At 69.7% G+C, this 230,686-nt stretch carries 194 protein-coding genes, 2 pseudogenes and 1 riboswitch (2 of these 197 cut by a window edge); of the genes and pseudogenes, 120 read left to right on the top strand and 76 right to left on the bottom strand.

Translation table 11 applies throughout. The annotated features are described in order from the left end of the window. The 10 genes from OG905_RS13620 to OG905_RS13575 all read left to right on the top strand — a co-directional run. On the top strand, window positions 1-13 hold the 3' end of the coding sequence (locus tag OG905_RS13620) for a hypothetical protein (protein WP_328668229.1). The gene continues 425 nt to the left of window position 1, outside the view; 13 of the gene's 438 nt are visible here — the last part of the coding sequence; its start codon lies beyond the left edge, outside the window; the stop codon is at window positions 11-13. A gap of 210 nt (window positions 14-223) precedes the next feature. Continuing rightward, on the top strand, window positions 224-1,066 hold the full coding sequence (atpB, locus tag OG905_RS13615; RefSeq protein ID WP_324976829.1) for a F0F1 ATP synthase subunit A: 843 nt from the start codon (window positions 224-226) through the stop codon (window positions 1,064-1,066). A gap of 68 nt (window positions 1,067-1,134) precedes the next feature. Beyond that, the gene (locus OG905_RS13610; RefSeq protein WP_324976791.1) at window positions 1,135-1,386 is read left to right on the top strand and encodes a F0F1 ATP synthase subunit C; all 252 of its coding nucleotides are present in this window, start codon (window positions 1,135-1,137) and stop codon (window positions 1,384-1,386) included. 37 nt (window positions 1,387-1,423) lie between these two features. Next, window positions 1,424-1,978, top strand: coding sequence for a F0F1 ATP synthase subunit B (locus tag OG905_RS13605; protein WP_324976794.1), 555 nt, complete (start codon window positions 1,424-1,426; stop codon window positions 1,976-1,978). Next, window positions 1,975-2,790 (top strand): F0F1 ATP synthase subunit delta, encoded by an 816-nt coding sequence (locus OG905_RS13600; RefSeq protein ID WP_328668228.1) that lies wholly within the window; start codon window positions 1,975-1,977, stop codon window positions 2,788-2,790. The genes OG905_RS13605 and OG905_RS13600 overlap by 4 nt, the downstream gene beginning before the upstream one ends. A 130-nt stretch (window positions 2,791-2,920) precedes the next feature. Further along, on the top strand, window positions 2,921-4,513 hold the full coding sequence (gene atpA, locus OG905_RS13595; RefSeq protein WP_328668227.1) for a F0F1 ATP synthase subunit alpha: 1,593 nt from the start codon (window positions 2,921-2,923) through the stop codon (window positions 4,511-4,513). A gap of 20 nt (window positions 4,514-4,533) precedes the next feature. Continuing rightward, entirely contained in the window at window positions 4,534-5,451 is a 918-nt protein-coding gene (locus tag OG905_RS13590; protein ID WP_328668226.1) for a F0F1 ATP synthase subunit gamma, read from the top strand. Further along, window positions 5,451-6,893, top strand: a complete 1,443-nt coding sequence (atpD, locus tag OG905_RS13585; protein ID WP_328668225.1) for a F0F1 ATP synthase subunit beta — start codon at window positions 5,451-5,453, stop codon at window positions 6,891-6,893. Before OG905_RS13590 ends, atpD begins: the two co-directional genes overlap by 1 nt. A 196-nt stretch (window positions 6,894-7,089) precedes the next feature. Continuing rightward, window positions 7,090-7,464, top strand: a complete 375-nt coding sequence (locus OG905_RS13580; protein WP_328668224.1) for a F0F1 ATP synthase subunit epsilon — start codon at window positions 7,090-7,092, stop codon at window positions 7,462-7,464. A 133-nt stretch (window positions 7,465-7,597) separates the two neighbouring features. After that, window positions 7,598-8,047 (top strand): DUF2550 domain-containing protein, encoded by a 450-nt coding sequence (locus OG905_RS13575; protein WP_328668223.1) that lies wholly within the window; start codon window positions 7,598-7,600, stop codon window positions 8,045-8,047. 183 nt (window positions 8,048-8,230) lie between these two features. Here the strand turns inward: OG905_RS13575 and OG905_RS13570 are convergent, their stop codons facing one another. The 3 genes from OG905_RS13570 to OG905_RS13560 form a co-directional block, all read right to left on the bottom strand. Continuing rightward, window positions 8,231-10,084 (bottom strand): glycosyl hydrolase family 18 protein, encoded by a 1,854-nt coding sequence (locus OG905_RS13570; RefSeq protein WP_443043937.1) that lies wholly within the window; start codon window positions 10,082-10,084, stop codon window positions 8,231-8,233. Between the two features lie 158 nt (window positions 10,085-10,242). After that, window positions 10,243-10,893, bottom strand: a complete 651-nt coding sequence (locus OG905_RS13565) for a response regulator transcription factor (RefSeq protein WP_328668222.1) — start codon at window positions 10,891-10,893, stop codon at window positions 10,243-10,245. Further along, window positions 10,890-12,158, bottom strand: a complete 1,269-nt coding sequence (locus tag OG905_RS13560; RefSeq protein ID WP_443044069.1) for a sensor histidine kinase — start codon at window positions 12,156-12,158, stop codon at window positions 10,890-10,892. The genes OG905_RS13565 and OG905_RS13560 overlap by 4 nt, the downstream gene beginning before the upstream one ends. Window positions 12,159-12,246: 88 nt before the next feature. Here OG905_RS13560 and OG905_RS13555 point away from each other — a divergent pair, with 88 nt between their 5' ends. Continuing rightward, a complete protein-coding gene (locus OG905_RS13555) occupies window positions 12,247-12,825 on the top strand; it encodes a hypothetical protein (protein ID WP_328668221.1) in 579 nt (192 codons plus the stop codon). Between the two features lie 2 nt (window positions 12,826-12,827). On the opposite strand, the gene OG905_RS13550 is transcribed toward OG905_RS13555, so the two are convergent. Next, a complete protein-coding gene (locus tag OG905_RS13550) occupies window positions 12,828-13,400 on the bottom strand; it encodes a cob(I)yrinic acid a,c-diamide adenosyltransferase (RefSeq protein ID WP_328668220.1) in 573 nt (190 codons plus the stop codon). 207 nt (window positions 13,401-13,607) lie between these two features. Between OG905_RS13550 and OG905_RS13545 the strand changes: the two genes are divergently transcribed. The 3 genes from OG905_RS13545 (at window position 13,608) to OG905_RS13535 (ending at window position 17,671) form a co-directional block, all read left to right on the top strand. Beyond that, entirely contained in the window at window positions 13,608-14,456 is an 849-nt protein-coding gene (locus tag OG905_RS13545; RefSeq protein ID WP_328668219.1) for a 3-hydroxyacyl-CoA dehydrogenase family protein, read from the top strand. Between the two features lie 160 nt (window positions 14,457-14,616). After that, a complete protein-coding gene (locus OG905_RS13540; protein WP_266487487.1) occupies window positions 14,617-14,940 on the top strand; it encodes an STAS domain-containing protein in 324 nt (107 codons plus the stop codon). 259 nt (window positions 14,941-15,199) lie between these two features. Continuing rightward, a complete protein-coding gene (locus OG905_RS13535; protein ID WP_328668218.1) occupies window positions 15,200-17,671 on the top strand; it encodes an ATP-binding protein in 2,472 nt (823 codons plus the stop codon). A 75-nt stretch (window positions 17,672-17,746) separates the two neighbouring features. Here the strand turns inward: OG905_RS13535 and nucS are convergent, their stop codons facing one another. Continuing rightward, window positions 17,747-18,409, bottom strand: a complete 663-nt coding sequence (gene nucS / locus OG905_RS13530; RefSeq protein ID WP_266487490.1) for an endonuclease NucS — start codon at window positions 18,407-18,409, stop codon at window positions 17,747-17,749. Between the two features lie 292 nt (window positions 18,410-18,701). Between nucS and OG905_RS13525 the strand changes: the two genes are divergently transcribed. Then, entirely contained in the window at window positions 18,702-19,094 is a 393-nt protein-coding gene (locus tag OG905_RS13525) for an SCO5389 family protein (protein WP_266487491.1), read from the top strand. 82 nt (window positions 19,095-19,176) lie between these two features. Here OG905_RS13525 and OG905_RS13520 read toward each other — a convergent pair whose 3' ends face one another. Then, window positions 19,177-20,208, bottom strand: a complete 1,032-nt coding sequence (locus tag OG905_RS13520; RefSeq protein ID WP_328668217.1) for an LLM class flavin-dependent oxidoreductase — start codon at window positions 20,206-20,208, stop codon at window positions 19,177-19,179. Window positions 20,209-20,421: 213 nt separating this feature from the next. On the opposite strand from OG905_RS13520, the gene OG905_RS13515 reads away from it, so the two are divergent. Further along, a complete protein-coding gene (locus OG905_RS13515; protein ID WP_328668216.1) occupies window positions 20,422-20,754 on the top strand; it encodes an ATP/GTP-binding protein in 333 nt (110 codons plus the stop codon). Window positions 20,755-20,802: 48 nt separating this feature from the next. Here the strand turns inward: OG905_RS13515 and OG905_RS13510 are convergent, their stop codons facing one another. The 3 genes from OG905_RS13510 to OG905_RS13500 all read right to left on the bottom strand — a co-directional run bounded on the left by OG905_RS13510 (window position 20,803) and on the right by OG905_RS13500 (window position 23,804). Further along, entirely contained in the window at window positions 20,803-21,654 is an 852-nt protein-coding gene (locus OG905_RS13510; protein ID WP_328668215.1) for an ABC transporter permease, read from the bottom strand. Beyond that, window positions 21,651-22,811: an ABC transporter ATP-binding protein gene (locus OG905_RS13505; RefSeq protein WP_328668214.1), complete on the bottom strand. Its 1,161-nt coding sequence runs from the start codon at window positions 22,809-22,811 to the stop codon at window positions 21,651-21,653. The genes OG905_RS13510 and OG905_RS13505 overlap by 4 nt, the downstream gene beginning before the upstream one ends. Window positions 22,812-22,922: 111 nt before the next feature. Next, window positions 22,923-23,804, bottom strand: a complete 882-nt coding sequence (locus OG905_RS13500; RefSeq protein ID WP_328668213.1) for a hypothetical protein — start codon at window positions 23,802-23,804, stop codon at window positions 22,923-22,925. 266 nt (window positions 23,805-24,070) lie between these two features. Between OG905_RS13500 and OG905_RS13495 the strand changes: the two genes are divergently transcribed. Then, a complete protein-coding gene (locus OG905_RS13495; protein ID WP_328668212.1) occupies window positions 24,071-24,952 on the top strand; it encodes a hypothetical protein in 882 nt (293 codons plus the stop codon). Here the strand turns inward: OG905_RS13495 and OG905_RS13490 are convergent. From OG905_RS13490 to mce, 5 genes are all read right to left on the bottom strand, one after another. Beyond that, the gene (locus OG905_RS13490) at window positions 24,933-25,712 is read right to left on the bottom strand and encodes an ABC transporter permease (protein WP_328668211.1); all 780 of its coding nucleotides are present in this window, start codon (window positions 25,710-25,712) and stop codon (window positions 24,933-24,935) included. The genes OG905_RS13495 and OG905_RS13490 overlap by 20 nt on opposite strands. A gap of 3 nt (window positions 25,713-25,715) precedes the next feature. Further along, window positions 25,716-26,696, bottom strand: coding sequence for an ABC transporter ATP-binding protein (locus OG905_RS13485; protein WP_328668210.1), 981 nt, complete (start codon window positions 26,694-26,696; stop codon window positions 25,716-25,718). A gap of 119 nt (window positions 26,697-26,815) precedes the next feature. Beyond that, window positions 26,816-27,754, bottom strand: a complete 939-nt coding sequence (locus OG905_RS13480; protein WP_328668209.1) for a cellulose-binding protein — start codon at window positions 27,752-27,754, stop codon at window positions 26,816-26,818. A 114-nt stretch (window positions 27,755-27,868) separates the two neighbouring features. Next, a complete protein-coding gene (scy, locus tag OG905_RS13475; protein WP_328668208.1) occupies window positions 27,869-31,828 on the bottom strand; it encodes a polarized growth protein Scy in 3,960 nt (1,319 codons plus the stop codon). A gap of 166 nt (window positions 31,829-31,994) precedes the next feature. Further along, window positions 31,995-32,423, bottom strand: coding sequence for a methylmalonyl-CoA epimerase (gene mce / locus OG905_RS13470; RefSeq protein WP_266535898.1), 429 nt, complete (start codon window positions 32,421-32,423; stop codon window positions 31,995-31,997). 145 nt (window positions 32,424-32,568) lie between these two features. Here mce and OG905_RS13465 point away from each other — a divergent pair, with 145 nt between their 5' ends. Together OG905_RS13465 and meaB are read left to right on the top strand one after the other, a co-directional pair. Beyond that, a complete protein-coding gene (locus OG905_RS13465; protein ID WP_328668207.1) occupies window positions 32,569-33,777 on the top strand; it encodes an acetyl-CoA C-acetyltransferase in 1,209 nt (402 codons plus the stop codon). 24 nt (window positions 33,778-33,801) lie between these two features. Beyond that, window positions 33,802-34,755 (top strand): methylmalonyl Co-A mutase-associated GTPase MeaB, encoded by a 954-nt coding sequence (gene meaB / locus OG905_RS13460; protein ID WP_328668206.1) that lies wholly within the window; start codon window positions 33,802-33,804, stop codon window positions 34,753-34,755. 74 nt (window positions 34,756-34,829) lie between these two features. Here the strand turns inward: meaB and OG905_RS13455 are convergent, their stop codons facing one another. The 4 genes from OG905_RS13455 to OG905_RS13440 form a co-directional block, all read right to left on the bottom strand. Continuing rightward, window positions 34,830-35,306: a MarR family winged helix-turn-helix transcriptional regulator gene (locus tag OG905_RS13455; protein ID WP_328668205.1), complete on the bottom strand. Its 477-nt coding sequence runs from the start codon at window positions 35,304-35,306 to the stop codon at window positions 34,830-34,832. 129 nt (window positions 35,307-35,435) lie between these two features. Further along, entirely contained in the window at window positions 35,436-36,218 is a 783-nt protein-coding gene (locus OG905_RS13450; RefSeq protein ID WP_328668204.1) for an AIM24 family protein, read from the bottom strand. Further along, window positions 36,215-36,865 (bottom strand): AIM24 family protein, encoded by a 651-nt coding sequence (locus OG905_RS13445; protein ID WP_328668203.1) that lies wholly within the window; start codon window positions 36,863-36,865, stop codon window positions 36,215-36,217. The genes OG905_RS13450 and OG905_RS13445 overlap by 4 nt, the downstream gene beginning before the upstream one ends. Then, window positions 36,865-37,503 carry an AIM24 family protein gene (locus OG905_RS13440; RefSeq protein WP_324982002.1) on the bottom strand — a complete coding sequence of 213 codons (639 nt, stop codon included), beginning with the start codon at window positions 37,501-37,503 and terminating at the stop codon, window positions 36,865-36,867. Before OG905_RS13440 ends, OG905_RS13445 begins: the two co-directional genes overlap by 1 nt. A gap of 164 nt (window positions 37,504-37,667) precedes the next feature. Here OG905_RS13440 and OG905_RS13435 point away from each other — a divergent pair, with 164 nt between their 5' ends. Further along, complete coding sequence (locus OG905_RS13435; protein ID WP_328668202.1) at window positions 37,668-38,012, top strand: DUF3817 domain-containing protein; 345 nt, start codon at window positions 37,668-37,670, stop codon at window positions 38,010-38,012. Beyond that, window positions 38,009-38,302, top strand: coding sequence for an MTH1187 family thiamine-binding protein (locus OG905_RS13430; RefSeq protein WP_328668201.1), 294 nt, complete (start codon window positions 38,009-38,011; stop codon window positions 38,300-38,302). The genes OG905_RS13435 and OG905_RS13430 overlap by 4 nt, the downstream gene beginning before the upstream one ends. Before the next feature lie 25 nt (window positions 38,303-38,327). On the opposite strand, the gene OG905_RS13425 is transcribed toward OG905_RS13430, so the two are convergent. Beyond that, entirely contained in the window at window positions 38,328-39,320 is a 993-nt protein-coding gene (locus OG905_RS13425) for an ArsR/SmtB family transcription factor (RefSeq protein WP_328668200.1), read from the bottom strand. Between the two features lie 707 nt (window positions 39,321-40,027). Between OG905_RS13425 and OG905_RS13420 the strand changes: the two genes are divergently transcribed. The 4 genes from OG905_RS13420 to OG905_RS13405 all read left to right on the top strand — a co-directional run bounded on the left by OG905_RS13420 (window position 40,028) and on the right by OG905_RS13405 (window position 43,897). Further along, window positions 40,028-41,221: an MFS transporter gene (locus OG905_RS13420; RefSeq protein WP_328668199.1), complete on the top strand. Its 1,194-nt coding sequence runs from the start codon at window positions 40,028-40,030 to the stop codon at window positions 41,219-41,221. 10 nt (window positions 41,222-41,231) lie between these two features. After that, entirely contained in the window at window positions 41,232-41,741 is a 510-nt protein-coding gene (locus OG905_RS13415) for a MarR family winged helix-turn-helix transcriptional regulator (RefSeq protein WP_328668198.1), read from the top strand. Window positions 41,742-41,794: 53 nt separating this feature from the next. Then, window positions 41,795-42,118 (top strand): DUF3817 domain-containing protein, encoded by a 324-nt coding sequence (locus OG905_RS13410; protein ID WP_328668197.1) that lies wholly within the window; start codon window positions 41,795-41,797, stop codon window positions 42,116-42,118. A 78-nt stretch (window positions 42,119-42,196) separates the two neighbouring features. Next, window positions 42,197-43,897 (top strand): acyl-CoA mutase large subunit family protein, encoded by a 1,701-nt coding sequence (locus tag OG905_RS13405; protein ID WP_328668196.1) that lies wholly within the window; start codon window positions 42,197-42,199, stop codon window positions 43,895-43,897. 42 nt (window positions 43,898-43,939) lie between these two features. Here OG905_RS13405 and OG905_RS13400 read toward each other — a convergent pair whose 3' ends face one another. Then, entirely contained in the window at window positions 43,940-44,587 is a 648-nt protein-coding gene (locus tag OG905_RS13400) for a TetR/AcrR family transcriptional regulator (protein WP_328668195.1), read from the bottom strand. Window positions 44,588-44,783: 196 nt separating this feature from the next. Here OG905_RS13400 and OG905_RS13395 point away from each other — a divergent pair, with 196 nt between their 5' ends. From OG905_RS13395 to OG905_RS13365, 7 genes are all read left to right on the top strand, one after another. Then, window positions 44,784-45,758, top strand: a complete 975-nt coding sequence (locus OG905_RS13395; RefSeq protein ID WP_328668194.1) for a tetratricopeptide repeat protein — start codon at window positions 44,784-44,786, stop codon at window positions 45,756-45,758. Window positions 45,759-46,413: 655 nt separating this feature from the next. Continuing rightward, window positions 46,414-47,073 carry a DUF6230 family protein gene (locus tag OG905_RS13390; protein ID WP_328668193.1) on the top strand — a complete coding sequence of 220 codons (660 nt, stop codon included), beginning with the start codon at window positions 46,414-46,416 and terminating at the stop codon, window positions 47,071-47,073. Window positions 47,074-47,170: 97 nt separating this feature from the next. Beyond that, window positions 47,171-47,728: a DUF6114 domain-containing protein gene (locus OG905_RS13385; protein WP_328668192.1), complete on the top strand. Its 558-nt coding sequence runs from the start codon at window positions 47,171-47,173 to the stop codon at window positions 47,726-47,728. Further along, complete coding sequence (locus OG905_RS13380; protein WP_443043936.1) at window positions 47,718-49,001, top strand: hypothetical protein; 1,284 nt, start codon at window positions 47,718-47,720, stop codon at window positions 48,999-49,001. Before OG905_RS13385 ends, OG905_RS13380 begins: the two co-directional genes overlap by 11 nt. Before the next feature lie 1,155 nt (window positions 49,002-50,156). After that, on the top strand, window positions 50,157-55,004 hold the full coding sequence (locus OG905_RS13375) for a ricin-type beta-trefoil lectin domain protein (protein ID WP_443043935.1): 4,848 nt from the start codon (window positions 50,157-50,159) through the stop codon (window positions 55,002-55,004). Window positions 55,005-55,017: 13 nt separating this feature from the next. Further along, complete coding sequence (locus OG905_RS13370; protein WP_328668190.1) at window positions 55,018-55,677, top strand: hypothetical protein; 660 nt, start codon at window positions 55,018-55,020, stop codon at window positions 55,675-55,677. A 98-nt stretch (window positions 55,678-55,775) separates the two neighbouring features. After that, window positions 55,776-56,435, top strand: a complete 660-nt coding sequence (locus tag OG905_RS13365) for a hypothetical protein (RefSeq protein WP_328668189.1) — start codon at window positions 55,776-55,778, stop codon at window positions 56,433-56,435. 291 nt (window positions 56,436-56,726) lie between these two features. Here OG905_RS13365 and OG905_RS13360 read toward each other — a convergent pair. Beyond that, window positions 56,727-56,822: pseudogene (locus OG905_RS13360) on the bottom strand (IS5/IS1182 family transposase); the annotation flags it as partial. 180 nt (window positions 56,823-57,002) lie between these two features. Here OG905_RS13360 and OG905_RS13355 point away from each other — a divergent pair. From OG905_RS13355 to OG905_RS13345, 3 genes are all read left to right on the top strand, one after another. Then, window positions 57,003-57,398 carry a hypothetical protein gene (locus OG905_RS13355; RefSeq protein ID WP_328668188.1) on the top strand — a complete coding sequence of 132 codons (396 nt, stop codon included), beginning with the start codon at window positions 57,003-57,005 and terminating at the stop codon, window positions 57,396-57,398. Between the two features lie 212 nt (window positions 57,399-57,610). Beyond that, complete coding sequence (locus OG905_RS13350) at window positions 57,611-57,769, top strand: hypothetical protein (protein ID WP_328668187.1); 159 nt, start codon at window positions 57,611-57,613, stop codon at window positions 57,767-57,769. Between the two features lie 14 nt (window positions 57,770-57,783). Continuing rightward, window positions 57,784-58,422, top strand: a complete 639-nt coding sequence (locus OG905_RS13345; RefSeq protein WP_328668186.1) for a hypothetical protein — start codon at window positions 57,784-57,786, stop codon at window positions 58,420-58,422. Here the strand turns inward: OG905_RS13345 and OG905_RS13340 are convergent. After that, the gene (locus OG905_RS13340) at window positions 58,419-58,694 is read right to left on the bottom strand and encodes a DUF397 domain-containing protein (RefSeq protein ID WP_328668185.1); all 276 of its coding nucleotides are present in this window, start codon (window positions 58,692-58,694) and stop codon (window positions 58,419-58,421) included. The genes OG905_RS13345 and OG905_RS13340 overlap by 4 nt on opposite strands. After that, entirely contained in the window at window positions 58,642-59,502 is an 861-nt protein-coding gene (locus tag OG905_RS13335; RefSeq protein WP_328668184.1) for a helix-turn-helix domain-containing protein, read from the bottom strand. The genes OG905_RS13340 and OG905_RS13335 overlap by 53 nt, the downstream gene beginning before the upstream one ends. 578 nt (window positions 59,503-60,080) lie before the next feature. Here OG905_RS13335 and OG905_RS13330 point away from each other — a divergent pair. From OG905_RS13330 to OG905_RS13320, 3 genes are read left to right on the top strand one after another with little or no spacing between them, the layout of a single operon-like run. Beyond that, window positions 60,081-60,977: an FG-GAP repeat domain-containing protein gene (locus tag OG905_RS13330; RefSeq protein WP_328668183.1), complete on the top strand. Its 897-nt coding sequence runs from the start codon at window positions 60,081-60,083 to the stop codon at window positions 60,975-60,977. An 18-nt stretch (window positions 60,978-60,995) separates the two neighbouring features. Next, window positions 60,996-64,853: a hypothetical protein gene (locus OG905_RS13325; protein WP_328668182.1), complete on the top strand. Its 3,858-nt coding sequence runs from the start codon at window positions 60,996-60,998 to the stop codon at window positions 64,851-64,853. A 4-nt stretch (window positions 64,854-64,857) separates the two neighbouring features. Beyond that, window positions 64,858-65,088 (top strand): hypothetical protein, encoded by a 231-nt coding sequence (locus OG905_RS13320; protein ID WP_328668181.1) that lies wholly within the window; start codon window positions 64,858-64,860, stop codon window positions 65,086-65,088. A 73-nt stretch (window positions 65,089-65,161) separates the two neighbouring features. On the opposite strand, the gene pyk is transcribed toward OG905_RS13320, so the two are convergent. The 3 genes from pyk to pta form a co-directional block, all read right to left on the bottom strand. After that, on the bottom strand, window positions 65,162-66,592 hold the full coding sequence (gene pyk, locus OG905_RS13315; RefSeq protein ID WP_328668180.1) for a pyruvate kinase: 1,431 nt from the start codon (window positions 66,590-66,592) through the stop codon (window positions 65,162-65,164). A gap of 74 nt (window positions 66,593-66,666) precedes the next feature. Continuing rightward, on the bottom strand, window positions 66,667-67,893 hold the full coding sequence (locus tag OG905_RS13310; protein ID WP_328668179.1) for an acetate kinase: 1,227 nt from the start codon (window positions 67,891-67,893) through the stop codon (window positions 66,667-66,669). Beyond that, window positions 67,890-69,971 carry a phosphate acetyltransferase gene (gene pta, locus OG905_RS13305; RefSeq protein WP_328668178.1) on the bottom strand — a complete coding sequence of 694 codons (2,082 nt, stop codon included), beginning with the start codon at window positions 69,969-69,971 and terminating at the stop codon, window positions 67,890-67,892. The genes OG905_RS13310 and pta overlap by 4 nt, the downstream gene beginning before the upstream one ends. Window positions 69,972-70,317: 346 nt before the next feature. Here pta and OG905_RS13300 point away from each other — a divergent pair, with 346 nt between their 5' ends. Continuing rightward, on the top strand, window positions 70,318-71,343 hold the full coding sequence (locus OG905_RS13300; protein ID WP_328668177.1) for an ATP-dependent 6-phosphofructokinase: 1,026 nt from the start codon (window positions 70,318-70,320) through the stop codon (window positions 71,341-71,343). 70 nt (window positions 71,344-71,413) lie between these two features. Here OG905_RS13300 and OG905_RS13295 read toward each other — a convergent pair whose 3' ends face one another. Beyond that, on the bottom strand, window positions 71,414-72,052 hold the full coding sequence (locus OG905_RS13295) for an HAD family acid phosphatase (RefSeq protein WP_328668176.1): 639 nt from the start codon (window positions 72,050-72,052) through the stop codon (window positions 71,414-71,416). A 137-nt stretch (window positions 72,053-72,189) separates the two neighbouring features. After that, window positions 72,190-73,353 (bottom strand): DUF3103 family protein, encoded by a 1,164-nt coding sequence (locus tag OG905_RS13290; RefSeq protein WP_328668175.1) that lies wholly within the window; start codon window positions 73,351-73,353, stop codon window positions 72,190-72,192. Between the two features lie 508 nt (window positions 73,354-73,861). Between OG905_RS13290 and OG905_RS13285 the strand changes: the two genes are divergently transcribed. Continuing rightward, window positions 73,862-74,296 carry a VOC family protein gene (locus OG905_RS13285; protein ID WP_328668174.1) on the top strand — a complete coding sequence of 145 codons (435 nt, stop codon included), beginning with the start codon at window positions 73,862-73,864 and terminating at the stop codon, window positions 74,294-74,296. A 16-nt stretch (window positions 74,297-74,312) separates the two neighbouring features. Here the strand turns inward: OG905_RS13285 and OG905_RS13280 are convergent, their stop codons facing one another. From OG905_RS13280 to OG905_RS13255, 6 genes are all read right to left on the bottom strand, one after another. Continuing rightward, window positions 74,313-74,924, bottom strand: coding sequence for an XRE family transcriptional regulator (locus tag OG905_RS13280; protein ID WP_328682304.1), 612 nt, complete (start codon window positions 74,922-74,924; stop codon window positions 74,313-74,315). Between the two features lie 192 nt (window positions 74,925-75,116). After that, window positions 75,117-75,941: a carbohydrate ABC transporter permease gene (locus tag OG905_RS13275; RefSeq protein WP_328668173.1), complete on the bottom strand. Its 825-nt coding sequence runs from the start codon at window positions 75,939-75,941 to the stop codon at window positions 75,117-75,119. Further along, window positions 75,941-76,807: a carbohydrate ABC transporter permease gene (locus OG905_RS13270; RefSeq protein WP_328668172.1), complete on the bottom strand. Its 867-nt coding sequence runs from the start codon at window positions 76,805-76,807 to the stop codon at window positions 75,941-75,943. The genes OG905_RS13275 and OG905_RS13270 overlap by 1 nt, the downstream gene beginning before the upstream one ends. After that, entirely contained in the window at window positions 76,804-78,162 is a 1,359-nt protein-coding gene (locus tag OG905_RS13265; RefSeq protein ID WP_328668171.1) for an ABC transporter substrate-binding protein, read from the bottom strand. The genes OG905_RS13270 and OG905_RS13265 overlap by 4 nt, the downstream gene beginning before the upstream one ends. Before the next feature lie 90 nt (window positions 78,163-78,252). Further along, entirely contained in the window at window positions 78,253-78,945 is a 693-nt protein-coding gene (locus OG905_RS13260; RefSeq protein WP_328668170.1) for a response regulator, read from the bottom strand. Between the two features lie 325 nt (window positions 78,946-79,270). Beyond that, window positions 79,271-80,878: a sensor histidine kinase gene (locus tag OG905_RS13255; protein ID WP_328668169.1), complete on the bottom strand. Its 1,608-nt coding sequence runs from the start codon at window positions 80,876-80,878 to the stop codon at window positions 79,271-79,273. Window positions 80,879-81,001: 123 nt separating this feature from the next. Here OG905_RS13255 and OG905_RS13250 point away from each other — a divergent pair, with 123 nt between their 5' ends. Both OG905_RS13250 and OG905_RS13245 read left to right on the top strand, forming a co-directional pair. Further along, entirely contained in the window at window positions 81,002-82,369 is a 1,368-nt protein-coding gene (locus OG905_RS13250) for a cation:dicarboxylate symporter family transporter (protein WP_328668168.1), read from the top strand. A 107-nt stretch (window positions 82,370-82,476) separates the two neighbouring features. After that, window positions 82,477-82,944 carry a protein-tyrosine phosphatase family protein gene (locus OG905_RS13245; RefSeq protein WP_443043934.1) on the top strand — a complete coding sequence of 156 codons (468 nt, stop codon included), beginning with the start codon at window positions 82,477-82,479 and terminating at the stop codon, window positions 82,942-82,944. A 27-nt stretch (window positions 82,945-82,971) separates the two neighbouring features. Here OG905_RS13245 and OG905_RS13240 read toward each other — a convergent pair whose 3' ends face one another. Further along, window positions 82,972-83,943 carry a DUF1996 domain-containing protein gene (locus tag OG905_RS13240; protein ID WP_328668167.1) on the bottom strand — a complete coding sequence of 324 codons (972 nt, stop codon included), beginning with the start codon at window positions 83,941-83,943 and terminating at the stop codon, window positions 82,972-82,974. 19 nt (window positions 83,944-83,962) lie between these two features. Then, entirely contained in the window at window positions 83,963-85,432 is a 1,470-nt protein-coding gene (locus OG905_RS13235; RefSeq protein WP_328668166.1) for a glycoside hydrolase family 16 protein, read from the bottom strand. A 457-nt stretch (window positions 85,433-85,889) separates the two neighbouring features. On the opposite strand from OG905_RS13235, the gene OG905_RS13225 reads away from it, so the two are divergent. The 5 genes from OG905_RS13225 to OG905_RS13205 all read left to right on the top strand — a co-directional run bounded on the left by OG905_RS13225 (window position 85,890) and on the right by OG905_RS13205 (window position 90,066). Beyond that, window positions 85,890-87,440 (top strand): hypothetical protein, encoded by a 1,551-nt coding sequence (locus OG905_RS13225; RefSeq protein ID WP_328668165.1) that lies wholly within the window; start codon window positions 85,890-85,892, stop codon window positions 87,438-87,440. Window positions 87,441-87,469: 29 nt separating this feature from the next. Then, window positions 87,470-87,886 carry a MerR family transcriptional regulator gene (locus OG905_RS13220; protein ID WP_266487592.1) on the top strand — a complete coding sequence of 139 codons (417 nt, stop codon included), beginning with the start codon at window positions 87,470-87,472 and terminating at the stop codon, window positions 87,884-87,886. After that, on the top strand, window positions 87,883-88,215 hold the full coding sequence (gene trxA, locus OG905_RS13215) for a thioredoxin (protein ID WP_328668164.1): 333 nt from the start codon (window positions 87,883-87,885) through the stop codon (window positions 88,213-88,215). The genes OG905_RS13220 and trxA overlap by 4 nt, the downstream gene beginning before the upstream one ends. A 156-nt stretch (window positions 88,216-88,371) precedes the next feature. Next, complete coding sequence (locus tag OG905_RS13210) at window positions 88,372-88,764, top strand: YciI family protein (protein ID WP_328682302.1); 393 nt, start codon at window positions 88,372-88,374, stop codon at window positions 88,762-88,764. 18 nt (window positions 88,765-88,782) lie between these two features. Further along, window positions 88,783-90,066 (top strand): RNA polymerase sigma factor, encoded by a 1,284-nt coding sequence (locus OG905_RS13205; RefSeq protein ID WP_328668163.1) that lies wholly within the window; start codon window positions 88,783-88,785, stop codon window positions 90,064-90,066. A 42-nt stretch (window positions 90,067-90,108) separates the two neighbouring features. Here the strand turns inward: OG905_RS13205 and OG905_RS13200 are convergent, their stop codons facing one another. The 4 genes from OG905_RS13200 to OG905_RS13185 form a co-directional block, all read right to left on the bottom strand. Continuing rightward, window positions 90,109-90,594: a hypothetical protein gene (locus OG905_RS13200; protein ID WP_328668162.1), complete on the bottom strand. Its 486-nt coding sequence runs from the start codon at window positions 90,592-90,594 to the stop codon at window positions 90,109-90,111. A 27-nt stretch (window positions 90,595-90,621) separates the two neighbouring features. Next, window positions 90,622-91,479, bottom strand: coding sequence for a hypothetical protein (locus OG905_RS13195; protein ID WP_328668161.1), 858 nt, complete (start codon window positions 91,477-91,479; stop codon window positions 90,622-90,624). Window positions 91,480-91,568: 89 nt separating this feature from the next. After that, complete coding sequence (locus tag OG905_RS13190) at window positions 91,569-92,171, bottom strand: TetR/AcrR family transcriptional regulator (RefSeq protein WP_328668160.1); 603 nt, start codon at window positions 92,169-92,171, stop codon at window positions 91,569-91,571. A gap of 249 nt (window positions 92,172-92,420) precedes the next feature. Beyond that, window positions 92,421-93,068, bottom strand: coding sequence for a class I SAM-dependent methyltransferase (locus tag OG905_RS13185; protein ID WP_328668159.1), 648 nt, complete (start codon window positions 93,066-93,068; stop codon window positions 92,421-92,423). Between the two features lie 95 nt (window positions 93,069-93,163). Between OG905_RS13185 and OG905_RS13180 the strand changes: the two genes are divergently transcribed. Further along, complete coding sequence (locus OG905_RS13180) at window positions 93,164-93,340, top strand: Tn3 family transposase (protein ID WP_328668158.1); 177 nt, start codon at window positions 93,164-93,166, stop codon at window positions 93,338-93,340. Window positions 93,341-93,390: 50 nt separating this feature from the next. On the opposite strand, the gene OG905_RS13175 is transcribed toward OG905_RS13180, so the two are convergent. Then, window positions 93,391-94,866 (bottom strand): MDR family MFS transporter, encoded by a 1,476-nt coding sequence (locus OG905_RS13175; RefSeq protein WP_443043933.1) that lies wholly within the window; start codon window positions 94,864-94,866, stop codon window positions 93,391-93,393. Between the two features lie 90 nt (window positions 94,867-94,956). Between OG905_RS13175 and OG905_RS13170 the strand changes: the two genes are divergently transcribed. Both OG905_RS13170 and OG905_RS13165 read left to right on the top strand, forming a co-directional pair. Then, window positions 94,957-95,526 (top strand): TetR/AcrR family transcriptional regulator, encoded by a 570-nt coding sequence (locus tag OG905_RS13170; RefSeq protein WP_328668157.1) that lies wholly within the window; start codon window positions 94,957-94,959, stop codon window positions 95,524-95,526. A gap of 372 nt (window positions 95,527-95,898) precedes the next feature. Then, complete coding sequence (locus OG905_RS13165) at window positions 95,899-98,109, top strand: HelD family protein (protein WP_328668156.1); 2,211 nt, start codon at window positions 95,899-95,901, stop codon at window positions 98,107-98,109. Here OG905_RS13165 and glgB read toward each other — a convergent pair. The 5 genes from glgB to OG905_RS13140 all read right to left on the bottom strand — a co-directional run bounded on the left by glgB (window position 98,084) and on the right by OG905_RS13140 (window position 107,177). Then, window positions 98,084-100,255, bottom strand: a complete 2,172-nt coding sequence (gene glgB, locus OG905_RS13160; RefSeq protein WP_328682298.1) for a 1,4-alpha-glucan branching enzyme — start codon at window positions 100,253-100,255, stop codon at window positions 98,084-98,086. The genes OG905_RS13165 and glgB overlap by 26 nt on opposite strands. A gap of 165 nt (window positions 100,256-100,420) precedes the next feature. Further along, the gene (locus tag OG905_RS13155) at window positions 100,421-101,809 is read right to left on the bottom strand and encodes a maltokinase N-terminal cap-like domain-containing protein (protein WP_328668155.1); all 1,389 of its coding nucleotides are present in this window, start codon (window positions 101,807-101,809) and stop codon (window positions 100,421-100,423) included. A 187-nt stretch (window positions 101,810-101,996) separates the two neighbouring features. Further along, on the bottom strand, window positions 101,997-103,703 hold the full coding sequence (treS, locus tag OG905_RS13150; RefSeq protein ID WP_328668154.1) for a maltose alpha-D-glucosyltransferase: 1,707 nt from the start codon (window positions 103,701-103,703) through the stop codon (window positions 101,997-101,999). Further along, entirely contained in the window at window positions 103,700-105,700 is a 2,001-nt protein-coding gene (locus OG905_RS13145) for an alpha-1,4-glucan--maltose-1-phosphate maltosyltransferase (RefSeq protein WP_328668153.1), read from the bottom strand. The genes treS and OG905_RS13145 overlap by 4 nt, the downstream gene beginning before the upstream one ends. Before the next feature lie 547 nt (window positions 105,701-106,247). Further along, complete coding sequence (locus tag OG905_RS13140; protein WP_328668152.1) at window positions 106,248-107,177, bottom strand: SDR family oxidoreductase; 930 nt, start codon at window positions 107,175-107,177, stop codon at window positions 106,248-106,250. 118 nt (window positions 107,178-107,295) lie between these two features. On the opposite strand from OG905_RS13140, the gene OG905_RS13135 reads away from it, so the two are divergent. The 6 genes from OG905_RS13135 (at window position 107,296) to glgP (ending at window position 116,604) form a co-directional block, all read left to right on the top strand. Beyond that, a complete protein-coding gene (locus OG905_RS13135; RefSeq protein ID WP_328668151.1) occupies window positions 107,296-108,264 on the top strand; it encodes an AraC family transcriptional regulator in 969 nt (322 codons plus the stop codon). A gap of 103 nt (window positions 108,265-108,367) precedes the next feature. Then, complete coding sequence (locus tag OG905_RS13130) at window positions 108,368-109,810, top strand: 4-hydroxyphenylacetate 3-hydroxylase family protein (protein WP_328668150.1); 1,443 nt, start codon at window positions 108,368-108,370, stop codon at window positions 109,808-109,810. Then, on the top strand, window positions 109,807-111,222 hold the full coding sequence (locus OG905_RS13125) for an MFS transporter (protein WP_328668149.1): 1,416 nt from the start codon (window positions 109,807-109,809) through the stop codon (window positions 111,220-111,222). Before OG905_RS13130 ends, OG905_RS13125 begins: the two co-directional genes overlap by 4 nt. A 126-nt stretch (window positions 111,223-111,348) precedes the next feature. Then, window positions 111,349-112,470 (top strand): monodechloroaminopyrrolnitrin synthase PrnB family protein, encoded by a 1,122-nt coding sequence (locus tag OG905_RS13120; protein ID WP_328668148.1) that lies wholly within the window; start codon window positions 111,349-111,351, stop codon window positions 112,468-112,470. A gap of 18 nt (window positions 112,471-112,488) precedes the next feature. Continuing rightward, window positions 112,489-113,766 (top strand): flavin-dependent oxidoreductase, encoded by a 1,278-nt coding sequence (locus OG905_RS13115; protein ID WP_328668147.1) that lies wholly within the window; start codon window positions 112,489-112,491, stop codon window positions 113,764-113,766. Between the two features lie 162 nt (window positions 113,767-113,928). After that, the gene (gene glgP / locus OG905_RS13110) at window positions 113,929-116,604 is read left to right on the top strand and encodes an alpha-glucan family phosphorylase (RefSeq protein ID WP_328668146.1); all 2,676 of its coding nucleotides are present in this window, start codon (window positions 113,929-113,931) and stop codon (window positions 116,602-116,604) included. 103 nt (window positions 116,605-116,707) lie between these two features. Here glgP and OG905_RS13105 read toward each other — a convergent pair whose 3' ends face one another. From OG905_RS13105 to glgX, 5 genes are all read right to left on the bottom strand, one after another. After that, a complete protein-coding gene (locus OG905_RS13105) occupies window positions 116,708-118,744 on the bottom strand; it encodes a M4 family metallopeptidase (protein WP_328668145.1) in 2,037 nt (678 codons plus the stop codon). Between the two features lie 172 nt (window positions 118,745-118,916). Continuing rightward, a complete protein-coding gene (locus tag OG905_RS13100; protein WP_328668144.1) occupies window positions 118,917-119,483 on the bottom strand; it encodes a TetR/AcrR family transcriptional regulator C-terminal domain-containing protein in 567 nt (188 codons plus the stop codon). 165 nt (window positions 119,484-119,648) lie between these two features. After that, window positions 119,649-121,565, bottom strand: coding sequence for an ABC transporter ATP-binding protein (locus tag OG905_RS13095; protein WP_328668143.1), 1,917 nt, complete (start codon window positions 121,563-121,565; stop codon window positions 119,649-119,651). After that, window positions 121,562-123,364: an ABC transporter ATP-binding protein gene (locus tag OG905_RS13090; RefSeq protein ID WP_328668142.1), complete on the bottom strand. Its 1,803-nt coding sequence runs from the start codon at window positions 123,362-123,364 to the stop codon at window positions 121,562-121,564. Before OG905_RS13090 ends, OG905_RS13095 begins: the two co-directional genes overlap by 4 nt. 72 nt (window positions 123,365-123,436) lie before the next feature. After that, entirely contained in the window at window positions 123,437-125,743 is a 2,307-nt protein-coding gene (gene glgX, locus OG905_RS13085; RefSeq protein ID WP_443043932.1) for a glycogen debranching protein GlgX, read from the bottom strand. Window positions 125,744-125,912: 169 nt separating this feature from the next. Here glgX and OG905_RS13080 point away from each other — a divergent pair, with 169 nt between their 5' ends. The 5 genes from OG905_RS13080 (at window position 125,913) to OG905_RS13060 (ending at window position 132,109) form a co-directional block, all read left to right on the top strand. Beyond that, on the top strand, window positions 125,913-127,139 hold the full coding sequence (locus OG905_RS13080; protein ID WP_328668141.1) for a L,D-transpeptidase: 1,227 nt from the start codon (window positions 125,913-125,915) through the stop codon (window positions 127,137-127,139). A gap of 343 nt (window positions 127,140-127,482) precedes the next feature. Next, window positions 127,483-128,727: a L,D-transpeptidase gene (locus OG905_RS13075; protein WP_328668140.1), complete on the top strand. Its 1,245-nt coding sequence runs from the start codon at window positions 127,483-127,485 to the stop codon at window positions 128,725-128,727. Between the two features lie 239 nt (window positions 128,728-128,966). Next, the gene (locus tag OG905_RS13070) at window positions 128,967-129,734 is read left to right on the top strand and encodes an enoyl-CoA hydratase/isomerase family protein (RefSeq protein WP_328668139.1); all 768 of its coding nucleotides are present in this window, start codon (window positions 128,967-128,969) and stop codon (window positions 129,732-129,734) included. 143 nt (window positions 129,735-129,877) lie between these two features. Continuing rightward, on the top strand, window positions 129,878-130,501 hold the full coding sequence (locus OG905_RS13065) for an ATP-binding protein (protein ID WP_443043931.1): 624 nt from the start codon (window positions 129,878-129,880) through the stop codon (window positions 130,499-130,501). A 420-nt stretch (window positions 130,502-130,921) separates the two neighbouring features. Next, complete coding sequence (locus OG905_RS13060; protein WP_328668137.1) at window positions 130,922-132,109, top strand: YncE family protein; 1,188 nt, start codon at window positions 130,922-130,924, stop codon at window positions 132,107-132,109. An 18-nt stretch (window positions 132,110-132,127) separates the two neighbouring features. Here the strand turns inward: OG905_RS13060 and OG905_RS13055 are convergent, their stop codons facing one another. Beyond that, the gene (locus OG905_RS13055) at window positions 132,128-132,766 is read right to left on the bottom strand and encodes a GNAT family N-acetyltransferase (protein WP_328668136.1); all 639 of its coding nucleotides are present in this window, start codon (window positions 132,764-132,766) and stop codon (window positions 132,128-132,130) included. A 125-nt stretch (window positions 132,767-132,891) separates the two neighbouring features. On the opposite strand from OG905_RS13055, the gene OG905_RS13050 reads away from it, so the two are divergent. After that, the gene (locus OG905_RS13050) at window positions 132,892-133,107 is read left to right on the top strand and encodes an EF-hand domain-containing protein (protein ID WP_328668135.1); all 216 of its coding nucleotides are present in this window, start codon (window positions 132,892-132,894) and stop codon (window positions 133,105-133,107) included. Window positions 133,108-133,144: 37 nt separating this feature from the next. On the opposite strand, the gene OG905_RS13045 is transcribed toward OG905_RS13050, so the two are convergent. The 5 genes from OG905_RS13045 to gcvT form a co-directional block, all read right to left on the bottom strand. Beyond that, the gene (locus OG905_RS13045) at window positions 133,145-133,534 is read right to left on the bottom strand and encodes an STAS domain-containing protein (protein ID WP_328668134.1); all 390 of its coding nucleotides are present in this window, start codon (window positions 133,532-133,534) and stop codon (window positions 133,145-133,147) included. A 175-nt stretch (window positions 133,535-133,709) separates the two neighbouring features. Continuing rightward, complete coding sequence (locus tag OG905_RS13040) at window positions 133,710-135,077, bottom strand: L-serine ammonia-lyase (RefSeq protein ID WP_328668133.1); 1,368 nt, start codon at window positions 135,075-135,077, stop codon at window positions 133,710-133,712. A 126-nt stretch (window positions 135,078-135,203) separates the two neighbouring features. Further along, on the bottom strand, window positions 135,204-136,463 hold the full coding sequence (gene glyA, locus OG905_RS13035) for a serine hydroxymethyltransferase (protein ID WP_328668132.1): 1,260 nt from the start codon (window positions 136,461-136,463) through the stop codon (window positions 135,204-135,206). Window positions 136,464-136,485: 22 nt separating this feature from the next. Beyond that, window positions 136,486-136,860, bottom strand: a complete 375-nt coding sequence (gene gcvH, locus OG905_RS13030) for a glycine cleavage system protein GcvH (protein WP_328668131.1) — start codon at window positions 136,858-136,860, stop codon at window positions 136,486-136,488. A gap of 59 nt (window positions 136,861-136,919) precedes the next feature. Further along, complete coding sequence (gene gcvT, locus OG905_RS13025) at window positions 136,920-138,056, bottom strand: glycine cleavage system aminomethyltransferase GcvT (RefSeq protein ID WP_328668130.1); 1,137 nt, start codon at window positions 138,054-138,056, stop codon at window positions 136,920-136,922. 148 nt (window positions 138,057-138,204) lie between these two features. After that, window positions 138,205-138,302: riboswitch (glycine riboswitch) on the bottom strand. 145 nt (window positions 138,303-138,447) lie between these two features. Between gcvT and OG905_RS13020 the strand changes: the two genes are divergently transcribed. From OG905_RS13020 to OG905_RS12965, 12 genes are all read left to right on the top strand, one after another. Beyond that, window positions 138,448-139,110 (top strand): AAA family ATPase, encoded by a 663-nt coding sequence (locus OG905_RS13020; RefSeq protein ID WP_328668129.1) that lies wholly within the window; start codon window positions 138,448-138,450, stop codon window positions 139,108-139,110. Between the two features lie 296 nt (window positions 139,111-139,406). After that, a complete protein-coding gene (locus tag OG905_RS13015; RefSeq protein WP_328668128.1) occupies window positions 139,407-140,177 on the top strand; it encodes an enhanced serine sensitivity protein SseB in 771 nt (256 codons plus the stop codon). Window positions 140,178-140,244: 67 nt separating this feature from the next. Continuing rightward, entirely contained in the window at window positions 140,245-141,033 is a 789-nt protein-coding gene (locus tag OG905_RS13010) for an enhanced serine sensitivity protein SseB C-terminal domain-containing protein (RefSeq protein WP_328668127.1), read from the top strand. Window positions 141,034-141,471: 438 nt separating this feature from the next. After that, window positions 141,472-142,470: an ABC transporter permease gene (locus OG905_RS13005; protein ID WP_328668126.1), complete on the top strand. Its 999-nt coding sequence runs from the start codon at window positions 141,472-141,474 to the stop codon at window positions 142,468-142,470. A gap of 108 nt (window positions 142,471-142,578) precedes the next feature. Beyond that, entirely contained in the window at window positions 142,579-144,354 is a 1,776-nt protein-coding gene (locus tag OG905_RS13000) for an ABC transporter substrate-binding protein (protein ID WP_328668125.1), read from the top strand. Window positions 144,355-144,479: 125 nt separating this feature from the next. After that, on the top strand, window positions 144,480-145,478 hold the full coding sequence (locus OG905_RS12995) for an ABC transporter permease (RefSeq protein ID WP_328668124.1): 999 nt from the start codon (window positions 144,480-144,482) through the stop codon (window positions 145,476-145,478). Then, window positions 145,475-146,572 (top strand): ABC transporter ATP-binding protein, encoded by a 1,098-nt coding sequence (locus OG905_RS12990; RefSeq protein WP_328668123.1) that lies wholly within the window; start codon window positions 145,475-145,477, stop codon window positions 146,570-146,572. Before OG905_RS12995 ends, OG905_RS12990 begins: the two co-directional genes overlap by 4 nt. A gap of 65 nt (window positions 146,573-146,637) precedes the next feature. Then, complete coding sequence (locus OG905_RS12985) at window positions 146,638-147,951, top strand: ABC transporter ATP-binding protein (RefSeq protein ID WP_328668122.1); 1,314 nt, start codon at window positions 146,638-146,640, stop codon at window positions 147,949-147,951. Between the two features lie 18 nt (window positions 147,952-147,969). Further along, entirely contained in the window at window positions 147,970-148,629 is a 660-nt protein-coding gene (locus tag OG905_RS12980; protein WP_328668121.1) for a trimeric intracellular cation channel family protein, read from the top strand. A 61-nt stretch (window positions 148,630-148,690) separates the two neighbouring features. Continuing rightward, window positions 148,691-149,536, top strand: a complete 846-nt coding sequence (locus tag OG905_RS12975) for a thioesterase family protein (protein ID WP_328668120.1) — start codon at window positions 148,691-148,693, stop codon at window positions 149,534-149,536. Between the two features lie 55 nt (window positions 149,537-149,591). Beyond that, complete coding sequence (locus OG905_RS12970; RefSeq protein WP_328668119.1) at window positions 149,592-149,909, top strand: ArsR/SmtB family transcription factor; 318 nt, start codon at window positions 149,592-149,594, stop codon at window positions 149,907-149,909. Beyond that, entirely contained in the window at window positions 149,906-150,757 is an 852-nt protein-coding gene (locus tag OG905_RS12965; RefSeq protein WP_328668118.1) for an SRPBCC family protein, read from the top strand. The genes OG905_RS12970 and OG905_RS12965 overlap by 4 nt, the downstream gene beginning before the upstream one ends. Before the next feature lie 71 nt (window positions 150,758-150,828). Here the strand turns inward: OG905_RS12965 and OG905_RS12960 are convergent, their stop codons facing one another. Then, complete coding sequence (locus tag OG905_RS12960) at window positions 150,829-151,398, bottom strand: TIGR03086 family metal-binding protein (protein WP_328668117.1); 570 nt, start codon at window positions 151,396-151,398, stop codon at window positions 150,829-150,831. A 96-nt stretch (window positions 151,399-151,494) separates the two neighbouring features. Between OG905_RS12960 and OG905_RS12955 the strand changes: the two genes are divergently transcribed. After that, window positions 151,495-152,484: a helix-turn-helix transcriptional regulator gene (locus OG905_RS12955; protein WP_328668116.1), complete on the top strand. Its 990-nt coding sequence runs from the start codon at window positions 151,495-151,497 to the stop codon at window positions 152,482-152,484. On the opposite strand, the gene OG905_RS12950 is transcribed toward OG905_RS12955, so the two are convergent. Continuing rightward, window positions 152,453-153,067 carry a TetR family transcriptional regulator gene (locus OG905_RS12950; protein WP_328668115.1) on the bottom strand — a complete coding sequence of 205 codons (615 nt, stop codon included), beginning with the start codon at window positions 153,065-153,067 and terminating at the stop codon, window positions 152,453-152,455. The two genes, OG905_RS12955 and OG905_RS12950, sit on opposite strands and share 32 nt — an antisense overlap. Window positions 153,068-153,170: 103 nt before the next feature. Between OG905_RS12950 and OG905_RS12945 the strand changes: the two genes are divergently transcribed. The 3 genes from OG905_RS12945 (at window position 153,171) to OG905_RS12935 (ending at window position 155,002) form a co-directional block, all read left to right on the top strand. Next, window positions 153,171-153,326: a hypothetical protein gene (locus OG905_RS12945; RefSeq protein WP_328668114.1), complete on the top strand. Its 156-nt coding sequence runs from the start codon at window positions 153,171-153,173 to the stop codon at window positions 153,324-153,326. A gap of 21 nt (window positions 153,327-153,347) precedes the next feature. Further along, complete coding sequence (locus OG905_RS12940) at window positions 153,348-153,704, top strand: DUF4190 domain-containing protein (protein WP_328668113.1); 357 nt, start codon at window positions 153,348-153,350, stop codon at window positions 153,702-153,704. A 134-nt stretch (window positions 153,705-153,838) separates the two neighbouring features. Beyond that, complete coding sequence (locus OG905_RS12935; protein WP_328668111.1) at window positions 153,839-155,002, top strand: cysteine desulfurase family protein; 1,164 nt, start codon at window positions 153,839-153,841, stop codon at window positions 155,000-155,002. Window positions 155,003-155,095: 93 nt separating this feature from the next. On the opposite strand, the gene OG905_RS12930 is transcribed toward OG905_RS12935, so the two are convergent. Then, entirely contained in the window at window positions 155,096-155,809 is a 714-nt protein-coding gene (locus OG905_RS12930; RefSeq protein ID WP_328668109.1) for an N-acetylmuramoyl-L-alanine amidase, read from the bottom strand. A 61-nt stretch (window positions 155,810-155,870) separates the two neighbouring features. Between OG905_RS12930 and mnmA the strand changes: the two genes are divergently transcribed. Further along, window positions 155,871-157,001: a tRNA 2-thiouridine(34) synthase MnmA gene (gene mnmA, locus OG905_RS12925; protein WP_328668108.1), complete on the top strand. Its 1,131-nt coding sequence runs from the start codon at window positions 155,871-155,873 to the stop codon at window positions 156,999-157,001. A 63-nt stretch (window positions 157,002-157,064) separates the two neighbouring features. On the opposite strand, the gene OG905_RS12920 is transcribed toward mnmA, so the two are convergent. Further along, window positions 157,065-157,394 (bottom strand): DUF427 domain-containing protein, encoded by a 330-nt coding sequence (locus OG905_RS12920; protein WP_328668107.1) that lies wholly within the window; start codon window positions 157,392-157,394, stop codon window positions 157,065-157,067. A 66-nt stretch (window positions 157,395-157,460) separates the two neighbouring features. On the opposite strand from OG905_RS12920, the gene OG905_RS12915 reads away from it, so the two are divergent. The 8 genes from OG905_RS12915 to gatB all read left to right on the top strand — a co-directional run bounded on the left by OG905_RS12915 (window position 157,461) and on the right by gatB (window position 167,495). Continuing rightward, complete coding sequence (locus OG905_RS12915) at window positions 157,461-158,150, top strand: SDR family oxidoreductase (protein ID WP_328668105.1); 690 nt, start codon at window positions 157,461-157,463, stop codon at window positions 158,148-158,150. Then, window positions 158,147-159,142 carry a methionine synthase gene (locus tag OG905_RS12910; protein WP_328668104.1) on the top strand — a complete coding sequence of 332 codons (996 nt, stop codon included), beginning with the start codon at window positions 158,147-158,149 and terminating at the stop codon, window positions 159,140-159,142. Before OG905_RS12915 ends, OG905_RS12910 begins: the two co-directional genes overlap by 4 nt. A gap of 15 nt (window positions 159,143-159,157) precedes the next feature. Further along, window positions 159,158-161,341 carry an NAD-dependent DNA ligase LigA gene (ligA, locus tag OG905_RS12905; protein WP_328668102.1) on the top strand — a complete coding sequence of 728 codons (2,184 nt, stop codon included), beginning with the start codon at window positions 159,158-159,160 and terminating at the stop codon, window positions 161,339-161,341. A gap of 316 nt (window positions 161,342-161,657) precedes the next feature. Next, window positions 161,658-163,793 (top strand): putative bifunctional diguanylate cyclase/phosphodiesterase, encoded by a 2,136-nt coding sequence (locus OG905_RS12900; protein WP_328668100.1) that lies wholly within the window; start codon window positions 161,658-161,660, stop codon window positions 163,791-163,793. 130 nt (window positions 163,794-163,923) lie between these two features. After that, window positions 163,924-164,220, top strand: a complete 297-nt coding sequence (gatC, locus tag OG905_RS12895; protein WP_016642027.1) for an Asp-tRNA(Asn)/Glu-tRNA(Gln) amidotransferase subunit GatC — start codon at window positions 163,924-163,926, stop codon at window positions 164,218-164,220. A 5-nt stretch (window positions 164,221-164,225) separates the two neighbouring features. Continuing rightward, on the top strand, window positions 164,226-165,731 hold the full coding sequence (gene gatA, locus OG905_RS12890; RefSeq protein ID WP_266488596.1) for an Asp-tRNA(Asn)/Glu-tRNA(Gln) amidotransferase subunit GatA: 1,506 nt from the start codon (window positions 164,226-164,228) through the stop codon (window positions 165,729-165,731). After that, on the top strand, window positions 165,728-165,970 hold the full coding sequence (locus tag OG905_RS12885; protein ID WP_266488598.1) for a hypothetical protein: 243 nt from the start codon (window positions 165,728-165,730) through the stop codon (window positions 165,968-165,970). The genes gatA and OG905_RS12885 overlap by 4 nt, the downstream gene beginning before the upstream one ends. 16 nt (window positions 165,971-165,986) lie before the next feature. After that, the gene (gene gatB, locus OG905_RS12880) at window positions 165,987-167,495 is read left to right on the top strand and encodes an Asp-tRNA(Asn)/Glu-tRNA(Gln) amidotransferase subunit GatB (RefSeq protein WP_328668050.1); all 1,509 of its coding nucleotides are present in this window, start codon (window positions 165,987-165,989) and stop codon (window positions 167,493-167,495) included. A gap of 339 nt (window positions 167,496-167,834) precedes the next feature. Here the strand turns inward: gatB and OG905_RS12875 are convergent, their stop codons facing one another. Continuing rightward, complete coding sequence (locus OG905_RS12875; RefSeq protein WP_328668049.1) at window positions 167,835-168,734, bottom strand: hypothetical protein; 900 nt, start codon at window positions 168,732-168,734, stop codon at window positions 167,835-167,837. Window positions 168,735-168,994: 260 nt separating this feature from the next. Between OG905_RS12875 and OG905_RS12870 the strand changes: the two genes are divergently transcribed. From OG905_RS12870 to OG905_RS12840, 7 genes are all read left to right on the top strand, one after another. Beyond that, a complete protein-coding gene (locus OG905_RS12870; protein WP_328668047.1) occupies window positions 168,995-171,097 on the top strand; it encodes a phosphocholine-specific phospholipase C in 2,103 nt (700 codons plus the stop codon). A gap of 201 nt (window positions 171,098-171,298) precedes the next feature. Beyond that, window positions 171,299-173,503, top strand: a complete 2,205-nt coding sequence (locus tag OG905_RS12865) for an MMPL family transporter (protein WP_328668045.1) — start codon at window positions 171,299-171,301, stop codon at window positions 173,501-173,503. A gap of 25 nt (window positions 173,504-173,528) precedes the next feature. Beyond that, window positions 173,529-174,104, top strand: coding sequence for a GNAT family N-acetyltransferase (locus OG905_RS12860; protein ID WP_328668043.1), 576 nt, complete (start codon window positions 173,529-173,531; stop codon window positions 174,102-174,104). Between the two features lie 53 nt (window positions 174,105-174,157). Further along, window positions 174,158-174,727 (top strand): hypothetical protein, encoded by a 570-nt coding sequence (locus OG905_RS12855; protein WP_328668041.1) that lies wholly within the window; start codon window positions 174,158-174,160, stop codon window positions 174,725-174,727. A 230-nt stretch (window positions 174,728-174,957) separates the two neighbouring features. Further along, window positions 174,958-175,740 (top strand): GNAT family N-acetyltransferase, encoded by a 783-nt coding sequence (locus tag OG905_RS12850; protein WP_328668040.1) that lies wholly within the window; start codon window positions 174,958-174,960, stop codon window positions 175,738-175,740. A 186-nt stretch (window positions 175,741-175,926) separates the two neighbouring features. Beyond that, window positions 175,927-176,100, top strand: coding sequence for a hypothetical protein (locus OG905_RS12845; RefSeq protein ID WP_328668039.1), 174 nt, complete (start codon window positions 175,927-175,929; stop codon window positions 176,098-176,100). 67 nt (window positions 176,101-176,167) lie between these two features. After that, window positions 176,168-179,221, top strand: a complete 3,054-nt coding sequence (locus tag OG905_RS12840; RefSeq protein WP_328682294.1) for a helix-turn-helix transcriptional regulator — start codon at window positions 176,168-176,170, stop codon at window positions 179,219-179,221. A 159-nt stretch (window positions 179,222-179,380) separates the two neighbouring features. Here the strand turns inward: OG905_RS12840 and OG905_RS12835 are convergent, their stop codons facing one another. Beyond that, window positions 179,381-180,529: a PQQ-dependent sugar dehydrogenase gene (locus OG905_RS12835; protein WP_328668038.1), complete on the bottom strand. Its 1,149-nt coding sequence runs from the start codon at window positions 180,527-180,529 to the stop codon at window positions 179,381-179,383. A 229-nt stretch (window positions 180,530-180,758) separates the two neighbouring features. Continuing rightward, window positions 180,759-181,757 carry an aldo/keto reductase gene (locus OG905_RS12830; RefSeq protein WP_328668037.1) on the bottom strand — a complete coding sequence of 333 codons (999 nt, stop codon included), beginning with the start codon at window positions 181,755-181,757 and terminating at the stop codon, window positions 180,759-180,761. Between the two features lie 84 nt (window positions 181,758-181,841). On the opposite strand from OG905_RS12830, the gene OG905_RS12825 reads away from it, so the two are divergent. The 6 genes from OG905_RS12825 (at window position 181,842) to serA (ending at window position 191,588) form a co-directional block, all read left to right on the top strand. Next, window positions 181,842-182,792, top strand: coding sequence for a 2-hydroxyacid dehydrogenase (locus OG905_RS12825; protein WP_328668035.1), 951 nt, complete (start codon window positions 181,842-181,844; stop codon window positions 182,790-182,792). Between the two features lie 394 nt (window positions 182,793-183,186). Further along, entirely contained in the window at window positions 183,187-186,015 is a 2,829-nt protein-coding gene (locus OG905_RS12820; RefSeq protein WP_328668033.1) for a putative bifunctional diguanylate cyclase/phosphodiesterase, read from the top strand. A gap of 204 nt (window positions 186,016-186,219) precedes the next feature. Further along, complete coding sequence (locus OG905_RS12815; RefSeq protein ID WP_328668031.1) at window positions 186,220-188,106, top strand: acetolactate synthase large subunit; 1,887 nt, start codon at window positions 186,220-186,222, stop codon at window positions 188,104-188,106. Between the two features lie 26 nt (window positions 188,107-188,132). Continuing rightward, a complete protein-coding gene (gene ilvN, locus OG905_RS12810; RefSeq protein WP_324988442.1) occupies window positions 188,133-188,657 on the top strand; it encodes an acetolactate synthase small subunit in 525 nt (174 codons plus the stop codon). A 74-nt stretch (window positions 188,658-188,731) separates the two neighbouring features. Then, window positions 188,732-189,733: a ketol-acid reductoisomerase gene (gene ilvC, locus OG905_RS12805; RefSeq protein WP_328668026.1), complete on the top strand. Its 1,002-nt coding sequence runs from the start codon at window positions 188,732-188,734 to the stop codon at window positions 189,731-189,733. Window positions 189,734-189,995: 262 nt separating this feature from the next. Further along, entirely contained in the window at window positions 189,996-191,588 is a 1,593-nt protein-coding gene (serA, locus tag OG905_RS12800; protein ID WP_328668024.1) for a phosphoglycerate dehydrogenase, read from the top strand. Between the two features lie 162 nt (window positions 191,589-191,750). Here serA and OG905_RS12795 read toward each other — a convergent pair whose 3' ends face one another. Further along, window positions 191,751-193,298, bottom strand: a complete 1,548-nt coding sequence (locus OG905_RS12795; protein ID WP_328668023.1) for an MFS transporter — start codon at window positions 193,296-193,298, stop codon at window positions 191,751-191,753. A gap of 96 nt (window positions 193,299-193,394) precedes the next feature. On the opposite strand from OG905_RS12795, the gene OG905_RS12790 reads away from it, so the two are divergent. After that, window positions 193,395-193,967, top strand: a complete 573-nt coding sequence (locus OG905_RS12790; protein ID WP_328668021.1) for a TetR/AcrR family transcriptional regulator — start codon at window positions 193,395-193,397, stop codon at window positions 193,965-193,967. A gap of 5 nt (window positions 193,968-193,972) precedes the next feature. Here the strand turns inward: OG905_RS12790 and OG905_RS12785 are convergent, their stop codons facing one another. Beyond that, window positions 193,973-195,217 (bottom strand): PucR family transcriptional regulator, encoded by a 1,245-nt coding sequence (locus OG905_RS12785; RefSeq protein WP_328668019.1) that lies wholly within the window; start codon window positions 195,215-195,217, stop codon window positions 193,973-193,975. Between the two features lie 175 nt (window positions 195,218-195,392). Between OG905_RS12785 and OG905_RS12780 the strand changes: the two genes are divergently transcribed. The 3 genes from OG905_RS12780 to OG905_RS12770 all read left to right on the top strand — a co-directional run bounded on the left by OG905_RS12780 (window position 195,393) and on the right by OG905_RS12770 (window position 198,372). After that, the gene (locus OG905_RS12780; RefSeq protein WP_328668018.1) at window positions 195,393-196,319 is read left to right on the top strand and encodes a proline dehydrogenase family protein; all 927 of its coding nucleotides are present in this window, start codon (window positions 195,393-195,395) and stop codon (window positions 196,317-196,319) included. A gap of 35 nt (window positions 196,320-196,354) precedes the next feature. Continuing rightward, window positions 196,355-197,986, top strand: a complete 1,632-nt coding sequence (pruA, locus tag OG905_RS12775) for an L-glutamate gamma-semialdehyde dehydrogenase (RefSeq protein ID WP_328668016.1) — start codon at window positions 196,355-196,357, stop codon at window positions 197,984-197,986. Between the two features lie 146 nt (window positions 197,987-198,132). Continuing rightward, window positions 198,133-198,372 carry a hypothetical protein gene (locus OG905_RS12770; protein WP_328668014.1) on the top strand — a complete coding sequence of 80 codons (240 nt, stop codon included), beginning with the start codon at window positions 198,133-198,135 and terminating at the stop codon, window positions 198,370-198,372. Window positions 198,373-198,377: 5 nt separating this feature from the next. Here the strand turns inward: OG905_RS12770 and OG905_RS12765 are convergent, their stop codons facing one another. Together OG905_RS12765 and OG905_RS12760 are read right to left on the bottom strand one after the other, a co-directional pair. Beyond that, entirely contained in the window at window positions 198,378-198,725 is a 348-nt protein-coding gene (locus tag OG905_RS12765; RefSeq protein ID WP_328668012.1) for an ArsR/SmtB family transcription factor, read from the bottom strand. After that, entirely contained in the window at window positions 198,722-199,177 is a 456-nt protein-coding gene (locus OG905_RS12760; protein WP_328668010.1) for an SRPBCC family protein, read from the bottom strand. The genes OG905_RS12765 and OG905_RS12760 overlap by 4 nt, the downstream gene beginning before the upstream one ends. A gap of 106 nt (window positions 199,178-199,283) precedes the next feature. Between OG905_RS12760 and OG905_RS12755 the strand changes: the two genes are divergently transcribed. After that, window positions 199,284-199,826, top strand: a complete 543-nt coding sequence (locus OG905_RS12755) for a GNAT family N-acetyltransferase (protein ID WP_328668008.1) — start codon at window positions 199,284-199,286, stop codon at window positions 199,824-199,826. A gap of 77 nt (window positions 199,827-199,903) precedes the next feature. Here the strand turns inward: OG905_RS12755 and OG905_RS12750 are convergent, their stop codons facing one another. Then, window positions 199,904-201,940 carry a phosphocholine-specific phospholipase C gene (locus tag OG905_RS12750; RefSeq protein ID WP_328668007.1) on the bottom strand — a complete coding sequence of 679 codons (2,037 nt, stop codon included), beginning with the start codon at window positions 201,938-201,940 and terminating at the stop codon, window positions 199,904-199,906. A gap of 459 nt (window positions 201,941-202,399) precedes the next feature. Between OG905_RS12750 and OG905_RS12745 the strand changes: the two genes are divergently transcribed. Further along, complete coding sequence (locus OG905_RS12745) at window positions 202,400-202,528, top strand: hypothetical protein (protein ID WP_266488649.1); 129 nt, start codon at window positions 202,400-202,402, stop codon at window positions 202,526-202,528. A 7-nt stretch (window positions 202,529-202,535) separates the two neighbouring features. On the opposite strand, the pseudogene OG905_RS12740 reads toward OG905_RS12745, so the two are convergent. Next, a pseudogene (locus OG905_RS12740) lies at window positions 202,536-203,033 on the bottom strand (phosphoesterase); the annotation flags it as partial. Window positions 203,034-203,127: 94 nt separating this feature from the next. Between OG905_RS12740 and OG905_RS12735 the strand changes: the two are divergent. Next, complete coding sequence (locus tag OG905_RS12735; RefSeq protein ID WP_328668003.1) at window positions 203,128-204,171, top strand: 3-isopropylmalate dehydrogenase; 1,044 nt, start codon at window positions 203,128-203,130, stop codon at window positions 204,169-204,171. 231 nt (window positions 204,172-204,402) lie between these two features. Continuing rightward, window positions 204,403-205,491 carry a branched-chain amino acid aminotransferase gene (locus OG905_RS12730; RefSeq protein ID WP_328668002.1) on the top strand — a complete coding sequence of 363 codons (1,089 nt, stop codon included), beginning with the start codon at window positions 204,403-204,405 and terminating at the stop codon, window positions 205,489-205,491. Between the two features lie 82 nt (window positions 205,492-205,573). Here the strand turns inward: OG905_RS12730 and OG905_RS12725 are convergent, their stop codons facing one another. Continuing rightward, window positions 205,574-207,001, bottom strand: a complete 1,428-nt coding sequence (locus OG905_RS12725; RefSeq protein WP_328668000.1) for a cytosine permease — start codon at window positions 206,999-207,001, stop codon at window positions 205,574-205,576. Window positions 207,002-207,131: 130 nt separating this feature from the next. Here OG905_RS12725 and ureA point away from each other — a divergent pair, with 130 nt between their 5' ends. The 5 genes from ureA to cimA all read left to right on the top strand — a co-directional run bounded on the left by ureA (window position 207,132) and on the right by cimA (window position 213,325). Next, window positions 207,132-207,818, top strand: a complete 687-nt coding sequence (gene ureA, locus OG905_RS12720; RefSeq protein ID WP_328667999.1) for an urease subunit gamma — start codon at window positions 207,132-207,134, stop codon at window positions 207,816-207,818. Next, window positions 207,818-209,500 (top strand): urease subunit alpha, encoded by a 1,683-nt coding sequence (locus OG905_RS12715; protein WP_328667997.1) that lies wholly within the window; start codon window positions 207,818-207,820, stop codon window positions 209,498-209,500. Before ureA ends, OG905_RS12715 begins: the two co-directional genes overlap by 1 nt. A 10-nt stretch (window positions 209,501-209,510) precedes the next feature. Continuing rightward, on the top strand, window positions 209,511-210,530 hold the full coding sequence (locus OG905_RS12710) for an agmatine deiminase family protein (RefSeq protein WP_328667995.1): 1,020 nt from the start codon (window positions 209,511-209,513) through the stop codon (window positions 210,528-210,530). A gap of 75 nt (window positions 210,531-210,605) precedes the next feature. Then, window positions 210,606-211,214, top strand: coding sequence for a TetR/AcrR family transcriptional regulator (locus tag OG905_RS12705; protein ID WP_328667993.1), 609 nt, complete (start codon window positions 210,606-210,608; stop codon window positions 211,212-211,214). A gap of 512 nt (window positions 211,215-211,726) precedes the next feature. Then, a complete protein-coding gene (gene cimA / locus OG905_RS12700) occupies window positions 211,727-213,325 on the top strand; it encodes a citramalate synthase (RefSeq protein ID WP_328667991.1) in 1,599 nt (532 codons plus the stop codon). Window positions 213,326-213,351: 26 nt separating this feature from the next. Here cimA and OG905_RS12695 read toward each other — a convergent pair whose 3' ends face one another. After that, a complete protein-coding gene (locus tag OG905_RS12695; RefSeq protein WP_328667989.1) occupies window positions 213,352-215,223 on the bottom strand; it encodes a ricin-type beta-trefoil lectin domain protein in 1,872 nt (623 codons plus the stop codon). A 256-nt stretch (window positions 215,224-215,479) separates the two neighbouring features. On the opposite strand from OG905_RS12695, the gene OG905_RS12690 reads away from it, so the two are divergent. The 4 genes from OG905_RS12690 (at window position 215,480) to OG905_RS12675 (ending at window position 221,444) form a co-directional block, all read left to right on the top strand. Then, window positions 215,480-216,454, top strand: a complete 975-nt coding sequence (locus OG905_RS12690; protein ID WP_328667987.1) for a LacI family DNA-binding transcriptional regulator — start codon at window positions 215,480-215,482, stop codon at window positions 216,452-216,454. A gap of 53 nt (window positions 216,455-216,507) precedes the next feature. Next, complete coding sequence (locus OG905_RS12685; protein WP_328667985.1) at window positions 216,508-219,606, top strand: glycoside hydrolase family 3 protein; 3,099 nt, start codon at window positions 216,508-216,510, stop codon at window positions 219,604-219,606. 234 nt (window positions 219,607-219,840) lie between these two features. Continuing rightward, the gene (locus tag OG905_RS12680) at window positions 219,841-221,175 is read left to right on the top strand and encodes a hypothetical protein (RefSeq protein WP_328667983.1); all 1,335 of its coding nucleotides are present in this window, start codon (window positions 219,841-219,843) and stop codon (window positions 221,173-221,175) included. Continuing rightward, on the top strand, window positions 221,175-221,444 hold the full coding sequence (locus OG905_RS12675; protein WP_328667981.1) for a DUF1876 domain-containing protein: 270 nt from the start codon (window positions 221,175-221,177) through the stop codon (window positions 221,442-221,444). The genes OG905_RS12680 and OG905_RS12675 overlap by 1 nt, the downstream gene beginning before the upstream one ends. A gap of 1 nt (window position 221,445) precedes the next feature. Here OG905_RS12675 and OG905_RS12670 read toward each other — a convergent pair whose 3' ends face one another. Continuing rightward, on the bottom strand, window positions 221,446-221,667 hold the full coding sequence (locus OG905_RS12670; RefSeq protein WP_328667979.1) for a DUF397 domain-containing protein: 222 nt from the start codon (window positions 221,665-221,667) through the stop codon (window positions 221,446-221,448). Beyond that, window positions 221,664-222,485, bottom strand: coding sequence for a helix-turn-helix domain-containing protein (locus OG905_RS12665; protein WP_328667977.1), 822 nt, complete (start codon window positions 222,483-222,485; stop codon window positions 221,664-221,666). Before OG905_RS12665 ends, OG905_RS12670 begins: the two co-directional genes overlap by 4 nt. A 175-nt stretch (window positions 222,486-222,660) precedes the next feature. Between OG905_RS12665 and OG905_RS12660 the strand changes: the two genes are divergently transcribed. Further along, window positions 222,661-223,851 carry a S8 family peptidase gene (locus OG905_RS12660; protein ID WP_328667975.1) on the top strand — a complete coding sequence of 397 codons (1,191 nt, stop codon included), beginning with the start codon at window positions 222,661-222,663 and terminating at the stop codon, window positions 223,849-223,851. 90 nt (window positions 223,852-223,941) lie between these two features. On the opposite strand, the gene OG905_RS12655 is transcribed toward OG905_RS12660, so the two are convergent. Continuing rightward, window positions 223,942-224,556 carry a YceI family protein gene (locus OG905_RS12655; RefSeq protein ID WP_328667974.1) on the bottom strand — a complete coding sequence of 205 codons (615 nt, stop codon included), beginning with the start codon at window positions 224,554-224,556 and terminating at the stop codon, window positions 223,942-223,944. 241 nt (window positions 224,557-224,797) lie between these two features. On the opposite strand from OG905_RS12655, the gene OG905_RS12650 reads away from it, so the two are divergent. Then, window positions 224,798-225,310, top strand: a complete 513-nt coding sequence (locus OG905_RS12650; RefSeq protein ID WP_328667973.1) for a hypothetical protein — start codon at window positions 224,798-224,800, stop codon at window positions 225,308-225,310. Between the two features lie 266 nt (window positions 225,311-225,576). Here the strand turns inward: OG905_RS12650 and OG905_RS12645 are convergent, their stop codons facing one another. After that, window positions 225,577-226,788, bottom strand: a complete 1,212-nt coding sequence (locus OG905_RS12645; protein WP_328682293.1) for a glycoside hydrolase family 64 protein — start codon at window positions 226,786-226,788, stop codon at window positions 225,577-225,579. Window positions 226,789-227,021: 233 nt separating this feature from the next. Here OG905_RS12645 and OG905_RS12640 point away from each other — a divergent pair, with 233 nt between their 5' ends. Then, window positions 227,022-230,686, top strand: partial view of an endo-alpha-N-acetylgalactosaminidase family protein gene (locus OG905_RS12640; protein ID WP_328667972.1) — the 5' portion only. 205 nt of this gene lie beyond the right edge of the window; the window shows 3,665 of its 3,870 coding nt (coding positions 1-3,665); its start codon is at window positions 227,022-227,024; its stop codon lies off the right edge, out of view.

The following is a 230,686-nucleotide window of genomic DNA, read 5'->3' as shown; positions in this document are numbered from 1 at the left end:
GTCGAAGTCGTGAGGGGTAGGGCCGGTATAAGTGCGCGTTCGCGATCCTGCTATCGTCCGGTGCCAACTGCGGCACTGCGGGCGCGGGCATCTGAGCTGACGCCTGCTCAAGCGCGAGGCTCCATGCCTGCCAGCCGCCCCCACATCCGTAACACCAGTCCAGTGCCGATCAGCGGCTGTGCGCCGCGCCGACACAACGAGGTTGCCGTACCTATGCGCCACGCTGAAGGAGCCCGCGGTGAGTGCTGACCCGACGCAGGTGCTCGCCTTCGAGACCGACTGCCACATCTTCCAGAGCGACGGTTGTGGATTCCCGGCTCCCGGCCTGCACTCGTTCCTGTTCCAGCCCCTCTGGGGCGACGGGGACAGCAACTTGTACTTCAACAAGACAATGCTGCTGGCCCTGCTCGGCTCGGTCATCATCGTCGGCTTCTTCTGGGCGGCTTTCCGTAGGCCGCAGGTTGTCCCCGGCAAACTCCAGATGGTCGCCGAGACCGGCTACGACTTCGTCCGCCGAGGCATCGTCTACGAGACGATCGGCAAGCGCGACGGCGAGAAGTACGTCCCGCTGGTGGTCTCCCTGTTCTTCTTCGTCTGGATGATGAACCTCTGGTCCATCATTCCGGTCGCCCAGTTCCCCGTGACGGCGATCATTGCGTACCCGGCCGCGCTCGCCGCGATCGTGTATGTCCTGTGGGTCAGCCTGACCTTCAAGAAGCACGGTTTCGTCGGAGCCTTCAAGAACTTCTCCGGCTACGACAAGAGCCTCGGCCCGGTCCTGCCGCTCTCGATGACCATCGAGCTCTTCTCGAACCTGCTCGTCAGGCCGTTCACGCACGCCGTCCGGCTCTTTGCCAACATGTTCGCGGGTCACACCCTGCTGCTGCTCTTCACGATCGCCACCTGGTACCTGCTGAACGGTATCGGCATCGCCTACGCAGGTGTGTCGTTCGTGATGGTCATCGTGATGACCGCCTTCGAGCTCTTCATCCAGGCTGTCCAGGCATATGTGTTCGTCCTGCTGACCTGCAGCTACATCCAGGGCGCTCTCGCCAAGGGCCACTGAGCACCCGACCTCCTGAAGCACCCGGTGGCCAACCCCCACCGGACCAAGAAAGAGAAGGAAGAACCGGCATGTCTGCTCTCCAGACCCTCGCCGCCACCAGCGTCGAAATCAAGGGCAACCTCGGCTCCATCGGCTACGGCCTTGCGGCCATCGGCCCCGGCGTCGGCGTGGGCATCATTTTCGGTAACGGTACCCAGGCTCTCGCCCGTCAGCCCGAGGCCGCCGGCCTGATCCGCCAGAACCAGATCCTCGGCTTCGCCTTCTGTGAGGCGCTCGCCCTGATCGGTCTGGTCATGCCGTTCGTCTACCCGACCTCCTGACCGGTCGCGAACAGCCCATTCGACGAAAGGCACTGACGTGAACCCTCTGGTTCAGCTCGCGCAGGAAGAGGCGGAAAACCCGCTCATCCCGCCGATCCCTGAGCTCGTCATCGGCCTGATCGCCTTTGTCATCGTTTTCGGCTTCCTCGCCAAGAAGCTCCTCCCGAACATCAACAAGGTTCTGGAGCAGCGCCGAGAGGCCATCGAAGGTGGCATCGAGCAGGCCGCTGCGGCCAAGGTCGAAGCCGAAAGCGTGCTCGAGCAGTACAAGGCGCAGCTCGCCGAGGCCCGCCACGAGGCGGCCCGGATGCGCCAGGAGGCGACCGAGCAGGGTGCCGCGATCATCCAGGAGATGAAGGCGGAAGGCCAGCGGCAGCGTGAGGAGATCATCGCTGCCGGTCACACCCAGATCGAGGCCGACCGCAAGGCCGCTGCCGCGGCGCTGCGGCAGGACGTCGGCAAGCTCGCCACCGAGCTGGCCGGCAAGCTGGTCGGTGAGTCCCTCGAGGACCACGCCCGGCAGAGCCGCACCATCGACCGCTTCCTCGACGCACTCGAGGACAGCGCTTCGAAGGCAGAGGCCGGGCGATGAACGGAGCGAGCCGCGAGGCACTGGCTGCCGCACGCGAGTCCCTTGACGCGCTGACCGACAACACGTCGGTCGACGTGGCAAAGCTCGCGGAGGAGCTGGCCGCCGTCACCGCGCTGCTCGACCGTGAGGTGTCGCTGCGTCGGGTCCTGACCGACCCGGCGCAGGCCGGCGAGGCCAAGGCCGAGCTGGCGGGACGCTTGCTGCGTGGTCAGGTGGGCGGCGAGAGTGTCGACCTGATCTCCGGCATGGTGCGTTCTCGCTGGTCGCGGTCGCGTGACCTGGTCGACTCGGTCGAGGAGCTGGCGGCCTCCGCCGAGCTCACCGTGGCCCAGCGGGCCGACGCGCTCGACGATGTCGAGGACGAGCTGTTCCGGTTCGGCCGGATCATCGACTCCGCCAAGGACCTGCGGTCCGCGCTGACCGACAAGTCGGCGCCGGTCTCCGCCAAGGGTGAGCTGCTGCGCAGCCTGCTCGGCGGCAAGGCCAACCCGGTCACCGAGCGTCTGGTCGTCCGTCTGGTCACCCAGCCCCGGGGACGTAGCCTGGAGGCGGGACTCGAGTCCCTGTCCAGGCTCGCCGCGGCGCGCCGGGACCGGATGGTCGCCGTCGTCACCTCGGCCGTCCCGCTGAGCGACGAGCAGAAGCAGCGCCTCGGCGCCGGTCTTGCGCGGATCTACGGCCGCCAGATGCACCTGAACCTCGACGTGGACCCCGAGGTCCTCGGCGGGATCTCGGTGCGTGTCGGTGGCGAGATCATCAACGGCAGCATCGCGGAGCGTCTCGACGAGGCAGCACGCCGTATGGCCGGCTGACCAAGCCAGTAACTGAACAAGCAGTACGAGCGGCCCGGTTGGGCCGTGCAGAGATTGCAGAAGATTCCTGGGGGTCGCCCCCAGACCCCCTAAGAAACTTCGGGCCCAACAAGGAGAGCAGGGAACCCAGATGGCGGAGCTCACGATCCGGCCGGAGGAGATCCGGGACGCGCTGGAGAACTTTGTCCAGGCGTACAAGCCGGACGCGGCCTCGCGCGAGGAGGTCGGCACAGTCAGCCTTGCCGGCGACGGCATCGCGAAAGTCGAGGGTCTTCCCTCGGCCATGGCGAACGAGCTGCTGAAGTTCGAGGACGGCACCCTCGGTCTCGCCCTCAACCTCGAGGAGCGCGAGATCGGCTGCGTCGTTCTCGGCGAGTTCAGCGGTATCGAGGAAGGCCAGCCGGTCACCCGCACCGGCGAGGTCCTGTCCGTCGCTGTAGGCGAGGGCTACCTGGGTCGCGTCGTCGACCCGCTCGGCACCCCGATCGACGGCCTCGGCGAGATCGAGACCGACGGACGCCGCGCCCTCGAGCTGCAGGCCCCGGGCGTCATGGTCCGTAAGTCGGTGCACGAGCCGATGCAGACCGGCTACAAGGCTGTCGACGCCATGGTGCCGATCGGCCGCGGCCAGCGTCAGCTGATCATTGGTGACCGTCAGACCGGCAAGACCGCTCTGGCCGTCGACACGATCATCAACCAGCGCGACAACTGGCGCTCGGGCGACCCGAAGAAGCAGGTCCGCTGCATCTACGTCGCCATCGGCCAGAAGGGCTCCACCATCGCGTCCGTGCGCGGTGCGCTGGAGGAGGCAGGCGCCCTCGAGTACACGACGATCGTCGCGGCTCCGGCGTCCGACCCGGCCGGCTTCAAGTACCTGGCGCCGTACACCGGCTCGGCCATCGGCCAGCACTGGATGTACCAGGGCAAGCACGTCCTGATCATCTTCGACGACCTGTCGAAGCAGGCCGACGCCTACCGCGCCGTGTCGCTGCTGCTGCGCCGCCCGCCGGGCCGCGAGGCCTACCCGGGCGACGTCTTCTACCTGCACTCGCGTCTGCTGGAGCGCTGCGCCAAGCTCTCCGACGACATGGGCGCCGGTTCGATGACGGGTCTGCCGATCGTCGAGACCAAGGCGAACGACGTGTCGGCGTTCATCCCGACCAACGTCATCTCCATCACCGACGGCCAGTGCTTCCTGGAGTCCGACCTGTTCAACGCCGGCCAGCGTCCGGCCCTGAACGTCGGTATCTCGGTCTCCCGTGTCGGTGGTTCCGCCCAGCACAAGGCGATGCGCCAGGTCTCCGGCCGTCTGCGTGTGGACCTCGCCCAGTACCGTGAGCTGGAGGCGTTCGCCGCCTTCGGTTCCGACCTGGACGCGGCCTCCAAGGCGCAGATGGAGCGCGGCAAGCGCATGGTCGAGCTGCTCAAGCAGCCGCAGTACCAGCCCATGCCGATCGAGGAGCAGGTTGTCTCCGTCTGGGCCGGCACCACCGGCAAGATGGACGACGTCCCGGTCCAGGACATCCGCCGCTTCGAGAGCGAGCTGCTCGAGCACCTGCGCCGTGAGCGCAAGGAGCTGCTGACCAGCATCGCCGAGGGCGCCAAGATGTCGGACGACACCCTGCAGTCCATCGGTGACGCGATCGCCGCCTTCAAGCGTCAGTTCGAGACCTCGGACGGCCAGCTTCTCGGCGAAGACGCGCCGGTCAGCACGGCCAAGTGACGACGGAAGGGACCTGACTCATGGGAGCCCAGCTCCGGGTCTACAAGCGTCGCATCAAATCCGTCACCGCGACCAAGAAGATCACCAAGGCGATGGAGATGATCGCCGCCTCGCGCATCGTCAAGGCGCAGCGCCACGTGGTGGCCTCCACGCCGTACGCGACCGAGCTCACCCGCGCGGTGACCGCGGTGGCGACCGGGTCGAACACGAAGCACCCCCTCACCACCGAGGTGGAGGCTCCGGTCCGCGCCGCGATCCTGCTCATCACGAGCGACCGCGGTCTGGCCGGCGGCTACTCCGCCAACGCCATCAAGGCGGCGGAGCAGCTCACCGAGCGGCTCCGCGGCGAGGGCAAGGAGGTCGACACGTACATCGTCGGCCGCAAGGGTGTCTCGTACTACGGCTTCCGTGAGCGCAAGGTCACGGAGTCGTGGACCGGCTTCACGGACAACCCGACCTACGCGGACGCCAAGAACGTCGCGGGGCCGCTGATCGAGGCCGTCCAGCTGGACACGGCGGAGGGCGGCGTGGACGAGCTCCACATCGTCTTCACCGAGTTCATCTCGATGCTGACGCAGACGCCGGTGCAGAACCGGCTGCTGCCCCTCAGCCTCGAGAAGGCGGCCGAGGAGTCGGGTACCAAGGGCGAGATCCTGCCCCTGTTCGACTTCGAGCCGTCGGCGGAGGACGTCCTCGACGCCCTGCTGCCGCGGTACGTCGAGAGCCGGATCTACAACGCGCTGCTCCAGGCCGCTGCTTCCAAGCACGCTGCCACCCGCCGCGCGATGAAGTCGGCGACCGACAACGCCGGGGAGCTCATCAAGAGCCTCTCCCGGCTTGCCAACGCGGCCCGCCAGGCCGAAATCACCCAGGAAATCAGCGAGATCGTCGGTGGCGCCAACGCCCTGGCCGACGCGACCGCGGGGAGTGACAAGTAATGACGACCACTGTTGAGACGGCCGCCGCCACGGGCCGCGTCGCCCGGGTCATCGGCCCGGTCGTCGACGTGGAGTTCCCCGTCGACGCGATGCCGGAGATCTACAACGCGCTCACCGTCGAGGTGGCCGACCCGGCCCTCGACGGGGCCAAGAAGACCCTGACGCTCGAGGTTGCCCAGCACCTCGGCGAGGGCGTGGTCCGCGCGATCTCGATGCAGCCCACCGACGGTCTGGTCCGCCAGGCCCCGGTGACCAACACGGGTGCGGGCATCACCGTCCCGGTCGGTGACATCACCAAGGGCAAGGTGTTCAACACCCTCGGTGAGGTTCTGAACGTGGACCCGTCCACGGTCGAGATCACCGAGCGCTGGCCGATCCACCGCAAGGCCCCGAACTTCGACCAGCTCGAGTCGAAGACCGAGATGTTCGAGACGGGCGTCAAGGTCATCGACCTTCTCACCCCGTACGTCAAGGGTGGAAAGATCGGTCTGTTCGGTGGTGCCGGTGTCGGCAAGACCGTTCTGATCCAGGAAATGATCTACCGCGTCGCCAACAACCACGACGGTGTGTCGGTGTTCGCGGGCGTCGGTGAGCGTACCCGTGAGGGCAACGACCTCATCGAGGAGATGACCGAGTCCGGCGTCATCGACAAGACGGCGCTTGTCTTCGGTCAGATGGACGAGCCCCCGGGCACCCGTCTCCGCGTCGCGCTTGCCGGTCTGACCATGGCGGAGTACTTCCGCGATGTGCAGAAGCAGGACGTGCTCTTCTTCATCGACAACATCTTCCGGTACACCCAGGCCGGCTCCGAGGTGTCCACCCTGCTCGGCCGTATGCCGTCCGCGGTGGGTTACCAGCCGAACCTGGCCGACGAGATGGGTCTGCTGCAGGAGCGCATCACCTCGACGCGTGGCCACTCGATCACCTCGATGCAGGCGATCTACGTCCCCGCGGACGACCTGACCGACCCGGCCCCGGCCACCACCTTCGCCCACCTCGACGCGACGACGGTTCTGTCCCGTCCGATCTCGGAGAAGGGCATCTACCCGGCCGTGGACCCGCTGGACTCCACGTCCCGGATCCTGGACCCGCGCTACATCGCGCAGGACCACTACGACACGGCGACCCGTGTCAAGGGTGTTCTGCAGAAGTACAAGGACCTCCAGGACATCATCGCGATTCTCGGTATCGACGAGCTGGGCGAGGAGGACAAGCTCGTTGTCCACCGTGCCCGTCGCGTGGAGCGCTTCCTGTCGCAGAACACCCACGTCGCCAAGCAGTTCACCGGCGTGGACGGTTCGGACGTGCCGCTCGAGGAGTCGATCACCGCGTTCAACTCGATCTGTGACGGTGAGTACGACCACTTCCCCGAGCAGGCGTTCTTCATGTGCGGTGGCATTGAGGACCTCAAGGCCAACGCCAAGGAGCTCGGCGTCTCCTGAGTCTGCTGACTCGTGGAGGGGGGCGGGTGCGTCCCGCCCCCCTCTCTTCGCCCATGCTGCATCTCCCGGGGGACAACCCCCGGACCCCCGGCCGAAGGGCTCGGGGCGGGCGCCGTCGTTCTGGCGCCCGGAGCGCTATTAGACTTATGACCCAACACCCGGCAGAACCGCCGGGTGGTGACCCGAGGAGCCAACCTTGGCTGCTGAGCTGCACGTCGAGCTGGTCGCCGCTGACCGGCAGGTCTGGTCCGGCGAGGCCACCCTGGTCGTCGCGCGCACCACGTCCGGCGACATCGGCGTCATGCCCGGTCACCAGCCGCTGCTCGGTGTGCTGGAGTCGGGCCCGGTGACCATCCGTACGAGCGAGGGCACAACCGTCATCGCCGCTGTGCACGGCGGTTTCATCTCGTTCGCCGACAACAAGCTGTCGCTGCTGGCGGAAATCGCCGAGCTGGCGGACGAGATCGACGCTCGGCGCGCCGAGCGTGCGCTGGAGCGCGCCAAGTCGGACGAGGACGACGCCGCCGAGCGGCGCGCCGATGTCCGGCTGCGTGCGGTGGCGGTGCGCTGAGCACCCCGCCGACAGTCGTAGCCCTCAGCCGCGGCCCGGGCTGGATTTCTCCAGACCGGGCCGCGGCTGAGGCGATGCAGGTGCAGGTGCACGTGGGAATCCGTTACGGGACGATGCGAGGAGGTCGGTGGACATGTTCCTCGCTCTGCTTGTGAGCGCCCTGGTCGTCGTCACACTGGTGGGGATCGGGCTGTTCGTCTTCGGACTGCGCCGACGGCTGATCCAGCGTTCCGGCGGCACCTTCGACTGCAGTCTGCGCTGGAACGTCCCGGAGGAGACCGACCTCTCCGGCAAGGGCTGGGTGTACGGCGTCGCCCGCTACAGCGGCGACCGGATCATGTGGTTCCGGGTCTTCTCGTACGCTCCCCGCCCCCGCCGTGTCCTCGAGCGCTCCGCCATCGAGGTCGTGACCCGGCGTACGCCCGAGGGCGAGGAAGAGCTGGCGCTGCTCTCCGACGCGACCGTGCTGGGCTGTCTCCACCGCGGGACGCGGCTGGAGCTGGCGATGAGCGAGGACGCGCTGACCGGTTTCCTCGCCTGGCTGGAGGCGGCGCCGCCCGGCCAACGAGTCAATGTGGCTTAAATAGGCTGTCTCGTTGGTTGGGGGTCCCCCCGGACGAAGTCTGGGGGAGAGTCAATGTGGCTTAAATAGGCTGTCTCGTTGGTTGGTGGTCCCCCCGGACGAAGTCTGGGGGAGGGTGAATGTCGCCTGAGAGTGTGACGAAGCCCGGGAGAAGGAGTCTCCCGGGCTTCGCTGCGCGCAGCGTCAGTTCAGACCGCTGTTGATCGCGCCGACGAGCTCTCCGTTCGTCGTGTCACCGCTGAACTCCCAGAAGAACGCGCCTCCCAGGCCCTGCCCCTTCGCCCAGCTCATCTTCGAGGTGACCGTGGCGGGGGTGTCGTAACTCCACCAGTTGCTGCCGCACTTGGCGTACGCCGTACCCGCGATGGTGCCGGTGGACGGGCAGGTGTTCTTGAGGACCTTGTAGTCCTCGATGCCCTGCTCGTACGTGCCGGGGGCGGGCCCCGTCGCGGTGCCGCCCGGCGTCGCCTGGGTGACTCCGGTCCAGCCGCGTCCGTAGAAGCCGATGCCCAGCAGCAGCTTGGCGGACGGCACTCCCTTCGCCTTGAACTTGGCGATCGCCTCGGCGGAGTTGAATCCCGCCTGCGGGATGCCGGCGTACGAGGTGAGCGGGGAGTGCGGGGCGGTCGGGCCCTGAGCGGCCCAGGCGCCGAAGAAGTCGTACGTCATCACGTTGTACCAGTTGACGTACTGCGCCGCGCCGCCGTAGTCGGCCGCGTCGATCTTGCCGCCGGACGAGGCGTCGGCGGTGACGGCCGCGGTGACCAGGTTGTTCGTACCGAACTTGGCGCGCATCGCCTGCATCAGGTTCTTGAAGGCGGCGGCGCCGCTGGTGTCGCAGGACAGGCCGCAGGCGTTCGGGTACTCCCAGTCCAGGTCGATGCCGTCGAAGACATCGGCCCAGCGCGGGTCCTCCACCAGGTCGTAGCAGGACTGCGCGAAGGCCGCCGGGTTTGCCGCTGCCTGGCCGAAGCCGCCGGACCAGGTCCAGCCGCCGAACGACCAGAGCACCTTGATGTGCGGGTACTTCGCCTTGAGCTTGCGCAGCTGGTTGAAGTTGCCGCGCAGGGGCTGGTCCCAGGTGTCGGCGACGCCGTCGACGGACTGGTCGGCGGTGTACGCCTTGTCGTAGTCGGCGTAGGCGTCACCGATGGCGCAGCGGCCGCCGGTGACATTGCCGAAGGCGTAGTTGATGTGGGTGATCTTCGACGCGGAGCCGGAGGTGTCCAGGTTCTTCACGTGGTAGTTGCGCCCGTAGACGCCCCATTCGGTGAAGTAGCCCAGCTTGACCGTGGAGCCGGGGCCGGGGCCGCCACCACCGCCGGTGGTGCGCACCGCGCGGGCTCCGCTGACCGGTCCCGTCTGGTCGGCGGTGTCACGCGCCTGGACGGTGTACGAGTAGTCGGTGCCGGCGGTGAGGCCGGTGTTCGTGTACGTCGTGCCGGTAACCGTCGCGATCCTGGCGCCGTCGCGCAGTACGTCGTAGTTCTTGATGCCCTTGTCGTCGGTGGCGGCGGTCCAGCTCAGCGCCACCGAGGTGTCGGTGATGTTGCTCGCGGACGGGGTGCCGGGGGCGGAGGGCGGGTTGTCGCCGGGGACGCTGCCGCCGTCGCACGACGCGCCGTTGAGCTTGCAGCCCGAGGGGGCGCCGGAGCCGCTGCCGTTGAAGCCGAAGGAGACCGAGGCGCCGGGGGCCAGCGTGCCGTTCCAGCTCTTGTTCTTGGCGGTCCAGTGCGTGCCGGAGCTGGTGACGTCCGCGTCCCAGGCGGAGGTGACGACGGTGCCCGAGGGGTAGTCCCACTCGACAGTCCAGGAGCTGAGGGAGGTGGTGCCGGTGTTCTTCACCGTCCACTTGCCCTCGAAGCCCGTGCCCCAGTCCTGGACCTTGTTGTAGGTGGCCGTGGCGGATGTGGCGGCTTCGGCGGGCGCTGCGAGGCCGACCATGGCGGCCAGGGGGAGGAGCAGCGCGGTCAGTCCCGCGACGGCTCTGGATCTGACTCTGAATCTGGTTCTGTGCAGTGGGGGTTGCGTGTTCACGGGTGCTCCTCGAGGAGGTCCGGGACGTTCGGGGGATGGTCCGTGCACTGCGCACCCTGCGTGGCTCACCGCAGTGTGTGTGCGGTGAGACTAGGAAGGTCTGGACCAATCGTCAATAGGTCCAGACCATAGGTGTGAGGGGTGGGGGAGAGGGGAATCTAGATACCCAACTCCTGTGCCAGGACGGCCGCTTGGACCCTGCTGCGCAGCTCCAGCTTGCCCAGCAGCCTGCTCATATGGGTCTTCACCGTCGCCTCCGCCATGTCGAGACGTACGGCGATCTCGGCGTTCGACAAGCCCTCGCCGACGCACGACAGCACCTCGCGCTCGCGCCGGGTGAGCAGATCGAGGACCGCGGGGTCGGGTGCGTCCGGTCGGCGTACGGGGGTCGGTGCGGCGAACTCCGCGATCAGCCGGCGCGTGACGGCCGGCGCGATCAGACCCTCGCCGCGCGCCACCGTGCGTACCGCCTCCAGCAGATCCGCCGCGTCGGTGTTCTTCAGCAGAAAGCCCGCGGCCCCCGCACGCAGCGCCCCGAAGACGTACTCGTCCAGATCGAAGGTGGTCAGTACGAGTACGTCGGCGAGCTGCTCGGCGACGACCTGCCGGGTCGCCGACACCCCGTCCAGACGCGGCATCTGAACGTCCATCAGCACCAGATCCGGACACAGTTCGCGGGCCAGCCGCACCGCTTCCTCGCCGTCCGCCGCCTCGCCCACCACCTCGATGTCCGGTGCGCTGCGCAGGATGAGGACCAGACCGGCGCGTACGGCGCTCTGGTCCTCCGCGACCAGTACCCGGATCGTCATGCCCTGCCGTTCCCTTCGTCGACGAGCAGTTCGGCCCGTACCCGCCAGATCTTGCCGTCGCCATTGCCGTCCCCGTCGGTCACCGGTCCCGACTCGAACTGCCCGCCCAGCAGCGCCACCCGTTCCCGCATCCCGACCAGACCGGCCCCCGAGCCGGGCGCCCGCGGCCGGGGCCGGTCGCCGAACGGGCTGGTCACCTGCACCGTCAGCGTCCCCTCGTGCTGGGCCAGAGAGACCCTGACCCGGCCCGGCGACGCGTGCTTGAGGGCGTTCGTCAGCGACTCCTGGATGATGCGGTACGCCGCGAGCTCGACCGGCGCCGGAACCGCGAGGCCCGCCTCGCGGGCGTCGTCGAGCCCGAACTCCAGACCGCTGGCGGCCCCGTTGGTGCCCGCCTGGCTGAGCAGCGCGTCCACACCGGCCAGTGTCGGGGCGGCCGCCGGAGCCGTACCGCCCCCGCTGTCCCGCAGCAGTCCGATCAGCCGGCGCATCTCCGCGAGCCCGTCGACGCTGTTCTCGCGGATCACCCCGAGTGCCTCGCGCGAGGTCTTCGGATCGTCGAGGGAGAGCGCGGCGGTGGAGTGGATCGCGATCGCCGAGAGATGGTTGGCGACCATGTCGTGCAGCTCGCGGGCCATCCGGGCGCGCTCGGCGGTCACCGCCTGGGTGCGGTCGATCTCGGCGAGCAGGGCCGTCTGCTCGGCGCGCAGCTGCGCCGCTTCGGCGGCGTCGCGATGGGTGCGTACGCTCACGCCCGTCCAGGCCGGGGCCACGGTGACGACCGCGAAGACCAGGCCCAGCAGAACGGCCTGCGCGTCCTGGAAGACGACGAGCGCGGTGACCGTCACGGCGGCCGTCGCCACCATGGACACGGCGGGGATACGGCGTGCGGCTGCGGGCGTGCCGTACAGCACGGCCGCGTAGACCAGATCCGTGAACATCGCGATGGTGGCGACATTCCCGTCGGTGAACTGGTCGGCGAGCATCGCCGCGCAGCCGATGGCCAGTGCGGTGTTCGGCATGGTCCGGCGCAGCAGCTCCGCCCCGCTCATCACCGCCAGCGGCAGCAGCAGGAGCGGGCGCGGATCGACGCCGTGTCCGCCGCGGGTGTCCAGTCCCAGCGCGTAGAGCACCAGGCCGCCGAGGAATCCGGCCACGGCGATGAGCACGTCGTCGCGGTGCGGGCGGGTCGGAGCGGTCACGGACCCATCAAACACGGCGGACGGCCCGCGGGCCTCCACGTCCGGGGCGATGGCCCGATACATCGAAGGATGCAGTGCCACCTCGTCACTGGCGACGACGATCCTCTGCCCGGCGGACGGGAGGCTGGAGGTGAACCGAAGGGAGAGTGCTGTGATCGTCACGCTGATCGTGATCTGCGAGGTCGGCTTCTGGGTGCTGCTGGCAGCGGGACTCGCCACGCGCTATGTGCTGAAGTTGCCGCGGCTGGGCGCGGGCCTGCTGCTCCTGGAGCCGCTGCTGGAGGTCGTCCTGCTCGTCGTGACGGCGATCGATCTGAAGAACGGCGCCGAGCCGGACTTCACGCACGGGCTCGCCGCGCTGTACATCGGCTACACCGTCGCGTACGGCCACTACACGATCAAGTGGATCGACGGGCATGTCGCCCACCGCTTCGCGGGCGCCCCGGTGCCGCCGAAGCCGCCGCGCTACGGAGTGGCCCGGGCCAGGCACGAGGGGAAGCTGTGGCTGCGGACCGTGCTGGCTGCCGCGGTCGCCGTCGCTCTGCTGCAGATCGCGATCTGGTACGTCGGCGACGCGAGCCGGACCGGTTCGCTCAGCTCCTGGCAGTTCACGGCGCTGCGGGCGGCCGGGATCCACGGCCTGATCGCTCTCACGTTCACGATCTGGCCGAAGAAAGCCCCGGCGGCGGACTCCGAGCCCGAGCGCGAACCGGTCCGCATCGAGCGCTAGCGCTAGCGCGCGCCGCCCGGCACCCAGAGCACGTCCCCGACCTCCTTGTTCGCCGTCCTCGCGAGGATGAACAGGAGGTCGGAGAGGCGGTTGAGATACGTCGCGGTGAGCGGGTTCATCGCCTCCCCGTGCACCTCCAGCGCCGCCCACGTCGAGCGCTCCGCGCGCCGTACGACCGTGCAGGCCTGGTGCAGCAGCGCCGCCCCCGGCGTACCACCCGGCAGGATGAAGCTGCGCAGCTTCTCCAGCTGTTCGTTGAAGCGGTCGCAGTCCGCCTCGAGACGGTCGATGTAGAACTGCTCGACCCGCAGCGGCGGATACTCCGGCTCCTGGACCACCGGCGTCGACAGATCCGCACCCACGTCGAACAGGTCGTTCTGCACGCGGACGAGGACCTTTACGAGCTCTTCCGGCAGCTGTCCCAGCGCGATGGCCGTGCCGAGGACGGCATTGGCCTCATTGGCGTCGGCGTACGCGGCGATCCGCAGATCGGTCTTTGCGGTGCGGCTCATATCGCCCAGGGCGGTCGTGCCCTGGTCGCCGGTGCGGGTGTAGATGCGCGTGAGATTGACCATGAGGCCGAGCCTACGCCGCGGCCGCAAGCCGGGCGAAGTGGCCCATGAAGCGCTCAATTACGCGGTACGGACCGCCTGATGGGCCGTACCGGTGTGATGTCCGTCATCCGAGACGTGACGCGCATCTCTTCACCGCCACAGGGCACCTCACGAGCGCTAACCTCCGCCGGAGAGCAGAAATGTAAACGGGTGTTAAGGGGTGCCGCAGTGGCCAGGAAGCTCGCCGTCATCGGGGCCGGACTCATGGGGTCCGGTATCGCGCAGGTCTCGGCCCAGGCGGGCTGGGAGGTCGTGCTGCGTGATGTCACCGACGCGGCTCTGACCCGTGGCACGGACGGCATCAAGGCCTCGTACGACAAGTTCGTCTCCAAGGGCAAGCTCGAAGCGGCCGACGCCGAAGCTGCCTTGGCGCGCATCACCACGACCACCGATCTGGACGGCGCCGCCGACGCGGACATCGTCGTCGAGGCGGTCTTCGAGAAGCTCGAGGTCAAGCACGAGATCTTCCGTACGCTCGACAAGCTCGTACGGGAAGACGCCGTCCTCGCCTCCAACACCTCCGCCATCCCGATCACGAAGATCGCCGCGGTGACGGAGCGTCCGGACCGCGTCGTCGGCGCGCACTTCTTCTCGCCCGTCCCGATGATGCAGCTGTGCGAGCTGGTGCGCGGCTACAAGACGAGCGACGAAACCCTGGCCACCACGCGGGAGTTCGCCGAGTCCGTCGGCAAGACCTGCATCGTCGTCAACCGCGACGTCGCCGGTTTTGTCACCACCCGCCTCATCTCGGCACTGATCGTCGAGGCCGCGAAGCTGTACGAATCGGGCGTCGCGTCCGCCGAGGACATCGACATCGCCTGCAAGCTGGGCTTCGGCCACGCCATGGGGCCGCTCGCCACCGCCGACCTGACGGGCGTGGACATCCTGCTGCACGCCACGAGCAACATCTACACCGAGTCCCAGGACGAGAAGTTCGCCCCGCCGGAGCTGATGCGCCGGATGGTGGACGCCGGTGACATCGGACGCAAGAGCGGGCAGGGCTTCTATAAGCACTGACCCTCATCGACCGGTTTGGTATCACCCCGAGGGGTGAATTCGGTATCGGTTCGCTTACAAAGCGCAACTGCTGTGCCCATGCGGGAGTCAGTTGTTGCAAGACATTGAAGAGCAAAGCAGAAGAGATCACAGGGCACTGACGCACTCACGGGGAGCGCATATGCACATCAGGGGCGACCACGCCGAGCTGGTCGTCGGGGGCCGCCTCGACGTCCGCAGCGCGGCGGACGCCCGTACGGTCCTGCACTCGGCCGTCGACGACGGAGACGGCGACCTGGTGCTCGACCTGACCGACCTCGACTCCTGGGACGCCACCGGCCTGGGAGTCATCATGGGCGCGCACCGCAGGGCCGGCCGGTGCGGTCGCCGGCTGGTGCTGCGCGGCGTACCGCCACAGATGCAAAGACTCCTGGTCGCCACCCGGCTGCACCGGATTCTTGCCATCGAAGGCGGCATCGCGGCCGAATCGCTCCCCCGGGTGTGAACCGTACGACGCTCGCAATCCTCATGAGACTGTGACGTCGTGGACGGGGCAGCACCCCGCCCCTATGGAGATACTGAGCGAAGGTCTAAGGTTCGGTCGCCCGACGAATTGAAAGACCCATGCGGCGGGCACCGGACCGAAGCGACAGCGGGGCGTGCAGAAAGGCCGGAGGGACAATCCGCACGCGACTCCGCCACCGGAACTCGAACAACCTCGGCGGGGACGAAGCTCAGCGAAGCGCATCTGGGGGGCTTGGACCATGGACAACGACAGTTTCGGCGATGGCGCGGGCCAGGCCCGGCCCCCGCGCGACACCGGCGCCCCGGACTTCAAGAAGTCGGCGTCGGCGCCCGCGCGCACCGTCCAGCTCGTGGCGGGCGACTTCCTGCTCACCGTCAATCCCGTCGACGGCAGCGAGATAGAGCCCTGCCCGCCTGGGCAGCTGCCGACGCGGCCGGGCCGGCACAGCGAGGCCGAGCGCACCGGGCGGCAGCGCGCGGCGCAGCCCCCCGTACCGGCCGGGCCTCCCGCGCCGCGGCTCCCGCTGCTCGAGCGCGGCGAGGAGCGTGAGCGGCTGGTACGGCTGCTCGGCCACGGCCGCTCGGTCCGGCTCACCGGACCCGCGGGCTCCGGGCGCAGCGCCCTGCTCGACATCGTCGCCGAGGACTGCGCGAACTTCGCGCCCGACGGAGTCGTACGCCTCAGCGGCCACCACCGCACCCCCACCGAACTGCTCCACGAGCTCTTCGCCGCCGTCCACAGCGCTCCGCTGTACCGGCCCGACCGCGCCGCACTGCTCGAACACGTCAAGGACATCGGCGCGATCGTCGTCCTCGACGACCTGGAGTTCGGCGGCGCCGCCCTCGGCGAGCTGCTCGACGCCGCGCCCGAGTGCGCCTTCCTGGTCGCGGCCACACCCGACGTCGCCGCACCCGCGGCTGACTCGCACCTCGAAGAGGTCTTCCTCGCCGGACTGGGCCGAAGCGCCTCGCTGGAGCTGCTGCAGCGCACCGTGGAGCGGCCGCTCACCGAGGACGAGTCGAACTGGGCGGGTGACCTCTGGTTCGAGTCCGAGGGCCTGCCGCTTCGCTTCGTCCAGGCGGGCGCGCTGCTGCGGCAGTGCGACAGCCTGCGCACCGACCCGGAGACCCTCGACGACTACACGCCCTTCGACGGCGTCCAGGAAGTCGATGTACCGCTGCCGACGCTGGGGGAGGGGGCCGCGCCCGCTGCCCTGCTCGCCTCCCGGCTGAGCGAGTCCGCCCGCGAGACCCTGCGCTTCGCGGTCGCGCTCGGAGGCGAGGTCCCGCACCAGGCGCATCTGCCGGCGCTCGTCGGGGACACCCACGCGGACGCCGCGCTCGGCGAGCTGATGAGCTGCGGCCTGCTCTCCCCGGTCGGCACGCGCTACCGGCTCGCGGCCGGTGTGATGGCGCAGCTCACGGAGAATGGCTACGCCGACGAGGCGGCCGCCCATGCCCACACCGCCGCCCAGCACTACGCCTGGTGGGCCGGGCACCCCTCTGTCACCCCCGAGCGGGCGGTGGCCGAGGCGGACGCCGTTCTCGCCGCGCTCGGCATGCTCGTGTCGGGGCTGGGGGCATCTCCCGGGCGAAGCTCCGGGGGAGAGGCCGGACACCCCAGCGCGGCCGTCCTGCTCGCCCGCAGCGCGGCGCCGGCCTTCGCGGCGGGCCTGCACTGGAGCGCCTGGGAGCGGGCCTTGCGGGCCGGCTCCGAAGCAGCCCGCATCGCGGGCGAGGTGGCCGAAGAGGCGTACTTCCACCACGAGCTGGGCGTCCTCGCGCTCTGCACCGGAAACCTGGACCGGGCGCGCGCCGAGTTGGAGACCTCCATCGGCATGCGCGGCGCGCTCTCCGACAAGCGCGGCACCGTCGCGGGACGCAGGGCGCTCGCGCTCGTCGAGGACCGCTCGGGCGGGCCCGTCGTCGCCGCACGTACCCCGGCGGGCGAGGAGGCACCGGCCGCGCGTTCCGAGCAGTCGGCGTCGCCGCCCGGAGGCGTACCGGCGCCCGTACTGCCGCTCGGCCGCGGCATCGGACCCGGCCCGGGAGCCGTGGGAGCGCCGAAGGAAGACGAGGAGCCCGCGACGCTGCTGGCACGGCAGACGCCGTCCGGGGGCGGCGCGAAGCCGAGCCGCCGCCGCGCCGTCTTCGGCGGCGCACGGCGCAACCTGGTCGCCGCGGGCGCGGGCGCACTGCTCGCCGCGGTGCTCGGCACAGTGGTGACCCTCGGGGCGACCTCGGACCGGCAGGACCCGCCGAGCAACAAGGTCAGGAACGGCCAGTCCGCGAACGAGGACGACGGCAGCGACGGCCTGGACGCGGACGAGCCCGCGGACGGCTCGACCAACAGCCCGGGCGGCGGACCCGCGGACGACCCGAAGAACCCGGACCCGGTGACGCCGGGGGCGAGTTCGTCGACGGGCGCGGCGACGCCGGCGGGGCGGCCGTCGTCGAACTCGTCGACGCCGGGGAAGCCGGCTACGTCGGGCAAGCCGCCGACGCCGACGAAGTCTTCGACGACCAAGCCGACTCCGACCCCCTCGTCGTCTTCGCCGACCCCGACTCCGACAACCACGCCGCCTGCCAGCTCACCGCCGCCGTCCTCCTCCCCGCCGCCCCCGGCGGGCGGCGGAGAGGGAAGCTCGGCCAGCGCCCCGATGACCAGCAGCGCCGCCCCCTCGGATTCCGGCAGCCCACCCGTCATCTGACCGCGTCGCAACACACGACGGCCCCGGACCGCCTCGCCGTCCGGGGCCGTACTCGTGTCTCAGGCTCGGGCGGCCTCAGAACAGCCGCAGCTTGTCGTCCTCGATGCCCCGCAGCGCGTTGTAGTCCAGCACCACGCACCCGATCCCTCGGTCCGTCGCCAGCACCCGCGCCTGCGGCTTGATCTCCTGCGCCGCGAACAGGCCCTTCACCGGCGCCAGATGCGGGTCCCGGTTCAGCAGTTCCAGATAGCGCGTGAGCTGTTCGACGCCGTCGATCTCGCCGCGCCGCTTGATCTCGACGGCCACCGTCCCGCCGTCCGAGTCGCGGCACAGGATGTCCACCGGGCCGATGGCCGTGGGGTATTCGCGCCGGATCAGGCTGTAGCCCTCGCCCAGTGTTTCGATCCGGTCCGCGAGCAGTTCCTGCAGGTGCGCCTCCACGCCGTCCTTGATCAGGCCGGGGTCCACGCCCAGTTCGTGCGAGGAGTCATGGAGGATTTCCTCCATCGTGATGATCAGTTTCTCGCCCGCTTTGTTGATGACGGTCCAGACGCTGTCGTCACCCTCCTTGAGCGTGCAGGGAGGGGACATCCAGTTCAGGGGTTTGTACGCCCTGTCGTCCGCGTGGATCGAGACGCTGCCGTCGGCCTTGACCAGGATCAGACGGGGAGCGGAGGGCAGGTGGGCGGTGAGCCGGCCCGCGTAATCCACGGAGCAGCGGGCGATGACAAGACGCATGGTCGGCAACGCTACTCGACGCAGACCGGTGCGCGCGATTCTCCCACCCGTAGCCCACCGCCCCCCTCGTTCGAGGCCGTTCGGGCCGCCTGCCCCTTTTCGCCCTGTTCGTTATTGGCCGGTTGTGCTCCCAATCTCCTGGTGCGCTCCGGACGGCGCACTTACCGTGTAAGCGGGAGGTCGTCGGTCGTGCACTCTGCGTCGTCGTACGTCGTTCGTACGACGTCGTTGTCCGTCGTCCTCCTTCCCTGCCCGTAAGACCCCGTTAACCGGGGTCGCGAGAGGAGTACCCATGTCGCTCGACGTCTCACCGGCGCTGTTGGAACAGGCCGAGCGAGGCGAGGTCGACGAAGCTGCATTCGTCGACTGCGTCCGGACCTCCCTGCCCTTCGCATGGGAGATGATCAGTTCTCTGGTGGCTCAGCTGAAGGTGGACGGCGGCGACTTCGCCGACAACCAGACGCCGCCGCCGGACGAGCAGGCACGTGGTCAGCTACTGCGTGCGCTCGCGAGTGACGCCATTCGCGGGGCGCTCCAGCGGCACTTCGGGGTGCGCCTGGCATTCCAGAACTGCCACCGCGTCGCGGTGTTCCCGCTGGACTCTTCGGTCGACGAGCGGCTTGCCCGCTTCACTTCCATACGGGGCCAGTTGCTCAACCAGTCGCCCGAACTGCGCGACTGCTGACGTCTTTTGCTGCCGCTCCGCATCGCGGGAGGTGCTACAGATGTCGGAGCGGCAGCACCTCCCGTGCGGCGGCGAGCGCCGGTCAGCCGAGCAGAGGCAGCACTTCCGTGCCGAGTCGCCGCACGTTCTCCTCGGTGGCGGCGAGGTCGCCGGAGCCCTCGGCGAGCAGGGCGAAGCGGGTGATCCCGGTGCGTTCCGCGGTGGCCGCGATCCGGTCCGCGGCGAGCCGTGGCGGGCCCACCGGGTGCAGCCCGCACAGCAGTTCCGTGTATGCCACGGGGTCCCGCATGGCGCGGGGGCGCCCGTCGACCGTCACATGGGCGTCCAGGCCCTGCTTGAGCCAGCCGGGCATCGTCTTGACCAGAGTCTCCGTGGCCTCGGCCCTGCGGTCCTCGATCTGGGCCACTCCGGCCGACACATGTCCGGCACTGCGGACCTCCTCGGGCGGATGTCCTGCGGCGAGCGCGTGCGTACGCCAGAGTGCCACCATGTCCGCCTTCTCCTCGTCGTCGCAGTGCATCCCGAGCAGCATCGGCAGTCCGTGCCCGGCGGCGAGCTTCACGCTCTTCGGGGACGTACAGGCGACGATCACCTCGGGGCCCTGGGTGGGGCCGCCGATCAGCTCGTCCGGCCTTGGTACGACCGGGACTTCACGGAAGGTGAATCGTTCCCCGCGGGCGGCGACGCGGGGTTCGCTCAGCCAGCGCAGCAGCAGGTCCAGGGATTCGGGAAAGTCCCTCTCGTACGCGGCGAGACCCGTGCCGAAGACTTCCAGATCGACCCAGGGGCCGCCGCGGCCCACGCCGAGGGAGAACCTGCCTCCGCTGGTGAGATGCAGCAGTGCCGCCTGCTCGCCCAGCGCCACGGGATGGGCGTTCGGCAGCACGCTCACGGCCGTGCCGACGCGGATGCGCCGGGTACGGCCGAGCAGCACGGCGGCGAGGGTCACAGCCGACGGGCACACGCCGTACGGCACGAAATGGTGCTCGGCGAGCCAGACCGAATCGAGCCCGGACTCCTCCGCGACCTCGGCGGACCGTACCGCTCGGTGCAGAGCCTCCCCCTGCCCCTGGCCCGGAAATTGGGCCGCCAGTACAAAAGTTCCCACGCGCATCGCCTATTGCCTCCTTGCGGCCGACGCGTCACTCCCCCTACCGGCAACAACGTCTGACACGTGCCAAAGGCACGGCCAATCGTGAAGTTGTTGCGATTTTCCGGTAACTGCCCCCTGTGGGTGTCGCGGTCTCACGCTGCGTGTTTCGTGTACCCATGACAGCGGCCCGTAGGCTGGATGGGAACTGTCCGGACTTGCCCCGTGAGGTGTCACGTGTCCCCGCGCCGCAACCGCCCCCGAGGCGGCGAGAAGCCGACCGAGCATGCCAGCGAGCCGGGCGAGAGGTACGGCGGCTTCGGCCGGAGCGAGTCCTGGCAGGGCGAGGAGTGGTCGGTCCGCCATGTCGCGGGCGCAAGTGCCGCGGGCAAGAGGTATCGCTGCCCGGGCTGCGACCAGGAGATCCCCTCGGGGGTGCCGCATGTGGTCGCCTGGCCGGAACACGGCGGCGGCGTGGACGACCGGCGGCACTGGCACAAGGCGTGCTGGAACGCGAAGGACCGCCGCACCACGCGGGTGCAGCGGTCCCGTAACGCGCCCAGGCACTGAAGAGCGGTCGGACGCCGGAGCAGTCGGACGCCCGAGCGGCCCGAGCGGTCAGACGTCGCGCTTCTGGAGCGAGAGGAAGGCGCCGGCCATCGCCACCGCCGTCACCCCGATCAGGATCCACAGCGGGGTCCAGCCGGTGGGGCCCGTGTCGGTGAGCGCGGCCTCGCTGTAGAACGCGATGAGCAGGCTCGGGATCGCGTAGTCCAACAGAGCCCGCTGTATGTCCTGGAGCGCTTCCGAGAACATGAACATGGCGGCCACCAGCGGCAGCAGCATCACGCCGATCATGATCGTGATCGCGCCCGCCGAGTGCCGGATGATCGTGCCGACGGCGAGGGCCAGCAGCCCGAGGACGGCGACGAACAGGCCCACGCCCACCGTCGCGCGGAACCACTCCTCGCCGGTCGAGTCACGGCCGGTGGTCACGATGCTGTTCTGCAGCGCACCGACGAGCCCTGCGAGCACCGTGGTCAGGGCGAAGACGAGCAGGAAGAAGACGGTCGCCTTGGCGGCGAGCACCCGCGCGCGGCCCGGGCACGCCGTCAGCGTCGTACGGATCATGCCGGTGCCGAACTCGGACGCGATGGTCAGCACGCCCAGCGTGACCACGCAGATGGAGCCGAGCAGGACACCGTAGAAGCCGAGGAAGAGGGGCGACTGGTCGCCGAGATCGGCGTCGGAGGCGGAGGCGGCCACCGCGGCCAGCACGCCGAGCCCGATCATCAGCACGATCATGACGCCGAGCGTCCACATCGTGGAGCGTACGGAACGGATCTTGGTCCACTCGGAGGCGAGGGCGTCGCCGAGGTGGGCACTGCGCACGGGGATCGGCGAGGAGTACGCCCCGGCGGGCGCGCCGTGCTGCTGGAATGGCGCCTGCGGCTGGTACGGGGTGGTCATCGGGCGTCCTCGGGCTTGGTCAGGTCGGCGGGGGCGGAGGCCGGGGGCATCGCGGGCGGGGCGGCAGGAGCGGGCGCGCCGCCGGGCGCACCCGGGGCGATGGGCGCGGCGGCATAGGGGTTCTGTCCCGGCTGGGGCGGCGGCGGGGCGTACCAGCCCTGCTGAGGTACCTCGGGGATCTGCGGCATCGGCGGGGCGTACCCCATCGGCTGCTGCTGCATGAGGCCGGACTTCTGGTCGGCCGTCGAGCGGTAGTCGACCGCGCCCTGCGTCATCCGCATGTACGCCTCTTCCAGCGAGGCCTGGTGCGGCGAGAGCTCCCACAGCCGGACGTCCGCGGAGTGCGCGAGATCGCTGATCTGCGGCAGCGGCAGTCCGGTCACGCGCAGCGCGCCGTCCGGCTCCGGCATGACCTGTCCGCCCGCCTCGGTGAGCGCGGCCGAGAGCTTCTCGCGCTGCTGCGGCTCGGTCTGCGGCGTACGCACCCGGGCGAAGTCGGCGGAGTTGTGCGAGATGAAGTCCTTGACGCTCATGTCCGAGAGCAGCTGTCCGCGCCCGATCACGATCAAGTGGTCGGCGGTGAGCGCCATTTCGCTCATCAGGTGCGAGGAGACGAAGACCGTACGGCCTTCGGAGGCGAGCTGCTTCATCAGATTGCGGACCCAGAGGATGCCCTCCGGGTCCAGGCCGTTGACCGGCTCGTCGAAGAGCAGGACCTGCGGGTCGCCGAGCAGGGCGGCCGCGATGCCGAGCCGCTGGCCCATGCCGAGCGAGAAGCCCTTGGAGCGCTTCTTGGCGACCTCCTGGAGACCGACGACCCCGAGCACCTCGTCGACCCGGCGGGCCGGGATGCCGGAGAGCTGCGCCAGCGAGAGCAGATGGTTGCGCGCGCTGCGGCCGCCGTGGACGGCCTTGGCGTCGAGCAGGGCGCCGACCTGGCGCGGCGCGTTCGGAAGCTGTCTGAAGGGGCGGCCACCGATCGTCACCTGGCCCTCGGTGGGCCGGTCGAGCCCGAGGATCATCCGCATGGTGGTCGACTTGCCCGCGCCGTTGGGGCCGAGGAACCCGGTGACGGCACCGGGCCGCACCTGGAAGGAAAGGTTGTACACGGCCGTCTTGGCGCCGTAGCGCTTGGTCAGGCCGACTGCCTCGATCATTCTGCAGCCCCATCGACTTTCGGGTCGTCGGGGCAGAGGCCGGCCGGCCGTACGCCCCCGTAAGAGTTAGGAGGATATCCGGGCCTTGACGGTTCCGGCCAAGCCGTAACGCTACGGTCTCGGCGGGAGGGAGTCGCCGAGCGGCGGCAGATCGTCGTAGAGCCGGAGCTCGGTGCCGTCGTCGAGATACGGCAGGAAGTCCGTCTGCGGCAGTACCCAGCCCTCGTCGCCGAAGATCTGCGTACCTGCTTCACGCAGCGCGCCGTCCGTGCCCGCCTTCCGCACCCAGGCCGCAGGATCGGGTCCCAGCAGCTCACGCAGCCGGGGCGAAGCCGCGAGCAGGGCCGCGAGCAGCTCGGACTGGTCGCCGCCGCCCGGGCGGGGCATGCCGTCCGGGTCCGCGAGGACGCCGTGCGCGCTGAAGTAGATGTACGCGCCGCCCAGCCGCTCGCCGGAGGGCATCGTCATCTCGAAGACGTCGCCCGGCAGTATCGCCCGCCGGTAGTCGGGGAATTCGGTGTCGTCGACGGCCTTGAGCTGGGTGGAATCCAGCCAAGTGACGACGAGGACGGTCTCGGCGTCCCGCTCGACGTACGGCGTTCCCGCGACATAGCCGGCCGGGCTGATGTGGCCCGAGCAACCGACGCCGATGCCGCGCACCCGCACCGGCACCATCGGGACGGTCGCGGGGATGCCGAGCCGGGTGAGCTTGTGGCTGACCTGTCCCGGCGAGGCGTTGGAGCCGACCGCGATGACCGGGTGGCGGCGGCCCGTCACGACCTGGCCGAGGCCGGAGAGCGCCTCGTCCAGGCTCTGCTGCTGCGCCCTTTCCTCGACGTACCAGTCGCCGAGCCGCACCGGGCGGACGTCCAGCTGCAGCAGTTCGTCACCGGTGAGAAGCGAGGGCTCGGTAGTGGGGCGGCCCGGATAGGTCAGCGGCTGTTTGGCCGGCACGTCGTCCAGGCCCAGCGCTTCGAGGCTTCGGTCCTTCACGGGAGACGCCCTTCGGGGTTGTTCGCTTGTGCGGGCAGAGCCTTCCATCTCAGGTCTACCCCTGCCGAGCGTACGGGACCCTCCCGGGCAATGCGGTTGGCGCAGACGGGAACCGGGGAGGAGGATCCCCTGGATGTGAACTCATGGTGGGGAGGCGGGAGTTGAAATGGTTTCCGGGGTGGCCGGGGCGGCGCAGGCCGCACCCCCGATTTCGGACGTCGGTTCGCTGGTGGATCGCAGGCCGTTCCGTCCACGCGCTGATCCTGATGGCGCTCACCGCGCTGGCCGTGCTCGCTGCGGGCATCGCGGTCGCCTGGACGCTCACCGAAGGCTCGAAGCGCAGCGTGGGGGAGCGGCTGCGGGACGGGGAAGGGCTGCTGAATCTGGCGCTGGAGGCGCTGCGCGCCTGCGTCGGCACCGACAGCCTCAGCCCCGAGCGGGACAGCCTGGCCCATGAACTGCTCGCCACACTTGCCTCGTTGACCGGGGCGCTCGCGCCCGCGGTGCTGCTCGGCATCGTACTGATCAAGATGTTCGCCCTGCGGCCGTTCGTCTGGCGGCGGCGGGCGAGCATCTCGCACGCCTGGGCCGCGGACTTTCCCGGCTATGCCCGGCTCCATGCACAGAGCGACGACGCGATCATCGCGGTGCGCTTCTACAACCACCTCGACAACCTCTCGGTGGTCGATCTGAAGGCGCGGGTGCATCTGCGCTATCTGGAGCGCTCCCCGCACGACGGCAGCCTGGTCATCTACAAGAAGTGGCTCAGGGTGCTCGACGAGAAGGGTGACCCGGCCGACGAGCGCTCCTGGCTCGCGGTGGAGCGGGGCGCGCCTTTCACCGTGTGGATACCGGTCGACGCTCCGGTGCCGACGCTGCCTGTCACCCGGATCCAGGGCAAGGACCTGTCCGAGTCGCACGGGGCGAAGCTGCTCGTGCGGCTGACCGCGCGGACCGTCGGCATGGGGACCGAAGTGGTCGACGAGCGCTGGTTCGACCTGGACGGCGATGACTTCGAGACCGGCCGCTTCGTCCCGCTCGAACCGAATCTTGCCAAGGACGTCTGGTCCTGGAAGGGCTGGAGGGAGTTCGACGAGCTGCTGCCCGACCAGGGCACCCCGCCGTCCTCTACGCATCCCGCTTCTTGAGCACCAGATAACCGCCGATCAGCGCGGCGATCACCCACAGAACCATGATCCCCAGTCCGCCCCACGGCCCGTACGGAGCCTTGTCGCTGTCCAGCGCGTCCGGGACCACCTGCATGATCTTGGACCCGGCCTGGTCGGGGAAGTACTGGGCAACCGTCTTCGCCTTCGGTACGGACGCGAGGATCTGCGAGACCAGGAAGAAGAACGGCATCAGGATGCCCAGCGAGAGCATCGAGCTGCGCAGCATCGTCGCCACGCCCATCGAGAACAGCGCGATCAGACCCATGTACAGCCCGCCGCCGACGACCGCGCGCAGGACATGCTCCGCGCCGATCGTCGTACGGTGATCGCCCAGCAGCGCCTGCCCCAGGAAGAACGACAGAAAGCTCGTCACCAGACCGACCATCAGCGCGAGCGCCGTCGCCACCGTGATCTTGCTGAAGAGGAAGGTGGCGCGCTGCGGTACGGCGGACAGCGAGGTGCGGATCATTCCGGAGCTGTACTCCGTGCCGACCACGAGCACCCCGAAGACCACCATCGCCAGCTGCCCCAGGATCATCCCGGAGAAGCTGATGAACGTCGGGTCGAAGGTGACCTGCTCCTCGCGGGAGAGATCGTCGAACGTCGACCTGAGCAGCGCGCTGAGCGCCGCGCCCATCGCGACCGTGACGACGAGCGCGCTCACCAGGGTCCAGGTGGTCGAGGAGACCGTACGGATCTTGGTCCACTCGGACTGGAGGACCGCGGGTACCGAGGCCATGGGTCAGGCTCCCTTGCTGCTCTGGTAGCTCTGGCCCCACTGGGGACCCGGTGGCTCGGCCGGTGGCGGCGCTTCGTGCGTGGAATGCGCGTGGTACTCCACCGAACCCGCCGTCATCTGCATGAACGCCTCCTCCAGCGAGGCACGTTGAGCGCTCAGTTCATGCAGCACCACCTGGTGCCGGGCGGCCAGCTCGCCGAGCTGCTCGGTGGTGGCGCCGTCGACCTCCAGCACGCCGTGGCCCGATGCGACGGCGACGAATCCCGACGCGTGCAGCAGATCGCGCAGCCGCTCCTGGTGCGGGGAGCGAAGCCGTACATAACTCCGGGAGTTCTGGTGGATGAAATCAGCCATCGAGGTGTCGGCCAGAAGTCGCCCTTGCCCGATCACGATCAAGTGGTCCGCGGTCAGCGCCATTTCGCTCATCAGATGCGAGGAGACGAAGATTGTGCGTCCTTCTGATGCAAGAGTCTTCATCAGATTGCGGATCCAGTGAATTCCCTCGGGATCCAGGCCATTGACCGGCTCGTCGAACATCAAGATCTCCGGATCGCCGAGCAGCGCGGAGGCGATTCCCAGCCGCTGGCCCATACCGAGCGAGAAGCCCTTGGACTTCTTCTTCGCCACCGGCGTCAGCCCGACCGTGTCCAGGACCTCGGAGACACGGGAGGCGGGGATGCGGTTCGACTGGGCGAGACAGAGCAGGTTGTTGTACGCGCTGCGGCCGCCGTGCATCGCCTTGGCGTCCAGCAGCGCGCCGATGTACCTGAGCGGCTCCTGGAGATCGCGGTAGTGCTTGCCGTCGATCCTGACCGTGCCGCTGGTCGGGTTGTCGAGGTCGAGCATCATCCGCATCGTCGTCGACTTGCCCGCGCCGTTCGGGCCGAGGAAGCCGGTCACCATACCCGGCCGGACCGTGAAGGAGAGATGATCGACCGCGGTCAGACTGCCGAAGCGCTTGGTGAGGCCCTCGAGCTCAATCATGCGGCCACGCTAAAGGTGCGAGGTGGCCCGCGCCACCCCACTTCCTGGTACGCGCGAGTGCCCGGCGCCGCATCGGCGCCGGGCACTTTCAGGCGTACCGCGGAGAGGCTGTGCCGGACTCAGCGGGACTGCTGCGCCGGGACGCCGCGGGAGATCGGCTCGTCGTCGGCGGGGGCGCCGGTCGCGGCCACTGCCGCACCGGTCAGCGTGGCCAGCATCTCGCGGACGTTGGTCAGCTGCGCGTTGATCGAGTCGCGGCGGTTGGTGAGCGCCGCCAGCTCGCGCTCCGATTCGCTGCGGATCCGGTCGGCCTTGGCGTTCGCGTCGGCCACGATGTCCTCGGCCTGGCGCTGCGCGGTCTCCACCGTCTGACGGGCCCGGCGCTCCGCGTCCGTACGCAGCTTCTCGGCCTCAAGACGCAGCTGCTCGGCGCGGTGCTCGATCTCCGCCAGGCGCTTCTCGGCCTTGGCCTGACGCGAAGCCAGGTCGCGCTCGGACTGCTCGCGGCGCTTGGCGAGGTTCGTCTCGAAGTCCGCGGCGGCCTGGGCGGCCTTGGCGCGGGTCTCCTCGAACAGCGCGTCCGCCTCTTCGCGCTTGGACTGCGCGTCCTTCTGCGCATCCCCACGCAGCGTAGAGGCGTCGCTCTTCGCCTTCTCGACGATGCGGACGCCCTCGTCCTCGGCCTTGGCCTTGCGTTCGGCGGCGAACGACTCGGCGTCGTTGCGCACCTGCTGGGCGGCGGACTCGGCGAGCTCGCGGTGCTGCTCGGCCGCGCGACGGGCCTCCTCGCGCAGGTCCTTCGCCTCCTCCTCGGCGAGACGGAGGATCTTCTCGACGCGCGCACCGAGACCGGCGTACGACGGCTCCGCGTCGCTGACCTGGGCCTGGGCGTTCTGCGTCTCGAGGTGGAGCTCCTCGATGCGCTTTTCCAGAGAGGTGATTCGGGCGAGAGCACTATCACGGTCGGCGACGAGCTTGGTAATGCGGTCATCCACCTGACCGCGGTCGTAACCACGCCGCACGAGCTCGAAGCCGAAGGGGGAGGAAGTGTCGCTCATGGGGTTCCTGTCGAATGAGACCGGTGAGGTGTTAGGGGGAATCCTAGGGGTCAAAGCGGCGTGTCATCGAGCGGATGCCCGTTTGATCTGGAGAATGTCCAGCCTTTTGAGTGGCTAGCTCTCGGAAGGCTTGCCACTCGAACGTGTAACCCCTGCTGAGGCACCTGCCTTCACGCCGCCGCCCTCCTTGCTACCCCCGGACGGCGCCTCGAAAGACTCCAGCGCCTCAAGAACGTCCTGAACACGGGAAATCTCGGCCTGAATGTCCTCGCGCCGGCGGACCAGCACATCGAGCTCCCGCTTGCCGTCGCCCACCAGACGGTCGGCCTCGGCATCCGCCTCCGCCTTGACCCGCTCCGCCTCGCGGATCAGCTCGGCCTTCTTCTGGCCCGCCTCCTTGAGCAGGCCCTCGGCCTTCTTGACCGCGGCGATGCGGACCTTGCTCGCCTCCGAATTGGCGTCGGCCACCAGCTCCTTGGCCTTCGCCTCCGCCTCCGCCTGCTGCTTGGTCGCCGCCTTCACCAGCTGGTCGACGCGCTCGGCGGCCGTCTTCGTCTGCTCGGAGGTCTCCCGGCGGGCGCGCTCGTGCAGCTCCTCGATCTCGGCCTCGACCCGGGTCCGCAGCTCCTCGCCGCGCTCCCTGATGGCGGTGGCGTCCCGGCGCGCGCCGACGAGCAGCTCGTCCGCGTCCGTACGGGCATGCTCCACCAGGGTGTTGCCCTCGACGGTCGCCTCGGCGACCAGCCGCTCGGCCTCCTTGCGGGCCGCGCCCACCATCGTGTCGGCCTGCTCCTCGGCCTCGGTGGCCGCGCGCAGCGCCTCCTCCTGAGCCTTGTTGATGAGCTGGTCGGCCTGCTCGGCGGCGTCCGCGCGGCGCTTGGCCGCGGCCACCCGAGCCTCGTCGAGCGTACGGTCGGCCTCCTCGCGGGCCTCCGCGCGCATCTGCTCCGCCGCCGCCTCGGCCTCCGCCTTGACCTTCTGGGCCTCGGACTTGATGCGCTCGGCGGCCTGCTGCGCGGAGCCCACCGTGTCGGCGGCCTCGGCACGCAGCCGCTCCGCCTCCCCGGTCGCCTCGGCGATGAGCTGGTCCGCCTGGGCGGCGGCGTCGGAGCGGCGCTTGTCGGCCGCCTCGCGGGCCTCGTCCAGGATCTGCTCGCCGTCGGCCCGGATGCCGGCGTGCAGCCGCTCGGCCTCGGCCTCGGCCTGCGTCTTGATCTGCTCGGCCTCACTGCGCAGCCGGACCGCGGCCGCCTGTGCGCCGGACAGCGCCTCGGCCGCGTCCGTACGCAGCCGCTCGCTCTCGCTCGTCGCCTCGCCGATGAGCAGGTCGGCCTGGGCGGCGGCGTCGGAGCGGATGCGGTTGGCGTCCTCGCGGGCCTCGGCGCGGGAGCGCGAGGCGTCCTGCTCGGCCGATGCCACGGCGTCCGACGCCTCTGTACGCATCCGCTGCGCGTACTCCGCGGTGTCGGCACGCAGCCGGTCCGACTCGGTGATCGCGTCCGAAACGGTCCGCTCGGCGAGCGCGTTGGCGGCCTCGGTCTCCTCCTGAGCCCTCGCCCGCAGCCGGCCCGCGTCCTCGGTGGCCCGCTCCCGCTCGGCGTACGCGTCGGCGCGGACCCGGTCCGCCTCCTCCTGCGCCTCGGTCCTGGTGCGGTCGGCCGCGTGCTCGGCCGCCGAACGCAGCCCGGCGATCTCCTGCTCGGCCTGCTCGTGGAGGCCGTTGACGGAGTCACGTACCTGCTGGGCGGTCTGCTCGGCTGCGCCGACCATCTCGGTGGCGCGGCGGTCGGCCTCCTCGACGAGGCGGTGCGCCTCGGTCTGGGCCTCCTCGACCCGCTTACGGGCCGAGGCGAGCAGCTCCTCGCTCTGCTCACGGGCGAGCTCGCGCTCCTGATTCGCCTCGCCGCGCGCGGAGTCGAGGGTCTCCTCGGCCTCCCGGCGGCGGCGGTTCGCCTCCTCCTGGGCTGCGGCCAGCGCCTCGGCGGCCTCGACGCCGATCCGGTCCGCGGCGGCCGCGGCCTCGGCGCGCAGCCGGTCGGCGCTCTCCTGCGCCTCGTTCTTGAGCCGCTCGGCTTCGTTGGCGGCGTCGCTGCGCAGCCGTACCGCGATGTTCTCGGCCTCGGCGCGGGTGGCCGAAGCGTCCGAAGCGGCCTCCGTGCGCAGCCGTTCGGCCTCCTGCTCGGCCTGCGCCTGGAGCGTACGGATCCGCTCGGCCGCTTCCGTACGCAGCCGCTCGGTCTCCTCGGCGGCCTCGCGCCGGATCCGCTCGCCCTCGCCGCGGGACTCGGCCAGGCCCTCCTCGGCAGCGGCGAGGCGGGACTCCGCCTCGGCGTGCAGCCGGGTCAGCTCCTCCGCGGCCTCGGCCTGGCGGGCCGCGACCGCGCGCTCCGCCTCCTCGCGCAGCTCCGCCCCGGCCTGCTCGGCCGCGGACTTGACGCTCTCCGCCTGTTCCTCGGCCTCGCCGCGCAGCCGCTCGGCCTCGGCCCGGGTGCGCTCCAGCGTCTCCTCGGCCTGCTTGCGCAGGGTGGTGGCGCGCTCGATCGCCTCGGTACGCACCCGCTGGCTGTCGTTCGTCGCGGCCGAACGCATCTCGTCGGCGTCTGCCCGTGCCTTGGTCAGCAGCTCCTCGGCGGTGCTGGCCGCCTCCTCGATCTGCTGGACGGCCTTGCGGCGGGCCTCGCCGCGGATCCGCTCGCCCTCGGCGATCGCCTCGGCGCGCAGCTGCTCGGCCTCGCCGCGCAGCCTGCGCGCCTCCTCCTGCAGCTCAACGGTCTTGGCCCGGTACTCCTTGGTGTCGTCCTTGGCGGCGCCCTTGAGCTGATCGGCCTGCTCGGCGGCCTCGCCACGCAGCCGGTCCGCCTCGGCCTCGGCCTCGCGGCGGATCCGTTCGGCCTCCTCGCCCGCCGCGCGCGTGGTGGCCTTCGCCTCCTCGGAGGCCTTGGTCAGGACGTCCTCGGCGGTACGGGCCGCCTTGGCGAGCTGGGCGGCCGAGTCCTCGGCCGCGACCGTCTTGGCACTCTCCGCCGCGGCGGCGACCAGCTTCTCGGCCTCGGCGCGGGCGTCGGCGAGTGCCTGCTCGGCCTCCGCCTTGAGCGCCTCCGCGTCCGTGGTGGCCTCGCCGACCAGCCGGGCGATCTCCGCCTTGGCGGTACGGGTGCGCTGCTCGTTGACGGACTCGGCGGACGCCAGCTGCTTGGCCGCCGACTCCTTGGCCTCGGTCAGCAGCTTCTCGGACTCCGCGCGGGCCTCGCGCAGCTTCTCCTCGGCCTCCTGGATCCGCTGCTCGGCGGAGCGGCTCAGCTCGGCGGCCTGCTGGCGGGCCTGGTCGGACTCGGCGCTGGTGGAGGAGCGCAGCTGTTCGGCGTGGCTGGTGGCTTCGTGAGCCTGGTTCGACGCGGCGTTCAGCAGCCGTTCGGCGTCCTTGCGGGCGCGCAGAAGGATCGCTTCCGCTTCGGACCTGGCCGCCTCGGACTCGGAGCCGAGCCGCCGGCGGGCCTCCTCGGCGACCCGGGTGGCCTCGCCGCGGGCCGCGGCAAGCGCCTGCTCGGCCTCTGCGCGGGACTCCTCGAGCAGCCGGCGGGCCTGGGACTCGGTACGCGCGCGCAGCTGCTCGGCCCAGGCGACGTTCTCGTTGACGTGCGCCTCGACGGTCTGGCGGCGCTCGGCCAGCTCCTGGTCCAGGCGCTGGCGGCGCTGGTTCGCCTCGGAGTGCAGCTCGGCCTGGAGACGGGCCTGGTGCTCGGCGTGCTCCTGGAGGATGCGCTGGGTCTGGGCGCGGGCCTCGCGCAGTTCGCGCTCGGCGTCGGTGCGCAGCTGGTCGGCCTGGATCTGGGCGTTACGGAGCAGCTGCTCCGCCTGGTAGCCGATGTCGGCGCTGTCGTAGGCAGGACGGGACGCGAGAGCGCGCCGAGCCTCATGGAGCTTGGCGCGCAAGACCTCGACCTGGTAGCCGAGGTCCTCGGCGTGCTGGACGGCCTTCTCCCGCTCGGTCTTCAGCCGGTCCATCTCGGCTTCGAACCGCGAAAGGTGGTCGTCGTCAGCTCGGTGGCTCTCCTGGCGTTCGTAGCCCCGCACTGCGCGGTCCCATCCGTCCCCTGGTCGCAACTGTCTCCGTACGAGCACCGTTCGCCGGCGAACGGCCCCCCGGGGAATGGTGACAGATCAACGGCGGGGACGCGGCGCGGCCCCGACCCGGCCCCGGCCCGGAATCGCCCACTCTACCGGGCCGGGAATCCTCAGGTCAGTGCTCCGTTGCAGAGGTGACGAGTTCGGTGAGGACGCCGTGGCAGTCCTTGGGGTGGAGAAAAGTGATACGGGAGCCCATGGAGCCGATACGCGGCTCGTCGTAGAGAACTCGCACGCCCTTGTCGCGGATGGACTGCGCGTCACCGTCGACGTCGGCGGTGCCGAAGGCGATGTGATGGACCCCCTCACCGTTCTTGGCCAGCCACTTTCCGACCGCGGAGTCCTCGCGGGTGGGCTCCAGGAGCTGGAGGTAGGAGGCGCCGCCGTCGGACGTCTCGTTGATCTTGAGCATGGCCTCACGCACGCCCTGCTCTTCGTTGACCTCGGTGTGGAACACCTCGAAGCCGTAGGTGGCCCGGTAGAACTCGACAGTCTTGTCGAGGTCGAAACAGGCGATCCCGATGTGGTCGATTCGCGTCAGCATTCCCCCAGTGCAGCGCCCCGGACGTGGTTACGCAACGTGCGCGCGATCACACTCGCCGCCCGGTGACCTGGGGCAGTACCGCTCAGTACATTGAAGTAAACCCTCGTTCACTCCTCAGCTGCGCGCTGGAAGGGGATCGTGCCTCATGTCAGGAACGACCGGTACCACCTCAGTGATCGTCGCGGGCGCCCGTACGCCCATGGGACGCCTGCTCGGCTCGCTCAAGTCCTTCTCCGGCGCCGATCTCGGTGGCTTCGCCATCAAGGCGGCGCTGGACCGGGCCGGCATCGGCGGTGATCAGGTGCAGTACGTGATCATGGGCCAGGTCCTGCAGGCCGGGGCCGGGCAGATCCCCGCGCGCCAGGCCGCCGTCAAGGCGGGCATCCCGATGAACGTGCCCGCGCTCACCGTCAACAAGGTCTGTCTGTCCGGCCTCGACGCCATCGCGCTGGCCGACCAGCTGATCCGCGCCGGTGAGTTCGACATCGTCGTCGCCGGCGGCCAGGAGTCGATGACCAACGCGCCGCATCTGCTGCCGAAGTCCCGCGAGGGCTTCAAGTACGGCGCGATCGAGATGCTCGACTCCATGGCGTACGACGGACTCACCGACTCCTTCGAGAACGTCGCCATGGGCGAGTCCACGGAGAAGCACAACACCCGGCTCGGCATCGCCCGCCCCGAGCAGGACCAGATCGCGGCGCTCTCCCACCAGCGGGCAGCGGCCGCGCAGAAGAATGGCATCTTCGAGGCGGAGATCACGCCCGTCGAGATCCCGCAGCGCAAGGGCGAGCCCGTCGTCTTCAGCAAGGACGAGGGCATCCGCGCCGACACCACGGCCGAGTCGCTGGGCAAGCTGCGTCCCGCCTTCGCCAAGGACGGCACCATCACGGCCGGTACGTCCTCGCAGATCTCCGACGGCGCCGCGGCGGTCGTGGTGATGAGCAAGGCCAAGGCCGAAGAGCTGGGCCTGGAGTGGATCGCGGAGATCGGCGCGCACGGAAACGTCGCCGGGCCCGACAACTCCCTCCAGTCGCAGCCGTCCAACGCCATCCAGCACGCGCTGCGCAAGGAGGGCATCGGCGTCGAGGAGCTCGACCTCATCGAGATCAACGAGGCATTCGCCGCGGTCGCCGTGCAGTCAATGAAGGACCTCGGGGTATCCCCGGAAAAGGTGAATGTCAACGGCGGTGCGATCGCACTCGGCCACCCCATCGGCATGTCCGGCGCGCGGGTGGTCCTCCACCTGGCGCTGGAGCTCAGGCGCCGGGGCGGCGGCGTGGGTGCGGCCGCGCTGTGCGGCGGCGGCGGTCAGGGTGACGCGCTGATCGTCCGCGTCCCGGGCAACGGCAAGTAAGCCACGTAAGCAAGGAGCGATCACATGGTGGACGTCCCCCAACTGGTTGCCCAGGCGAGGGAGGGCCGGCCGCGGGCCGTGGCCCGGCTGATCTCACTCGTCGAGGGGGCGTCCCCGCAACTGCGAGAGGTGATGGCGGCGCTGGCCCCGCTTGCCGGGGGTGCGTACGTGGTGGGCCTGACGGGCTCGCCGGGCGTCGGCAAATCCACCTCGACCTCGGCGCTGGTGTCGGCGTACCGGCGGGCCGGGAAGCGGGTCGGCGTCCTGGCCGTCGACCCGTCCTCGCCCTTCTCGGGCGGGGCGCTGCTCGGCGACCGGGTCCGGATGTCGGAGCACGCGTCCGACCCGGGCGTCTACATCCGCTCGATGGCCACGCGCGGGCACCTGGGCGGCCTCGCCTGGGCTGCCCCGCAGGCGATCCGCGTCCTGGACGCGGCGGGCTGCGACGTGATCCTCGTCGAGACGGTGGGCGTCGGCCAGTCGGAGGTGGAGATCGCCTCCCAGGCCGACACCTCGGTCGTCCTGCTCGCCCCCGGGATGGGCGACGGCATCCAGGCCGCGAAGGCGGGCATCCTCGAGATCGGCGACGTGTACGTCGTCAACAAGGCGGACCGGGACGGCGCGGACGCGACGGCCCGCGAGCTGAACCACATGCTGGGCCTCGGCGAGGCGCGGGGTCCCGGCGACTGGCGGCCGCCGATCGTGAAGACGGTCGCGGCGCGGGGCGAGGGCATCGACGAGGTGGTCGAGGCGCTGGAGAAGCACCGCGCGTGGATGGAGGAACACGGCGTCCTCACCGAGCGCCGGGCGCTGCGGGCGGCGGGCGAGGTGGAGGCGATCGCGGTGACGGCGCTGCGGACACGCATCGCCGATCTGCACGGCGACCGCCGGCTGGGGGCGCTGGCCCAGCGGATCGTGGCGGGTGAACTGGACCCGTACCGGGCGGCCGACGAGCTGGTGGCGAGCCTGACGGAGTAGTGAACGGGGCCCGGGGCGGCGGAGCCGTACATGGGATACGGCCCCCCGCCCCGCCGCCTGACGTGGTCAGACGGTTACGGCTTGCCCCGGCGCCCGCGCAGGTGCTCGGCCACCGGCGACAGCGAAAGCCGAAGCTCCGCGAGAGCCTCAGGGGTCAGCAGATCGATGAAGTGCTTGCGTACGGACGCGACATGGTGCGGCGCGACCTTCTCCATGGTCTGGGTGCCCTGCTCGGTCAGCACCGCGTACAGCCCGCGCCGGTCCGACTCGCAGTTCTCCCTGCGGACGAGACCGGCGTTCTCCATGCGGGTGATCTGGTGCGAGAGCCGGCTCTTGGACTGCAGCGTGGCCGCGGCCAGGTCGCTCATTCGCATGCGCCGGTCGGCCGACTCCGAGAGGTTGACCAGGATCTCGTAGTCGTTGTTGGTCAGGCCGAACGGCTGGAGGTCCTTCTCGAGCTGGTGCATCAGCAGTCTGCTGACGTCCAGGTGAGTGCGCCAGGTGCACTGCTCGTCATCGGTCAGCCAGCGGGTGGCCGTCTCGGTCTCCATATATGGATTCTACCTAAGAAGTTGAAATGCGGACGAAGTCGGGGGGTGTGACGCCCGGCACCCGGCGGGCACGTTGCACCGCGCGTAGAAGGGTGCAGGCGTTCGACGTCACACTCTGCAGACTACCGCTCACAGGCCGAAGCGACGCTGGAGGTCACCCAGCTGACCGGGGAGACGAGGGGTAGACCCGTGTTGACCTGGGGCTCCGGCTCCGGCGTGGCCGCCGGGCACTCCCGCCTGCGCGGGCACCGCCCCGGTCGCCGTCTCGGCCATCAGCACCTCGGTCGACTGCAGCAGCACCGTCCCGGCGCCGACGAACTCGAACTGGTGCTCCTCACCGGACGCTCCGCCGATCCCCGTCATCGCCCGCAGACCGCCCATCAGGCCGGTCATATAGCCGTGGTCGTAGTGGTGGCAGGGGGACGGACAGTCCGCCCAGCCCACCAGCGCCTGCGGATCCACCCGGATCGGCGGCTCCATGAAGACCACGGGACCGTTCGATGCGGCCACAAACTTCCCCGTACCGATCAGGGTGAGGAAGCCCGGCACGATCGACTGCTTCAGCGCCAGCGTCGGCTGGTAGGCGAGCAGATTCCCGGAGCGGATCGTCAGGTTCCCGTTGTCCAGGTCGAAGGAGTTGACGTCGAAGGCGCGGTCGGCGAGGAGCATCTTGCCGCTGCCCTCCGCCACCACCCAGTCGGCGGCGTGCAGCGGCGAGTGGAACGAGGTCCGCAGCAGCCGGTCGAGCCGGCCGTGGCCGATGCCGTTGAAGTCGATGCGCCCGTAATAGGCGATCATCTTCCCCTTCTGCAGGAACCACTGACTGCCCTTGAGCTCCACGCAGAAGGTGTACGCGTTGACGTTGTCGTCGCTCGGCAGCGTCATGGGGTCGAAGACCACGGGACCGGTCACAGCTTCTCCTCCGAGGCCTGTACATACACCGCGCCACTGCCGCTCAGCTCCAGCTGGAAGGCCTCGCCCGAGCCGCGCCCCACCATGTCGCGCCAGCCCAGCGCGGTGGAGAGCTTGTTGCGTACGTCGCCGTGGTGCGCGACATACGCCTGCGGGTCCACATGGACCGCCCGGCCCGGCGTGATCGGCAGCTCGATCACCCCGCCGTGCGCCATGACGGCGACCGCGCCGTGCCCCTTGAGAGTCGTGGTGAACAGACCCTGCCCCGTGACCTGCCCGCGCACCATGCCCATGACCCCGCCCTGCGAGCCCATGAACATCGTGCCCTGCTGCAGCGTCCCGTCGAAGGCGAGCAGCCGGTCCGCCTCGACGTACAGGGTGTCGCCGGTCAGCTGGATCACCTGGATGTGATGGCCGCCGTGACCGAACATCACGGTGCCGTTGCCCTCGACGGTCATCAGCGGCGTCGCCTCGTTGGCGACCCGCCGCCCGATCATCGAGGCCAGGCCGCCCTGGCCGCCCTGCATGTTCGGCGTGAAGGAGACCTCGCCCCGGTAGGCGAGCATCGCGCCGCGCTGGCTGAACATCTTCTGGCCCGGGACGACCGTCGCCTCGACCATTTTTGAGTTGACTTCGCGGAACGGCATCAGACGTCTCCTCCGATGGTGTTCCGCTCGCTCGGCTGCACGTACACCAGACCGTCGCCCTCGAAGCGGATCTGGAAGGCCTCGCCGCCGCCCTCGCCCAGGAAGGTCCGGAAGGTCACGCCGGACTGGAAGTCCTGCCGCAGATTGCCCTGGTGAGCGATGTACGCGCCGGGGTCGACGGAGAGCGGGTACTGGGGCGTCACCCGCAGCACCACGGCCGGGCCGTCCGACATGATCGCCGCCTGGCCGTTGCCCTCGACGGTCGTGGTGAACAGGCCGTTGCCCGTCGCACCGCCGCGCAGCCCGGTGAAGGTGGTCCCGGTGCGCAGCCCGGCGTCGGTGCAGAGCAGATTGCTCGCCTCGACATAGAGCTTGTCGCCGTGCAGGTTCACGAGGTTGATCTCGGAGGCGCGGTCGGCGAAGAAGCAGGTGCCCTGCCCCTTCACTTCCATCATCACCATCTGTTCGCCGGTGAGACGGCGGGTGACCATCCCGCGGATGCCCTCACCGCCGCCGGACATCTTTTTGAACGCCATCTGGCCGTCGTAGGCGACCATCGAGCCGTTCTTCGCTTTGACGGCGTCGCCTGTCATATCGACGGCGAGCACCTTGCTGCCTTGGAGTCGGAACGTTGCCACGGGGTGACGTTATCGGGCGCTACCCGGCGCGAACAGGGTCCTTGAGGAGGATCTGCACCCTGATAAAGGAGACCAAAACGGGGCTGCCACAATGGACCGAAGCTTGTGCACGCGTTCACAAGAGCCCTGCCCGTCACAGACCCTCTCCCACCGAAGGTGCCCCCGTGGACATCAAGACCGCCTCCTCCCTCCACCGCCTCCGTCTGGTCTCCGCCCCGGAGGCCGTCTCCTTCCTCCTCCTGCTCGTCTGCTCGGTGCTCAAGCGCACCACGGAGTTCAACGCGGTCCCGGTCATGGGCGCGATCCACGGAGTGCTCTTCATCCTGTACGTGCTCTTCTGGCTGGACGCCTGGAACCGCACCAAGTGGAACCTGAAGACCGCGACCCTCTACTTCGTCCTCTCCGTCCTGCCCTTCGGCGGCTTCGTCGCCGAGCGCAAGCTCAGGCGCGCGGCCGACGACGAGGTCATCGCCGCCCGCGCCCGCCGCGAGGGCAAGGTGAACGCGTGATCGTCGCCTTCTCCGTGACTCCGCTCGGCGTCGGTGAGGACGTCGGCGAGTACGTCGCCGACGCCGTCCGGGTCGTCCGCGAGTCGGGTCTGCCCAACCGCACGGACGCGATGTTCACCTCGATCGAGGGCGAGTGGGACGAGGTGATGGACGTCGTCAAACGCGCCGTCGCCGCGGTCGAGGCCCGGGCCCCGCGCGTCTCCGTCGTCCTCAAGGCGGACATCAGACAGGGCGTCACCGACGGCCTCACCTCGAAGGTCGAAACGGTGGAGCGCCACCTGTCCTCCTGAGACCTCGCTCCGGCCGGCCCCGCCGTCAGGGCGCGCCCGGCTGCGACACCGCCAGCGCGATGCCCAGGGGCGTCCGCTCGTACAGCACCTGATGTCCGGCGCGGCGCGAGGTCAGCAGACCCGCGTCACGCAGTACGGACAGATGCGCCGATACGGAAGACGGCGCGAGGTCGAGGAGCTGCGCGAGCGTGCTCGTCCCGGCGGGCTCGTCGAGCGCGAGGAGTACGGCCGCCCGCCTGTCGCCGAGCAGATGGGCCAGCGCCTGAGGCGCCGGACCCGCGGGCCCGGCCCACAGGGCGCCGATGCCGCGGGCCGGATAGGCGAGCGTCGGCTGCCAGGGCGGCTCGAAGCCGGTCACGACGTCGGGCCAGCAGAAAACGCTGGGCATCAGCATGAGGCCCTGGCCGTCGAGAACGCGTACATGGTCGAAGGGCGTGGCGAGGGTCAGCGTCCCGTCGGCCCACCGCAGCCGCGGGTGGAGATCGGCGAACAGCCCCTCGATGCCGCCCTGCGCCAGCCGCCGCGTATGGAAAGCCACATCGGCTTCCAGCAGCGCCCGCAGGCGCGGCCACTCCGGCTCGACGAGCGCGTGCCAGGCCTGCTCCATGGTGTCGGCGAGCGTGTGGACGGCGCTCCCGGGATCGTCGAGCAGGGCCCGCCCCTGCGGGGTCTCCACGGCGCCCGGCGTGCAGGAGAGGGACCGCGCCAGGTCCTCTCTCGCGGCCTCGGGATCCGCGCCGCGTACGGCGGCGATCTCCTCCTCGAAGGACGCGGCGGGCCCGATCGGGGGCGGCCCGAGAAAGTCCGGACTGTGCCCGCGCCAGGGCATCAGCAACCACAGCGCAGTGAGATCGAGCCCTTCGGCGGCCTGCCGGATCCGGCGCAGCCAGGGAAGGTGATATCCGTGCCGCGCGGGTCGCTTGAGGGTGCGGACGGCGTCCTGGGTCTCCCACAGGGGAGATATGGCGAACCGGATCCGCAGCAGGTCGGCTTCGCCGAAGTGCATGTAGGACGGCATGGTTCTCTCCCCTCGATGCCTGAAGATTCGGCTGCAGCCGAAAGTCTAGGGCGGGGACGGAGTGCGTCGGCAGGCTGTGCCCCATGCCAGAAGAACTGGGCACCGGTGCCACGGGCCGGTCCTTTTCCCCTACCCCACCCCTTCCCGAACCCGGGGACGAGCCCCCGGCCCCCAGCGGCGTCGGCTCCGCCATGCCGGGACGCGCTGCCGCGCGGGAGGGCGATGCGCCCGAGCCGGTGGGTAGAGCCGCTGGGTTGGAGGGCGGCGCCTCCGCCGCGCCGGGACCCGCTGCCGCGCCGACGGGCGGTGCCGCCGGGTTGCCCCGCGGTGACTTCGGCACGCCCGAGGTGGGCCCGCCCGGACCCGGTGGTGCCGGCGCGCCGGGGGGAGGTGGCCTCGCGCCACCTGAGACCAGGGTGTCCGGACCCGGCCGCGCTGCCGCACCGGTCGGCGGCGGCTCTGCCGAGCCGGGGGCCGGGGCAGCGGGACGCGATGCCGCGCAGGACGGCGGGGCACCCGAATCTCCGGGCTGCCTGGTCGCCGATACGGCGAACGGTCGCGCCGCCGGGCCGGAGGCCGGAAGCCCACCGCGTCACGGGAGTTCGGGCGTCCGCGGCTCTGGCGCGCGGGCCAAGCCGGCCGCGCGACGCGGGAGTTCGGGTCGAAGCCGCGACCCCGGCGCCCCCAACTATCGCGCCGTCTTCCACGTGCGCGAGTTCCGGGCCGTCTTCGCCGCGCACCTCATGTCGCTCCTCGGGGTCGTCGTCAGCGAGATCGCGCTGACCGTCCTCGTCTACCGGCTCACCGCCTCGCCTTTCCTCAGCGCGCTCACCTTCGCGCTCGGGTTTCTGCCCTACCTCGTCGGCGGGACCCTGCTCGCGGGCGTCGCCGACAAGTACCCCGCACGACGCGTGCTCGTCGTGTGCGATCTCCTCTGTGCCGCGTGCGCCGCCGCCATGGTGCTGCCCTTGACGCCCGTCGCCGTGCTGCTCGCGCTGCGCTGCCTCATCGCCGCCGTCTCACCCGTGTTCAACGGCACCCGTACGGCGACCCTCGCCGACATCCTCGGTGACGGCGACCTCTTCGTACTCGGCCGTTCCGTGCTGCGCATCGTGTCGCAGAGCGCCGTGCTCACCGGCTTCGGCCTCGGCGGGCTGCTGCTCGCGATCGTGTCGCCCCGTGGCGCCCTCGCCATCACCGTCGCGACCTTCCTCGGTTCCGCCCTGCTGCTGCGCTTCGGCACCGTGCGGCGCCCCGCCCGCGACGGCGACAGCGGTGCCCTCCTGCGCTCGTCGCTGTCCGGCGCGCGGCAGGTCTTCGCCGACCGCAGGCTCCGCGTGCTGATGCTGCTCTTCTGGGCCCCGCCGATGTTCAGCGTCGCCCCCGAAGCCCTCGCCGTCCCGTACGCCGACGAGATCGGCATCGGCTCGGCCGGCCTCGGCATTCTCATGTGCGCGCTGCCCGTGGGCACGATCACGGGTGAGCTGTACGCCGGTTCCGTCCTCGGCCCCAGCGCCCGTTCCCGTATCGTCCTGCCGCTCGCCGCCACCACCCTCCTGCCGCTGACCGTCTACGCCCTCACCCCCGGCCTCGGCTGGGCCCTGCTCGCCCTGACGCTCTGCGGTGCCGGGTCCGCGTACACCCTCGGTCTCGACCGGTGGATCGTCGAGGAGATTCCCGAGGAACTGCGCGGCCGGGCCATGACCCTGCTCACCGCCGGGCTGATGACGATCCAGGGCGTCGGCATGGCCCTGGCCGGGCTCGCCGCGGAATTCTTCTCCGTGAGCGCCGTCGTCACGGGCGCCGGGGTGATCGGCACGCTGTGCTGTCTCCTCCTGGTCGCCGAGGCCCGGAGGACCGAAGAGCGAGACGGGGCTGACCGCCATATGACCAGTCGGTAGGGTCGGTGCCGTGCCCAAGCCGCTCAGCCTTCCCTTCGACCCCATCGCCCGAGCCGACGAGCTCTGGCAGCAGCGATGGGGCCCCGTACCCTCGATGGGCGCGATCACCTCGATCATGCGCGCGCACCAGATCCTGCTCGCCGAGGTCGACGCCGTCGTCAAGCCGTACGGACTGACCTTCGCGCGCTACGAGGCACTGGTGCTGCTCACCTTCTCCAAGGCCGGTGAGCTGCCGATGTCCAAGATCGGCGAGCGCCTGATGGTCCACCCGACCTCGGTCACGAACACGGTGGACCGGCTGGTCAGATCAGGTCTGGTCGACAAGCGGCCGAACCCGAACGACGGCCGCGGCACCCTCGCCTCCATCACCGACAAGGGCCGCGAGGTCGTCGAGGCGGCCACCCGCGATCTGATGGCGATGGACTTCGGGCTCGGTGTGTACGACGACGAGGAGTGCGGGGAGATCTTCGCGATGCTGCGCCCGCTGCGGGTCTCGGCGCACGACTTCGACGAGAAGTAGGGGTCCCAACCCCGGGCGAAGATCGCCCGTTGCGTCCGGTTACGCTCGTTGCCATGAAGTCGAATGTGCTCTCCCGTTATCGGGTGATGGCGTACGTCACCGCCGTCTGGCTGCTGGTCTTCACCGCGGCGATCATCCTGAAGTACGGGTTCGAAGTCGGCGACACCATGCTGATCTCCCAGATCCACGGTGTGCTGTTCATCATCTACGTCATCTTCGCCTTCGATCTCGGCTCCAAGGCGAAGTGGCCGCTCGGCAAGCTGGCGTGGGTGCTGGCCGCCGGCTGCATCCCTGTGGCCTCCTTCTTTGTCGAGCCGAAGATCACCCGCGAGATCCGTCCGCTGCTGGCGGACGCCCCCGCGATCGCGAAGGCGTAAGACCCCGAACCGCCCCGAGCGAGTGCTCGTGGCGGTTGCGCATCGACATTTACTAGGACGTCCTAGTAAATTGGAAGCATGGACGCTGACGCCATCGAGGAAGGCCGCCGACGCTGGCAGGCCCGTTACGACAAGGCCCGCACGCGGGACGCCGACTTCACCACGCTCTCCGGCGACCCGGTCGAGCCGGTCTACGGGCCCCGGCCCGGAGACACCTACGAGGGCTTCGAGCGGATCGGCTGGCCGGGGGAGTACCCCTTTACCCGGGGCCTGTACCCGACCGGCTACCGCGGCCGCACGTGGACCATCCGCCAGTTCGCCGGCTTCGGCAATGCCGAGCAGACGAACGAGCGCTACAAGATGATCCTGGCCAACGGCGGCGGCGGGCTCTCCGTCGCCTTCGACATGCCGACCCTGATGGGCCGCGACTCCGACGACTCCCACTCGCTCGGCGAGGTCGGCCACTGCGGTGTGGCCATCGACTCCGCCGCCGACATGGAGGTCCTGTTCAAGGACATCCCGCTCGGCGACGTCACCACCTCGATGACGATCTCCGGCCCCGCCGTCCCCGTCTTCTGCATGTACCTGGTCGCGGCGGAGCGGCAGGGCATCGACCCGGCCGTCCTCAACGGCACGCTCCAGACGGACATCTTCAAGGAGTACATCGCGCAGAAGGAGTGGCTCTTCCAGCCCGAGCCGCATCTGCGCCTCATCGGCGACCTGATGGAGCACTGCGCGCAGGGCATCCCCGCGTACAAGCCGCTCTCGGTCTCCGGCTACCACATCCGCGAGGCGGGCGCGACGGCCGCGCAGGAGCTCGCGTACACGCTCGCCGACGGCTTCGGCTATGTCGAACTGGGCCTGAGCCGGGGCCTGGACGTCGACACCTTCGCGCCCGGGCTGTCCTTCTTCTTCGACGCACACCTCGACTTCTTCGAGGAGATCGCCAAGTTCCGCGCGGCGCGCAGGATCTGGGCGCGCTGGATGAAGGAGGTGTACGGCGCCAAGACCGACAAGGCGCAGTGGCTGCGCTTCCACACCCAGACCGCGGGCGTCTCGCTGACCGCCCAGCAGCCGTACAACAATGTCGTACGGACGGCGGTCGAGGCCCTGTCCGCGGTCCTCGGCGGCACCAACTCCCTGCACACCAACGCCCTGGACGAGACCCTTGCCCTGCCCAGCGAGCAGGCCGCGGAGATCGCCCTGCGCACACAGCAGGTGCTGATGGAGGAGACCGGCGTCGCCAATGTGGCGGACCCGCTGGGCGGTTCCTGGTACGTCGAGCAGCTCACCGACCGCATCGAGGCGGACGCCGAGAAGATCTTCGACCAGATCAAGGAGCGCGGCCGCCGGGCACACCCGGACGGTCAGCACCCCATCGGCCCCATCACCTCCGGCATCCTGCGCGGCATCGAGGACGGCTGGTTCACCGGCGAGATCGCCGAGTCGGCCTTCCGCTACCAGCAGGCCCTGGAGAAGGGCGACAAGCGGGTCGTGGGCGTCAATGTCCACCACGGCTCGGTCACCGGCGACCTGGAGATCCTGCGGGTCAGCCACGAGGTCGAGCGCGAGCAGGTACGGGTCCTGGCGGGCCGCAAGGCCGGCCGTGACGACGCACGCGTGCAGTCGGCGCTGGAGGCGATGCTGACCGCCGCCCGGGACGGCTCGAACATGATCGCGCCGATGCTGGACGCGGTCCGCGCGGAGGCCACGCTCGGCGAGATCTGCGACGCGCTGCGGGACGAGTGGGGGACGTACACCGAGCCGCCCGGCTTCTGACCGCACGTAAACGGGGGGCGGGGGACGTCCCGCCCCCCGGCCTCAACTCTGGAGCGAGGCCAGTCCCGACACCAGCAGCAGCGCGAAGCTGCGTGCCCACTCCTCGTCCACCGGCTCCGCGCTGACCAGCGCCCGGTGCACCACCGCGCCCGCGATCACATCGAAGATCAGGTCGGCGCTGCGGGCCGCCGCCTGTGCGTCCTCCTCGTACGGCAGCTCGCCACGGGCCTGGGCGCGCGCCCTGCCCTCCAGCACCAGCCGCTTCTGGCGGTCGACGATCGCCGAGCGGATACGGCCGCGCAGCGCGTCGTCCCGCGTCGACTCCGCGACCACCGCCATGAGCGCGGTTTTGGCCTCGGGCCGCGAGAGCAGCGCGGCGAACTGCAGCACCACACCCTCCACATCGGCCATCAGACTGCCGAGATCGGGGAGTTCGAGCTCGTCGAAGAGTTCGGCGACCGCGTCGACGACGAGTTCGTTCTTGTTGGTCCAGCGCCGGTAGAGCGTTGTCTTCGCGACCCCCGCGCGGCTGGCCACATCGCCCATCGTCAGCTTCGACCAGCCCAGTTCGACCAGCGCCGCGCGGGTCGCGTCGAGGATCGCGGCGTCGGCCTCAGCACTGCGGGGTCGTCCCGTACGACCTGTACGTACGGATGTGGGGCGGGTGTGGCTGCACATGACGGCGACCATACCGGCGAGTAAGCAATCTGCTGTGAGGCAGTTCACCGGAGGTTTCTCACACGCCGGAGAGCTGGTGCAGATACGCTACGGCTCGTAGCGAAAGCCTTGACCGGCTTGAGCGACAACCACAGGCGCGAGTGGGGACCCGCGCCGGATCTTCAGGAACGTTTTTCACATGCGCGCGCGGAGGGGGGAGGATGTACTCATGCAGCCTAGGAACATGTCCATGAGCGGCGTCGTCGACCTCGCCGCGGTGAAGGCGGCCGGTGAGGCCAAGGCGAAGGCGGAGCAGGCCCGTGCCGAGTCCGCCCGACAGGGCGGCGGCGGTGCCGTAGCCCCCTCCAGCCTGGTGATCGACGTCGATGAGGCGGGCTTCGAGCGCGACGTCCTCCAGCGCTCCGCCGAAGTCCCGGTCGTCATCGACTTCTGGGCCGAGTGGTGCGAGCCGTGCAAGCAGCTCAGCCCGCTGCTGGAGCGGCTGGCCCAGGAGTACAGCGGTCGGTTCGTCCTCGCCAAGATCGATGTCGACGCCAACCAGATGCTGATGCAGCAGTTCGGGATCCAGGGAATCCCCGCGGTCTTCGCGGTGGTGGCCGGCCAGGCGCTCCCGCTCTTCCAGGGCGCGGCCCCCGAGACGCAGATCCGCCAGACGCTGGACCAGCTCATCCAGGTCGCCGAGGAGCGCTTCGGCCTGACGGGCATCACGGTCGACCCCGACGCCTCCCCGGACGAGGAGGCGGCCCCCGCCGCGGTGCCGCAGGGTCCGTACGACGCCGTGCTGGAAGCGGCCGTCCAGGCGCTGGACGCGGGCGACTTCGGCGGCGCCGTCCAGGCGTACAAGAACGTGCTGTCCGACGACCCCGGCAACTCCGAGGCCAAGCTGGGCCTCGCCCAGGCCGAACTGCTCCGGCGCGTGCAGGACATGGACCAGCAGAAGGTCCGCCAGGACGCGGCCGAGAACCCGGCCGACGTGACCGCGCAGATCGCCGCGGCCGACCTGGACCTTGTCGGCGGCCATGTCGAGGACGCGTTCGGCAGGCTGGTCGAGACGGTGCGCCGCACGGCTGGCGAGGACCGGGACGCGGTGCGGGTCCGGCTTCTCGAGCTCTTCGAGGTCGTCGGGCCGGATGATCCGCGGGTGACGGCGGCGCGTTCGGCGCTCGCGCGGGTGCTGTTCTGAGTCATGTTTGAAACGCCTGCGCGGTACGCGCTGTTCCGCCAGGTGTGACCGTTTTTGCGGCGACGGCGCTGATGAGGCGCCGTCGCCGTTTTGGCGACACAGTGACAAAACACGGCTGCGCTTTACCAAAACTTGGTAAACGGACGAGCTGTTACTCCCAGTAAATCAACCCACTTGTTCTGTCCGCTTATTGGCGGCTATCTCCCCCTCTGGCTCACCCCCTGGTTGCACCCTGTGTGGCCGGGTGACATCAGCCGGTCGTTGCGTGGTTATCGGGCCGTTACTAGCGGGTAACGAACCCCCTTGTGTCACGGCCGGGAATGGACAACGATCGGCCACGCTCGGTCCAATACCGCACCAGCCCGGCCTCCAGCCGCGCCGCGGAATCTTGGGTCCCCACCGGGTCGACCGGCGGCAGTGGCGCCGGTCGTGGACAGGGGGGTTCCTGCCGAACGGCAGGGCCTGTCCAGCAGGTTGTGCGTGATCAGTCAGGCGCGACCAGTGGTTGTCGCTCGGGGGTGATCGCCGGTGTTTCGGACGCAGCTCGCGCCTGAAAGTACAGGCGCTCTCCTTACCGAGGACGTAGCACTTCTCCCACTCCCAGAACGGGCCTGAGGCCCGGACCGGAGATGTACGTCCGAGAAGGAGGAAAGTCATGGAGTCAATGACTCGGGGCGGAACCAGATGGAAGCGGTTCGCCCTCGTCATGGTGCCCAGCGTGGCCGCGACGGCCGCGATAGGCGTCAGCCTGGCACAGGGCGCGCTCGCCGCGTCGTTCGCTGTGTCCGGCCAGGAGTTCAAGGTCACCGCCGGATACCTTGACGGCCATGGATTCGCCCAGTACGGCGGCGTTGACATGGGGTACAAGGACCTGAAGGGCGACGAGAAGACCGCGCACCCCGTCGCGATCTCGTCCTTCCAGAACGCCGAGATCACCGACATGTGCCAGTCGGTCGTCACCGATGTGCCGTTCCTCGGCAAGATCACGATGAAGCTCACGGCCGGTGACCAGGGCACGGCGGTCAAGGCCGACAAGCTCTACCTGGATGTGTCCGATCTGGGCGCCGAAAAGGCCAAGTTCACCAACATCGACATCGGCGTCGCGGTCAAGGACACGGACAACCCGGGCACCGGCAAGGGCCCTGCAGTCAAGGACACGTCCGTCCTGCCGAACGGCTTCGCCCAGCAAGCCGAACGGGCCGAGCTGTCCAACGTCAAGCAGACGGCCTGGGCGACCACTGCCGGCACGTTCGAGCTGAGCGGTCTGCACATGGGTCTGAAGCGAGGCTCCGGCGCCGGAGTCGAGTGCTACTGACGGTCATCCCGTCCGGGCGGGCGAGCAAAGCCTTCACAGCTTCGCCCGCCCGCCCAACTCTTCACACAGCAATGCCAGTTCCAGGGAGCTGTTTTCCATGAGCGCCGAGTCTGCAGTGTCACCGGGGCGGAACGAGCACCGCATCCGCGCCATCCGGCAGGGTTTTCGTACCTGGCGGGGCCAGCGGCCCTTCTGGGCGGGTCTGTTCACCCTGTTCGGCGGAATCCCCATCGCCTACATCCCGTACGCGACCTTCAAACTCGGTCACATGACGCTCGCGATGCAGACCACCGCGGGCGCCGGCGCACTGATCATCGGCGTACTGCTGATGACACTGGGCCTCACGATGTGGTTCCACTCCATCGTCCGGGTCTTCGCAGGTGTCGCCACGATTCTGCTGGCACTGGTCTCCATCCCGATTGCCAACATGGGTGGCTTCTTCATCGGCTTCCTGTTCTCCCTCATCGGCGGTGCGCTCTCGCTCTCCTGGGTACCGGGGAAGCCCGTCGCGGAGTCTGCTCCGGTCGAGAAGGCGTCGACGCCCGCACCCGACCCCGCCGAGGAACCCGTAGCCGAGCAGCAGTGGGACGACTACGGCGTGGGCGCGCACGAGACCAACATCGAAGTCAACGGCGGGAGGAACAGTGCCGGGTGATGTCACACCGCTGAGCACGGCTGGGAGCGATGGGACGCAGGCCAGAAAGGGGCCGCGGCACGCGGCTCCCCGCAAGCCCCTGCTGACCAAGCTCCAGATGCCGGCCGGCAAGGCGATAGCCCTGGCAGCGATGCCCACCGCCGTCTTTCTCGGCATGGGTCTCACCCCCAAGTTGGCACTCGCCGACGACAAGGACATCCCCTTCGCCCCGGGTCCGTGCGTGACCCGCTCGGACGAGCCGGCGGAGTCCGAGTCGCCCAAGCCGTCGGACTCGGCGAAGCCTTCCGAGTCGCCGTCGGAGAAGCCCGACCCGAGTGCCAGTGAGCCGACGGGCGACAAGCCCGCCGACGAGCCGACGCCGGGCGCGACCCCCTCCGCGTCCGAGTCCCCGGACGCGAAGACGGGTGCGACGACTCCGACTCCGACTCCCACGCCGAGCGAGACCAAGACGACGAACCCGCTGGACCCGCTGGGTGTCGGCGACGCGCTCAAGGACCTGTTCGACGGCCCCGACGAGCCCACGGCCACCGCGACGCCGAGTGCGCCCGCGACCACCGCGCCCGCCGACGAGCCGACGTCTTCGACGAAGCCGACCACCGAGCCCTCCGAGAAGCCGTCCACCAACCCCGTCGAGAAGGTGGACGACGCGGCGGACAAGGCCAAGGACGCCATCAAGGACGCGGCGGACAAGGCCGGAGCGGCGACCGAGGAGCTCGACGACGCGGTCAAGGGCCTCGACCCCAAGAAGGACGAGGACATCCCGGACGGCGCCAAGCCGCGCTTCCCGTGTCCGACCGCCGACCCGAAGGCGCTCGCCGCCGCGGACCTGGAGCAGGGCATCCCGCTGCTCCCGGACGACCCGTGGATCCTTGAGAGCTCGAAGCTGACCCTGAGGGGCCTGGACTACAAGGGCATCGTCGAGGTCAAGACGGGCAGCGGCAAGGTCAAGAAGGTTCTGAAGTTCACGGCTTCGGGTGTCGACATCGACAACCTCCACCAGCTGGTGGTCGGCCCGAACGGCACGACCGGGCATGTCCAGGCGGGCAAGGGCTCCACGTCGACGATCACCAACGGCACGGTGACGATGTACACGGAGGAGCTGAAGGGCAACCTCTTCGGCCTCATCCCGGTCACTTTCAGCCCGCAGACGCCGCCTCCGCTGAATGTTCCCTTCGCCATCTTCACCAACGTGAAGGTGACGCAGGCGGGCCAGTTCGGCGGGACGCTGACAGTGCCCGGCCTGCACAGCTACTACACCGGTGGAACCAACTAAGACCCGTCCGGGAGCCGCACAAAGGCTGTGGGCCGTACCCCTTTCGAGGGTGCGGCCCACAGTTGTATTCCGTTTCCCTCTCGAAGGTCAGTCGCCTACGAAGTTCAGGTATCCGGACTTACGGATGGCCGGCCGTTGCGGCGTCGAGCACACGCTGAACCAGATGAGGGCGGGAGAAGCAGGCGCCCGAGTCGAGGGAACGTCCCGAAGCTGTTGGGTCGTTGCGGCTAACTCAGCGAGCTGAGCGCGGTGTTCCTGATGCGCCTCGTCCTGCCCACTTCGGACAACAGCCGCAGAATGTCCGTGTCATCGGAAGCGGCGATGACACGTAGCTGCAGCCAGTCCGACCACCCGTCGAGAGCTGTACGGGCCTCGTGAGCGGTGAGGTTCCCGGACGTGACGGCTTCCAGAACATCGAGCTCTTGCACTCTGCGTACCGAGAAGCCGCGAACTGGCGGGTCGAGTGCTTGCACCCAGGCGTTTCGCTCCTCCGGGGCGAGGCGCTCGACCAGTTGGCCAACGACACCTGCCGCAAGTGGCCTGATTATCTACCGCTGCACGTGGGCTGAGGCGCCCACAGGTCCAGGGAACCGGCTGAGCTGAGCTGCTGGGAAGGGTTGCTTGTCAGCCAACTTCCAGGCCGAGAAGCGTCGTCACCTCCACTCCGCCTTCACAGTAGCCACACAGGTAACCCCCGTCGTGACCACGGGATTTGCGCACGCCGGATCGCGAGAGCTCCTGTAAGGCCCTCACGTCAGGGGTTCCGAACGCTGAAGTCACCTCTTGCTCCGAGGTGTTGACCTGTGGCTATGGTGGTAGCCGCGCGCGCGTGGTGGACCTTGACCGCTCCGCCGTGACGCGCGCACATCAGCCGGCGGCCGGGGGGACAGTGCCACCACGGGGGAGGGACGACCGTCATGCCGCGATTCTGGCTCATTGTGAATGCCGTCTCGGTCGGCGCCGTCTGCTGCTCCCGTTTCCGCGCCGGGACAGCGGGCTGACCCGCGCGTATCACCACCGCCTCTTGGGACGGTCGCCCCCGCCTGCCCTCGTTCGCTACGAAGGATGCCTCTTTTGCGCCCCAGACCAGGGTTGTTCAGACCCAGATCACGAACATCAGCAGCTTTCACCTCTGTCGTCACGTCCGTCGCCGCCTTGGCCGTCCTCGGCGGCCTGGCCGTCCAGCCTGACGTACTCAACCAGTTCGCCGGACAGCGCATGGCCCCGGCGGGGGACGACTACGACTGGTACACGGACACCGCGGCCGAGCAGTTGCGGCAGGACCAGTGCCTGATGGCCGATGTGCTGCGCCTGGGCGGGTCGTCCATGGCCGCCACCGCGCAGGACGGTCTCAACCAGCCGCAGGACAAGCTGCATGAGCTGGCGAACCGGAAGCACTGGGAGGACACCCCGCTCGCCCTGGCGTACAAGAAGGACCGGGACGCGGCGTCCAAGGAAATGGACGCCCTCAACGCTCTGCGGGACACCTGGCAAAAGCCGCTCGACGGGCTGGAGACTCCTAGAGGTTTCACCGAGGTCGGCTTCCACTGGCCTCCGGGGTACCCGGGTGACAAGAACGAGAACTTCTACGGCCAGACCGGTCTGACCAAGTGGGTCGCCGACCGGTTCTGGAAGAGCGAGAGCGACTTCTACGAGGACCCCACGCCCAAGGCCGACGAGCAGACGGTCAAGGCCGTCAAGGATCTCGGTGGGCCCCTGTACGGCAAGGACCCTGACCCGCAGCAGCCCGAGTGGGAGCGTCAGCGCGCGGAACATGGCGCGTACGAGCACCTGTCCGACTGGTCCCTGGAGCCCACCGGCGCGGACAACTCCCGCCTCTTCCTCGCCTCCGGCGGCTTCCCCCGTACCGCGTCGCAACCGGGCACGGCGGAGCACCGTATCGCGGTCGAGGACCTGAAGACCCGGTTCGCCTCGTGCGCCTGGCGCGACCCGATCGACCCGAACAAGGTCCTGGGCGACATCTCCACCACGGCTGCGAAGGAGTGGCAGCAGGAGATCGCTTCCCAGGCCACGCAGCGCAACCAGATCCTGGCCGCGAACAAGAGCGCCACCACGAGCCTCGCCACCGGCGCGAAGGCACTGGGCGACCTGCTGGGCCACTCCTGGGTGGCCGACCACCTCGCCCGCTGGCAGGACTATTGGTCCGCCGGCGGGGTGGGCTGGATCGGTGACAGCTACGCGACGATCGAGGTCCCGGGCGCGAAGGGCAACTGCCTGGACGTCGCGGGCGGCGCCAAGACCAACGGCACGCCGGTCCAGATCTACACCTGCAACGGCGGCGCGTCGCAGCAGTGGACGCTCGAAGGCAGTGAGGACGACCTCCACCTTCGTAACGTCGGCTCGTCCAAGTGCCTGGATGTGGCTGGGAACAAGCCGGCGAACGGCACGAAGATCCAGATCTCGGACTGCTACAAGTCCGAGGGACAGTCGTGGAATGGTGACGTCCGTGCCGCCTCGCCCCTCAAGAGCCTGTCCACGGGCAAGTGCCTGGACCTGAGTGCGTTCACCAAGAGCACGGACGCGCGGTTGTGGGACTGCAAGGACGCCAGTTCGCAGAAGTTCCTGATCAAGCCGTCCGGTCACAAGGGCACGGACAGCCTGTCCTATCCGGACAAGGCGCAGTTCGACAAGGCGAAGAAGGGCATCACTGACGCCCAGGCGGCGGCGAAGAAGCAACTGGCCGCGATCAAGGCGCAGGCTGCGGCGGCGACGACGGCCGCCACCACCACGGACACGGCTGAGAAGGCCGCGTACGCGGTCGCCGATGCGGCCGGCGCGCCGCGTGGCCGTGGCCTTCTGGTCGGTCAGCAGAAGGCGCAGGTCACCAAGGGTTCCCTCGCCGCGCTGACGGCGATGGTGAAGGCCGGTGAGACCGCCGAGGCCGCAACGAGAGCCTCCGCGGGCGACAGCGAGACCATCGCGCAGCGTGCGCTGGCTCAGGCCGCGCAGGTCAACGCCGAGTTCCGCAAGGAAGCCGCGCACACTGCCGAGTTGCAGGCGAAGGCCGCCGCGGACGCGGCGAAGATCCACCGTGACAACGCGAAGAAGGACAAGGAGACGGCGGAGGCCAAGCTCGCCGAGGCCCTGAAGGCCGAGGGGGACGCCAAGGCGGCTGCCGCTGACGCGCACGCCAAGCGACTCGCGGCCGAGGCCGAAGAGGCCACGGCGAAGGCGGAGAAGGAGACCGCCGCCGCCAAGCAGGCCGAAGCCAACCAGCACAAGCAGAACGCCCAGGCCGAGGCGACGAACGCCCAGGACGCCAAGGAGAAGGCGGAAGCCGCCGAGGGGATCGCCGTCGCGCGGAAGAACGACGCGGTCAAGGCGCGCGACAACGCCCGCGATCTCAACGCCGACGCGTGGGACGCCGCGCAGAAGGCCGACGCCGCACGTGCGAAGGCGGACGCGAAGGAGGCGTTCGCCGAGGCTCATGACTCCGACAGCAGTGCCCAGGAGTCCAGGGCGGCAGCGGACGCGGCCGACAAGTACGCGGACGACGCCGAGGCAGCAGCGGGTCGGGCCCGGGGCGAGGCGGATGCCGCGACTGAGGCGGCGGCCGAGGCGGATGCCGCGGCCACCCGTGCCGAGGCGGCCGCCAAGCGGTCCCGTGCGAGCGCGGACGCCGCTCAGGCCGCCAAGCTGAAGGCCGACGCCGCGGTGAAGACCGCGACCAGCGCCGCGGCCGACGCCATCAAGGCGTCCGAGCACGCCGCCTCGGAAGCGAACGCGGCGGTGAAGCTGGCGGACGAGGCGGAGAAGCTGGCCAAGACCGCCAAGTCCCACGCGGACGAGGCCAGCAAGGAAGCAGGCAAGGCCCTCGTGGCTTCGGCGAAGGCCGCGGGCTTCGCCTACGTCACCGCACAGGCTGCGGTGGACGCGGGCAACGCCGCCGCGCAGGTCGCCAAGCCCGCCAACGACGCCATTCAGCTCGGCTCGCCGTATGTCACGACCGACTCGGCCGCGAGCCTGGTCGTACTGACCGGTCAGGCGTCGAAGTCGATCGCGGAGCAGCAGAAGGCCGTCGCCGAGGCGCACGCCAAGAACGCGCAGGCCGAAGCAGCCGCGGCCAAGAACCTCGCCGACCAAGCCACCGGCGACGCGAAGATCGCCTACCAGTACGCAGCTAACGCCGCCGGCCATGCGGCCGCCGCCCGCGGTTATTCGAAGGAGGCTCTGGGTTACGCGGCTGAGGCTGCCATCGCGGCCTCGAAGGCCTCACAGTCCCTGGCCCGCACCATCGAGTACGACCGCAAGGCCACCGAGGACGCCGCCGCCGCCGACAAGGCGGCAGGCCGCGCCGAAGGCTACGCCAAGGACGCACGTGCCTCCGCCGACCAGGCCGCCCTCGACGCCGCCGCCGCCCGCGAGGCGGCAGCAACGGCCGAGCAGGCAGCCAAGGACGCCCGCGCCGCCGCGACACGTGCCGACGCGGCCGCGACCGAAGCCGAACAGGCGGCCAAGGACGCGCTGAAGTACGCCAAGGAGGCCCAGAAGGCAGCCGAGGAAGCGGCACGCAACGCCGCGAACAAGCAGGTCTCGACCGGTGCGGGCACCGGAGTCGGCGGCACGTGGTACGTCGTCGACGAGGACAGCATCGAGATCACCGACGCCAAGCAGCACGAGCCCTGCGTGATCACGATCGGTTTCGAGGGCTGCACCACCACGTTCACCGTCACCTTCAGCGCGATGGTCGACTTCTTCCTCTGCACCAACCCCGACGCGACGGCCAGCGCCAGCGGCTGCCCGTCCGAGGACACGCTGCTTCTGGAGAGCAAGCGCATCCCGGGTCTGAAGAAGGACGTCACCCGGTACTTCACCAAGTGGCAACTCATCCAGATGACGCTCGCCTACCAGGTCATCAAGGCGGCCTTGGTCCAGGACTTCGTCGACTGCTGGCACGGCAGTGTCAGCGGCTGCGCCTGGGCCCTGAGCAACTTCATCCCCGGCAAGGCGTTCGACAAGGTCTTCGATGGAATCCGGGCCCTGGACGCCGCGATGAAGACCGGAGTCGGGGTGCGAGATGCCTTCAAGGCCCTCAAGACCCTCGACCTGGACCCCGCTACCCTCGCCATGCTCGAACGCTCGGTGAACGTCTACGAGGACGCGTTCACTGCCTGTGCGCGCAACAGCTTCCCGGGCAGCACCCAGGTGCTGATGGCGGATGGTTCGCACCGGCCCATCAGCCAGGTGGGGGTGGGTGACCTGGTCAGGGCCACGGATCCGGTTTCCGGCCAGTTGCGGGCCCGGCAGGTCACCGACACCTTCCAGCACGACACCCAGCGGCTGGTGGACATCACCGTCGTCGGCGGTGGCACGCTGACCAGCACCGCGGGCCACAAGTTCTATGTGGTGGACGGCGGATGGACGCTGGTCTCCGAGCTGCGCGTCGGTGACCGCCTGCGCACCCCGGACGGCTCCGTCCGGGCGGTGACCGCCCTCCGCGACCGCTCGGGCCTGGCTCCGCGCCTCGTCTACGACCTCACGGTCGATGACCTGCACACGTTCTTTGTGCGTACGTCGGGTCAGCGGCCCCAGGATGTGCTCGTTCACAACTGCCTGGACCTCGTGCTGCACGAGAACGACCGCGGGGGACACACGCTCAGGGATCATGTGAACCCCAGCCCGCAGCAAGCCGTTGACAAAGCCATCGAGGACCTGGCGAGGAACCCCAACCATCCTGGAGTGACAGGTATCTGGACGGACCTCGCAACGGCACAGGCGTCCGTGGACGCGGGCTTCGCGAAGTGGTACGCCACCCACCGGTCCGAGCTGGAAAAGTGGATGAAGAACACTCCCAAGGACTCGGAGAGCGCGCTGCACCTCAAGTCGTTCAGGGTCCAGCTGGACACCCCGGGCTCCCTGGGAACCATCTACCCGACCACCGGCGTCGCGCATGCGCGTCCGGCCGGGAACTGGGTCTCCATCACCCTGAAGAGGTCCAAGCACAAGCCCGGGTACATGGTCTACACGTCGCACCCGGAGTGAGAGTGACCAGGTAATGGATCGCAAGGACATCTGGATCGATTTCGGCTTCAGCGGCCTCACCAAGTGGTTCGGCAGCCCCTGGGTCGACGAACACACCCCGCTGGAGATCGTCGCGCTGGCCGCCGACTGGGGCGAGGGTGCCTACGCACCCACCCTCCTGGAGGACGCCGTCACACTGCTGGAGTCACCGCTTCCTACCAGGGAGATCGACATCCTGTGGTGTGCGGCCGTGGGCGTGCGGTTCGTCCCGGAAGAGCGATGGATGGACGGACGCGACTGGCTCCGCCAGATCGTGGACGTCTGCGAGGAACGCATCCGCCGGGACGAGCCGCGACCCGATGCCCTCGCTCCGGTGACTCCTTGCGATCCTGACCTCGGGGACCTCAAGGACGCGGTCCTCGCCGAGGTGCGAGCGATCGCACCGGAGCTGGAGCACACCACCGCCGACCACCCCTACTACGGGGTGCCGGAAGTGGTCCCGGCGCTGGAACGGGTCGTCACCGAGGTCGACCCCGACCTCGGCTTCCGGCTCTTCCTGCGGGTCCTCAAGGCGTACTTGGTTTACATCAGCGAGTCGCAGCACCTCCGGTACCGCGACCTGGGCGAGAGGTTCGGGTACAACGAGTCCGTTGTCGATGACGGCACTCTCCAGCTCATGCCGCGTGCGGACTGACTGAGCACTACAACCGAGGGCGGTATCCCGGTCTTCCACGGGTACCGCCCTCGGGTCTTCGCCATCCGCACCGCTCTTCCGAAGCAGGCGAATGAATCATGGCGCAGCCACACCGGCACCTCGGTGTCGACATCGGGCTCAGCGGGCTGATCAAGTGGATCCGCTACCCCTTGGTCAACAGCGAGACCGTCGGCCTGGACGTCGTCGCGAGCGTTGCCGACCGGTTCGACGGGGCGTTCGCCCAGCAGCTTCTGCAGGACTGTCTCGTGCTCCTGGACTCACCGCTGTCCAGCCGAGACGTCGAGATCCTGTGGCTGGCGGGGACGTTTCGGGAATTCGACCTGGAGCACCTCCGGATCGACGGCCGGGTGTGGCTGCGCCGGATCGCGGACATCTCCACCGACAGGATCCGACGCGACGACCCCGCCGTCATGCCCGCCCCTGCCGCATCGGTGGTGGACGAGGCGATGAGGGAGGCGGTCCGTGCCGAGATCAGGTCGGTCGGGCCTGCCCTGGAGCAGGCCACGGCCCACCACCCCTACAGCCCGCTCGACGGTGTTGTGCCAGCCCTGGAACAGGCGGTGGACGTCGATACGGACCTCGGGTTCCGGCTGTTGCTCCGTGCCGTGAAGGGGTACTTCGTGCCGATCAGCGAGGCCCGTTACGAGCGCTACCTCGCGCTCGGGGACGAGCTCGGCCTCGGTGAGGACGTCGTCGACGACGGTGACTTCAACGTCTGGCCGGACCTGGTGGACTGATGGCGCGCAGGTTGACGAACGCTCTGAACGGGACACGCGCCTTATGCCCGAGTCCTACCGCCTCACGGTGGAGTGGGACGGGTGCCGGAGTACCGCACGTCCCAATGTGCGGGCGAGGGGCACCTGGCCGCGGTCCGATCGGACGAGCCCCTCGGGTTGAAGTACGTCGGCAAGTCCCACAAGCCCAGCAAGTTCGTGGTCTTCACGGCCCACCCCGCTCTAAAGCCTCTCCCGTAAGTGATCCCCGAACTGGATAGGGGACGGCTCACCGGACGTCGAGCGGTGCGCCTGTCCGCCGAGGGTGAGGGTGTACAGGCGGGCGATGCCGAGCATGGCGTGATGGACACAGTCGCTTTTCAGGCGGCGGTCGCGAAGGATCTTCCAGCTGGTTATGTCCATGGGAACGGACAGCAAATGTTTACCACTTCGGTGGGCACGCTGTCTGGCACCGTTCGATTGCGGCAGCAGCACTCGCGCTTCAACCTCTGCCGGCGCCGCGCCGGCCGTTGCCGCCCTTCCGCGCCCATCGAACACGGTCTGGAGGGAGCTAGGTGCGATCCTGCATGTATGAACCATCTCGGCGACGCGAACCTGCGCACCTGGACGCTGCGATTTATGGCCCTCCTCGCAGCCGACACCCAGGAGCAGCTTGCCTGGCTGGGCGAGCGTGAGCTGGAGACGGAGTCCGTCGTTGAAGAGGTGGAGCTCCTCTGCCGCATCTCCGAAGAACTCGCGGAGCGCGGAGCCTTCGAACCCAAGAATCTGCGCGATCTTCAGGCCATCGGCCGTCACCTCGGCGAGATCGATGCCGCCTGCCGCGCCGGCCTCTGGGCCAACGCCCTGGCCACAGATCCGGCGTGGGACGAAATACGTCCTCTCGCCCGCCAGTTTCTCCTCACGACGCTGGGCTACTGGCGTCAGCCGCTGCCACGCCCCGTGCGCCCGCACACGGGCGACCACTGAGCACGTCCAGGCCGCCTGTGCGACTCTGACGTGGCCGGCCCCACACACGAGTTTTGGAGCGGGCCGCCACGTCGGTCGGCCCGGACCTGGCCTTCCGCTTGTTCCTCCAGACTCTCTGCGCCAGCGACGCCGTTGTCAGCGAAGAGCAGTACGCCCGCTACATGAATCTTCGACCAGCTGCTTCCTGAGCGAGGTCCCCCGCCCCGACGGAGTTGGCGAAGGCGGTCGTGCCGGAGGTCCGGCAGATCGCCCCGGAGCTGACGGACGGCACCACGATCACCGACGCCAGCAACCAGTTCGTGATCGTCCTGCAACGTGCGCCGGGGCACAAGCCGGGCGGCTACTACGTCCATACCGGGTATCCGGCATAAGGAGGCGACGTTCGATGGATCGGTCTACGGAGTTCACGTTCGGTATCGCGTGGATCATGAGTTTCTTCCACCAGGATTGGACGCTGGACGCCTCCACGGAAGCGGAGGCCGTGGCCGATCAGTTCGTGGAGGAGCTCGAGCCGGATGCGGTGCTGCTGGTCCGCCGCGATGCTCGGCTCCTCCTCGACGGGCTCCCCTCGGACTGGATCACAGTGCTGTGGGAGGGATGCGCGGAGGGAGGGGAGTACTTCTTCCGCCGCGGCCGCGTCACGGACGGTGCCGAGTGGATGCGACAGGTGATCGGGGTGTGCGATGCCTGGCTCTCCCGCCGCCCGGACACCACGACACTCTTGGGCGCCGACCGGTACGAGGGGAGAGAGCTGGCCGATGAGGTCCTCTCCGCAGTGGAGGAGTTCAGGGGCGTCCTCGACCGGGAGGTGGCGGATGCACTCGCCGAGTGTGTCCGCCACACCCCGGATCTCGCCTTCCGGCTGCTGTTGCGCGCCCTGCCCATGAAGAGCGCCTCCTTGTCCCCGGAGTCCCTGTATCTGTCCGAGGAGCAGTACGCGAGGTTGGCGGCGCTGGGGAAGGCGTTCCACTACGGGGAGTACGTCGTGAGCGATATCAAGTACCTCGTAGACACGATCAGTTAGAGACCGCCCTCCGCGGCGGCGGTGACGAAGGCCGTGAATGCGGCGGGGGTGACGGTGAAGGCGGGGCAGTCGGGGTTCTTGGAGTCGCGGACGGCGATACGGCAGGGCTGGGCGGCGACCTCGATGCACTCACCTCCGGTGCCTCCGCTGTACGACGACTTGAGCCAGGCGGCGGGGCCGAGCGGGGCGCACTCGACGCAGTCGCCGCCGGTGCCTCCGCTATAGCTGGACTTGCGCCACAGCACACCTGTCAGGTTCTGGTTGGTCCCCATAACGTTCCTCCCGTACGCGGGCGATCAGCGCCGCCGAGTCCTCCACCGAGAGGGCCGCAGCCTGCAAGTGATCGTAACGGTGCGCACAGTCCCTGACTGTCTCCGGGTTGGCGGTCACATGGGCCGAACCATAGCTCTCGGCGTAGACGATATCCGGGTCCCCTTCGAACCTCAGGACGGTGAACGACCCAACCGTTGCCGGGTGTTGACCCGCGTGGAATGGGAGCACCTGGATACGAACCTCACGCCGGTCCCGGAAGCTCAACAGATGGAGGAGTTGATTCCGCATGATGTCGCGGCTGCCGAACGGCCGGTGCAGCACCGCTTCGTCCAGCACCACCCAGACCAGCGGCGGGCGCTCCCGGCTCAAGATGCGCTGGCGCTCCATCCTCGCGGCGACCGCCTCATCGAGCCGGTTCGACCATCCAGCCTGAAGCACCGCACGGGCATAGTCCGGGGTCTGCAGCAGGCCGTACACCAACTGCGCCTGATACGTGGAGATGTACGTCGCTCTCGCCTCCATCTCCGCGTACGCCTGGAACCAGCTCGGCAACTGGCTCCGCAGCACCAGCCCCACCAGCCGTGAGAACACCCCGCCCGTCCCCAGCGCCGCGTCCACGCGCTCCGAGAAGTCCCGCGTCGGCACCTTCCTCGCCGTCTCGATCTGGCCGATCAGTGACGCCGTACAGAAGACACAGCCACCCAGCTCGCCCTGCTTCAGCCCGGCGTCCTCTCTCAGGCGGCGCAGTTCGGAGCCGTAGTAGTCCAGCGGCGATGCGCTGGGATCGAGGTCGCGGATGTTACCCACGCGGCGGTCACCCCCAAGCTCACGCCTCGCGGCGTACATTTCCAGTCGTAGCCGAGCGTAAGCGCACCACTCCACTCTGGTGACATGAATTACGTAACTGGCTGCCCACCAGCGACGATTGACGACTGCTACCGCATGGGCTTCGCCCTGGGTACTCACTCCGCGCGGCATCCGCGGCGCATCCTGCGGCGGCCGGACGGGCTGCGGATCCAGGTCGGGGACGAGTACCCGCACTGCCCCCGCCCAGTGCACCAGAGTGCGGAGGCGACGGCTCGACGAGGTCGGGCGGGCTGCTCTCGTCGAGGCGGTGACCGACCGCTGGGACAATCCATGAGCACTCCGAACTCACTGTCTGGGCCGAACTCCACATGACAGCCAGGAGGCGCGGACGAGTTGTGGAGGAGATGTGCCCGCGTCCGCACATCAGTTCCAGAAAGCCTTCCCAGTCGAGGACTCTGCGCTCTAGGGTGATCACGCTGCGGTCGCTCGACCCGGCGCGCGGGCGTCGGGGGGCGGCCGTTGTGCAGCGACCCTCCACGCGTCCGCGCAGGTAACTCCTGTGAGGACCCTCCACATTCATGTTCAGACATCTCAGCCGCCCGGTGCGCCGGGCGGTGATCTATGCCGTGGGCTTCGCCATCGCGATAGCCACCGTCCTGGTGGCCAGGGCGGCGCCGCCGTTCCGTGACGACCGGGCGGACAACGCGGCCGCGCAGGCCACCCAGGCTGCCCCGGGCCCCGTGATGTTCCCCCTCTTCGGCCGCAAGGCCGGCCGTCTCTACGACTACGAGCCCAAGGGCACCGGTGGGGTCAAGCCTCTCGTCGACATGGGCGGCGGCTGGGCCGAGGTGAACACCTTCGTCCAGGCCAACGTGTCGGAGTACGGAAACGGCAACGACCTGTACCACCGCGCAGGCGGCACGCTCTACTACACCGCCGAACATGGCAACGACACCAAGGTCATCGGCGGCGGCTGGGACCAGTACAGCCTGCTGGTGTCCGTCGGCAATATGGGCGGCACCACCGATCCCGACATCGTCGCCCGTCACACCGACGGCACGCTCTGGCTCTACCAGGGCAAGGCAGACGGCACCCTGGTCGCGCGGATCCGCATCGGCACCGCCGGCTGGAACGGGATGAACGCCCTGGCCGGACGCGGCGATTACACCGGTGACGGCAAGGCCGACCTGATCGCTCGCGGTACCGACGGAACCCTCTACATCTACCCCGGCACCGGAAACGCCGTACAGGACGCGGCACTTGGCAGCCGGATCACTGTCGGCAAAGGCTGGGAAGCGTACAAGTCGATCGTCTCCAGCGGCGACAACGACGGCGACGGCAAGACCGACCTCATCGCCAACGACAGCGCCGGCTCGCTGTGGCTCTTCAAGGGCACCGGCAACGCGACCGCTCCCTTCGCCCCCAGGGTCCAGATCGGGACTTCTGGCTGGGCCTCCTTCGACACCCTCTTCTGACAGGACGGCTGAACTGGCATGAGCAGCAACGCACATCTGCCCAGACGCCGAAGAGTCGGCAGATGGTCTGGACTTCTGGCCGCAACGGCCCTGGCCACATCGCTGGCCGTCACTGTTTCCGGCAGCGGGCTGCAGACCCCGCCCGCCGCTATCGACTTCCTCAACGCCGCCGCCACCGGCACCGCGGACGTCCCCGAGGAGTTCAACCTGGAAGAGGCGGCCAAGGTCCGCCAGGACCAGTGCCGCCTCAACTACATCCTGCGCAAGGGCGGCGCAGAGATGAAGGCGGTCGCCCGCGGGGGCCTGGCCGGAACCGACGAGCAGCTGCACGCAGCTGCAGCTTCGAACTACTGGGACCCCACCCCGCTCTCCGCCGCGTACGACAAGGACCACCAGAGGTCCCACGACAAGCTGCTCGAGCTCAACGAAGAGCGCCAGAAGGCCTGGCAGGAACAGCTCAGCAGCTTCCCCGGGTTCTGGGACGTCCCGGGCTACGACTATGAGCCGCCGGGTAACCCGGGCGACGACGAGGACAAGCTCTTCGTGCAGACCGGCCTCAGCGGTTGGATCGCCGATCAGTTCTGGACCTCGGAGGGTGACTTCTATGAGGACATGACGCCTCCGGCGAGCAAGGAGTCCGCCGACGCGGTCACCGATATCGCCACCAAGCGGTACTACCCGGAGACGTACGAGACCTACGAGGACCGCAAGGCGTGGGAGGGCATGACGTTCATGCACCCCATGTACGCCGACGACGCGCGGATCTTCCTGCAGAACGGGGGGTTCCCGACCAGCGCACCCGATCCCGACTCGATGGAGTTCCGGATCGACGTCGAAAACCTCAAAGCACGTTTCGCCTCGTGCGCCAGCCACAACCCGGACGACCCGCACAAGGTCCTCGGCGCCGAGGCGGCCACCGCTTCCGTCGAGTGGCAGAACGAGCTCGCTGGCCAGAAGGCCCAGCGTGAGGTGATCATGACCGCCGAGGCGCAGGCCAACAAGGCCTTGCAGACGGCGTCCCAGGCCATGGGTGAGGCCCTCGGCCAGTCGATGATCGCCAGTCGCCTCACGCAGTGGCGGGCGTACTGGACGACGCAGGACCCTGCCAAGAACACCGACTACCCGACGGCGGCCACGCTCGCCGAGGTGAACAAGCGGATCCTCAACGCGCAGGCGCGCGCCACCGGTCGGCTCTACGTCACCTCCCGCGCCGTGGTCGACGCCAAGGCCCAGGAAGCGAAGGTCGACAAAGCCCAGGCCGAGGCGTACGCAATCGCCGATGCGGCCGGTCAGCCGCGCGGCCGAGGTGTGATGTACGGGCAACAGGCGGCCCAGATCACCAAGGCCTCCGTCGCCGCCACGGTGGCCGCGGCCAAGGCCACGGAGACCGCGCTGAACGCCACGCGTGCGTCTGCCGCCGATGCCAAGACCCTCAACGCGCTGGCGATGACCCAGGCGCACGCCGCCAAGGCGGAGTTCCGCCGCAAGGCCGCAGAGGAGGCCGCCGCCCAGGCGAAGGCCGCCGCGGACGGTGCCGCCGCGCAGGCGGTCAAGGCCGCCGAGAACGCCTCCAAGGCGAAGGCTGCCCAGCTCAAGGCTGCGGCTGCGGAGCAGACCGCGAAGACCGCGGCCGCAGACGCTGCCGCCAAGCGAGCCAAGGCAGAGGCCGAGCGCGACTACGCCAAGTCCCAGAAGGAGCTTGCGGAGTCCGAGCGCGGCAAGGCTGCGGCTGCTGAGACAAAAGCCCAGTCCGAGCGGCAGGTTGCGGCGGACCAGCTGGCTGCGGCGCAGAGCGCCGGAACCACCGCGGCGACCAAGAAGAACGAGGCACTTTCATCTGAGGGCGACGCGGTCAAGGCTCGCGACCGGGCCCTCGCGGCAGAGAGGAACCGGGACGCCCTCAACGCACGGGCTGCTGCTCTCGAGGCCCAGGCAGCGGCCGACGAGGGCACCTCGGCGGCGGAGGCCTCCCGTGCGGCGGCCACCCAGGCTCGTACCGCTGCGAACAACGCGACGACCGCGGCCACATCGGCCCGTACTGCGGCCAATGAGGCCACCACAGCGGCGTCCAACGCCCGTGCGGCAGCGACCCGTGCCGACGCGGCGGCTGAGCGAGCCCAGTCGGCGGCGGACGCGGCCAAGCGGGACGTGGCCATCACCGAGGCTGCGGTGAAGAAGGCGCACGCGGCAGCGGCCGACGCCATCGACGCGGCGGATGCGGCGAAGTGGAACGCCATCACCGCGAAGGCGGAGGCAGAGACCGCCAAGCAGAAGGCCGCGGAGGCCAAGGGCCATGCGGTTGTGGCCCGTTCGGAGGCCGTCCTGGCCGGGGCCGACGCAATCCGTTCCGCGGGCTACGCGTACGCCACCGCGCAGGCGGCCACGGCCGCCCGTGACTCGGCGGCGCAGGTCGTCAAGCCGGCCAACGACGCCATCGAGCTGGGCTCCCCGTACAAGGAGACCGACTCCTCGGCGGGTCTGGCCGTACTGACCGGGCAGGCCGCGAAGACCGCGGCCGAGCAGCAGGCAGCGGTGGCGAAGGCCAAGTCCGAGCAGGCTGCTAAGGCCGCGGCTCTGGCTAAGGAGCTGGCCGCGAAGGCAAGCGTGGACGCGAAGGCGGCTGCGGAGGCGGCAGCCAGTGCCGCGGACTCTGCGGCGAGTGCCGCAAAGTCGGCGGAGCAGGCCCAGGCCTCTGCCAGTGCGGCGGATGCCTCGGCCAAGGCAGCGAAGAAGTCCGAGGCCAACACCGTCGCGTACAACCAGCAGGCCACGGAGGACGCCGAGGCCGCACAAGGCGCGGCCGACTCAGCGGGCAGTTACGCCTCGCAGGCCGACACCGCGGCGACGGACGCCGAGCGGGATGCCGCATCGGCCCGCAGCGCGGCCACCGCTGCGGAGACCGACGCGAGCACCGCACGTGGTGTAGCTGACCAGGCGGAGCGGGACGCGACCACGGCGGAGGCCTCGGCGGCACGGGCCCAGGATGCTGCGGACGAGGCGCAGGCCGCGGCCAGCCGCACCGAGGAGGACAAGCGCGACGAGAAGCAAATCGAGACGGCGAGCACGACAGGCCCGGCGGGCGCCCCTGAGGTGATGGGAGTCCCGTACGGGGTCACGGCCACGGCAGAGTCCGATGGTCTGTGCACTGGAACGAACGGCTGCGACTACACAGTCGACTACCACGTCACCGGCACGATGCTGTACTTCGTCGTCCTGTGCGCCTTCCCGGACACGCCGCTTGCGCAGTGCGCCGGCGATCTGGAAGTGCAGTACGTCGACTCTGCGCCGATCAACATCACTGAGACGCGCAAGGTCCACATCGACGGCTTCGAGCTGACCAAGTCCATGCTCGAAGGCTTCGCCAAGGGCATGGTCAAGGACTTCACGGACTGCTGGGACGGCAAGGTCACGGGCTGCCTCTGGGCGGCGGCGATCGTGGCCCCGGCGGTGATCGGTGTGGCCGCCAAGCTGGTCAGGGGAATCCGGACCGCGGCCGTGGCCGGCTCGGGCATGACCGAGGCCGTGGCGGCGGCGAGGGATGCGGGCATGGCGGCCGACGCCACGACAGGTGCCGTTCGCACCGCGTCGACGGCCGCAGCGGTCGCGCCGGAACTCGAAGCCGTGAACGCCGTGGCGCGAGCGCATGGTTATGCCAATGCCAGTGGACTCGGTAAGGGCATCCTGTGGGCGAACAAGGTCGACAACCTGAACTACATGAATCCCGCGCACGTCGCCAAGGTCAAGCAGGCCGGGTTCACCAAGAGCCAGGTCGAGACCGTGTTCAAGTACTACGACAAGGTCCGCAAGGTGACGCCGCAGAACCCGAGCGCGGGTCCCCGTGCTGATCTCATGGCGTACATCCTGAAGAACTGGTAGGCAGATGAGATTCCGAGTATCGGCAGTGGATGCGCCGCTCACCGTTCAGTTCGAACCGTCGGGGATGGAGTACGAACTGTCCCCCGGGGAGTACATGGATGTCGAGTTGCCGCCGGTCGCCCTCAGTGAGATCGCGGGTGACGTCGACTACGGGCCCGGCATGGTGACCGTCTCGGCACGAGGCCGCGGGTTCGCCCGCGCCTGGAATGCGGAGGGCATCGAGGTCACCACCTGACACGAACAGGACGAGGGCGGTACCCCGGACCAGTCCGGGGTACCGCCCTCGCCAACTCTGCAGGCGCGTGCGACTACTTCGCGTCCACCCCGCCCAAGTGATGCACCCGCACCATGTTCGTCGTCCCCGGCACGCCCGGCGGGGAGCCCGCCGTGATGATCATGATGTCGCCCTCGTTGTACCGCTGGAGCTTCAGCAGTTCCGCGTCCACCAGGTCGACCATCGCGTCCGTCGTCTCCACGAACGGTGCCAGGAAGGACTCCACGCCCCAGCTCAGCGTCAGCTGGTTGCGCGTCGAGGCGTCCGTCGTGAAGGCCAGGATCTGCTGCTCCGCGCGGTAGCGGGACAGCCGGCGGGCCGTGTCGCCGGACTGGGTGAAGGCCACCAGGGACTTGGCGCCCAGGAAGTCCGCGATCTCGCAGGCCGCACGTGCCACCGAGCCGCCCTGGGTGCGGGGCTTCTTGCCCGGGACCAGGGGCTGGAGGCCCTTCGACAGGAGCTCTTCCTCCGCGGCGACGACGATCTTCGACATCGTCTTGACCGTCTCGATCGGGTAAGCGCCGACCGAGGACTCGGCCGACAGCATGACCGCGTCCGCCCCGTCCAGGATCGCGTTCGCGACGTCGGACGCCTCGGCGCGCGTCGGGCGGGAGTTGGTGATCATCGACTCCATCATCTGGGTCGCCACGATCACCGGCTTGGCGTTGCGGCGGCACAGTTCGATGAGGCGCTTCTGCACCATCGGGACCTTCTCGAGCGGGTACTCGACGGCCAGGTCGCCGCGCGCCACCATCACACCGTCGAACGCCATCACGACGTCCGCCATGTTCTCGACGGCCTGCGGCTTCTCGACCTTGGCGATGACCGGGACCCGGCGGCCCTCCTCGTCCATCACCTTGTGGACGTCCTTGACGTCGCTCGCGTCCCGTACGAAGGACAGCGCCACCAGGTCGCAGCCCATACGGAGCGCGAAGCGCAGGTCCTCGACGTCCTTCTCCGAGAGCGCGGGGACGTTGACCGCCGCGCCGGGCAGGTTGATGCCCTTGTGGTCGGAGATGACGCCGCCCTCGACGACGATCGTCTTGACCTCGGGGGCCACGACCTCGACGACCCGCAGCTCGACGTTGCCGTCGTTGATCAGGATCTGGTCGCCCTTGGACACATCGCCCGGGAGGCCCTTGTATGTGGTGCCGCAGATCGACTTGTCGCCGGCGACATCCTCGGTGGTGATGGTGAACTCGTCGCCGCGGACCAGTTCGACCGGCCCCTCGGCGAAGGTTTCCAGACGGATCTTGGGGCCCTGGAGGTCGGCGAGCACGCCCACCGCGTGGCCGGTGTCCTCGGACGCCTTGCGCACGCGGTGGTACCGCTCCTCGTGCTCAGCGTGGGTCCCGTGGCTCATGTTGAAACGGGCCACGTTCATGCCGGCCTCGATGAGCGCTTTCAGCTGCTCGTAGGAGTCGACGGCGGGGCCCAGTGTGCAAACGATTTTGGAACGGCGCATAAGGCGGATCCTATCGGTTTGTTTCGACGCGGAATATTCCGTCTGGTGGAATGTACAAATGGGCGGCGTTCCGCTCAGGCGTTGCCCTCGGCGGAAACGCCTGTGACCAGTGCAAATGTCTGCCGGGCGATCTCCAGCTCCTCATCTGTCGGGACCACGGCCACCACAACTCGGGCATACGGCGCGGAAATAATTCGCGCCTCGTCCGAGCGGGCGGCGTTCCGCTCGGCGTCCAGCACGAGTCCCAGCTCCTCCAGACCCGCGACGGCAGCCTCGCGCACCGGCGCCGCGTTCTCGCCGACCCCGGCCGTGAACGCGATCGCGTCCACCCTGCCGAGTACCGCGTAATAGGCGCCTATGTACTTCTTCAGTCGGTGAATGTAGATGTCGAAGGCGAGCCGCGCGCGCTCGTCGCCCTCCTCGATCCGGCGGCGGATCTCCCGCATGTCGTTGTCGCCGCACAGCCCCACCAAACCGCTTCTCTTGTTGAGCAGTTCGTCGATGTCGTCCACCGACATTCCCGCGACCCGCTTGAGGTGGAACGTAACCGCGGGGTCAATGTCACCGGAGCGGGTGCCCATCACCAGACCCTCCAGCGGTGTCAGCCCCATCGAGGTGTCCACGCACCGCCCGCCCGCCACCGCCGAGGCGGACGCGCCGTTGCCCAGGTGCAGCACGATGACGTTCACCTCGGAGGGGTCCTTGCCCAGCAGGGCCGCCGTCCTGCGCGAGACGTACGCGTGCGAGGTGCCGTGGAAGCCGTAGCGGCGGATCCGGTGGGCGTCCGCCGTCTCCACGTCGATCGCGTAGCGCGCCGCCGACTCCGGCATCGTCGTGTGGAAGGCGGTGTCGAAGACCGCGACCTGCGGCAGGTCCGGTCGCAGCGCCTGGGCGGTACGGATTCCGGTGAGGTTGGCCGGGTTGTGCAGCGGCGCCACCGGGACCAGCCGCTCGATCTCCGCCATCACCTCGTCGGTGATCACGGTCGGCGCGGTGAACTTCAGCCCGCCGTGGACAACCCGGTGACCGATCGCCGCCAGCTCGGGGGAGTCCAGGCCGAGTCCGTCCTGTGCCAGCTCCTCGGCGACCGCCTTCAGCGCCGTGTCGTGGTCGGCGATCGGGCCGCTGCGCTCGCGCTTCCCGGCGCCGCCGCCGAGCGGGGTGTGCACCAGACGCGAGGTCTCCTCGCCGATCCGCTCGACCAGCCCGACCGCCAGGCGCGAGCTGTCCCGCATGTCGAGCAGCTGGTACTTCACCGACGAGGAGCCGGAGTTGAGGACGAGAACGCGGGTGGCGGTCATGCCGGGAGCTCCTGACCCTGGGACTGGATGGCGGTGATGGCGACGGTGTTCACGATGTCGCTGACGAGCGCGCCGCGCGACAGATCGTTCACCGGCTTGCGCAGACCCTGCAGCACAGGACCGACGGCCACGGCGCCGGCCGAGCGCTGCACGGCCTTGTAGGTGTTGTTGCCCGTGTTGAGGTCCGGGAAGATCAGCACGGTCGCCCGGCCCGCCACCTCGGACTCCGGCAGCTTCGTCGCCGCGACGGACGGCTCGACGGCCGCGTCGTACTGGATCGGTCCCTCGATCCGTAGATCCGGACGCGACTCGCGCACCAGCTTGGTCGCCTCGCGCACCTTGTCGACGTCCGCGCCCGACCCGGAGGTGCCCGTGGAGTACGAGAGCATCGCGATCCGCGGCTCCACGCCGAAGCGGGCCGCCGTCACCGCCGACTGGATCGCGATGTCCGCGAGCTGCTCGGCGTCCGGGTCCGGGTTGACCGCGCAGTCGCCGTAGACCAGGACCTTGTCGGCCAGGCACATGAAGAAGACGGAGGAGACGATCGAGGCGTCCGGTTTTGTCTTGATGATCTCGAAGGCCGGGCGGATCGTCGCGGCCGTGGAGTGCACGGAACCCGACACCATGCCGTCGGCCAGTCCTTCCTCGACCATCAGCGTGCCGAAGTAGTTCACGTCCGCCACCGCGTCGTACGCCAGGTCCACCGTCATGCCCTTGTGTGCCCTCAGCTGCGCGTACCGCTCGGCGAAGCTCTGGCGCAGCTCGGAGGTGGCCGGGTCGATCAGCTGGGTGGTGCTCAGGTCGATGCCCAGGTCGGCGGCCTTCTTGCGGATGACCTCGGTGTCGCCGAGCAGGGTCAGGTCGCAGACGTCCCTGCGCACGAGGACGTCGGCGGCGCGCAGCACCCGCTCCTCGGTGCCCTCGGGCAGGACGACACGACGGCGGTCGGCACGGGCCTGCTCCAGGAGGTCGTGCTCGAACATCATCGGGGTGACGCGGCCGCTGCGGGCCACCGATATACGGGCCAGGAGGTCGCCGGTGTCGACATGTCGCTCGAAGAGGCCGAGCGCGGTTTCGGCCTTGCGGGGCGTGGAGGCGTTCAACTTGCCTTCGAGGCCGAACAGTTCGGCCGCCGTCGGGAAGCTCATGCCGGGGACCAGGACGACGGGGGTGCCGGGCGCGAGCCGGGAGGCCAGCGTGAGGATCTCCTCGCTCGGCCTCTCGTTGAGCGTCAGCAGTATGCCCGCGATGGGCGGGGTGCCCGCGGAGTGCGCGGCCAGCGCTCCCACCACCAGATCGGCGCGGTCGCCGGGGGTGACCACCATGCAGCCCGGGGTCAGGGCCCTCAGGAAGTTCGGCAGCATCGCACCGCCGAAGACGAAGTCGAGTGCGTCCCTGGCCAGACCGGCGTCGTCGCCGAGGAGGACGGTGGCGCCGAGCGCGTGGGTGATCTGGGCGACCGTGGGAGCCGCGAGCGCCGGCTCGTCGGGAAGGGCGTAACAGGGAACGGGGAGGCGGGCCGCCAGCCGCTCGGCTATGGACTCGCGCTCATCGGGCCGGACCCGGTTGACGACCATGGCGAGGACATTGCAGCCCAGGGCCTCGTACGCGCGGTAGGCATTGCGGGTCTCGGCCCGTACCAACTCGGCGGTCTGGCCCTTGCCGCCGACCACCGGGATCACCGAGGCGCCGAACTCGTTCGCGAGCCGGGCATTGAGCGCCAGCTCGTCGGGGAGCTGGGTGCCCGCGTAGTCCGTGCCGAGGACCAGCACGACCTCGTACGCGCGTGCCACCTGGTGGAAGCGCTCGACGAGCCGCGAGACCAGCTCGTCGGTGCCCTTCTCGGCCTGCAGCGCGGAGGCCTCGTGGTAGTCCATTCCGTATACGGACGCCGGGTCCTGCGAGAGCCGGTAGCGGGCGCGCAGGAGGTCGAAGAGGCGGTCCGGGCGGTCGTGCAGCAGTGGGCGGAAGACGCCCACCCGGTCCACCTGGCGGGTCAGGAGCTCCATGACCCCCAGCTCCACGACCTGCCGGCCGTCCGAGCGGTCGATCCCGGTCACGTACACGCTGCGCGTCACGCGTGCTCTCCCGTCCATGCTGTCGCGTATGAGACGTACGAAAGGTGGTACCTACAAAAAAGCCGCTCAGGGCGGCCTTGCCCTCTTGACAATACCTCCGGCGATAGGTAGGACGCCCGCCGGGCAAGGGTCGGTCGACAGGCCCGCGAGCGGGGTCCGAGTGCCATGCGGCTCAGTGGCTAGGGCCTGTTGTTTGGATCAGGCCGGATCAGTGAGCGTGCGTGCCAGGGCACGCGAACCCGGCAAGATCCGAACGACAGGCCCTGGGAGCGCCGGGCTCCCGGCGCGCGTGGAACAATCGAACCTGGGCTCACATGTATCACTGACGAGCAGGAGACACGGCACGATGCGTATCGGAGTACTCACCGCAGGCGGCGACTGCCCGGGCCTGAACGCAGTGATCCGGTCGGTTGTGCACCGTTCTCTGACCGGCTACGGCGATGAAGTCATCGGTTTCGAGGACGGGTTCAAGGGCCTCCTCGACGGTCACTACCGCCCGCTCGACCTCAACGCCGTCAGCGGCATCCTCGCCCGCGGCGGCACCATCCTCGGCTCCGCCCGCCTGGAGCGCGGCCGGCTGCGTGAAGCCGCTGAGAACGCCGCGGAGTTGGCGAAGCGGTACGGCATCGACGCGCTCATCCCGATCGGCGGCGAGGGCACGCTCACCGCGTCCCGGATGCTCGCCGACGCGGGCATGCCCGTCGTCGGAGTGCCCAAGACCATCGACAACGACATCTCCTCCACCGACCGCACCTTCGGCTTCGACACCGCCGTCACGGTCGCCACCGAGGCCATCGACCGGCTGAAGACCACCGCCGAGTCGCACCAGCGCGTGATGGTCGTCGAGGTGATGGGACGGCATGCGGGCTGGATCGCGCTGGAGTCCGGCATGGCGGGCGGCGCGCACGGCATCTGTCTGCCGGAGCGGCACTTCCAGGTCGAGGACATTGTGAAGATGGTCGAGGAGCGTTTTTCGCGCGGCAAGAAGTTCGCGGTGATCTGCGTCGCGGAGGGCGCGCACCCTGCCGAGGGCTCGATGGCGTACGAGAAGGGCGAGATCGACCAGTTCGGCCATGAGCGCTTCCAGGGCATCGGCAACCGCCTCGCGGCGGAGCTGGAGCACCGGCTCGGCAAGGAGGCCAAGCCGGTCATCCTCGGGCATGTGCAGCGCGGGGGCACGCCCACCGCGTACGACAGGGTGCTCGCGACGCGCTTCGGCTGGCATGCGGTGGAGGCCGTGCACAGCGGTGAGTTCGGCATGATGACGGCGCTGCGTGGCACGGACGTGGTGACGGTGCCGCTGGCGGAGGCGGTCACCCGGCTGAAGACCGTGCCACAGAACCGTATGTACGAGGCGGAGTCGGTCTTCTGAACCGGTGAACGGGCCGTCCGCCGACCGCGGTTGGAGCACGGTCGGCGGACGTGTCTGCCGGTCTTCCGGGTCAGGACAGCTTGCCGTCGTAGTCCGGCAGCTTGAAGGTCCGCTCGGCGTGACCGCCGACCAGGTCGCCGGTGTTGTTGCCGACATTGGCGATGATCGTGTAGCCCTTGGCCTCGATCTCCGCCCGCTTCTCGGTCTTGTACGCGCTGACCTCGCCGAACAGGTCGGGCAGATCGCGTACGTACAGGCCGTCGACCGGGTAGCCGACCTTCTTGAGGTTGTACGAGGTGAGCGAGTAGATGATGCCGGGGCGGGCCGTGACGAAGAAGATGTCCACGCCGCGGGAGTCGGCGTAACGGACCAGGTCGAGCACCGGCCTGAGCGCCGGGGTCGGGTACTCCCAGAAGTAGTGGAAGTCCGTCTCCAGCGAGGTGTTGTCGATGTCCAGGACCATCGCGAGGCGCTGTCCCGAGGCACCGGCCGTGCGCTGCTCGATGTAGGGGCGGGCGGTGGCGACGACCGCGGAGACGTCGCGCTGCCAGGTCGCGTAGTCGACGTCGGCGAGGAGCGGACGGCTGGTGCTCGTCTGCTGCGAGGTGAGGGTGGGGGTCGCGGCGTTCGCTGTGGCGGTCACGGACGAGGTGAGGGCAAGCGCGGCGACCGTCACCGCCGCCCGGGTGGTCCATCTGCGTGCATACATGGGGGGTTCACTCCTGTGGGGTCCGGTTCCGGGCGCGGAAGCGCCAGGACCTCGGCATGATCGCGGCTGACAGTGGACGGAACGATGCGTTCCAGCTACCGGCTAGTAGCTTCGTCGTTACGGAAGGGGGTACGCGGTCAGAACTGCTCGACGAAATACGGCTCGACGGTCATCCAGCCATTGCCCGAGGCGCCTGTGCGACGGCCCTGGTCCTGCTTGGACAGGGAGTACCAGGAGTCCACATAGTCCGGGTCGTCCGTGTACCAGGAGTCCGGAATGGCCGCGAGTACCGCGTCCACCAGGGGTGCGTAGACGCCCTGGTCGGTGAGGGTCAGCAGTGCGCTCGCGATGGCTTGGGCAAGAGCCTTGTAGTTCGTGTCGCCGTCGTCCTCCATCAGGACAACGTCGGCGAGGTTGTACTTGTAGTTGAACCACTTCACGAGGACCTGGTTCGGGTAGTACGTCTTCCCGTCGTCGTCGAGATACGGCATCTGCACCGTGTCGACGCGCGGGACGCCGTCCTGTCCCCAGCCGGTGACGATGGCGTACGTCTCGGCCCCGCCCTTGAACCACGGCTCCTGGTCGTCGGCCACGCCGATGGACGTGATCTTCGTCGTCCAGACGCCGCTCGCGGCTGCCCCGGACGTGCCCTGCGCGACGGGCTTCTGCGGGGCCGGGAGGGCCAGGCCCGCCTTCGCCAGTTCCCGGTCGAGGATGTCCAGGCCGGCCGCGAGAGCCTTGGACGTGTCGATGTCGATGAGATACACGGGCCGGTCCGGCGTCCTGTTCGCATCGAGCTTGTGCGGGTGGCCGGCGCCGTCGTAGGCGGTGACCGACATGCGGTCGTCGTCCTGTGCGGCAGCCGCCACCAACGGCTTCACGCCCTTCGCGAGGCCGGCGCGCATCGAAGGGTCGGCGAGCCTGATACGGAGCAGCGATCCGGTGCCCGCTCCCAGGCCCTTGGCCGCGGCAAGATCCCTGTTGGCTTCGGCGACGGCGCTCTCCATGCGCCGGCCGGCGGGTGCGCCGGCCCGTCGGCTCAGTTCGAGCAGGTCGACCGCTGCGGAGCGAAGAGAGGCGGTACGCAGCTGCGCACTCCAGGGCGCGTCGCCCAGCGAGGCCGCGGTCTTCCGGGCCAGTGCGTCCTGGATCTTTTCGGCCGTGGAGAGAGAGGTGGAGGGGGACGGTGCTCCGGCGCTGGTCCCCGCCGCCGCCTGAGCGGTGGTGACCGGCAGGGCGACTAACGCGAGGGCGGCACAGGCCAGGCCCGCGAGGGCTCGGTGAGTTCTTCGCGTGCTCATGAGGATGAGGCCTCCTGTGATGGCGGACTGCCTTGGGCGTTTCCCAGGGCATGGCGTCTGGGTCGACGCGCGTAACATCCGGCGCGCGCCCCCGATATCGTCATCACGACAGGACTCACGGGTAATGAGTGAATCCTCCACTGCTGGACCCCGAAGAACGGATGTCACATCCCTGGCGCTTCGGCTGGTTCCGTGATCCGACGGGCCGTCAGTCTTCCGACGCTGCCCGGCGGGACCTGGCGACGTGCCCGGCGGGGGTGGCGCCTGCGGGGCTGGATGTGCGGCCGAGCTGCAAGCCGCGTTCACCGTGGCGGAGGGGGTGCTGAAGGCGGCGGGCGAAGGCTTCGCGGGGGCGGTCGGGGTTGCCGGTCCTGGGCTGGTGCTGGGGGCGGGTGACTGACACCGTGGTCGGCGAGCGGCTTGTCCGAGGGCGGTGCGAGGATGGCGGTGTGTTCCGGGAGGCGACCGGGGCGAGGACGTGGGCAGGTTTCGAGCGGTCGGAGGCGGCATGGCCAAGGAATTCCAGGTGACTTACGACTGCGCCGATCCGGGCGCGCAGGCGGCGTTCTGGGCTCAGGCGCTGGGCTATCGCATCCAGCCGCCGCCCGAGGGCTTCCCCGACTGGACGGCTGCGCTGACGGCGTGGGGCGTGCCGCCCGAGCACCACAACGACCGGTCGGCCATCACGGATCCGGACGGCAAGGGGCCGCGGGTGTTCTTCCAGAAGGTCCCGGAGGGAAAGACGGTGAAGAACCGCTTGCACCTGGATGTGCGCGCAGCACCCGGCCTGACCGGGGACGAGCGGATGGCCACGCTGGAGGTGGAGGCCACCAGGCTGGAGGGGCTGGGAGCGAAGCGGCTGAACCGGCTCGAGCCCAATGGCCTGGACGAGGGGATCATCGTGATGACCGACCCGGAGGGAAACGAATTCTGCCTGGATTGAGGGCAGGGTGCAGGACCTAGACCCGCGCCAAGTCCCAGAAGTGGTCCACTATCCGGTCCAGGAAGTCCCGCCCCGGCTCCCCCGTGTCCTTCGTCGTCGCGCCCCACGCGAGTGTCGCCACCATCCGGGACTGGTAGTCGGAGTGCAGTTCCTCGAGCACGCCCTCAAGGTGCTCCCGCCGCATCGGCAGCATCTTGCCCACCGGGCGTACGTACGCCTGCCAGCGCGCCTTCACCGCGTCCCGGAGCAGTTCCGCGAGGTCCGCGTCCCGGCCGGTCGCCGTGAGGAGTTCGCGGGGGCCGAGGCCGAGTACCTCGGAGAGCGCCGCGGTCTGGCGCTCGTTGCCGCGCCAGCGGCCCGAGTCCTCCATCCGCAGATACGAGCCCACGTCCATGCCGACGAGGCGCGCGAGTTCCTCGGGGGCGAGGCTGCGTGCCATCCGGTGCTCGCGCAGGGTGGTCGCCTCGGTGAGCAGATCGTGCGGCGCACACCACAACACCCCCGCGAGCGCGGTCAGTTCGCGCGCGCCGGGGCTGGAGAGCCCCCGCTCCCACTGGACCACGACGTCGGGCGAGACATGGATCCCGTACTGGGCGCGAAGGCCGTAGGCGACATGGCCGGGGGCCATGCCGAGGGCTTCGCGCAGTCGGCGCGCGGCGGGGGCGTTGAAGGGCGGGGACGGGTTGTGGTGCACGCCGACACGCTAGGGGGCCGGAGGGGGCGGCGACTACGGTGCGTTCACCCAGAGCGACTTGTCGTAGGAACGTCCGAGCTGATCGTTACCTCTTGGTAACGTCATGTGACGGTACAGGGCAGCCACTCACCCCTTGACGGCCCCGCCCAGGGCGAAACCGCCGCCCAGCCTGCGGGCGATCAGTACGTACAGCACCAGCACCGGTGCCGAGTACAGGATCGAGAAGGCCGCGAGCTGGCCGTAGATCACCGATCCGTAGTTGCCGAAGAAGGTGAAGATCGAGACGGACGCGGGCATCTGCTCGGGGGACAGGATCAGCATGAACGGTACGAAGAAGTTTCCCCAGAGCTGGATGAAGGTGTAGATCGTCACCACGGTCAGGCCCGGGCCCATCAGGGGCAGTACGACCCTGGTCAGAGTCTGCAGATACGACGCGCCGTCCGTCCACGCGGCCTCCTCCAGGACCACCGGGACGCCGTCCATGAAATTCTTCATCAGCCAGATGGAGAACGGCAGTTGGGAGGTGGCGAGGAAGAGACCGGTGCCGTACATCGTGTCGATCAGATTGACCTGTACGAACAGGCCGTAGACCGGGACCATGACCGCCGTGATCGGCAGACACGTCGTGAACAGGATCGTCAGCAGATACGGGCGGCTGAAGCGCGAACGGTGGCGCGAGAGCGGATACGCGGCGAGCGCGGCGCACACCACCGTCAGCAGCGTCGCACCCCCGCACAGCAGCAGGCTGTTGAGCATCGGCGTGAAGGTGATCTCGTCGGTGAGTACCGCGTCGAAGTTGTCCGCGGTGAACGACGACGGCGCGCGCACCCGCAGGTCCGCCTCAGCGTCCACCGAGGAGAGCACCAGCCACACCAGCGGCAGCGCGAAGGCCGCGGCGGTGCCCAGCAGTGCGCCGTCGGCGGCGAGCCGGGCGCGGGTGGCCCGGCGCATCACACCTCCACCCGCATCAGCCGCAGATAGACGACCGAGAAGAGCGAGCCCACGAGCAGAAGCAGCAGTGCCACCGCCGTGCCGTAGCCGATCAGACTCTTCTGGAACGCCTGGTCGTACATGAACACCGGCAGTGTCTGGCTGCGATTGCCCGGGCCGCCGCGCGTCATCGCCCAGATCAGCCCGAACACCGAGAGCGTGGAGAGCGTGTTCAGCATCAGATTGGTGCCGATCGAACGGCGGATCATCGGCAGCGTGATGTGCCAGATGCGGCGCGGGCCGCTCGCTCCGTCGACCTCGGCCGCCTCCGTGATGTCGCGGGGGATCTCGGCCAGCGCGGCGGAGTAGATCAGCATCGAGAACGCGGTGCCGCGCCAGACGTTCGCGAACGACACCGCCAGGATCGGCAGCGTGAACAGCCAGTTCTGGGACGGCAGATGAAGCCAGTCGAGCAGTGCGTTCAGGGTCCCCTCGCGGCGGAAGAAGGTGTAGAGCAAGAAGGCCGCGACGATCTCCGGCAGCACCCAGGCGGTGATCACCAAGGTGCCCGTAAGGGTACGGACGGGACGGGACGCCGCGCGCATCAGACCCGCGAGAGCCAGCCCCAGCGTGTTCTGGCCGACGATCGCCGAGACGAAGGTGAAGACGAGGGTGAGCCAGACGGCATTGCGGAAGCCGGCGTCGGCGAAAGCCCTGCGGAAGTTGTCCAGGCCGACGAAGTCGGAGCCCGACGCGCCCGTCAGCTGGGTGTCGGTGAACGCGATCCAGACGCAGTAGCCGATCGGTCCCGCCAGGAAGAGCAGCAGCAGGAGCGTGGCGGGGGCGATCGGCACCCACCGCCAGGGCCTCCTTCTCGCGCTGCTCACTTGGTGGTGACCGCGCCGTCGACGATGGTCTTCAGCTGCTCGTCGTACTCCTTCGCCGCGTCCGCCGCCGAGGCGTCGCCCGTCGTCACCTTCTCCATCGCCTCGCCGATCGCCGTCGAGACCTGCGGATAGACCGGCAGCGCGGGACGGTAGTGGGTGTACTGCACAAGAGAGGTGAAGAAGTCGATGCCCGGCATGGACTTCAGATAGCGGGCGTCGGCGGCGACGTCCTTGCGTACGGCGATCTGCGCGTCGACGATCGTCCACTGGACCGCGTTGGCCGGGGTCTGCATGGCCGTGATGAACTCCCAGGCCAGATCAGGGTTCTTGGCCTTCTGCGGGATCGCCCAGGTCCAGCCGCCCGACATGGACACCTTGCCCGGCGCCTGACCGTTCTGCGTCGGCATCGGCGCCTGGCCCAGCTTTTTGTCCCACTGGGGCCACGGCTTGGCGCCCGATGCGAGCCACTGCTGGCCCATCCAGGAACCGTCGAGGTCGATCGCCAGCTTGCCCTCCGGGAGCAGCTCGGTCGCCACCCGCGTGCCGATGTTGGGGTCGAGGGCGTCGGAGACGTCCGGGCCGAGCTTCTCCCCGTACACCGTGCGTACGAAGCCGAGGGCGTCCCGGAAACCCTTGGCGCCCGCGACCCACTTCTTGGCGGACGGGTCGTAGAGGGGGTCGTCGCCGGTGCCGTACAGCAGCATCTCGAAGCCCTGCATCACCGCGGCCTCGCCCGGGCCCTTGCCGGTGTAGACGTTGAGCGGGATGACGCCCGGGACCTTCTTCTTGACCGTCCGGGCCGCGGTCAGGATCTCTTCCCAGTTCTTCGGCTGCCAGTCGGCGGGCAGACCGGCCTTCGCGAAGATCTCCTTGTTGAACCAGAGGCCGCGGGTGTCGGTGCCGTCCGGGATGCCGTACGTCCTGCCGTCCTCCGCCTTGGCCGCGGACTTCGCCGTTTCGACGAACTGGCTCCACTGGTTCCATTTCGGGAGATAGCCATCCAGCGGCTTCAAGTACCCGGCCTTGATGTCGGAGTTGATGCGGAAGGTGTCCTCGTAGACCAGATCCGGCGCGGTCTTGGGGGAGCGCATCATCTGCTGCGCCTTGGTGGCGTAGTCGTTGTCCGGGGCCTGGATCGGGACGAGCTTGACCTTCTTGCCGGGGTGGTCCTTCTCGAACTGCTTCTTCACCGACTCGAGGAAGGTGTCCTTGAAACGGACCTTGTTGTCGGTGGAACGGTTGTAGGCGACCTTGATGGTGTCCGGGTCGCTGCCGGAACTGCCGCCGCAGGCCGTGAGTGAGGCTGCGACGACAGCGGCTAACGGGACGAGGGCGAGTGGGGCGGTGGGGCGCACGGGCACGACCTCCTCGAAGCCACAGGGGCTGCCCGGTGACCGTAGGTCCGGCCCGTCAGCAGGGTCAATCCCCGTGCAGGGCACACCGGTTCAGCGGCTGGAAGTGATCCATCGGTACTGCAGCTCGGGACGCCCGATCTGTCCGTACTGCGGGCTGCGCGCGGCCCTGCCCTCGGTGACCAGGTGCTCCAGATAGCGGCGCGCGGTGATCCGTGAGATGCCGACGGCCGTGCCCGCTTCCGCGGCGGTGAGCCCGGCGGCGGAATCGCGCAGCGTCCGGGTGACCGCGGCGAGCGTGGGCGCGCTGAGGCCCTTGGGGAGCCCGCCGCCCTGGGGCGCGCGCAGGGCGCCGAGCGCCCGGTCCACCTCGTCCTGGCCACTGGCTTCCCCGGCCGCGGCCCGGAACTCGGCGTACCGGGTGAGCCTGTCGCGGAGGGTGGCGAAGGTGAAGGGCTTCAGGACGTACTGGACGACCCCGAGGGACACTCCTTCCCGCACGATCGCGAGGTCGCGGGCGGAGGTCACGGCGATGACGTCGGCGGAGTGGCCGGCGGCGCGCAGGGACCGTAGGAGATGGAGCCCGTGGCCGTCAGGCAGATACAGGTCGAGCAGCAGCAGATCGACCGCGGTCCGCTCCAGGACGCGGACGGCCTCGGACCGGGAGTGCGCGACCCCGGCGACGGCGAACCCGGTGACGCGGCCGACGTAGAGGGCGTGCGCGTCGGCGGCGACGGGGTCGTCTTCGACGACGAGGACGCGGATGGGGGTGGGGGCGTCGGTCATTGGGCCACCTCGCGGGGCGCGGGCCGCGGCCCGGCGGAGCGGGGGGTTTCCGGCGCGGGCGTCCGAGGTGCGGTGCCCTGCGGGGCATTCCCCTCCCCGCCCCTTCCCGAACTGGGGGCAGGCCCCCAGACCCCGTATGCGACCTTCGGCCGCATGTCCTCAAACGCCGGACGGGCTGAATGTGCGGCCCAGCCGCACATTTCAGCCCCGTGGGGGTCCCCCCGGACGAAGTCTGGGGGAGTTTGAGGCGCGGGGGTTCGGGGGCGGAGCCCCAGTTCGGGAAGGGGCGGGTAGGGGACAAGGCCCGCCGCAGGCGTACCCCGGCTCATGCGCGTACCTCCGCAGGTCTCAGCGGCAGGCGTACGGTGAACTCCGCGCCGCCCTCCGGGCCCTCGGCCAAACGCACCGTGCCGCGGCTGCGGTGTGCCGCCTGCCTGACCAGGGCGAGGCCCAGACCGCGGCCCGCGCCGTGCGTGGACCAGCCGCGGCGGAAGACCTCGTCCGCGTCCGCCGGGTCGACTCCCGCGCCCGTGTCGGCGACCCGCAGCAGCAGTTCGTCGTTCTCCGCGCGGGCCGTGACCGTGACCCGGGCGCGCAGCGATCGCGTGGTCCCCGCCTCCGACGCCGCGTCCACCGCGTTGTCGATCAGATTGCCCAGGATCGTCACCAGGTCGCGCGCCGGCAGCGACGGCGGCAGCAGGCCGTCGTCGATACGGCTGTCCTCCGCGAGCACCAGCTCCACACCCCGCTCGTTGGCCTGCGCCGCCTTGCCCAGCAGGAGTGCGGCCAGCACCGGCTCGCCGACCGAGCCGACGACGCGGTCGGTCAGGGCCTGCGCGAGCTCGAGTTCCGCCGTGGCGAACTCGACCGCCTCGTCCGCGCGGCCGAGTTCGATGAGCGAGACGACCGTATGCAGGCGGTTGGCCGCCTCGTGCGCCTGTGAGCGCAGCGCCTGTGTGAAGCCCCGCTCGGAGTCCAACTCGCCCGAGAGCGCCTGGAGTTCGGTGTGATCCCGCAGCGTGACCACCGTCCCGCGCTGCTCGCCCCCGACGACCGGGCTGGTGTTCACGACGATGACCCGGTCCGCGGTCAGATGGACCTCGTCGACCCGGGGCTCGGCCGACAGCAGCGCGCCGGTGAGCGGCGCGGGCAGGCCGAGGCTGTCCACCGGCCGGCCGACCACGTCCTCGTCGAGCCCGAGGAGTTCCCGGGCCCCGTCGTTCACCAGGGCGATCCGCCGCCGTCCGTCGAGCATCACCAGACCCTCGCGCACGGCGTGCAGCGCGGCCTCGTGGTAGTCGTGCATCCGGCTCAGCTCGGCCGCGTTCATGCCGTGCGTATGCCGCCGCAGCCGCGCGTTGATCACGTACGTACCGAGGCCGCCCAGCGCGAGCGCCGCGCCCGCGACCCCGAGCAGCGCGGCGACCTGCTTGCTCACCTGCTCGCTGATCTTCTCGATGGTGATGCCCGCGCTGACGAGCCCGGTGATCTTCCCGTTGTCGTAGACGGGCGCCACCGTCCGTACCGAAGGACCGAGCGTGCCCAGGTGCTTCTCGCTGTAGATCTTGCCCTGCAATGCCTCGTCGATGTTCCCCAGATACGTCTTCCCGATCTCGCCCGGCTCCGGGTGCGTCCAGCGGGTGCCGTCCGGAGCCATGATCACGACGAAGTTGACGCCCGCGTCACGGCGCAGCCGTTCCGTGTACGGCTGGAGCTGCTCCGTCGGATGCGCCGAGCGTGCCGCGGCGACCACCGAGGGCGAGCGCGCGACGGCGGTGGCGGTGGCCCTGGACTGACGGCGTGCGGTCTCCTCCGCCTGGGAGCGGTCGGTGATGTACGTGAAGAGGGCGCAGCCCGCCACGATCGCGGCGACCAGCACGACCTGCATCGCGAAGAGCTGGCCGGCGAGGCTGCGAGGACGGGGTATGCGCATGGACCCAGTCTGCCTGGCCGAAATTGCGTGAACGAAACGAACGTAAGGGTGACCGGGGTCACAGGGTGGGCGATAGTCACGGCATCCATAGGGACATGGATGAATTCGAACAAGGAGGACCCCGTGGCTACAGGAGCCGTCAGGCGGGACCGTACGCACTATCTCTATATCGCCGTGATCATCGCGGTGGTGCTGGGCATCGTCGTGGGCCTGGCAGCCCCTGAGTTCGCAGTCGAGCTCAAGCCGCTCGGCACCGGCTTCGTGAACCTGATCAAGATGATGATCTCGCCGATCATCTTCTGCACGATCGTGCTGGGCATCGGCTCGGTACGCAAGGCCGCCAAGGTCGGCGCCGTCGGCGGCATAGCGCTCGGCTACTTCCTGGCCATGTCGATGGTCGCGCTCGGCATCGGGCTGGTCGTCGGCAACATCCTTCAGCCCGGTGAGGGCCTCGCCCTGACCGACGCGGTCAAGGACGCGGGCCACAGCCAGATCTCGGCCGAGGCCAAGGACACGACGGAATTCCTGCTCGGGATCATCCCGACCACGATCGTCTCCGCCTTCACCGAGGGCGAGGTGCTGCAGACCCTGCTCGTCGCGCTGCTCGCCGGTTTCGCCCTGCAGGCGATGGGCTCGGCCGGTCAGCCGGTGCTGCGCGGTGTCGAGCACATCCAGCGCCTCGTCTTCCGCATCCTCGCCATGGTGATGTGGGCCGCGCCGATCGGCGCGTTCGGCGCGATCGCCGCCGTCACCGGGTCGGCCGGTCTGGACGCGCTCAAGAGCCTCGCCGTACTGATGCTCGGCTTCTATGTGACCTGCTTCCTGTTCGTGTTCATCGTGCTCGGCACGCTGCTGCGCATCGTCGCGGGCGTCAACATCTTCACGCTGTTCAGATACCTGGGTCGTGAGTTCCTGCTGATCCTGTCCACCTCCTCGTCCGAGTCCGCCCTCCCGCGGCTCATCGCGAAGATGGAGCACCTGGGCGTCAGCAAGCCGGTGGTCGGCATCACCGTTCCGACCGGCTACTCCTTCAACCTCGACGGCACCATGATCTACATGACCATGGCCTCGCTCTTCATCGCCGACGCGATGGGCAACCCCATGTCGCTCGGGGAGCAGATCGCGCTGCTGCTCTTCCTCTTCGTCGCCTCCAAGGGCGCGGCGGGTGTCACCGGCGCGGGCCTGGCGACGCTGGCGGGCGGCCTGCAGTCGCACCGTCCCGAACTGGTCGACGGCGTCGGCCTGATCGTCGGCATCGACCGCTTCATGAGCGAGGCGCGCGCCCTGACCAACTTCGCGGGCAATGCGGTGGCGACGGTGCTGGTCGGCACCTGGACGAAGGAGATCGACACGTCGCGGGTGGACGAGGTGCTGGCCGGGCGGATCCCGTTCGACGAGAAGACCCTGCTCGACGATGACACCCGCGGTCAGGTCGGCGACGCGGAGGTGCCGGAGCCGCGCGAGGAGGACGAGGTGCCGGTGAAGGTGTGAGGTCCCTGAGGGCCTGACAGGAGCCGGGACCGGCGCGCAGTGGGCGCCGGTCCAGGCTCTTTCGCAGCCCCGGGCCGGCGCCGGGCGGCAGCGCATACGGTGAGCAGGTGACCGATCCCGATCCAGCGCACGTGCCCGATCCCGCGCACGAGACCTGGCAGCCGGCCGGCCCCGGTGTTCTGCGGCTTCCCTCCGGGCGGCTCGTCCGGGGCAGGGGCCTTCGCCATCCCCTGCCCGCCGGGCCGCTGCCAGCGTACGGCGTCTATCTGCTCGGGAAGCCGCCTCCCCAAGTCCCCTGGGAAGCCCGGTGGTTGCGCTGGCCGGACTTCCGGCTGCCCAGCAGCCCGGATGACGCCCGTGCGGCCCTCGCCGAGGTATGGGAGCGGGCCGCGGACGAACGCGTCGAGATCGCCTGCGGGGGCGGTCGCGGGCGCACCGGTACCGCGCTGGCTTGTATCGCCGTTCTCGACGGGGTTGCGGCCGAGGCGGCGGTGGACTTCGTACGCCGGAACTACGATCCCCGCGCCGTCGAAACCCCCTGGCAGCGCCGCTACGTCCGCCGCTTCCCCGGCTGACGTGAGCGGCGCGCCATGGTGCGGCGGTCATTGCTGGATCGGATTGCCGTCCGTCCCGCAGATGTATCCCGCGACAATGCAGTTGGCCACCCTGCGCTTCAGCTCAGCGTCGTCCCAGGCGTTGAAGAAGTCGCCGTGGAAGGTGTAGCCGGGCTGATCGGTGACATTGACGCCCTTCCTCGTGCCCGCGAGCGTCAGACCGCCCCCGTTGACCGGCCAGGTGATCAGCAGCTCGAGGCGTGGCACGACCACGGGGTGCGAGGCGGGACAGGTCTGCCCCACCGCGTACGCCATATGGTCCCGGTGGTTGGCGCTGTCCAGGTTCTTCCCGTCCCAGCAGGTGGGGAAGTCCAGATAGTTCTCCAGCTTGGTGCCCGGCGGGCAGTTGATGAACTCCCGGCTGGATTCGGGGCGGCCCACGCAACTCCAGCGCGCGGCCGGGTTCTGGTCGGGGGACGTGGCCAGGGCGTTGCCGACGACGTACCGCAGACCCCGCGGATGGGCCACGGCCCGGGTGTGGTCGGTGATGCCCTGGTAGTAGACGGTGACCCGCTCGGGGGCCACGGGGGCTCCGTTCTTGTAGAGGGTGGGGGTCCAGTACGAGGAGAGGTCCACGGTGGGCGTGCAGTTGGTGGTGCCGGCGGCCAGCGACTGGAGCGTCGAGGACGCGCCTGCGGTGTGGTTCCCGTAGAACTCGTGGATGTGCGAGCGGCCCGCCTGGCCGGGGAAGACGATCGGGTCGTCGCCCTGCCGGTGGCTGGAGAAGCAGTCCGCGCGGAATTCGCTGCCGCGCACCGGGGCCGCCGCCTGGGCGACGATCGCGGCTGACTGCTCGGCGGTGAAGGTGTACGCGTGCCCTGAGTGACCGGTGTGTGCCAAACGACCTGCGTGGCTCTTGGCGGTATCGGGCGCCGGTGCGTCGGTTTCCCTCGCGGTCACCCATCCCACCGTCACCAGGAAGATCACGGCGGCGGTGCTCGCGAGCATTCGGCGGAGCATGGTGGGTCCTCCTGATCGGTCAGTCGAAGGGGATGCGTACGACGGACTGGTTGCCGACGCCGAGCGTGCTGGCGCCGTTGCCGATCGCGCTCCAGACCTCGATCCGCACCGTGCCGCCCGCCAGGTCGCCGAGTGCTCCGGTGGCCGACTTGAGGCCTCTGGCCTGGGTGTAGTGCTCATAGCCCGGGAGGGGATCGGTGGCGAAGTAGTTGTACGTCTCCGTCCGGTCCCAGGTGCCGTCGCTCGTACGGTCGTAACTCACCCTGACCTGCTGGCCGTTGGCGACCGTGGAGCCCGCGTCGACGAAGAGGTCGAACTGGGTCGGGCCGCCGTTGTATCTGCGGGTGATCCCGGTCGAGGTGAAGACCTGCGGATTGTGCGGGGTGCCGTCGTAGTTGGCGCCGCCCGCCGAGGCCAGGCTCACCGTCGCGGCCGATGCCGCCGGATCGCCCGCGCCGCCTCCCGTACGCAGATACAGCTGCGAGGAGCCGGACGGCGGCGGGGTGGTGGGCGGCGGAGTGGTGGGCGGGGTGCTCGGGTCTCCCGCACCCTTGGTCCACACGGCGATGTAGTCGACGAGCATCGGGCGGCCGGGGACGGTCGCGGCGGTGGGGGTCTTGCCCGCGAGCGCGTCCGGGAACGCGCCGCCGATCGCGAGGTTCAGCAGGATGAAGTAGCCCGCGTGGCTGGTCATGTTCGCCCAGGTCCCGGCGTCCACGCGGTTCTCGGCGACGCTGTGGAAGAGCTGGCCGTCCACGTACCAGCGCAGCTCATTGGGGGATACGGCGCGGTCCCACTCGAAGCGGTAGGTGTGGAAGGCGGACTGGCAACTGGCCCCGGGGCAGGCGCGGTTGTTGGCTATGCCGCTGGTCTCGTTGCAGGGGCCGCCGGGGTTGACGCCGCAGTGCAGCACGCCCCAGACGGAGTTGATGCCGTTGACGTTCTCCATGATGTCGAACTCGCCGATGGACGGCCAGTTCCAGTAGTTGCCGCGGTAGGGGGAGCCCAGCGCCCAGAACGCGGGCCAGTAGCCGAGCGCGGCCTGCCCGGTGACATTGGGCATCTGGATGCGGCCCTCGATGCGCAGGGTGCCGCCGGCCGGTGCCTTGAAGTCGGCGCGCTTGGTCTCGATACGGCCGGAGGTCCAGTTGCCCGCGCCGTCGCGCAGTGGCGTGATGCGCAGGTTGCCGCCGCCGTCGAGGGAGACGTTGTCGGGGTTGTCGGTGTAGTTCTGGATCTCTCCGGTGCCCCAGTTGCCGGGCCCGCCGGGGTAGGCGTGGCCGAGGTCGATCTGCCAGTTGGCGGCCGAGAGCAGGGTGCGGTTGGCGCCGTTGAAGTCGTCGCTCCACTGGAGGTTCCAGCCGGGCGTGGGGGGTACGTCGCCGCGCGCCTGCCCGGCGCCGGTGACGGCGATGAAGCCGGCGAGGGCGACGGCCAGGGCGACGATGACGGTGAGCAGGGGGGTGCGTCTGATGCGGCTCGTGCTCAAGGAACACCTCCGGGAGGGTGGTGCCGCGGGTCCGTTGAGAGCGCTCTCAGATTGTTTTGTAGATGTAGACAGTGCGGCCGTCAATGGCCGCACACCCTTAACTTCCTGAATGTAGAGGCCAGTTGGTACGCGTGCCTGGTGGGAGGGGGTCGGGCTCGGTCCCCGACCGGAAGCTGTTCATCCGGTGAGTTACGGGAACCGTCGCCTGTGGCGTCCAGGGTCGCGAGGTCCGGCTCGCTCAGGGTCAGGTCCGCGGCGGCTGCCGAGTCGCGGATGCTGTGCGGGCGGACCGAAGCCGGGATGGGGATCACCGTGGGGGAAAGGGGCAGGCGGCCACCGGGTAGCCGCGCGCCCTTACGCCGAATGGCCTCCCCGGTTGCCCGCTCCCCACCCCCGCCGCAGTGTTACCGGCGTACCAGTCCCCTCCCGGCCCGGGGGCTCTCGGCGAGGACTCATCATGCAAGAACGCCTGGCGCTGCACCCGGTGCCTGCCCCCACGCGGAGGCGCCCTCGATGGACGACAGGCGGGCGTCCGCTCCCGTGGCTGCTGACCGTCGCCGGGGTTTTCACCGCCGCTCAGCTGATCCTGGTGGTACCCGGCTCCGGGCTCGGCTGGGACGAGACCGTCTACGTCAGCCAGGTCGGAGGCAATGCCCCGCCCGCGTACTTCAGCGCGCCCCGCGCGCGGGGGATCTCCTATCTCGTCGCTCCGGTGGCCTCCCTGACCGCGTCCACCACCGCGATCCGGGTCTATCTGGCTCTGGTGTCCGGCGGCGGGCTGTTCGCCTGCCTGTGGATCTGGCGAAGGCTGGTGCCCGTCGCTGTGCTCGGCTGCGCGGGCGCACTGTTCTGCTGCCTGTGGATCACGCTCTTCTACGGCCCCCAGGCCATGCCCAACCTGTGGTGCGCGCTCGGGGCCCTGGCCGCCGTCGGCTGGTTCCTGCGAGCCGTGCCCCGTCCCGGGGAACGCAGGGCGGTGATCGGTGTCGGGTCCGCCGTTGCCGTCGTGGTGCTCATGCGCCCTTCCGACGGGTTGTGGCTGGCGCTGCCGCTGGCCGCTTCGGCCCTGCTGGTTCCGGGGTGGCGCCGTCCGGCGGTGTTCGCCGCGGTCGCGATCGGGTTCCTGGTCGGGGCCGTGCCGTGGGTCGTCGAGGCGTACGCGCACTACGGCGGTCTGGGCGCACGGCTCCACCGCGCGAGCGAGATCCAGGGCGGCCTGGGCTGGCACATGGCTGTGGACGACCAGGTGCGGGCGTTGGACGGGCGTTCGCTGTGCCGCCCGTGCGACGTGCCCTGGAAGCATCCGGCGGCGGCCGCATGGTGGTTCGCGCTGCCGGTGCTCACGGCCGCGGGCATCGCGGCGGCGTTCCGCGCGGACCGGGGCTCAGGCTCGTACCCGGGCTCCCGCTCGCACCGAGGCGCAGCCGCTCTGCTGGCGACCTGCACCGCCGCATCGCTCGCGGTGCCGTACCTCTTCCTCATCGACTACGCCGCGCCGCGTTTTCTCCTTCCCGCCTACGCGCTCCTCGCGCTGCCGGTGGCCGAGTGCCTCGTCTTCCTGGCCGTTTTCCTGGTCACCGCCGTCCGGCCGTCACTGCGGCCGGTCGGCGCCGGAGTCCTCGCCCTGGCCCTCACCGGCCACCTCGCGGTCCAGTACGGAGTGCTCAGCCAGATGCTGGACGTCAACCGCTCCCTGCGTACGCACTACTCGGCGATCGCCGCCGGTCTGCACCGGCTGGGCGTCCGCCCGCCCTGCATGGTCAGCGGCCACGATGCCGTCCCCATCGCCTACTACGCGGGATGCACCTCCCGCCAGCCCAGTGGCCATGACGCCAGCATCACGCCCGGCGGCATCGAGGACGCCGCACACCGCATGCCGGTGGCCGTCGTCGTGGCGGGCGGCAATGCTCCACCGCCGTATGCGCGCATCTGGCGGGCCACGGCCCTGCCTCACGTACGCGGCCGGGAAACCTACCGCGTCTACCTGCCGCCGACGCTCTTGCCTTGACGCCGAGGTCAAGGATTACCGTCGGGGACATGCGAATCGGCGAGCTCGCGGAACGGGCCGGAACCACCACCCGCACCCTGCGCTACTACGAGTCCCGCGGGCTCCTGCCCGCCCGGCGCGCGGTGAACGGCTACCGCACGTACGACGAGGACGACCTGCGACTGCTCCAGCAGATCCGGACCCTGCAGGACTTCGGGTTCGACCTGGAGGAGACGCGGCCGTTCGTCGAATGCCTGCGCGCCGGTCACCCGGCCGGGGACTCCTGTCCCGCCTCGATCGCCGTCTACCGCGCCAAGCTCGGCGAGCTGGACACGCTCATCGAGCAACTCCGGTCGGTACGCGCCCAGGTGGGCGCTCAGCTCGCCCGGGCCGAGGCGGAGCTGCCGGGCGGACCCGAGCCGCTGTGCGAGCTGACCCATGTGACCGACGGAGGGGAACACGAATGATCCACGCAGCAGGCGTCGCCGAAGTGACGGACGCCGACTTCGACGATGAGGTCCTGAAGGCGGACCGCCCGGTCCTGGTGGAGTTCACGGCCGACTGGTGCGGCCCGTGCCGCCAACTCGCCCCGGTGCTGAGCGCCTTGGCGAGCGAGGAGGCCGACAGGCTCAAGGTGGTCCAGCTCGATGTGGACACCAACCCGGAGATCACGACGCGGTACGCCGTGCTGTCGATGCCGACGCTGATGGTGTTCCGCGAGGGCGAACCGGTGAAGTCGATGGTGGGCACCCGACCCAAGCGCCGGCTGCTCCAGGAACTGGAGGACGTGATCTAGCAGCGTGAGTCAGCTGTAGGGCGGAAAGCGGAGCTGCTCCCAAGAACCTTTCGCAGATTCTTGCTCGGGGATGTCGAAATCGTCGGGCGTGCTTCTACCTATCGGTGAGAGCGCCCGACAGGGGCGCACGAATGTGAGGAGCAGGCCGTGAAGTACATGCTGCTGATGCAGTTCAGCGAGCAGACAGCGGACTTCCCGGGCATCGGGACCTGGACCGCGGAGGAGCTCAAGGCGCACATCGCGTTCATGATGGACACCAACAGGAAGCTCGCCGAGGCCGGGGAACTGGTCGACGCCCAGGGTCTGGCGATGCCGGAGACGGCCAAAATCGTCCGCTCCCACGGCCGCGGCGTGCCCGTGGTCACCGAGGGCCCCTACCCTGAGACCAAGGAGTTCCTGGCGGGCTACTGGATCGTCGACTGCGACAAGCCCGAGCGGGCGGTGGAGATCGCCGCGGCCATCTCGGCCGCCCCCGGCCCCGGCGGGACACCGCTGAACATGCCGATCGAGGTGCGCCAGGTGATGTCGGCACCGTCCGGGGAGATGTGACCACTGGCTGACACGGACGTGCACGCCAACGACCTGCTGCGCGAGTTGGCGCCGCAGGTCGTCGGCGTGCTCACCCGGCGTTTCGGCGACTTCGACGCCGCCGAGGACGCCGTCCAGGAGGCGCTGCTGGCCGCGGCGACCCAATGGCCGGACGAGGGGATGCCCCGCAATCCGCGAGGATGGCTGATCCAGGTCGCAAGCCGCCGCATGACCGAGCAGGTGCGCAGCGAGCAGGCCAGGCGCCGCCGCGAAGATCTGGCGGCCAGGCGGATGCCGGCCGACCGGCAGTCCGCGCCCGCGGCCGACGAACAGGACCCCGCCGGGCGGGACGACACCCTCGTCCTGCTGCTCATGTGCTGCCACCCTGCGTTGTCGCCGTCGTCGGCGATCGCTCTGACCCTGCGGTCGGTGGGAGGTCTGGCTACAGCCGAGATCGCCCGGGCGTTCATGGTGCCCGAGACGACCATGGCGCAGCGGATCAGCCGGGCCAAGCAGCGGATCAAGGCCTCCGGAATCCCCTTCGGAATGCCGGACGGTGACGACTGGGCGCCTCGGCTCGGCGCGGCCTTGCACGTCCTGTACCTGATCTTCACCGAGGGCTCCACCACCAGTAGCGGCCCCAACCTGCTGCGCCCCGAGCTCTCACGGGAAGCGATCCGGCTGGCCAGGGCAGTGCACCGGATACTCCCCGACGACAGCGAGGTCACCGGGCTGCTCGCGCTGATGCTGCTCACCGACGCCCGGAGCCCGGCGCGCACAGGGCCGGGCGGCGAGCTCATCCCGCTGGCCGAACAGGACCGAAAACTCTGGGACGAGAAGGCGATCGCCGAGGGAGTCGCGCTCATCACCGAAGCCATGCCCACGGGCCCCGTCGGCCCTTACCAGATCCAGGCGGCGGTAGCCGCCGTTCACGACGAGGCGGCGACGGTCGAGGAGACCGATTGGCCCCAGATCCTCGCGCTGTACGGAGTGCTGGAACACATGTCGCCCAATCCCCTGGTCTCGCTCAACCGCGCCGTCGCCGCCGCCATGGTGCACGGCCCGGCCGCAGGCCTCGACATGTTGAGGGTTCTGGAGTCCGACGAACGCTTGGCGGAGCACCATCACCTGTACGCCGCCAAGGCCCATCTCCTGGAGATGGCCGGCGACCTTCAGGCCGCGGTCGAGAGCTACCGCGCAGCCGCAAACCGTACGGCCAGCCTCCCGGAACGGCACTACCTCACCATCCGCGCCGCCCAGCTCGCCGCCCCGCCCACGCAGGCTCCGACAGGCGGGTTGCCTGCTACTGGGACACGCTCCTAGCGTCTCAGGAGTGCGGCGAGCCTTGTCGAGCTCTCGCGCGTATCAGATGGGGAGCTGCCACGACGGCCCGGAGGGCTCACCCAGCCATACGGTTTGTGTTTCGTCCGTGACCTTCATGCCGAACGCGGACTGATCCGGCGCACCTGCCTCCTTCCATGCCGTCAGCGCGTCTTCGACCTGGTCCCACAGGCGCAGCGGCCCGTGTTGGTGCACGGCCCAGTCGGCTCCCGCCGGTTCGGTCCATGCCTGGGAGCCAGTGGCGACATCCACGAGGATCACGCCGTCGCTGGTGGAGACGAGTTCAGCGGACGGGGCGGCGAGTTGGGCGAGGAAGTGCCCGGTCCAGTTCTCGATGAGGGCCGGGTCGACGAGGGCGGCGGGAACGGTGCCGGGGTGCAGGACGAGTTGCGGCCTGGGCGGCCGCTCGTGGGGGCGGGCGAGCATATAGCCGATGGTGTCGCCGGTGAAGCGTCCGGTCGCGGTGCCGTCCTCGCCCATGGTGAGTCGGATCAGGCCGGACGCGAGCATCCATTCGGCAAATGCCGCCGGGGCTCCTCACCGCGCAGGCTCCAGGCCCCCCGTTCCGCTCGGCGGGAGCGCGAGCATCGCGAAGAGGCGGTCGGCCGCGGCACCCCGTCGTACCACCAGCAGCGCGGCGAGGACGACAGCGACCGGGACGCCGAGCCACCAACCCAGCAGGTGCACAAGGACGGAGGCGCCCACCGCCGTGCCGAGCGCCAGCCCGAAGACCGCTCCCAGTACGGTGCCGAGGATGCGGAGCCGGCCCGCCACCGTTGCGGCGGCAGCCCGGCGCTGGCCGGACCGGAGCCAGCGGACCATAAGTGCCAGCATCACCGGAACCAGCACGATCCCCATCCCGTAGAGCGTCAGCGCGACCGGCGAGGTGAGCCAGTCGCCCATGCGCGACAGAGTTTCCCCCGGGCCGGGGTGCGCCGGCCAGGTCGCGAACGACGCCCGGTCGGCGGAGAAGAATCGCTGGTACCCGCGGCCGTCCCACCCGTGGACGAGGATGAAGAACATGCCGGTGTATCCGACCCCGGCCTGAAGGAAGGCCGCGTAGGCCCGGCCGGAGGCGATGAGGCGTGCCGCGACCCAGTAACCGAGCACGCCCTGGCTGACGTTCGTCGCGGCGAAGAGGGCGACCAGCCAGGCGGGCAGCGAACCGTGCCCGTCCGCGGTCTGCATCGTCTCCCAGTCCGGGAAGCCCCACAGCAGCCACGCGCCGCTGGGCGCGAACAGCGCCGCGCAGTAGAGGACGGTCGCCATCAAGTACGGGTCCGACCATCGGCCGGCCTGACGCGCGGGGCCGGTCCTGCTCCTGAGCTGATGCGTGGCGGCGGTCGCGAAGCTCGCGCCGATTCCGTAGGACCAGAAGACATCGACCTGGACCATCGTGCTCTCCTCTCCGGAATGAAACGTCATTCCGTTCTGAAGGCAGAAGCAGTGCAGAAGAAGGCAGAAGAAGTGAGCGGTCCTGCGGGTCAGGGGGAACCGAGGCCGTCGAACATGAGTGTCTCCACCGTGCGAATCCACGGCTCCCGCATGGCATCGGGGTCCTGCGCATGCAGGAGCCGCACCGCCCCGGTCACGATCATTCCGTTGACCGCGAGCCCCACCACGTGCGCGTCCACGTCTCGGCGCAGGAAGCCGCGGTCCTGCCCGTTGCGGATGAAGGCAGCGGTGTACTCCGCCGCCGCTTCCATGGCCCGGCCGGCCAGATCCGGCTCGGCCCGGTCGATCGTGATGGCGTCGTAGAACAGGATGTGGCACAGCGCGGGTTCCGCGGCGACGAGGTCGAACAGCTTGTGGCCGATACGCCGGACTTGTTGCCTGTACTGCGGCAGTGTCTCGCAGGAGCCGGGATCCTCGTCGGAGAGGGCGTCCATCACCTGGCCCAGGGCACGCGACACCACGCTGCGCGCGATGTCCTCCTTGTTCTTGAAGTACCGGTAGAACGTGCCGTGTCCGGCCCCGAGCTCCTGGGCGATGTCGGAGATGCCGGTCGCGTGGTAACCGCGCTCGGCGAACACCTTTCCCGCCGCGCGCAGTATCGCGTCGCGCTTGTCGACAACACCCCTGGGCACGGTCGAACCCTCCCTCGGACGGAATGACATGTCATTCTCGAACCGGCGGTCAACTCCCGTCAATGCCCCTGCACGCACCGGAAGTTGGCGGCCCCTCAGGGCGGTGCGGGCCTCGCTCCGCAGCCGGCAGCTCCCCGCCCCACCGCGTGCGGAACCCATCCTCCGCCCCTGCCAGGTCGACGCGCGGCCTGCGCCACAACTATCCGATCCCGCCAAGAACAAGGAATGTTCAACGAGTCGGGAACTTCCCTAGGCTTTACGGGCGAGCAGTTGAATCTCCTGGAACTGCCGTCGGTCGGTGGGCTGAGGCTCGCGAACCATCCGGGCTACCTCGGCCAACCCGGACTTGCGCAGCATCGCGCCGAGGTGATCAGGCCACCACCGATAGGCCGGCGCGACTGTGTGATCGAAGACCTGCGTCGGGTGAGACGGATCATCGCTTGCCGAAAAGCCGACCAGAAGGTGGCCGCCAGGTGCCAGCACGCGGTGGAACTCCGCCAAGATGACGGGGAGTTCTTGCGGCGGCGTGTGGATGATGGACCAACGTGAGAGTGCGCCGCCCAGCACGCCGTCAGCGATGTTCAACGCGGCCATGGAGCCCACGTCGAACCGAAGGCCCGGATAGGCCTGTCGAGCCAACTCGATCATCGCAGGAGAGGCATCAACACCAAACGCCGCCAGCCCCAGCTCATCCAGATGAGCGGTGATATGGCCAGGCCCACACCCCAGGTCCGCGACCTGACCGTCCCCACTCGCACTTACGACCTCGGCGAAGGCACCCAAGATCGCGCGGTCCAGGGGAGTGTCACGCAGCGTGTCGCGGAACAGCTGCGCATAGGTGGGGGCAGCAGCGTCGTAAGCCTCGCGGGTGGCACTGAGGGCATCGTGTTCGACCATGCTCGCGACAGTAGTTCCTGGCCCGAGGCGAGCCGAGAGAATCACGATCTTCCCTCCCGCCCGCCGGCCGGGGCTATCGCTAGTTCAGAGAAGCGGTGATCTTCCACAACGTCCTGGACATCGCCGAGATCGTCCGCCAGCTCCAGGAGGAGAGCCGCGTCATCGACCCCGAGGATCTGGCCCATATCTCGCCGTACCTGACCGAGCACATCCGCCGCTTCGGCGAGTACCGGTCAGCCAACAGCAGGTTGACGCCTTCCTCGTGGAGGTGATCATCCTGCCTGTGTGCTGGTGGCAGCGGCACACAGGCAGGATGGAGGAACTAGACCTCGACGGCAGCTTCTTCTTCGGCTTTGTCGGTGGGGGTCACTGACTTGGGGCGGCCGGGCAGGAGCAGGCACAGCGGGACGGCGACGGCGGTGAAGGCCACCGACCACCAGAAGGCGTCGCCGAAGCCGTCGGCCAGAGCGCCCGGGGTGTGGGCGTCGCCGGCGGTGTGCTGGAGGATGACGGCGAGGACGGCGATGCCCACCGAGCCGCCGATCTGCTGGGCGACGCGGGTGATGATGCTGGCGTCGGGGATCTCCTTGTGTTCCAGGCCGACGTAGGCGGCGCCGCTGAGCGCGATCATGGCGGCGCCCAAGCCGATGCCGCGGACGAGCAGTGCGGCCATGAGCAGGACCTTGCTGGTGTCGGCGGTGACGAAGGCGAACGGCACGGTGGCTGCGGCGACGAAGGCGAAGGCGGCGAAGGCGACCCAGCGGGGGCCGATGCGGTCGGTGTACTTGCCTGCCAGGGTGCGTGCGAGGAGCGCGCCGACGCCCTGCGGAATGAGCAGCAGTCCGGCGCCGAGGGCGTCCTCGCCGCGGACCTGCTGAAAGTACAGGGGCAGCAGCATCATCGCCCCGTACAGGGTGATGCCGCCCAGGAAGAGCAGGGCGGAGGAGGAGGCCACCGCGCGGTGCCGGAAGAGCCGCAGGTTGACCAGGGCGCCGGTGGTGCGGGTCAGTGCCCGGGCGGTGAAGCCGCCGACCAGGGCGAGTCCGCCGATCAGCGGGATGAGGACCTTGGCGCCGGCGAAGCCCGCGCTGCCCTCGACCTGGGAGAGGCCGTAGATGAGGGCGGCGACGCCGGGGGAGAGCAGGAGCAGGCCGATGACGTCCAGGCGGGCGCGGGGGCTGTCGGGTGCGGGTCGGTCGTCGGGCAGGTTGCGCCAGGCGAGCCGGCCGCCGACGACGCAGAAGGGGACGTTGACGAAGAACATCCAGCGCCAGTCGGCCAGATGCAGGATGAGGCCGCCCAGGACCGGGCCGAGGATCGGGCCGAGCGCGGTGGGCACGGTGATGATGGCCATGACCTTGCCGATGTTGCGGCCCTTGGCGGCCTGCATGATCAGCGTGGCCGCAAGCGGCATCATGATGCCGCCTCCGATGCCCTGGACGACGCGGAAGGCGATCAGGCTGGTCGCGTTCCACGCCAGCGCGCTCAGGACCGAGCCGAGCAGAAATAGGCCAAGGGACGCGATCCACAGACGCTTGCCGCCCAGGCGTGACTGGGCCCATCCGGCGAGCGGGATGGTGACGAACACGGCCAGCAGGTAGCCGGTGCTCACCCACTGGATTGTGGACAGCGGGGCGTCGAGTTCCTTCGCCAGGTCGTTGAGGGCGACGCTGACGATGGTGGTGTCGAAGACGACGGCGAGGGCGCCCACGATGATGGTGATCGCCATGCGCCACACGGCGGGGTCGATACGGTCGGGGTCCGCGGGCGCGGGTCCGGTCCGGTTGGGAGTACTCACGAGCAGCCACCTAAGATATAGAGTCCTATCTTGCGGCTGCCAGAGTAGGGCGCCGTAATAAGATAGGCAAGTCTATCCAAGGGGGTTCGGATGCCTGAGCGACGCCGCGGAGCGGCACTGGAGAAGGCGCTCCTCGATGCGGCCTGGGAAGAACTCACAGACAACGGCTACGCCAGGTTCACCATGGACGCCGTCGTCAAGCGCGCGGGCACCAGCCCCCCGGTTCTCTACCGCCGCTGGTCCGACCGCGACGAACTCCTCCGGGCGACCATCGTCCACATCCTGAAGGAATCCCGCCTCGACACTCCCGACACGGGAAGCCTGCGGGAGGACATCCTCACCCTCATGCGGGAGATCAATGCCACCCATGTCCAGCTCGTCACCGTCATGAGCGTGCACCTGGCCGGCTATTACCAGGAGACCGGAAGAAGCCCCGGTGACCTGCGCGACCCCCTTGCGACGGGGCGCAAGGAGGCTCTCGACGCGCTCTTCGACCGCGCCTTCGACCGCGGCGAGATCAAACCAGAACTCCTCACCGAGCGCATCAAGTCCCTCCCCTTCGACCTGCTGCGCCACGAAATCCTCGTGACCTTCGCCCCCGTGCCCGACCACGTCCTCGAAGAGATCGTCGACACGGTCTTCCTCCCCCTGGTGCACTGACCGCAGCAGCACCAAACCGCTCACAAACGGCCCTTTGTCAGAGCAAGATCAATCAGGCGTCGGGGGGACGCCAGAGATCCCGGAACGGTTCGCACAACTCGTTCTCACTCACTGATGTCGCTCCAGCGCGCACTGCGCGGGCGAGGCGCTACGGCCCGCAGCTCTTCGGCGAGGGCGTAGAGGCGATCGGTCCGGCCCACGCGCACCAGCTCAGGACCGGCGCCGCCGGACCCGTCCGCGGGCAGAAAAATACCCCGGAACCGAATTGACGGCCGGGGACATTCTCTGCGTATATTAAGTGTTTCCGTGTTCACGCACACCGAAAAGCGCGGAGAAGTTCAATAAAGGCACTGTATCGCGTCAGGAGCTGAATTGTCAAGCGAGGAATTGCGGCAGGAACAACAATTCGTCTCCCTCGCCCACGAGCGGCTCGACCAGCTCAGGGGCGAGGCCGAAGCCGCCATGAACGCCACGATCGCGCAGGTCAGCACCGATCGGCAGGCGCTGGTGGAGCGCGATGTCGGCGTGGCCGAGTACTCCGCCACGCTCTCCGCGCTGAATGCCGCCGACGCCGGGCTCTGTTTCGGGCGCATCGACCGGCGCGACGGAGTCACGTACCACATCGGGCGTACGGGAATCCGGCGCGACGACGCGGAACGGACTCCGTTGCTCATTGACTGGAGGGCTCGCGTCGCGCGGCCGTTTTATCTCGCGACCGGATATGAGCCGATGGGGCTGCGCCGCCGGCGGCACATCACCACCCAGGGGCGAACCGTCACCGCCCTGCACGACGAGATCATGGATCTCGCCGACACCACCCGCACCGGATACGAGTCGCACGACGCCGACGAGGTGCTGCTCGCCGCGCTGAACAGTGCCCGTACCGGTCGGATGGGCGACATCGTGTCGACGATCCAGGCCGAGCAGGACCACATCATCCGCGCCCCGCACCGGGGAGTGCTCGTCGTCGAGGGCGGGCCCGGCACCGGGAAGACCGCGGTCGCGCTGCACCGGGCCGCGTATCTGTTGTACGCGAACCGGGAGCAGCTGGCCAAGCGTGCCGTGCTGATCGTCGGGCCCAACCCGGCCTTCCTGGGCTATATCGGCGAGGTGCTGCCCTCGCTCGGTGAGACGGGTGTGCTGCTGGCGACCGTCGGCGAGCTGTTTCCGGGCGTCGCCGTCACGGGCACGGACAGCCCAGCCGCAGCGGCCGTCAAGGGCCGAGCGGACATGGCCGGCGCTCTGGCCGAGGCCGTACGGGGCCGGCAGGAGGTGCCCGAGAAGGACGCCCCCATGGTCATCCGGCACGACGACGGGGATCTGCTGCTCGACTGGGACATCGCCGTCGAGGCCCGGCACAAGGCGCGCGAGAGTGGCCTGCCGCACAATCTGGCCCGACCGCACTTCGTCTTCCGGATCATCGACGATCTGACCACCCAGCTCGCCGACCGGATCGGCGCCGACCCGTACGGCGGCCCCAACTTCCTCGGCCCCGACGACATCGCCCAGCTCGGCAAGGGCATCGCCGCCAGCGCTGAGGTGCACGCCGCCATCGCGTCGCTGTGGCCCCCGCTCACCCCGCAGCAGTTCCTCGCGGACTATCTCGCGCATCCGAAGCATCTGCCCGAGGACGACGCCGAGTTGATCCGGCGCACGGGCGGCGGATGGACCGCGGCCGACGTGCCGCTCCTCGACGAGGCCGCCGAGCTGCTCGGCGAGGACAACTCCGCGGCCCTGGCCGCCGCCGAGGCCGAGCGGGCCCGGCAGATCGCCTACGCACAGGGCGTCCTCGACGTCTCGTACGCCTCCCGTACCTACGAGTTCGAGGATAAGCAGGACATCGACGAGGACGCCTCCGAGGTCCTTGCCGCGCACGACATCATCGACGCCGAGCGCATGGCCGAGCGGCAGGAGGAGGCCGACCACCGCAGCGCCGCCGAGCGTGCCGCCGACGACCGGACCTGGGCCTTCGGGCACATCATCGTCGACGAGGCGCAGGAGCTGTCGGCGATGGCCTGGCGGCTGTTGATGCGGCGCAGTCCGACCCGCTCGATGACGCTGGTCGGCGACCCGGCGCAGACCGGTGACCCGGCCGGATGCGATTCCTGGCAGGAGATCCTCGCCCCTTACGTCCAGGACCGCTGGCAGCTGGCACGGCTCGGAGTCAACTACCGTACGCCCGCCGAGATCATGGAGTACGCGTCGAAGCGGCGGCGGGCCACCGACCCCGGTTTCGAGCCGCCCCGTTCCATCCGCTCGACGGGTGTGCGGCCCTGGGAGCGGACCGTGCCGCTCGGCGAGGTGGCCCGGATCGCCGCCGAGGAGGCCCCGGAGGAGGGCCGGCTCGCGGTGATCGCCCCGCGCGAGCTGCACGCCGAACTCGCGGGGCTGGAAGAGAACGACGGACCACTGGATCTGTCCCTGCCCGTCGTTCTCATCGACCCGCGCCAGGCGAAGGGCCTCGAATTCGACACGGTCCTCGTCGTCGACCCCGACCGGATGAGCGCCAACGACCTCTATGTGGCGCTCACCCGGGCCACCCAGCGGCTCGGGATCATCAGACCGGCCGCAGCCACACGGTAGCCAGCGGAGGCAGCGTCAGCTGGATGCTCGTCGGCCGGCCGTGCGAGGGGACCGACTCCGGCTTCAACGGGTCGGGGTTGAGCACATCGCTGCCGCCGTAGCGGACCGCGTCCGTGTTGAGTACCTCCGTCCACGCCTGGACCGCCTCCGGCACACCGAGGCGGTACTCGTGGCGTACCACCGGGGAGAAGTGGCTGACGGCGAGCAGCGGCGCGCCCGTGGCGTCGAAGCGCAGAAAGGCGAAGACATTGTCCTCGGCGGCGTCGCCGTCCACCCAGGCGAAGCCGACGGGGTCCGTGTCCTGCTGCCACAGCGCGGGGGTGGCGGCGTAGACCGTGTTCAGGTCGCGCACGAGGTCGCGTACGCCGCGGTGGTCCGCCTCCGCGGCGTAGGAGGGATCCAGCAGCCACCAGTCGGGGCCGTGGCCCTCCGACCACTCCGCACCCTGGGCGAACTCCTGGCCCATGAAGAGGAGTTGCTTGCCCGGATGCGCCCACATGAAGCCCAGATACGCGCGGTGATTGGCGCGCTGCTGCCACCAGTCGCCGGGCATCTTGCTGACCAGCGCCTGTTTGCCGTGGACCACCTCGTCGTGCGAGATCGGCAGGACATAGTTCTCGCTGTACGCGTACACCATCGAGAACGTCATCTCGTTGTGGTGGAACTTGCGGTGCACCGGCTCGTGCGTGACATAGCCCAGCGAGTCGTGCATCCAGCCCATGTTCCACTTCAGGCCGAAGCCGAGGCCGCCGAAACCGCCCGGGCCCACATGGTGCGTGGCGCGGGTGACGCCGTCCCAGGCCGTGGACTCCTCGGCGATGGTGACGACACCGGGGCAGCGCCGGTAGACCGTGGCGTTCATCTCCTGGAGGAAGGCGACCGCGTCCAGGTTCTCCCGGCCGCCGTGCTCATTCGGTGTCCATTCGCCGTGCTCGCGGGAGTAGTCGAGGTAGAGCATCGAGGCGACCGCGTCGACCCGCAGCCCGTCGATGTGGAACTCCTCGCACCAGTACGTGGCGTTGGCGACCAGGAAGTTGCGTACCTCCTTGCGGCCGTAGTCGAATTCGAGGGTCCCCCAGTCGGGGTGCGCGGCACGCGCCGGGTCGTCGTGCTCGTACAGCGATCGGCCGTCGAATTCCGCAAGCGCCCAGTCGTCCTTCGGGAAGTGCGCGGGCACCCAGTCGACCAGCACGCCGATCCCGGCCCGGTGCAGGGCGTCCACCAGATGGCGGAAGTCGTCGGGGGTGCCCATCCGGGCGGTCGGGGCGTAGAAGCCGGTGACCTGATAGCCCCAGGAGCCGCCGAAGGGATGCTCGGCGACCGGCATCAGCTCCACGTGGGTGAAGCCCAAGTCCTGGATATACGCGGGGAGTTGGCTGGCGAGCTGGCGGTAGGTGAGGCCCGGCCGCCAGGAGGCGAGATGCATCTCGTAGACGGAGAACGGCGCCTCGTGCACCGGCCTGTCGGCGCGGTGCGCCATCCACTCCTCGTCGTGCCATACGTGGTGGGACTCGGTCACGATCGACGCGGTGGCGGGCGGCACCTCGGTACGCCGCGCCATCGGGTCGGCCCGCAGGGTGTGCGAGCCGTCCGGGCGGGTGATGTCGAACTTGTAGAGCGCGCCCTCGCCGACGCCGGGCAGGAACAGCTCCCACACGCCCGAGGAGCCCAGCGAGCGCATCGGATACCCGGTGCCGTCCCAGTAGTTGAAGTCGCCGGCGACCCGCACCCCGCGGGCATTGGGCGCCCACACCGTGAACCGGGTGCCCGTCACCTGCTGGTGCGCCATGGGGTGCGCCCCGAGCGCCTTCCACAGCTCCTCGTGCCGCCCCTCGCCGATCAGATGCAGATCGAGATCGCCGAGCGCGGGCAGGAAGCGGTACGGGTCCTGCACCTCGATCTCGGTCCCGTCGTAGACGACGAGCAGCTGGTACTCCGGAACGGTACGCAGCGGCAGGACACCCGAGAAGAAGCCGTCACCGTCCTCGTGCAGCTCCGCCCGCAGCCCCTTGGCGAGCACGGTCACCGACTGCGCGAACGGACGCAGCACCCGCAGCTCGACACCGCCCCGCATCAAGTGCGCCCCCAGCAGGGAGTGCGGATCGTGGTGGGAGCCGGTCAGTAGCCGCTCCCGGTCCCCGTCCATGAGCGGCTGCGCGGCCCGAACGCCATGGCTGCCGCCCGCCCGCGGCCGTGGCGAGTCCGTCTGCTTGCGGGGCCCGGCGTCGGCCGCCCGGCGGGGGCTGTGGGGGTCGGAGGAATTGCGGGACGGGGGTCGGGCGGTCACGGGGGTCTGCCTCCTCGGCGGAATTCAGTTGGTGGCGGCCAGGCGGTCGATCGCCGCCATCGGCACCGGAAGCCAGTCGGGACGGTGGCGGGCCTCGTAGACGACCTCGTACACGGCCTTGTCCGTCTCGTAGGCGCGCAGCAGCTCGGGTTCGGTACGGGGATCGGCGCCCGCCATCTCGGCATAGCCCTCGCAGTAGGCCGCACGGCAGCGTTCCGCCCAGGTCGGATTCCAGGGGCGGTGGGTGCGCGCCGCGTAGTCGAACGAGCGCAGCATGCCCGCGACATCTATCACCGTGGGCTGCGGCCTGCGGCGCTCGGCGAGCGGGCGCGCGGGCTCGCCCTCGAAGTCGATGACCGACCAGTGGCCCTCGCCGTGGGAGCCGCCGCCACTCAGGGTCTGCCCGAGATGGAGGTCGCCGTGGACGCGCTGGGCCCGCCAGGCGCAACCGCGCCTGCCCAGCGCGGCGATCGCGTCGAAGGCGCCACGCAGCCGCGGAACGTACGGAAGCAGGGCGGGCACCGCCTGCGCGGCGGCGTCCAGACGAGCCGTCATCGACTCGGCCAGATGCTCGGCCTGCGGCCGGCGCAGCATCACGGTGGGCAGCTCCTTCGCCAGTGCCGTGTGCACCTCGGCGGTGACCCGGCCGAGCGCGCGGGCCTCCTTCGTGAAGGTCCCTCCGCCGGCCAGCGATTCGAGCGCGAGCAGCCAGCCGTCGCGCGAGCCGTGCAGGAACGGCTGCAGTACGCCGAGGGTGTACGGCTCGGGCGCGGTGGCCTCGTACCAGGCGACGGGCGCCGGCACCCGGCCGCATCCGGCGCGGGCGAGCGCGAGCGGCAGCTCCAGATCGGGGTTGGAGCCGGGGTGGACCCGGCGGAAGAGCTTGAGGATGTACGCGTCGCCGTACACCAGCGAGGAGTTGGACTGCTCGGCCTCCAGGGGGCGCGCGGTGAGCCCGCCGGGGATCACCCCAGCCGCCTCGAATCGGTCGAAGCGCAGCGGCCCCAGCGCGCCGGGCGTGCGCAGGCGCTCCAGGATCAGCTCGGCCAGGCGCGGGTCGAAGAGGCCCTCGTAGACCGTCCTCCCGGCGAGCGGGCCCTCGGTCACATGGCCGATCAGCGCGGGCGCGAGTTGCGGTGGCAGCGTCCTGCGCACACCGAGGAGGAGTTGGTAGCAGTCCTGCGACGAGAGAGCGGGAAGGCCGGTCTGCTGGACGCGTACGAGCAGATGCAGCAGTCCCGGACCGGTCTCGGAGTCCAGCGGCAGCAGCTCGGTCGCGGAGACGAGCGAGAAGCCGGTGAGTGGATGGCCCTTGCCGGCGAACCAGCGCTGTCTCGGCAGCCAGCCGAGCAGCAGTGGCGCGAGGGACGGGAGAAGAGCGACGGGAGTCCGGGTGGATGCAGCCTCCGACATGGCATCGCGTCCTTTCCCCGAGATGCACTCCAATGGCGCTGTATGCGCAGAGTGTCCCGGATTACAGCTGTGGCTGTCCGGCGGCGCGCGGGGATGAGGGGGAGAGTGCCCAGTGCGGGGCGGGGGAAACCGCCCCGCGGGAGGCACCTCTCGTTACCTGTGGGTCAGATGGCGGCCGACCTGTGCGTCAGGTCGTGGCCGCTTCCTTGCGCAGCCGGAACCAGTAGAAGCCGTGGCCTGCGAGAGTCAGCAGATAGGGCCACTGACCGATGGCCGGGAAGCGCACGCCACCGATCAGCTCCACCGGGTGCCGTCCGCTGAACGCCCGCAGATCGAGCTCGGTGGGCTGCGCGAACCGGGAGAAGTTGTGCACGCAGAGAACGAGATCGTCCTTGTACTCGCGGGTGAAGGCGAGCACGGCCGGGTTCGACGAGGGCAGTTCGGTGTACGAGCCGAGGCCGAAGGCGCGGTTCTGCTTGCGGATCTCGATCATCCGGCGGGTCCAGTGCAGCAGCGAGGACGGTGAGGCCATCGCCGCCTCGACATTGGTGACCTGGTAGCCGTAGACCGGATCCATGATGGTGGGCAGATAGAGCCGGCCGGGGTCGCAGGAGGAGAAGCCCGCGTTCCGGTCGGGGGTCCACTGCATCGGCGTGCGTACGGCGTCGCGGTCGCCCAGCCAGATGTTGTCGCCCATCCCGATCTCGTCGCCGTAGTACAGGATCGGCGATCCGGGCAGTGAGAGCAGCAGCGCCGTGAACAGCTCGATCTGATTGCGGTCGTTGTCGAGCAGGGGGGCGAGCCTGCGCCGGATGCCGATGTTGGCGCGCATCCGCGGATCCTTGGCGTATTCCGCGTACATGTAGTCGCGTTCTTCGTCCGTGACCATTTCGAGGGTCAGCTCGTCGTGGTTGCGCAGGAAGATGCCCCACTGGCAGTTCTTCGGGATCGCCGGGGTCTTGGACAGGATTTCCGAGACGGGGTAGCGGGACTCGCGCCGTACCGCCATGAAGATCCGGGGCATCACCGGGAAGTGGAAGGCCATATGGCACTCGTCGCCGCCGGCCGGGAAGTCGCCGAAGTAGTCGACGACGTCCTCGGGCCACTGGTTGGCCTCCGCCAGCAGCACGGTGTCCGGGTAATGGGCGTCGATCTCCTTGCGCACCCGCTTGAGGAAGGAGTGGGTGGCGGGGAGGTTCTCGCAGTTGGTGCCCTCCTGCTGGTACAGGTACGGCACGGCGTCGAGACGGAATCCGTCGATGCCCAGGTCCAGCCAGAAGCGCAGGGCCGAGATGATCTCCTCCTGCACCGCCGGGTTCTCGTAGTTGAGATCGGGCTGGTGGGAGAAGAAGCGGTGCCAGTAGTACTTCTTGCGCACTGGGTCGAAGGTCCAGTTGGACGTCTCGGTGTCGACGAAGATGATCCGGGCGTCCTGGAACTGCTTGTCGTCATCCGCCCAGACGTAGTAGTCGCCGTAGGGCCCGTCGGGATCGCTGCGGGACTCCTGGAACCACGGGTGCTGGTCACTGGTGTGGTTCATGACGAAGTCGATGATGACGCGCATGCCGCGCTGGTGCGCGGCGTCCACGAACTCCACGAAGTCGGCGAGGTCGCCGAAGTCGGGGAGTACCGCGGTGTAGTCGGAGACGTCGTAACCGCCGTCCCGCAGAGGGGACTTGAAGAACGGCGGGAGCCAGAGGCAGTCGACCCCCAGCCACTGCAGATAGTCCAGTTTGGCGGTGATGCCCTTGAGGTCGCCGATGCCGTCGCCGTTGCTGTCCTGGAACGATCGCACCAGGACTTCGTAGAAGACGGCCCGCTTGAACCAGTCGGGGTCGCGGTCCTTGGCGGGCGTGTCCTCGAACAGGTCGTGGACGGGCTCATTGACGATCATGATGTGGGTGACCCTCCGATCGGCGGGGACGGTCGCAGAGCGACGATGTGCGCGGGCGTGACGCCCGGCTCTAGGCGCACATAGGTGGCTCTGCCCCAGTGATAGGTCTCGCCGGTGAGCTCGTCGCGCACCGGTGCGCTCTCGTGCCAGTCCAGGCCGAGGTGCGGCATGTCCAACGAGACCGTGGCCTCCTGGGTGTGGTGGGGGTCGAGGTTGGCGACCACGAGCACGGTGTTCGAACCCGAAGCGCCCTCGGCGGTCTTCGAATACGCGATCACCGCCTCGTTGTCGGTGGGGTGGAAGTGGATGTTCCGCAGCTGCTGCAGGGCGGGGTGCCGGCGCCTGATCCGGTTGAGAGCGGTGATCAGGGGTGTGATGGTGCGGCCCTCGCGCTCGGCCGACTCCCAGTCCCGCGGCCGCAGTTGGTACTTCTCGGAGTCCAGATACTCCTCGCTGTCGTCCCTCAGGGGAACGTTTTCGCACAATTCGTATCCCGCGTACACGCCCCAGGACGGCGACATCGTCGCGGCCAGCACCGCCCGCACCTCGAAGGCCGGGCGCCCGCCGTGCTGGAGATAGGCGTGCAGGATGTCGGGGGTGTTCACGAAGAAATTGGGACGCATGTACGAGGCGGCTTCGCCGGAGAGCTCGGTGAGGTACTCGGTGAGCTCCTGCTTGGTGTTGCGCCAGGTGAAGTACGTGTACGACTGCTGAAAGCCGATCGCGGCGAGAGTGTGCATCATCGCCGGCCGGGTGAACGCCTCGGCCAGGAACATCACGTCGGGGGCGCTGCGGTTGATGTCCGCGATCACCTTCTCCCAGAAGACGACGGGCTTGGTGTGCGGGTTGTCCACGCGGAAGATCCGTACACCGTGGTCCATCCAGAAGCGCAGCACGCGCAGGGTCTCGTTGACCAGACCGCGCATGTCAGCCTCGAAGGCGATCGGGTAGATGTCCTGGTACTTCTTCGGCGGATTCTCGGCGTACGCGATCGTGCCGTCGGCGCGGTGATGGAACCACTCGGGGTGCTTCTCCACCCAGGGGTGGTCGGGCGAGCACTGGAGCGCGAAGTCCAGCGCCACCTCCATGCGCAGGTCGCGGGCCGTCTGGACGAAGTGGTCGAAGTCCTCGAACGTGCCGAGGTCGGGGTGGAGCGCGTCATGGCCGCCGTCGGGGGAGCCGATGGCCCAGGGAACGCCGACATCGTGCGCGCCCGGGGAGAGGGAGTTGTTCGGGCCCTTGCGGTAGGTGGTGCCGATGGGGTGGACGGGCGGCAGATAGACGACGTCGAAGCCCATCGCGGCGACGGCGGGCAGCCGCTCGGCGGCGGTGCGGAAGGTGCCGGAGACGGGCGGCGCGCCCTCCTTGACGATCGCCCCTTCGGAGCGCGGGAAGAGCTCGTACCAGGAGCCGAACAGGGCGCGCTGGCGCTCGACGATCAGGGTCAACGGGCGGGAGGCGGTGACCAGTTCGCGCAGCGGGTGACGGTCGAGCGTGGCGGTGGCATCGGGGGCGAGCGCTGCGGCGAGCCGGGCGGCCGCCGGGCGCTCCTCGTCGCGCAGGGCGTCGACGGCGGCGAGCACGGCCTCGCGGCCGTCGCGCTTGGGGACCCCGGCGGCAGCGCGCTCGTACAGCTCGGCGCCCTCGGCCAGCACCAGCGCGGTGTCGATACCGGCGGGGATCTTGATCCGGGCTGTGTGCCGCCAGGTGGCGACGGGGTCGCTCCACGCCTCGACGGCGTAGGTCCAGCGCCCCTCGGCGTCCGGGGTGACGTCGGCGCCCCAGCGGTCGCTGCCGGGGGCCAGTTCACGCATGGGAGTCCAGGGGCCGGGGCGTCCGGTCGGATCGCGCAGGACGACATTGGCGGCGACCGCGTCATGCCCCTCCCGGAAGACGGTGGCGGTGACCTGGAAGGTCTCACCGGTCACCGCTTTTGCGGGCCTCCTCCCGCAGTCGACTTGGGGGCGGACGTCCAGGACGGGGATACGACCGATCATGGGATCACCTGAGGGTGGTGCGGGCAGGGCGGATTGAGCGCGTTGGGCATTTTTGCGAGGTTTGCTGGTTCTTTGTAGCTGCTCAGTCGACGACTGGCGGGCTGCGGGCATGGCCGCTCCTGTCCGCGTTCACTCGGGTGGGCGGAAAGAATGTCGAGAAGGGGTGCGGTGGCATGCGTACCGGATGAGCCTTCCCACGGTCTTCGGGTGGGCAATCCGGTGGAGTGTTAACTACTCGGACGTAGGTGACTGCACAAGACGTGGCGTACGCAATCGGGCGCGCGGTCGGGGTCCGGGTTGCGGCCGTGGGGTTCGTGCCGGGGGTCCGGGGGTTGCCCCCGGGGGGTGCAGCACTGCTCGGACGTCGGTGGCTGCACAAGACGTGGCGTACGCAATCGGGCGCGCGGTCGGGGTCCGGGTTGCGGCCGTGGGGTACGCAATCGGGCGCGGGCCCGACGACTCGCGTCGGGCCCGCGCCCTGCACCGCCTCACAGCACCGAGTCTCCGCTCGGCTACGCTCCCCAGCTCGGCTCTCGCCTGCGCGCGCTCATGACTGCTCCCCCGACCACATCTGCCACGGCTGCCGTGCCACCCACTCGTCCACCGGCGCCGGCTTCAGCGACAGCGCCTGTGCCGACTCGCCCTCGTCGCCCGCCATCAGGCCGGGCTCCAGGCCCGTGGCCATGTAGTGGTAGATCCCCGACACTCCGGCGGCCGACTCCTCGCCCAGGATCTGGGCCAGCCCCTGCTCGAAGATGCCCGGCTCCAGGGGCACATAGCGGACCGCGCGCCCGAGGCCCTGCCCGAAGGCCGTCGCGAGCTCGTCGCCCGTGAGCGTCTGCGCGCCGCCGATGTCGAAGGCACGGCCCGCCACACCGTCCACCGTGAGCGCCGCGTAGACCGCCTCCGCCAGGTCCCGGTGCGAGATCCACGCCGTCGGGATGTCGGCGGGCAGCGGGTAGGCGAGCACACCCTCGTTGACCAGGGCCGGGCCGTTCCACGGGCTGAAGAGGTTGTCCAGATAGACCGGCGGGCGTACGACCACCAGCTCCACACCGCTGTGGGCGAGGCCCTCACGGAAGACCGTCTCGGCGAGCCTGCGCGTCTCGAAGGCCACCACATTCGTGCTCCGGTCGGGGACCCGGGTGTTGGCGTTGTAGACCAGCCGCCCCACCCCTGCCTCGCGGGCCGCCTTCGCTATGTGCTGGGCGTACCGCATGACCTTCTCGGCCTGGTACACCAGCGGCATCACCACCGCCGCGTGGGTGGCCCCTTCGAAGAGCTGGCGTACGTCCTCGTACCGCCCGAGGTCGCCGCTCGCGATGGAAACGCCGGGCAGCTCCGGGCGATCGGCCTCGGGCTTGCGGCTCAGTGTGCGCACGCGGTGCTTCCGCTCGGCCAGCAGCCGGGCAGTCGCACCTCCCTGGAACCCGGTCGCCCCCACGACCGCTACGCGCATCGGAATGTGATCGGACATGAGTCTGAAGAGCCCTTCGATAGGGTGTCGCTGCTGCCGTGAACGGCTCTTCCAGACTCGCTTCGGCGGCTTCGGCCGATCAATTAACAAACCGGGGCGGGGGTTGAAGGATCGTCCAATGAAACCGACGGAGATGGAACCGACGGAGCGCGAAGGGGACGACCTCCTCAGCGAGCTGCTCAAACCCTTACGTCTGACCGGGGTCTTCGACAGCCGCTGGCATGTCAGCGCCCCCTGGGCCATCGAGGGCGACGCGGAACAGAGCTGCGCCGTACTGCACTTCATCACCGAGGGCGGCTGCTGGATCACGGCCGAGGGCCAGACCCCGCTCGAACTGCACGAGGGCGACCTCGCCGTCTTCCCCACCGGCACCGCGCACCGGCTCTCCGACCGGCCGGAGCGGCGGGGCGTCGCGCTCGGCACCGTACTGCCCGAGCGTGCGCCCGGAACCTCCGGTGAGATCAGGATCGAGGGCGACGGGCCAGAGAGCCGGCTGCTCTGCGCCGGGCTGCACTACGACGCCTCCGTGGCCACCCACCTCTACACGGCGCTGCCCTGGGCGCTGGTGCTGGACCACTCCCAGGTGGACAGGGAGCCGTTGCTGCGCGACACGCTGCGGCTGCTCGCCGCCACCGACCGCCCGGTCGGCCCCGGCGACCGGCTGATCACGCTGCGGGCCTTCGAGATGGCGCTGGTGCTCGCGCTGCGGCCGCTGCTGCGCGAACTGGCCCGCAATCCCTCCGCGCTGCCGGTTCTGCGCCATCCCGGTATCAGCCGGGCCATGGTCATCATCGCGACCCGGTTCGCCGAGCCCTGGACCATCGAGTCGCTCGCCCGCGAGGTCGGCATGTCCCGCTCGGCGTTCACGGCGGCCTTCCGCGAGCTGGTCGGCGAGGCGCCCGCCCGGCATCTGACGGGGCGGCGGATGCAGGAGGCGGCCCGGCTGCTCGGCGAGACGTCGCTGCCCCAGTCGGCCGTCCCGGAACGGGTCGGCTACCAGAGCTCGGTCGGTTTTCACCTGGCCTTCCGCAAGTGGTACGCCATGACGCCGGGAGAGTACCGATCGAAAAGCCCCTCAGCTGCATGACTGGCCGGTTCTTAATCACCGCTGGACGGTCGTTCATTGCCCAGCGTCCCTGGCTGGAGCGAGGCTCGGCTGTGTCGGGGGACGTTCCGTTTGAGGAGAGACGTTGACCAGGTCCGGCCAGGAATACCTCGCATCGCTGTGTGACGGGCGTGAGGTGTGGCTCGACGGCGAACGGGTCAAGGACGTCACCCGCCATGCCGCCTTCCGCAACACCGCGGCGTCGGTCGCGCACCTCTACGACCTGGCGCACGACTCCGAGCACAGCCCCGCCCTCACCTCCGGCGGCGTCCACCGCGCCTTCGCCGTGCCGCGCTCCTACGACGACCTGGTCGCCCGGCGTCACGCCTACAAGGTGTGGACCGAGTCGAGCTTCGGGTTCCTCGGCCGTACGCCCGACTACATGGCAGGCGGAGCAGCGGGTTTCGCCGCCCTGCCCCAGGTCTTCACCACCGACTCCTTCGACGGCGCCGACAACGCTCTCGCCTACCACCGCAGGCTCGCCGAAGGCGATCTGTACGCGGCCTTCACCATCACCAACCCGCAGTCCGGCGAGGGGGAGGACGACCTGGTCGTGCGGGTCGTCGCCGAGAAGGACGACGGGATCGTGGTGAGCGGCGCCAAGATGATCGGCACCGGGGCCGTCTTCGCCGACGAGGTGCTCGTCGGCACGATCGAGCCACTGGCGCCCGAGGACGTGGAGCACGCGCTGTGCTTCTCGGTGCCCGTCGGCACACCGGGCCTGACCCTCGTCTCGCGTACGTCGTACGAGGCGGGGGCCCGCAGCGTCTTCGACAATCCGCTCTCGTCGCGCTTCGACGAGAACGACGCGCTGCTGGTCTGCGACGAGGTCTTCGTACCGTGGGAGCGGGTGCTGACCTACCGCGATGCCGAGGCCACAGCGGCGATGTGGTGGGGGACGCCCGCCTACCTCAACTTCAGCCACCAGGCCGCCACCCGCTTCTGGACCAAGCTCGAATTCCTCACCGGCCTCGCCATCCTGCTGACTCGTGCCAACAACACCTCCCAACTCCCCGCCGTCACCCAGTCGGTCGGGCGGCTGCTCGGCATGGTCGCCCAGGCCAAGGCCTTCGTACTGGCGGCCGAGGCCAGCCATGAGCAGGTCGACGGCGGCCGCGGCGGCGTCATGCCCGGCCGGGAGATCTCCTTCGCCCAGCGCATCATGGCCGGGGAGATCTACCCGCGCGCCGTCCAGGAGATCAAGCTGCTCGCGGGCGGCGGCATCATCCAGCTCCCGGCCTCCGGCGGGGATCTGCTGCACCCGCAGCTCGGGCCGGTCGTGCGGAAGTATCTGCGCGTGCCCGGCACCCCGGCCGAGGACCGGGTCAAGCTGCTCAAGCTGGTGTGGGACGCGCTCGGTTCGGAGTTCGCCGGACGTCACGAGCAGTACGAGCGCTTCTACCACGGCGCCCCGCACGTCTATCTGACCATGCAGACGTGGGCGGGCGGCGCGGAGAACTGCGAGGAACTGGCCCAGGCCTGTCTCGAGGGATATGGCCTGGGCGAGGACCCGAGGACGGGCCAGTGACCTCGGCCCGTCCCGTCACCGCGCTCGCGCTGCTGGCCTCCACCCAGCTGCTGCTGATCATGGACACGGCCATCATCAATGTCGCGCTGCCGTCGGTCGGCGACGACCTCGGCTCCGGCTCGGCCGGACTGTCCTGGGTGGCCAACGGCTACCTCATCGCCTTCGGCGGACTGCTGTTGCTCGGCGGGCGCCTGGCCGATCTCCTCGGCCACCGGCTGCTCTACCTCGGCGGTCTGGGACTGCTGGCCGCGGCATCCGCCGCCGGCGGGCTCGCCGGTACGCCGGGTGCGCTGATCGCCGCGCGGTCCGTGCAGGGCGTGGGCGCCGCCTTCGCCGCCGCCGCAGCGTTCGCGACTCTGCTCAACCTGTTCCCGGACGGGCCCGGACGGCACAAGGCGCTCGGGGCCTTCGCCGCGATGGGCGGACTGGGCGGGGTGCTCGGCACCGTGCTCGGCGGAGTGCTCACCGATCTGCTCGGCTGGCGCTCCACGTTCTGGCTCAATGTGCTCCTCGCTCTGGTCATGGGACTGCTCGCACTGCGCGTTCTCAACGGGGGGACGCGCAGCGCACAGTCCGGCTTCGACCTGGGCGGAGCACTCTCGGCCACCGGCGGCCTCGGGCTGGTGGCGTACGCACTCGTCGGCGCGGGCGAGTCCGGGTGGACCAGCACCCGGACCCTCTCCGCCGGCGGTGCGGGCCTCGCGCTGCTCGCGGTCTTCGCCGCAGTGGAGTCGAGGATCCCGAGCCCGCTGGTGCCGCCCGCCGTGCTGCGACGGCCCGCGCTGCGGGACGCCAACATCCTCAGCGCACTGGCCCAGATGGCGCTGTTCCCCATGTTCTTCCTGGTCAGCCTCTATCTGCAGAGCGTTCTCGAACAGTCCCCGCTGACCGGCGGACTCGGACTGCTGCCGCTGTCACTGGTGGTGGTCGCCGTCGCCCCGCAGACCGGCCGCCTCATCGTCCGGATCGGGCTCAGGGCCACCATGACCGCCGGCTTCGGGCTCCTCGTCGCGGGCATGGTGTGGCTGGCGCTCGCCCTGTCCGCCGACGGAACCTTCGCAACGACGGTCCTGGCACCCAGCCTGGTCCTCGGCGTCGCCCTGCCGCTGGTCATGGTCACCACCAATGTGGCCGCCACCGCCGAGGCCGCGCCCGAGGAGACCGGTCTCGCCTCCGGACTCGTCAACACCAGCCAGCAGTTCGGCTCGGTGCTCGGGCTCGCCGTACTGGTGGCCGTGGCCACCGCCGGGGGCGGCCCTTCGGCCGCCGCCCAGACTTCCGGCTTCCGCTACGCGCTGCTGGCCGGCGCCGCCTTCGCCGCACTGGCCACCCTGCTCTGCGTACGACTGCGGCTGCCCGGGCCCGCCCCGGCGCCACCGCGCCGGGACCCTGTGGGCGGTGCCGTGGAGTGACCGTATGCGGCGAGTGCGTACCGCGCAGGCGTACGCAGGCGGCGACAGCGTCCGGTGAGCGCGTGACGCGAGCAACTGCGCCGCATCCCACCCACTGAACCGACGTTGCCCGAGGGGGGCATTCCGTTGACCTTGTACGACCTTGTCGCGCCCGGTCTCCACCTGCGCTGCGATCCGCGCTACCGGATAGCCGAGATACGCGCGGCCGACCCGCTCGGCGCCGACGCGCTGCTCGCGGCGCTGCCCGCGATGAACGCCGACGCCGATGTGCCCGCGCTCACCGTCGCCCTGCGCACCCTGGTGCCCGAGCCCGAACGGGTCGCCGCGCTCGGCGTCACCGACGCTCTCGCGGCCATGCGCGACCTCGGCATCCTGCTCGGATCGCTCAAACGGCACGGCGTCGAGCCCGTCGCGGCGGTGCCCGACGTCCTTCCGGTGCTCGAAGAGCTGGGGCGGCGCACCGACATGGTGCCGCGCGACACCGTGCACCACTACACGACCTGGAACCCGCTCGGCGCCCGGCAGCGGATGTACACCGGCGACATCATGGAGAGCAATCTCCAGGACGCGGTCCGGATGGTCTTCCCCAGCCTGGTGGCGGCGCTCGACACCTGCGCGGAACTCGCCCGCCGAGAGCCCTACGAACCGGGCTTCGCCGCGGCGCTCGACCGCACCGCCCAGCATGTGCAGTCCATGGTCGACTCCATCGACTTCACCGTCGCCAATGTCTCGCCGGTCTTCTTCGCGACCCGGATGCGCTCCTACTTCGAGGAGATCGACGTCGCGGGCACCGACTACCTCGGCCCGGCCGCCGCCCAGGTGCCGCTCTGGCTGGTCGATCTGACGCTGTGGCAGTGCGACCGCAGCAGCCCCGCCTACGACGCCTTCCTCGACGACTCGGTGCGCTACAGCCTCCCCTCCTGGCGCGACCACTACGCCGCGCACAGGGGCGGCACCTCCGCCGTCTCCAAGCTCTCGGCCGCCATCAGCTGGGAGGCGGCCCACCGGCTGCCGCCGCAGCTCGCCGCGTCCGCCGTCTCCCTCGCCCGCGTGCTGCGCATCCTCAAGACCTTCCGGGCCCGCCATATGACCATCGCCCGCAAGGCGTACAGCGAGGACGTGCGGCTGTACGACGTGGGCAGCGGCGGCGCCCCCATCGAACTGCTCCGCTCCGTGCTCGATCTGACCCGGGACAACGAGACCCTCGTACGCCGTTCGATCGAGCGGCCGCGCACCCCCGTCGCCTGACCGTCCCTGGAGGTCCCCATGACCCACATCATGATCGCCGGCGGAGGAATCGCCGGGCTCACCGCGGCACTCGCCCTGCACACCGCCGGATTCGAGCGGATCACCGTCGTCGAGACGGTCCGCGAGCTGCGCCCGGTCGGTGCCGGGCTGAACATCATGCCCAACGCGGTGCGGGAACTCGACGCGCTCGGGCTGCTCGACCGGCTGGAGGAGTGCTCCGTACGCACCCGTGAGCTGCGCTACTACCACCGCAGCGGCGGCCTCATCTCCCGCGAGCCGCGCGGCCTCGGCGCCGGCTACCACTGGCCCCAGCTCTCCATCCAGCGCGGCGAACTCCAGAGTGCGCTCGCCGACGCGGTACGCGCCCGGCTCGGGCCCGGCGCGATCGTCGGCGGCGTCAAGGTCACCGGCCTCGAACCGCTTGCCGACGGCCGCCCCCGGGTCCAGCTCGAACACCGCGACGGCGCCCGGCGCGGCAGAGCGTCCCTCGAACCCGACGTCCTCATCGGAGCCGACGGCATCCGCTCCACGGTGCGCGCCGCGCTCAACCCGGGCGAGGGCGAGCCGCCGTGGAACGGCATGCTCGTCTGGCGCGGCGTCTCGTGGATGCCCGCCCACCAGACCGGCACCTTCATGTTCATCGCCGGCGACGACCGTCAGAAGGCCGTGGTCTACCCGATGACCGAGCCCGACAGGGACAGCGGCGAGGTGCTCGTCAACTGGGCGCTCGCGATGCCCGCCGACTCCGCCGGCGACGCTACGCGCGGAGACTGGAACCGGGAGGTCCCCGTCGAGAAGTTCCTGCACCACTACGAGGGCTGGGACTTCGACGGCGTCAGCGTCCCCCAGGTGCTCCGGGCCGCCGAAGGCGCCTTCGAGTACCCGATGGTGGACCGCGATCCGCTGGAGCGCTGGTCCGTCGGCCGTACGACGCTGACCGGCGACGCGGCCCACGCCATGTACCCGATCGGCTCCAACGGCGCGACCCAGTCCATCGTCGACGCCCGCGCGCTCGGCCACGCCATGGCCCTGCACCCCGACCCCGCCCGCGCGCTGGCCGCGTACGAGGCCGAACGCAGACCCGCGATGACCGAACTCCAGCAGGCGAACCGCCGCCTCGGCCCCGAGGTCGTCATCAACCTCGCCCACGAGCGCGCCCCCGGCGGCTTCACCGACATCGACGAGGTGATCCCGAAGCGGGAACTCGCCGAGATCGCCTCCCGGTACGCGGCCACCGGGGCCTTCGACCCGGGGACCGTCAACCAGGGCTCTCCCTACGACCCGGCGGTGCGCTAGACGCCCCTTCGATGTGCTGAATTGCACCGGCGCCCGCCCGTGGGCCCGGCGCGCGCCGTGGTTGAGGAGGGCGGGGTACCACTACCGTCTGTCGGGACGGAAAAGGACGCACACCGTCGTGCGTCCCCTCGGATGCGTACCTCCCCTGCGAAGGTGGAACCCGTGAAGGCCATTCGTCGATTCACCGTCCGCCCCGTCCTCCCCGAACCACTTCTTCCGCTCAGTGAACTGGCGCGCAATCTGCGCTGGTCCTGGCACACCGAGACCCGTGACCTCTTCCAGGCCGTCGACCCCGACGGCTGGCAGGCGGCGGGTGGCGATCCCGTACGACTGCTCGGATCGGTGTCCGCCACCCGGCTGGCGGAGCTGGCCGGGGACCGGCGCTTTCTGCGCAGACTCGCCGCCGTCGCCGACGACCTGGACGACTACCTGCACGGTCGCAGGTGGTACCAGGCACACAGTGGCGCCCTGGGGGACCATGACCCCGAGGGCGCCGAATTCCCCGCAGCGGTCGCCTACTTCTCGCCCGAGTTCGGTGTCACCGCCGCACTGCCCCAGTACTCCGGCGGCCTGGGAATCCTGGCCGGAGACCATCTCAAGGCCGCGAGCGACCTCGGCGTGCCGCTGATCGGCGTCGGGCTGCTCTACCGCCACGGCTACTTCCGCCAGTCCCTCTCCCGCGACGGCTGGCAGCAGGAGCACTATCCGCTGCTCGATCCCAACGAACTGCCCGTCAGCCTGCTGCGGGAGCCCGACGGGACACCCTGCCTGGTGTCCCTCGCGCTGCCCGGCGGGCGCTCGCTGCGCGCGCACATCTGGATGGCGCGGGTCGGCCGAGTACCGCTGCTGATGCTCGACTCGGACGTCGAGGAGAACGGCCACGGCGAGCGCGATGTCACCGACCGGCTCTACGGCGGCGGCAGCGAGCACCGGCTGCTTCAGGAGATGCTGCTGGGCATCGGAGGCGTACGGGCGGTGCGGGTGTACTGCCGCCTCACCGGCCATCCCGCGCCCGAGGTGTTCCACACCAACGAGGGGCACGCCGGCTTCCTCGGTCTGGAGCGCATCCGCGAACTGGGCGAGCCCCAGGAGCGCGGCGGCCAAAACCTCGACTTCGACGCCGCGCTCGAAGCCGTGCGCGCCGGGACCGTGTTCACCACCCACACACCCGTGCCCGCCGGAATCGACCGCTTCGACCGCGAGCTCGTCGCCCGCCACTTCGGGGAGCGCGGAGAGCTGCCCGGAGTCCCGGTCGAGAAGGTGCTCCAGCTTGGCATGGAGACCTATCCGGGCGGCGAGCCCAACCTCTTCAACATGGCGGTGATGGGCCTGCGGCTCGCCCAGCGCGCCAACGGCGTCTCCACACTGCACGGGGCCGTCAGCCGCGGCATGTTCGCCGGGCTGTGGCCCGGCTTCGACGCCGAAGAGGTGCCCATCACCTCCGTCACCAACGGCGTGCACGCGCCGACCTGGGTGGCGCCCGAGGTGTTCCGGCTCGGCGTGCGCCAGATCGGCACCAGCCGCGCGGAGGACGCCCTGTCCGTCGGCGGCTCCCAGCGCTGGGACGCCGTCGCGGACATCCCGGACGCCGACATCTGGGAGCTGCGCCGTGAGCTGCGCGAACAGCTGGTCCTGGAGGTACGGGAGAGGCTGCGGGCCTCCTGGCGCCAGCGGGGCGCCGGAGCGGCCGAACTGGGCTGGATCGACGGGGTGCTCGACCCCGACGTCCTCACCATCGGCTTCGCCCGCCGGGTCCCCTCGTACAAACGGCTCACGCTCATGCTGCGCGACCGCGACCGGCTGATGGAGCTGCTGCTGCATCCGACCAGGCCGGTGCAGATCGTCGTCGCGGGCAAGGCGCATCCGGCGGACGACGGCGGCAAGCGGCTGGTGCAGGAGCTTGTGCGGTTCGCCGACGATCCGCGGGTGCGCCACCGGATCGTCTTCCTGCCCGACTACGGGATGGCGATGGCGCAGAAGCTCTACCCGGGCTGCGACGTCTGGCTTAACAATCCGCTGCGGCCGCTGGAGGCGTGCGGCACGAGCGGAATGAAGGCCGCGCTCAACGGCTGTCTCAATCTGTCCGTCCTCGACGGCTGGTGGGACGAGTGGTTCGAGCCGGACTTCGGCTGGGCGATCCCGACGGCAGACGGCTCGGCGACGGACGACGACCGGCGTGACGAGCTGGAGGCGGGCGCGCTGTACGAGCTGATCGAGAACCGGGTGGCGCCCCGCTTCTACGACCGGGGCGCGGGCGGGCTGCCGCAGCGCTGGATCGAGATGGTCCGGCGCACGCTGACCACGCTCGGCCCGAAGGTGCTCGCGGGCCGCATGGTCCGGGAGTACGTGGAGCGTCTGTACGCCCCGGCCGCCCGGGCCCACCGGTCCCTGAACGCGGACACGGCACGGGAGTTGGCGTCCTGGAAGGGCCGGGTGCGGGTGAGCTGGCCGCACGTGGCCGTCGACCATGTGGAGGCACTGGAGCAGTCGGCGGCCGGGGGAACGGCGGAGCTGGGCTCCACGCTGGCGCTGCGGGTGCGGGTCACACTCGGCGAACTCCAGCCGGACGACGTGGAGGTGCAGGCGGTGTCCGGCCGCGTCGACTCCGACGACGCGATCGCCGACGCCCAGACCTTCCCGCTCAAGCCGGCGGGCGGCCCCGACCTGGAGGGCCGCTGGGTCTACGAGGGCCCGCTCTCGCTGGACCGTACGGGCCCGTTCGGCTATACGGTGCGCATCCTGCCGGCCCATCCGCTGCTCGCGGCCAGCGCCGACCTGGGGCTGGTGGCGCTGCCCACGGAGGCGACGGGGGAGGGCGCGGGCGTGCTGTTGCGCTGAGGCGGCTTCTGGGGCGGCACGGTGCCCGGCACCGTGCCGAACGCGAAAGCTGCCCGGGGGCTCGGCCCCCGGGCAGCTCCCTTGTGTCACGTCGCGTCAAGACTCAGAAGGTGAGCTTGAAGCTGTTGATGTAGCCGGTGTCCCAGGCGGCCTTGTCCTGGACGCGGAGCTTCCAGGTGCCGTTGGCCACCTCGGACGAGGCGTTGACGGTGTAGGTGGCCTGGACGTTGTCGGCGGAGTCGGAGCCGCTGAAGGGCTTGAGGTTGTAGACCGTTCCGTCCCGGGCGACCAGGTCGACGACGAGGTCGCCGCGCCAGGTGTGGATGATGTCCACGCCGACCTTGAGGGTGCTGGGCGCGTTGCCGGTGCGGCCGGTGACGGTGACCGAGGACGTGACCGCGGCGCCGTTGTCCGGGATGGAGACGTCAGCGGTGTTCTCGAAGACCGTGCCCGGGTCGGGGTCGCCGCCGCCGGGGCGGGCGCCGACGTTGATGCCGGCCCACGCGTCGGTCACGGACTTGACCTCGGCGCTGGTGGCTCCGTACAGCTCCGTCGCGACCGCGATGGTGCCGGTGCGGGCAGCCGCGTAGTTGGTCGTGGAGTTGAACTTCGTGGTGAGCGCCTTGAACCAGATCAGCGAGGCCTTGTCCCGGCCGATGCCGGTCACGGGCAGACCGTCGGAGGTCGGGGAGTCGTAGTTGACCCCGTTGATGACCTTGGCACCGCTGCCTTCGGAGAGCAGGTAGTACCAGTGGTTCGCCGGGCCCGAGGAGTAGTGGACGTCGACGCCGCCGATACCCGAGTACCAGGCGTCCTTGGACGCGCCGTCCTTGCTCGGCTTGTCCATGTAGCGCAGCGGGGTGCCGTCGCCGTTGATGTCGATCTTCTCGCCGACCAGGTAGTCGCCCTTGTCCTGGGCGTTGTTGGCGTAGAACTCGACCGCGGCGGCGAAGATGTCGGAGGTCGCCTCGTTGAGACCGCCGGACTCGCCGCTGTAGACGAGCTTCGCGGTGGCGGCCGTGACGCCGTGCGTCATCTCGTGCGCGGCGACGTCGATCGAGGTGAGCGGCTTGGCGTTGCCCGAGCCGTCGCCGTACGTCATGCAGAAGCAGGTGTCCTGCCAGAACGCGTTGACGTAGTTGTTGCCGTAGTGGACGCGGGAGTACGCGCCGACGCCGTCACCGCGGATGCCGGAGCGGCCGTGCACGTTCTTGTAGTAGTCCCAGGTCAGTCCGGCGCCGTAGGCGGCGTCCGCGCCGGCGGTCTCCGGGTCGGAGGCCTGGCCGTTGCCCCAGGTGTCGTCCGGACCCGAGTACAGCGTTCCGGTGCCGCTGGAGCCGTGGTTCAGGTTGTACGTCTTGTGGCCGCCGCGGCCGCCGTCGGTCAGGTTGTACGTCGAGCCCGACTGCGTGGAGCCGAGGGTCACCTGGCCGCTGTACTGCGTGTTGCCGGTGCCGTTCTCGATGGCCTGCCACTCGAAGAGCTTCGCGCCGGTGGTGGCGTCGGTGACGACGTGCAGCTCGTTCGGCGTGCCGTCGTGCTGGATGCCGCCGACGACGGTCTCGTACGCGAGAGTCGGCGCGCCCTTCGCCATCCAGACCACCTTGCGCGGCGCACGGTCGGCCTTGGTCTTCGCCGAGCCCTCCGCCTTTGCCGCGCCCAGCGCCTGCTTCTCGGCGACGGCCGGGGCGACATCGGCGCTGGTGTCCACGTTCTTCAGGGTCGCTGCCGACGCCTTGCTGACCGACTCGGTGGCGCCCGCCTTGGTCTCGGCGACCACCAGGTCACCGCCGAGGACCGGGAGTCCGGAGTACGTGCGCTCGTAGCGGGTGTGCGTGGTGCCGTCGCGGTCCTGGGTGACGTCCCGGACGACCAGCTTCTCCTGTGCGGTCAGGCCCAGTTCCCTGGCGGTGGCCGCCGTGGTGGCGCTCTGCTTGCGTATCAGCTCCGCGCGCTGCGCGGGGGAGAGGTTCAGCGGCAGGGCGCCGGGGTCGGCTTTCCCCGCTTTCGCCGCCGCCGGCACGGCGGTTGACGCCGAGTCGGCCGAAGAGGTGCCGGTCTGGAATCCGACCGCCAGGAGAGCGGCGGTGGCTATGAGAGCTCCGGTCGCGGTGGTGCGCCGGCGAGGCGTGGGTCTCACGCGAACTCCTTCTGCGAGGGGGGTACCGGGCGACTGGGTGGGTCGGCCGGGCAGAGCATGCGGAGCATGTAGAGCGTGGATCGGGGGAAGAGTGCCAGCACTGAACGCCCCCTGTCAGGAGCGCGTCAAAAGGTTGGCCGGAAATCGTCCGGTGCCTGAATGGTCGTGTTCGTTAAGCGGACGTTTCGGCGATCATCATCGCGAAGCCGTCGAGCGTTCGCGCGAGCCCGAATTCGAAGAGCGTTTCAAGGTCCAGATCGAACGGGGCCTGTGTGAACAGAGTGTTGAGCAGGGGATAGTTCCCGGTCGCCGTGATGACGTCGAACTGTGGCTCGTTCCGGGCCATCCACTCCTCGTCCGACATGCCCGTGTCCTGCTGGGCCTGGGTCTCCAGCTCCGCGGCCATGGCGACCCCCTGGACATACGCGAAACGCACCAGGTGCGTATGGATCATCTGATACGGCGTCAGTCCGGTGTCCCCCAGGGCGCGCAGCACCCACTCGGTGTACCTCATCACGTTCGCCGAAACGATCGGCCGGGTGAACGAAGCCATTGCCTGCGCAACCCACGGATGACGGCTGTAGACGGCCCGCAGCCGGCGCGCGGCGTGTTCGAGCGCCTCCCGCCAGTCGGCCGGAACCGGCCCCTGGCCCGCTTCGCGCCGCGAACCGGGGCTCCGCCCCAGGCCCCGCGCCGCAAACGCCGGCGGAAATCCAGCCCGTCCGGCGTTTGAGGACATGCGGCCGAAGGTCGCATACGGGGTCCGGGGCGAAGCCCCGTCGGGGGTCTGGGGCGGCGCCCCCACGCGGCGGAGCCGCACAATGTCACAGCGGGAAGGGGCGGGTCGGGGCTGTATCGATGTGCGGCTCCGCCGCGTGGGGCCCCCCGTACCCCATGCCGCCCGTCAGCTCACCACGCTGTCCCGCCACGCCCTGTGCAGCCCCGCGAACCTCCCTTCCCCCGCAATCAGTTCGCCAGGCGTCCCGTCCTCCACCACCCGCCCGTGTTCCATCACCAGCACCCTGTCCGCGATCTCCACCGTCGACAGCCGGTGCGCGATCACCACCGCCGTGCGCCCGTGCAGCACCGTGTCCATCGCGCGCTGGACCGCCCGTTCGCCCGGGATGTCGAGCGAGCTCGTCGCCTCGTCGAGGATCAGGACCGCCGGGTCGGCGAGCAGGGCCCGCGCGAAGGCCACCAACTGGCGCTGGCCCGCCGAGATGCGGCCGCCCCGTTTGCGTACGTCCGTGTCGTACCCGTCCGGCAGTCCCGCGATGAAGTCGTGCGCGCCGATCGCCTTCGCCGCCCGCTCGATCTCCTCGCGGCTCGCGTCCGGCCGTCCGATCGCGATGTTCTCCGCGACAGTCCCGGAGAACAGGAAGGCTTCCTGGGTCACCATCACCACCCCGCGCCGCAGTTCGGGCGTGGCCAGATCCCGCAGTTCGACGCCGTCCATGAGGACCCGCCCCTCGGTCGGGTCGTAGAAGCGGGCGAGCAGCTTCGCGAGGGTGGATTTGCCCGCGCCGGTGGAGCCGACGACCGCGACCGTCTGGCCTGCCGGGATGGTCAGATCGAAGCGGGGCAGCACCTCGCCACGGGTGCGGTAGGCGAAGCGGACGCCTTCGAAGACGACCTCGCGCCCGGGGTGGTCGGAGGCCAGCGCGGGCAGCACCTTGGGCTCGCGGGCCTCGGGCACGGACGGGACCTGGGCCAGCAGTCCGGCGATCTTCTCCAGCGAAGCCGCCGCGGACTGGTAGGAGTTGAGGAACATCCCGAGCCGGTCGATCGGGTCGTACAGCCGCCGTAGATAGAGCACGGCCGCGGCCAGCACACCCAGCGCCAGTGTCCCCGCCGCGACCCGGTAGGCACCCCACAGCACGATTCCGGCCACCGCCGTGTTGGCCACGAGCCGGGATCCGATGACATAGCGCGCCATCTCGAGCAGCGCGTCGCCGTTGCTGCGCTCGTGACGGTGGTTGAGGACCTGGAACTCCCCGTCGTTGGCCCGCTCGCGCCGGAACGCCCGGACCGGCCGGATGCCGTTCATCGTCTCCGCGAACTTCACGATGACCGCGGCGATCGCCGTGGAGCGCGTGCTGTAGACCGCCTTGGCGCGCCGCTGGTAGAGCCGTACGAGCAGATACAGCGGTACGAAGGAGAGCACCGCGAGCCCTCCGAGGCCGAGGTCCAGCCAGAGCAGCATCGCCGAGATGTAGACGAAGGCCAGGACGACCATGATCAGCTCTTGGAGGCCCTCGCTGAGCAGCTCACGCAGGGACTCCACGTCGGTGGTCGACCGCGAGATCAGCCGGCCCGAGGTGTAGCGCTCGTGGAAGTCGACGCTGAGGGCCTGCGCATGGCGGAAGATCCGGCCGCGCAGGTCGAGCAGCACGTCCTGGTTGACGCGCGCGGAGGCGCGGATGAAGGAGTACTGCAGCAGTCCGGCGCCGAGCGCGCACACGGCGTACCCGACGGCGACGGCGATCAGCGGCCCGTGGTCGTCCCGGCGGAAGGCAGGCACGCCTCGGTCGATGGCGTACGCGACGAGCAGTGGCCCAGCCTGGACGGCGGCCTGCTGGAGCAGCAGGAGCAGCGCGGCGAGGACGACGCGGCCGCGGCGGGGCGCGAGGAGCGAGCCGAGCAGTGCACGGGTGGCCCCTTCGGGTGCGGGCAAGGCGTCCCGGTCGAAGGGATCATCCCCGCGGGACGCGCCGGTCGGGCCGGACGCGTTCGCAGGCTCCTGAGTGACAGGCGCGCAGCCGGTACCGGCCGTCTCCTCCCCATCGTCGGCATACGGCGTCGTGGTCGTCGACGACGTCATCGAACCCCCTCCTCGGCGTGAGCACGGCCGGCGCCGCCGTCCGCTCCCGACATCAGCCACGCGTACTCCGCGTTCGTCCGCAGAAGTTCCTGATGCGTACCGACCGCGGCGATCCTGCCCTCCGACAGCAGCGCCACCCGGTCCGCCAGCATCACCGTCGACGGGCGGTGCGCCACCACCAGGGCCGTCGTGTCCTCCAGCACCCGCCGCAAGGCCGCCTCCACCAGTGCCTCCGTATGCACATCGAGCGCCGACAGCGGATCGTCGAGCACCAGGAAACGCGGCCGGCCGACCACCGCCCGGGCCAGGGCGAGCCGTTGCCGCTGGCCGCCCGAGAGGCTGAGGCCCTGCTCGCCGACCTGGGTGTCGACGCCGTGCGGCAGCGAACCGACGAAACCGGCCTGCGCCACCTCCAGCGCGCGCCCCAACTCGCCTTCGTCCGCGCCCTCCGCTCCCATCAGCACGTTCTCCCCGACGCTCGCAGAGAAGAGCGTCGGCTCCTCGAAGGCCACCGACACCAGTTCGCGCAGCCGCTCCCGCGGCATCGCCGCGATGTCCTCCCCGTCGAGCGTGATCCGCCCGGTGGTCACTTCGTGCAGCCGCGGTACGAGCGCGGTCAGTGTGGTCTTACCGCTTCCGGTCCCGCCGACCAGGGCCATCGTCTCGCCGGGACGTACGCGCAGATCGATGCGGGCGAGCACGGGCGGGGCGTCCGCGGGCGCGTCCGGGTAGCGGAATTCGACGGCCTCGAACCGCAGCCCCGCCGCGTCCTCGGCCACCGCCGTGCGCCCGACTGCCGTGTCCGACTCCTCCTGCGCGTCCATCACCTCGAAGTACCGTTCCGTCGCGGTCGCCGCCTCCTGGCTCATCGCCAGCAGAAAGCCGATCGACTCCACCGGCCAGCGCAGCGCGAGCGCCGTCGACAGGAACGCCACCAGCGTGCCCGCCGACAGACCGCCGTCCGCGACCTGGACGGTGCCCAGCACCAGCGCGGCGCCGATGACCACCTCGGGGATGGTCGTGATCAGCGCCCAGATCCCGGCCAGCAGCCTCGCCTTGCCGAGCTCGGTGCCGCGCAGTCGCCGTGCGAGCTCCCGGAAGGCCAGCGCCTGGCTGCGGTGACGGCCGAAGCCCTTGATGATGCGGATGCCGAGGACGCTCTCCTCGACGACCGTGGTCAGATCGCCGACCTGGTCCTGTGCTTGGCGCGCGACGATCGCGTACCGCGTCTCGAAGAGGGAGCAGAGAATCACCAGCGGCACGATCGGCGCGAGCAGCACCAGCCCCAGGCTCCACTGCTGCCCCAGCAGAATGATGAAGCCGACCAGGATCGTGGTCGCGTTGACCAGCAGAAAGGTCAGCGGGAACGCCAGGAACATCCGCAGCAGCATCAGGTCCGTCGTGCCGCGTGAGAGCAGCTGGCCCGAGGCCCAGCGGTCGTGGAAGGCCACCGGCAGCCGCTGGAGATGCCGGTAGAGGTCGGCCCGCATCGACGCCTCGACGCCGGCGAGCGGCCGGGCCACCAGCCAGCGCCGGAAGCCGAAGAGCCCCGCCTCGGCGAGTCCCAGCAGCAGCAGGGCCAGCGCCCCGAGCCAGACCCCGCCGGGGTCCCGCCCGGCCACCGGGCCGTCGACGAGCCACTTCAGTACGAGTGGAATGACCAGGCCCAGACAGGAGGCCACGATGGCGACAAATGCCGCACTGAACAGGCGAGTTCGGATGGGGCGTACGTACGGCCACAGCCGCAGCAGTGAACGTACGGCCGACCGGTCCTTGGCGGTTGAATGTTGTTCGGGCATCAGGTGCGAGCCTACGGTTCGCCACTGACATCGCTCATCTGGTTTTGCGCCCGGCGAAGCGGAGCCGGATCGTCAGTTCCTGACCCTCAGCAGCAGCACCGAGCGCTCCGGCACCGTCACCGTCTCCCCGCCCGCGAACACCGTCCCGGGCGCCGACTCCTGGTCATCGAGCGAGGTGTCCACCACCAGCTCGTACGCCTGTGCCCAGGGCGGGCCCGGCAGCCGGAAGCTCGTCGGGCACTCCGCCGCGTGCAGAACGGTCAGGAAGCTGTCGTCCGTCACCTCCGCTCCACGCGCGTCACGTCCCGGGATGTCGCGGCCGGACAGATACAGGGCCAGCGTCGACGCCGGGGCGTACCAGTCCCGTTCCGTCATCTCCGTGCCGTGCGGGGTGAACCAGGCGAGGTCCCGCAGGCCGTCCGCCGCTCGGGCGCGGCCCGAGAAGAAGGCGCGGCGGCGCAGCACCGGGTGGGTGCCGCGCAGGGTGAGCAGCCGGGTGGTCAGCTCCAGCAGGCCGCGCGGGCCCGGGCCCTCGAGCAGGGACCAGTCGAGCCAGCTGACCTCGTTGTCCTGGCAGTAGGCGTTGTTGCTGCCGCGCTGCGTACGTCCCATCTCGTCGCCCGCCACCAGCATCGGTACGCCCGTCGACAGCAGCAGGGTGGTGAGCAGATTGCGCACCTGGCGCCGCCGCAGCGCGTTGATGCGTGGATCGTCGCTCTCGCCCTCCGTGCCGCAGTTCCAGGACCGGTTGTCGTTGGTGCCGTCGCGGTTGCCCTCCCCGTTGGCCTCGTTGTGCTTGTGCTCGTAACTGACGAGGTCGCGCAGGGTGAACCCGTCGTGCGCGGTGACGAAGTTGATGGATGCGTAGGGCCGCCGTCCACCCCATGCGTACAGATCGCTGGACCCGGACAGCCGGTATCCCAGGTCCCGTACGTCGGGCAGCGCGCCGCGCCAGAAGTCCCGTACGGCGTCGCGGTAGCGGTCGTTCCACTCCGTCCACAATGGCGGGAAGCTGCCCACCTGATACCCGCCGTTGCCCACGTCCCACGGCTCGGCGATCAGCTTCACCCGCCGCAGCACCGGGTCCTGGGCGATCACCGCGAGGAAGGGGGAGAGCATGTCGACGTCGTGCATCGAGCGGGCAAGCGCGGCCGCCAGATCGAAGCGGAAGCCGTCGACGCCCATCTCGGTCACCCAGTAGCGCAGCGAATCGGTGATCAGCCGCAGCACATGGGGCTGCACCACATGCAGGGTGTTGCCGCAGCCGGTGTAGTCCGTGTATGTCCGGGCGTCCGACTGCAGGCGGTAGTAGCCGCGGTTGTCGATGCCGCGCAGCGACAGCGTCGGACCCAGCTCACCCGCCTCCGCCGTGTGGTTGTAGACCACATCGAGGATGACCTCGATCCCGGCGGTGTGCAGGGCCTTCACCATCCGCTTGAACTCTCCGACCTGCTCCCCCCGCGTCCCGCTCGCCGAATAGGCGGCATGTGGCGCGAAGTAGCCGATGGAGTTGTAGCCCCAGTAGTTGCGCAGCCCCCGCTTCAGCAGATGGTCCTCGTGTGCGTACTGGTGCACCGGGAGGAGTTCGACCGCGGTAACCCCCAGGCGCACGAGATGCTCGATCGCCGCCGGGTGCGCGAGGCCCGCGTAGGTGCCGCGCAGCTCCTCGGGGATCCCGGGATGGAGCTTGGTGAAGCCGCGCACATGCAGCTCGTAGATGACCGAGTCGGCCCACGGGGTCTTGGGCCTGCGGTCGTCCGCCCAGTCGTCGTCATCGTGGACGACGACGCCCTTGGGCACGTACGGAGCCGAGTCCCGGTCGTCGCGGACGGTGTCCGCGACATGCTGCTGGGGCCAGTCGCGCACATGCCCGTACACCTGCGCGGGCAGCTGGCTGTAATCATTCCCTTTGGCCCCGTCCACCGCCCGGGCGTACGGATCGAGCAGCAGTTTCGCCGGATTCCAGCGGGCGCCCGTCCAGGGGTCCCAGCGTCCGTGCACCCTAAAGCCGTAGCGCTGCCCGGGCCGGATCCCGGGCACGAAGCCGTGCCAGATCTCATGGGTCAGCTCGGTAAGCGGCAGCCGCGTCTCCGCGGCCGACGCGCCGCCCGCGTCGAACAGGCACAGCTCGACCGCCTCCGCGCCACCCGCCCAGAGCGCGAAGTTGGTGCCCGCGACCCCGTCAGGACCGACCCGGAAACGGGCGCCGAGCGGTGTCGGCGCACCCGGCCACACCGACGGCCGGCCAGAGCCCGGCTCCCGATGGCGGCCGTTGACCCCGGCCGCCGTTTCGGCCGTGTCCCCGGCCGCCAGGAGCGGGCCGGGCAGATCGCCCCGCGCCCCCTCCTGCACTGTCTCCTGCTCGGCTGCGCTCGACACCTGCCGGCCTCCCGCGGCTCGTCGGGCCACGCGATCCCAGGCTGTTCACGGCGTCCCGGCCGTGTCACCCCACGCGTGGTCCTCCCACCTGTTCTGCCCGCACTGCTCTTGTCCCAACATGGCCCCGCGCTCACGTTTCCCCTGGAGGGGCGCTGTCGTTGGGCGGTACGTGAGACACGTACTGAAGCGGGCGAGGCACGGCGCGGCCGTCGTCCTGACATGGGCAGGACTGATCGCCGGGCTGACCGGCTGCACCGGCGAGGCGCTCGACATCGGCAACAAGCCGCGGTCGCCGCAGGAGACCATCCGGGTCACCCCCGAGGACGGTGCCAAGGGGGTCGGCCCGGACGGCCCTGTCGAGGTGCGGCTGCCCAGCGGCCGACTGGAGCGGGTGAAGGTGACCCAGGTCGAGGACGACCGGCCCACCGAAGTCCACGGCTCGGTCTCCGAGGACGGCCTGCGCTGGAACCCCGAACCGGGCACCCGCCTCGACCTGGCCGCCAAGTACAGCGTCGACGTGGTCGCGCTGGACGGCCACGGCCGCCGCTCGGCCCGTCACACCACCTTCACCACGCAGGTCCCCGGCCGCCGTTTCATCGGCTACTTCAAGCCGGAGAACCGTTCGACCGTCGGCACCGGCATGATCGTCTCCATCGGCTTCAACCGGGAGATCGAGGACCGCGCGGCCGTCGAGCGCAACATCCGTATCACCTCCGAGCCGCCGGTCGAGATCGCCGGCCACTGGTTCGGCGGGGGACGCCTCGACTTCCGCCCCCGCGAGTACTGGAAGCCCGGCACCAGGGTCACCGTCGATCTGCGGCTGCGCGACGTCCAGGCGGCGCCCGGGGTGTACGGCATCCAGCAGAAGACCGTCTCCTTCACCGTCGGCCGCTCCCAGGTCTCCGTGGTCGACGCGGCGGCGCACACCATGGAGGTACGGCGCGACGGCGGAGTCCTGGCGATGCTGCCGATCACCGCCGGGGCGCCCAAGGCGACCACGTACAACGGGAAGATGGTGGTCACGGAGATGTACGACGTGACCAGGATGAACGGTGCGACGGTCGGCTTCAAGAAGAAGGACGGCAAGGGCGAGTACGACATCAAGGATGTGCCGCACGCGATGCGGCTGACCGACTCGGGCACCTTCATCCACGGCAACTACTGGGCCGCGCCCGAGACCTTCGGCTCGGCGAACGTCTCCCACGGCTGCGTCGGCCTGCGCGACGAGAAGGGCGGCAGCGCGGACGCACCCGCGGGCTGGTTCTTCGACCGGACCCTGATCGGCGATGTGGTCGAGGTCGTCAAGTCGAAGGACAAAAGGGTCGATCCCGCCAATGGTCTCGGCGGCTGGAACCTGGACTGGAAGACCTGGAAGGCGGGTTCCGCACTGCACTGACCCTCATTGACCTGCTAGGTCCTGTCCGGCCGATCTTGCCGGGCTCGCGCGCCCTGGCACGCACGCTCGCTGCGTTGTCGTCAGTCGCCGACGCTCCGCGTGGGCTCCTTCCTCCGCCTTGCGATCGCACGCACCAGACCCCGCTCACTGATCCGGCCTGATCGACCGGACAGAACCTGGCCCGTACCCCTACTCAGTTGAGCTCGCCGGACAGTTGGGACTGAACGGTGACATTCACGGGGAGATTCAACAACCAGGGGTGTGATTATCTAGCGCCGTGCGTGCGTGAGGCGCGCGGGGGTGCGGGCCGTGGCGGGGCCAGGCCGTGCGAGGGGAGACCAATGTGAACGGGCAGCCGATATCGGGGGCGTCGGCACGGGCCGGACGGATACGACGGCGTGGGGGCGCCGCTCTGCCGGCTCTGGTGCTTGGCGCCGTGCTGCTGCTGGTCACGGCCTGTGGGGGCGGGGACGACACGGGCAGCGACAAGGGCAAGAAGGACAGCGGGAAGGTCGCGAACGCGGCCTCCCAGGCGGTGGTGACCATCGCGCCCAAGGACGGCGCCTCCTCGGTCGCCACCAGCGGCGCGCTGAAGGTCAGCGCCGCGAAGGGCAAGCTGACCACGGTCACGGTCCAGGACGACAAGGGCGCCGCGGTCGAGGGCAAGATCTCAGCTGACGGCGCCAGTTGGCAGCCGCAGCAGCATCTGGCCAGCTCCACCAAGTACAAGGTGCACGCCGTCGCCAAGGACGCGGACGGCCGCGAGTCGGCGAAGGACACCAGCTTCACCACGCTCGTTCCGCAGAACACCTTCATCGGGCAGTACACCCCCGAGGACGGTTCGACGGTCGGCGTCGGCATGCCGGTCTCGATCAACTTCACCCGTGGCATCACGGACCCGGCGGCCGTCGAGAAGGCCATCAAGGTGACGGCCGAGCCGTCCGTGCCGATCGAGGGTCACTGGTTCGGCAACGACCGTCTCGACTTCCGCCCGGAGAAGTACTGGGCCGCGGGCACCAAGGTGACCGTGAAGCTCAACCTGGACGGCGTCGAGGGCCGCCCCGGGGTGTACGGCAAGCAGACCAAGACGGTGAAGTTCACCATCGGCCGCAGCCAGGTCTCCACCGTGGACGCCAAGGCGCACCGGATGAAGGTCGTCCGCGACGGCAAGCTGGTCAAGGACATCCCGATCACCGCGGGCGCCCCGTCGACCACGACGTACAACGGCCAGATGGTGATCAGCGAGAAGTACAAGGTGACGCGGATGAACGGCGCCACTGTCGGCTTCGGCGGTGAGTACGACATCAAGGACGTGCCGCACGCGATGCGCCTGTCCAACTCGGGCACCTTCGTCCACGGCAACTACTGGGCCTCGTCGGACACGTTCGGTTCGGCGAACGTCAGCCACGGCTGTGTGGGTCTGCGCGACGCCCGCGGTGCGGGCGACAGCGGCACCCCGGCGGCGTGGTTCTACGACAGCTCGATCATCGGCGACGTGGTGATCGTGCAGAACTCCAAGGACAAGCAGATCTCCCCGGAGAACGGCCTCAACGGCTGGAACCTGTCCTGGACGGAGTGGATCAAGTAACACCCTTCGCGCAGGGGCCCGGTGCTGTGACTCATCGCACCGGGCCTTAGGCCCTGTCCGGCCGATCTTGCCGGGCTCGCGTGCCCTGGCACGGCGCCTCGCTGCGTTGTCGTCAGTCGCCGACGCTCCGCGTGGGCTCCATCCTCCGCCTTGCGATGCACCATGCCAGACCCCGCTCCCTGATCCGGCCTGACCGACCGGGCAGGACCTGCCCGTTAACGGGGGCTAACCTGCTGGGCATGACTGTTTCTCTCGAGGTCTCCGAAGGCGTCGGCACCATCCGTCTCGACCGCCCGCCGATGAACGCACTGGACATCGCCATCCAGGACCGGCTGCGCGAGCTCGCCGAGGAGGCGACCCGCCGCGAGGACGTACGAGCCGTGATTCTGTACGGCGGCGAGAAGGTGTTCGCGGCCGGCGCGGACATCAAGGAGATGCAGGCCATGGACCACACGGCGATGGTCGTACGGTCCCGGGGCCTGCAGGACTCCTTCACGGCCGTCACCCGTATCCCCAAGCCCGTCGTCGCCGCCGTCACAGGCTATGCGCTGGGCGGCGGCTGCGAGCTGGCGCTCTGCGCCGACTTCAGGATCGCCGCGGACAACGCGAAGCTCGGCCAGCCGGAGATCCTGCTCGGCCTGATCCCGGGCGCCGGCGGTACCCAGCGGCTCTCGCGGCTGATCGGTCCCTCCAAGGCCAAGGACCTGATTTTCACCGGCCGGATGGTCAAGGCCGACGAGGCCCTCGCCCTCGGTCTGGTGGACCGGGTGGTCCCGGCAGGCGAGGTGTACGAGCAGGCGCACGCCTGGGCCGCGAAGCTCGCACAGGGGCCCGCGCTGGCGCTGCGTGCCGCCAAGGAGTCCATCGACGCGGGTCTGGAGACGGACATCGAGACGGGGCTCGCCATCGAACGCAACTGGTTCGCGGGCCTGTTCGCGACAGAGGACCGCGAGCGCGGGATGCGTAGCTTTGTGGAGGAGGGCCCGGGTAAGGCCAAGTTCCTCTGAATCAAGGCCGGTTGGACACCTATGTGTCCGGCGTCAACCCTGTGTGTGGCTTAGCTGAGCCTTAAAGCAGCCTTAAGCAGACATCGGCCCGTTGCGCTTGGTGATCACTTGTACGTGTAGCGTTAGCGCAGCTCAGGGTAGGTATGAGGGTCGGCATGCGGCCACAGTCATATGCCAACCGCTTCCCCCGGAACGGCCGATTCCGGGGGCCCCATTCCCCTGGAACGGCCCCGGAAGCCGCCTGTTACGGCCATGATGGGGGCATGGCGGGCCTCGAAGGTGTGGAGCAACCGCGGCAGCGCGGCAGCGCTACCGCGGCGCGGTTGGTACCTGCCGTCGAGGACGAACAGGCGCTCAAGGCGCTCGAGTTGTTCGGCAACCCCACGGACGAGGAAGTCAAGCTTCCCTCCCGCCCGGAATCCGCGGCCACCGCACGCCGGTTGACCCAGTGTGTGGTGCTGCGTCAGTGGGCGCTGTCCGCACAGACCGCCGAGCATGCGGTCTTACTGGTCTCCGAGCTCGTCGGCAACGCCGTACGCCACACCGGGGCCCGGGTCTTCGGGCTACGGATGCTGCGCCGCCGCGGCTGGATCAGGATCGAGGTCCGCGATCCTTCGCGCGGTCTGCCCTGTCTGATGCCGGTCCAGGAAATGGACACCAGCGGCCGCGGGCTCTTCCTCGTCGACAAGCTCTCCGACCGGTGGGGCGTGGATCTGCTGCCGCGCGGCAAGACCACCTGGTTCGAGATGCGCGTCTCCGACCGCTGACGCGAAAACACAGAAGCCCCCTGAGCGGGGGCTTCTGTTGGGCGCCATGGATTGGGGGGGTGTATCCATGGCGGCTTACGACGACCTGGCCCGGGTCAAAAGGGGGTCGTGTCACCGACTATGGCAGACGGGGGGCGGCGGCGCCAAAAGCCCTGACCGGGCATAGCTGGCAAATCGTGACATCTGCAAAATGAATCGTAGGTGAGGTCAGCCACCCACCTGGAAAATAATGCATGAACATGCACTTTGGCGAGTGTTTCAATGATCCACTTGTGTCTATGGTGGCCGATCGGCAGTGACCTGCGACCGACCCGAATTGGGTCAATCGTTATCTTTCGTGTATTTCGCGCCTACTGTGCTTTTCCGTGACCTTGATCGACCGCCGCAGCGCGCGGTGAAGACCACGGAGCTGCTGATCTGATGCACCCGACGACTTGCCGCACCAAGCGGACCACCGCACTGCTCGCCGGCGTCCTGCTCGCCCTCCTCGGGGGCTGCAGCTCACCCACCGGGACGACGCAGGCGCACGGCACCAACGCCGCCGCGCTGCCCGCCGAGCCCGAGAGGGCCGCCCCGGCCGGGCTGCCCGGCATGCCGCCCGTCCTCGACCCGAGCGACATCTACTCCGCGGACCGGCCGAACCAGCTCTCAGCGGCCGTCAGGGGCTTCCCCTCCCGGGTGTACGTCCCCAACACCAACTCCAACACCGTGTCGGTCATCGACCCCGCGACGTACAAGGTCATCGAGACGATCCAGGTCGGCGCCCAGCCGCAGCACGTCGTCCCGTCCTGGGACTTGAAGACCCTGTGGGTCAACAACAACCGTGGCCACACGCTCACCCCGATCGACCCGGCAACGGGCATCGCGGGCAAGCCGGTCGAGGTCCACGACCCGTACAACCTCTACTTCACACCCAACGGCAAGTACGCCGTCGTCATGGCATCCCTGGACCGCCGGCTCGTCTTCAGCGACCCCCACACCATGAACCCGATCAAGACCACCCCGGTGTCCTGCTACGGCGTCAACCACGCGGACTTCTCGGCCGACGGACGGTACTTCATCGTCTCCTGCGAGTTCTCCGGCGAGCTGCTGAAGGTCGACACGGAGAAGATGGAGGTCGTAGGACAGCAGAAGCTGCCCTTCCAGGGGGCGATGCCGCAGGACGTGAAGCTCTCCCCGGACGGGAGGACCTTCTACATCGCCGACATGATGGCGCACGGCATGTGGGTGCTGGACGGCGCGAAGTTCACGACGCCCGCGCTGCTGCCCACCGGCAGGGGAGCCCACGGCCTCTACATCGGCCGCGACTCCAAGGTGATGTACATCTCCAACCGTGGTGAGGGGACCATCTCCATCTTCGACTTCGCGCAGAACAGGCTGACCAAGAAGTGGTCGCTGCCGGGCGGCGGAAGTCCCGACATGGGGGGTGTTTCGGCGGACGGCAAAGTGCTGTGGCTGTCGGGGCGTTACAACGCAGAGGTGTACGCGCTCGACACGGCGACCGGCAGGCAACTGGCCCGCATCCCGGTGGGCGCGGGCCCGCACGGCCTCGCGGTCTACCCGCAGCCGGGACGCTACTCGCTGGGCCACACGGGCATCTTCCGTTAGCTGTCAGCCCTTAACCCGTCAGCCGGCCACGAACAGCGCCTCCGAGCCCACCGGCCGGAAGCCCGCCGCCTGGAAGGTGCGCACGCTGCGGGCGTTCCCCGGCGACTGCTGGGACCACACCACCGAGTCCGGCACCAGATGGCGGGCCGCGAGCGCCAGAGCGAGTCCCAGGCCCTGCCCGCGCACCGACTCGTCCACCTCGATCGCGGTCTCCCAGCGCCCGGCCACGCCCCGGCCCAGGACGAGAACCCCGCCGTCGGCGGCCCAGACCCGTACGCCGTCGCGGAACTTCAACGCTCGTGCGACACGCGGATGATCGGGGTCCTCGATCTCCCGCAGCTCGAGATCGGGCCTGCCGGGCAGCGCCCCGGCGACCGTGACCAGGTCGATGGTGTTCATCGAACGGCCGGTGCGGGCCAGCATCGCGGCCAGGAACGAGGGGTTCATCGCGGCGGCAAGCCGGTCGGAGTCGGTGGCGGCGAGCTCGGCCCGTATCCACTCCGGATCCTCGTCCGTGAAGATCACCGAGTGCGCGGTGAAGGCCATCACCCCGGCGTCCCGGGCGTTCGGCTGCCCGATCACGGTGGTGGTGCCGTCCGAGGGCGGGAACTCCCCGGCCGCCGCCGCGGCCAGGATCCTCGCCAGTGCCTCGCTCATCGTGTTCCTCTCCTCCTCCTGGACCGTTGACACCCGGTCTCCGTAATACCTGGCCGCTGCCCTGAGGGCGCAACCCGGCCGTTAATCTGACCTCGTCAGTAATGCACCAAGAAGGGGCGGAAGCAGTGGTGGACATCGAAGAGGCGCGCAAGGCGTTCGACCGTTACGACCTGGACGGCGACGGCAAGATCACGGCGGCCGAGTACAAGAGCGTCATGGCGCAGCTGGGCGACTTCCATGTCACCGAGCCGGTCGCCGAGGCCGTCATCAAGTCGAAGGACGCCAACGGCGACGGTCAGCTGACCTTCGACGAGTTCTGGGCCTCGCTGAACAAGGCCTGACCCTCCGCCAGCCGGTCCGGCGGTCCTGGACCCGGGGTCAGGCCTGGGCCGCCAGGGCCGCCTCCAGCGTCGGCGCCGTACGGAACACGTCCAGCACCCCGCCCGCCCGGAACACCCGCAGCACCGGGGGCTGGTCGCACACCACCCACAGCCGCCCGCCGCTCTCGGCGACGCGCCGCCGTGCCCGGCACAGCAGCGCGAGGCCGGAGCAGTCGAAGAACGCGACGTGCGTCAGATCGACCACCACGTCGTGCTCGCGGACGGCTGTGACCACATCCAGATAGGCCCCGACGAGCGTGGCCGCCGCGATGTCGATCTCGCCGTGCAGTTCGACGACCGTACGTTCCTGGCTGCGGTAGACCTGTCCGTACGGACCGGGAAGCGGGGCCCGTAAGTCGGAGGACCTGGATGTCAGCCCCTCGGCCATGGCTGTTTCTCCTTGGTGCGACGAGCCCGTACCGGCCACCGGCGGCCTGGGTGAACAGTCTGTGACGTTAGTGGGGGGCTTTGGGTGGCTGGAGGAGAAAAAACGTTCGGAGCTCGGAAAGCTCCCTCGTGCGGGTGATTTTATGTGAACTTCCTTGACTGGCTGGGGCCTTGGCTCAGCACTCGATGATGTTCACCGCGAGGCCGCCGCGCGCGGTCTCCTTGTACTTCACCGACATGTCCGCGCCGGTCTCCTTCATCGTCTTGATGACCTTGTCGAGCGAGACCTTGTGGCTGCCGTCGCCGCGCATCGCCATCTTCGCCGCCGTCACGGCCTTCACCGCCGCCATGCCGTTGCGCTCGATGCAGGGGATCTGGACCAGACCGCCGACCGGGTCGCAGGTCAGCCCGAGGTTGTGCTCCATCCCGATCTCGGCGGCGTTCTCGACCTGCTCGGGGGTGCCGCCCAGCACCTCGGCGAGCGCGCCCGCGGCCATCGAGCAGGCCGAGCCGACCTCGCCCTGGCAGCCGACCTCGGCGCCCGAGATGGAGGCGTTCTCCTTGAAGAGCATGCCGATCGCACCCGCGGAGAGCAGGAAGCGGACCACGCCCTCCTCGTCGGCGCCGGGCACGAAGTTCATGTAGTAGTGCAGCACGGCCGGGATGATGCCCGCGGCGCCGTTGGTGGGGGCGGTGACGACCCGGCCGCCGGCGGCGTTCTCCTCGTTCACGGCCATGGCGTAGAGCGTGATCCACTCCATGGCGCGGGCCAGCGGGTCGCCCTCGGCGCGCAGCTGGCGGGCGGAGTTGGCCGCGCGGCGGCGGACCTTGAGGCCGCCGGGCAGGATGCCCTCGCGGGACATGCCGCGCGAGACACAGGCCTGCATGACCCGCCAGATCTCCAGCAGGCCCTCGCGGATCTCCTCCTCGGAGCGCCAGGCCTTCTCGTTCTCCAGCATCAGGGCGGATATGGACAGGCCGGTCTCCCCGGCGAGCCGCAGCAGCTCGTCGCCGGTGCGGAAGGGGTACTTCAGCACGGTGTCGTCGAGGACGATCCGGTCCTCGCCCACCGCGTCCTCGTCGACCACGAAGCCGCCGCCGACCGAGTAGTACGTCTTCTCCAGGACGAGCGTGCCCGCGGCGTCGTACGCGAAGATCGTCATGCCGTTGGCGTGGTACGGCAGCGCCTTGCGGCGGTGCAGGATCAGGTCCTTGTCGAAGTCGAAGCCGATCTCGTGCGTGCCGAGCAGACTGATCCGGCCGCTGGTGCGGATGGCCTCGACCTGGGCGTCCGCGGTCTCGACGTCGACGGTGCGCGGGGAGCTGCCCGCCAGGCCGAGCAGGACGGCCTTGGGGGTGCCGTGGCCGTGGCCGGTCGCGCCGAGCGAGCCGAAGAGCTCCGCGCGTATCGCGGTGGTGCGGGCCAGCAGACCCTCGTTCTCGAGCCGCTTCGCGAACATACGGGCGGCGCGCATCGGGCCGACCGTATGGGAGCTGGACGGGCCGATGCCGATCGAGAAGAGGTCGAAGACCGAGATGGCCACGGGGAACTCCTAGCGGGGGTTGGTAGACGCCGTTGTCTGCCGGGGTGGTGCAGAAAGCGGAATGTGGTGCGGGGCACCACGCTCACACCAGTGTGCGTGGTGCCCCATTTGTTTTGCTCCGGGCTGTTACAGACCGGGGTAGAGCGGGTGCTTCGCGGCGAGCGCCGAGACCCGCGCGCTCAGCGCCTCGGTGTCGTACGACGGCTTCAGCGCCTCGGCGATGATGTCCGCGACCTCGTGGAAGTCCTCGTCCGTGAAGCCGCGGGTGGCCAGCGCCGGGGTGCCGATCCGCAGACCCGAGGTGACCATCGGAGGCCGCGGGTCGTTCGGAATGGCGTTGCGGTTGACCGTGATGCCCACCTCGTGGAGGCGGTCCTCGGCCTGCTGGCCGTCCAGCTCGGAGTTGCGCAGGTCGACCAGGACCAGGTGCACGTCCGTGCCGCCCGACAGGACGGAGACGCCGTACTCCTTGACGTCGTCCTGGACCAGACGCTCGGCGAGGATGCGGGCGCCGTCCAGCGTGCGCTGCTGGCGCTCCTTGAAGTCCTCGGAGGCCGCGACCTTGAAGGAGACCGCCTTCGCCGCGATGACGTGCTCCAGCGGGCCGCCCTGCTGACCCGGGAACACCGCGGAGTTGATCTTCTTGGCGAGCTCCTGCGTCGACAGGATCACACCGCCGCGCGGACCGCCGAGGGTCTTGTGCGTGGTGGTGGTGACGACATGCGCGTGCGGCACCGGGTTGGGGTGCAGTCCGGCGGCGACCAGACCCGCGAAGTGGGCCATGTCGACCATCAGATACGCGCCGACCTCGTCCGCGATGCGGCGGAAGGCGGCGAAGTCCAGCTGACGCGGGTACGCGGACCAGCCGGCCACGATCAGCTTCGGCTTGGACTCCTTGGCGAGCCGCTCGACCTCGGCCATGTCGACCTGACCGGTCTGCTCGTCGACGTGGTACGCGACCACGTTGTACAGCTTGCCGGAGAAGTTGATCTTCATGCCGTGGGTCAGGTGACCGCCGTGGGCGAGGTTCAGGCCCATGATCGTGTCGCCCGGCTTGAGCAGCGCGAACATCGCGGCGGCGTTCGCCTGGGCGCCCGAGTGCGGCTGCACGTTGGCGTGCTCGGCGCCGAAGAGGGCCTTGATGCGGTCGATGGCGATCTGCTCGACGACATCGACGTGCTCGCAGCCGCCGTAGTAACGGCGGCCCGGGTAGCCCTCGGCGTACTTGTTGGTGAGGACGGAGCCCTGGGCCTCCATGACCGCGACCGGAGCGAAGTTCTCCGAGGCGATCATCTCGAGGGTGGACTGCTGGCGGTGGAGCTCGGCGTCGACGGCGGCGGCGACGTCCGGGTCCAGCTCGTGGAGAGGGGTGTTGAGAAGCGACATCAGGCGATCCCTACGGTCGTGGTCAGCCGGAGAACTCGGTGTACTCGTCGGCGGAGAGCAGATCCTTCGGCTCGTCCGCGACGCGCACCTTGAACAGCCAGCCCCCCTCGAAGGGGGCGGAGTTCACCAGCGACGGGTCGTCCACGACGTCCTGGTTGGCCGCGACGACCTCACCGGTGACCGGGGAGTACAGGTCGCTGACGGACTTGGTCGACTCCAGCTCGCCGCAGGTCTCGCCCGCGGTCACCGTGTCACCGACCTCCGGGAGCTGTACGAACACCACGTCGCCGAGCGCGTTGGCCGCGTGCTCCGTGATGCCGACCGTCGACACGCCGTCCTCGGCGGCCGACAGCCACTCGTGCTCCTTGCTGTAGCGCAGCTGCTGGGGGTTGCTCATGGCCTGAATTCTCCTGTACGCGGGGGAGTGCTGGTGAACGGGAGGTGTGGTGCTGAAGGTCACTTCTGGCGCTTGTAGAACGGCAGCGCGACAACCTCGTACGGCTCATGCGTACCGCGGATGTCCACGCCGACGCCCTCGGTGCCCGGCGCGGCGTGCGCCGCGTCCACATAGGCGATGGCGATGGGCTTGCCCAGGGTCGGCGACGGTGCGCCCGAGGTGACCTCGCCGATCACCGTGGCGTCCGCTCCGCCCACGGCAATAACAGCCATCCCGGCGCGCGGGACCCGGCGGCCCGTGGCGATCAGACCGACGAGCTTGCGCGGCGGGCTGGTCTCGGCGCGCTCGGCGGCGGCCTGCAGGGCCTCGCGGCCCACGAAGCGGCCGTCATTGGTGGTCTTCTCGAACTTCACGACCCGGCCCAGACCCGCGTCGAAGGGGGTCAGGGCGGTCGTCAGCTCATGCCCGTACAGCGGCATGCCCGCCTCCAGGCGCAGCGTGTCCCGGCAGGAGAGCCCGCAGGGGATCAGACCGACCGGGGCACCGGCCTCGGTCAGCGCCTGCCAGAGCTTCTCGGCGTGCTGCGGCTCGACGAAGAGCTCGAAGCCGTCCTCGCCGGTGTAGCCGGTGCGGGCGATCAGGGCGGGGACGCCCGCGACCGTGCCGGGCAGGCCCGCGTAGTACTTGAGGCCGTCGAGGTCGGCGTCGGTGAGCGACTTCAGGATGCCGGGGGACTCGGGGCCCTGGACGGCGATCAGGGCGTACGCGTCGCGGTCGTCGCGGACCTCGGCGTCGAAGCCCTGGGAGCGCTCGGCCAGCGCGTCGAGGACGATCTGCGCGTTGCCCGCGTTGGCGACGACCATGTACTCGCTCTCGCCGAGGCGGTACACGATCAGGTCGTCGACGATGCCGCCGTCCTCCTGGCAGATCATCGTGTAGCGGGCGCGGCCGACGCCGACGGAGCCGATGTTGCCGACCAGCGCGTAGTCGAGCAGATCGGCGGCCCGGGGACCGGTGACGGTGATCTCGCCCATGTGGGAGAGGTCGAAGAGTCCCGCCTTGGTGCGGACCGCGTTGTGCTCGTCGCGCTCACTGGCGTACCGGAGCGGCATGTCCCAGCCCGCGAAGTCGGTCATGGTCGCGCCGAGCGACCGGTGCAGGGCGTCGAGGGCAGTCAGACGGGGGGCGTTGCTCATAGATGTGGCTCCCAGGGCAGGCCGATGAGGACGATCCTCCCCATCTGTCATCGGAACCTGAGAGGTTCGTCGCAACCGTACGTACAGGTGGTTGCGACTTGCACCTTGGGTGGAGCCGCTCGACAGCGGCTCGCTTTTCAGATCTGCCTCATCACACGCGGTACGGGGCCTGAGAGATTCAAGGGAGGGACTTGCTCCTTCGGCGCCCGGCGCACACAGTGGCCAGGACTCTCCCGCGTGGATTCAAGCGGCCTGTATGCAGTTGGCGCGCACATCATTGCACGCATCGCGGCGGAGTGGGGGCCCGGCCTTGCTGTAAAACGGTTGTACCGCATTACCGTTTCTTTACACTTCATGGGCAAGGGTGGGTGACCCGACATCGGGGAGGGTGATGACGTTGCAGAGGTCCGAGGCCTACGCGACGACCGCGGGGGTGCCGGCCCGGTCGGCCCTGCCCGCCCGGCGACTGCTCGGCGCGCCCGCGCCCGTGCTGCGTGACCTGAGGGACCGCTGCGGGCGCAGCCCGAGAAGCCTGGTCTTCGCCACCGGTGACGTGGTGGTCGTCTCCGGCCTGCCCGGCAGCGGAAAGTCCACGCTCATCCGGCGCGCGGCGACCGGCCGCGGCATCGACTCGCAGGACACCCGCGACCAGTGGGACGCGCGCATGCCGCGCCTGCTGCCGTACGCCGTCTACCGCCCGCTCGTACGTCTTGCCCACTACGCCGGGCTGCGGCGCGCGCTGCGCTCCGGCGAGAGCGTCGTCGTGCACGACTGCGGCACCCAGGCCTGGGTGCGGCGCTGGCTGGCCCGCGAGGCGCGGCGCCGGGGGAGCGAACTGCATCTGCTGCTGCTCGACGTGAGTCCGGCAGCCGCCCGCGCGGGCCAGCGTGAGCGTGGCCGCGGAGTCTCCGGATACGCCTTCGCACGGCACCGGCGGGCGGTGGGCCGCCTGATCGCGGACGCGGAGGCGGGGCGGCTGCCGGTGGGCTGCGCGTCGGCGGTCCTGCTCGACCGCGATGCGGCGGGGGCGCTGGGGCGGGTGGGCTTTCAGTAAGCCGGGGGCGCTGCCCCCGGACCGCCGCGCCTCAAACTCCCCCAGACTTCGTCCGGGGGGACCCCCACGGGGCTGATTGTGCGGCCCTGCCGCACAATCAGCCCGTCCGGCGTTTGAGGACATGCGGCCGAAGTCGCATATGGGGTCTGGGGGCCTGCCCCCCAGTTACGGGATGGGGGGTACCTCCCACGGCCGCCAGGCCGTAGGGGGAGGGCGGAGCCCCCGGGCAAAGGCCCACCGCCCCGCGTTATCGTCGACGCGCAGACCGCACGACGCCCGGGGGAGAAGGACCGCACATGCACACACCCGAGCAGGCTCACCCGCATCCCTACGGCGGCTGGCCGGCCAACGAGCTCGAAGAGGTGCTCGCCGCGTCCCTCGGCAACGCCTCCGCAGGAGGGCGTCTCGTCGAGGTGCTCGGCCGCAGTCAGCTCTGGGTGCCGCTGCCCAACGGCGGCAGCAACGACAGCCCGAATCTCGATCTGCCCACGTTGGAGATCGAGGGCGCCGCATACGTCCCGGTCTTCAGCTCCGAGCAGCAGTTCATGACCTGCGTCGGCAGCCATATGCCCTTCACCGTCGCCCCCGCCCGCGAGTTCGCCCGCGGACTGCCCCCGCAGCTGGGCATCGCCGTCAACCCGGGCGGCACCGTCGGCGCCCCGCTGCCCCCGCCCGCCGTCGCCGAACTGTGCCGGGTCGGCCGCACGCCCCTGGACGGCCCCGCGAGTGGCGGCCGGGTGCGGCTCTTCGAGCCGGACTGGCAGGAGGAGCCGGTGGACTTCCTGGACGCTGCGGCCGGTGAGTTCGAGTCCTCCGGTGTCGTACTGAGCGCCCGGCGTGCGCTCGCCTCCGTAGAGGGCGAGCCGCCGGCCCTTTTCATCGGTGTCCAGGTCTCCTCCTGGGAGGCCGCCGAACGCAATGCCCCGATGGACGCCCTCGGCCGGGCACTGGGCCGGGTACAGGTGCCCTGGCCCGTCAATCTCGTACTTCTGGATGTCGCGCAGGACCCGGTCGGACAGTGGATGCTTGAGCGCGTGCGGCCCTTCTACCAACGACAGCACGCGTAGTCGTCAAGTCGGTGTCAGGACTGCCGTTTAAGCTGGACCGGTCGATCGAAGAGGGGCGGAACCCAGGGTGAGTGCGTCAGGCACCGCGGCGGCGGGGCAGGTCGAGCACATGCTGCGCCAGGTGACACCCGGACGCTATGACGCGTACGAGGCGCTGCTGCAGGCCGTCGCCGACCCGTCGGGCAGCAGGCTCTGGATGCTGCTCTGGCACGGCCAGGCCGGCGCGCCCGACGCCCAGTACGGGAACATGGAGGTCGACGGCGTGGGCTACGCGCCGTGCGTGACCTCTGCCCAGGAGCTCTCCGCCTCGGGCTGGAACCGCGCGCACGAAGTGATCAGCGGCCCGGACATCGCCCGCGCCCTGTATCCCGAGCGCTGGGGTATCTGGCTCAACCCACACGCCCCGGGCGGCGGCGTGGGCATCCCCTGGCTCGATCTCCGCCGGATCGCCACCGGCCTCGACCGGATGCCCGCGGGTCCCCTGCGGCTGTCCGAACCGGCCATCGAGATCCCGCAGTTCTATGCCCTGCTCTCGCAGAACGCCCACCGCACACCCGCGGTCCGCTCCCTGCGCCGCGCCTGGGTGCAGCCCGCGCTCGGTGCTCCGTATCTCGCCATCGGGCTCGATCTGTACGACACGAGCAGGCAGTCCGTGGACACGGTGCGGGCGATGATGCAGCAGTCGATCGCCGCGGTCCCGGACGGGCTGCCCCTCTCCACGGTCGCGATGTCCGACGAGTACGACCCGGTGACGATGTGGCTGCGGGCCAATGCCCGCCCCTTCTACGACCGTGACGCTCACGGTGGTGCACCTGCCGGCGGCGGCTACGGCTACCCTCCGCCCCACGGCCGCTGAGCCGAGGGCGATTTCGCCCCATTTGCGACACGGTCGGTCGTATTTCCATGCTGTGCACCGGTGTTGAGGGCCGGATTGTGTCCGCTTGAGCCTTCGGGTGCCTTGTATTCGAATGAGGCGCCGTTGTCCGCATGGTGGTGCATCAGTCAACTTTCGCCCTATATGCGGTATTTACCGTTCCGCTGAGTCGGCGACTCCGTCCGTATAACGGAAACCCCCTCGCCGCATCACGTTTGAGCAAACATTCCCCGGGGGGGCTGGCGGGTGATCGCAGCAGCGTTGAAGACTCCCGCAACAAGGGCCCTTCGGTCCTGTGTACGACCTGCTTCTTCAAGCGTTCCTCGCACCACGCACACAATTCGCACCGCTGATGTGAACGAAGCCGCTACAGCGGCGGGCATGGGTCGGTCACCACCGGCCGGGAGGGTCCCCACCACGATGACGGCACCACTGCACGACACGAGCGCGGCCGAGACCGCGGCCGTCGATGTCGCCGCCGATGTCCCGCAGAAGGCCATTGAGGGGCGTTCGCCCTGGAAAATCGCCTGGATCCGGTTGAAGCGTGACAAGGTCGCACTTGTCGGCGGCTTCGTGGTGCTTCTCCTGATCGTGGTCGCGATATTCGCTCCACTGATCGTGAGCTGGCTCGGGCACCCGCCCGAGGAACTCCACGAGGACGCGATCGACCCGCTGCTGGGCACCCCGATCGGCGACTGGGGTGGCATCAATTCCGACTTCCTGCTCGGAGTCGAGCCGGTCAACGGCAGGGACGTCTTCAGCCGCATCGTCTACGGCGCGCGGATCTCGCTTCTCGTAGCCTTCCTGTCCGCCTTCGTCGCGGTCACCCTGGGCACGGTCTTCGGTGTCATCGCCGGTTACTTCGGCGGTTGGATCGACGCAGCCATCAGCCGGGTGATGGACCTGCTGCTGGCCTTCCCGCAGCTGCTCTTCATCATCGCCCTGATCTCGGTCGTCCCGAACGAACTCTGGGGCTTCTCCGGTTCGGGTCTGCGGATCGCCGTCCTCGTGCTGGTGATCGGCTTCTTCGGCTGGCCCTACATCGGCCGGATCGTCCGAGGGCAGACGCTGTCGCTGCGTGAGCGGGAGTACGTCGAAGCCGCCCGCAGCCTCGGTGCGGGACGTACGTACATCCTCTTCCGGGAACTGCTGCCGAACCTGGTGGCACCGATCACCGTCTACACGACGCTGATGATCCCCACCAACGTCCTGACGGAAGCCGCGCTGAGCTTCCTCGGCGTTGGCGTCAAGCCGCCCACCCCGTCGTGGGGCGAGATGCTCTCGACGGCCGTGCGCACCTACGAGGACGATCCGCTGTTCATGATCATCCCTGGCCTGGCGATCTTCGTCACCGTGTTGGCCTTCAATCTCTTCGGCGACGGCGTACGAGATGCGCTGGATCCGAAGGGTTCCCGCTGACCCCCACACCGTCCCTGCGGACACACCGCCCCTGCCGAAGTGGTCAGGAGCATTACTCAAGAACCACTGCCCTCTAGGGCCGTGACTACTACGGAGGTTGCGAGCATCGTGACAACCAATCGCACGTCGAAGCGCAGGCTTGCCGCAGGCACGGCTGTCGTGCTCGCGGCCCTGCTGACAGCCACGGCATGTGGTGGCAAGGACGACAGCAAGGACGGCGCCGGCAAGGCGGCCGGCTTCAACGCCGGCATCGGCAAGGTGGCCAACGCGTCCTCGACGAAGGGCGGCACGCTGAAGTTCGTCGGCACGCAGGACGCCGACTCGTGGGACCCGCAGCGCGGTTACTACGGCTTCATGTGGGACTTCGCCCGCTACTACACCCGCCAGCTCGTCAGCTTCAAGCCGGAGGCGGGCCAGGCGAGCACCGAGCTCGTCCCGGACCTCGCGACCGCCAAGGGCGAGGTCTCGGACGGCGGCAAGACCTACAAGTACACCCTCAAGGACGGTGTCACGTGGGAGGACGGCTCGCCCGTCACCTCGCAGGACATCAAGTACGGCATCGAGCGCACCTGGGCCCAGGACGTCATCTCCGGCGGCCCGGTCTACCTGATGCAGGTCCTCGACCCGAAGTCCGAGTACAAGGGTCCCTACAAGGACAAGGCCGCCGACAAGCTCGGCCTGAAGGCCATCGAGACGCCGGACGCGAAGACCATCATCTTCAAGCTGCCGAAGCCGAACGGTGACTTCGAGCAGATGCTGGCCATGCCGGCCGCCACTCCGGTGAAGAAGGAGAAGGACACCGCCGCCAAGTACGGCCTGAAGCCCTTCTCCAACGGCCCGTACAAGATCGACTCGTACGCGCCGAACAAGTCGATGACGCTGTCGCGCAACACCAACTGGAAGCAGTCCACGGACACGATCCGCAAGGCGCTTCCGGACAAGATCACGGTCACCTTCATGACCAACGCGGACGACATGGACAAGCGCCTGCTCAAGGGCGACTTCGACATCGACATCAACGCGACGGGCATTGGCCAGGCCGCTCGTACCACTGCCCTGCGCGAGCACAAGGGCAACCTGGACAACGGCCAGACCGGCTTCATCCGCTACGCGGTCTTCCCGCAGACGGTCAAGCCGTTCGACAACATCGAGTGCCGCAAGGCGGTCATCTACGCCGCCGACCACAAGTCGCTCCAGACGGCGCGTGGTGGCCCGCAGGCCGGTGGCGACATCGCTCCGAACATGCTCCCCGCGGGCATCAAGGGCTCGGACCCCGCGTACGACCCGTACGAGGTTCTGAAGAACGACGGCAAGCCGAACGTCGAGAAGGCCAAGGCCTCGCTGAAGGCCTGTGGCCAGCCGAACGGCTTCAAGACCACCATCGCGGTGCGCAACAACAAGCCGGTCGAGGTCGCCACGGCCGTCTCGCTGCAGAACGCGCTGAAGCAGGTCGGTATCGACGCCCAGGTCGACCAGTTCGACGGCGCCCAGACGTCCGGCATCATCGGTTCGCCGAAGGTCGTCAAGGACAAGGGCTACGGCATCATCATCATGGGCTGGGGCGCGGACTTCCCGACCGGCCAGGGCTTCTCGCAGCCGCTGGTCGACGGCCGGTTCATCCTGCAGAGCGGTAACAACAACTTCTCCGAGCTGAACGACCCCGCGGTCAACAAGCTCTTCGACGACGCCATCGCCGAGACCGACCCGACCAAGGCCGGCGAGATCTACAAGCAGATGAACCAGAAGGTCTCCGAGGCCGCTGTCTACCTGCCCTTCGTCTACGACAAGACGATCACCTGGCGCAGCAGCCGACTGACCAACGCCTACACGGCCGACGCCTACAACGGCCGCTACGACTACGCCTCGCTCGGCGTCGTCAAGTAAAACCCCGTCAGTTCACGTTTCAGTGCCACACCCGCTAGGCACGAAGGGCAGGTGATGGCCGCGAACGGTGGCCCGGAGCCCTCTCCATAAGAGAGGGCTCCCGGGCCACCGTCGGGCCAAGCGCAGTGCTTGCATATCTCATCAGGCGAATCTTCGCCGTCGTCGTCATGCTGATGGTCATCACGCTGGTGACCTTCGGAATCTTCTTCCTCTTCCCCAAGATGATCGGGACGGACCCGGCGCTGTACTTCGTCGGCAAACAGTCCGATCCCGCGTCCATCGAGGGCATCCGGCAGAAGATGGGCCTGGACGACCCGATCCTGGTCCAGTTCGGGAAGTTCGTGATCGGCCTGGTGGCCGGGCGTACCTACGCCAACGGTGCCGACGTCACGCATTGCGCCGCACCTTGCTTCGGGTACTCGTTCAAGACCGAGCAGGAGGTCTGGCCGCTGCTGCTCGAGTGGCTGCCGGTCACCCTCTCGCTCGCCGCGGGCGCCGTCGTGCTCTGGGTGATCGGTGGTGTCTCCACCGGCATCATCTCCGCCCTCAAGCGCGGTACGCCCCTGGACCGTTCGGCGATGGGCATCGCCCTCGGCGGTGTCTCGCTGCCCATCTACTTCACCGGCATGCTCTCCCTGGCGCTCTTCTCCGACCAGCTGGGGTGGTTCGACCGGCCCGACGCGGCGTTCAGCGATGATCCCGCGGGCTGGTTCAACGGCATGGTTCTGCCGTGGGTCACTCTGGCCTTCCTCTACGCCGCGATGTACGCCCGGCTCACCCGGGCCACCATGCTGGAAGTCCTCAACGAGGACTACATCCGTACCGCCCGGGCCAAGGGCCTCACGGAACCCGTGGTGATCGGGAAGCACGCCATGCGCTCGACCATGACCCCGATCCTGACCGTCCTCGGTCTCGACCTCGGAGCCCTGGTCGGCGGCGCGGTCCTGACGGAGAGCACATTCTCCCTGCACGGCCTCGGCTACAACGCGGTGAAGGCAATCAGCGACCACGATCTGCCCGTGATTCTCGGGGTCACGCTCATCGCGGCCTTCTTCGTCGTCCTCGCCAATCTCGTCGTGGACCTCATGTACGCAGTGATCGACCCCCGAGTGAGGCTCTCATGACCGATCTGACGAAGACCGGCGCCGTCGGCGAACCCGTCTCCGCGGGCTCGGCCCCGTCCAACGCCTTCCTCGAAGTACGCGACCTCCAGGTGCACTTCCCGACCGACGACGGTCTGGTGAAGTCGGTCGACGGACTGTCCTTCACGCTGGAGAAGGGCAAGACCCTCGGCATCGTGGGCGAGTCGGGCTCCGGCAAGTCCGTGACCTCGCTCGGCATCATGGGCCTGCACCGCGTCGGTCAGTACGGCCGGCAGAAGGCTCACCTCTCCGGTGAGATCTGGCTGAACGGCAAGGAACTGCTGACCGCCGCCCCGGACGAGGTGCGTGAGCTGCGCGGCCGCGACATGGCGATGATCTTCCAGGATCCGCTGTCCGCGATGCATCCGTACTTCACCATCGGCAAGCAGATCAGCGAGGCGTACCTGGTCCACAACAAGGTGGACAAGAAGACCGCCATGAAGCGGGCCGTCGAACTGCTGGACCGGGTGGGCATCCCGGAGCCCCACAAGCGGGTGGAGAGCTACCCGCACGAGTTCTCCGGCGGTATGCGCCAGCGCGCCATGATCGCGATGGCACTGGTCAACAACCCCGAGCTGCTCATCGCGGACGAGCCGACCACCGCCCTGGACGTCACCGTCCAGGCGCAGATCCTCGACCTGATCCGGGATCTGCAGAAGGAGTTCGGCTCCGCGGTCATCATCATCACCCACGACCTGGGTGTCGTCGCCGAACTGGCCGACGACATCCTGGTGATGTACGGCGGCCGCTGCGTCGAGCGCGGGCCGGCCGAGAAGGTCTTCTACGAGCCGCAGCACCCCTACACCTGGGGCCTGCTGGGCTCGATGCCCCGCATCGACCGTGACCAGACCGAGCGCCTCATCCCGGTCAAGGGCTCCCCGCCCAGCCTGATCAACATCCCCAGTGGCTGTGCCTTCCACCCGCGCTGCCCGTACGCCGATGTGCCCAAGGGCGGGGTCACCCGCACCGAACGGCCCGAGCTGCGGGAGGTCGGCAGCCGGCACCACTCGGCCTGCCACATGTCGCAGGAGGACCGCACGCGGATCTGGACCGAAGAGATTGCGCCGAAGCTGTGAGTACTGCATCTTCCCGGGGGGCAACCCCCGGACCCCCGGCCGGAAAAGATCTTAAGGATTCCGAGATGACCATCCCGGAGCAGGCCACCTCCTCGCCCGAGCCGCTGCTCAAGGTCACCGGACTGGTCAAGCACTTCCCGATCACCAAGGGGCTGCTGCGCCGCCAGGCCGGTGCCGTCCAGGCTGTCGACGGCCTCAGCTTCGACGTACGTCCCGGTGAGACGCTCGGCGTCGTGGGCGAGTCCGGCTGCGGCAAGTCGACGATGGGCCGGCTCATCACCCGGCTGCTCGAACCGACCGGTGGCAAGATCGAGTTCGAGGGCAAGGACATCACGCACCTCGGCGTCGCGGGCATGCGCCCGATGCGCCGGGACGTCCAGATGATCTTCCAGGACCCGTACGGCTCCCTGAACCCGCGGCACACGGTCGGCTCGATCGTCAGCGCGCCGTTCAAGCTGCAGGGCGTGACACCCGAGGGCGGGATCAAGAAGGAGGTCCAGCGGCTGCTGGGCCTGGTCGGTCTCAACCCCGAGCACTACAACCGCTACCCGCACGAGTTCTCCGGCGGCCAGCGCCAGCGCATCGGTATCGCGCGGGCCCTCGCCCTGAAGCCGAAGCTGGTCGTGGCCGACGAGCCCGTCTCGGCGCTGGACGTGTCGATCCAGGCGCAGGTGGTGAACCTGCTGGACGACCTCCAGGACGAGTTGGGCCTCACGTACGTGATCATTGCCCACGACCTGTCGGTCATCCGGCACGTCTCGGACCGTATCGCGGTCATGTACCTCGGCAAGATCGTGGAGATGACGGACCGCAAGTCGCTGTACGAGGCGCCGATGCACCCGTACACGAAGGCCCTGCTCTCCGCGGTGCCGGTGCCGGACCCGAGGCGGCGCGGCACCAAGAGCGACCGCATCCTGCTCAAGGGCGACGTCCCCTCGCCGATCTCCCCGCCGTCGGGCTGCCGCTTCCACACGCGGTGCTGGAAGGCGACGGAGATCTGCAAGACGCAGGAGCCGCCGCTGCTGGCACTGAAGACGGGCCACCAGGTGGCCTGCCACCACCCGGAGAACGCGGAGGACCAGGCGCCGCAGGACGTGGTGCTGCTGTCGGCGGCGCGGGAGGCGATCGAGCTCGTCGAGGCGACGCCGAAGGCCGCGGAGGCGTCGGTGGACGCGGCGGCGGTCGTGGCCATTGCCAAGGTCGACGGTGACGCGGCGGACGCTGCCCACGTCGACGGCGGCGCTGCGGCCGACGAGGCGGAGGCTGTTTCTGCCGCGGACGCCGACGCTGCTCAGGGCGACGCCGACGACCTTGCGGAGGCCGCCGACGACAAGGGCAACCCCGCTCCCGGGGACTCGGGGGGCAGCGCCAAGGAGTAGACCCGGCACAATCGTCCGGTGCTCCTAGAACTGTTCACGCCCTCCGTCCAGCACGCGCTCGACCTCGCCGGGATCTTCGTATTCGCGATCTCCGGCGCACTGCTCGCCGTACGCAAGAACTTTGACGTCTTCGGCATCGCAGTGCTCGCAGAGGTCACCGCGCTGGGCGGAGGGCTTCTGCGTGACCTGATCATCGGGGCCGTCCCGCCGGCCGCCTTCACCGATACCGGGTACTTCCTCATGCCCCTCGTGGCGAGTGCCCTCGTCTTCTTCCTGCACCCGCAGGTGGAGCGCATCCAGGTCGGCGTGAACGTCTTCGACGCCGCCGGCCTCGGGCTGTTCTGCGTCACCGGCACCACCAAGGCGTACGAGTACGGCCTCGGCCTGACCTACTCGGCGGTCCTCGGTCTGGCCACCGCCGTCGGTGGCGGTGTGCTGCGCGACGTGCTGGCCAACGAGGTGCCCTCGCTGCTGCGCTGGGACCGCGATCTCTACGCCGTCCCGGCGATCGTCGGAGCGACCATGGTGGTGCTCTGCATCCAGTTCGACGTGCTCAACGCGGTCACCAGCGGACTGGCCGTGGTGACCGCGTTCGTCCTGCGTCTGCTCGCGATGCGTTTCCACTGGCGGGCACCACGCGCCTGGAACCGGCGCTCGTCCGCCGTCGAGGAAGGCTAGACCCGCGCGGTGCAACAGAAAAAAGCTACCGCTTAGTAATTGCCTGTTGTACGGTACTGCTATGGCACAGGCAGTTCAGGCATCCATCGGGGACAGCGAGTTCGACCGCGACACCGCCGTCACCCTGCGCGCACCGGGCGTCTACGACGCGGAGCTCTCGGCGGGCTGGACGATCATCCAAGCCGTCAACGGCGGCTACCTGCTGGCCCTGCTCGGCCGGGCGCTGGGCGACGCGTTGCCGCACCCCGACCCGTTCACCGTCTCGGCGCACTACCTGAGCGCGTCGCAGCCGGGACCCGCTGTGGTCCGCACCGAGACCGTACGCACCGGGCGCACGCTCTCGACCGGCCAGGCCTCGCTCTTCCAGTACGACGAGAACGGCGCCGAGGTCGAACGCATCCGTGTGCTGGCGACGTACGGCGATCTGGACGACCTGGCCGACGACGTACGGACGACGGCCGAGCCGCCCGCCATGCCGGCGCTTCAGGACTGCCTCGGGCCGTCCGACGGCCCCGCGGCGATCCCCGGAAGCTCGGCGATCACCGAGCGGCTGAACATCAAGCTCGACCCGGCGACCGTGGGCTGGGCTGTCGGTGCCCCCTCGGGCAAGGGTGAGATGCGCGGCTGGTTCTCGCTCGCGGACGGCCGCGACGCGGACCCGTTCTCGCTGCTGCTCACGGTCGACGCGCTGCCGCCGACGTCGTTCGAGCTGGGTCTGAAGGGCTGGACGCCGACGGTCGAACTCACCACACACATCCGCTGCCGCCCGGCGCCGGGACCGCTGCGGGTGTCGATCACGACGCGGAATCTGGCGGGCGGCTTCCTGGAAGAGGACGCGGAGGTGTGGGACAGCGCGGATCGCTTGGTCGCGCAGTCACGGCAGCTGGCGAAGGCGCCGCGCGGCTGAGGCGCAGACCCTGCATTCCCTTGTGGTTATATAACTCTCGGGATATGTTGGCGTCATGTCCATACCGTTCGACGTGCTCGCGGAGCCGAGCCGGCGCAAGATCCTCGATCTGCTGCTGGAGCGTCCGCATCTGGTCGGTGAGCTCACCGACCGGCTCGGCCTGAGCCAGCCCGGCACCTCCAAGCACCTGCGGGTGCTGCGGGAGGCCGGTCTGGTACGGGTCCGGCAGGACGCACAGCGCCGCTGGTACGAGCTGACGCCCGAGCCCCTCGCGGAACTCGACGCCTGGCTCGCGCACTACCGCCACCTGTGGTCCGGTCGCTTCGGCGCCCTCGAACGGCATCTCGACGCGATGGAGGACGACTCCTCATGAACCCGCACTCCGACACCCTCACGACGGCGGACGGGCGGACCGCACTGCGGATGGAACGCCGGCTGGCGCATCCGCCGCAGCGGGTCTGGGACGCGATCACCCAACCCGCCCACCTCGCCCAGTGGTTCCCCTCCGAGGTGACCGTCGACCTGCGGCCCGGCGGGACGGTGGGCTTCCTGTTCCCCGGCGACAGCGAACCGGCCATGACCGGCAAGGTCACCGACGCGCACGAGCCGCACGTCTTCGCCTTCACCTGGGGCGAGGACCATCTGCGCTGGGAGATCACCCCCGACGGCGAGGGCTCGCTGCTCACCCTCACCCACACCTTCGGCGACCGCTTCGGCGCCGCGAGCTTCGCCTCGGGCTGGCATGTGTGCATCACCGCGCTGGGTCAGCTGCTGGACGGCGAGAAGGCCGACGTCGCCCCCGACACCGGAGGCGAACTGCACGAGGCGTATCTCGCACAGTTCGACCTTGGCCGCGGCACGGTCGAGGACACCGCCGAGGGCCGCCGCCTCCGCATCGAACGCCAATTGGTGCGCCCGGCGGAGCAGGTCTGGGCCGAACTGACGGCGGGCGCGGAGCCGCGGAGGGGTGAGCCGGCGCCGGAGGGGTTCACGTCCTCCAAGACCCCGGCGGGCCCGGTCACCGAAACCCGCGCCCCTGAGCTGCTCGCCTACGCCACCCAGCCGGACGGCGAGGTCCGCTGGCACCTCACGAAGGGCACGGGCCACGGGCCGCGCCTGATCCTGACCCAGTCCGGTCCCCGGGACTTCGACGCGGAGGCGGCGCTGGGGGCGTGGCAATCCCGCGTGGAGGCGCTGGCGGCGCGGCTCCTGGAGACGTAGGGGGCGCCGCGCCCCCGGTTACGGGAAAGGGCGGGGTGGGGAACAGGCCCCGCGCACCCGCAGCGGCACCGTCACACCGTCCGCCCGAGCCACGCCGCCAACCTCCCATACGCATCCGCCCCCTCCGGCGCCTCCCGCACCACCCCGAACGGCACCCCCTCCACCCGCGCCTCCGCCGGGAGTACGTCACGAGCGATCGGCAGGATGATCTCGGCCAACTCCTCGTCCAGGGCCAGCGGGTGGCCCAGGGCCTGCGAGAGGTCCCAGGTGTGGGTGACCGTCTCCATCACATAGCCGCCGAGCGCCCCGGCTCCCGGCACCGCGCCCCACGGGACCGTGACCTCGCGGGCGAGCTTCGTGTCGTCCGCCCAAGCCGAGGTGAAGCGGGCGCGGGCTACCTCGTAGGCCGCGGGCCAGCCGTCGTCCGGGACGCCGTCGACGCGGGCCGGCAGGGAGAGGCCGTCGCCGCCCTCGCCGATGAGGGCGATCCGGTGGGTGGCTCCCACGACATGGGACAGCAGCGCGCGTACGTCGTACTCCGTACACGGCGTCGGATCTCCCAGCTGCTGGGGCGTCACCACCTTCAGCAGGCTCGCGAACTGCTCGGCCGCACGCTCGAACAGGGGGCGCGGATCGTTCATGGTGTCTGTCTCCTCATCATCGGTCTCGCTGACGAACCGCACTCTGCAGGGATAACCTGACATCCCCCGTCATGTTTTCCGGAGACCATCAAACCCGTGAAGTCCGACCGGCTGCTCTCGATCCTGCTGCTCCTCCAGACCCGTGGCCTCGTCCCGGCCGCCGAGCTGGCCGAGCGGCTCGAAGTCTCCGTGCGCACCATCTACCGCGACATCGAGGCGCTTTCCACCTCCGGCGTTCCCGTCTACGCCGAGCGCGGCCGCCACGGCGGTATCTCGCTGCTGCCCGGCTTCCGTACCGACGTCACCGGACTGACGGCCGACGAGTCCCGCGCTCTGTTCGTGCTGGCGGCCCAGGGTGCGCACGCCGCGCTCGGCCTCGACCATGCGCTCGGCTCGGCGCTGCGCAAGGTGATGGCCGCGCTGCCCGAACCGCACCGGCCCGCGGCCGAGTTGACGAGCCGGCGGATCCTGGTCGATCCCGCCCGCTGGATGAGGACGCCCCGGCCAGCCGTGTCCCTGGACGTACTGAACTCCGCCGTCTTCACCGACCTGCGGCTGCGGCTGCGCTACCGGCACAGCGGGACGACCGAGCCCCGGACGTACACCCTCGATCCGTACGGACTCGTCGTGAAGGCGGGTGTCTGGTATCTGGTCGCCGACCACCGGACCCGGCCCCGGCTGTTCCGCGCGGACCGGGTTGTCGCCGCCACGCTCACCGACGCGCCGGTGCGGCGGCGCGCGGGCCAGGAACTGGCGGACGTCTGGGAGGTGTTGCGCCGTCAGGTCGAGGACCGTCCCGCGGACGTACGCGTCACGGCGCGGGTGAGGGCCGATCACCTGGACCTGTTTCTCCGGATCCACGTGGGCCGGCTCGCCGCCGAGCCGGTCACGCAGGGGGAGTGGACGTATGTCGAACTCGCGCTCCCGGCCCTCATGGCGGCCCGCGCGCTGCTCACGTCCGGCGAGAGTGTGGAGGTGCTCTCGCCGCCCGAGGCCCGCGCGGAGCTGGCCCGCGCGGCCGCCGCGGTCGTCGAGTTGTACGGGGACGGTTCCGTCAGTCCAGCCAGTGACGGCGGCCGAGGCTGATCAGCCGCAGCTGACGGCGCGCCATCGAGGAGACCCGCTCCTCGCCTTCCGGCCCGGCCTCCAGGAAGGTGCAGGCCGTCATCACCATGTGGTCCACATACACGCCCGCGAGCATGGTCAGATCCGCCTCGCTCCACCCCGCAGTCTCCGGCTCCCGGGCGAACGCCGCCGCCACCTCGTCGCCGAACCGGCGCAGTTGAGCTCCGATCGCCTCGCGGACGGGCTGCACACCGCCGTGCCGTTCGCGAGCGATGAAGCGGACATGCCCGGGGGACGTACGCACCAGGTCGGCGATGAGCGCGACGGTGCGGTCGATCCGCAGGTCGTCGCCGTTCTCGGCCATTGCCTCGCCGATCGTGGCGTGCAGGCTGCCGAGCGCCTCCTCGACGAGCGCGACACCGAGATCGGCCATGTCCCGGAAGTGCCGGTAGAACGCGGTCGGCGCCACACCCACGGCCCGGGTCACCTCGCGCAGGCCGAGGCTGCTCAGGCTCTGCTCCTCCAGCAACTGCAGCGCGGCGTCCAGGAGGGCCTGACGGGTCTTCTGTTTCTGGGCCTGACGGATCCCGATGGTGTGACTCATGCCATTCAGTAAACAACCGTTCTCCGGAGAACGGAAGTGTAGACTCGGGAGTCAGTGAACAGTCGTACTCCCAAGTGTTCACCGGGAATTCGAAAGGAAGACGATGATCGCCCTCGTCGCAGCGCTTCTCCTCCTGGGAATCATGCTGGGCGCCGTGGCCCAACTTCCCCTCTCCGTAACCCTCGTGGCCTCCACCCTGATCGGTGCCTGGCTGCTCGTCTTCGCCGTGCGCGAACGCCGCGCACGCCACCACCACTGACCCGGAAGGAGCCGAACCGCCATGCAGCTCACCGCCACAGCACGCACCGCGCGCACCGCACGGACCGAGAGCACCCACGGGGATGCCGTCGTCCGGGAAACCGCCGGGCCCGACACCAAGCCCGACGCCCAGCCGATGGGCCGGCGCGACGCCGACGGTATGGCCGTCGCCGCCTTCGTCCTCGGCCTCGTCGGACTGCTCGCGATGAACATCGTGCTCGGCCCGATGGCCATCGTCCTGTCCGCCATCGCCCTCTGGCGGGGCACCGCACGCCGCGGCCGCGCCCTGCTGGGACTCGCCCTCGGCGTCGCCGACCTGGCCGTACTCGCCGTACTGGTCACCGTGAACGGCACCGTCGTCTGGGGCTTCGGGAGCTGACGCGGGCAGCCGCCGAAGCGGCACCGCAGCCGCGGAGAACGGCACCCGCAGCAGGAGGAAAAGGGCACCCGCACGCCCGTGCACCCCTGCGCCGCGTCCGCGCCCCCACAAGGCCTCGTAGAATCGGGGCCACCATGGCTTATCTCGACCACGCTGCGACCACCCCGATGCTGCCGGAGGCCGTCGAGGCGCTGACCGCGCAGCTCACCGTCACCGGCAACGCCTCCGCGCTGCACGCCGCCGGGCGCCGCGCCCGCCGCACGGTCGAGGAGGCCCGCGAGACCCTCGCCGACGCCCTCGGCGCGCGGCCCAGCGAGGTGGTCTTCACCTCCGGTGGCACCGAGGCCGACAACCTCGCCGTGAAGGGCCTGTACTGGCAGCGGCGCGACGCCGAACCGGCCAGGACCCGCGTCCTCGCCAGCCCCGTCGAGCACCATGCCGTCCTCGACGCCGTCGACTGGCTCGGCGAGCACGAGGGCGCGACCGTCGAGTACCTGCCGGTCGACGCGTACGGGCGGGTGCACCCCGAGGCCCTGCGCGAGGCCATCGAGCGCAACCCCGACGATGTCGCGCTCGCCACCGTGATGTGGGCCAACAACGAGATCGGCACCGTCATGCCGGTTGCCGAACTCTCAGCAGTGGCAAGCGAGTTCGACGTCCCGCTGCACGCCGACGCGGTCCAGGCCCTCGGCCAGCTCGACGTCGACTTCGCCGGGTCGGGCCTCGCCGCCATGACCGTCTCCGGACACAAGATCGGCGGCCCGTACGGCATCGGCGCGCTGCTGCTCGGCCGCGAGTACACCCCCGTCCCCGTCCTGCACGGCGGCGGCCAGGAACGCCATGTGCGCTCCGGCACCCTCGACGCCCCCGCGATCGCCTCCTTCGCCGTCGCGGGGCGCATCGCCGCCGAGCGCCACGAGGACTTCGCCCGCGAGATCGGCGCCCTGCGCGACGAACTGGTCGACGCCGTGCGTACGGCCGTCCCCGACGCGATCCTCGGCGGCGACCCGGACGACCGGCTGCCCGCCAACGCCCACTTCACCTTCCCGGGCTGCGAGGGCGACTCCCTGCTCCTGCTGCTCGACGCGCAGGGCATCGCGTGCTCCACCGGCTCCGCCTGCACGGCGGGCGTGGCTCAGCCCAGCCATGTCCTCCTGGCCACCGGCACCGACCCGGACCTGGCCCGCGGCACCCTGCGCTTCAGCCTCGGCCACACCTCCACCAAGGCCGACGTGAAGGCGGTCGCCGAGGCCATAGGCCCCGCGGTGGAACGGGCCCGTACGGCGGGGCTCAGCTAGGTCGTGTCTTCAAAGTCCCGTCTGCCTGGCGGGCGGACGACGCTACTTTGAAGACACTCCCTAGGCTCCGTCCGGCCGAGTCCGCGGTGGGGCTCAGCCAGTCCCCGACCTGGCCTCGGCGGACTTCGCGGCCTCCCGCGCCGTCGGTATCGCCTTGCGTACGAGCGCGAGATAGCGGTTCCAGTCCCAGTGCGGCCCCGGATCCGTGTGGTCCGTCCCCGGCACCTCGACGTGGCCGATGATGTGCTCCCGGTCGACCGGGATGTCGTACCGCGTGCATATCCCGGCCGTGAGCTGCGCGGACGCCTGGTACATCGCGTCCGTGAAATCGCCGGGGCGGTCCACGAAGCCTTCGTGTTCTATGCCGATGCTGCGTTCGTTGTACGAGCGGTTGCCCGCGTGGAAGGCCACATCCAGCTCGCGGATCATCTGGGCCACATGCCCGTCCTTGCGTACGACATAGTGCGCCGCGGCCCCGTGCCCCGGGTCCTTGAAGACCCTCAGCGCCGTCGGATAGCTGCCCTGGACGACATGGATGACCACCATGTCGATGCGGTAGTCGTCGGGCCGGTCCGCGAGCCGCCAGTTCGCCCGGGACGCAGCCGTCCATTCCGCGCCCGGGTGGTCGAGCTCACCCTCCTTGCGCGGTTTCGCCATCCCCGGCAGCCGCCACCAGGCACGCCGCAGCTCGTCCTTGGCGAGCACACCCGCGCCCACCAGCACGGCACCGCCCCCGATCAGCACGGCCCGCCGGCTGACGCCCCGCCCCTTGCCCTGCTCGCCGCCGGGCTTCGATTCGCTCCCCATGCGATGCCCAACGCATACTCGCGAGCGTTCGGTTCCCAGGTCCCCTTACCCTGGTAGAGCTATGACTCCTCAGACTCCCCAGCGCCCCCTCCGTGTGCTCGCCGCAATGTCGGGCGGCGTGGACTCCGCCGTCGCCGCCGCCCGGGCCGCCGAGGCCGGGCACGATGTCACCGGTGTGCACCTCGCTCTCTCAGCGAACCCGCAGTCCTTCCGTACGGGCGCGCGCGGCTGCTGCACCATCGAGGACTCCCGCGACGCCCGCCGCGCCGCCGACGTCATCGGCATCCCCTTCTACGTGTGGGATCTCGCCGAGCGCTTCCGCGAGGACGTGGTCGAGGACTTCATCGCGGAGTACGAGGCGGGCCGCACCCCCAACCCCTGTCTGCGCTGCAACGAGAAGATCAAGTTCGCGGCGCTGCTGGACAAGGCGCTCGCGCTCGGCTTCGACGCGGTGTGCACCGGCCACTACGCCACGGTCGTGACGGGCGAGGACGGCAGCCGCGAGCTGCACCGGGCCTCCGACATGGCCAAGGACCAGTCCTACGTCCTCGGCGTGCTCGACGAGCGGCAGCTGGCGCATGCGATGTTCCCGCTCGGGGACACCCTCACCACCAAGGGTGAGATCCGCGCCGAGGCCGAGCGCAGGGGCCTCGCCGTCGCCAAGAAGCCCGACAGCCACGACATCTGCTTCATCGCTGACGGCGACACCCAGGGCTTCCTCGCGAACCGCCTCGGCACGGCGGAGGGCGACATCGTCGACGCGTCGGGCACGAAGCTGGGCACGCACGACGGGGCCTTCGGCTTCACGATCGGCCAGCGCAAGGGCCTGCGCATCGGCCACCCGGCTCCCGACGGCAAGCCGCGCTACGTCCTGGACATCTCTCCGGTGAACAACACGGTGACGGTGGGCCCGGTCGAGGCCCTCGACGTCACGGCTCTCACGGCGATCAAGCCGCGCTGGTGCGGAGTGGCCCCGGCGGGCCCCGGAACGTACACCGCGCAGCTGCGCGCCCACGGCGGCGAGACGCCGGTGACCGCCGAGCTGGTCGGCGACGAGCTTCAGGTCTCCTTCACCGAGCCGGTGCGGGGCGTGGCTCCCGGGCAGGCGATCGTGCTGTACGACGGCACCCGCGTGGTCGGCTCGGCGACGATCGCGACCACCGAGCGGGCGGGGACCGCGTCGGTCGCGTAGATCCGGCCCGATCGACCGGATCTACGCGTTGACTCTTGGTGTCTCTTTGTGCACCCCCCGCGCTCAGGCCTCGACGACCTCGGTGTCGTAGAAGCAGAAGTGCCCCTTGATCTGCGCCACTTCGTCCTTGGGCTCGGGGTATCCCCACACCAGGTCCTGCGCGTCCGGCAGCGACCAGTAGGAGGCCGTTCCCTTGAAGGGGCAGTAGGTGTGCGTCTCGGAGGGCTTCAGCAGGTCCGTGCGTACGTCCTCCTCGGGGAGGTAGTAGCGCACGGGGCAGCCCGTCTCGCGCAGGACGAGCGGGCGCCTGCTCTCCGCGAGAACGTCGTCGCCGCGTGCCACGCGTACATGGACCGTGGTCTGCTCGATGGTGATCGTGTGTCCTTTGGCCATACCGGGGACAGCACCGGCCGGGCCGCACTTCTTCCCTGTTCCCGCAGTAGTGCGAGCATGGCCCGTATGGCTACACATCTGATCACCGGGGCAGGCTCCGGCATCGGCGCGGCCGTCGCGCGCCGCCTGCACGCGCGCGGGGACGAGCTGATCCTGCTGGCACGCGACGCCGGCCGCGCCAAGGAGCTCGCCGCTCACTACGAGGGCGCCCGTACCCTCGTCGCCGACCTCGCCGACCCCGACCGGATTTCCAAGTCTCTCGGCATGCAGCCCATGCCGGAGCATCTGGACTCCCTGCTGCACATCGCGGGCATCCTCGACCTCGGCCCGATCGCGGAGCTGCGCCCCAAGACCTGGCACCAGCAGCTCAACGCCAATCTGATCTCACCTGCCGAGCTGACCCGGCTCTTCCTGCCGCACCTGCGGGCCGCCAGCGGCCAGGTGGTCTTCGTCAACTCCGGCGCCGGCCTCAACGCCCATGCGGAATGGGGCGCTTACGCCGCCTCCAAGCACGGCCTCAAGGCGCTCGCCGACTCCCTGCGCCACGAGGAGCACGGCAACGGCGTCCGGGTGACCTCGGTCTACCCGGGCCGCACCGCGAGCCCGATGCAGGCCAAGGTGCACTCCCAGGAGGGCAAGGAGTACGACGCGTCCCGCTGGATCGACCCGGAGTCCGTCGCGACGACGATCCTCATGGCCATCGACCTGCCGCGCGACGCCGAGATCAACGACGTGACGGTGCGGCCCGGGCGATGAACGTATTCCCATGGGGTCCCGCGACCGGCGTCGGATCCATGCCCGGCGGGGACGCCCGCGAAGCCGCGAAGACCGTCGCCGGATCGTTCGACGACTTTCCGCATCTGCCCGAACTGCCCGCCCGCGGGCCCGGAGCCGACATGATCGGGCGGACCATCGGGCTGCTCGTCGAGATGTACGCGCATGTCGAGCCCAGCGGCTGGCGGATCAGCGACCGGCCGGGGCGCGACACCCGCCGGGCCCGCTCCTGGCTCGGCGAGGATCTTGACGCGCTGGAGGAGCACACCCAGGGCTACGAGGGGCCGCTCAAGGTCCAGGCGGTGGGGCCCTGGACGCTCGCCGCCTCGCTGGAGCTGCGCAACGGCGAGGCGTCGCTGGGCGATCCGGGCGCCGTCCGGGACCTCGCGAGCTCGCTCACCGAGGGGCTGCGCTCGCATCTGGCTGACGTGCGCCGCCGGATTCCGGGGGCCCGCGTGGTGCTCCAGCTCGACGAGCCGTCGCTCACCGCCGTACTGCGGGGACAGATCAGGACCGCCAGTGGATATCGCACCCACAGGGCGGTGGACCGGCAGGTCGTCGAGAGCACGTTGCGGGATGTGATCGGGGTGAGCGACGAGCCCGTCACGATCCACTCGTGCGCGCCGGACGTGCCGTTCGCGCTGCTGCGCCGGGCAGGGGCCGGGGGAGTCTCGTTCGACTTCGGTCTGCTCACCGAGCGTGACGAGGATCAGATCGGTGAGGCAGTCGAAGGCGGTACGCAGCTGTTTGCGGGCGTCGTGCCGTCCAGCGATGCTCCATTGTCAGACCCTGCCGGTAGCGTCATGGGTGTCAGGACGTTGTGGCGCAGGTTGGGGCTGAGTCCGGGGACTCTGAGCGAGTCCGTGGTGATCACCCCGACATGCGGTCTCGCGGGCGCCTCACCGGCATACGCACGCGCGGCGCTCGCCCACTGCGTCCGGGCCGCGAGATCGCTCGCAGACAACCCTGAGTAACGGGAGGACGAGACGGTGGCTGTCGAACAGCAAGGGTCTGTGCCCGCCGAGGCACGGGAGAAGCATGCCCGGCTGGCCGAGCAGGTCGAGGGGCACCGCTTCCGGTATTACGTGAAGGACAGCCCCGTCATCAGCGACGGCGAGTTCGACAAGCTGCTGCGCGAGCTGGAGGCGCTGGAGGAGCAGTACTCCGAGCTGCGCACGCCCGACTCGCCGACCCAGAAGGTCTCGGGGCAGTACGAGACGGAGCTGGCGAAGGTCGAGCACCGCGAGCGGATGCTCTCCCTGGACAATGCCTTCGACGAGGGGGAACTGGCCTCCTGGGCCGAGCGCGTCGCGCGCGATGTGGGCTCCTCGGGCTACCACTTCCTGTGCGAACTCAAGGTGGACGGCCTCGCCGTGAACCTGACGTACGAGAAGGGCAGGCTGACCCGCGCGGCGACCCGCGGCGACGGTCGCGTCGGCGAGGACATCACTCCCAATGTCCGTACGATCGCGGACATTCCGGACCGGCTGCACGGGGACCATGTCCCGGATCTGGTCGAGATCCGCGGCGAGGTCTTCTTCCCGATGGACAAGTTCCAGGAACTCAACGCCCGGCGGGTGGAGGCCGGTGAGCAGCCGTACGCCAACCCGCGCAACTCCGCGTCCGGTTCGCTGCGCCAGAAGGACCCGAAGGTCACCGCGACCCTTCCGCTGCACATGGTGGTGCACGGCATCGGCGCGCGGGCGGGCTTCGACATCGACCGCCTGTCCCAGGCCTACGACTTGCTGCGCGCCTGGGGCCTGCCCACCGCCAAGCACTACAAGGTCGTGGACTCGCTGGAAGGCGTGCGGGAGTTCATCGCCTACTACGGCGAGAACCGGCACTCCATGGAGCACGAGATCGACGGCGTGGTCGTCAAGCTCGACGAGATCCCGCTCCAGGGGCGGCTCGGCTCCACCTCGCGGGCGCCGCGCTGGGCGATCGCGTGGAAGTACGCCCCGGAGGAGGTCAACACCAAGCTGGTCAACATCCGGGTCGGCGTCGGCCGCACCGGGCGCGTCACGCCGTATGCCCAGGTGGAGCCGGTCACGGTCGCGGGCTCCGAGGTCGAGTTCGCCACCCTGCACAACCAGGACGTTGTCAAGGCCAAGGGGGTGCTGATCGGCGACACGGTGGTGCTGCGCAAGGCGGGCGACGTCATTCCGGAGATCCTCGGCCCCGTCGTGGACCTGCGGGACGGCACCGAGCGGGAGTTCGTGATGCCCTCCGAGTGCCCCGAGTGCGGCACCGGGCTGCGCCCCATGAAGGAGGGCGACATCGATCTGCGCTGCCCCAACGCCCGTTCCTGCCCGGCCCAGTTGCGTGAACGTCTCTTCTACCTCGCCGGCCGCAAGTCGCTGGACATCGAGAACTTCGGCTATGTGGCCGCGGCGGCGCTCACCAAGCCCCTGGAGCCCGCGGAGCCGCCGCTGACCGACGAGGGCGATCTCTTCGACCTCACCGTCGAGCAGCTGCTGCCCATCAAGGCGTACGTCCTGGACCAGGACAGCGGACTGCCCAAGCGCGATCCGAAGACCGGCGAGGAGAAGGTCGTCACGGTCTTCGCCAACCAGCTGGGCGAGCCGAAGAAGAACGCCCTCGCGATGCTGGAGAACATCCAGGCCGCCAAGGAGCGCCCGCTGGCCCGGATCATCACGGGTCTGTCGATCCGTCATGTCGGCCCGGTCGCGGCCGAGGCGCTGGCCCGGGAGTTCCGGTCGATCGAGCGGATCGAGCAGGCCGGTGAGGAAGAGCTCGCGGCCGTCGACGGCGTGGGACCGACCATCGCAGCCTCCCTCAAGCAGTGGTTCGAGGAGGACTGGCACCGCGAGATCCTGCGCAAGTGGCGGGCGGCGGGCGTGCGCATGGAGGAAGAGGGCGCGGGCGAGGAGGAAGGCCCGCGGCCGCTGGAAGGACTCACCGTCGTCGTCACCGGCACCCTCGCCGACCACACCAGGGATGGCGCAAAAGAAGCCCTCCAGAGCCGTGGCGCGAAAGTGGCCGGTTCTGTTTCGAAGAAAACGAGCTTCGTGGTCGTCGGCGACAACCCCGGTTCCAAGTACGACAAGGCCATGCAGCTGAAGGTGCCGGTGCTGGACGAGGAGGGCTTCGCCGTACTGCTCGAACAGGGCCCGGACGCGGCCCGTGAGGCCGCTGTGCCTCCAGAGGCGTGACGGAGGGGGCGTGCGCGGGGCTTGGGAGGGGCTCGTCAAGGGGCCAAGAGGGGGCGCACGGGGCGGGAATCGGCCGCTGGATTCCGGCTCGGAACGACCGGTACAGGTCACCCGTTCAGCGCATACCAGATGGATAAGGGTGGCCAGGTCTCATTCGGGCAAGAGCTGTAGAGCGCTGCCCGTGCGAGCCCACTGCGGCCTACTGTTGAGACGTGCGCCTGTCGTGCACGGCTGCGTGGTGGGATTCCAGTCGTGGTGGCATGACAACGGGAGCCATCGCGAGGCATCGGCACCGCCGGCTGTGAGAGGGACGGGAATGAAACCGACCGAGAGCGCCGCCCCGGTCTCACGGCCGCGTGCATTCGCGGCCCTTGCGGGCATGACGCCGGGACTGCCTGTCGCCGTCGTCGTATGCGCCGCCGCACTGCTCGTCTTCGGAGTCTTCAGCACGGTAGGGGACGGGCGGGCGCTCTTCCCCGGTTCCACGGCGGGCTGGTCGCTCGCCGTCCTCACCGGGATCGTCGTCGGTCATCTTGTCGCGCTCGGCCGCGACCGCTGGTGGGGCGGCACCGGGTCCGGCGCCGCCCTCACCCTCGCCGTCCTGCTCCTGTTCGGCTGGGTGCCGGCCGGACTGGTCAGCCTCGCCGTCGTCGCCCTGGTCGGCGCCGCCCGCAGACACCGCTGGCGCCAGGGCGTGTTGCACGGCTCCGTGGACATCCTCGGGATCGGCGCGGCGGCTCTCGTCCTCGAGGTGTTCGGGGTGGAGCCGAGCGTGGAGGCGCCCTGGACGCCACTCGAATGGGGCATCGAGGCCGCCCCGGAAGTGATCCTCGCCGCCACCGCCTATCTCGTGGTCACCCGGCTGCTGTTGTGGTACGTCCTGGCCCCCCAGGGGGGCGGCCTGCCCACCGCAGCCCGTACGGCCCTGCTACGGCAGGGCCTTGTCGCGGTCGCCCTGCTCGGCATCGCCCCGCTGATCTGTGTCGTCGCCGTCGCCCTGCCGCTGCTGCTGCCCCTGTTCGCCGTACCGCTGATCGCCCTCGACTCCACGCTGTGGATCGCCCGGGCCAGAGCGGAGGAGCAGTTGCGCGACCCCCTGACGGGCCTGCCGAACCGTCAGTGGCTCCTGGAGCGGACCTGGTCCGCCCTCGCCGACGCGGAGGGCAGCGGCGCCCGTTCGGCTCTCCTGCTGATCGATCTCGACCGCTTTCGTTCCGTCAATGACACACTCGGCCATCTCGCGGGGGACCGGCTGCTGCTCCAGATAGCCGACCGGCTGAGGCTCGCCCTGCCCCGAGGCGCCGAGGCGGCCCGGCTCGGCGGCGACGAGTTCGCCGTACTGCTCCCGACCGCCGACTCCACCACCAGCGCCCAGCGCGTCGCCCGCCATCTGGTCGCCGAGCTGTCCTCGCCGCTCGATCTCGACGGGCTCACCCTCGTCCTGGAGGCGAGCGCGGGCGTCGCCGTCTTCCCCGAGCACGCACTGGACGCGGAAGGGCTCCTGCGGCGCGCGGACGTCGCGATGTACCAGGCGAAGCGGGACCGCACGGGCGTGGAGGTGTACGAGTCCAAGCGGGACAGCAACACCCCCGACCGGCTCGGCCTGCTGGGCGATCTGCGCCGGGCGCTGGACGCCGGTGACGTGGAGCTGCACTACCAGCCCAAGGTCCGCTTCGACGGCCATGTCGCCGGCCTGGAGGCGCTGGTCCGCTGGGTCCACCCGGAGCGCGGCCGGGTCCCCCCGGACGAGTTCATCGCCATCGCCGAGTCCTCGGGCCTGATGCCGCATCTGACGGAGTACGTGCTGGACACGGCCCTCGGGCAGGTTGCCAAGTGGCGCGCCCAGGGGCTGAACGTGCCGGTCGCCGTGAATGTCTCCCCCCGGGATGTCCACACCCCCGGATTCGCCGGATCCGTCGCCGCCCGCCTCGCCCGCCACGGCGTCCCGGCCGGCGCCCTCCAGCTGGAGATCACAGAACACGTCCTCCTGGAGGACCCCCAGCGCGCCGCCGACACGCTCGCCGGGCTCACCGAGCACGGCGTGAAGATGTCGCTCGACGACTTCGGCACCGGCTACTCCTCCCTCGTGCATCTGCGCAAGCTCCCCGTCAGCGAGCTCAAGATCGACCGCTCCTTCGTGGCCCGGCTCGCCGTCGACAACGAGGACGCCGAGATCGTCCGCTGCACCGTCGACCTCGCCCACTCGCTGGGCTTGCTCGTCGTCGCCGAGGGCGTCGAGGACGACGAGACCTGGGAGCGGCTGCGCGATCTGGGCTGCGACGCCGTCCAGGGGTGGCTGGTCGCGGCCGCGATGCCGCCGCAGGAGACCACGGCATGGCTGCGGGCGCGCGGCGAGCGCGGCTGGCACCGGGCCGCGGAACTGCCCGCCTCGGACGCGACGCGGCCTCCCGCCAGCCCGACCAGCGAGCCCTCCGGCCAGGTCGTTCCCTGATTCGGCGGGGTCCCGGGAGACGCCGGAGCAGGGCCCGGGAGGTCCCGGCCGCACAACCGTTTCGTGGGCAGTGGCCCGTGCCCCATAGGATTGGGCTCAAAACCGCACACTCACCCCTGAGGATCGCTGCATGCCTGGCATTACGCGCGAGGAGGTCGCCCACCTCGCCCGGCTGGCGCGTCTGGAGCTGAAGGACGAAGAGCTCGACCACTTCGCCGGACAGCTCGACGACATCATCGGCGCGGTCGCCCGCGTCTCCGAGGTCGCCGACCAAGACGTACCCCCGACCTCCCACCCGCTGCCGCTGACCAATGTCATGCGCGCGGACGAGGTTCGTCCGTCGCTCACCCCCGAGCAGGCGCTCTCCGGCGCCCCTGCCCAGGAGCAGCAGCGTTTCAAGGTGCCGCAGATCCTGGGGGAGGACTAATCACCATGACGGACACCAACGTCACCATCATCAGGCTCACCGCCGCAGAGATCGCCGCGAAGATCGCTTCCGGCGAGCTCACGGCCGTCGAGGTCACCGAGGCGCATCTGGCCAGGATCGAGGCCGTCGACGAGAAGGTGCACGCCTTCCTGCACGTCGACCGTGAGGGAGCGCTCGCGCAGGCCCGCGCCGTCGACGCCAAGCGCGAGGCGGGCGAGAAGCTCGGCCCGCTGGCCGGTGTGCCGCTCGCGCTGAAGGACATCTTCACCACCGAGGGCATCCCGACCACCGTCGGTTCCAAGATCCTCGAGGGCTGGATCCCGCCGTACGACGCGACGGTGACCAAGAAGCTCAAGGCGGCGGACGTCGTCATCCTCGGCAAGACCAACATGGACGAGTTCGCTATGGGGTCCTCCACCGAGAACAGCGCCTACGGCCCGACCGGCAACCCCTGGGACCTCACCCGTATCCCCGGCGGTTCCGGCGGCGGGTCGAGCGCGGCCCTCGCCTCGTACGAGGCACCGCTCGCCATCGGCACGGACACCGGCGGCTCCATCCGCCAGCCCGCCGCCGTCACCGGCACGGTCGGCGTCAAGCCCACCTACGGCGGCGTCTCCCGCTTCGGCATGGTCGCCTTCTCCTCCTCCCTCGACCAGGGCGGCCCCTGCGCCCGCACGGTCCTGGACGCGGCCCTGCTGCACGAGGTCATCGCCGGTCACGACCCGCTGGACTCGACGTCCATCGACGCCCCGGTCCCGCCGGTCGTCGAGGCCGCGAAGAACGGCTCGGTCGCGGGGATGCGCGTCGGCGTCGTCAAGCAGTTCCGCGGCGAGGGCTACCAGGCCGGTGTCGTCCAGCGCTTCGACGAATCCGTGGAGCTGCTGCGCGGTCTTGGCGCGACGATCGTCGAGCTGGACTGCCCGTCCTTCGACCTCGGGCTCTCCGCGTACTACCTGATCGCGCCGTCCGAGTGCTCCTCCAACCTCGCCCGCTTCGACGCCATGCGCTACGGCCTGCGGGTCGGCGACGACGGCACGAAGTCCGCAGAGGAGGTCACCGCGCTCACCCGCGAGGCCGGCTTCGGCGACGAGGTCAAGCGCCGGATCATGCTCGGTACGTACGCGCTCAGCTCCGGCTACTACGACGCGTACTACGGCTCCGCGCAGAAGGTGCGCACGCTCATCACCCGGGACTTCGAGAAGGCCTTCGAGCAGGTCGACGTGATCGTCTCGCCGACCACGCCGACCACCGCCTTCCCGATCGGCGAGCGCGCCGACGACCCGATGGCGATGTACCTCGCGGACCTGTGCACCATCCCGACCAACCTGGCCGGCAACGCCGCGATGTCGCTGCCCTGCGGCCTCGCGCCGGAGGACGGACTGCCGGTCGGACTCCAGATCATCGCCCCCGCCATGAAGGACGACCGGCTGTACAAGGTCGGCGCGGCCGTCGAGGCGGCCTTCGTGGAAAAGTGGGGCCACCCGCTGCTCGAGGAGGCTCCGTCGCTGTGACCAAGGCACTGACCAAGGCAAAGGGCTTCAAGAAGTCCAAGACCGGGACGTATCTGTCGATCGGCACCACCGCCTTCGGCGCGATCAGCGTCGCCAAGCAGGCCAAGAAGGCCCGCAACGAGGGCGACACGCTCCGGCTGATCGACGCCGCCGTATCCGCTGCCGCCATCGTCACCGGCCTGGCCCTGCTCTACCGCGAGCTGAGGCGCCTGGGCGACGACGACGTCCTGCTGGGCTGAGAGGGAAAGTTTCACCGTGACCGTCACTGAACTGGTGTCGTACGAGGACGCCCTCGCTGCCTACGACCCCGTCATGGGCCTCGAGGTCCATGTCGAACTCGGCACCAAGACCAAGATGTTCTGCGGCTGCTCGACCGAGCTGGGCGCCGAGCCCAACTCGCAGACCTGCCCGACCTGTCTCGGCATGCCCGGCTCGCTCCCGGTCGTCAACGCGATCGGCGTCGAGTCGGCCGTCAAGATCGGCCTCGCGCTGAACTGCGAGATCGCCGAGTGGTGCCGCTTCGCCCGGAAGAACTACTTCTATCCGGACATGCCGAAGAACTTCCAGACCTCGCAGTACGACGAGCCGATCGCCTTCAACGGCTATCTGGACGTCCAGCTGGAGGACGGCGAGGTCTTCCGCGTGCAGATCGAGCGCGCCCACATGGAGGAGGACACCGGCAAGTCGACGCACGTCGGCGGCGCCACCGGCCGTATCCACGGCGCGTCCCACTCCCTGCTGGACTACAACCGCGCCGGCATCCCGCTGATCGAGATCGTCACCAAGCCGATCGAAGGCGCGGGCGAGCGCGCGCCGGAGGTCGCCAAGGCGTATGTCGCCGAACTGCGCGAGCTCATCAAGGCGCTCGGTGTCTCCGAGGCCCGCATGGAGCAGGGCCAGATGCGCTGCGACGTGAACCTTTCGCTGCGCCCGCACGGCGTCGAGAAGTTCGGCACGCGCTCCGAGACGAAGAACGTCAACTCGCTGCGGTCGGTCGAGCGTGCGGCCCGCTTCGAGATCCAGCGCCACGCGGCGGTGCTCTCGTCCGGCGGCACGATCATCCAGGAGACCCGCCACTTCCACGAGGAGGACGGCTCCACGACGTCCGGCCGCGTGAAGGAGGAGGCGGAGGACTACCGGTACTTCCCGGAGCCCGACCTCGTCCCCGTCGCGCCTGCGCGCGAGTGGGTCGAGGAGCTTCGCGCCACGCTGCCCGAACTCCCGCGGGTGCGGCGGAACCGGCTGCGCGAGGAGTGGAGCGTCTCCGAGCACGACATGCAGTCGATCCTCAACGCGGGTGCGGTCGACCTGATCGTCGCCACCATCGACGCGGGTGCGGATGCCGCGTCGGCGCGCAAGTGGTGGATGGGCGAGCTCGCCCGCCGCTCCAACGAGGAGGGCGTCGAGCTGTCCTCGCTGCCCATCACCCCGGCCCAGGTGGCCCGGGTGGCGGCGCTGGTCGCGTCCGGCGACCTCAACGACAAGCTGGCCCGCCAGGTCATCGAGGGCGTGCTCGCGGGCGAGGGCGGCCCGGACGACGTCGTCGAGAAGCGCGGCCTCAAGGTCGTCTCGGACGAGGGCGCGCTCGGCGCGGCGGTCGACGAGGCGATCGCGGGCAACGCGGCGATCGCCGACAAGATCCGCGGCGGCAAGGTCGCGGCGGTCGGCGCGCTGGTGGGCGCGGTCATGAAGACGACGCGTGGCCAGGCGGACGCGGCGCGGGTCAAGGAGCTGATCCTGCAGAAGCTCGGCGTCGAGGGCTGACGCTCGCGCAACGAGAGGCGGTTCGCACCTGCGGGTGCGGGCCGCCTCCGGCGTTCCGACGGCCGCCGCCCTACGTGCCGGATGCGGTGGCGGCCGTGCCGGCGAGGCTCGGGTGCCGAGACCCGGGAGGCCGTGACCGGGGCGCCCCGGGACACCGCGCCGGACGCGCCGCGCTGAGGGGCGGGGTGCCGAGACGCAGGGCGCCGAAACACGGCGTGCCGTGCCGGCGAGGCCCCGGTGCCGAACCCGGGGAGCTTGGGACGGGCGTGCCGGGGCATCTGGCGCCGGGGCCCGGGCAACCTGGAGGCACCCGCGCCGGGCGCGGCGTTGCCCGGTGGATCAGTGGCGTATGCCCAGGCCCGGGAGCCACAGTTCGCCCCGGTCCTTGCAGCTGACATCCCTCGCGCGCAGTTCATCCGGCTCCTTCGTGCCGCGTGCCCGCAGTTCCGTGACTGCCAGGCGGGCCACCGCCGCCACCTCCGGGCGCTCCGGCTCGGGGAAGTCCGTCTGCCACCAGCCCCGGTCGAGGGACTGCCAGCCGCGTGAGTGCATCAAGCCCGCCCGCTCCGGGCTGTCCTCGCCGTCGCGGTCGTCGATGGAGACATGCAGCCCGTCCTCCAGCGCGTACGAGATCTGAAGCTGACGGCCGCGGTCCGCCCCGCTGGTCACGCTGAAGCTCGCCCAGTCGCCGCCGACCTGCACCGAAAGCTGCTCCACCCAGGCCGTGAGCAACAACTCCAGCGCGCTCTGGAAGTGTTCGAGGCTGGAGGCCATTCTCCCGCCCGGCCGCTCGATGGGCCGAACCCCCGGCCCGCTCCGGTCCAACTGCCAGACGTACGGCAGGAAGGCGAAGTCGTGCTGCTCGTCCGCCGACCAGGCGCCGCCCCAGTCGAAGGTGCGCCGTTCGTCGTTCTCCAAGGTGTCCGTGTCGTGGACCGACAGCTGCGCCCGGTGGCGGTTGCCCGCGAGCAGCACCACCCTTCCGCTGTCCCGCCAGCGGATGTTGGGTCCTTCCGCCGAGCCGCCGTAGAGCGTCGGCTCGCCGATCCGGGCCACGATCGCGGCGTACACCTCCCGGAAGGCCTCCCGCCGGTCCCGCAGCGAGGCCCCCGGGTCGTACGCCAGCACCGGAACCGGGGCCTGGTCGAAGTACGGATCGGGTGTGTCATGGAGCGTCAGGGCGAACTCCGCGGCGTCGCCGGGCCAAACGATCGGCTGGTTGGTCCCCGTGTTTTCCATGTCACCCATCGTGCCAGCCGCCACCGACAACGCCGTCCGTACGGATGGGGATTTACGGCCCCGGAACAGCACGGGTACGGCAGTCGGACAGTCTCGGGACGGCTGGGGGCGGGTAACGGCCGGTAACGCCCCCGGCAGGCCCGGCGCTCGACTGTTCTTGCGGACTCTTGGACGTTCACCGCTGCGCCCTCCGCGGGACTTCCTCAAGTCATCCGGCTTCACTACGTTCCGGGCGGTAACAGCGGAATCGGGAGGATCACTTGACCACGGACATGTCACGGCGGCGCCTGCTCGCACTCGGCACGGGCGCGCTCGGCGCCGCGGCGGCCGGGTCGCTGCTTCCCCCGTCCCTGCAGGCAGCGCTGGCCGCCGAGCCCGCGCCCGGCGGGCTGCACGCGGTCAAGCACGTGGTGATCCTCATGCAGGAGAACCGGTCCTTCGACCACTACTTCGGCACCCTGCGCGGCGTCCGCGGCTTCGGTGACCGCAACGCCGTCGAACTCCCCTCCGGCAGGCCCGTCTTCGAGCAGCCCGGCCCGCTCGGCAGCACCGTGCTGCCCTTCCCCGTCCGCGGCGCCGCCGAGACGCAGAAGCAGGACCTCCAGTACATCGGCGCCCTCGACCACTCCTGGAGCGGCGGCGCCAAGGCCTGGGCCGGCGGCTGGATGAACAACTGGGTCTCCGCCAAATCGGCCGCCACGATGGCCTATTACGACCGCCGGGACATTCCGCTGCACTACGAGCTCGCGGACATCTTCACCATCTGCGACGCGTACCACTCCTCGATCCATACGTCGACGAGCCCGAACCGCAACCACTTGTGGAGCGGGAAGACCGGCTTCGAGGCCGACGGCAAGCGCGCCGTCGACAACGATGCCTACGACGAGGGCACGCATCCCGGCTACGACTGGGGCACGTACGCCGAGCGGCTGGAGAAGGCCGGGCGGAGCTGGAAGACGTACTCCGAGTGGGAGAACTTCACCGACAACCAGATCGAGTTCTTCACCACCTTCAAGGCGATCGCCCGCGAGGCGCTCGCCAAGACCGGTGGCCACACCTTCATGGAGTCGTTCTACGCGGCCGTCCGTGACACGCAGGACACCGCCGAGCGCGATCGGCTGCTGGGCCTGCTGGAGGAAGGGGTCGCGGGCCTCACCCCGGCCGAGCGACGGCTCTTCGAGCGCGGGCTGCGCCGTGTGCCCACCGGCACGCTCGCCGAGGAGTTCGCCAAGGACGTCGCGGCGGGGACCCTGCCCGCGGTCTCCTATCTGGTGCCCTCCGCGGTCGACTCCGAGCACCCCAGCGTCTCCTCGCCCATCCACAGCGCGACGATTGTCTACAAGGTGCTCGACGCCCTCGGCTCGCACCCCGACGTCTGGCGGCACACCGTCGTCCTGATCAACTACGACGAGAACGACGGCTTCTTCGACCATGTCCCGCCGCCGGTCGCGCCGCCCGAGGTCACCGACGAGCAGTGGGGCGGCAAGCCCACCGGGCTCGGCGTGCGGGTGCCGATGCTGGTCGTCTCGCCCTGGTCGGTCGGCGGCTATGTCTGCTCCGAGGCCTTCGACCACACCTCCGTGATCCGGCTGCTGGAGAAGTGGACCGGCATCGAGGAGCCCAACATCAGCCCCTGGCGGCGCGCGGTCACCGGCGATCTGACCTCCGCCTTCGACTTCCGTCGCGGCAGGCCGCAGCCCGATGTGGACCAGCCCGGCGCGATCCCGCCGTTCACCGGCCGCTGGCGGCCCCTGCCGCCGCTGGTGCAGCACATGCCCGTACAGGAGGAGGGGACGCGGCCCGCGCGGCCGCTGCCGTACCAGCCCGACGCGCACGGCAGGATCACCGGCAGTGGCGGGACCTTCACGGTCTTCCTCAGCAACAGCGGCCGGGGGAGCGCGCACTTCGCGCTCTATCCGTACGCCGGCGAGTTCCCCGTGCCGCAGCACAAGGACGTAAGGGGCAAGGCGCAGTGGTCGGTGCCCCTTACCAAGGCCAACTACCGCTTCACGATCACCGGGCCGAACGGCTTCCGCCGTGAGTTCGCGGGCAGCGTGGGCGCCGCGGCCGAGGTCTCCTCGTCCATCGACCACCACGACCGCGATCTCCACCTCACCCTGTGCAACGACGGCAGCAAGCCGATCACGTTCACCATCCGGCCGCTGGCCTACGTCGACGAGGCCGACCTCAAGGACTGGACCCGCACGGTCACGGTCAAGCCGGGGCGCAGCCGCAGCGTCGTCCACTCGGCGGCCGACGCGCACGGCTGGTACGACATCGAGGTGACCGCCGACCGCGAAACCGGCTTCCGCCGCCGTTTGATGGGTCACATAGAGAACGGGCGAGCGAGCGTCTCGGGCTGAACCGGGAGCGTACACAGCCGCAGGTGAACGGGGGTCCGGGAGCTGAATCCGGGCCCTCTGGCGCTGCTGTGAGGAAGCCCACGAAAGGGGCAAAGGATCACGTTCTGCTGCAAGAGTGTCCCTTCGTAGGTTTCGTAGGTCATGAGTTCTTTGCGGGCTGTTCCCGATCAAAGATCCACGAACCACCCAGGGAGCAGTCCGTTGGCAGCAATCGCACGGTGGTGCATCACGCACCGACTCGTAGCCGTAGTGCTCTGGCTCCTGGCTTTCGTCGGCGTCGCAGCCGCCGCCGGCGTCTCGGGCACCGCTTACTCCAACGACTACGAAGTCCCGGGCACCGAGTCCGGCCGTGCCACCGCCCTCCTGCAGGAGGGCTTCCACGGCCAGGGCGGCGACAGCGACACCATCGTCTGGCACACGGACACCGGCAGCGTCCGCGCCGCGAGCGTGCGCCAGCCCGTCTCCCAGATGCTCGACGAGGTCGCCAAGCTCGACGGGGTCGCCTCTGTCACCAGCCCGTACGTCAATGAGGGCATCGGCCAGACCAGCGCGGACGGGCACACCGCCTACGCCACCGTCACCTTCGACCAGCAGGCCGACGCCATCCCCGAGGGGCAGGCCGAGGCGGTCGTCGCCACCGCCAAGGCGGCCGAGACCGGCGGGCTCCAGGTCGAGCTCGGCGGCAGCGCCATCGCGCTCACGGAGGCGTCCACCGCCCATGTGGCCGAGATCGTCGGCGTGGTCGTCGCCGCCGTCGTCCTCTTCCTCGCCTTCGGCTCGCTCGCCGCCAGCCTGCTCCCCATAGCCACCGCGCTCGTCTCGGTCGGCACCGCCTACGCGGGCACCGTGCTGCTCGGGCATGTGATGAGCGTCGCCGACTTCGCCCCGATGCTCGGCATGCTCATCGGGCTCGGCGTCGGCATCGACTACGCGCTGTTCATCGTGACCAGACACCGCAAGGGACTGCGGCGCGGACTGCCGGTGGCCGAAGCGGCCCGGGAGGCGGTCCGCACCACCGGCCGTGCGGTCGTCTTCGCGGGCGCCACCGTCTGTATCGCCCTGCTCGGCATGCTCATCCTGCGGCTCAGCTTCCTCAACGGTGTCGCGATCGCGGCCTGTCTGACAGTCGTCCTCACCGTGGCGGCCTCGGTGACGCTGCTGCCCGCACTGCTGTCGTTCATCGGCATGCGGGCCCTCAGCAGGCGCGAACGGCGCCGGCTCGCCGAACACGGCCCGCAGCCCGAGCTGCCGACCGGCTTCGCCGCCCGCTGGTCCGCCTTCGTCGAACGCCATCCGAAACTGCTCGGAACCGTGGCCGCGGTGGTCATGCTGGTGCTGGCCCTGCCGACGTTCTCGCTCCACCTCGGCACCTCCGACCAGGGCAACGGCGCCGCCACCTCCACCACCCGTCAGGCCTACGACCAGCTCGCCGAAGGCTTCGGCCCCGGCGTCAACGGCCCCCTCACCCTGGTCGCGCATCTCGACGGTGCCGACGACCGGCTGGCGATGGACAAGCTGCCCGACGCCCTGCGAGGCGCCAAGGGCATCGAGTCCGTCGGCCCGGTGACGTACAACGGCAGCGGCGACACGGCGGTGCTCACCGCCGTACCGGACTCGGCGCCCCAGTCGAAGGCGACCAGCGAGCTCGTCGACCGGCTGCGCGACGACGTCCTGCCCACCGCGGCGGACGGCACATCGCTGCAGGTCCACGTCGGCGGGGTGACGGCGAGCTACGACGACTTCGCCGAGATCATCGTCGGCAAGCTCCCTCTCTTCGTCGGTGTCGTCATCGCCCTCGGCTGTCTGCTCCTGCTGCTGGCCTTCCGCTCGATCGGCATCCCGCTCAAGGCCGCCCTGATGAATGTGGCCGCCGTCGCCTCCTCCTTCGGGATCGTCGTCGCGATCTTCCAGTGGGGCTGGGGCAGCGAGCTGCTCGGGCTCGGACGGGCGGGCCCGATCGAGCCCTTCCTGCCGGTGATCATGGTCTCGGTGCTCTTCGGGCTCTCGATGGACTACCAGGTCTTCCTGGTGAGCCGGATGTACGAGGAATGGCTGGAGACCGGCGACAACCGCCGCGCGGTAGGCGTCGGCCTCGCCGAGACCAGCCGGGTGATCAACTCCGCGGCCGTGATCATGATTTCGGTCTTCCTCGCCTTCGTGCTCAGCGGCGAGCGAGTCATAGCGATGTTCGGCATAGCGCTGGCGGCGGCGGTCGCGCTGGACGCCTTCGTGCTGCGTACGCTCCTGGTGCCCGCCCTGATGCACATGCTGGGCGGCGCGAACTGGTGGCTCCCACGCTGGCTCGACCGCAGGCTGCCCCGCATCAGCATCGAACCGCCCGAGTGCCGTGTCCATGCGAAGATCCCTGGGCAGCGCGCGAGCGAGGACTCACAGCTCGTGCCGTAGGGCGTCAACGGGCCGGAGGAAGACGATGTTCGCGATATCCCTGGGCGACGACGGAGCGGAACTGCGCCCCCTGGAGCCGTGGCGGGCCGAGGAGTTCCTGGCCCACATCGACCGCGGACGGGAATTCATCGGCCAGTACATCGGGCTCGCGGCCGCCGCGACCGACATCGAGTCGGCGCGCGGCTTCCTCCAGTCGTACGCCGAGAAGCAGGCCGCAGACGGCGGCCGGATCTACGGCATCTGGCAGGACGGGACCCTCGTCGGCGGGGTCCTCTTCCGGGTCTTCGACACCGCCCTGGAGTACTGCGAGGTCGGCTGCTGGCTGGAGCCCTCAGGGGCGGGCCGCGGTCTGGTCACCCGTGCCGTACGGGTACTGATCGACTGGGCGGTCCTGGAGCGGGGGATGCACCGCGTCGAGTGGATGGCCGCGGCCGGGAACACGGCGAGCCTCAAGGTGGCGCAGCGGCTGGGGATGACGCGCGACGGGGTGCTGCGGGAGGCCTATCCGTACCGGGGCGTACGGCACGACATGGAGGTCTGGTCGGTGCTGGCGCCCCAGTGGCGGGACCTGCGGGCGGCCGACGCGGCCTCCGCTCGATAGAGGGCCTCTCCTCGTTAAGGGGACTCTCAGACAGGCCGCCTAGCGTGCGGCGCATGAATCCCACCGAGACCAAAGAGACCACCGAGCCGACCGAGGCGACCACCTCGACCGTGGGGAAGGACGAGGGCGACGGCGCGGCCGCCGAGCCGGTCGGGACCGACGCCGACGCCTCGTCCGAGGCCCAGGCCCTTGACGGCGAGACCGAGGACTCCGAGACCGAGGACGCCGAGGAGACTCCGCGCGCTCCGTCCGGCATCGCAGCCGCCGCCGCGGCCGTCGTGGCCGCCGGTCTCGGCGTCGTCGCGCTCAGCGGCACCTGGGTCGGGAAGGTCGCCTCCGAGCGCCAGACCCTGCTCGGCCAGATCAAGACCTCGCAGGGCGGCACCCCCGCCCAGCAGATCGCCGCTGTCTACGGCGACGCCTGGCACACCACCGCCCTGGTCAACGGCGTCTTCGCGCTGCTCGCCCTGATCGTCGGCGTGGCCGTGCTCGCCGTGCCGCAGAAGGCCGGCTGGGTACGTGCCTTCGCCGTGGCCGGAGTGGCACTGGGCGTCCTCGGGATGATCGTCTCCGCCGGGATGTACTTCGATCTCTTGCTGTCCCTGCCCACCGCCGGCTCCTAGGCCGTGTCTGACAAATCTCGCCTGGTGCGCGACGCCCGGCACGCACACTCGCTGCGTTGTCGGAGTCATCCAAGTACGTCCAGTACGAGGATGGTCCTCCGCCTTGCGATTGCACGCACCGGACGCCGCGCACCCCGCCCTGCGGGCGGACGGCGCTATTTGTCAGACACGGCCTGGCGAGCCCCGGAAACTCGTTGGTGCGTCCATCCGTGCGGTGCTGCAATGAGCGGATGGATCACGACGACGTGCTCACCCTGTTCGACCGCCGGATGCGACAACACGCAGAAGGGGGCGAACGGATCGGCGACGTGGTCCGGCAGGTCGGCGCCGAGGGCGACTGGCACGGCATCGTCTGGTCCGGCCTGGACCCGGCCACGGCCGACGCCGCGATCGCCCGGCAGGTGCGGTACTTCACCGCCCTGGGGCGTGACTTCGAGTGGAAGCTGTACGGGTACGACCAGCCGGACGACCTGGGCACCCGGCTGCGGGCCGCGGGCTTCACCCCCGAGCCCGAGGAGACGGTGATGGTCGCCGAGATCGCCGATCTGCCCACCGGCGTCCAACTCCCGGACGGCATCCGGCTGGAGGCGGTCACCGACGCGGCGGGCGTGGAACTGCTCGTGGACGTGCACGAGCAGGCCTTCGGTATCAGCGGCGCCCGGCTGCGTGAGCAGCTCCTCGCCCAGCTTGCGCAGACCCCCGACACCGTCCTCATGACCGTCGCGATGGCCGGTGACCGTCCGGTCTGCGGGGCCCGCATGGAGCTCCACGCGGGCACCGGCTTCGCCAGTCTGTGGGGCGGCGGCACCGTCGCCGCCTGGCGGGGCCGCGGCATCTACCGGGCACTGATCGCCCACCGGGCCCGTATCGCCGCCGCGAACGGCTACCGCTTCCTGCAGGTCGACGCCTCCGACCAGAGCCGTCCCATCCTGCGGCGGCTCGGCTTCGCCGCGCTGAGCACCACCACTCCGTACGTCTACGAGACGTCGGCGAGCAGCGGCCCACGGTCTTGAGGCCGGTCCGCGGTCCTAAGGCCCCCGTCGGCAGGGGCCTTAGGCCGCCGGCTTACGTACTGGGGCGCGTCTAAGGACCCCGCCGCCGCCGAGATGCGGAACCTTCCCGATGTGGCGGACCCCCCTGGGAGACGAAAGTTGAGGCATCGCAAGACGCCGAGACAACTCGCAACCAGGGAGTACGACATGTTCGAGTACGAGATGCAGGAGCTCCGGCTGGCCGATCTGCTGCGTGAGGCCGAGACCGCGCGCCTCGTCCGGCAGGTGCGCAAGGCCCGCCGCGCCGCCAGGCGGTCCGCCAAGGACACAGGGGAGGGCCGGGTGAATCACGACAGCATCCGCTACGAGCGCGCCGCGTGATGAGGCGTGGCCGCGCGTGATGACTGTCCTCCCGATCAGCGATGCCGCGTTGTCAGAGGGCTGTGCGATGCTCGGCAGCGTGGAGACCAGGTCCGTCAGCCCCGTGTTCGTCGGCCGCGCCGGTGAACTGACCGTGCTCGGCGACGCACTCACCCGCGCCGCCACCGGTTCCGCGGGCGAGCCGCAGGCGCTGCTCATCGGCGGCGAGGCCGGGGTCGGCAAGACCCGGCTCGTCGAGGAGCTGCTCACCGAGGCATGCAGCAGCGAGGCCGTCGTCGCGGTCGGGGGATGTGTCGAGATCGGCGCGGACGGGCTTCCGTTCGCGCCGTTCTCGACCGCCCTGCGCGCGCTGCACCGCCAGCTGCCCAAGGAGCTGGCGGCGGCAGCGGCCGGGCAGGAGGACGAACTGGCGCGGCTGCTGCCCGAACTGGGGGAAGCGCCCGCGGCCCACATGCGGCACGACGAAGAGAGCACGGCCCGCCTCTTCGAGCTCACCGCGCGTCTCCTCGAGCGCGTCGCCGCCGACCGCACGGTCGTGCTCGTCCTGGAGGACATGCACTGGGCCGACGCCTCCACCCGCCATCTGCTCGCGTATCTCTTCCGGACGCTGCGCCGCGGCAGGCTCGTCGTGATCGCGACCTATCGCTCCGACGACGTCCACCGGCGCCACCCGCTGCGGCCCTTCCTCGCCGAGCTCGACCGGATGCGCACCGTGCAGCGCATCGAGCTGACCCGCTTCAACCGCGGCGAGGTGCACCGCCAGATGGCCGGAATCCTGGCCACCGAGCCCGAACCGGCTCTGGTGGACCGGGTCTTCGAGCGCTCCGACGGCAATGCCTTCTTCGTCGAGGAGCTTGCCTGCAGCATCGTCGAGGACTGCCTCACGGGCCTGTCGGACTCCCTGCGCGACATCCTTCTCGTACGCATCGAGGCACTGCCCGAGGACGCCCAGCGGATTGCACGGATCGTCGCCGAGGGCGGCTCGACCGTGGAGTACGGTCTGCTGCTGGCGGTCGCCCGGATGAGTGAGGACGACCTCATCGAGGCGCTGCGGGCCGCGGTGGGCGCGAACATCCTGCAGGCCACGCCCGACGGGGACGGCTACCGCTTCCGGCACTCCCTCGCGCGCGAGGCCGTCAGCGACGACCTGCTGCCCGGCGAGCGCTCCCGGCTCAACCTGCGGTACGCGCAGGCGCTGGAGGCCGATCCCTCCCTCGTACGGGACGCGGAGCGGGCCACGCGGCTCGCCAGCTACTGGTACCAGGCACACGACCCCGCCAAGGCCCTTCCGGCCGTGCTCAGCGCCTCGGTCGAGGCCAGGCGGCGGCATGCCTACGCCGAGCAACTCAGCCTGCTGGGGCGGGCGATGGAACTGTGGGACACCGCACCGGACGAGGTGCGGGCGGCGCTGCGGCCCGTGGACTACGCCGAGGCGTACCCTCCCTGCGGCTGCGACCCCGCCACCACGCCGCTGCGCTTCCTCGACCTGATGGCCGAGGCGTCCGTCGCGGGCCGGCTCAGCGGTGAACGCGAAGGCGCACTGAAGATCACCAAGCGGGGCCAGCGGCTGGCGGAGGCGGAGGACGATCCGCTGCGCACCGCCTGGTTCATCCTCCAGCGCTCCCTGCTGGTCTCCGCACTCGGCCGCGGCGACGGCTGGGCGGAGCTCGCCGAAGCGCAGGAGCTGGTGCGCGGACTGCCGCCGTCCGCCGTCCACGCCGAGGTGCTCGCCGAGGCGGCGGGCTGGGGCATGGTGCACGATCCCGGCCCGGGGAGCCTGGCGACGGCCGAGCGCGCCGTGCAATACGCGCGCATGGTCGGCGAGGAGGACAACGAACTGCGCGCTCGGCTCATCCTCGGCAGCCTCACGGTCGACGCGGGCCATGTCGAGGCCGGGCTCGCGGAGATGTACGCGGTCAAGGAGCGGGTCGTCGCCCTCGCCGCGCCCTCACTGGTGGGGCGCACCCATGTGAATCTGCCGTCCGTGCTGGAGGGCATCGGCCGCTCGCGGGCGTCCGTGGAAGTCCTCACCGAAGGGGTCGAACTCTCCCGTAAGTACGGCCTGTTGGACACCGAGGCCTGGGTCCTGAACAACCTGGCCGAGTCGTACTTCTCGCTGGGGCGCTGGACCGATACGGCCGAGGTGGCCGGGCGGGCGGCGCGGATCGCGCTGAGCCCCAAGCCGCGGGGATACGCCGCCTTCAAGTGTGCCGTTCTGGCCCTGGAGCAGGGCGATTTGGCGAAGGCGGCCGAGTATCTTCAGGCGGCGCGCGAGCACTTCGGGCCGCACGACCCGATGCCGCAGAGCTCCATACCGATGCACACGCTGGCACTGAGCATTGCCGCCGCGCAGGGGCGTGTCCTGGACGCCCGGGCGGAGTTCGAGCGGGCCGCGAAGGCGGGCTTCCCGCCGGGCACGCAGCGGTACGGCTGGCCGCTGCTCAGGGCCGCGGCCGCGCTGGAGGCGGACACACGCGGGCTGCCCGCGGCGGAGCCCGGCCGCGTCGAGGCGCTGGACCGGATCCGCAAGGCGGCCACGTCCATGGTCACAGCGGTGCCTGTCTGGATGGCCCACGAGCGCTGGACCCGCGCCGAACTGCTGCGCGCCGGTGGCGAGGACACGGCTCTCGACTGGGCCGAGGCGGCGACGGCCTTCGAGGCGCTGGAGCGGCCGTACGACCTGGCGAGGGTCCGCCACCGCTGGGCGGAAGCCCTGCTCCAGTCCCACCGGGCACAGGCCACGGATCTGCTCCGGCAGGCCGCGGCGACGGCCCGCGAGCTGGGGGCGCGGCCCCTGTCCGAGGACATCGCGCTGCTCGCGCAACGGGCCCGCGTCTCCCTGACGGACGAGCCGTCCCCGCCGACTCCGGCCGCGCTGCCCCCAGGGCCGGCGCTGGGGCTGACCCGCCGCGAGGAGGACGTTCTGCGGCTGGTCGCGGCGGGCCGCAGCAACCGTCAGATCGCCGAAGAGCTGTTCATCTCGCCGAAGACGGCGAGTGTCCATGTCTCCAACATTCTGGCGAAACTGGGCGTCTCGGGCCGCGGCGAGGCGGCGGCGCTGGCGCACCGGCTGCGGCTGTTCCCGCCTCCGGATGTGGGGGGCGTGGCGGCGTCGGCGTGACGCGCGGGGGCGCCGGCTTGGGGCGGGGGCCGCTGTGCGGGGCTGTTCCTCACCCCGCGCTCCTTCACGTAACTGGGGGCAAGCCCCCAGACCCCCGTATGCGACCTTCGGGCCCGCATGTCCTCAAACGCCGGACGGGCCGAATGGGCGGCTCAGCCGTTACTTCACATCCAGCTGGAGGATCTTGTCGTCGCCCGGCTCGGGTGTGCCCCGGTTGTCCGTCTCGCTCGTCACGAGCCAGAGCTTCGCGCCGCCCACCGAGACGACTGTGCGCAGTCGGCCGTACTTCCCCTGCAGGAACGACTGGGGTTGCGCCGAAGGTTTCGCGCCCGCCAGCGGGATGCGCCAGAGCCGCTCGCCCCTCAGCGAGGCCATCCAGATCGAGCCCTCGGCGTACGCGATGCCGCTCGGTGACGCGTCCGCCGTCCGCCACTGGGCCACCGGGTCCACGAAGCCCGGCTTGCCGGCCTTGCCCTCCACCTCCGGCCAGCCGTAGTTCTTTCCCGGCTCGATCAGATTGAGCTCGTCCCAGGTGTTCTGGCCGAACTCCGACGCCCACAGCCGTTTGTCGGAGTCCCAGGCGAGCCCCTGCACATTGCGGTGACCCCAGGAGTAGACGATGGAGTCGGCCTCGGGATTGCCGTGGACCGGCCGGCCGTCCGGGGTCATCCGCAGGATCTTGCCGCCCAGTGACTTCTTGTCCTGGGCGAGCGACTTGTCACCCGTCTCGCCCGTGCCCGCGTAGAGCATCTTGTCCGGGCCGAACGCGATCCGTCCGCCGTTGTGGATGCTGCCCTTGGGGATGCCCCTCAAGATCGTGTCCGGCGCGCCCAGTTGCTGACCTGCCGGTTTCTGTTCGTCGTACAGCATGCGCGCGATGCGGTTGTCCGACTCGGTGGTGAAGTACGCGTACACCTGGTGGTCGGAGGCGAACGACGGGGAGACGGCCAGGCCCAGCAGCCCGCCCTCACCGCCCGGCGAGACCCCCGGCACCGAGCCGATCTGGGTCTGCTTGCCGCTCTCCGCGTCGATCCGGGTGATCGTCCCCTCGTCGCGAGAGGCGACCAGCAGATCGCCGTCGGCCAGCGGGGCAACGCCCCATGGAGACTTCAGGCCCTGGGTCAGTGTGGATACCACCTTCACCGAGCCCTTCGCGGGCGGGCCCGTGGGGCTCGGGGAGCCGCCCGCGCCGGACGAGGGGGCGGCCGGTGCCGATGTAGCCCCTGTCCGGCCCGCCGGTGCCTTGTCGTCACCGGACGAGCACCCGGCCGCGAGCAGAAGCACGGCAGTGGCCAACACGGCCGTCACAGCAGGACGTTGCACAGGTCTGATCCCTTCGACGGCTGTCGACTGCCTGACTACTGTTCTTACACCGAGGGAGCCCTTCCGGTTCCCGATCTGTCCGTTCGGCCCGGGCGAACCGGCTCTTCTGCTGGGGGTCCGGGGGCCCGCGGCGCCAGCCGCTGTTGTCGCAGTCCCCGGGAATGTCACCGCAGCCGCCTCATAGGTTCCCGATCACCGGAACATTGCGTTGCACTCAGTCCCAGGATCCCCTCGCCCGCGGCAGTCCCGCCATCTCAGCCACATCCCGCCCGGTGAGCCCCAGCCCCGCCGCCCCCGCGTTCTCCACGGCCCACTCCTCCCGTTTCGCCCCCGGCACCGCCACCACATGCCGTCCCTGTGCCAGCACCCACGCCAGCGCAACCCGTGCCGGTGTCGTGCCCCCGCCGTGCCGCTCCGCGATCCGCCGCAGCCCCGCCACGACCGGCTGGTTCGCCGCCATCATCTCGGCCGTGAACCGAGGGTGCCGCGCCCGCACGTCGTCCGGCTCGAAGCCCTGGCCGGGAGTGAGTGTCCCGGTCAGGAAGCCGTTGCCCAGCGGCATCGCCGCCAGAAAGCCCACCCCCCGCGCCTGGCACCACGGCAGCAGCCGCTCCAGCGCCTCGGGCGACCACACCGAGAGCTCCGCCTGTACAGCGCTCACCGGGAACACCTGTTGCACCCGCTCCAGCTGCCGGATCGTTCCGTCGTACAGGTCCGCCCGACCGCGGCGCGAGGCGCGCGCCCCCACCGCGCACAGCCCCAGCGCCCGTACCTTCCCCGCGCTCACCAGCTCCGCCATCGCGCCCCAGGTCTCCTCGACCGGAATCTCCGGATCCGCCCGGTGGAGCTGATAGAGGTCGATCACATCCGTCTGGAGCCGCCGCAGCGAGGCGTCACAGGCCCGTTTCACATACCCAGGCCGCCCGTTGGCGACCACATGCTGATCGCCGACGAGCAGCCCGACCTTCGTCGACACGAACGCGTCCCGGCGCCGCTCCTTGAGCACGCGGCCGATCAGCAGTTCGTTGGTGAAGGGCCCGTACATGTCGGCCGTGTCCAGCAGGCCGGAGCCGGCGTCGAGCGCGGCGTGCACCGTACGCAGTGAGCGGTCCCCGCGCTGCTGGGAGCCGGTGTACGCCCAGCTCATCGGCATACAGCCGAGCCCGATCGCGCCCACTTCGAGCGCCGCCGCACCGATTGTCCTGCGCTCCACCTGCCCGTACCCCTCCTCAGGCCCGTCCGGCCGCCGACCAACCTAACCAATGCGGACCGCGGCCCTTCGCATAGCCTCCTGACCATGACTGCAGACGTGTGGCTCCCGATTCCGGCCGACGAGATCGAGGGACTTCCCGACCCCTCGGACTCGGGCCTCAGCTACCGGTTCTGGGACGGCGGTCCGGACTTTCCCGCCGACCCCGCCGACTGTGCCTTCTACGCCGTCCCGTACATGAAGGGCATGGAGATCGCGGTCCGTCCGCTGGCCGCGATGACGTCCGTGCGCGTCGTGCAGACCCTCTCCGCCGGGATAGACCATGTGGAGCCGGGACTGGGCGCGCTTCGCTCCGGCGTACGCCTGTGCAATGCCAAGGGCGTCCATGAAGCCTCGACGGCCGAGCTCACTCTTGCCCTGATCCTTGCCTCCCTGCGCGGCCTCCCCGGTTTCGTGCGCGGCCAGGACAAGGAGGAATGGCGCGCGGGCTTCTATCCGGCGCTCGCCGACAAGTCGGTGCTCATCGTCGGCTACGGGTCGATCGGTGCCGCGATCGAGGACCGGCTCGCGCCTTTCGAATGCGCGCGGGTGGCGCGCGTCGCGCGCTCTGCCCGCACTACGGAGCGCGGCGAAGTGCGCGCACTCGCCGATCTGCCGGCTTTGCTGCCCGAAGCGGACATTGTGATCCTTTCCACCCCACTCACCGAGCAGACGAAGGGCCTGGCGAACGCCGGCTTCCTGGCCCGGATGAAGGACGGTGCGCTGCTGGTCAACGTCGCGCGCGGCCCGGTTGTCGACACCAAGGCGCTGCTCGCCGAGGTGGAGCGCGGACGCATCACCGCCGCGCTGGATGTCACCGACCCGGAGCCGCTGCCCGCGGGGCACCCCCTGTGGCACGCCCCAGGTGTGCTCATCAGCCCCCATGTGGGTGGCTCCACCTCGGCGTTCATGCCGCGCGCCAAGCGGCTGCTCGCCGGACAACTCACGCGATTCGCCGCGGGCGAGCCGGTTCGCAACGTGGTGTTCACGACCGAATAGCTGCCCGGCCCGTCCACTTCGGGCACTCTGTGAAGTCACCCGAATGCGCCGCGTGCCGTCCATGATGCTGATCGTCACGGAGAGTAGAGGACCTATGTCCCTGAGTGACCATCCTGGTGTATCGTCCCGACCTGGGGGCTGCAGCAAGCAAGGGGCGGTGCTGCAACGCGACCTGAGTGCCGATCAGAATTCGAGGGGGGCGACGGGTGATGCACGGCCAGTGGAGAGACGATCCGACGCGGCAGGATTGCCGACGGCGACCCCCGCACGCTCCTGAGTGCAGACCCGATACGGCGCCGGTCGAACCGGCGACGGTCCCACCGCCGGCGGTCGGGCGGGCGCAGGCCGAACCGGCGACGGTCAGGCAGACGGCGGTGCTCCCCGGGGCAGCCCGGTGAGCGCCCCGAGTGCGCTCCTGGCCCGGCAGACGGTTCCCGGCGGCGGCTCGGGACTGCTGCCCCGGCTCCTCCTCGCCGCGGTCTGCGGCGGGTACGGCGTGGGTGCCGCCTTCGGCTGGGGCTACCCCGAAGTCGCTCTGATCATGGGCGACTTCGGGCTGAGCGCCGCGGCCCTGATCGCCGCCGTCTCCTGCCTTTTCTACGCCCGCCCGGGGAAGGGCCGGTTTCGGCCCGCCTGGCTGCTGTTCGCGCTCTCCTCCGCGATGGCCTCCGGCGGCAACGCCGTCTGGGGGTGGTACGAGGTCGTGCTGCACCGAGAGGTGCCGAGCCCCTCCATCGCCGATCTGTTCTTCCTCTGCTTCGCGCCGCCGGCCATCGTCGGCCTCCTCGTCCTCGCCAAGCGACCGGTCACCAGGGCCGGCTGGGTCTGTCTCGCGCTGGACGCCTGGCTGATCGGCGGCTCGCTGCTCACCCTGTCGTGGAGTCTCGCGCTCGCCCACACCGCGCATGTGCAGGGCGAGAGCGTGGCCCCCGCCGCCCTCGCGCTCGCCTATCCGCTGCTCGACATCGTGCTGGTCAGCATGGTGCTCGCGCTGCACTTCCGGCGCCCGGCCGCCAACCGCTCCGCGGTGAACACCGCCATCGCCGCGCTCGCCCTGACCGTCCTGTGCGATGCGCTGTTCACCTCGCAACTGCTGCAGGACACCTACCGCTCGGGCCAGCTCCTCGACGCCGGGTGGTTCGCCGGTTCGCTGCTGCTGGCGTACGCCCCCTGGGGCGCCCACCGTCCGGTCGAGGCGACGCGCACGCCGCGCGGCCCGCGCCACCCCAGCCGCCCCGTCGCGGGCTCGCTGGCCGCCCTCACGCCGTATCTCGCGGCCGCCGTGTGCACCCTCGGGATCCTCTACAACGTCATCGAGGGCCGCCGTGTGGACCGGGTCGTCGTCCTCACCGGCTGCACCGTCGTCCTCGCACTCGTCGTCCGCCAGGGCATCATGCTCCTCGACAACATCGCCCTGACCCATGAACTGGCGCAGAAGGAGAACCACTTCCGCTCGCTGGTGCAGGGGTCGAGCGATGTCATCATGATCGCCGCTCCCACCGGGATACTGCGCTATGTCAGCCCGGCCGCCTCCGGTGTCTACGGCCGCGAGGCGGAGGAGCTCATCGGTTCCGAGCTGGCCTGTCTCATCCACCCGGAGGATCTCGGCCGGGTGGTCCGCGAAGTGCGCCGGTTTCTGGCCGCTCCTCCCGCGCAGGAGCCCACCACCCGGATCGAGTGCCGCTTCAAGTCGGGCACCGGCGACTGGCTCAATGTGGAGTCCACGGTCAACCGCCACCAGGGCGGCCTGATCTTCAACAGCCGCGACGTCACCGAACGGGTCCGTCTCCAGGCGCAGTTGCAGCACAACGCCGAGCACGACCCGCTCACCGACCTGCCCAACCGCGCGCTGTTCACCGAGCGCGTCCGCCAGGCGCTCACCGGCCGCCGTGCGGGCGACTCCGGCACCGCCGTGCTCTTCATCGACCTCGACGGCTTCAAGGGGGTCAACGACCGCCTGGGGCACCAGGCGGGCGACGAGCTGCTGATCCAGGCGGCCCGCCGCCTCCAGGATTCGGTACGCAGCGGGGACACCGCCGCGCGGCTCGGCGGCGACGAGTTCGCGGCCCTCATTGTCGGCGACGGCTCCCGTGACGCGTCGGCCCGTGAGTACCAGGTGCAGGAGATCGCCGACCGGCTGCGCCTGACCCTCTCCCAGCCGTACCGCATCGACGGCAGCGAAGTGCGGGTGGCCGCCTCCATCGGGGTGGCCTTCGCCGAGCCCGGCATCACACCCACCGACCTGATGCGCAACGCCGACCTCGCCATGTACCGCGCCAAGGCGGCGGGCAAGGACCGGGTCGAGCTGTACGCCCCGCAGATGCAGGCCGAGGTGGTGCGCCGCAGCGAGCTGGCCGCCCGGCTGCGCAGCGCCCTGCACGAGGGCGAGTTCGCGCTGCTGCACCAGCCCGTGGTGAGCCTCGCCACCGGGCGGGTCGCCGCCGTGGCCGCCCAGGCCCGCTGGCGCTCGGCCCAGGGGATCCTGTTCACGCCTGCCGAGTTCCTGCGGGTCGCTGACGCCGCCGCGGAGACCCAGGAGGGCATCCGCACCGCCGAGCTCGGCCGCTGGCTGCTCGAGGAGGCCGTGGAGCAGGCCGCCGAGCGCGGCAGGCTGGGCCACCGGGTGCCCGTGTCCGTCCGGCTGTCGGCTCCCCGGCTGCTGGACAAGTCGCTGCCGCTCGGCTCCATCGAGGCCCTGCTCACCCGGCACGGGCTGCCGTCGGGCGCCCTGATCATCGAGCTCGCCGACAGCGATCCGCGGATCTCCTTCGACGATCTGGAGCAGCGCCTGGTCGCGCTGCGCAGACTCGGCGTACGGATCGCGCTGGACGGCATCGGCAGCGGTTACGCCGCGATCAACGCACTGCGCAGGCTCCCCGTGGACGTACTGAAACTGGACAGGGGTCTGGTGGAGGGTGTCGTCGAGTCCGCCAGGCTGCACAAGATCACCGCGGGGCTGCTGCGGATCGCCTGCGATCTCGGCATGCAGTCCGTGGCGGACGGTGTCGATGTGCCGGAGCAGGTGCTCGCCCTGCGCGCCATGGGGTGTACGCACGGCCAGGGCATGGCATTCTCCGGAGCACTGGACGAGTACCGGCTGCGCCGCGCCCTGGTGCGCGGCGAGTTCCCGGTGCCCGGCGGAATCGCCCTGCCCGCGCTGACGGGTGGCGCGTTCCCTGCGCGCAATGGCTCAAATAGTGAGACGCGCGTCCCACCCACTTGACACTGACAGTGCGCCGGGGGGAGGGTCAGTGCCATGCGCACCCGAATTCTCGTACTTGGAAAGCGCGTCGGCTGAGCAGGGCCTCATGAAAGCCCTGCAGACCCCTCCCGACGCGCTCCCCTCGCTTGCCACATGGCACGAGGGGTTTTTTGTTGCACTGGAACACCCCAAACCCTCGCAAAAACCCTCAGCTTCGAGAAGAGAATGCCGATGACCGAGCAGGCCACCGGGGCCCACCATCCGCAGCCGCGGGCCCGTACCGGCGGACATCCGACCGCCGCAGTTGAGCACGTCACGGGCGCGCAGTCCCTCATCCGTTCTCTCGAGGAAGTGGGGGCCGACACGGTGTTCGGCATCCCCGGCGGCGCCATCCTCCCCGCGTACGACCCGATGATGGACTCCACCAAGGTCCGCCACGTCCTGGTCCGCCACGAGCAGGGCGCCGGCCACGCGGCCACCGGCTACGCGCAGGCCACCGGCAAGGTCGGCGTCTGCATGGCCACCTCGGGCCCCGGCGCCACCAACCTGGTCACCCCGATCGCCGACGCCCACATGGACTCCGTGCCGCTTGTCGCGATCACCGGCCAGGTGGCCTCCAAGGCGATCGGCACGGACGCCTTCCAGGAGGCGGACATCTGCGGCATCACGATGCCGATCACCAAGCACAACTTCCTGGTCACCAAGGCCGACGACATCCCGCGCACCATCGCCGAGGCCTTCCACATCGCCTCGACGGGTCGCCCGGGCCCTGTCCTGGTCGACATCGCCAAGGACGCGCTGCAGGCCCAGACGGTCTTCAGCTGGCCGCCGCAGACCGACCTGCCCGGCTACCGGCCGGTGACCAAGCCGCACGCCAAGCAGATCCGCGAGGCCGCCAAGCTGATCGTCCAGGCCAAGCGCCCCGTCCTGTACGTCGGCGGCGGCGTCCTCAAGGCCGGCGCCACCACCGAGCTCAAGGTTCTCGCCGAGCTCACCGGAGCCCCCGTCACCACCACCCTGATGGCGCTGGGCGCGTTCCCCGACAGCCACCCGCTGCACGTGGGAATGCCGGGCATGCACGGTGCGGTCACCGCCGTCACCGCGCTGCAGAAGGCCGACCTGATCGTCGCCCTCGGAGCCCGTTTCGACGACCGTGTCACCGGAAAGCTGGACAGCTTCGCCCCGTACGCGAAGATCGTCCACGCCGACATCGACCCGGCCGAGATCGGCAAGAACCGCACCGCCGACGTCCCGATCGTCGGGGATGCCCGCGAAGTCATCGCCGATCTGGTCCAGGCCGTCCAGGCCGAGCACAGCGACGGCCACACCGGCGACTACAGCGCCTGGTGGAAGGACCTCAGCCGCTGGCGCGAGACCTACCCGCTCGGCTACGACCAGCCGGACGACGGCAGCCTCTCGCCGCAGCAGGTCATCCAGCGCATCGGCGAACTTGCCCCCGAGGGCACGATCTACGCCGCGGGTGTCGGCCAGCACCAGATGTGGGCCGCGCACTTCATCCAGTACGAGAAGCCCGCCACCTGGCTGAACTCCGGCGGCGCGGGGACGATGGGATACGCGGTCCCGGCCGCGATGGGCGCCAAGGCGGGGATGCCGGAGCGCACGGTCTGGGCGATCGACGGCGACGGCTGCTTCCAGATGACCAACCAGGAGCTCACCACCTGCGCCCTGAACAACATCCCGATCAAGGTCGCGATCATCAACAACGGCGCGCTGGGGATGGTCCGCCAGTGGCAGACGCTGTTCTACAACCAGCGCTACTCCAGCACCGTTCTGCACGCCGACGACACGGGCCACCATGTGGCGGGCTCCCAGGTCGGCGCGAGCACCTCGGCACGCAAGGGCACCCGCGTCCCGGACTTCGTCAAGCTGTCCGAGGCCATGGGCTGCCACGCGATCCGCTGTGAGTCCCCGGACGACCTGGACAAGGTCATCGCCGAGGCCAATGCGATCAACGACCGCCCCGTCGTGATCGACTTCATCGTCCACGAGGACGCGCAGGTCTGGCCGATGGTCGCCGCGGGCACCTCCAACGACGAGGTCATGGCGGCGCGCGGCGTCCGCCCCGACTTCGGCGACAACGAAGACGACTGAGAGCCGTAGGAAGAGGAACGACGACCATGTCCAAGCACACGCTCTCCGTCCTGGTCGAGAACACGCCAGGCATCCTCGCCCGGATCGCCGCGCTGTTCTCGCGCCGCGGGTTCAACATCGACTCGCTCGCTGTCGGCGTCACCGAGCATCCCGACATCTCCCGCATCACGATCGTGGTCAATGTCGAGGACCTGCCGCTGGAGCAGGTGACCAAGCAGCTCAACAAGCTCGTCAACGTTCTGAAGATCGTCGAACTCGAGCCCGCCGGTGCGATCCAGCGTGAACTCGTTCTGGTGAAGGTCCGCGCAGACAACGAGACCCGCTCGCAGATCGTCGAGATCGTGTCGCTGTTCCGCGCCAAGACCGTGGACGTCTCACCCGAGGCGGTCACGATCGAGGCCACCGGCGGTGCCGACAAGCTGGACGCGATGCTCAAGATGCTGGAGCAGTTCGGCATCAAGGAGCTCGTCCAGTCCGGCACGATCGCCATAGGGCGCGGCGCCCGGTCCATCACGGACCGGTCCCTGCGGGCCCTCGACCGTTCCGCCTAGCGAGACCCCTCACCTTCCTCACCCCCTTCCGCCGTACGGTGGGACGCAACACTGCACACCAAGGAGATATCCCAGTGGCCGAGCTGTTCTACGACGACGATGCCGACCTGTCCATCATCCAGAACCGCAAGGTCGCGGTCATCGGCTACGGCAGCCAGGGCCACGCCCATGCGCTGTCGCTGCGTGACTCGGGTGTCGACGTCCGTGTCGGTCTGCACGAGGGCTCCAAGTCCAAGACCAAGGCCGAGGAGCAGGGCCTGCGCGTGGTGACGCCCGCCGCGGCCGCGGCCGAGGCCGACGTCATCATGATCCTCATCCCGGACCCGATCCAGGCCCAGGTGTACGAGGAGTCCATCAAGGACAACCTGAAGGACGGCGACGCGCTGTTCTTCGCCCACGGCTTCAACGTGCGCTTCGGCTTCATCAAGGTCCCGGCCGGTGTGGACGTCGCCCTCGTCGCCCCCAAGGGCCCGGGCCACCTGGTCCGCCGCCAGTACGAGGAGGGCCGCGGCGTCCCGGCGATCGCCGCCGTCGAGCAGGACGCCTCCGGCAACGCGTTCGCCCTGGCGCTCTCGTACGCCAAGGCCATCGGCGGCACCCGCGCCGGCGTCATCAAGACCACCTTCACCGAGGAGACCGAGACCGACCTCTTCGGTGAGCAGGCCGTCCTCTGCGGTGGCACGTCCGCGCTGGTCAAGGCGGGCTTCGAGACCCTGGTCGAGGCCGGCTACCAGCCGGAGATCGCGTACTTCGAGTGCCTCCACGAGCTGAAGCTGATCGTGGACCTGATGTACGAGGGCGGCCTGGAGAAGATGCGCTGGTCGGTCTCCGAGACCGCCGAGTGGGGCGACTACGTCACCGGCCCCCGCATCATCACGGACCAGACGAAGGCCGAGATGAAGAAGGTCCTCTCCGAGATCCAGGACGGCACGTTCGCCCAGAACTGGATGGACGAGTACCACGGCGGTCTGAAGAAGTACAACGAGTACAAGACGCAGGACGAGAACCACCTGCTGGAGACCACCGGCAAGGAGCTTCGCAAGCTCATGAGCTGGGTCGACAACGAAGAGGCGTAAGCCCGTGGGCCGGGGAGCCGGGACCAGAGTGTCCCGGCCCCCGGCCACCTTGCTGGGCCGCGATCGGGTGCTTCTCCACTCTGTCCAGCCACGGACGGGTGATCCTGCCTTCGAGGAGCAAGATGCACCCCCTGGCACCACTACACTTCTCAAACACATACGCGTTCAGGCCCACAGTGTCGTGCGTCTTCCACGCGGCTAGCCCCCTCCACCGCCTGCGGCCGTCGGGACGGCCGTCCGCACTGGACTTGTGAGGACTCACGTGAGCTCGAAACCTGTCGTACTCATCGCTGAAGAGCTGTCGCCCGCCACCGTCGACGCGCTGGGCCCGGACTTCGAGATCCGGCACTGCAACGGCGCCGACCGGGCGGAGCTGCTCCCCGCCATCGTCGATGTCGACGCGATCCTCGTACGCAGCGCCACCAAGGTCGACGCCGAGGCCATCGCCGCCGCGAAGAAGCTGCGCGTCGTCGCCCGCGCCGGCGTCGGGCTGGACAATGTCGACGTCTCCGTCGCCACCAAGGCCGGCGTGATGGTCGTCAACGCCCCCACGTCGAACATCGTCACCGCCGCCGAGCTCGCCTGCGGTCTGCTGGTCGCCACCGCGCGCAATATCCCGCAGGCCAACACCGCCCTGAAGAACGGCGAGTGGAAGCGCTCCAAGTACACCGGTGTCGAGCTGAGCGAGAAGACCCTCGGTGTGGTCGGGCTCGGCCGCATCGGCGTTCTGGTCGCCCAGCGGATGTCCGCCTTCGGCATGAAGATCGTCGCGTACGACCCCTACGTACAGCCCGCGCGCGCCGCGCAGATGGGCGTCAAGCTGCTGACGCTCGACGAGCTGCTCGAGGTCTCCGACTTCATCACCGTCCACCTGCCCAAGACCCCCGAGACCCTCGGGCTGATCGGCAACGAGGCGCTGCACAAGGTCAAGCCGGCGGTCCGGATCGTCAACGCCGCGCGCGGCGGGATCGTCGACGAGGAGGCGCTGTACTCGGCACTCAAGGAGGGCCGGGTCGCCGGAGCCGGCCTGGACGTGTACGCGAAGGAGCCGTGCACCGACTCCCCGCTCTTCGAGCTCGACCAGGTCGTCTGCACCCCGCACCTCGGCGCGTCCACCGACGAGGCGCAGGAGAAGGCGGGCATCTCCGTCGCCCGCTCGGTGCGTCTCGCGCTCGCCGGTGAGCTCGTGCCGGACGCGGTGAACGTCCAGGGCGGCGTGATCGCCGAGGACGTGCGCCCGGGTCTGCCGCTCGCCGAGAAGCTCGGCCGGATCTTCACCGCGCTGGCGGGGGAGGTCGCGGTCCGTCTCGACGTCGAGGTCTACGGCGAGATCACCCAGCACGACGTGAAGGTGCTCGAACTGTCCGCGCTCAAGGGCGTGTTCGAGGATGTCGTCGACGAGACGGTCTCGTACGTCAACGCCCCGCTGTTCGCGCAGGAGCGCGGCGTCGAGGTCCGGCTGACGACGAGCTCGGAGTCCCCGGACCACCGCAACGTCGTCACCGTCCGCGGCACGCTCTCGGGCGGCGAGGAGGTCGCGGTCTCCGGCACGCTGGCCGGTCCCAAGCACCTCCAGAAGATCGTCGCCATCGGTGACTACGACATCGACCTGGCGCTCGCCGACCACATGGTCGTCCTGCGGTACATGGACCGTCCCGGCGTCGTCGGCACGGTCGGCCGGATCCTCGGTGAGGCCGGGCTGAACATCGCGGGTATGCAGGTCTCGCGCGCGGAGGAGGGCGGCGAGGCGGTCGTCGTGCTCACGGTGGACGACACGGTGCCGCCGGCGGTGCTGGCGGAGATCGCGGACGAGATCGGCGCGGCGTCGGCGCGATCGGTGAACCTGACGGACTGATGGGCCGGGGGCGCTGCCCCCGGACCCCCGCGCCTCAATCGCCGGCGGGGCTGAGTGTGCGGCGCTGCCGCACACTCAGCCCCGCCGGCGATTGAGGACATGCGGCCGAAGGTCGCATTCGGGGTCTGGGGCGGAGCCCCAGCTACGGGAAGGGGTGGGGGACTACAAAGCCGCCACCTCGTCCGCCCGCGCCTCCGCCGCCGCCGGCACACCCCGCAGCAGCGCCCCCGCCAGCACCGCCGCCCCCACCAGCAGCACCCCCGCGCCCCCCGCCGCCAGCTGCATCCCGTGCGTGAACGCCTCCCGGGCGACGCCCAGTACCGAATCGCCGAGCTTCCCCGGCAGCTGCCCGGCGACCGCCGTCGCGCCGCCGAGCGTCTCGCGGACCGTGGCCAGCGCCCCGGCCGGCACACCCTGGGGCGCCGAGTCCGTGAGGTCCGCGCGGTAGACCGCCGTACCGATGGAGCCGAGCACCGCCATGCCCAGAGCTCCGCCGAACTCCTGGCCCGTCTCCAGCAGGGAGGCGGCCGAACCGGCCTTCTCCGCCGGGGCCGAGGCCAGCGCCAGGTCCGAGATCAGCGCCATGACGGTGACGATGCCGCAGCCGATGACGGCCGCGCCGGCCAGCAGCATCCAGAGCGATTCCGTGCCGGTGAGGGTGAGCAGGGCGAACCCGACGGCGGCGATGAGGAATCCGGCGGCGATGACATACGCCCGGTCGATCTTCTGGCCGACAGCCGCCGCGGTCGGGGCCGCGGCACCGACGGCGAGGGACGGGGCCAGGCTCCACAGCGCGGCCTCCATGGTGCCCATGCCGAGCACGGACTGCAGGTACTGGGTGGTGAAGTAGGCCGAGCCCATCATCGCGAAGGCGGCGATGGTGTTGAGCGCTATCCCTGAGCCGAAGACGCGGTCCCGGAACAGCTCCCTGCTGACCATCGCGTCGGTACGGCTCCGCTGGCGGCGTACGAAAAGCGCGCCGACGGCCAGACCGGCCGCGATGCACAGAGCCATGGCGAGGCTGAAGCCCTCGGCCGCGATCTCCTTCAGGCCGTACACCACCGGCAGGACGGCTCCCATCGACAGCGGCACGCTCAGCAGGTCGAAACGGCCGGGGGCGGGGTCCTTGAACTCCGGTACCAGCACGGGGACCAGGATCAGCAGAAGCAGCATCGCGGGCACATTGATCAGGAAGACCGAGCCCCACCAGAAGTGGTTGAGCATGACGCCGCTCATCACCGAACCGAGGGCGATACCACCGGCCATGGCACCCGACCAGATGCCGATGGCCTGACTGCGCTGCTTGTCGTCCTGGAACATGTTGCGGACCAGGGCCATGGTCGAGGGCATCAGGGTGGCCCCGCCGATGCCGAGCAACGCCCGTGCGGCGATGAGCATTTCGGCGCTCTGCGCGTAGGCCGCGCCGACCGAGGCGATCCCGAAGGCCGTGGCTCCGATCAGCAGGAGCCTGCGGCGGCCGATGCGGTCGCCCAGCGAGCCCATGGTGATCAGGAGCCCGGCGAGGGCGAAGGCGTAGATGTCGAAGATCCACAGCTGCTGGGTGCTGCTGGGATCCAGTTCGCGGCTGATCGCCGGGATGGCGAAGTAGAGGACCGAGACGTCCATCGAGACCAGGAGGAGGGGCAGCAGGAGGACCACGAAGGCGGTCCATTCCCGGCGTCCGGCGCGAAGTGCGGTGGAGTTCGTCATGCAGAGCAATGTACGGACGTCATAAACGTTTGTCTAGAACGAATGTATAAGACGATGGTCTAGGACGCCTGTATGTCGTAGCGGTACGCTTCCGACATGGGACATCGTGAGGATCTGCTCGAAGGCGCGAAGCGCTGCCTGCTGGAAAAGGGCTACGCCCGGACGACCGCTCGGGACATCGTCGCCGCCTCCGGCACCAACCTGGCCTCGATCGGTTACCACTACGGCTCGAAGGAGGCGCTGCTCAACCAGGCCTTCCTCGCGGTCACCGAGGATTGGGGCGACGCCGTAGGACCGGCGGACAAGGAAGGGTCCGAGCTGCCGGCGGATCCCATCGAGCGCTTCGAGAAGACCTGGGAACAGGTCATCGCCTCGTACGAGGCCAGCCGCGCGGTCTGGAAGCTCCAACTCGAGGTCGTCTCGCGGCTGGACGACGACGAGATGCTGCGCGACGCCATCAGGGAGCCGCAGAAGGAGGGCCGGGCGGGCCTGGCGGAGGGCTTCTTCGGAGTGGATCCCGAGGCCGATCCGGAAAAGGCCCGGGCGGTGGGGCTCTTCTGTCAGGCGATGCTGACGGGCGTGATGATCCAGTGGATGGTCGACCCGGACACGGCTCCGTCGGCGAAGGACCTGACGGACGGCCTCAAGGCGATCCTGGACACGCCCTAAGTGCCTTACAGGCGCGCCGCCTTGAGCGCCATGTGCAGCAGCAGCCTGTCCTCGCCCTCGCCCAGGTCGAGGCCGGTGAGCTGCTCGACGCGGGAGAGCCGGTAGTAGAGGGTCTGCCGGTGGATGCCGAGCGCGGCCGCCGTGCGGCCCGCCTGGCCCGAGTGGTCGAGGAACACCTCGGCGGTGCGGGCCAGTTCGGCGTGGGACCGGTCGAGCAGTTCGCGTACGGCGGGGTCCTGCGGGCGGTCCGCGGGGAGCGCGGTCAGCATGCGGTACGGGCCGATCTCCGACCACTGCGCGACCGGGCCGAGCCCGGGCTGCGCCCGTGCGGCGCGGGCCGCGGAAGTCGCCTCCAGCCAGGCGGTGTTGAGGTCGGCGAGCCCGCGGCGCGGGGTCGCGATCCCGGCGGTCGCCCCGGCCGCGCCCGCGTCGGCGCGGAGCCGGTCCGCGGAGGTGCGGACGGGGGAGAGCGCGTCGGCCGACCGCAGGCGTACGAGCACGGCGAGCGCGGGCGCGTCCAGGACGTCGTCTCCGCGGGGCGCCTCCTTCGGGCCGCCGCCCGCAGGAGCGTCCACCCCCGTACCTGAAGCCGGGCCGTCGCCCTCGCCGGTCGAGCCGGTGGGCCCGCGGACCGTGCACAGCGCAGCCGTGCCCGGCAGCGACCGGGACGACGGGGCGTCGGCCGCCGCCCACGGGCTCACGCACACCACCGTGTGCAGCCCGTCCGCGCCCGCGTCCCCCAGGGCCGTGCGCAGCGCGGCCACCGCCATGTCGTACTGCCAGCCGCGCTCCGCCGTCAGGACCGCGCGCAGCTCCCGCGACAGATCCGCCCCCGCCCGCTCCTCGTCCGCGAGCAGCGTGCCGATCCGCGTCGTGACCTCCATCGCCGCGGCGAGCTGCGCCTCGGTGGGGCCGGGTGTCGCGTCGAGCAGCCATACGTAACCGAGCACGATGCCCCGGTGGCGTACGGGAAGACAGATCCGGTCCCGGTTGACCCCCGCGTCCGGGGCCGCCGGAATGCGGACCGGGCCGGTCGCGCGGGCGATGCCGAAGCCCTCGAACCAGGAGCGGACCGCCGGTGTGGACTTGCGGGTCAGGATCGAGCGGGTCCTGACGGGGTCCATCGCGGTGTCGTCGTCGCTGTCGTGCGCGCCGAAGGCGATCAGCCCGAAGTCGCGGTTCTCCAGCGTCGCGGGGACGGCCAGCAGCGCCGAGATCTCGTCGACCAGGTCTTGGTAATCGCCCTTCATTCGGACATTCTCGCACCCCCTTCAGACATATGTCTGAGATCCGGGCCACGGATGCGTGACAGCTGTCGATGGCAGAGGATCGGAGCGATCCTTAGGTTTCACGGTGGTTCTTCGTGCCGTTCCCGATTCGTTCGGTTCCGGCCTCCTTCTGCCCCTGTTTCCGTGGAGGTGCCCCGTGCTGGGTCCCGTGATCCTCGCCGCGTCCCGCAGCGACAAGATGCGACGTTTCGTCTCGGCCGCCCCGGGGACCAAGCAGGTCGTCTCGCGGTTCATCGCCGGTGAAACGGTCGAGCAGGTCATCCCGATCGTCAAGGAGACCGTCGCCAAGGGCCTCGAGGTCACCCTGGACGTCGTCGGCGAGGACATCACCACCCGCGATCAGGCCTACGCCGCGCGCGATGCCTACATGGAACTGATCGAGCACCTCGAAGACCTCGGCCTGGGCGCGAAGGCCGAGATGTCGGTCAAGCTGTCGATGTTCGGCCAGTCCTTGGAGGGCGGCCACGAGCTGGCGCTCTCCAACATCCGCCCGGTCGTCGAGGCCGCCGCCTCCATCGGCACCACGGTCACCCTGGACGCCGAGGACCACACCACCCTCGACTCGATGTTCGCCATCCACGAGGAGCTGCGGAAGGACTATCCGCAGACCGGCTGTGTGATCCAGGCGTACCTCTTCCGCACCGAGGACGACGCCCGCCGGCTCGCCGACGCCGGCTGCCGCGTCCGCCTCGTGAAGGGCGCGTACAAGGAGCCCGAGACCGTCGCCCATCAGAGCAAGGCCGAGATCGACAAGGCGTACGTCCGCATCCTCAAGATCCTCATGGAGGGCGAGGGTTACCCGATGATCGGGTCCCACGACCCGCGCCTCATCGCCGTCACCCAGGAGCTCGCCCGCCGCGCCGGGCGCAAACTGGACGAGTACGAATTCCAGATGCTGTACGGCATCCGCAGCGACGAGCACGTCCGGCTCGCGGCGGAGGGCCACCGGATGCGCGTTTACACGGCGTACGGAACCGACTGGTACGGCTACTTCATGCGCCGTCTCGCCGAGAAGCCGGCCAACCTGCTGTTCTTCGTCCGGTCGATGATCACCAAGGGCTGAGCCCTCCCACCCCTCATAAAGGAGTAACGGAACTCATGGACGCTGTGACCCAGGTCCCCGCCCCGGTCAACGAGCCGGTGCACGGCTACGCCCCCGGTTCCCCCGAGCGCGCCCGTCTGGAGGCCAAGCTCAAGGAGCTGTCCGAGAACCCGATCGAGCTGCCGATGACGATCGGCGGCGTCAAGCGGATGGGCGGCGGCGAGCGCTTCGACGTCGTACAGCCGCACAACCACAAGGCGGTCATCGGCACCTTCGCGGGGGCCACCCAGCAGGACTCGCAGGACGCGATCGACGCCGCGCTCGCCGCCGCCCCGGCCTGGCGCGCGATGTCCTTCGACGACCGTGCCGCGATCATCCTGCGCGCGGCCGAGCTGCTGGCCGGTCCGTGGCGCGAGACGCTCGCCGCCTCCACCATGCTGGGCCAGTCGAAGACCGTGCAGCAGGCCGAGATCGACACCCCCTGTGAGCTCGTCGACTTCTGGCGCTTCAACGTCAAGTACGCCCGCGACCTGCTCGCCGAGCAGCCGCCGGCCAACTCGCCGGGTGTGTGGAACCGGATGGACCACCGCCCGCTCGAAGGCTTCGTCTACGCGATCACCCCCTTCAACTTCACCGCGATCGCGGGCAACCTGCCCACCGCGCCCGCCCTGATGGGCAATGTCGTGGTGTGGAAGCCGTCCCCGACGCAGACGCACGCCGCCGTGCTGCTGATGCAGCTCCTGGAGGAGGCGGGCCTGCCCAAGGGCGTCATCAACCTGGTGACCGGTGACGGCATCGCCGTCTCCGAGGTGGCGCTGAACCACCCCGACCTGGCCGGTATCCACTTCACCGGCTCGACCAAGACCTTCCAGCACCTGTGGAGGACGGTCGGCAACAACATCGAGAAGTACCGCTCCTACCCGCGCATCGTCGGTGAGACGGGCGGCAAGGACTTCGTCGTCGCCCACCCGAGCGCCGACCGCGCCGTGCTGAAGACCGCGCTGACCCGTGGCTCCTTCGAGTTCCAGGGCCAGAAGTGCTCGGCGTCCTCGCGTGCCTACGTCCCCGCCTCGATCTGGAACTCCGGCTTCAAGGAGGAGTTCGCGGCCGAGGTCGACGGGATCAAGATGGGTGATGTCACGGACCTGTCGAACTTCATCGGCGCCGTGATCGACGAGCGGGCCTTCGCCAAGAACAAGGCCGCGATCGACCGCGCGAAGGCGGACCCGAGCTGCACGATCGTCGCGGGCGGGACCTACGACGACTCGGTCGGCTACTTCGTCCGCCCGACGGTCGTCGAGTGCTCGGACCCGGCCAACGAGGTCTTCACGACGGAGTACTTCGGCCCGTTCCTCGCGATCCACGTCTACGAGGACGACCGGTACGACGCGATGCTGGAGCAGATGGAGTCGGTCTCCGCGTACGCCCTGACGGGCGCGGTGATCGCGAACGACCGTGCGGCGGCGGCTTACACAATGGAGAAGCTGCGGTACGCCGCGGGCAACTTCTACATCAACGACAAGTCCACCGGCGCGGTGGTCGGCCAGCAGCCCTTCGGCGGCGGCCGCGCGTCGGGCACCAACGACAAGGCGGGCGCCCCGCAGAACCTGATGCGCTGGACGCTGACCCGCGCGATCAAGGAGACGCTGGTCCCGCCGACGGACTACTCCTACCCGCACATGGGCTGACGCCCTCGCGTGAACGCCTGAACGCCTGAACGCCTGAAGGCGTGAACCCCTGAACCCCGCCCCCGCCCCGGCCCCCACGCCGGGCCGGGGGCGGTGCACGTCATAGGGGTCTACGCTGCTTGGAGGGGCGCCGGAAGGAGGGCGTGATGCCAGGTTCAACGACGTTGAAGGCCGGGCACGGGGTCGATCCGGTCGAGCACACCGATGCCGTGCGGCTGGCCTCCGTACTGCGCGAACTGAGCGGCCTGCTGACCGTGGAGGGGCCGAACCGGCTCACCGACGCACAGGTCAGCGCCCTGTGCGGGGGACAGGTGCACCACCGGCAGGAGTTCGGCGAGTGGATCGCCCGGCTCGCGCGGGAGCTCAGCCAGAAGGTTTCGGCGTAGGCGCCTCAGCCTTCGGTTTCCGCCTCCGCCTCGGCGATGCGCTTGATCGCCGAAAGCCGGGCGTCCCACTCCGAGGCCACGCGGTCCATCCACCGCGCCGTGACGCCCAGCCGCGCGGGCAGCACCGTGTAGCGCGCCTCGCGGCCCTCCCGGTGTCCGGCCACCAGGCCGGCCCGGGCGAGGACCGCGAGATGCTTGACGATGGCCTGCCGGCTGACCGGCAGCTCCGTCGCCAGGACCGTGGCGGTCGCCTCGCCGTGCGCGGCGAGGGCGTCGAGTATCCGGCGGCGGGTCGGGTCGGCCAGCGCCGACAGGACCTCCGTCACGGCGTCCTGGCTCGATTCCGTTGTCATGCGGCGAGCTGCTCCGCGTACTTCTGCAGGTTGCCGACCACCTCGGTCCAGCCTGTCGAGTGGCTGTCGTATCCGGCGGTGGCGGCCTTGTCCTCGGGGATGGCGAGGGCGGCGAAACCGGTCTCCACCACGCGCAGACGGGTGCCGTCGCCGTCGGGGGTGAGGGTGAACTCCACCAGCGTGGAGTTGCCCTCGACGGCCTGCTCCCCGGGGAAGGCGCTCGCCCAGCGGTACGAGAAGTGGTGCGGCGGGTCGACCTTCACGATCGTGGTCGGGAACTGCCCGTACTCGCCGTGGTCGAGCTGCATGGTCCCGCCCGGGCGCAGGTCGACCGGGGTCGGCCTGCCCTGGCCGAACCATGAGCCGACGTGCTCGGGCTCGGTGAGGACTGCCCACACGCGTTCCACCGGTGCGGCGATGGTGATCTCTCGTTCGATGCGGTCCTTGCTCATGTTCCCTGCCTCCTGTTCGGCTGTGACGTGCTACTCAATGGTTGCACGTCCCGGAGGGCTAGTGCAACCCTTCGGTTGCACTAGGGGCTCTGGGAGGATGCCGAGCATGAGTGAGACGCTGCGCACCGCCCACACCTTCGAACTCAGCCCTGCCGAACTCCTTCAGATCCGCACCCTGTTGACGGACGCGTTCCACGGGAGCTTCAGCGACGACGACTGGGACCACGGCCTGGGCGGCATCCATGCGCTGGTGCACGAGGACGGGGAGCTCGTCGCGCACGGCAGCGTGATCCAGCGCCGGGTGATCCACCGGGGCCGCTCGCTGCGTATCGGATACATCGAGGCCGTGGCCGTACGCGCCGACCGGCGGCGGCGCGGGCTCGGCGGCCTGGTGATGGAAACCCTGGAGCGGGTGATCGACGGGGCGTACGACCTCGGCGCGCTCTCCGCCTCCGACGACGGGGCCGAGCTGTACCGGGCGCGCGGCTGGCAGCTGTGGCGAGGCCGGATCGATGCGCTCGGCCCGAGCGGAGTGGTGCACCTCCCGGACGAGGAGGACTCCACCTACCTGCGGCCGGCCGCCGCCCGTCCGCTGCCCGACCCGTCCGCCGCGCTGCTCTTCGACTGGCGCGACGGCGACGTGCTCTAAGGGCGGGTGAGGAACCGCGGCCGGGGCCCACGAACGGCTCCAGTTGCTCCGCGTCGTGGGCCTCCAGGACCTGTCGGTCAGCCGCTGACGCTCGCCGCCCCGGTCTCGATGTGGCCGGTGTACCGCCGCGACCAGGTCGAGTCCACGTCCGTGGTGACGGTGAAGTCGTACCAGCCGTTCTGGTACGCCACCGCGTTGAAGTAGTCCTCGGTGGAGCCGCCCGCCGGGACGGTGTACGACCAGGGGCCGTCCGAGCGGTAGTTGTTCGAGGTGATCGTGAACGTCGCCGCCGAGGCCGAGGCGTTGGTCAGCTTGAACCAGATCGCGAGCTTGCCGGTGCCGCTCTGCACGCCGTAACGCGCCGCCACCTCGAGCGACTTGCCCGCCTTCGTGGCATCACCCGTGAAGCGCCGCAGGAAGCGGTTCGGTCCGGCCATGCTGATGTCGTACTTGCCGGAGCCGTACCCCAGACCGATGTTGAAGTAGTCGGATGCCGTACCGCCCGCGTCGACGGTGTACTGCCAGGGCTCGGTGGAGCGGTAGGCGTTGGGGTGGATGGAGAAGTGCGCGGCGCTCTTCGCCGGTGTGCCCTGGTTGGCCATGCGGAACCAGGCCAGGATCTTGCCGCTCGCACCGAACTCCAGCCGGTCGAGATTGCCGTTCGGCTGGTAGGGCAGGGCGCGCGCCGGGCGGGTTCCGGCCTCCTGTCCCGGCAGGGCGTTGTTCGTGGGGACGGGGTTGGGCAGCGGTCCGCACGTGCCCTGGCCGATGACCTTCGCCGTGCCGGGCAGCGACGGCACTCCGTACACCGGATTGGCGAAGTCGAACACGCCGGTGAGGTCGCCGGTCACCTTGCGCCGCCAGGCGCTGATGTTCGGGCAGGTGGCGGGCTTGCCGATGGCGGAGGTCCACGTTTCGAGGAAGCGCAGCACCGAGGTGTGGTCGAAGACCTCGGAGCTGACCCAGCCGCCCCGCGTCCAGGGGGACATCACCAGCATGGGGACACGGAAGCCCAGTCCGTACGGGACGCCGTTCAGGAACTCGCCCGGCGTGCCCGCGGGCGGCGCCGGAGGCGGGACATGGTCGAAGAAGCCGTCGTTCTCGTCGTAGTTGAGGAAGAGAACGGTCGAGTTGAAGACCTCGGGGCTGGCGGCGAGCGCGCGATGGACCAGGTCGACGAAGTGGGCGCCGTCGCCGGGCGGGGCGTAGGGGTGCTCGGAGAAGGCCTCGTTCGCCACCACCCAGGAGACCTGCGGCAGGGTCCCGGCCAGTGCGTCGGCCTTGATCGCGGCGGCGATGTCGTCGGGGGTGGACCCGGTGACCTTCGGGACGGAAGCCATGCCTCGGTCGTAGAGGGGGCTGCCGGGCGTGGCCGTCTCGAACTGCTTGAAGTACGCGAGACCGTTGTCGCCATAGTTGTCCTGGGCGTTCTGGTAGACCTTCCAGGTCACCCCGGCGCGCTGGAGCGCCTCCGCGTACGTCTCCCAGGTGAGCCCCGACTCGTCGCCGCCGTCCGAGCTGCTCGCGTCGACCTTGCCGCTCCACAGATAGGTGCGGTTGGGGCCGGTGGCGCTCAGCGTGGAGCAGAAGTAGGCGTCGCAGATCGTGTAGTTGTCGGCGAGCCCGTAGTGGAACGGTATGTCGCCGCGCTCCAGGTAGCCCATCGTGCGTACGTTGCCGACGCCCCACACCCAGTTGTCGAGGCGGCCCTTGTTCCAGGCGGAGTGCTGGGAACTCCAGCTGTGCGGCAGGTCGCCGTTGCACTGGGCGAGGGTCTCGCCGTCCACACCCCCGGCGTCGGGCGTGGCGCTCAGCTTCCACGGGTACTGGCGGCCCAGGCCGCTCGGCTGGTTGAAGACGCTGTGCCCGCCGGCGAGGGTGATACCGCTCCGGTCGGCGAAGCCGCGTACGCCCTTGAGCCTGCCGAAGTAGTGGTCGAAGCTGCGGTTCTCCTGCATCAGGACGACCACGTGCTTCACATCCGTGATGGTCCCGGACGCCTCCGCCGCGCGAACCGTCTCGGTGGCCGCCCCGGCCGGTGTCGAGGGGAGAGCGGCCGCCGCCGCAACGCCCGCGCCAAGAGTCACAAATCCCCTACGGCTGATCGGTGTCATTCGCCCCGCCCCGGTCACGTGTGTGCCCCTGTGGCACACCGAGCGCAAGGGTCCAGGCAACGGCCGTAATGGTCCACAGTCGTGCGGGAAGAGATCAGTGAACACCTGCTGAACGCCGATCCGGGCGTCACGACGATCGGGACGACCTCTCCCGTACCGCCGGAGCTGGTCCGAGCCGGCGGGAAGTGTCGCCGTCAGGGCCCTGATCCGCCAGCTGAGAGCCCTCTTCAGGTGATCGCCGTCTCAGATAGTAGGAAGTCCGACTAATTGTGGAGACAGAAGCGCGTACCTGTCCTAGCTTTGTAGAAGCCGAACGTCTCGCTCGATCCAGCGAATGGCGGTCGTGAGCACGTGCCCCAAGCAGGCAACCCCTGCGGCACCGCTCCCCGCCCCTTCCGGCGCCTCGTAGATACACCATGCGGCTCCGCCGCGTGGCTGTGATTCAAGGAGTCGATCACCATGCCCGCTGAGACCGCACGCCGCGTCCGCCGTTCCTCCCGCACGAGCGAGTCCGACCGCAAGAATGCCGCCGCCGCCCTGCAGCGAGCCCTCGACCGCAGGGACAACGGCGGCTCCACCGGCCACTAAAGGGCTGTCAGCTCGAGGACCGCTTGACCTCGAAGTAGTCGATGCGCTTGCCGCTCTCGGCGAGCGCGGAGACCTTCAGCGTCGGCGCCGTACCGGACTCCGCCTCCACCGCGAGGAAGGAGAAGCCGGTGTAGCGCACCCGCGACCACTCCACGGTGTCAGGGTCCGGCAGCCGCAGCTTGGTCCAGTGGAAGGTCAGGATGGTGTCGTGGTCATGGACATTGCCCTCGTAGCTGTCCTCGACCCCGAGCGCGAAGCTGTAGAGCTCCTTGCCGGCGCCGCCCGCCGTGACGTACACGATGCCGTCCCGCGTCGGGTCGGTGGACGCCCCGACCGGCACCGGCTTGCCGATGTCGCCGCCCTTGATCGCGTCCGTACGCTCGTAGACATGGTTGTGGCCGTTGATCACCAGATCGACATGGTGCTTGGTCAGCAGCGGCAGCCAGGCGTCGCGCACCCCGCCGTCGGAGGCGTGGGTCGCCCCGCCAGACGCCGGATGAACGAAATTCAAACCGGAGTTGGTTGATCCGTGGAGCTCGGGTCGTCCAGATGGTGGACGTCAAGTGTCATTGAATGGGACGCGGAGTTAGGGTGCCGACATGTCTCGCAGCATCAATCTCGCAGTGATCCCCGGTGACGGCATCGGCCAGGAGGTCGTGGCCCAGGGCCTGAAGGTCCTGACGGCCGTCCTCCCGCAGGATGTGAAGCTGGAGACCAAGGAGTACGACCTCGGCGCGCAGCGCTGGCACCGCACCGGAGAGACCCTCCCCGACGCGGAGCTCGACTCCCTCAAGAACCACGACGCGATCCTGCTCGGGGCAATCGGCGATCCGTCCGTGCCGTCCGGTGTGCTGGAGCGCGGGCTGCTGCTCAAGCTCCGCTTCGCCTTCGACCACTACGTCAACCTGCGCCCGTCGAAGCTGCTCCCCAACACCGCGACCCCGCTGGCAGGCCGCCCCGACATCGACTTCGTCGTCGTCCGCGAGGGCACCGAGGGCCCGTACACCGGCAACGGTGGTTCGCTCCGTACGGGCACCGAGCACGAAGTCGCGACCGAGGTCAGCCTGAACACGGCGTTCGGTGTCGAGCGCGTCGTCCGTGACGCGTACGAGCGGGCCAATGCCCGCCCCCGCAAGAAGCTGACGCTGGTCCACAAGAACAACGTCCTCGTCTACGCCGGCCACATGTGGAAGAACATCTTCGACAGGGTCGGCACGGAATACCCCGAGGTCACCACCGACTACCTGCACGTCGACGCGGCGACGATCTTCTTCGTCACCCAGCCGGAGCGCTTCGACGTCATCGTCACCGACAACCTTTTCGGTGACATCCTCACCGACCTCGCCGCTGCCGTGACCGGCGGCATCGGCCTGGCCGCGTCCGGCAATATCAATCCGACGGGGGCCTTCCCGTCGATGTTCGAGCCCGTCCACGGCTCGGCGCCCGACATCGCGGGCACCGGCAAGGCCGACCCGACGGCCACGATCCTGTCCGTCGCCCTCCTGCTGCGCCACCTCGGCTTCGAGGCCGAGGCCGTGCGTATCGAGGAGGCCGTCTCCGCAGACCTCGCGGGACGCGACGGCAGCACGGTCCGTACGACGGACGAGATCGGCGACGCGCTCGCGGTACGAGTAGCGAGCTGACCCGACGCTTCCACCAAGCCGCCGGGTCGCAACCGCACCCGGCGGCTTCTCCTGTGCGGCCTCCGGGTGCCACCATTCATCCCTGGACCGCATTCACTGTGTTTCGTGCACGGCGCCCCGCGGGCGATAATCGGACGCGGGCCGCGGCATGCGGGAAAGCTCGGACGTCCTAGCAGTCGCAGCGGCGTGAGCGCGGTCCGTCACAAACAACCGGTGAAGGACACTGCACTCATGACGACGCCCACGATCGAGCTCAAGCCCTCCTCGCACCCGCTGTCCGACGCGGAGCGCGAGGCGATCCTGGTCAGCCCCGGATTCGGCCGACACTTCACCGACCACATGGTGACGATCAAGTGGACGGAGGGGCGTGGCTGGCACGACGCACAGCTCGTCCCGTACGCGCCGCTGTCGATCGATCCGGCCAATATGACGCTGCACTACGCGCAGGAGATCTTCGAGGGCCTCAAGGCCTACCGCCGCTCCGACGGCTCCGTCGTGACCTTCCGCCCGGAGGCCAACGCCGAGCGCTTCCAGCGGTCGGCCCGCCGTCTGGCGATGCCGGAGCTGCCGGTCGAGACCTTCATCGCGGCCTGTGACGCGCTGGTCCAGCAGGACAGCGCCTGGGTGCCTGCGCACGGCGGCGAGGAGTCGCTGTACCTGCGCCCGTTCATGATCGCGACCGAGGTCGGCCTGGGCGTGCGCCCGGCCAACGAGTACCTCTTCATCGTCATCGCATCGCCCGCCGGTGCCTACTTCCCCGGCGGCGTCAAGCCGGTCTCCATCTGGCTGTCCGAGGACCGCGTGCGTGCCGTCCCCGGCGGCATGGGCGACGCCAAGACCGGCGGCAACTACGCTGCGTCCCTGCTCGCCCAGGCCGAGGCCGCCGCGAAGGGCTGCGACCAGGTCGCCTACCTCGACGCCGTGGAGCACAAGTGGGTCGAGGAACTGGGCGGCATGAACCTGTACTTCGTGTACGGGAACCGCATCGTGACCCCCGAGCTCACCGGCTCCCTGCTCGCGGGCATCACCCGTGACTCGCTTCTGCAGCTCGCCAAGGATCTCGGTTACGAGTCCGAGGAGGGTCGCGTCTCCATCGACCAGTGGAAGGCCGATTCCGAGAACGGCACGCTCACCGAGGTCTTCGCCTGCGGCACGGCCGCGGTCATCACCCCGGTCGGCCTGGTCAAGTCCGCCGGCGGCGAGTGGAAGCAGTCCGGCGGGCAGCCGGGCGAGGTCACGCTGAAGCTTCGCAAGGCGCTGCTGGACATCCAGACGGGCAAGGCCGAGGACATCCACGGCTGGACCCACCAGCTGGGCTGACGCCGGCTTTCGCTGTACGCACGAAGGCCCGCCCCCGGGTTCGCACCGGTGGCGGGCCTTCGTCGTCCTGGAGGCGCCGGCGTCAGGCGGACACCTCGACCGTGGACGGTTCCGGCGCGGCCACGGCCGTGGCCGGAGCCCGCAGGGTCAGCAGCAGGTAGGTCAGCCCGCCGACCATGCCCGAGAGGATGAAGCTGCAGTCCACCCCGCCGGTCAGGGCGAGCAGCGGGCCTTCGTAGACGGTCGTGGAGACCGCCGCCAGGCCGACCGCCGCGCCCAGGGCCCAGGACGCCGTGGCGCTGACGTTCCAGCCCGCGCGGTACCAGTAGATGCCGCCCCGGGCGCGGCGGTTGAAGACCTGCAGGGCGTCGGGATCGTACTGGCCGCCGCAGCGCACGTATCCGATCAGCGTGATCACCGCCCAAGGGGTGCCGATGGCGGTCAGCAGCAGTACGAAGGACGTCATGGCCGACTGAACGTCCCAGGCGAACGAGCCGAGGAACACGAAGGTGGTCGCGACGACGGCGGCCATCACCGTGGCCCTGGTGCGGGTGGCCTTCGGCAGGATCGCGTCCAGGTCGAGGCCCATCGAGTACAGCATCAGACCGGCGTTGCCGACGGAGCCCGCCGAGGCCGCGAGGAGCAGCGGCGCCAGGTACCAGAAGGGCGCGGCGCCGACGAGCGGCCCGGCGTACTCGAGACCCGCGCGGGCGGCGAGCGCCGTGTACGTACCGAACAGCTGCGGCACCAGCAGGCCGAGCAGGAGGCCGAGACAGCTCGCCCAGTACACCGTGCGGGTGCTGTGGCGGCGCGGTGAGATGTAGCGCGTGTAGTCGCCGAGCAGCGTGATGAAGGCGACCGGGCCGCTGAGCCCGGCGGCGACGGCCGCGAGCAGCCAGGTGGGCCAGAAGGAGCCGAGCAGATACGGGGTGTCGGGCGGCGCGGCCGTGGTGAAGTCGCCCGCGTAGGCGAAGACGCCGAGCAGCAGGAGGGCGACCATGCCGATGGACAGCACCTTGCTGAGGCGGAGCAGCAACCGGTAGCCGTAGATCGCGCCGACGACGGTGCAGCCCGCGAGCAGCGTGTACATCAGGGCGCGGGTCGCTTCGCCCTCCGGCAGGCCGATCAGCCGGGACAGGGTGCCGACCATGACGTCGCCGCCGATCCACAGCGTGAGGGCCGTGTATCCGAGCGAGAGCAGCAGGCCGACGACCGAGCCGACGAGCCGGCCGCGTACGCCGAACTGGGCGCCGCTGGACGTGGAGAGGTTGGTCGCCGTGCGCAGGGAGATCAGGGCGAGCGGTGCCGTGACGAGGATGCCGGCCAGCGTGCCGATGACGATCGCGGTCACCGACGGCCACAGGCCGAGCCCGAAGGACGGCGGCAGCCAGCCGAAAACGATGACGCCCAGACAGAGGTTGGAGCCCAGAAGGATCGACACGAGGTCGCGGGGCCCACTTGTGCGCTCTTCGTCGGGGATCGTGTCGACTCCGCGCTGTTCTATCGGCATGGGGGACTCCCTGCTCGGTCGGCGACTGTTTGAGTGACGCTCAATGTGACTGAGGCGATGGCGGTACGTCAATGCTTCCGTGAAAGGAAACTCACGGTTAGAGTGTCGTTCGAACAGGAGGTGTGGTGACGTGCGACTGACCCCGACAGAGCGGGACCGACTGCTGATCTTCGGCGCCGCCGAACTGGCGCGGGCCCGCCGGGCCCGCGGCCTGAGGCTCAATGTCCCCGAGGCCACCGCGCTCATCGCGGACACCGTCTGCGAGGCGGCGCGCGACGGACGCAGGCTCGCCGAGGCCATCGAGGCCGCGCGCGGCGTGCTGGGCCCCGAAGACGTCCTGCCCGGTGTGGCGGATGTGGTCACCGAGGTCCATGTGGAAGCCGTCTTCGACGACGGATCACGGCTCGCCGTGGTCGCCGACCCCATCGGCGGCGCCGGTCTGGGAGTCGGCGCACCCGGCGCCCTCGTCCCCGGCCCCGCCGACGCCGAACCCGAGCCCGCCCTGCGGCTCACCGTGCGCAACACCGCGGCCGTCCCCGTCAGCGTCACCTCGCACTTCCACTTCTTCGAGGCCAACCCCCGGCTCCACTTCGACCGGGCCGCGGCCTACGGCATGCGCCTGTGCGTCCCCGCCGGATCCTCCGTCCGCTTCGACCCGGGTGGCGAGGCCGAGGTCGGCCTGCTGCCCATCGGCGGCGACCGGATCGCGATCGGCTTCGCCGGACTGGTCGACGGCGCGCTGGACGCCCCGGGCGCGAAGGAAGAGGCCCTGCGACGCGCGGCGGCCTGCGGCTACCTGGGAGCGGAGGGCACCTGATGGACCCGTACGAGTACGCATCCGTGCACGGCCCCCGCGCCGGGGACCGCGTCGTCCTGGGCGACAGCGGGCTCGTCGTCCGCGTCGAGTCGGACGCCCAGAAGCCCGGCGACGAATTCCTCGCCGGTTTCGGCAAGACCGCGCGCGACGGACTGCACCTCAAGGCCGCGGCAGTACGCGAGACCTGCGACGTCGTGATCAGCAACGTGCTGGTCATCGACGCCGTGCAGGGCATCCGCAAGGTGTCCATCGGTATCCGCGAGGGCCGTATCGCGGCCATCGGGCGGGCCGGGAACCCCGACACCCTCGACGGTGTCGACGTCGTCGTCGGCACGGGCACCTCGATCGTCCCCGGCGAGGGCATGATCGCCACCGCCGGTGCCGTCGACACCCATGTCCATCTGCTCTCGCCGCGGATCATGGAGGCCTCGCTCGCCTCCGGCGTCACCACCGTCATCGGCCAGGAGTTCGGGCCGGTCTGGGGCGTCGGCGTCAACTCGCCGTGGGCCCTGCGGCACGCCTTCAACGCCTTCGACGCCTGGCCGGTCAACATCGGCTTCCTCGCCCGCGGTTCGTCCTCGAACGACGCGCCGCTCGTCGAGGCGCTCGCCGAGGGCGGCGCGTCCGGCTTCAAGGTCCACGAGGACATGGGCGCGCACACCCGCGCCCTCGACACCGCCCTGCGGGTGGCCGAGGAGTACGACGTCCAGGTCGCCCTGCACAGCGACGGCCTCAACGAATGCCTGTCCGTCGAGGACACCCTGGGCGTACTCGACGGCCGTACGATCCACGCCTTCCACATCGAGGGCTGCGGCGGCGGCCACGTACCGAACGTGCTCAAGATGGCCGGCGTGCCGAACGTCATCGGCTCCTCCACCAACCCGACCCTGCCCTTCGGCCGGGACGCGGTCGCCGAGCACTACGGGATGATCGTCTCCGTACACGACCTCAAGACCGACCTTCCCGGCGACGCCGCCATGGCCCGCGACCGGATCCGGGCCGGGACGATGGGCGCGGAGGACGTACTGCACGACCTCGGCGCGATCGGTATCACCTCCTCGGACGCGCAGGGCATGGGGCGCGCGGGCGAGACCGTACGCCGCACCTTCGCGATGGCCGGGAAGATGAAGGCCGAGCTGGGCCCCATGGAGGGCGACGGCGCCCACGACGACAACGCGCGCGTGCTGCGCTACATGGCCAAGCTGACCATCAACCCCGCCATCGCGCACGGGCTCGCACACGAGATCGGCTCCATCGAGGTGGGCAAGCTCGCGGACATCGTGCTGTGGAAGCCGCAGTACTTCGGGGCGAAGCCGCAGCTCGTACTGAAGTCGGGTTTCCCGGCGTACGGCGTGACGGGCGACCCGAACGCCGCCACTGACACCTGTGAACCACTGGTCCTGGGGCCGCAGTTCGGGTCGTACGGAGCCACGCCCGCGGACATCTCGGTCGCCTTCGTCGCCAGGGCCGCGACCGAACTGGGCTCCGACATGATGCCGACGCGCCGCCGCCGGGTCGCGGTGCGCGGCACCCGCGGCATCGGCCCGGCCGACCTGCGGCTCAACTCCCGCACCGGCGACGTGGGGGTGGACGGCCGCACCGGCCTGGTCACGCTCGACGGCGAACCGCTGCGGTCCGAGCCCGCCGACTCGATCTCCCTCAACCGCCTCTACTTCCTGTAAGGGATCAGCGATGACCTTCCGTATGCCGCCCGAGTGGGCCCCGCACGAGCGCACCTGGATGGCCTGGCCCGGCCCGAACGTCACCTTCACCGGGGACGACCTCGCCGAGTCCCGCCACGCCTGGGCGTCCGTCGCCCAGGTGGTACGCCGCTTCGAACCGGTCACCATGGTCGTCGGGTCCGGCCAGGCGGCGCAGGCCCGCGCGCTCCTCGGCCCGGACATCGACCTCGTCGAGCGTGAACTGGACGACGCGTGGATGCGCGACATCGGCCCGACCTTCGTCACCGACGGGAAGCAACTGGCCGCCGTTGACTGGGTGTTCAACGGCTGGGGCGCGCAGCACTGGGCCACCTGGGACCACGATGCGAAGATCGCCCGCCATGTCGCGGACCTCGCCGGGGTGCCCGTCCACAGCTCGCCGCTCGTCAACGAGGGCGGCGGCATCCACGTCGACGGCGAAGGCACCGTGCTGCTCACGGAAACGGTGCAGCTGGGCCCCGAGCGCAACCCCGGCTGGACGAAGGACGAGGTCGAGGCCGAGATCCACGGGAAGCTCGGCACGACCAAGGCGATCTGGCTGCGGCGCGGCCTGAGTGCCGACTACCCGCCGCACGGCTTCGGCACCCTGGGCCACGTCGACATCGTCGCCGCCTTCGCCGGCCCGGGCGTGATCGTCGCCCACACCCAGCCGGACCCGGCCCACCCCGACCACGAGCTCTGCAAGGAGAACGTGGAGATGCTCAGGCTCCAGACGGACGCCCGCGGCCAGCGCATCGAGATCGTCGAGATCCCCGCGCCCACGGTCACACGGGACGAGGACGGCGGCTGGGCCGACTACTCCTACATCAACCACTACGTCTGCAACGGGGGTGTGGTGCTGTGCTCCTTCGACGACCCGCACGACGAGATCGCCGCGGGCATCTTCCGCAGGCTCTATCCGGACCGCACGGTCACGCTGGTCGACGCCCGGACGATCTTCGCCGGGGGCGGCGGCATCCACTGCATCACGCAGCAGCAGCCGAGGGTCTGATCGTCCGCCCTCGTGACGGTTCGCGATCAGGTAGAACATACGGGTGAACGTGTTCCTGACTGCGGTTGCCGCCGTATGACCCCCGCCCCGCGCCGCCGCAATATCGCGCCGCCCCGAGAGTCCGTGCTCGCAGCCGCCATGGCCACCATCGCCGAGCGCGGGCTCGACGGGCTGACGATGGCCGGACTCGGGCGGGAGGTCGGGATGAGCAGCGGGCATCTGCTCTATTACTTCCGCACCAAGGACGAGCTGCTGCTCCAGACACTGGAGTGGAGCGAGGGCCGCCTCGGCGCCGAGCGCGGTTCGCTGCTCTCCCGGCAGGGCACGGTGCGCGAGCGGCTCGACGCGTACGTCGATCTGTACGTGCCCGACGGGCCGCGCGACCCCCACTGGACGCTCTGGCTCGAAGTCTGGAACCGCTCGCAGAGCGCCGATGCCGACGCCCGGGCCCGCCAGGCCGCCATCGAGGGAGTCTGGCACCGGGATCTGGTCGCGCTGCTCGCCGAGGGAATCTCGCGCGGCGAGTTCCGCGCGGTCGACGCCGACCGCTACGCCGCCCGGCTGCGTGCCCTCCTCGACGGCTTCAGCGTCCATGTCGCCGTGGGCATACCGGGCACCGGGCGGCCCCAGGTTCTGGCGCATGTGAGGGAGTTCCTCGACGACACGCTCTTCTCGGGAGCGTAGGCCCCGTAACTCCTTGGGGGCCGCTGCGCGGGGCCTCTCCCCTACCCGCCCCCCTCCAGACTCCGTCCGGGGGGGACCCCCCACCCTCCTTGCGCCTGCTTCGCGGCGCGAACTGGGGGCAAGCCCGGGGCTTCGCCCCGGACCCCGTATGCGACCTTCGGCCGCATGTCCTCAAACGCCGGACGGGCTGAAATGTGCGGCCCCGGCGCGTGGGTGACCGCATCGTGAGACTGTCGTCCATGCCCGCCCGGGCTGTGGCAGACTGCCATCGTGCTCTCATTCGCCATGATTATCGGCAAGAGCGCGCCGGTCCGCAGTGACCGCTGACCCGTGGACAGTAACCCCCCGCGGCAGCGGCACCGTGCCCCAGACCCGCGCGCAGACCTCTCGCACCCGCGAGAGGTTTTTTCGTTTTACGGCCCCACCCCGGCCAAGGAGCGAACCGCGCGAAGATGGGGGCAAGTGGAGCCAGAACTTCCGGAGCCACGAATCCGACAGGAGTCAACTCAGCCATGACCACGGAGACCGACGACAGCTTCCATGTCTTCGACACGACGCTCCGCGACGGCGCCCAGCGCGAGGGCATCAACCTCACCGTCGCGGACAAGCTGACCATCGCCCGGCACCTGGACGAATTCGGCGTGGGCTTCATCGAGGGCGGCTGGCCCGGTGCCAACCCCCGGGACACGGAGTTCTTCTCCCGCGCCCAGCAGGAGATCACCTTCGAGCACGCCCAGCTCGTCGCCTTCGGCGCCACCCGCCGCCCGGGCGCCAGGGCCGCTGAGGACCCGCAGGTCAGGGCCCTCCTGGAGTCGGGCGCCCCGGTGATCACCCTGGTCGCCAAATCGCACGACCGGCATGTCGAACTGGCTCTGCGCACCACCCTCGAAGAGAACCTGGAGATGGTCCGCGACACCGTCTCCCACCTGCGCGAACAGGGCCGCCGCGTTTTCGTGGACTGTGAGCACTTCTTCGACGGCTACCGCGCCAATCCGGAGTACGCCAAGTCCGTGGTCCGCGCCGCGGCCGACGCGGGCGCCGATGTCGTCGTGCTGTGCGACACCAACGGCGGCATGCTCCCGGCCCAGATCCAGGCCGTCGTCTCCACCGTCCTCGCGGACACCGGCGCGCGCCTCGGCATCCACGCCCAGGACGACACCGGATGCGCCGTCGCCAACACCCTCGCCGCCGTCGACGCGGGCGCGACGCACGTCCAGTGCACCGCCAACGGCTACGGCGAGCGGGTCGGCAACGCCAACCTGTTCCCGGTCGTGGCCGCGCTGGAGCTCAAGTACGCGAAGAAGGTACTGCCCGAGGGCGCGCTGGCCGAGATGACCCGTATCTCGCACGCCATCGCCGAGGTCGTCAACCTCACGCCCTCGACCCACCAGCCCTACGTCGGCGTCTCAGCCTTCGCGCACAAGGCCGGACTGCACGCCTCCGCCATCAAGGTCGACCCCGATCTCTACCAGCACATCGCCCCCGAGCAGGTCGGCAACACCATGCGGATGCTCGTCTCCGACATGGCCGGCCGCGCCTCCATCGAGCTCAAGGGCAAAGAGCTCGGCATCGACCTCGGCGGCGACCGCGAGCTCGTCGGCCGGGTCGTCGAGCGGGTCAAGGAACGCGAGCTCAAGGGCTACACCTACGAGGCCGCGGACGCCTCCTTCGAGCTGCTGCTGCGCGAGGAGGCTGAGGGCCGGGCGCGCCGTTACTTCCGTACGGAGTCCTGGCGGGCCATCGTCGAGGACCGCCCCGACGGCACGCACGCCAACGAGGCCACGGTGAAGCTGTGGGCCAAGGGAGAGCGCATCGTCGCCACCGCCGAGGGCAACGGCCCGGTCAACGCGCTGGACCGGGCGATGCGGGTCGGCCTGGAGAAGATCTACCCGCAGCTCGCCAAGCTGGAGCTGATCGACTACAAGGTCCGCATCCTCGAAGGCCGTCACGGCTCCGAGTCCACCACCCGCGTCCTGATCACCACGGGCGACGGAGGCGGCGAGTGGGCCACGGTCGGCGTCGCCGACAATGTCATCGCCGCCTCCTGGCAGGCACTGGAGGACGCGTACACCTACGGCCTGCTGCGCGCCGGGGTCGAGCCCGCCGAGTAGCGGCCGGACCGGTCAGGGCTGCGGGCTCAGGGCTGGAGCCGCCACTTCTGGTTGGCGGCTCCGGTGCACGACCAGATCTGCGCCCGGGCCCCGTTCGCCGATGAATTGTCGCTCACGTCAAGGCACTTGTCGGCGGGGGCGTTCACCAGGTCGCCGGTGGACGCCTGCCGGCGCCACTGCTGCGCGCCCGAGCCGTTGCACCCGTACAGCTGGACCTTCGCGCCGTCGGCCGTCGATCCTCCGGTCACGTCCAGGCACTTGCCAAGGGCCTGGACGGTGCCGTCGGAGCGGACCGTCCAGCGCTGGGCGGCCGTGCCGTTGCAGTCCCACAGCTGGACGGCCGTGCCGTCCGCGCCGGCTCCGCCCGCCACGTCGAGGCACTTTCCGGCCAGCCCGACGAGGCTCCCCGTCGTGTCCGTACCGCCGCTCTGCGTGCCCGACCACGTGAAGGTCGCGGACGTCTTGCCCGGCAGCGAGTACGTGGCGTGCTGCCCGCCCCAGTTGACGGTGAGGGACTGCGCCGACGAGGAGTCGTTGTACGCGATCAGCGCCTTCGAGCCGTCCGGGTTGCGCCAGGCCACGTTCGGCACGGCCGAGCTCGCCGTGGAGGCGATCCGCTGGGCGCCGGGCCGGACGAACTTCGTGAGGTGGCCCATCGTGTAGTACTCGATCATGTAGTCGACCTGGCCGTGCCGGCTGTCCCCGTTGTGGACGGTGATCAGCCCGTCGCAGACGCCGCAGCCGCCGTTGTGCGGACCCCGGTTCTGGTCGACGGCCAGGGACCATTTGGTCACCGACTTCGCCCAGTTACGGGTGTAGTCGACGATGTTCAGCATGTCCTCGCGCTGCTGGTTGCCGATCCAGGTGCCGCCCGAGTGCTCGGTCTGGAAGGCGTCCAGCTGCGGGTACTGGTTGTGCACCTCGGTCTGCCGGGAGACATCGCCGCCGTATCCGTGCCAGGCGATCCCGCCGAAGTTCGGGTGGCTGCGCACCGCCGCGTCATTCACCGTCGCCGCGGCGTACGCGTCGTAGGTGTCCCAGTTCCAGTCGTGCGCGAGCACCTTGGTGGGCAGGCCCGCGGACTGGAGCTTGGGCAGCAGCTCGCTCTTGGTGAAGTAGGCCAGACCCGAGGCGTTCCAGCTCATCGACGGATAACCGGCGCAGCAGGTCGGCTCGTTCTGAGCGGTGACGTAGTCGACCGGGATGCCCTGGTCGCGGTAGGCCTGGAGATACTTCACGAAGTAGTCGGCGTAGGCGCCGTAGAACTCCGACTTCAGCCAGCCGCCGCCCAGCTGTCCGCTGTCCTTCATCCACGCGGGCGCGGTCCATGGCGATGCCACCGTCGTCAGCGCGGGGTTGAGCTGCTTGGCCTGTTTGGTCAGCGGCAGTACGTCGGCGAGATCGTGTGCGACGGAGAACTTCGACAGCGAGGGGTCGGTCTGGCCCGCCGGGACGTCGTCGTAGGTGTAGCCGAAGCGGGCCAGGTCGGAGCCGCCCATCGGATTGCGGACGAAGGAGAGCCCGATTCCCTCGGTGGGGGAGAAGAGCTTCTTCATCGTCTCGTCGCGGGTCGCCTGCGAGAGTGCGCCGCTGCTCTTCATCAGCCAGGCCGCGGTGTCGGTGAAGGAGGCTCCGCCGCCGGTGAAGGTCTGGAAGCGGGTGTTCTCGTCGACGGTGATGTTGGTTCCCGAACCGCCGCTGCCCACCTGGAAGGTGAGGGGCGTCTGCTGCTGGAGCCCGCGTGTGACATGCCTGCCGCCGGCGTCGTCGGTGGTGGTGAGCCAGATGTTCACCTGTTCGCCCGCGGCCTGCGCCGAGCCGGTCGTCAGACCCGTCAGTCCGGCGGCGGCCAGGGCGGATGCGAGCAGGATCCTGATCGTTCTCGTTCGTCGTGCCATGGGCTGGGGCCCTCTCCGGCAGTGGTGTGGGGGACGAGCCGAGAGTGAACTGCCGTCGGGTACGGCCGTCAAGGGTTTGCGCATTCAGGATCTGAACGCACAACGGGCAAGATCCGCACAGGAGTTGGGTTTGGACCAATCCCGACGTGAAGTATTGACGGCACTCTTCGTCAGGGGTTAACTCACCGCCCAGACTCCGGAACCGGTTCCGGAACCGGTCCCAGCACCCGCCCAAACCCTCGACGCGGAGGCCCCGATGCGAGTCACGATCGCCGACGTCGCACGTGAGGCGGGGGTCAGCAAGACCACCGTGTCCCGCGTCCTGAACACCAAGGGCGAGGTGGACTCCGGCACGGCCTCCCGTGTTCGTGAAGTGATCGCAAGCCTCGGCTATGTGCCCAGCAGCGGCGCCGTCGGCCTGGCCCGCGGCACCAGCCGTACGGTCGGGATGCTGACGCCCCCGCTCACCTGGCCCTGGATGGGCGAAGTCCTCCAGGGAGTCGTCGACACCGTCGAGGCCGCGGGCTACGGACTGCTGCTCTTCACCTGCAACCGCGGCGCCGAGTCCGTGGAGCGCTTCACCAGCCAGGTCTCGGCCCGCGCCTTCGACGGACTGCTCGTGATCGAACCGGAGAACACCCTCGGCACGATCACCGCGATGCACCGCAAGGGCCTCCCGGTCGTCCTCATCGACGACCGCGGCCACCACCCCGAATTCCCCTCCGTCGCGACCACCAACCTGGAGGGCGGAGCATCGGCGGCCCGGCATCTGCTGGCCTCGGGCCGCACCCGCCCGCTGATCGTCACCGGCCGCCGCCACTTCGGCTGCGTACGCGACCGGCTGGACGGCTTCCGGGGCATCCTGCCGACCGGCCTGATCGCCGAGGGCGACTTCACCGAGCTCTCCGGACAGCTCGCGGTCGAACGGCACCTCGCCGTCGGCACCCCCTTCGACTCGGTCTTCGCGCACAACGACCTCAGCGCGGTCGGCGTGCTGCGGGCCCTGCGTGCCGCCGGCCGGAGCGTGCCCGACGACATCGCCGTCGTCGGCTTCGACGACATCCCCGTCGCGCAGCACACCGAACCGCCCCTGACGACCGTGCGCCAGCCCATGCGGGAGATGGGCGAAACGGCGGCGCGGATGCTGCTCGCCCACCTCGGCGGCACCCCGGCGCCGGACGAACCGGTCGTCCTCCCAACGGAGTTGGTCGTCCGCCGATCCGCGCCCTGACCTGTCGCCGCGCCCTGACCTGTTCCTGCGTCATGACCTACGAAGGAGCCGCAATGCCACCCCGCACCCGCACGCGCTTCAAAAGCAGAGCCGGAACCGGAACCAGGACCAAAACCGCGGTGCTCGCCGCGACCGCCGTGCTCGCCGGTCTGCTGGCCGCCGCTGTCCCCAGTGCCGCCGCCGACGACCCCGCCCCCGTCCCCGTCGACCGCTTCGAGGGCGAGGTCCCCTTCGCGAACCCGCCCGCCGAGGGCATCTTCACCTGGGGCAGCGACGCCGACGACCAGCCCAAGCTGGAGCTCAAGGAGCGAGCCGACGCCCCCGAAGGCGCCAAGGTCCTCGAAGGCAGCTACGACATCAGCGGCTGGGGCGGACTCACCCACGACTTCGCCTTCGACAAGCCCGCCCACGACTGGACGGCTCACAAGGGCATCCGCTTCTGGTGGTACGGCCAGAACACCGCACCCCTGCCGCCCGGTTCCGGCAAGCGCATCAACTTCGAGCTCAAGGACGGCGGTGCCAACGGCGAGGCGTCCGAGCTGTGGACCACGTCGTTCACCGACGACTGGGAGGGCTGGCACCTCGTCGAGATCCCGTTCGCCGACTTCGTCTACCGCGCCGACTACCAGCCCGTGGGCGGCATCGACCAGATCCTCGGCCTCAACGAGATGTGGGGATACGCGCTCACGCTCCCCACCGGCGCGCCCGGCAAGTTCGCGATGGACGGCGTCGAGCTGTACGGAAAGGCCGACCCGGCCCTGAAGGCGAAGGTCATCACCGACGCCGCCGTGTACCCGGTCGACGAGGGCGGCACCGCCCAGGTGAAGATCTCCGTCGCCACCACCGGCTCCGGCCCGATCGACGAGCCCGTGACCGTCGCGTACACCACCGAGGGCGGCAGCGCCGAAGCGGGCACGGACTACTCCCCGGTCTCCGGCACCGTCACCTTCCCGGCCGGATCGGTCTCCGGTACGTCCGAGACCGTCGCCGTCGCCACCAAGAAGGACTCCGCGGCCGAGTCCGCCGAGACGATCCCGCTCAAACTCACCGTCACCGGCGCCAAGCCCCCCGCCGAGACCCCGCAGGTCGTCGTCGACGCCCACGGACTGCCGTATCTCGACGCCGGGCTCCCCGTGAAGAAGCGCGTCGCCGATCTCCTCTCCCGGATGACACTCGCGGAGAAGGCCGGCCAGATGACCCAGGCCGAGCGCAACGCCCTCAAGTCCCAGGGTGACATCGCACGTTACGACCTCGGCTCACTGCTCTCCGGCGGCGGCTCGGTGCCCACGCCCAACGCCCCCGAGGCCTGGGCGAAGATGGTCGACGCGTACCAACTGCGCGCCCAGGCAACGCGGTTCCAGATCCCGCTGATCTACGGCGTGGACGCGGTCCACGGCCACAACAATGTCATCGGGTCGACGATCATGCCGCACAACATCGGCATCGGGGCCACGCGTGACCCGGCAGTCGCCGAGAAGACCGGAGCGGTGACGGCGAAGGAAGTACGCGCCACCGGCATTCCGTGGGACTTCGCACCCTGCCTCTGCGTCACCCGCGACGAGCGCTGGGGCCGCTCGTACGAGTCCTTCGGCGAGGACCCGGCGCTGGTCACCGCCATGGAGACCGTCATCAAGGGCATGCAGGGACCGCCCTCAGGCAAGGACCTCGACCGCAACGACAAGGTGCTGACCACCGCGAAGCACTTCGTCGGCGACGGCGGCACGGAGTACGGCTCGTCCGCCACCGGCTCGTACACGATCGACCAGGGCATCACCAAGGTCACCCGTCAGGAGCTGGAAGCAGTACACCTCGCGCCCTTCGCCGAAGCGGTGAAGCGCGGCACCGGCTCGGTCATGCCCTCGTACTCCTCGCTCGACATCGTCGGCGACGACCAGGGCCCCGTGAAGATGCACGCGAGTGCCGAGATGATCAACGACGTGCTCAAGAACCGCATGGGCTTCAAGGGCTTCGTCATCAGCGACTGGCAGGCGATCGACCAGATTCCCGGCGACTACGCGAGTGACGTCCGCACGTCGGTGAATGCGGGACTCGACATGATCATGGTCCCGACGGCATACCCCGACTTCCACAAGACCCTGCAGGACGAGGTGAACGCGGGCCGCATCAGCCGGGCCCGGATCGACGACGCGGTCTCCCGGATCCTGACCCAGAAGTTCACGCTCGGCCTCTTCGAGAAGCCGTACGCGGACACCGCCAACATCGGCACGGTCGGCTCGGCCGCACACCGCGCGGTCGCCCGCGAGGCCGCAGCCAAGTCCCAGGTCCTGCTGAAGAACGACGGCGCGGTGCTGCCCCTGAAGCCGTCGCAGAAGGTGTACGTCGCCGGGTCCAACGCCGACGACCTCGGCAACCAGGCCGGCGGCTGGACCGTCACCTGGCAGGGCTCCTCCGGAAAGATCACTACCGGCACGACAATCCTGGAGGCGATGAAGAAGGCCGCGCCGGACGCGGCCCTCACCTACTCCAAGGACGCCTCCGCGCCGACGGACGGCCATGACGTCGGCGTGGTCGTCGTCGGTGAAACTCCGTACGCCGAGGGCATCGGCGACGTCGGCAACGGCCACGACCTGGAGCTCGGCGCGGCGGACAAGGCGGCGGTCGACAAGGTCTGCGGGGCCATGAAGTGCGCGGTCCTCATCGTCTCGGGCCGCCCCCAGCTCATCGGCGACCGCCTCGGCGACATCGACGCGCTCGTCGCCTCCTGGCTCCCCGGCACGGAGGGCGACGGCGTCGCCGATGTCCTCTACGGCAAGCGGCCCTTCACCGGGCAGCTCCCGGTCACCTGGCCCAAGTCGGCGGACCAGCTGCCGATCAACGTCGGCGACGCGGCGTACGACCCGCAGTACCCCTACGGCTGGGGCCTGACCACGCTGCGGAAGCCCCCGCCGGGCGGGGAACTCACCCTCAAGGCGATCGCCCTAGCGGCCAGGGTCCTGGAGGCGGCGGGACGTGGGGACTCCCCGGAGGCCCGGGCGCTCGTCTCCCAGGCCCGCCTGATCGCCCAGCAGAAGATCGGGCAGCACGTGACGGCGGCGTCGGCGAAGCCGTTCGCGGTGGCGGATCACTTGGCGCTGGGGGGTGACGTGACGGGGGCGGTGGCCAGCCTGACGGTGGCGTTCAGGGTGGGTTAGTCCTTACTGGGGGCAGCGCCCCCAGACCCCGTATGCGACCTTCGGCCGCATGTCCTCAATCGCCGGACGGGCTGCACATCCAGCCCCTCCGGCGTTTGAGGAGCGGGGTCTGGGGCGGAGCCCCAGTTCGGGAAGGGGCGGGGTGGGTACAAGGCCCGCCGCAGGCGCACCGCGTCCCCGGACCGTAAGCCCCGCGCTTGTCCGGATTCGCCCCTATTCGGGTAGCGTCGAAGTATGAAGCCCCGGCTGCTCACCGCACTGTCCGGTCTGCTGCTCGCCTTCTCCGCCACCGCCCTCCTCGCGGCGCCGGAAGCGCTAGCCGCCACCGGCCCCGAGACCGTGGCCGAAGCGCTGAAGAAGAGCCCGGTCTACGTCGATCCCCGCGCCTCCGGCCAGCTCTCGAAGGCCGACGCCGACGCGCTGACCAAGAAGATCAAGGACGCCGACAAGCCCCTCTTCGTGGCCGTCCTTCCCAACGCCGCCGAGTTCCCGCCGGACTCGGTCCTGCGCAACCTCCGTACCGAGACCGGCATCACCGGCCTGTACGCCGTCCGCCTCGGCAACGGCTTCAACGCGGGCGCGGACCGCAGCGTCATGTCCAACCAGGCCGTGCAGAACCTGGTCACCGCGGTCAAGACGCCCCCCGGCGCCGACGCCGCGACCCAGCTGAACAACTTCGTCGACCAGGCGCTGCCCCAGCTGCGCGGCAGCGCCCCGTCCTCCTGGGGCGCCGGCTCCGACAACAGCTCGGACTACGGAACCCTGATCGTGCTCGGCGCGGTCGTGGCCGCCGGCGGCGCGGGCGCCTACACGATCGTCCGCCGCAACCGGCAGCGGAAGGCCGCCGAGGAGCGGGCCGCGCTCGACAAGCTGCGCGTGGTCGTCGACGAGGACATCACCGCCTACGGCGAGGAGCTCGACCGGCTCGACTTCCACCCTTCGGAGAGGGGCGCGGACGATGCCATGCGCGCCGACTACGAGCGCGCACTCGACTCGTACGACAAGGCGAAGTCCCTGATGGGCGCGGCCGAACACCCCAGTGACGTACGCCCGGTCACGCAAGCCCTTGATGACGGCCGGTTCTCACTCGCGGTCCTGGAGGCACGCCGTACGGGCGAGGCCATTCCGGAGCGCCGCGCCCCCTGCTTCTTCGACCCGCGCCACGGCCCCTCGACGACGGACATGACCTGGACCCCGGCGGGCGGCCTGCCCCGCGAGGTCCCGGTCTGCGCCGCCGACGCGGCCCGTCTGGAGGACGGCGAGGACCCGATGGCCCGCACGGTCGAAACGGCGTCCGGCCGCCGCCCGTACTGGGAGGCGGGCCCCGCGTACGGCCCGTGGGCGGGCGGCTACTTCGGCGGCGGCCTCCTGCCCGGCCTGCTCGTCGGCACGCTGCTGGGCAGCGCGCTCTCCACCCCGGCGTACGCGGCGGAGTACGGCGGTGGCGACTTCGGCGGCGGTGACTACTCCGGGGCCGACTTCAGCTCTTCCGACTTCGGCGGCGGCGACTGGGGCGGCGGCGGAGGCTTCGACGGCGGGGGCGGATTCGACGGAGGCGGTGGCTTCTGATGCAGACCAAGAAGTGGAATGTCGAGATCGTCATCACGGAGAACGACCACTTGACCAAGGCCGAGGCCAGGCTGCGTGGTCAGAACGCGGAACTGATCCTGGGAGAGGGCACGGCGCACCGTAATCGTGGGGACCAGAACGTCCCGCACATCGGAGACGAACTGGCCGTGGCGCGTGCCCTCAGCGAGGTAACGCATCGGCTGCTGCACGAAGCGGCAGCGGAGATAGAGACCCACACCGGCGAGCGGGTGGATCACCTCCGGGCTTGACTCAGCGCTCGGCGACGAAGGCGGCCCAGGCGTCCGGGGCGACGGTGAGGACGGGCCCGGTGGGGTTCTTGGAGTCACGGATGTGGACGGCGAGGGGGTGGGCGGAGACCTCTACACACGCACCGCCCTGGTCGCTGCTGTAGCTCGACTTCCGCCAGTCGTACGCGACTTCGACGCAGTCTCCACCTTGGTCGCTGCTGTAACTGGACTTGAACCAGTTCATGACTCTCCTAGCAGTTCGTCCAGCAGGCCCATGCTCTCCGCGGGGGAGAGGGCCTGCGAACGCAGCATCCCATATTTCTGCTGAAGGACACTGACCTTGTCTGGATCATCATGCAGGAAGCTGACCAACTGCCCTTCGACATAAGCCAGATGGTCGTGGTCGGGCGTCTCGAGCAGCACCATGGGGCCAGCCAGTCCTGCGTGCACCTCCCTGTCGGTGGGCATGATTTGCAGCCCCAGGAAAGGGAGTTCGGCACAGCGCCGGAGATGCTGGATCTGCTCGTGCAGCACAGAGCTGCCTCCGATCGGGCGGTGCAGCATGACCTCCTCCAGCAGGAAGTTCGCCATGACTCGGGGCTTGCGCTGGAAGACCTTCTGCCGGGCAAGTCGGGCCGAGACCCACTCCTCCACCTCGTCTTCGTCAAGCGGTGGATACAGGCAGGAGAAGACCGCGCGAGCGTACTCCTCGGTCTGGAGCAGCCCCGGCACGACGTGGTCCTGATACGACAGCAGGGTCAGGGCCTCCTGCTCGTGCCCGACGTAGTCCTGCGCGAACGCCGGAAACCGCTCCCGTTCCGGCACCTTCCGCACCGCCGTCTGCAGCGCCATCTTCGTTTCGAGCAGCTCGTCGAGGATCTCCGCAAGGTCCAGCTTCAGCGGCCTGCGTCCCTGCTCGATGGACGCGATGGTTTCCTCCCCCGCGCCCAGCTGCCGCGCGAGCTCCGCCTGGGTCAAACGTGCCGCGTTCCGGAAGACGGCGAGCTGTGCGCCGATGACGTGCCAAGAGGTGACCCGCTTGGGCCGTTTAGCCGAGTGCATGGTGGCCCCCTTCCCCTCACAGGGCGCGCTTGACCCGTCACGGGCCGTACGAACTGGCTGTACGGCTCGGCGACCGGTCCACATGGGGGGCGTAAATCGAACCACTACTGAAAGTGCTCGAACAGCGACCGTACGTGATTGACCGTGATCGTTTTTGCGTGCTTGCCTCGTGCGCATGCCAAACCGAACGAGGCTCAAAGCCTTCGCCGCCGCGGCCCTTGCCGCCGTCCTGATGTCCGCCGGACCGCTCTCCGCGTCCGCCGAGCCGTCCGCCTCCAGCCCGGCCCCGCTGTACCACTCCGCGAAGGCCCTGAAGGGCCGCTACATCGTGTCGCTCAGCGCAAGCGCCGACCCGGACGAGCTGGTGCGCAAGCTCGGCCTGACGTCGCAGTACTCCTACAAGTCCGCACTGCGCGGCTTCGCCGCCCCGCTCACCCCGCTTCAGCTGAAGACCGTGCGTGCGACGCCCGGTGTTGCCGCCGTCGAGGAGGATGCCGAGGTCACCGCGCTGCCCATGGAGGAGGCCGGTGCCGAGCTCGTACCGTCCGCGTCCTGGGGTCTCGACCGGATCGATCAGCGCCGTCTGCCGCTCAACAGCCAGTTCAAGGTGAATGGCACCGGCAGCGGTGTCACCGCGTACATCCTCGACACCGGAATCGACTTCGGCCACAGCGAGTTCGGCGGGCGCGCCACGTACGGCTACGACGTCGTCGGGGACGGCCTGCGCGGCCGGGACTGCCAAGGGCACGGAACGCATGTCGCGGGCACGGTCGGCGGCGCGAACCACGGTGTGGCGCGCGGTGTTTCGCTGGTAAGCGTCCGCGTACTCGACTGCGAGGGCACGGGCTCCTGGTCGGGGGTCCTTGCAGGGTTCGACTGGGTGGCCGAGAACGCCGTCCAGCCCGCCGTGCTCAACGCCTCCCTCGGCGGCGCCAAGTCCGTCACGGTGAACGAAGCGGCGACCGCGCTCTCGGAGAGCGGGGTGCTGCCGGTCGTCGCGGCGGGGAACGAAGCGTCGGACGCCTGCGCTGTCTCGCCGGCGTCCGCGGACGGCGTGGTCGCGGTCGCCGCGTCCGGGCGCAACGACAAGGAGACCGACTTCTCGAACTTCGGCGACTGTGTCGCCCTCTACGCTCCCGGCGCCGACATCGTCTCCGCGAAGCTCGGCGGCGGCAGCGTCGCCCTGAGCGGCACGTCCATGGCCTCCCCGCATGTCGCGGGGGCTGCCGCGCTCTACAAGGCGATCAACCCGACCGCGGCGCCGGACCAGGTCGCGGCCTGGCTCAACACCTGGTCCACCAAGAACGTCCTGGCCGGTCTCAGCCCCGGGTCGCCCAACAAGATCCTCTACACCGACGGTCTCTGAGCCGCGGGATCAGGCAGCCGCACGACCGAGCGCCCGCCCCGGCCGCGGGGGACGGCAGGGCGGGCGCGCTCAGGGGGTCGGGCGCGAGGATCAGGCGGCGGCCTTGATGGCGGAGATGTCGAAGGTCAGCTTGACCTTGTCGCTGACCATGACGCCGCCGGTCTCGAGCGCCGCGTTCCAGGTCAGGCCCCAGTCGGAGCGCAGGATCTCGGCCTTGCCCTCGAAGCCGACGCGCTCGTTGCCGTAGGGGTCGGTGGCGGATCCGTTGAACTCCAGGTCGATGGCGAGCGGGCGCGTGACGTCCTTGATCGTCAGGTCACCGGTGATGCGGTACGTGTCGCCGCCCAGCTGCTCGGCGTTCGTGGAGCGGAACGTCATCAGCGGGTACTGCTCTGCCTCGAAGAAGTCGCCGCTGCGCAGGTGGCCGTCGCGGTCGGCGATTCCGGTGTCGATGCTGGCGATCTTGACGTCGATCTCGGCGGTCGAGTGGTGGGGGTCGGCGCCGTTCAGGTGCAGGCTGCCGGAGAAGTCCCCGAACGAGCCGCGGACGTTGGTGACCATCGCGTGGCGGACGGTGAAGCCGATGCTGCTGTGGGCCGGGTCGATGCTGTAGTCGCCGGTGAGAGCGACCAGCGCCGGGTCCACCTCGCGGGTGGCGGTGGCGGTGGCTGCAGCGGTGTCGGCCTTGCGGTTCAAGAGACCCATGACGCACTCCTTGGGGGACGTGGTGGCGTGTTGTTTAAGCTTCAACGACATCGACTGTAGATGCATTCCCTTCAAAGTTCAACATCTTTGCGAGAGGTTCACCCGGAGGTCATGGCGGCCCTCTGGCGGACGCGCGTAGAACTCGGGACCATCTCTCTGCTCCACCTGCACGGCGCTCCACCTGCACGGCCGTCCCCCAGGAATCCACGGTCCTCAAGGGTCATCAGCAGGAGGGATCCCCATGAAAATCCGCTCCGTATCAACCGCCCTCGCGCTCGTCACCGGCGCGCTCTTCGCGCCCGGGTTCGGCGTCATCACCGGCGCGACCGATGCTCACGCGGTCACCAAGATCAGCCATGCCACGGCGACGTCGATGTTCCGCTCGTCCGGGATCACGTGGTCCTCGTCCGGCGGCTGCTCCGACCGCAACAACCCGACGTGTACGTCCTTCGAGCAGCTGAACCTCGCGACCGCGAAGGGGGCGCAGACGCTCAGGAGCGCGAGCGGGTGCGCGCTGAACATCACGGGGGGTACGGAGGCCGGGCATGCGAGCGGGACGTACTCGCACTGGAACGGCTACAAGCTGGACTTCAGCAAGTACACGTGCGTCGGGAACTACATCAGGAACACCTTCACGTACATCGGGGCGCGGCCCGGTGACGGGGCTCCGCAGTGGAAGTCGGGGTCGGGGAACATCTACGCGGACGAGGGCAGCCACTGGGATGTCCTCTATTACAACTGCGGCGGCTGCTGACGGGGGTGTCTGCGGCGCTGTTCCCCTACCCGCCCCTCCCCGTAACCGGGGCTCGGTCCCGGACCCCGCGCCTCAATCGCTGGCGGGGCTGGATGTGCGGCAGGGCCGCACATCCAGCCCGTCCGGCGTTTGAGGACACGCGCGAAGCGCGTTCGGGGGTCTGGGGGCCTGCCCCCAGTTCGGGATGGGGGTACCTCCCAGGCGAAGCTCTGGGGGAGGGCGGGGTGGGGTAGAGGCCCGCCGCAGGCGCACCGCCCGCCCCGCCGTCAGCTCCCCACCGTCACCGTGAACCGCCTCGGATTCCCGTCAAACGCCGCCCCCGACACGTCCGGCTGCCCGTCCGGCCGGACGTCGTCGTACGGGAAGGCATAGCCGATCGGGGTGTTCGCGTGGACCACGCGCGACCAGTGGTTGGTGGCCGGGGCCAGGTAGTAGTCCGCCGTGGTCGCACCGTTCGGCTGGTCGGGATGCGTCAGCAGCGTCGTCCGGTTGAAGGCGGCCGCGATCCTGGCCAGCAGGGCCTTCTTGTCGTCCGGGTCGCCCGGGTTGTTGGCGAAGGGCCCGTGGTTGCAGGTGAAGATGTCCTTCGAGGAGGGCCTGGCGAAGCTGTGCCCGCCGGTGAAGCTGAGGACGTCGCCGTTCACGCGGCCGGTGAGCACGCCGCGCCCGCCCTGGAGGTCGACCTTGAGGTCGGTGGAGCGGTACTTCTCCCAGACCTTGTCGATGTAGTCATTGAAGACGTCCCGGAAGGGCATCTCGGCCGGCCGGTCGAAGTAGGGCGCCATCACGGTCTGCGGTGAGATGACCCGCAGCACCTCGCCGTCCGACCCGCGGATGATCAGCTTGTCCCAGGGCTGCCCGTCGCGCGCGGCCTGCGCGGTGAGGTCGTCGGCGATCTTCTTCAGTGCGCCGTCGGGGAGCGGCGCGACGGTGTGGGTCGCGTCGCCTTCGAGCGTGAGGCCGATGGGGAGCGCGGTCACCAGGTCGACGTAGCTGATGTTGGCGAACAGCTGCTGCGGGTTGAAGGTGAACTCGCAGAAGGACCAGGTGCGCCCGTAGTTGGGGTCGGCCTCCGTCGCGAAGGCGGGTTCGACGAGGGAGGGCCCGGGGTTGAGGAAGAAGTCCAGCTTGTCGTCGCGTACGAAGTAGACGCGCGCGCCGTACATCTGAGGAAGCGTCAGTACGACCGGGCCCGCGCCTGCCCCCTTCAGCGGGATCGCGCAGTCGACGGGGAGCGGGGTCTGCGGCGCGGAGGGGGAGTCGGGCCGGTAGACGCTTCCGTCGGGGCGCAGCAGCACCCATTGGTTGGAGTCCTGCGCGTGGCCGGTGACATAGGCGTGGACCGTGCCGGGCAGCGACGTGTTCTCCAGGGCCAGTTCGCAGGTGGGGGGCGCGGCCTTGGCCCGGGGGCTGAGAGCGCTTCCCCAGGCGGGATAGGTGAGTGCGGTCGCTGCAGCGGCTGTTCCTGTCAGGAACATACGTCGGGATATCACGGATGTACTCCTGGAGTTGTGGGGGGAGACCCACTCTTGCGACGCGTGGGGCAGTCGTCAAGAGTTGTGACTGAGAGCGCTCTCAGATTCTTTGCGGGCTTCACAAGCTGACGGTCCGGGCGGCGACTTGGACTAACGCGCGGCGGTTGTTGGACTGCCGCTCGCCGGAGCGCACGACTTCGTTGACGATGGCGAGAACGGAGGGCTACTCAGTCCCCATGCCACGAAGACTCCGTGCGGCGTGCGCCCTGGCCGCCGTCTCATCCGCCGTGTTCGCCCTTGCCGGACCCGCGCTCCCGGCCGCCGCGGGCGAGGACGAAGCCCCTGCCGTCATCGGCTCGCCGCAGCTCTCGGTCGCCGTAGCCAAGGACTTCCCGCGGGTCCTGACGTACACCGACCGGACCGGTGGGGCAACGCTCCTCGGGAGCACGAGCGCGGTCAGCGAGGTGACCCTCAACGGCAAGGCGTACGCGGTGCAGGTGAAGGGCACGCCCACCCTCACGGCGTCGAGTGCCGCGTACACCCTGGCCTTCGCCGCGCTGTCCGGGGTCGAGATCGACGCGACGCTGACCGTCGCCGGGCGGGCCCTGACCTTCAAGGTCACCGCGATCCGCGACACCGAGGCCTTCCGCGTGGGCACGATCGACATACCCGGGCACGACCTCGTCTCGGTCGGCAGTACGGAATCCGGCGCCGAGACCGCCTTCACGCGCCTCGATCCCGACTCGACGAGGACCGCCGACGTCTTCGGCAGGGTCACGGACCAGACGGCGCCGGACGCGGCACCGGTCGGAGCCTCGTACGCCCTCGTCAACACCGGCTCCCTCGCCGCCGCCGTCGAGTCCAACTCCAGCTACGACAAGCCCAGCGGCGCCACCGGCGGCGACGACGCCCGCTTCTGGCACCAGGCCCGCAAGGCCGCCGACGGCAGCACACGCGTCGGCGTCTGGTCGGGGCAGTGGACCTACCGGGGGAGTGGCGCCCCGAAGCCCGCCAGCGGCAGGGACCTGCCCTGGGCGAAGGTCGTCGTCACCCCCGACGCCAACGGCGACAAGAAGGTCGACTGGCAGGACGGAGCCGTCGCCTTCCGCTCGATCGGGATCAGGGCCCCGGGCAGCGAGCAGACGCCGGACCGGGTGATCACCCATATCCCGTTCAACTTCGCCAGCCAGGCCACCCACCCCTTCCTGCGCACCCTGGACGACGTCAAGCGGATCTCGCTCGCCACCGACGGGCTCGGCCAGCTGGCGCTGCTCAAGGGATACGGCTCCGAGGGCCACGACTCCGCGCACCCCGACTACGGCGGCAACTACAACAAGCGGGCCGGGGGACTCGCCGACCTCAATACGCTGCTCAAAGACGGCAAGAAGTGGGGCGCGACCTTCGGCGTGCATGTGAACGCCACCGAGTCGTACCCCGAGGCCCACCATTTCAGCGAGAGCCTCGTCGACAAGACCAAGCCGGGCTGGAACTGGCTCAACCAGAGCTACTACATCGACCAGCGGCGCGACATCAACAGCGGTGATCTGGCCCGCAGATTCCAGCAGTTGAGGGACGAGACCGACCGCAATCTCTCCCTCCTCTACATCGATGTCTACTACACACACGGCTGGATCGCCGACAAGACCATGCAGGCCGTGCAGGCACAGGGCTGGAACGTCGGCACGGAGTGGGCCGACAAGTTCGAACGGGCCTCGCTCTGGTCGCACTGGGCCAATGACCTCGACTACGGCGGGGCCACCAACAAGGGCCTCAACTCCCGGATCATCCGCTTCATCCGCAACGGCGAGAAGGACGTCTGGAACAACCATCCGGTCCTCGGCCAGAGTGCCCTGGAGGACTTCGAGGGCTGGACGGGCGAGAGTGACTGGAACGCCTTCTACGCCAATGTCTGGCAGCGCGACCTGCCCGCCAAATACCTCCAGCAGGAGAAAATCACCCGCTGGAACGGCAACGATCTGACCTTCACCGGCGGCGTCCGGGGCACGGTCGAGGACGGCCGCCGCACCTTTTACGACCACGGCCGCAAGGTCCTGGACGGCGATGCCTATCTGCTGCCGTGGGACGGCGGCAAGAAGCTCTACCACTACAACAAGGCCGGTGGCAGCAGCAGTTGGGCGGTCGGTGGCGCTGCCTCGTACACCGTCTACAAGCTCACCGACAACGGACGCGTCAAGACCGGGACCGTACGCCCGGTCGGCGGCAGGATCAGCCTGACCGCGGCCGCCGGGCAGCCGTACGTCCTCTACCCGGACCGCGCGCCCGCCCCCGCGGCCCCGCGGTGGGGCGAGGGCGGGCCGGTCGCCGACCCCGGCTTCAACGACGCGGGCCTGGACGACTGGTCCAAGCGCGGCACGGTCGCCCGGGACACCGACGACCACGGCCGCAACAGTGCCGTGCTCAGCGGTACGTCCGCCGCCTCGCTCTCCCAGCGGCTGACCGGGCTCACACCCGGGGCCCGCTACAGCGCGTCCGCGTGGATCGAGGTCCAGCCGGGCAAGGAGCGCCGTACGACCCTGTCCGCCGGCGGCGCGTCCGTCACCGTCGAGCGCTCGACCGCGAAGGACCAGGTCGCCGCCTCCGACCGGCACGACACCTACTTCCAGCGGGCCAAGGTGAACTTCACCGCGCCGGCGGACGGCACGGCCACCCTCAAGGCCGAGGCAGCGAGCGGCAGTTCGGCGCGGGTGCGGATCGACGACGTGCGCGTCGTCAAGAACGCGCCCGCGACCAGGCCGGGCACGGTGGCGTACGAGGACTTCGAGGCCGTCGACCAGGGCTGGGGCCCCTTCCTCAAGGGCGACGCGGGCGGCGTCACCGACCCGCGCACCCACATCGCGCAGAAGCACGCCCCGTACACCCAGGCGGGCTGGAACGGGAAGCTGATCGACGACGTGCTGGGCGGGGCCGAGTCCCTGAAGTCCCACGAGGAGAACGCCGGTCTGGTCTACCGCACGGCACCCTGGACCGTGCCGATGAGCAACGGGCACAGCTACCGGGTCGAGTACGACTACCAGTCGAGCCATACGGGCGCGTACGAGTGGGTCACCGGCTACGACCGGACCGGCGCGGACGGGACCCCGGCCTCCGTCGAGACCCGGCGCACGCCGATCGGGCAGCTGGGGGCACCTCCCAGCGGTAGCTGGGGGAGGGCCACCGGGCACTTCACCGAGACCGTCACGGCGGGCTGCGGCGACACCTGGACCGGTCTGCGCAAACGGGACGACGCCCCGGACGGTGCCGACTTCGTCCTCGACGGCTTCACCGTCACCGACCTGGGTCCGGCGGACGGGCAGGCGGCCTGCGGGACGCTGAGCGTCGAACCGGCCGCCGAGACCCTGGAGCCCGGCCGGAAGAACGCGGTCAAGGCGGTGTTCACCAGCTACGAGGAGCAGCCCGCGACCGGCGTCTCGATCGCTCTCGCACTGCCCGATGGGTGGACGGCTGAGCCCGCCGGGCCGGTGTCCTTCGACGCGGTCGCGCCCGGCGCGAAGGTCACCGGCAGCTGGCAGGTCACACCGCCCGCGGACGCCAAGTACCAGACGTACCCGCTCGGTTCACAGGTCACGTACGCCGTGGGCGCCTCCGCGCGGAAGCTCGCCGCCTCGGCCTCCGTACGCACCCTTCCGCCACCGCCCGCCGCCGACGCCTGGGCCAGTGACATCGACTGGACGTCCGCGGAGAACGGCTGGGGGCCGGTCGAGCGCGACGTGTCCAACGGCGAGACAGGGACGGGCGACGGCAGCCCGCTGACGATCGGGGGAGTGGCGTACGCCAAGGGGCTCGGCACGCACGCTCCGGCGAAGGTCCGCTACTACCTGGGCGGGCAGTGCACGTCCTTCACCGCCGAGGTGGGGGTGGACGACGTCCAGACCTCGCGCGG

Origin of the sequence: Streptomyces sp. NBC_00322 (genome assembly GCF_036147535.1) — a bacterium.
GTDB lineage: Bacteria > Actinomycetota > Actinomycetes > Streptomycetales > Streptomycetaceae > Streptomyces.
The sequence above is the reverse complement of the archived record's forward strand: the minus strand, read 5'-3'. Positions and strand labels throughout refer to the sequence as shown.

What these genes read in the sequence shown, in the direction of transcription:
- OG905_RS13610 (WP_324976791.1), top strand. Translation starts at nt 1,135, where the DNA reads ATGTCTGCTCTCCAGACCCTCGCCGCCACCAGCGTCGAAATCAAGGGC.
- OG905_RS13600 (WP_328668228.1), top strand. Translation starts at nt 1,975, where the DNA reads ATGAACGGAGCGAGCCGCGAGGCACTGGCTGCCGCACGCGAGTCCCTT.
- atpA (WP_328668227.1), top strand. Translation starts at nt 2,921, where the DNA reads ATGGCGGAGCTCACGATCCGGCCGGAGGAGATCCGGGACGCGCTGGAG.
- OG905_RS13590 (WP_328668226.1), top strand. Translation starts at nt 4,534, where the DNA reads ATGGGAGCCCAGCTCCGGGTCTACAAGCGTCGCATCAAATCCGTCACC.
- atpD (WP_328668225.1), top strand. Translation starts at nt 5,451, where the DNA reads ATGACGACCACTGTTGAGACGGCCGCCGCCACGGGCCGCGTCGCCCGG.
- OG905_RS13575 (WP_328668223.1), top strand. Translation starts at nt 7,598, where the DNA reads ATGTTCCTCGCTCTGCTTGTGAGCGCCCTGGTCGTCGTCACACTGGTG.
- OG905_RS13565 (WP_328668222.1), bottom strand. Translation starts at nt 10,893, where the DNA reads ATGACGATCCGGGTACTGGTCGCGGAGGACCAGAGCGCCGTACGCGCC.
- OG905_RS13560 (WP_443044069.1), bottom strand. Translation starts at nt 12,158, where the DNA reads ATGTATCGGGCCATCGCCCCGGACGTGGAGGCCCGCGGGCCGTCCGCC.
- OG905_RS13550 (WP_328668220.1), bottom strand. Translation starts at nt 13,400, where the DNA reads ATGGTCAATCTCACGCGCATCTACACCCGCACCGGCGACCAGGGCACG.
- OG905_RS13540 (WP_266487487.1), top strand. Translation starts at nt 14,617, where the DNA reads ATGCACATCAGGGGCGACCACGCCGAGCTGGTCGTCGGGGGCCGCCTC.
- OG905_RS13535 (WP_328668218.1), top strand. Translation starts at nt 15,200, where the DNA reads ATGGACAACGACAGTTTCGGCGATGGCGCGGGCCAGGCCCGGCCCCCG.
- nucS (WP_266487490.1), bottom strand. Translation starts at nt 18,409, where the DNA reads ATGCGTCTTGTCATCGCCCGCTGCTCCGTGGATTACGCGGGCCGGCTC.
- OG905_RS13525 (WP_266487491.1), top strand. Translation starts at nt 18,702, where the DNA reads ATGTCGCTCGACGTCTCACCGGCGCTGTTGGAACAGGCCGAGCGAGGC.
- OG905_RS13520 (WP_328668217.1), bottom strand. Translation starts at nt 20,208, where the DNA reads ATGCGCGTGGGAACTTTTGTACTGGCGGCCCAATTTCCGGGCCAGGGG.
- OG905_RS13510 (WP_328668215.1), bottom strand. Translation starts at nt 21,654, where the DNA reads ATGACCACCCCGTACCAGCCGCAGGCGCCATTCCAGCAGCACGGCGCG.
- OG905_RS13505 (WP_328668214.1), bottom strand. Translation starts at nt 22,811, where the DNA reads ATGATCGAGGCAGTCGGCCTGACCAAGCGCTACGGCGCCAAGACGGCC.
- OG905_RS13495 (WP_328668212.1), top strand. Translation starts at nt 24,071, where the DNA reads ATGGCGCTCACCGCGCTGGCCGTGCTCGCTGCGGGCATCGCGGTCGCC.
- OG905_RS13490 (WP_328668211.1), bottom strand. Translation starts at nt 25,712, where the DNA reads ATGGCCTCGGTACCCGCGGTCCTCCAGTCCGAGTGGACCAAGATCCGT.
- OG905_RS13485 (WP_328668210.1), bottom strand. Translation starts at nt 26,696, where the DNA reads ATGATTGAGCTCGAGGGCCTCACCAAGCGCTTCGGCAGTCTGACCGCG.
- OG905_RS13480 (WP_328668209.1), bottom strand. Translation starts at nt 27,754, where the DNA reads ATGAGCGACACTTCCTCCCCCTTCGGCTTCGAGCTCGTGCGGCGTGGT.
- mce (WP_266535898.1), bottom strand. Translation starts at nt 32,423, where the DNA reads ATGCTGACGCGAATCGACCACATCGGGATCGCCTGTTTCGACCTCGAC.
- OG905_RS13465 (WP_328668207.1), top strand. Translation starts at nt 32,569, where the DNA reads ATGTCAGGAACGACCGGTACCACCTCAGTGATCGTCGCGGGCGCCCGT.
- meaB (WP_328668206.1), top strand. Translation starts at nt 33,802, where the DNA reads ATGGTGGACGTCCCCCAACTGGTTGCCCAGGCGAGGGAGGGCCGGCCG.
- OG905_RS13455 (WP_328668205.1), bottom strand. Translation starts at nt 35,306, where the DNA reads ATGGAGACCGAGACGGCCACCCGCTGGCTGACCGATGACGAGCAGTGC.
- OG905_RS13445 (WP_328668203.1), bottom strand. Translation starts at nt 36,865, where the DNA reads ATGCCGTTCCGCGAAGTCAACTCAAAAATGGTCGAGGCGACGGTCGTC.
- OG905_RS13425 (WP_328668200.1), bottom strand. Translation starts at nt 39,320, where the DNA reads ATGCCGTCCTACATGCACTTCGGCGAAGCCGACCTGCTGCGGATCCGG.
- OG905_RS13410 (WP_328668197.1), top strand. Translation starts at nt 41,795, where the DNA reads ATGAAGTCGAATGTGCTCTCCCGTTATCGGGTGATGGCGTACGTCACC.
- OG905_RS13405 (WP_328668196.1), top strand. Translation starts at nt 42,197, where the DNA reads ATGGACGCTGACGCCATCGAGGAAGGCCGCCGACGCTGGCAGGCCCGT.
- OG905_RS13400 (WP_328668195.1), bottom strand. Translation starts at nt 44,587, where the DNA reads ATGGTCGCCGTCATGTGCAGCCACACCCGCCCCACATCCGTACGTACA.
- OG905_RS13395 (WP_328668194.1), top strand. Translation starts at nt 44,784, where the DNA reads ATGCAGCCTAGGAACATGTCCATGAGCGGCGTCGTCGACCTCGCCGCG.
- OG905_RS13390 (WP_328668193.1), top strand. Translation starts at nt 46,414, where the DNA reads ATGGAGTCAATGACTCGGGGCGGAACCAGATGGAAGCGGTTCGCCCTC.
- OG905_RS13385 (WP_328668192.1), top strand. Translation starts at nt 47,171, where the DNA reads ATGAGCGCCGAGTCTGCAGTGTCACCGGGGCGGAACGAGCACCGCATC.
- OG905_RS13370 (WP_328668190.1), top strand. Translation starts at nt 55,018, where the DNA reads ATGGATCGCAAGGACATCTGGATCGATTTCGGCTTCAGCGGCCTCACC.
- OG905_RS13365 (WP_328668189.1), top strand. Translation starts at nt 55,776, where the DNA reads ATGGCGCAGCCACACCGGCACCTCGGTGTCGACATCGGGCTCAGCGGG.
- OG905_RS13355 (WP_328668188.1), top strand. Translation starts at nt 57,003, where the DNA reads ATGAACCATCTCGGCGACGCGAACCTGCGCACCTGGACGCTGCGATTT.
- OG905_RS13345 (WP_328668186.1), top strand. Translation starts at nt 57,784, where the DNA reads ATGGATCGGTCTACGGAGTTCACGTTCGGTATCGCGTGGATCATGAGT.
- OG905_RS13340 (WP_328668185.1), bottom strand. Translation starts at nt 58,694, where the DNA reads ATGGGGACCAACCAGAACCTGACAGGTGTGCTGTGGCGCAAGTCCAGC.
- OG905_RS13330 (WP_328668183.1), top strand. Translation starts at nt 60,081, where the DNA reads ATGTTCAGACATCTCAGCCGCCCGGTGCGCCGGGCGGTGATCTATGCC.
- OG905_RS13325 (WP_328668182.1), top strand. Translation starts at nt 60,996, where the DNA reads ATGAGCAGCAACGCACATCTGCCCAGACGCCGAAGAGTCGGCAGATGG.
- OG905_RS13320 (WP_328668181.1), top strand. Translation starts at nt 64,858, where the DNA reads ATGAGATTCCGAGTATCGGCAGTGGATGCGCCGCTCACCGTTCAGTTC.
- pyk (WP_328668180.1), bottom strand. Translation starts at nt 66,592, where the DNA reads ATGCGCCGTTCCAAAATCGTTTGCACACTGGGCCCCGCCGTCGACTCC.
- OG905_RS13310 (WP_328668179.1), bottom strand. Translation starts at nt 67,893, where the DNA reads ATGACCGCCACCCGCGTTCTCGTCCTCAACTCCGGCTCCTCGTCGGTG.
- OG905_RS13300 (WP_328668177.1), top strand. Translation starts at nt 70,318, where the DNA reads ATGCGTATCGGAGTACTCACCGCAGGCGGCGACTGCCCGGGCCTGAAC.
- OG905_RS13295 (WP_328668176.1), bottom strand. Translation starts at nt 72,052, where the DNA reads ATGTATGCACGCAGATGGACCACCCGGGCGGCGGTGACGGTCGCCGCG.
- OG905_RS13290 (WP_328668175.1), bottom strand. Translation starts at nt 73,353, where the DNA reads ATGAGCACGCGAAGAACTCACCGAGCCCTCGCGGGCCTGGCCTGTGCC.
- OG905_RS13285 (WP_328668174.1), top strand. Translation starts at nt 73,862, where the DNA reads ATGGCCAAGGAATTCCAGGTGACTTACGACTGCGCCGATCCGGGCGCG.
- OG905_RS13280 (WP_328682304.1), bottom strand. Translation starts at nt 74,924, where the DNA reads ATGGCCCCCGGCCATGTCGCCTACGGCCTTCGCGCCCAGTACGGGATC.
- OG905_RS13275 (WP_328668173.1), bottom strand. Translation starts at nt 75,941, where the DNA reads ATGCGCCGGGCCACCCGCGCCCGGCTCGCCGCCGACGGCGCACTGCTG.
- OG905_RS13260 (WP_328668170.1), bottom strand. Translation starts at nt 78,945, where the DNA reads ATGACCGACGCCCCCACCCCCATCCGCGTCCTCGTCGTCGAAGACGAC.
- OG905_RS13255 (WP_328668169.1), bottom strand. Translation starts at nt 80,878, where the DNA reads ATGCGCATACCCCGTCCTCGCAGCCTCGCCGGCCAGCTCTTCGCGATG.
- OG905_RS13240 (WP_328668167.1), bottom strand. Translation starts at nt 83,943, where the DNA reads ATGCTCCGCCGAATGCTCGCGAGCACCGCCGCCGTGATCTTCCTGGTG.
- OG905_RS13225 (WP_328668165.1), top strand. Translation starts at nt 85,890, where the DNA reads ATGCAAGAACGCCTGGCGCTGCACCCGGTGCCTGCCCCCACGCGGAGG.
- OG905_RS13220 (WP_266487592.1), top strand. Translation starts at nt 87,470, where the DNA reads ATGCGAATCGGCGAGCTCGCGGAACGGGCCGGAACCACCACCCGCACC.
- trxA (WP_328668164.1), top strand. Translation starts at nt 87,883, where the DNA reads ATGATCCACGCAGCAGGCGTCGCCGAAGTGACGGACGCCGACTTCGAC.
- OG905_RS13210 (WP_328682302.1), top strand. Translation starts at nt 88,372, where the DNA reads ATGCTGCTGATGCAGTTCAGCGAGCAGACAGCGGACTTCCCGGGCATC.
- OG905_RS13200 (WP_328668162.1), bottom strand. Translation starts at nt 90,594, where the DNA reads ATGCTCGCGTCCGGCCTGATCCGACTCACCATGGGCGAGGACGGCACC.
- OG905_RS13195 (WP_328668161.1), bottom strand. Translation starts at nt 91,479, where the DNA reads ATGGTCCAGGTCGATGTCTTCTGGTCCTACGGAATCGGCGCGAGCTTC.
- OG905_RS13185 (WP_328668159.1), bottom strand. Translation starts at nt 93,068, where the DNA reads ATGGTCGAACACGATGCCCTCAGTGCCACCCGCGAGGCTTACGACGCT.
- OG905_RS13170 (WP_328668157.1), top strand. Translation starts at nt 94,957, where the DNA reads ATGCCTGAGCGACGCCGCGGAGCGGCACTGGAGAAGGCGCTCCTCGAT.
- glgB (WP_328682298.1), bottom strand. Translation starts at nt 100,255, where the DNA reads ATGGACGGGGACCGGGAGCGGCTACTGACCGGCTCCCACCACGATCCG.
- OG905_RS13155 (WP_328668155.1), bottom strand. Translation starts at nt 101,809, where the DNA reads ATGTCGGAGGCTGCATCCACCCGGACTCCCGTCGCTCTTCTCCCGTCC.
- treS (WP_328668154.1), bottom strand. Translation starts at nt 103,703, where the DNA reads ATGATCGTCAATGAGCCCGTCCACGACCTGTTCGAGGACACGCCCGCC.
- OG905_RS13145 (WP_328668153.1), bottom strand. Translation starts at nt 105,700, where the DNA reads ATGATCGGTCGTATCCCCGTCCTGGACGTCCGCCCCCAAGTCGACTGC.
- OG905_RS13140 (WP_328668152.1), bottom strand. Translation starts at nt 107,177, where the DNA reads ATGTCCGATCACATTCCGATGCGCGTAGCGGTCGTGGGGGCGACCGGG.
- OG905_RS13135 (WP_328668151.1), top strand. Translation starts at nt 107,296, where the DNA reads ATGAAACCGACGGAGATGGAACCGACGGAGCGCGAAGGGGACGACCTC.
- OG905_RS13115 (WP_328668147.1), top strand. Translation starts at nt 112,489, where the DNA reads ATGACCCACATCATGATCGCCGGCGGAGGAATCGCCGGGCTCACCGCG.
- OG905_RS13100 (WP_328668144.1), bottom strand. Translation starts at nt 119,483, where the DNA reads ATGTCCTCAAACGCCGGACGGGCTGGATTTCCGCCGGCGTTTGCGGCG.
- OG905_RS13095 (WP_328668143.1), bottom strand. Translation starts at nt 121,565, where the DNA reads ATGACGTCGTCGACGACCACGACGCCGTATGCCGACGATGGGGAGGAG.
- OG905_RS13090 (WP_328668142.1), bottom strand. Translation starts at nt 123,364, where the DNA reads ATGCCCGAACAACATTCAACCGCCAAGGACCGGTCGGCCGTACGTTCA.
- OG905_RS13070 (WP_328668139.1), top strand. Translation starts at nt 128,967, where the DNA reads ATGACTGTTTCTCTCGAGGTCTCCGAAGGCGTCGGCACCATCCGTCTC.
- OG905_RS13065 (WP_443043931.1), top strand. Translation starts at nt 129,878, where the DNA reads ATGAGGGTCGGCATGCGGCCACAGTCATATGCCAACCGCTTCCCCCGG.
- OG905_RS13060 (WP_328668137.1), top strand. Translation starts at nt 130,922, where the DNA reads ATGCACCCGACGACTTGCCGCACCAAGCGGACCACCGCACTGCTCGCC.
- OG905_RS13055 (WP_328668136.1), bottom strand. Translation starts at nt 132,766, where the DNA reads ATGAGCGAGGCACTGGCGAGGATCCTGGCCGCGGCGGCGGCCGGGGAG.
- OG905_RS13045 (WP_328668134.1), bottom strand. Translation starts at nt 133,534, where the DNA reads ATGGCCGAGGGGCTGACATCCAGGTCCTCCGACTTACGGGCCCCGCTT.
- glyA (WP_328668132.1), bottom strand. Translation starts at nt 136,463, where the DNA reads ATGTCGCTTCTCAACACCCCTCTCCACGAGCTGGACCCGGACGTCGCC.
- gcvH (WP_328668131.1), bottom strand. Translation starts at nt 136,860, where the DNA reads ATGAGCAACCCCCAGCAGCTGCGCTACAGCAAGGAGCACGAGTGGCTG.
- gcvT (WP_328668130.1), bottom strand. Translation starts at nt 138,056, where the DNA reads ATGAGCAACGCCCCCCGTCTGACTGCCCTCGACGCCCTGCACCGGTCG.
- OG905_RS13020 (WP_328668129.1), top strand. Translation starts at nt 138,448, where the DNA reads ATGACGTTGCAGAGGTCCGAGGCCTACGCGACGACCGCGGGGGTGCCG.
- OG905_RS13015 (WP_328668128.1), top strand. Translation starts at nt 139,407, where the DNA reads ATGCACACACCCGAGCAGGCTCACCCGCATCCCTACGGCGGCTGGCCG.
- OG905_RS13005 (WP_328668126.1), top strand. Translation starts at nt 141,472, where the DNA reads ATGACGGCACCACTGCACGACACGAGCGCGGCCGAGACCGCGGCCGTC.
- OG905_RS12990 (WP_328668123.1), top strand. Translation starts at nt 145,475, where the DNA reads ATGACCGATCTGACGAAGACCGGCGCCGTCGGCGAACCCGTCTCCGCG.
- OG905_RS12985 (WP_328668122.1), top strand. Translation starts at nt 146,638, where the DNA reads ATGACCATCCCGGAGCAGGCCACCTCCTCGCCCGAGCCGCTGCTCAAG.
- OG905_RS12975 (WP_328668120.1), top strand. Translation starts at nt 148,691, where the DNA reads ATGGCACAGGCAGTTCAGGCATCCATCGGGGACAGCGAGTTCGACCGC.
- OG905_RS12970 (WP_328668119.1), top strand. Translation starts at nt 149,592, where the DNA reads ATGTCCATACCGTTCGACGTGCTCGCGGAGCCGAGCCGGCGCAAGATC.
- OG905_RS12965 (WP_328668118.1), top strand. Translation starts at nt 149,906, where the DNA reads ATGAACCCGCACTCCGACACCCTCACGACGGCGGACGGGCGGACCGCA.
- OG905_RS12960 (WP_328668117.1), bottom strand. Translation starts at nt 151,398, where the DNA reads ATGAACGATCCGCGCCCCCTGTTCGAGCGTGCGGCCGAGCAGTTCGCG.
- OG905_RS12950 (WP_328668115.1), bottom strand. Translation starts at nt 153,067, where the DNA reads ATGAGTCACACCATCGGGATCCGTCAGGCCCAGAAACAGAAGACCCGT.
- OG905_RS12945 (WP_328668114.1), top strand. Translation starts at nt 153,171, where the DNA reads ATGATCGCCCTCGTCGCAGCGCTTCTCCTCCTGGGAATCATGCTGGGC.
- OG905_RS12940 (WP_328668113.1), top strand. Translation starts at nt 153,348, where the DNA reads ATGCAGCTCACCGCCACAGCACGCACCGCGCGCACCGCACGGACCGAG.
- OG905_RS12935 (WP_328668111.1), top strand. Translation starts at nt 153,839, where the DNA reads ATGGCTTATCTCGACCACGCTGCGACCACCCCGATGCTGCCGGAGGCC.
- OG905_RS12930 (WP_328668109.1), bottom strand. Translation starts at nt 155,809, where the DNA reads ATGGGGAGCGAATCGAAGCCCGGCGGCGAGCAGGGCAAGGGGCGGGGC.
- mnmA (WP_328668108.1), top strand. Translation starts at nt 155,871, where the DNA reads ATGACTCCTCAGACTCCCCAGCGCCCCCTCCGTGTGCTCGCCGCAATG.
- OG905_RS12920 (WP_328668107.1), bottom strand. Translation starts at nt 157,394, where the DNA reads ATGGCCAAAGGACACACGATCACCATCGAGCAGACCACGGTCCATGTA.
- OG905_RS12915 (WP_328668105.1), top strand. Translation starts at nt 157,461, where the DNA reads ATGGCTACACATCTGATCACCGGGGCAGGCTCCGGCATCGGCGCGGCC.
- OG905_RS12910 (WP_328668104.1), top strand. Translation starts at nt 158,147, where the DNA reads ATGAACGTATTCCCATGGGGTCCCGCGACCGGCGTCGGATCCATGCCC.
- OG905_RS12900 (WP_328668100.1), top strand. Translation starts at nt 161,658, where the DNA reads ATGAAACCGACCGAGAGCGCCGCCCCGGTCTCACGGCCGCGTGCATTC.
- gatC (WP_016642027.1), top strand. Translation starts at nt 163,924, where the DNA reads ATGCCTGGCATTACGCGCGAGGAGGTCGCCCACCTCGCCCGGCTGGCG.
- gatA (WP_266488596.1), top strand. Translation starts at nt 164,226, where the DNA reads ATGACGGACACCAACGTCACCATCATCAGGCTCACCGCCGCAGAGATC.
- OG905_RS12875 (WP_328668049.1), bottom strand. Translation starts at nt 168,734, where the DNA reads ATGGAAAACACGGGGACCAACCAGCCGATCGTTTGGCCCGGCGACGCC.
- OG905_RS12860 (WP_328668043.1), top strand. Translation starts at nt 173,529, where the DNA reads ATGTTCGCGATATCCCTGGGCGACGACGGAGCGGAACTGCGCCCCCTG.
- OG905_RS12855 (WP_328668041.1), top strand. Translation starts at nt 174,158, where the DNA reads ATGAATCCCACCGAGACCAAAGAGACCACCGAGCCGACCGAGGCGACC.
- OG905_RS12850 (WP_328668040.1), top strand. Translation starts at nt 174,958, where the DNA reads ATGGATCACGACGACGTGCTCACCCTGTTCGACCGCCGGATGCGACAA.
- OG905_RS12845 (WP_328668039.1), top strand. Translation starts at nt 175,927, where the DNA reads ATGTTCGAGTACGAGATGCAGGAGCTCCGGCTGGCCGATCTGCTGCGT.
- OG905_RS12840 (WP_328682294.1), top strand. Translation starts at nt 176,168, where the DNA reads ATGCTCGGCAGCGTGGAGACCAGGTCCGTCAGCCCCGTGTTCGTCGGC.
- OG905_RS12825 (WP_328668035.1), top strand. Translation starts at nt 181,842, where the DNA reads ATGACTGCAGACGTGTGGCTCCCGATTCCGGCCGACGAGATCGAGGGA.
- OG905_RS12815 (WP_328668031.1), top strand. Translation starts at nt 186,220, where the DNA reads ATGCCGATGACCGAGCAGGCCACCGGGGCCCACCATCCGCAGCCGCGG.
- ilvN (WP_324988442.1), top strand. Translation starts at nt 188,133, where the DNA reads ATGTCCAAGCACACGCTCTCCGTCCTGGTCGAGAACACGCCAGGCATC.
- OG905_RS12795 (WP_328668023.1), bottom strand. Translation starts at nt 193,298, where the DNA reads ATGACGAACTCCACCGCACTTCGCGCCGGACGCCGGGAATGGACCGCC.
- OG905_RS12790 (WP_328668021.1), top strand. Translation starts at nt 193,395, where the DNA reads ATGGGACATCGTGAGGATCTGCTCGAAGGCGCGAAGCGCTGCCTGCTG.
- OG905_RS12785 (WP_328668019.1), bottom strand. Translation starts at nt 195,217, where the DNA reads ATGAAGGGCGATTACCAAGACCTGGTCGACGAGATCTCGGCGCTGCTG.
- pruA (WP_328668016.1), top strand. Translation starts at nt 196,355, where the DNA reads ATGGACGCTGTGACCCAGGTCCCCGCCCCGGTCAACGAGCCGGTGCAC.
- OG905_RS12770 (WP_328668014.1), top strand. Translation starts at nt 198,133, where the DNA reads ATGCCAGGTTCAACGACGTTGAAGGCCGGGCACGGGGTCGATCCGGTC.
- OG905_RS12765 (WP_328668012.1), bottom strand. Translation starts at nt 198,725, where the DNA reads ATGACAACGGAATCGAGCCAGGACGCCGTGACGGAGGTCCTGTCGGCG.
- OG905_RS12760 (WP_328668010.1), bottom strand. Translation starts at nt 199,177, where the DNA reads ATGAGCAAGGACCGCATCGAACGAGAGATCACCATCGCCGCACCGGTG.
- OG905_RS12755 (WP_328668008.1), top strand. Translation starts at nt 199,284, where the DNA reads ATGAGTGAGACGCTGCGCACCGCCCACACCTTCGAACTCAGCCCTGCC.
- OG905_RS12750 (WP_328668007.1), bottom strand. Translation starts at nt 201,940, where the DNA reads ATGACACCGATCAGCCGTAGGGGATTTGTGACTCTTGGCGCGGGCGTT.
- OG905_RS12745 (WP_266488649.1), top strand. Translation starts at nt 202,400, where the DNA reads ATGCCCGCTGAGACCGCACGCCGCGTCCGCCGTTCCTCCCGCACGAGC.
- OG905_RS12735 (WP_328668003.1), top strand. Translation starts at nt 203,128, where the DNA reads ATGTCTCGCAGCATCAATCTCGCAGTGATCCCCGGTGACGGCATCGGC.
- OG905_RS12730 (WP_328668002.1), top strand. Translation starts at nt 204,403, where the DNA reads ATGACGACGCCCACGATCGAGCTCAAGCCCTCCTCGCACCCGCTGTCC.
- OG905_RS12725 (WP_328668000.1), bottom strand. Translation starts at nt 207,001, where the DNA reads ATGCCGATAGAACAGCGCGGAGTCGACACGATCCCCGACGAAGAGCGC.
- OG905_RS12715 (WP_328667997.1), top strand. Translation starts at nt 207,818, where the DNA reads ATGGACCCGTACGAGTACGCATCCGTGCACGGCCCCCGCGCCGGGGAC.
- OG905_RS12710 (WP_328667995.1), top strand. Translation starts at nt 209,511, where the DNA reads ATGACCTTCCGTATGCCGCCCGAGTGGGCCCCGCACGAGCGCACCTGG.
- OG905_RS12705 (WP_328667993.1), top strand. Translation starts at nt 210,606, where the DNA reads ATGACCCCCGCCCCGCGCCGCCGCAATATCGCGCCGCCCCGAGAGTCC.
- cimA (WP_328667991.1), top strand. Translation starts at nt 211,727, where the DNA reads ATGACCACGGAGACCGACGACAGCTTCCATGTCTTCGACACGACGCTC.
- OG905_RS12695 (WP_328667989.1), bottom strand. Translation starts at nt 215,223, where the DNA reads ATGGCACGACGAACGAGAACGATCAGGATCCTGCTCGCATCCGCCCTG.
- OG905_RS12690 (WP_328667987.1), top strand. Translation starts at nt 215,480, where the DNA reads ATGCGAGTCACGATCGCCGACGTCGCACGTGAGGCGGGGGTCAGCAAG.
- OG905_RS12685 (WP_328667985.1), top strand. Translation starts at nt 216,508, where the DNA reads ATGCCACCCCGCACCCGCACGCGCTTCAAAAGCAGAGCCGGAACCGGA.
- OG905_RS12680 (WP_328667983.1), top strand. Translation starts at nt 219,841, where the DNA reads ATGAAGCCCCGGCTGCTCACCGCACTGTCCGGTCTGCTGCTCGCCTTC.
- OG905_RS12675 (WP_328667981.1), top strand. Translation starts at nt 221,175, where the DNA reads ATGCAGACCAAGAAGTGGAATGTCGAGATCGTCATCACGGAGAACGAC.
- OG905_RS12670 (WP_328667979.1), bottom strand. Translation starts at nt 221,667, where the DNA reads ATGAACTGGTTCAAGTCCAGTTACAGCAGCGACCAAGGTGGAGACTGC.
- OG905_RS12665 (WP_328667977.1), bottom strand. Translation starts at nt 222,485, where the DNA reads ATGCACTCGGCTAAACGGCCCAAGCGGGTCACCTCTTGGCACGTCATC.
- OG905_RS12660 (WP_328667975.1), top strand. Translation starts at nt 222,661, where the DNA reads ATGCCAAACCGAACGAGGCTCAAAGCCTTCGCCGCCGCGGCCCTTGCC.
- OG905_RS12655 (WP_328667974.1), bottom strand. Translation starts at nt 224,556, where the DNA reads ATGGGTCTCTTGAACCGCAAGGCCGACACCGCTGCAGCCACCGCCACC.
- OG905_RS12650 (WP_328667973.1), top strand. Translation starts at nt 224,798, where the DNA reads ATGAAAATCCGCTCCGTATCAACCGCCCTCGCGCTCGTCACCGGCGCG.
- OG905_RS12645 (WP_328682293.1), bottom strand. Translation starts at nt 226,788, where the DNA reads ATGTTCCTGACAGGAACAGCCGCTGCAGCGACCGCACTCACCTATCCC.